This window comes from Novosphingobium sp. HII-3 (assembly GCF_002916655.1).
Taxonomy (GTDB): domain Bacteria; phylum Pseudomonadota; class Alphaproteobacteria; order Sphingomonadales; family Sphingomonadaceae; genus Novosphingobium; species Novosphingobium panipatense.
In genome coordinates this window covers 164,621-395,306 of record NZ_PPSM01000014.1, presented here as the reverse complement: position 1 = coordinate 395,306, position 230,686 = coordinate 164,621, and the positions used below count along the sequence as shown (strand labels likewise).

General features: G+C 65.1%; 199 protein-coding genes, 2 tRNA genes, 2 pseudogenes and 1 riboswitch (2 of these 204 cut by a window edge). Of the genes and pseudogenes, 89 read left to right on the top strand and 114 right to left on the bottom strand.

Annotation, left to right across the window (positions count from 1 at the left end; all coding sequences use genetic code 11):
- On the top strand, positions 1-669 hold the 3' end of the coding sequence (locus C2R25_RS05660) for an exopolyphosphatase (RefSeq protein WP_103728233.1). The gene continues 849 nt to the left of window position 1, outside the view; the window shows 669 of its 1,518 coding nt (coding positions 850-1,518); the start codon falls outside the window, past its left edge; its stop codon occupies positions 667-669.
- A gap of 20 nt (positions 670-689) precedes the next feature.
- Here the strand turns inward: C2R25_RS05660 and C2R25_RS05655 are convergent, their stop codons facing one another.
- The 8 genes from C2R25_RS05655 to C2R25_RS05620 form a co-directional block, all read right to left on the bottom strand.
- Positions 690-1,721, bottom strand: a complete 1,032-nt coding sequence (locus C2R25_RS05655) for an ATPase, T2SS/T4P/T4SS family (protein ID WP_103728232.1) — start codon at positions 1,719-1,721, stop codon at positions 690-692.
- A 6-nt stretch (positions 1,722-1,727) separates the two neighbouring features.
- Positions 1,728-2,825, bottom strand: a complete 1,098-nt coding sequence (locus C2R25_RS05650; protein WP_103728231.1) for a TrbI/VirB10 family protein — start codon at positions 2,823-2,825, stop codon at positions 1,728-1,730.
- A gap of 3 nt (positions 2,826-2,828) precedes the next feature.
- The gene (locus C2R25_RS05645; protein ID WP_103728230.1) at positions 2,829-3,692 is read right to left on the bottom strand and encodes a TrbG/VirB9 family P-type conjugative transfer protein; all 864 of its coding nucleotides are present in this window, start codon (positions 3,690-3,692) and stop codon (positions 2,829-2,831) included.
- Entirely contained in the window at positions 3,689-4,915 is a 1,227-nt protein-coding gene (locus C2R25_RS05640; protein ID WP_103728229.1) for a type IV secretion system protein, read from the bottom strand. Before C2R25_RS05640 ends, C2R25_RS05645 begins: the two co-directional genes overlap by 4 nt.
- Positions 4,916-4,919: 4 nt before the next feature.
- Positions 4,920-7,352, bottom strand: a complete 2,433-nt coding sequence (locus C2R25_RS05635; protein ID WP_103728606.1) for a VirB4 family type IV secretion/conjugal transfer ATPase — start codon at positions 7,350-7,352, stop codon at positions 4,920-4,922.
- 23 nt (positions 7,353-7,375) lie between these two features.
- Complete coding sequence (locus tag C2R25_RS05630; RefSeq protein ID WP_103728228.1) at positions 7,376-7,657, bottom strand: type IV secretion system protein VirB3; 282 nt, start codon at positions 7,655-7,657, stop codon at positions 7,376-7,378.
- 13 nt (positions 7,658-7,670) lie between these two features.
- Positions 7,671-8,012: a TrbC/VirB2 family protein gene (locus C2R25_RS05625; RefSeq protein WP_103728605.1), complete on the bottom strand. Its 342-nt coding sequence runs from the start codon at positions 8,010-8,012 to the stop codon at positions 7,671-7,673.
- Between the two features lie 208 nt (positions 8,013-8,220).
- Positions 8,221-8,595, bottom strand: a complete 375-nt coding sequence (locus C2R25_RS05620; RefSeq protein WP_103728227.1) for a hypothetical protein — start codon at positions 8,593-8,595, stop codon at positions 8,221-8,223.
- A 308-nt stretch (positions 8,596-8,903) separates the two neighbouring features.
- On the opposite strand from C2R25_RS05620, the gene C2R25_RS05615 reads away from it, so the two are divergent.
- From C2R25_RS05615 to C2R25_RS05605, 3 genes are all read left to right on the top strand, one after another.
- Positions 8,904-10,505, top strand: a complete 1,602-nt coding sequence (locus C2R25_RS05615; RefSeq protein WP_103728226.1) for a hypothetical protein — start codon at positions 8,904-8,906, stop codon at positions 10,503-10,505.
- Between the two features lie 87 nt (positions 10,506-10,592).
- Positions 10,593-13,298, top strand: coding sequence for a TonB-dependent receptor domain-containing protein (locus C2R25_RS05610; protein ID WP_103728225.1), 2,706 nt, complete (start codon positions 10,593-10,595; stop codon positions 13,296-13,298).
- A gap of 107 nt (positions 13,299-13,405) precedes the next feature.
- A riboswitch (yybP-ykoY riboswitch) is annotated at positions 13,406-13,507 on the top strand.
- Positions 13,508-13,600: 93 nt separating this feature from the next.
- Positions 13,601-14,176, top strand: a complete 576-nt coding sequence (locus C2R25_RS05605) for a TMEM165/GDT1 family protein (protein WP_103728224.1) — start codon at positions 13,601-13,603, stop codon at positions 14,174-14,176.
- A 30-nt stretch (positions 14,177-14,206) separates the two neighbouring features.
- Here C2R25_RS05605 and C2R25_RS05600 read toward each other — a convergent pair whose 3' ends face one another.
- The 7 genes from C2R25_RS05600 to C2R25_RS05570 form a co-directional block, all read right to left on the bottom strand.
- Positions 14,207-14,893, bottom strand: coding sequence for a pentapeptide repeat-containing protein (locus C2R25_RS05600; RefSeq protein ID WP_103728223.1), 687 nt, complete (start codon positions 14,891-14,893; stop codon positions 14,207-14,209).
- Between the two features lie 69 nt (positions 14,894-14,962).
- Positions 14,963-15,652 (bottom strand): phosphate regulon transcriptional regulator PhoB, encoded by a 690-nt coding sequence (gene phoB, locus C2R25_RS05595; RefSeq protein ID WP_103728222.1) that lies wholly within the window; start codon positions 15,650-15,652, stop codon positions 14,963-14,965.
- Entirely contained in the window at positions 15,649-16,350 is a 702-nt protein-coding gene (gene phoU, locus C2R25_RS05590; RefSeq protein ID WP_103728221.1) for a phosphate signaling complex protein PhoU, read from the bottom strand. Before phoU ends, phoB begins: the two co-directional genes overlap by 4 nt.
- A 25-nt stretch (positions 16,351-16,375) precedes the next feature.
- Positions 16,376-17,137, bottom strand: a complete 762-nt coding sequence (gene pstB / locus C2R25_RS05585; protein WP_103728220.1) for a phosphate ABC transporter ATP-binding protein PstB — start codon at positions 17,135-17,137, stop codon at positions 16,376-16,378.
- A gap of 4 nt (positions 17,138-17,141) precedes the next feature.
- Positions 17,142-18,029, bottom strand: coding sequence for a phosphate ABC transporter permease PstA (gene pstA / locus C2R25_RS05580; protein ID WP_103728219.1), 888 nt, complete (start codon positions 18,027-18,029; stop codon positions 17,142-17,144).
- Positions 18,022-19,395, bottom strand: a complete 1,374-nt coding sequence (gene pstC, locus C2R25_RS05575; protein ID WP_103728218.1) for a phosphate ABC transporter permease subunit PstC — start codon at positions 19,393-19,395, stop codon at positions 18,022-18,024. The genes pstA and pstC overlap by 8 nt, the downstream gene beginning before the upstream one ends.
- A gap of 31 nt (positions 19,396-19,426) precedes the next feature.
- Positions 19,427-20,473, bottom strand: a complete 1,047-nt coding sequence (locus C2R25_RS05570) for a substrate-binding domain-containing protein (protein ID WP_103728217.1) — start codon at positions 20,471-20,473, stop codon at positions 19,427-19,429.
- Between the two features lie 456 nt (positions 20,474-20,929).
- On the opposite strand from C2R25_RS05570, the gene C2R25_RS05565 reads away from it, so the two are divergent.
- The gene (locus C2R25_RS05565) at positions 20,930-22,402 is read left to right on the top strand and encodes an OprO/OprP family phosphate-selective porin (RefSeq protein ID WP_103728216.1); all 1,473 of its coding nucleotides are present in this window, start codon (positions 20,930-20,932) and stop codon (positions 22,400-22,402) included.
- 19 nt (positions 22,403-22,421) lie between these two features.
- Here the strand turns inward: C2R25_RS05565 and C2R25_RS05560 are convergent, their stop codons facing one another.
- Positions 22,422-23,408 (bottom strand): cell wall metabolism sensor histidine kinase WalK, encoded by a 987-nt coding sequence (locus C2R25_RS05560; RefSeq protein ID WP_103728215.1) that lies wholly within the window; start codon positions 23,406-23,408, stop codon positions 22,422-22,424.
- Between the two features lie 301 nt (positions 23,409-23,709).
- Here C2R25_RS05560 and zwf point away from each other — a divergent pair, with 301 nt between their 5' ends.
- From zwf to C2R25_RS05535, 5 genes are all read left to right on the top strand, one after another.
- Positions 23,710-25,152 (top strand): glucose-6-phosphate dehydrogenase, encoded by a 1,443-nt coding sequence (gene zwf / locus C2R25_RS05555; protein WP_103728214.1) that lies wholly within the window; start codon positions 23,710-23,712, stop codon positions 25,150-25,152.
- A 136-nt stretch (positions 25,153-25,288) separates the two neighbouring features.
- The gene (gene edd, locus C2R25_RS05550; RefSeq protein ID WP_103728213.1) at positions 25,289-27,103 is read left to right on the top strand and encodes a phosphogluconate dehydratase; all 1,815 of its coding nucleotides are present in this window, start codon (positions 25,289-25,291) and stop codon (positions 27,101-27,103) included.
- The gene (locus tag C2R25_RS05545; RefSeq protein ID WP_103728212.1) at positions 27,100-28,077 is read left to right on the top strand and encodes a glucokinase; all 978 of its coding nucleotides are present in this window, start codon (positions 27,100-27,102) and stop codon (positions 28,075-28,077) included. Before edd ends, C2R25_RS05545 begins: the two co-directional genes overlap by 4 nt.
- Positions 28,077-28,703, top strand: coding sequence for a bifunctional 4-hydroxy-2-oxoglutarate aldolase/2-dehydro-3-deoxy-phosphogluconate aldolase (gene eda, locus C2R25_RS05540; RefSeq protein WP_103728211.1), 627 nt, complete (start codon positions 28,077-28,079; stop codon positions 28,701-28,703). Before C2R25_RS05545 ends, eda begins: the two co-directional genes overlap by 1 nt.
- Positions 28,703-31,510 (top strand): phosphoenolpyruvate carboxylase, encoded by a 2,808-nt coding sequence (locus C2R25_RS05535; protein ID WP_103728210.1) that lies wholly within the window; start codon positions 28,703-28,705, stop codon positions 31,508-31,510. Before eda ends, C2R25_RS05535 begins: the two co-directional genes overlap by 1 nt.
- Before the next feature lie 39 nt (positions 31,511-31,549).
- Here C2R25_RS05535 and C2R25_RS05530 read toward each other — a convergent pair whose 3' ends face one another.
- From C2R25_RS05530 to C2R25_RS05520, 3 genes are read right to left on the bottom strand one after another with little or no spacing between them, the layout of a single operon-like run.
- Positions 31,550-32,608 carry a nitronate monooxygenase family protein gene (locus C2R25_RS05530; protein ID WP_103728604.1) on the bottom strand — a complete coding sequence of 353 codons (1,059 nt, stop codon included), beginning with the start codon at positions 32,606-32,608 and terminating at the stop codon, positions 31,550-31,552.
- Positions 32,608-33,918 carry a glycoside hydrolase family 130 protein gene (locus C2R25_RS05525; RefSeq protein WP_233203775.1) on the bottom strand — a complete coding sequence of 437 codons (1,311 nt, stop codon included), beginning with the start codon at positions 33,916-33,918 and terminating at the stop codon, positions 32,608-32,610. The genes C2R25_RS05530 and C2R25_RS05525 overlap by 1 nt, the downstream gene beginning before the upstream one ends.
- Positions 33,890-36,226 carry a glycosyltransferase family 4 protein gene (locus tag C2R25_RS05520; protein WP_103728209.1) on the bottom strand — a complete coding sequence of 779 codons (2,337 nt, stop codon included), beginning with the start codon at positions 36,224-36,226 and terminating at the stop codon, positions 33,890-33,892. Before C2R25_RS05520 ends, C2R25_RS05525 begins: the two co-directional genes overlap by 29 nt.
- Before the next feature lie 271 nt (positions 36,227-36,497).
- Here C2R25_RS05520 and C2R25_RS05515 point away from each other — a divergent pair, with 271 nt between their 5' ends.
- The 6 genes from C2R25_RS05515 (at position 36,498) to C2R25_RS05490 (ending at position 43,203) form a co-directional block, all read left to right on the top strand.
- Positions 36,498-37,532 carry a 2-oxoadipate dioxygenase/decarboxylase family protein gene (locus C2R25_RS05515; RefSeq protein ID WP_103728208.1) on the top strand — a complete coding sequence of 345 codons (1,035 nt, stop codon included), beginning with the start codon at positions 36,498-36,500 and terminating at the stop codon, positions 37,530-37,532.
- On the top strand, positions 37,529-38,953 hold the full coding sequence (astD, locus tag C2R25_RS05510) for a succinylglutamate-semialdehyde dehydrogenase (protein ID WP_103728207.1): 1,425 nt from the start codon (positions 37,529-37,531) through the stop codon (positions 38,951-38,953). The genes C2R25_RS05515 and astD overlap by 4 nt, the downstream gene beginning before the upstream one ends.
- Complete coding sequence (locus C2R25_RS05505; RefSeq protein WP_103728206.1) at positions 38,950-40,167, top strand: hydrolase; 1,218 nt, start codon at positions 38,950-38,952, stop codon at positions 40,165-40,167. Before astD ends, C2R25_RS05505 begins: the two co-directional genes overlap by 4 nt.
- Positions 40,164-41,174, top strand: coding sequence for an arginine N-succinyltransferase (locus C2R25_RS05500; protein ID WP_103728205.1), 1,011 nt, complete (start codon positions 40,164-40,166; stop codon positions 41,172-41,174). The genes C2R25_RS05505 and C2R25_RS05500 overlap by 4 nt, the downstream gene beginning before the upstream one ends.
- 8 nt (positions 41,175-41,182) lie before the next feature.
- Positions 41,183-42,445, top strand: a complete 1,263-nt coding sequence (locus tag C2R25_RS05495; RefSeq protein WP_103728204.1) for an N-succinylarginine dihydrolase — start codon at positions 41,183-41,185, stop codon at positions 42,443-42,445.
- Between the two features lie 68 nt (positions 42,446-42,513).
- Entirely contained in the window at positions 42,514-43,203 is a 690-nt protein-coding gene (locus C2R25_RS05490) for an HAD family phosphatase (RefSeq protein ID WP_103728602.1), read from the top strand.
- A 13-nt stretch (positions 43,204-43,216) separates the two neighbouring features.
- On the opposite strand, the gene maiA is transcribed toward C2R25_RS05490, so the two are convergent.
- The 4 genes from maiA to phhA all read right to left on the bottom strand — a co-directional run bounded on the left by maiA (position 43,217) and on the right by phhA (position 46,466).
- Positions 43,217-43,873 carry a maleylacetoacetate isomerase gene (gene maiA, locus C2R25_RS05485; protein WP_103728203.1) on the bottom strand — a complete coding sequence of 219 codons (657 nt, stop codon included), beginning with the start codon at positions 43,871-43,873 and terminating at the stop codon, positions 43,217-43,219.
- 5 nt (positions 43,874-43,878) lie between these two features.
- Positions 43,879-44,436, bottom strand: coding sequence for a VOC family protein (locus C2R25_RS05480; protein ID WP_103728202.1), 558 nt, complete (start codon positions 44,434-44,436; stop codon positions 43,879-43,881).
- A gap of 78 nt (positions 44,437-44,514) precedes the next feature.
- The gene (gene hppD / locus C2R25_RS05475; protein ID WP_103728201.1) at positions 44,515-45,615 is read right to left on the bottom strand and encodes a 4-hydroxyphenylpyruvate dioxygenase; all 1,101 of its coding nucleotides are present in this window, start codon (positions 45,613-45,615) and stop codon (positions 44,515-44,517) included.
- Positions 45,612-46,466 (bottom strand): phenylalanine 4-monooxygenase, encoded by an 855-nt coding sequence (phhA, locus tag C2R25_RS05470; protein WP_103728200.1) that lies wholly within the window; start codon positions 46,464-46,466, stop codon positions 45,612-45,614. Before phhA ends, hppD begins: the two co-directional genes overlap by 4 nt.
- Before the next feature lie 107 nt (positions 46,467-46,573).
- Between phhA and C2R25_RS05465 the strand changes: the two genes are divergently transcribed.
- Entirely contained in the window at positions 46,574-47,035 is a 462-nt protein-coding gene (locus C2R25_RS05465) for an Lrp/AsnC family transcriptional regulator (RefSeq protein ID WP_103728199.1), read from the top strand.
- A 42-nt stretch (positions 47,036-47,077) separates the two neighbouring features.
- Here C2R25_RS05465 and C2R25_RS05460 read toward each other — a convergent pair whose 3' ends face one another.
- Together C2R25_RS05460 and C2R25_RS05455 are read right to left on the bottom strand one after the other, a co-directional pair.
- Entirely contained in the window at positions 47,078-51,835 is a 4,758-nt protein-coding gene (locus C2R25_RS05460; protein ID WP_103728198.1) for an NAD-glutamate dehydrogenase domain-containing protein, read from the bottom strand.
- A gap of 184 nt (positions 51,836-52,019) precedes the next feature.
- Entirely contained in the window at positions 52,020-52,943 is a 924-nt protein-coding gene (locus C2R25_RS05455) for an ROK family protein (RefSeq protein WP_103728601.1), read from the bottom strand.
- Positions 52,944-53,148: 205 nt separating this feature from the next.
- Between C2R25_RS05455 and C2R25_RS05450 the strand changes: the two genes are divergently transcribed.
- Positions 53,149-54,210: a LacI family DNA-binding transcriptional regulator gene (locus C2R25_RS05450; protein ID WP_103728197.1), complete on the top strand. Its 1,062-nt coding sequence runs from the start codon at positions 53,149-53,151 to the stop codon at positions 54,208-54,210.
- Here C2R25_RS05450 and C2R25_RS05445 read toward each other — a convergent pair.
- The 6 genes from C2R25_RS05445 to C2R25_RS05420 form a co-directional block, all read right to left on the bottom strand.
- Positions 54,207-55,394 (bottom strand): NAD(P)/FAD-dependent oxidoreductase, encoded by a 1,188-nt coding sequence (locus C2R25_RS05445; RefSeq protein WP_103728196.1) that lies wholly within the window; start codon positions 55,392-55,394, stop codon positions 54,207-54,209. The two genes, C2R25_RS05450 and C2R25_RS05445, sit on opposite strands and share 4 nt — an antisense overlap.
- Entirely contained in the window at positions 55,391-57,016 is a 1,626-nt protein-coding gene (locus C2R25_RS05440) for an NAD(P)/FAD-dependent oxidoreductase (protein WP_103728195.1), read from the bottom strand. The genes C2R25_RS05445 and C2R25_RS05440 overlap by 4 nt, the downstream gene beginning before the upstream one ends.
- Before the next feature lie 54 nt (positions 57,017-57,070).
- The gene (locus tag C2R25_RS05435) at positions 57,071-58,036 is read right to left on the bottom strand and encodes a MarR family transcriptional regulator (RefSeq protein WP_103728194.1); all 966 of its coding nucleotides are present in this window, start codon (positions 58,034-58,036) and stop codon (positions 57,071-57,073) included.
- Between the two features lie 73 nt (positions 58,037-58,109).
- Complete coding sequence (hemH, locus tag C2R25_RS05430) at positions 58,110-59,132, bottom strand: ferrochelatase (RefSeq protein ID WP_103728193.1); 1,023 nt, start codon at positions 59,130-59,132, stop codon at positions 58,110-58,112.
- Entirely contained in the window at positions 59,133-61,412 is a 2,280-nt protein-coding gene (locus C2R25_RS05425) for a molybdopterin cofactor-binding domain-containing protein (RefSeq protein WP_103728192.1), read from the bottom strand. It lies immediately after the preceding gene.
- Positions 61,412-62,416 carry an Mrp/NBP35 family ATP-binding protein gene (locus C2R25_RS05420; RefSeq protein WP_103728191.1) on the bottom strand — a complete coding sequence of 335 codons (1,005 nt, stop codon included), beginning with the start codon at positions 62,414-62,416 and terminating at the stop codon, positions 61,412-61,414. Before C2R25_RS05420 ends, C2R25_RS05425 begins: the two co-directional genes overlap by 1 nt.
- Before the next feature lie 223 nt (positions 62,417-62,639).
- On the opposite strand from C2R25_RS05420, the gene hflK reads away from it, so the two are divergent.
- The 3 genes from hflK to C2R25_RS05405 all read left to right on the top strand — a co-directional run bounded on the left by hflK (position 62,640) and on the right by C2R25_RS05405 (position 66,313).
- Complete coding sequence (hflK, locus tag C2R25_RS05415; protein ID WP_103728190.1) at positions 62,640-63,788, top strand: protease modulator HflK; 1,149 nt, start codon at positions 62,640-62,642, stop codon at positions 63,786-63,788.
- Entirely contained in the window at positions 63,788-64,627 is an 840-nt protein-coding gene (gene hflC, locus C2R25_RS05410; RefSeq protein ID WP_199183770.1) for a protease modulator HflC, read from the top strand. The genes hflK and hflC overlap by 1 nt, the downstream gene beginning before the upstream one ends.
- Positions 64,628-64,741: 114 nt before the next feature.
- Complete coding sequence (locus C2R25_RS05405; protein WP_233203774.1) at positions 64,742-66,313, top strand: Do family serine endopeptidase; 1,572 nt, start codon at positions 64,742-64,744, stop codon at positions 66,311-66,313.
- A gap of 563 nt (positions 66,314-66,876) precedes the next feature.
- On the opposite strand, the gene C2R25_RS05400 is transcribed toward C2R25_RS05405, so the two are convergent.
- Both C2R25_RS05400 and msrB read right to left on the bottom strand, forming a co-directional pair.
- Complete coding sequence (locus C2R25_RS05400; RefSeq protein WP_103728188.1) at positions 66,877-69,075, bottom strand: PBP1A family penicillin-binding protein; 2,199 nt, start codon at positions 69,073-69,075, stop codon at positions 66,877-66,879.
- Positions 69,076-69,176: 101 nt separating this feature from the next.
- Entirely contained in the window at positions 69,177-69,575 is a 399-nt protein-coding gene (gene msrB, locus C2R25_RS05395) for a peptide-methionine (R)-S-oxide reductase MsrB (protein WP_103728187.1), read from the bottom strand.
- Positions 69,576-69,708: 133 nt separating this feature from the next.
- On the opposite strand from msrB, the gene dapE reads away from it, so the two are divergent.
- Positions 69,709-70,869, top strand: a complete 1,161-nt coding sequence (gene dapE, locus C2R25_RS05390; RefSeq protein WP_103728599.1) for a succinyl-diaminopimelate desuccinylase — start codon at positions 69,709-69,711, stop codon at positions 70,867-70,869.
- Between the two features lie 128 nt (positions 70,870-70,997).
- Positions 70,998-72,317: a dicarboxylate/amino acid:cation symporter gene (locus tag C2R25_RS05385; RefSeq protein WP_103728186.1), complete on the top strand. Its 1,320-nt coding sequence runs from the start codon at positions 70,998-71,000 to the stop codon at positions 72,315-72,317.
- 37 nt (positions 72,318-72,354) lie between these two features.
- Here the strand turns inward: C2R25_RS05385 and C2R25_RS05380 are convergent, their stop codons facing one another.
- The 3 genes from C2R25_RS05380 to dapB all read right to left on the bottom strand — a co-directional run bounded on the left by C2R25_RS05380 (position 72,355) and on the right by dapB (position 74,230).
- Complete coding sequence (locus C2R25_RS05380) at positions 72,355-72,750, bottom strand: hypothetical protein (protein ID WP_103728185.1); 396 nt, start codon at positions 72,748-72,750, stop codon at positions 72,355-72,357.
- A gap of 81 nt (positions 72,751-72,831) precedes the next feature.
- Entirely contained in the window at positions 72,832-73,491 is a 660-nt protein-coding gene (nth, locus tag C2R25_RS05375) for an endonuclease III (protein WP_103728184.1), read from the bottom strand.
- 10 nt (positions 73,492-73,501) lie between these two features.
- Complete coding sequence (gene dapB, locus C2R25_RS05370) at positions 73,502-74,230, bottom strand: 4-hydroxy-tetrahydrodipicolinate reductase (protein WP_103728598.1); 729 nt, start codon at positions 74,228-74,230, stop codon at positions 73,502-73,504.
- A 125-nt stretch (positions 74,231-74,355) separates the two neighbouring features.
- Here dapB and C2R25_RS05365 point away from each other — a divergent pair, with 125 nt between their 5' ends.
- Positions 74,356-75,066 (top strand): NAD-dependent deacylase, encoded by a 711-nt coding sequence (locus C2R25_RS05365; RefSeq protein ID WP_103728183.1) that lies wholly within the window; start codon positions 74,356-74,358, stop codon positions 75,064-75,066.
- 14 nt (positions 75,067-75,080) lie between these two features.
- Here C2R25_RS05365 and C2R25_RS05360 read toward each other — a convergent pair whose 3' ends face one another.
- The 13 genes from C2R25_RS05360 to C2R25_RS05300 form a co-directional block, all read right to left on the bottom strand.
- Positions 75,081-75,851: a HesA/MoeB/ThiF family protein gene (locus C2R25_RS05360; protein ID WP_199183769.1), complete on the bottom strand. Its 771-nt coding sequence runs from the start codon at positions 75,849-75,851 to the stop codon at positions 75,081-75,083.
- On the bottom strand, positions 75,848-76,252 hold the full coding sequence (locus tag C2R25_RS05355) for a DUF983 domain-containing protein (protein ID WP_103728596.1): 405 nt from the start codon (positions 76,250-76,252) through the stop codon (positions 75,848-75,850). The genes C2R25_RS05360 and C2R25_RS05355 overlap by 4 nt, the downstream gene beginning before the upstream one ends.
- Positions 76,253-76,439: 187 nt before the next feature.
- The gene (dnaA, locus tag C2R25_RS05350; RefSeq protein ID WP_369825691.1) at positions 76,440-77,912 is read right to left on the bottom strand and encodes a chromosomal replication initiator protein DnaA; all 1,473 of its coding nucleotides are present in this window, start codon (positions 77,910-77,912) and stop codon (positions 76,440-76,442) included.
- A gap of 507 nt (positions 77,913-78,419) precedes the next feature.
- A complete protein-coding gene (gene rpsT / locus C2R25_RS05345; protein ID WP_103728182.1) occupies positions 78,420-78,680 on the bottom strand; it encodes a 30S ribosomal protein S20 in 261 nt (86 codons plus the stop codon).
- Between the two features lie 144 nt (positions 78,681-78,824).
- Positions 78,825-79,637 carry a bifunctional DNA-formamidopyrimidine glycosylase/DNA-(apurinic or apyrimidinic site) lyase gene (gene mutM / locus C2R25_RS05340; protein ID WP_103728181.1) on the bottom strand — a complete coding sequence of 271 codons (813 nt, stop codon included), beginning with the start codon at positions 79,635-79,637 and terminating at the stop codon, positions 78,825-78,827.
- A 40-nt stretch (positions 79,638-79,677) separates the two neighbouring features.
- Positions 79,678-80,709 carry a GTP cyclohydrolase II gene (gene ribA / locus C2R25_RS05335; RefSeq protein WP_233203773.1) on the bottom strand — a complete coding sequence of 344 codons (1,032 nt, stop codon included), beginning with the start codon at positions 80,707-80,709 and terminating at the stop codon, positions 79,678-79,680.
- Positions 80,710-80,753: 44 nt separating this feature from the next.
- Positions 80,754-81,542, bottom strand: a complete 789-nt coding sequence (xth, locus tag C2R25_RS05330) for an exodeoxyribonuclease III (RefSeq protein ID WP_103728180.1) — start codon at positions 81,540-81,542, stop codon at positions 80,754-80,756.
- Between the two features lie 322 nt (positions 81,543-81,864).
- Positions 81,865-82,521 carry an outer membrane lipoprotein carrier protein LolA gene (locus C2R25_RS05325; protein ID WP_103728179.1) on the bottom strand — a complete coding sequence of 219 codons (657 nt, stop codon included), beginning with the start codon at positions 82,519-82,521 and terminating at the stop codon, positions 81,865-81,867.
- 42 nt (positions 82,522-82,563) lie between these two features.
- Complete coding sequence (gene rpmG / locus C2R25_RS05320; RefSeq protein WP_103728178.1) at positions 82,564-82,731, bottom strand: 50S ribosomal protein L33; 168 nt, start codon at positions 82,729-82,731, stop codon at positions 82,564-82,566.
- Positions 82,732-82,876: 145 nt separating this feature from the next.
- A complete protein-coding gene (gene ppk2 / locus C2R25_RS05315; RefSeq protein WP_103728177.1) occupies positions 82,877-83,668 on the bottom strand; it encodes a polyphosphate kinase 2 in 792 nt (263 codons plus the stop codon).
- A 5-nt stretch (positions 83,669-83,673) separates the two neighbouring features.
- Positions 83,674-84,486, bottom strand: coding sequence for an undecaprenyl-diphosphate phosphatase (locus tag C2R25_RS05310; RefSeq protein WP_103728176.1), 813 nt, complete (start codon positions 84,484-84,486; stop codon positions 83,674-83,676).
- Between the two features lie 195 nt (positions 84,487-84,681).
- Entirely contained in the window at positions 84,682-86,832 is a 2,151-nt protein-coding gene (locus C2R25_RS05305; protein WP_103728175.1) for a M13 family metallopeptidase, read from the bottom strand.
- 147 nt (positions 86,833-86,979) lie between these two features.
- Positions 86,980-88,800, bottom strand: coding sequence for an ABC transporter transmembrane domain-containing protein (locus tag C2R25_RS05300; protein WP_103728174.1), 1,821 nt, complete (start codon positions 88,798-88,800; stop codon positions 86,980-86,982).
- Between the two features lie 200 nt (positions 88,801-89,000).
- Between C2R25_RS05300 and C2R25_RS05295 the strand changes: the two genes are divergently transcribed.
- From C2R25_RS05295 to C2R25_RS05275, 5 genes are all read left to right on the top strand, one after another.
- Complete coding sequence (locus tag C2R25_RS05295) at positions 89,001-90,245, top strand: polyhydroxyalkanoate depolymerase (RefSeq protein ID WP_103728173.1); 1,245 nt, start codon at positions 89,001-89,003, stop codon at positions 90,243-90,245.
- 227 nt (positions 90,246-90,472) lie between these two features.
- Positions 90,473-91,081 carry a murein L,D-transpeptidase catalytic domain-containing protein gene (locus tag C2R25_RS05290; protein WP_346770687.1) on the top strand — a complete coding sequence of 203 codons (609 nt, stop codon included), beginning with the start codon at positions 90,473-90,475 and terminating at the stop codon, positions 91,079-91,081.
- A 75-nt stretch (positions 91,082-91,156) separates the two neighbouring features.
- On the top strand, positions 91,157-91,774 hold the full coding sequence (locus C2R25_RS05285; RefSeq protein ID WP_103728171.1) for a TetR/AcrR family transcriptional regulator: 618 nt from the start codon (positions 91,157-91,159) through the stop codon (positions 91,772-91,774).
- Positions 91,774-92,787: an XdhC family protein gene (locus tag C2R25_RS05280; protein WP_103728170.1), complete on the top strand. Its 1,014-nt coding sequence runs from the start codon at positions 91,774-91,776 to the stop codon at positions 92,785-92,787. Before C2R25_RS05285 ends, C2R25_RS05280 begins: the two co-directional genes overlap by 1 nt.
- On the top strand, positions 92,784-93,338 hold the full coding sequence (locus C2R25_RS05275; protein ID WP_103728169.1) for an NTP transferase domain-containing protein: 555 nt from the start codon (positions 92,784-92,786) through the stop codon (positions 93,336-93,338). Before C2R25_RS05280 ends, C2R25_RS05275 begins: the two co-directional genes overlap by 4 nt.
- Positions 93,339-93,354: 16 nt before the next feature.
- Here C2R25_RS05275 and C2R25_RS05270 read toward each other — a convergent pair whose 3' ends face one another.
- Complete coding sequence (locus tag C2R25_RS05270; protein WP_233203810.1) at positions 93,355-94,119, bottom strand: TetR/AcrR family transcriptional regulator; 765 nt, start codon at positions 94,117-94,119, stop codon at positions 93,355-93,357.
- Between the two features lie 210 nt (positions 94,120-94,329).
- Between C2R25_RS05270 and C2R25_RS05265 the strand changes: the two genes are divergently transcribed.
- The 4 genes from C2R25_RS05265 to C2R25_RS05250 are packed head-to-tail and all read left to right on the top strand — an operon-like array spanning position 94,330 to position 98,212.
- Positions 94,330-95,214 (top strand): TauD/TfdA family dioxygenase, encoded by an 885-nt coding sequence (locus tag C2R25_RS05265; RefSeq protein ID WP_158250619.1) that lies wholly within the window; start codon positions 94,330-94,332, stop codon positions 95,212-95,214.
- A gap of 25 nt (positions 95,215-95,239) precedes the next feature.
- Positions 95,240-96,316, top strand: coding sequence for an LLM class flavin-dependent oxidoreductase (locus C2R25_RS05260; RefSeq protein WP_103728167.1), 1,077 nt, complete (start codon positions 95,240-95,242; stop codon positions 96,314-96,316).
- 25 nt (positions 96,317-96,341) lie between these two features.
- Positions 96,342-97,259, top strand: a complete 918-nt coding sequence (locus C2R25_RS05255; protein ID WP_103728166.1) for an SDR family NAD(P)-dependent oxidoreductase — start codon at positions 96,342-96,344, stop codon at positions 97,257-97,259.
- The gene (locus C2R25_RS05250; protein ID WP_103728165.1) at positions 97,247-98,212 is read left to right on the top strand and encodes a TauD/TfdA family dioxygenase; all 966 of its coding nucleotides are present in this window, start codon (positions 97,247-97,249) and stop codon (positions 98,210-98,212) included. Before C2R25_RS05255 ends, C2R25_RS05250 begins: the two co-directional genes overlap by 13 nt.
- A gap of 17 nt (positions 98,213-98,229) precedes the next feature.
- Here the strand turns inward: C2R25_RS05250 and C2R25_RS05245 are convergent, their stop codons facing one another.
- On the bottom strand, positions 98,230-98,739 hold the full coding sequence (locus C2R25_RS05245; RefSeq protein WP_233203809.1) for a YqgE/AlgH family protein: 510 nt from the start codon (positions 98,737-98,739) through the stop codon (positions 98,230-98,232).
- A gap of 158 nt (positions 98,740-98,897) precedes the next feature.
- On the opposite strand from C2R25_RS05245, the gene C2R25_RS05240 reads away from it, so the two are divergent.
- The 5 genes from C2R25_RS05240 (at position 98,898) to C2R25_RS05220 (ending at position 103,455) form a co-directional block, all read left to right on the top strand.
- On the top strand, positions 98,898-99,590 hold the full coding sequence (locus C2R25_RS05240; RefSeq protein ID WP_103728591.1) for a fumarylacetoacetate hydrolase family protein: 693 nt from the start codon (positions 98,898-98,900) through the stop codon (positions 99,588-99,590).
- Between the two features lie 110 nt (positions 99,591-99,700).
- Positions 99,701-101,719 (top strand): TonB-dependent siderophore receptor, encoded by a 2,019-nt coding sequence (locus tag C2R25_RS05235; RefSeq protein ID WP_103728590.1) that lies wholly within the window; start codon positions 99,701-99,703, stop codon positions 101,717-101,719.
- Between the two features lie 107 nt (positions 101,720-101,826).
- On the top strand, positions 101,827-102,366 hold the full coding sequence (locus C2R25_RS05230) for a (2Fe-2S)-binding protein (RefSeq protein WP_103728164.1): 540 nt from the start codon (positions 101,827-101,829) through the stop codon (positions 102,364-102,366).
- Positions 102,363-102,707, top strand: coding sequence for an arsenate reductase family protein (locus C2R25_RS05225; protein WP_103728163.1), 345 nt, complete (start codon positions 102,363-102,365; stop codon positions 102,705-102,707). The genes C2R25_RS05230 and C2R25_RS05225 overlap by 4 nt, the downstream gene beginning before the upstream one ends.
- Before the next feature lie 115 nt (positions 102,708-102,822).
- Positions 102,823-103,455 carry a class I SAM-dependent methyltransferase gene (locus C2R25_RS05220; protein ID WP_103728162.1) on the top strand — a complete coding sequence of 211 codons (633 nt, stop codon included), beginning with the start codon at positions 102,823-102,825 and terminating at the stop codon, positions 103,453-103,455.
- A 39-nt stretch (positions 103,456-103,494) separates the two neighbouring features.
- Here C2R25_RS05220 and C2R25_RS05215 read toward each other — a convergent pair whose 3' ends face one another.
- Entirely contained in the window at positions 103,495-104,307 is an 813-nt protein-coding gene (locus C2R25_RS05215) for a hypothetical protein (RefSeq protein ID WP_103728161.1), read from the bottom strand.
- Between the two features lie 83 nt (positions 104,308-104,390).
- On the opposite strand from C2R25_RS05215, the gene lipB reads away from it, so the two are divergent.
- Together lipB and C2R25_RS05205 are read left to right on the top strand one after the other, a co-directional pair.
- Complete coding sequence (lipB, locus tag C2R25_RS05210) at positions 104,391-105,098, top strand: lipoyl(octanoyl) transferase LipB (RefSeq protein ID WP_103728160.1); 708 nt, start codon at positions 104,391-104,393, stop codon at positions 105,096-105,098.
- Positions 105,095-105,406 (top strand): hypothetical protein, encoded by a 312-nt coding sequence (locus tag C2R25_RS05205; RefSeq protein WP_103728159.1) that lies wholly within the window; start codon positions 105,095-105,097, stop codon positions 105,404-105,406. The genes lipB and C2R25_RS05205 overlap by 4 nt, the downstream gene beginning before the upstream one ends.
- Before the next feature lie 34 nt (positions 105,407-105,440).
- On the opposite strand, the gene C2R25_RS05200 is transcribed toward C2R25_RS05205, so the two are convergent.
- Positions 105,441-106,601, bottom strand: coding sequence for an N-acetyltransferase (locus C2R25_RS05200; RefSeq protein WP_103728158.1), 1,161 nt, complete (start codon positions 106,599-106,601; stop codon positions 105,441-105,443).
- Between the two features lie 146 nt (positions 106,602-106,747).
- Between C2R25_RS05200 and C2R25_RS05195 the strand changes: the two genes are divergently transcribed.
- Positions 106,748-107,851, top strand: coding sequence for a fatty acid desaturase (locus C2R25_RS05195; protein ID WP_103728157.1), 1,104 nt, complete (start codon positions 106,748-106,750; stop codon positions 107,849-107,851).
- Between the two features lie 7 nt (positions 107,852-107,858).
- Here C2R25_RS05195 and lptG read toward each other — a convergent pair whose 3' ends face one another.
- The 5 genes from lptG to C2R25_RS05170 form a co-directional block, all read right to left on the bottom strand.
- A complete protein-coding gene (lptG, locus tag C2R25_RS05190; protein WP_103728156.1) occupies positions 107,859-108,956 on the bottom strand; it encodes an LPS export ABC transporter permease LptG in 1,098 nt (365 codons plus the stop codon).
- Position 108,957: 1 nt separating this feature from the next.
- Positions 108,958-110,184 carry an LPS export ABC transporter permease LptF gene (lptF, locus tag C2R25_RS05185; RefSeq protein ID WP_103728155.1) on the bottom strand — a complete coding sequence of 409 codons (1,227 nt, stop codon included), beginning with the start codon at positions 110,182-110,184 and terminating at the stop codon, positions 108,958-108,960.
- Positions 110,185-110,372: 188 nt separating this feature from the next.
- A complete protein-coding gene (gene clpS, locus C2R25_RS05180) occupies positions 110,373-110,771 on the bottom strand; it encodes an ATP-dependent Clp protease adapter ClpS (protein WP_199183767.1) in 399 nt (132 codons plus the stop codon).
- Between the two features lie 117 nt (positions 110,772-110,888).
- On the bottom strand, positions 110,889-111,764 hold the full coding sequence (locus C2R25_RS05175; RefSeq protein ID WP_103728154.1) for a phasin family protein: 876 nt from the start codon (positions 111,762-111,764) through the stop codon (positions 110,889-110,891).
- Positions 111,765-111,943: 179 nt separating this feature from the next.
- Positions 111,944-113,803 carry an alpha/beta hydrolase gene (locus C2R25_RS05170; RefSeq protein ID WP_103728588.1) on the bottom strand — a complete coding sequence of 620 codons (1,860 nt, stop codon included), beginning with the start codon at positions 113,801-113,803 and terminating at the stop codon, positions 111,944-111,946.
- Positions 113,804-113,994: 191 nt separating this feature from the next.
- Here C2R25_RS05170 and C2R25_RS05165 point away from each other — a divergent pair, with 191 nt between their 5' ends.
- Both C2R25_RS05165 and C2R25_RS05160 read left to right on the top strand, forming a co-directional pair.
- The gene (locus C2R25_RS05165) at positions 113,995-115,194 is read left to right on the top strand and encodes an LL-diaminopimelate aminotransferase (RefSeq protein WP_103728153.1); all 1,200 of its coding nucleotides are present in this window, start codon (positions 113,995-113,997) and stop codon (positions 115,192-115,194) included.
- Positions 115,195-115,355: 161 nt separating this feature from the next.
- Positions 115,356-116,078 (top strand): winged helix-turn-helix domain-containing protein, encoded by a 723-nt coding sequence (locus C2R25_RS05160; protein WP_103728587.1) that lies wholly within the window; start codon positions 115,356-115,358, stop codon positions 116,076-116,078.
- Positions 116,079-116,081: 3 nt separating this feature from the next.
- On the opposite strand, the gene C2R25_RS05155 is transcribed toward C2R25_RS05160, so the two are convergent.
- Positions 116,082-116,612, bottom strand: a complete 531-nt coding sequence (locus tag C2R25_RS05155; RefSeq protein WP_103728152.1) for a molybdenum cofactor guanylyltransferase — start codon at positions 116,610-116,612, stop codon at positions 116,082-116,084.
- 191 nt (positions 116,613-116,803) lie between these two features.
- Between C2R25_RS05155 and C2R25_RS05150 the strand changes: the two genes are divergently transcribed.
- Positions 116,804-116,877: transfer RNA gene (locus C2R25_RS05150), tRNA-Cys, on the top strand.
- Between the two features lie 50 nt (positions 116,878-116,927).
- Here C2R25_RS05150 and C2R25_RS05145 read toward each other — a convergent pair.
- From C2R25_RS05145 to C2R25_RS05135, 3 genes are all read right to left on the bottom strand, one after another.
- The gene (locus C2R25_RS05145) at positions 116,928-117,533 is read right to left on the bottom strand and encodes a Smr/MutS family protein (RefSeq protein WP_103728151.1); all 606 of its coding nucleotides are present in this window, start codon (positions 117,531-117,533) and stop codon (positions 116,928-116,930) included.
- Positions 117,530-118,753 carry a murein transglycosylase A gene (locus C2R25_RS05140; protein WP_103728150.1) on the bottom strand — a complete coding sequence of 408 codons (1,224 nt, stop codon included), beginning with the start codon at positions 118,751-118,753 and terminating at the stop codon, positions 117,530-117,532. The genes C2R25_RS05145 and C2R25_RS05140 overlap by 4 nt, the downstream gene beginning before the upstream one ends.
- 104 nt (positions 118,754-118,857) lie before the next feature.
- A complete protein-coding gene (locus tag C2R25_RS05135; protein WP_103728149.1) occupies positions 118,858-119,547 on the bottom strand; it encodes a Tim44/TimA family putative adaptor protein in 690 nt (229 codons plus the stop codon).
- A gap of 340 nt (positions 119,548-119,887) precedes the next feature.
- On the opposite strand from C2R25_RS05135, the gene secB reads away from it, so the two are divergent.
- From secB to trpS, 3 genes are all read left to right on the top strand, one after another.
- Positions 119,888-120,403 carry a protein-export chaperone SecB gene (secB, locus tag C2R25_RS05130; protein ID WP_103728148.1) on the top strand — a complete coding sequence of 172 codons (516 nt, stop codon included), beginning with the start codon at positions 119,888-119,890 and terminating at the stop codon, positions 120,401-120,403.
- 190 nt (positions 120,404-120,593) lie between these two features.
- Complete coding sequence (murJ, locus tag C2R25_RS05125) at positions 120,594-122,174, top strand: murein biosynthesis integral membrane protein MurJ (protein ID WP_103728147.1); 1,581 nt, start codon at positions 120,594-120,596, stop codon at positions 122,172-122,174.
- Positions 122,175-122,356: 182 nt separating this feature from the next.
- On the top strand, positions 122,357-123,376 hold the full coding sequence (gene trpS / locus C2R25_RS05120) for a tryptophan--tRNA ligase (protein WP_103728146.1): 1,020 nt from the start codon (positions 122,357-122,359) through the stop codon (positions 123,374-123,376).
- Positions 123,377-123,409: 33 nt separating this feature from the next.
- Here trpS and C2R25_RS05115 read toward each other — a convergent pair whose 3' ends face one another.
- Entirely contained in the window at positions 123,410-124,066 is a 657-nt protein-coding gene (locus C2R25_RS05115; RefSeq protein WP_103728145.1) for an MOSC domain-containing protein, read from the bottom strand.
- A gap of 215 nt (positions 124,067-124,281) precedes the next feature.
- Here C2R25_RS05115 and C2R25_RS05110 point away from each other — a divergent pair, with 215 nt between their 5' ends.
- Positions 124,282-124,956, top strand: a complete 675-nt coding sequence (locus tag C2R25_RS05110; RefSeq protein WP_103728586.1) for a DUF4136 domain-containing protein — start codon at positions 124,282-124,284, stop codon at positions 124,954-124,956.
- A gap of 128 nt (positions 124,957-125,084) precedes the next feature.
- Positions 125,085-125,279: a hypothetical protein gene (locus C2R25_RS05105; RefSeq protein ID WP_103728144.1), complete on the top strand. Its 195-nt coding sequence runs from the start codon at positions 125,085-125,087 to the stop codon at positions 125,277-125,279.
- Between the two features lie 14 nt (positions 125,280-125,293).
- On the opposite strand, the pseudogene C2R25_RS05100 reads toward C2R25_RS05105, so the two are convergent.
- Positions 125,294-125,554 (bottom strand): annotated as a pseudogene (locus C2R25_RS05100) (dUTP diphosphatase); the annotation flags it as partial.
- Between the two features lie 368 nt (positions 125,555-125,922).
- Positions 125,923-126,492 (bottom strand): dUTP diphosphatase, encoded by a 570-nt coding sequence (dut, locus tag C2R25_RS05095; RefSeq protein ID WP_103728143.1) that lies wholly within the window; start codon positions 126,490-126,492, stop codon positions 125,923-125,925.
- A 474-nt stretch (positions 126,493-126,966) separates the two neighbouring features.
- Between dut and C2R25_RS05090 the strand changes: the two genes are divergently transcribed.
- The 3 genes from C2R25_RS05090 to C2R25_RS05080 all read left to right on the top strand — a co-directional run bounded on the left by C2R25_RS05090 (position 126,967) and on the right by C2R25_RS05080 (position 135,988).
- Complete coding sequence (locus C2R25_RS05090) at positions 126,967-133,257, top strand: DEAD/DEAH box helicase (RefSeq protein ID WP_103728142.1); 6,291 nt, start codon at positions 126,967-126,969, stop codon at positions 133,255-133,257.
- 3 nt (positions 133,258-133,260) lie between these two features.
- Entirely contained in the window at positions 133,261-135,000 is a 1,740-nt protein-coding gene (locus C2R25_RS05085; protein WP_103728141.1) for a nuclease-related domain-containing DEAD/DEAH box helicase, read from the top strand.
- Between the two features lie 238 nt (positions 135,001-135,238).
- A complete protein-coding gene (locus C2R25_RS05080; RefSeq protein ID WP_146049623.1) occupies positions 135,239-135,988 on the top strand; it encodes a hypothetical protein in 750 nt (249 codons plus the stop codon).
- Between the two features lie 3 nt (positions 135,989-135,991).
- Here the strand turns inward: C2R25_RS05080 and C2R25_RS05075 are convergent, their stop codons facing one another.
- The 3 genes from C2R25_RS05075 to C2R25_RS20160 are packed head-to-tail and all read right to left on the bottom strand — an operon-like array spanning position 135,992 to position 142,392.
- Entirely contained in the window at positions 135,992-138,964 is a 2,973-nt protein-coding gene (locus C2R25_RS05075) for an SNF2-related protein (RefSeq protein WP_103728139.1), read from the bottom strand.
- A complete protein-coding gene (locus C2R25_RS05070) occupies positions 138,961-142,011 on the bottom strand; it encodes a hypothetical protein (RefSeq protein WP_146049622.1) in 3,051 nt (1,016 codons plus the stop codon). The genes C2R25_RS05075 and C2R25_RS05070 overlap by 4 nt, the downstream gene beginning before the upstream one ends.
- 45 nt (positions 142,012-142,056) lie before the next feature.
- Positions 142,057-142,392: a hypothetical protein gene (locus C2R25_RS20160; protein ID WP_146049621.1), complete on the bottom strand. Its 336-nt coding sequence runs from the start codon at positions 142,390-142,392 to the stop codon at positions 142,057-142,059.
- Here C2R25_RS20160 and C2R25_RS20155 point away from each other — a divergent pair.
- The 3 genes from C2R25_RS20155 (at position 142,391) to C2R25_RS05055 (ending at position 146,374) form a co-directional block, all read left to right on the top strand.
- Complete coding sequence (locus tag C2R25_RS20155) at positions 142,391-142,582, top strand: DUF736 family protein (protein ID WP_146049620.1); 192 nt, start codon at positions 142,391-142,393, stop codon at positions 142,580-142,582. The two genes, C2R25_RS20160 and C2R25_RS20155, sit on opposite strands and share 2 nt — an antisense overlap.
- A 1-nt stretch (position 142,583) precedes the next feature.
- Positions 142,584-144,272 carry an ATP-binding protein gene (locus C2R25_RS05060; RefSeq protein ID WP_233203772.1) on the top strand — a complete coding sequence of 563 codons (1,689 nt, stop codon included), beginning with the start codon at positions 142,584-142,586 and terminating at the stop codon, positions 144,270-144,272.
- A 71-nt stretch (positions 144,273-144,343) separates the two neighbouring features.
- Positions 144,344-146,374, top strand: a complete 2,031-nt coding sequence (locus C2R25_RS05055; protein ID WP_233203771.1) for a Druantia anti-phage system protein DruA — start codon at positions 144,344-144,346, stop codon at positions 146,372-146,374.
- A 310-nt stretch (positions 146,375-146,684) separates the two neighbouring features.
- On the opposite strand, the gene C2R25_RS05050 is transcribed toward C2R25_RS05055, so the two are convergent.
- Both C2R25_RS05050 and C2R25_RS05045 read right to left on the bottom strand, forming a co-directional pair.
- Entirely contained in the window at positions 146,685-147,857 is a 1,173-nt protein-coding gene (locus tag C2R25_RS05050; RefSeq protein ID WP_103728136.1) for a hypothetical protein, read from the bottom strand.
- A gap of 170 nt (positions 147,858-148,027) precedes the next feature.
- Positions 148,028-149,320, bottom strand: a complete 1,293-nt coding sequence (locus tag C2R25_RS05045; protein ID WP_146049619.1) for a DUF445 domain-containing protein — start codon at positions 149,318-149,320, stop codon at positions 148,028-148,030.
- Positions 149,321-149,970: 650 nt separating this feature from the next.
- Here C2R25_RS05045 and C2R25_RS05040 point away from each other — a divergent pair.
- From C2R25_RS05040 to C2R25_RS05030, 4 genes are all read left to right on the top strand, one after another.
- A complete protein-coding gene (locus C2R25_RS05040; RefSeq protein ID WP_146049618.1) occupies positions 149,971-150,618 on the top strand; it encodes a hypothetical protein in 648 nt (215 codons plus the stop codon).
- 362 nt (positions 150,619-150,980) lie between these two features.
- Positions 150,981-151,142 carry a hypothetical protein gene (locus C2R25_RS21285; protein WP_158250617.1) on the top strand — a complete coding sequence of 54 codons (162 nt, stop codon included), beginning with the start codon at positions 150,981-150,983 and terminating at the stop codon, positions 151,140-151,142.
- Positions 151,143-151,184: 42 nt separating this feature from the next.
- Positions 151,185-151,787, top strand: a complete 603-nt coding sequence (locus C2R25_RS21280; RefSeq protein WP_103728133.1) for a hypothetical protein — start codon at positions 151,185-151,187, stop codon at positions 151,785-151,787.
- Positions 151,788-152,088: 301 nt separating this feature from the next.
- On the top strand, positions 152,089-152,349 hold the full coding sequence (locus tag C2R25_RS05030) for a hypothetical protein (RefSeq protein WP_103728132.1): 261 nt from the start codon (positions 152,089-152,091) through the stop codon (positions 152,347-152,349).
- A 149-nt stretch (positions 152,350-152,498) separates the two neighbouring features.
- Here C2R25_RS05030 and C2R25_RS20150 read toward each other — a convergent pair whose 3' ends face one another.
- From C2R25_RS20150 to C2R25_RS04955, 15 genes and pseudogenes are all read right to left on the bottom strand, one after another.
- Positions 152,499-152,909 carry a hypothetical protein gene (locus C2R25_RS20150; RefSeq protein WP_146049617.1) on the bottom strand — a complete coding sequence of 137 codons (411 nt, stop codon included), beginning with the start codon at positions 152,907-152,909 and terminating at the stop codon, positions 152,499-152,501.
- Between the two features lie 90 nt (positions 152,910-152,999).
- Positions 153,000-153,611 (bottom strand): hypothetical protein, encoded by a 612-nt coding sequence (locus C2R25_RS20145; protein WP_146049616.1) that lies wholly within the window; start codon positions 153,609-153,611, stop codon positions 153,000-153,002.
- Positions 153,608-155,644, bottom strand: a complete 2,037-nt coding sequence (locus C2R25_RS05020; RefSeq protein ID WP_103728130.1) for a tyrosine-type recombinase/integrase — start codon at positions 155,642-155,644, stop codon at positions 153,608-153,610. Before C2R25_RS05020 ends, C2R25_RS20145 begins: the two co-directional genes overlap by 4 nt.
- Positions 155,641-158,022, bottom strand: a complete 2,382-nt coding sequence (locus C2R25_RS20140; RefSeq protein WP_146049615.1) for a hypothetical protein — start codon at positions 158,020-158,022, stop codon at positions 155,641-155,643. Before C2R25_RS20140 ends, C2R25_RS05020 begins: the two co-directional genes overlap by 4 nt.
- A 13-nt stretch (positions 158,023-158,035) precedes the next feature.
- Positions 158,036-159,331 carry a site-specific integrase gene (locus tag C2R25_RS05005; RefSeq protein ID WP_146049614.1) on the bottom strand — a complete coding sequence of 432 codons (1,296 nt, stop codon included), beginning with the start codon at positions 159,329-159,331 and terminating at the stop codon, positions 158,036-158,038.
- Between the two features lie 201 nt (positions 159,332-159,532).
- Positions 159,533-159,805: pseudogene (locus tag C2R25_RS05000) on the bottom strand (dUTP diphosphatase); the annotation flags it as partial.
- Entirely contained in the window at positions 159,789-161,030 is a 1,242-nt protein-coding gene (coaBC, locus tag C2R25_RS04995; RefSeq protein ID WP_103728125.1) for a bifunctional phosphopantothenoylcysteine decarboxylase/phosphopantothenate--cysteine ligase CoaBC, read from the bottom strand. The gene coaBC and the pseudogene C2R25_RS05000, both read right to left, overlap by 17 nt.
- A 37-nt stretch (positions 161,031-161,067) precedes the next feature.
- Positions 161,068-162,237, bottom strand: coding sequence for a hypothetical protein (locus C2R25_RS04990; RefSeq protein ID WP_233203770.1), 1,170 nt, complete (start codon positions 162,235-162,237; stop codon positions 161,068-161,070).
- Positions 162,204-163,769 carry a 2-polyprenylphenol 6-hydroxylase gene (gene ubiB / locus C2R25_RS04985; protein WP_103728123.1) on the bottom strand — a complete coding sequence of 522 codons (1,566 nt, stop codon included), beginning with the start codon at positions 163,767-163,769 and terminating at the stop codon, positions 162,204-162,206. Before ubiB ends, C2R25_RS04990 begins: the two co-directional genes overlap by 34 nt.
- A gap of 7 nt (positions 163,770-163,776) precedes the next feature.
- Positions 163,777-164,508, bottom strand: a complete 732-nt coding sequence (locus C2R25_RS04980) for a class I SAM-dependent methyltransferase (RefSeq protein WP_103728122.1) — start codon at positions 164,506-164,508, stop codon at positions 163,777-163,779.
- A 111-nt stretch (positions 164,509-164,619) separates the two neighbouring features.
- A complete protein-coding gene (locus C2R25_RS04975) occupies positions 164,620-164,913 on the bottom strand; it encodes a DUF1294 domain-containing protein (RefSeq protein WP_103728121.1) in 294 nt (97 codons plus the stop codon).
- Positions 164,914-164,919: 6 nt separating this feature from the next.
- Complete coding sequence (locus C2R25_RS04970) at positions 164,920-165,345, bottom strand: MAPEG family protein (protein WP_103728120.1); 426 nt, start codon at positions 165,343-165,345, stop codon at positions 164,920-164,922.
- 93 nt (positions 165,346-165,438) lie between these two features.
- The gene (locus C2R25_RS04965; protein ID WP_103728119.1) at positions 165,439-165,807 is read right to left on the bottom strand and encodes a hypothetical protein; all 369 of its coding nucleotides are present in this window, start codon (positions 165,805-165,807) and stop codon (positions 165,439-165,441) included.
- Between the two features lie 140 nt (positions 165,808-165,947).
- Positions 165,948-166,997 carry a ribonucleotide-diphosphate reductase subunit beta gene (locus C2R25_RS04960; RefSeq protein WP_103728118.1) on the bottom strand — a complete coding sequence of 350 codons (1,050 nt, stop codon included), beginning with the start codon at positions 166,995-166,997 and terminating at the stop codon, positions 165,948-165,950.
- Positions 166,998-167,188: 191 nt separating this feature from the next.
- Positions 167,189-167,860: a glutathione S-transferase family protein gene (locus tag C2R25_RS04955; RefSeq protein WP_103728117.1), complete on the bottom strand. Its 672-nt coding sequence runs from the start codon at positions 167,858-167,860 to the stop codon at positions 167,189-167,191.
- Positions 167,861-168,039: 179 nt separating this feature from the next.
- Here C2R25_RS04955 and C2R25_RS04950 point away from each other — a divergent pair, with 179 nt between their 5' ends.
- Both C2R25_RS04950 and C2R25_RS04945 read left to right on the top strand, forming a co-directional pair.
- On the top strand, positions 168,040-168,426 hold the full coding sequence (locus C2R25_RS04950; protein WP_103728116.1) for a VOC family protein: 387 nt from the start codon (positions 168,040-168,042) through the stop codon (positions 168,424-168,426).
- A gap of 95 nt (positions 168,427-168,521) precedes the next feature.
- On the top strand, positions 168,522-169,151 hold the full coding sequence (locus tag C2R25_RS04945; protein WP_103728115.1) for a LysE family translocator: 630 nt from the start codon (positions 168,522-168,524) through the stop codon (positions 169,149-169,151).
- 3 nt (positions 169,152-169,154) lie between these two features.
- Here C2R25_RS04945 and metW read toward each other — a convergent pair whose 3' ends face one another.
- Both metW and C2R25_RS04935 read right to left on the bottom strand, forming a co-directional pair.
- A complete protein-coding gene (metW, locus tag C2R25_RS04940; RefSeq protein ID WP_103728114.1) occupies positions 169,155-169,766 on the bottom strand; it encodes a methionine biosynthesis protein MetW in 612 nt (203 codons plus the stop codon).
- Positions 169,763-170,872 (bottom strand): homoserine O-acetyltransferase, encoded by a 1,110-nt coding sequence (locus tag C2R25_RS04935; RefSeq protein WP_103728113.1) that lies wholly within the window; start codon positions 170,870-170,872, stop codon positions 169,763-169,765. Before C2R25_RS04935 ends, metW begins: the two co-directional genes overlap by 4 nt.
- 57 nt (positions 170,873-170,929) lie before the next feature.
- Here C2R25_RS04935 and hisC point away from each other — a divergent pair, with 57 nt between their 5' ends.
- Positions 170,930-172,069, top strand: coding sequence for a histidinol-phosphate transaminase (hisC, locus tag C2R25_RS04930; RefSeq protein ID WP_103728112.1), 1,140 nt, complete (start codon positions 170,930-170,932; stop codon positions 172,067-172,069).
- Positions 172,066-172,980: a prephenate/arogenate dehydrogenase family protein gene (locus C2R25_RS04925; RefSeq protein ID WP_103728111.1), complete on the top strand. Its 915-nt coding sequence runs from the start codon at positions 172,066-172,068 to the stop codon at positions 172,978-172,980. The genes hisC and C2R25_RS04925 overlap by 4 nt, the downstream gene beginning before the upstream one ends.
- A 39-nt stretch (positions 172,981-173,019) precedes the next feature.
- Here C2R25_RS04925 and C2R25_RS04920 read toward each other — a convergent pair whose 3' ends face one another.
- Genes C2R25_RS04920 through ftsE form a run of 4 tightly spaced genes read right to left on the bottom strand, consistent with a single transcriptional unit; the run spans position 173,020 to position 175,927 of the window.
- Positions 173,020-173,724: a 1-acyl-sn-glycerol-3-phosphate acyltransferase gene (locus tag C2R25_RS04920; RefSeq protein ID WP_103728110.1), complete on the bottom strand. Its 705-nt coding sequence runs from the start codon at positions 173,722-173,724 to the stop codon at positions 173,020-173,022.
- Positions 173,721-174,260 carry a YdcF family protein gene (locus C2R25_RS04915; protein WP_103728109.1) on the bottom strand — a complete coding sequence of 180 codons (540 nt, stop codon included), beginning with the start codon at positions 174,258-174,260 and terminating at the stop codon, positions 173,721-173,723. The genes C2R25_RS04920 and C2R25_RS04915 overlap by 4 nt, the downstream gene beginning before the upstream one ends.
- A gap of 30 nt (positions 174,261-174,290) precedes the next feature.
- Entirely contained in the window at positions 174,291-175,196 is a 906-nt protein-coding gene (locus tag C2R25_RS04910; protein WP_103728584.1) for an ABC transporter permease, read from the bottom strand.
- 17 nt (positions 175,197-175,213) lie between these two features.
- Entirely contained in the window at positions 175,214-175,927 is a 714-nt protein-coding gene (gene ftsE / locus C2R25_RS04905; protein ID WP_103728108.1) for a cell division ATP-binding protein FtsE, read from the bottom strand.
- Between the two features lie 159 nt (positions 175,928-176,086).
- Between ftsE and C2R25_RS04900 the strand changes: the two genes are divergently transcribed.
- Complete coding sequence (locus C2R25_RS04900) at positions 176,087-176,962, top strand: zinc-ribbon domain-containing protein (RefSeq protein ID WP_103728107.1); 876 nt, start codon at positions 176,087-176,089, stop codon at positions 176,960-176,962.
- A 129-nt stretch (positions 176,963-177,091) separates the two neighbouring features.
- Positions 177,092-178,393 carry an outer membrane beta-barrel protein gene (locus C2R25_RS04895; protein WP_233203768.1) on the top strand — a complete coding sequence of 434 codons (1,302 nt, stop codon included), beginning with the start codon at positions 177,092-177,094 and terminating at the stop codon, positions 178,391-178,393.
- 326 nt (positions 178,394-178,719) lie between these two features.
- Here C2R25_RS04895 and C2R25_RS04890 read toward each other — a convergent pair whose 3' ends face one another.
- A complete protein-coding gene (locus tag C2R25_RS04890; protein ID WP_233203767.1) occupies positions 178,720-179,316 on the bottom strand; it encodes a polysaccharide biosynthesis/export family protein in 597 nt (198 codons plus the stop codon).
- Positions 179,317-179,590: 274 nt separating this feature from the next.
- Here C2R25_RS04890 and C2R25_RS04885 point away from each other — a divergent pair, with 274 nt between their 5' ends.
- The 3 genes from C2R25_RS04885 to C2R25_RS04875 are packed head-to-tail and all read left to right on the top strand — an operon-like array spanning position 179,591 to position 184,347.
- The gene (locus C2R25_RS04885) at positions 179,591-181,750 is read left to right on the top strand and encodes an AAA family ATPase (protein ID WP_103728105.1); all 2,160 of its coding nucleotides are present in this window, start codon (positions 179,591-179,593) and stop codon (positions 181,748-181,750) included.
- Positions 181,743-182,885, top strand: a complete 1,143-nt coding sequence (locus C2R25_RS04880; RefSeq protein WP_103728104.1) for a glycosyltransferase — start codon at positions 181,743-181,745, stop codon at positions 182,883-182,885. Before C2R25_RS04885 ends, C2R25_RS04880 begins: the two co-directional genes overlap by 8 nt.
- A 16-nt stretch (positions 182,886-182,901) precedes the next feature.
- The gene (locus C2R25_RS04875) at positions 182,902-184,347 is read left to right on the top strand and encodes a hypothetical protein (RefSeq protein WP_103728103.1); all 1,446 of its coding nucleotides are present in this window, start codon (positions 182,902-182,904) and stop codon (positions 184,345-184,347) included.
- A gap of 17 nt (positions 184,348-184,364) precedes the next feature.
- Here C2R25_RS04875 and C2R25_RS04870 read toward each other — a convergent pair whose 3' ends face one another.
- Entirely contained in the window at positions 184,365-185,867 is a 1,503-nt protein-coding gene (locus tag C2R25_RS04870) for a lipopolysaccharide biosynthesis protein (RefSeq protein ID WP_103728102.1), read from the bottom strand.
- A 98-nt stretch (positions 185,868-185,965) separates the two neighbouring features.
- On the opposite strand from C2R25_RS04870, the gene C2R25_RS04865 reads away from it, so the two are divergent.
- Complete coding sequence (locus C2R25_RS04865) at positions 185,966-186,940, top strand: polysaccharide pyruvyl transferase family protein (protein ID WP_233203766.1); 975 nt, start codon at positions 185,966-185,968, stop codon at positions 186,938-186,940.
- A 4-nt stretch (positions 186,941-186,944) separates the two neighbouring features.
- On the opposite strand, the gene C2R25_RS04860 is transcribed toward C2R25_RS04865, so the two are convergent.
- On the bottom strand, positions 186,945-188,084 hold the full coding sequence (locus C2R25_RS04860) for an acyltransferase (RefSeq protein WP_158250615.1): 1,140 nt from the start codon (positions 188,082-188,084) through the stop codon (positions 186,945-186,947).
- A gap of 35 nt (positions 188,085-188,119) precedes the next feature.
- Positions 188,120-189,211 carry a glycosyltransferase family 1 protein gene (locus tag C2R25_RS04855; RefSeq protein WP_103728099.1) on the bottom strand — a complete coding sequence of 364 codons (1,092 nt, stop codon included), beginning with the start codon at positions 189,209-189,211 and terminating at the stop codon, positions 188,120-188,122.
- Positions 189,212-189,365: 154 nt separating this feature from the next.
- Here C2R25_RS04855 and C2R25_RS04850 point away from each other — a divergent pair, with 154 nt between their 5' ends.
- Both C2R25_RS04850 and C2R25_RS04845 read left to right on the top strand, forming a co-directional pair.
- Entirely contained in the window at positions 189,366-190,472 is a 1,107-nt protein-coding gene (locus tag C2R25_RS04850) for a glycosyltransferase family 1 protein (protein ID WP_103728098.1), read from the top strand.
- The gene (locus tag C2R25_RS04845) at positions 190,469-191,395 is read left to right on the top strand and encodes a glycosyltransferase (RefSeq protein ID WP_103728097.1); all 927 of its coding nucleotides are present in this window, start codon (positions 190,469-190,471) and stop codon (positions 191,393-191,395) included. Before C2R25_RS04850 ends, C2R25_RS04845 begins: the two co-directional genes overlap by 4 nt.
- A gap of 11 nt (positions 191,396-191,406) precedes the next feature.
- On the opposite strand, the gene C2R25_RS04840 is transcribed toward C2R25_RS04845, so the two are convergent.
- The 4 genes from C2R25_RS04840 to C2R25_RS04825 all read right to left on the bottom strand — a co-directional run bounded on the left by C2R25_RS04840 (position 191,407) and on the right by C2R25_RS04825 (position 196,350).
- Positions 191,407-194,025: a putative Ig domain-containing protein gene (locus C2R25_RS04840; RefSeq protein WP_103728096.1), complete on the bottom strand. Its 2,619-nt coding sequence runs from the start codon at positions 194,023-194,025 to the stop codon at positions 191,407-191,409.
- A gap of 2 nt (positions 194,026-194,027) precedes the next feature.
- Positions 194,028-194,294: a hypothetical protein gene (locus C2R25_RS04835; RefSeq protein WP_103728095.1), complete on the bottom strand. Its 267-nt coding sequence runs from the start codon at positions 194,292-194,294 to the stop codon at positions 194,028-194,030.
- A gap of 104 nt (positions 194,295-194,398) precedes the next feature.
- Positions 194,399-195,445, bottom strand: a complete 1,047-nt coding sequence (locus tag C2R25_RS04830) for a polysaccharide pyruvyl transferase family protein (protein WP_103728094.1) — start codon at positions 195,443-195,445, stop codon at positions 194,399-194,401.
- Positions 195,446-195,480: 35 nt separating this feature from the next.
- Positions 195,481-196,350: a glycosyltransferase family 2 protein gene (locus C2R25_RS04825; RefSeq protein WP_103728093.1), complete on the bottom strand. Its 870-nt coding sequence runs from the start codon at positions 196,348-196,350 to the stop codon at positions 195,481-195,483.
- Positions 196,351-196,654: 304 nt separating this feature from the next.
- Between C2R25_RS04825 and C2R25_RS04820 the strand changes: the two genes are divergently transcribed.
- The 3 genes from C2R25_RS04820 to C2R25_RS04810 all read left to right on the top strand — a co-directional run bounded on the left by C2R25_RS04820 (position 196,655) and on the right by C2R25_RS04810 (position 200,007).
- Complete coding sequence (locus C2R25_RS04820; RefSeq protein ID WP_199183764.1) at positions 196,655-197,866, top strand: polysaccharide pyruvyl transferase family protein; 1,212 nt, start codon at positions 196,655-196,657, stop codon at positions 197,864-197,866.
- Complete coding sequence (locus tag C2R25_RS04815; protein ID WP_103728091.1) at positions 197,863-199,311, top strand: glycosyltransferase family 4 protein; 1,449 nt, start codon at positions 197,863-197,865, stop codon at positions 199,309-199,311. The genes C2R25_RS04820 and C2R25_RS04815 overlap by 4 nt, the downstream gene beginning before the upstream one ends.
- Positions 199,312-199,560: 249 nt before the next feature.
- Complete coding sequence (locus tag C2R25_RS04810; RefSeq protein ID WP_103728090.1) at positions 199,561-200,007, top strand: hypothetical protein; 447 nt, start codon at positions 199,561-199,563, stop codon at positions 200,005-200,007.
- On the opposite strand, the gene C2R25_RS04805 is transcribed toward C2R25_RS04810, so the two are convergent.
- A complete protein-coding gene (locus C2R25_RS04805; RefSeq protein ID WP_103728089.1) occupies positions 200,004-201,191 on the bottom strand; it encodes a glycosyl transferase in 1,188 nt (395 codons plus the stop codon). The two genes, C2R25_RS04810 and C2R25_RS04805, sit on opposite strands and share 4 nt — an antisense overlap.
- Before the next feature lie 133 nt (positions 201,192-201,324).
- On the opposite strand from C2R25_RS04805, the gene C2R25_RS04800 reads away from it, so the two are divergent.
- Both C2R25_RS04800 and C2R25_RS04795 read left to right on the top strand, forming a co-directional pair.
- Positions 201,325-202,002, top strand: a complete 678-nt coding sequence (locus tag C2R25_RS04800) for a response regulator transcription factor (RefSeq protein WP_103728088.1) — start codon at positions 201,325-201,327, stop codon at positions 202,000-202,002.
- Positions 201,999-203,393 (top strand): HAMP domain-containing sensor histidine kinase, encoded by a 1,395-nt coding sequence (locus tag C2R25_RS04795; RefSeq protein ID WP_103728087.1) that lies wholly within the window; start codon positions 201,999-202,001, stop codon positions 203,391-203,393. Before C2R25_RS04800 ends, C2R25_RS04795 begins: the two co-directional genes overlap by 4 nt.
- 410 nt (positions 203,394-203,803) lie before the next feature.
- On the opposite strand, the gene C2R25_RS04790 is transcribed toward C2R25_RS04795, so the two are convergent.
- Positions 203,804-203,890 (bottom strand) — tRNA-Leu (locus tag C2R25_RS04790).
- A gap of 159 nt (positions 203,891-204,049) precedes the next feature.
- Positions 204,050-204,568 (bottom strand): cytochrome b, encoded by a 519-nt coding sequence (locus tag C2R25_RS04785; protein ID WP_103728086.1) that lies wholly within the window; start codon positions 204,566-204,568, stop codon positions 204,050-204,052.
- Between the two features lie 106 nt (positions 204,569-204,674).
- Here C2R25_RS04785 and C2R25_RS04780 point away from each other — a divergent pair, with 106 nt between their 5' ends.
- The 5 genes from C2R25_RS04780 (at position 204,675) to C2R25_RS04760 (ending at position 208,497) form a co-directional block, all read left to right on the top strand.
- Positions 204,675-205,166: a thioesterase family protein gene (locus C2R25_RS04780; protein ID WP_103728085.1), complete on the top strand. Its 492-nt coding sequence runs from the start codon at positions 204,675-204,677 to the stop codon at positions 205,164-205,166.
- Between the two features lie 51 nt (positions 205,167-205,217).
- On the top strand, positions 205,218-206,705 hold the full coding sequence (locus C2R25_RS04775; protein WP_103728084.1) for an ATP-binding protein: 1,488 nt from the start codon (positions 205,218-205,220) through the stop codon (positions 206,703-206,705).
- 71 nt (positions 206,706-206,776) lie between these two features.
- Complete coding sequence (locus C2R25_RS04770) at positions 206,777-206,956, top strand: DUF4169 family protein (RefSeq protein WP_103728083.1); 180 nt, start codon at positions 206,777-206,779, stop codon at positions 206,954-206,956.
- Positions 206,956-207,159: a hypothetical protein gene (locus C2R25_RS04765; protein ID WP_103728082.1), complete on the top strand. Its 204-nt coding sequence runs from the start codon at positions 206,956-206,958 to the stop codon at positions 207,157-207,159. The genes C2R25_RS04770 and C2R25_RS04765 overlap by 1 nt, the downstream gene beginning before the upstream one ends.
- Positions 207,160-207,381: 222 nt before the next feature.
- Positions 207,382-208,497: an acyltransferase gene (locus tag C2R25_RS04760; protein WP_233203765.1), complete on the top strand. Its 1,116-nt coding sequence runs from the start codon at positions 207,382-207,384 to the stop codon at positions 208,495-208,497.
- 5 nt (positions 208,498-208,502) lie between these two features.
- On the opposite strand, the gene C2R25_RS04755 is transcribed toward C2R25_RS04760, so the two are convergent.
- The 3 genes from C2R25_RS04755 to C2R25_RS04745 all read right to left on the bottom strand — a co-directional run bounded on the left by C2R25_RS04755 (position 208,503) and on the right by C2R25_RS04745 (position 210,680).
- Positions 208,503-208,982: a hypothetical protein gene (locus C2R25_RS04755; RefSeq protein ID WP_103728080.1), complete on the bottom strand. Its 480-nt coding sequence runs from the start codon at positions 208,980-208,982 to the stop codon at positions 208,503-208,505.
- A gap of 109 nt (positions 208,983-209,091) precedes the next feature.
- Positions 209,092-210,093 (bottom strand): L,D-transpeptidase family protein, encoded by a 1,002-nt coding sequence (locus tag C2R25_RS04750; protein WP_233203764.1) that lies wholly within the window; start codon positions 210,091-210,093, stop codon positions 209,092-209,094.
- A gap of 116 nt (positions 210,094-210,209) precedes the next feature.
- On the bottom strand, positions 210,210-210,680 hold the full coding sequence (locus C2R25_RS04745) for a peptidylprolyl isomerase (protein WP_103728079.1): 471 nt from the start codon (positions 210,678-210,680) through the stop codon (positions 210,210-210,212).
- 225 nt (positions 210,681-210,905) lie between these two features.
- On the opposite strand from C2R25_RS04745, the gene mgtE reads away from it, so the two are divergent.
- Both mgtE and C2R25_RS04735 read left to right on the top strand, forming a co-directional pair.
- A complete protein-coding gene (mgtE, locus tag C2R25_RS04740) occupies positions 210,906-212,339 on the top strand; it encodes a magnesium transporter (RefSeq protein ID WP_103728078.1) in 1,434 nt (477 codons plus the stop codon).
- 27 nt (positions 212,340-212,366) lie between these two features.
- Complete coding sequence (locus C2R25_RS04735; RefSeq protein WP_103728077.1) at positions 212,367-212,762, top strand: DUF1489 family protein; 396 nt, start codon at positions 212,367-212,369, stop codon at positions 212,760-212,762.
- Positions 212,763-212,772: 10 nt separating this feature from the next.
- On the opposite strand, the gene nudC is transcribed toward C2R25_RS04735, so the two are convergent.
- From nudC to C2R25_RS04720, 3 genes are read right to left on the bottom strand one after another with little or no spacing between them, the layout of a single operon-like run.
- Positions 212,773-213,678, bottom strand: a complete 906-nt coding sequence (gene nudC, locus C2R25_RS04730; protein ID WP_103728076.1) for an NAD(+) diphosphatase — start codon at positions 213,676-213,678, stop codon at positions 212,773-212,775.
- A gap of 1 nt (position 213,679) precedes the next feature.
- Complete coding sequence (locus C2R25_RS04725; protein ID WP_103728075.1) at positions 213,680-214,990, bottom strand: serine hydrolase; 1,311 nt, start codon at positions 214,988-214,990, stop codon at positions 213,680-213,682.
- Complete coding sequence (locus C2R25_RS04720) at positions 214,987-216,054, bottom strand: A/G-specific adenine glycosylase (protein ID WP_103728074.1); 1,068 nt, start codon at positions 216,052-216,054, stop codon at positions 214,987-214,989. Before C2R25_RS04720 ends, C2R25_RS04725 begins: the two co-directional genes overlap by 4 nt.
- A 29-nt stretch (positions 216,055-216,083) precedes the next feature.
- On the opposite strand from C2R25_RS04720, the gene C2R25_RS04715 reads away from it, so the two are divergent.
- From C2R25_RS04715 to C2R25_RS04700, 4 genes are all read left to right on the top strand, one after another.
- Positions 216,084-216,653 (top strand): DUF721 domain-containing protein, encoded by a 570-nt coding sequence (locus tag C2R25_RS04715; protein ID WP_103728073.1) that lies wholly within the window; start codon positions 216,084-216,086, stop codon positions 216,651-216,653.
- Entirely contained in the window at positions 216,653-217,384 is a 732-nt protein-coding gene (locus C2R25_RS04710; protein WP_103728072.1) for a thioredoxin domain-containing protein, read from the top strand. Before C2R25_RS04715 ends, C2R25_RS04710 begins: the two co-directional genes overlap by 1 nt.
- 110 nt (positions 217,385-217,494) lie before the next feature.
- Positions 217,495-218,253, top strand: coding sequence for a thioredoxin domain-containing protein (locus C2R25_RS04705; RefSeq protein WP_103728071.1), 759 nt, complete (start codon positions 217,495-217,497; stop codon positions 218,251-218,253).
- 23 nt (positions 218,254-218,276) lie between these two features.
- Positions 218,277-221,717, top strand: a complete 3,441-nt coding sequence (locus C2R25_RS04700) for a chromosome segregation SMC family protein (protein WP_103728070.1) — start codon at positions 218,277-218,279, stop codon at positions 221,715-221,717.
- 39 nt (positions 221,718-221,756) lie between these two features.
- Here the strand turns inward: C2R25_RS04700 and ubiA are convergent, their stop codons facing one another.
- A complete protein-coding gene (gene ubiA, locus C2R25_RS04695) occupies positions 221,757-222,671 on the bottom strand; it encodes a 4-hydroxybenzoate octaprenyltransferase (RefSeq protein ID WP_103728581.1) in 915 nt (304 codons plus the stop codon).
- A 142-nt stretch (positions 222,672-222,813) separates the two neighbouring features.
- Here ubiA and C2R25_RS04690 point away from each other — a divergent pair, with 142 nt between their 5' ends.
- Together C2R25_RS04690 and C2R25_RS04685 are read left to right on the top strand one after the other, a co-directional pair.
- Positions 222,814-223,572 carry a 16S rRNA (uracil(1498)-N(3))-methyltransferase gene (locus C2R25_RS04690; protein WP_103728069.1) on the top strand — a complete coding sequence of 253 codons (759 nt, stop codon included), beginning with the start codon at positions 222,814-222,816 and terminating at the stop codon, positions 223,570-223,572.
- Between the two features lie 57 nt (positions 223,573-223,629).
- Positions 223,630-225,003 carry a glutamate--cysteine ligase gene (locus tag C2R25_RS04685; RefSeq protein WP_103728068.1) on the top strand — a complete coding sequence of 458 codons (1,374 nt, stop codon included), beginning with the start codon at positions 223,630-223,632 and terminating at the stop codon, positions 225,001-225,003.
- On the opposite strand, the gene C2R25_RS04680 is transcribed toward C2R25_RS04685, so the two are convergent.
- From C2R25_RS04680 to C2R25_RS04660, 5 genes are all read right to left on the bottom strand, one after another.
- Positions 224,982-226,391: an isoprenylcysteine carboxylmethyltransferase family protein gene (locus C2R25_RS04680; protein WP_199183763.1), complete on the bottom strand. Its 1,410-nt coding sequence runs from the start codon at positions 226,389-226,391 to the stop codon at positions 224,982-224,984. The genes C2R25_RS04685 and C2R25_RS04680 overlap by 22 nt on opposite strands.
- A 75-nt stretch (positions 226,392-226,466) precedes the next feature.
- Entirely contained in the window at positions 226,467-227,831 is a 1,365-nt protein-coding gene (locus C2R25_RS04675; protein ID WP_103728580.1) for a PQQ-binding-like beta-propeller repeat protein, read from the bottom strand.
- Positions 227,832-227,861: 30 nt separating this feature from the next.
- Entirely contained in the window at positions 227,862-228,662 is an 801-nt protein-coding gene (locus tag C2R25_RS04670; protein ID WP_103728067.1) for a tetratricopeptide repeat protein, read from the bottom strand.
- A gap of 120 nt (positions 228,663-228,782) precedes the next feature.
- A complete protein-coding gene (locus C2R25_RS04665) occupies positions 228,783-229,910 on the bottom strand; it encodes a glycosyltransferase (protein ID WP_103728066.1) in 1,128 nt (375 codons plus the stop codon).
- A gap of 4 nt (positions 229,911-229,914) precedes the next feature.
- Positions 229,915-230,686, bottom strand: partial view of an alpha/beta fold hydrolase gene (locus C2R25_RS04660; RefSeq protein ID WP_103728065.1) — the 3' portion only. The gene runs 95 nt beyond the window's last position; the window shows 772 of its 867 coding nt (coding positions 96-867); its start codon lies beyond the right edge, outside the window; its stop codon occupies positions 229,915-229,917.

The window sequence follows — 230,686 nt, the reverse complement described above, 5'->3', positions numbered from 1 at the left end:
ATCGTCGGTCAGCTTCACCCCTCGCGGGTGGTCTTTTCCTCGTGGGGGCTGCGCGAAGGGCTGCTGCACATGCAGTTGCCCGCGAGCGTGCAGCAGGAAAGCCCGATGCTCGCCAGCGTCGCGGACTTCGCGCAAGGTGCCCGCGTCTGCGCCGCCGACGCCATGCGGATTGCGGCGTGGACAGCACCGGTCTGCGTCCAGTCCGATGCCGATGCGGACCTGCGCAAGGCAGCCAGCCTGCTGGCGCTCGCCGCAATGCGGACGGAGCCGAACATGCGCACCGAGGAGGCGCTGGCCTGGGCCCTCCGCAAGCGCTGGATCGGCCTCGACATGCGCGGACGCGGGATGATGGCAATGACCGTGTTCGCCAACTCGGGCATGACGGAGGTGCCCGCGCAGTTCACCCGCCTCGCCAGCAAGACCGACCTGGAACGGGCGATCGGCTGGGGCCTTGCCGTGCGTCTCTGCCGCCGCCTGACAGGCGGTGTGCCCGGCGGGCTCGATGCGACGTCACTCGCGGTCAGGGACGGCATCCTTGTCCTGACGCTGGAGGAGCGTGTGCGGCCGCTCTACGGGGCCAGCAACGGCAAGGACATCAAGGCGCTGGCGGAATGGCTCGGCCTCAGCTGGCGCGTCGAGACGGCGGGCGGAACCCTGATCGAGGCCTGACCCGTCCCCCGGCCCTGCGTTCAAAGCAGGGTCGCGCTCTCCGCTATCGCCGAGATGCCGCGCTTGCCGCCGCTGCGGTCAAGCTGCACGACAATGTCGATGACCGACGCCGCATATTCCAGCGTTTCGCTGCGGGTGAGCCCGATGCCCGTCTGCATGGCCATGAGCGCGATCTGTTCCAGCGCACCACGCGGGGTGTTCGCATGGACGGTGGAGAACGATCCGGGATGGCCCGTATTGATCGCCCGCAGAAAGCTGACGGTCTCCGTGCCGCGCAGCTCACCCAGAACGATGCGGTCGGGCCGAAGCCGCAGGGCCGCCTGAAGAAGATCGTTGGCGGAGACCTTCGCCTCACCCAGCTCACCCTTCACCGCGATGAGACCGACACCGTTGGCACCGGGCAGCCGCAGTTCCGCGGTGTCCTCCACGAGCACCACCCGCTCGTGTGCCGGGATCTCGGACAGCATCGCGTTCAGGAACGTGGTCTTGCCGGTGGATGTGCCGCCCGAAATGAGGATCGTGCGCCGGCGGCGGATCGCCTCGCGCAGGAAGCCGATCGGCTGCACCCGCGGATCGGGCCCGGGCTCCTCGGCCACGGGGGCGATCGGGCCCCGATCATAGGCGTCGAGCGGCAGGTCCAGCAGACGGTGGCGGCGGATCGCCAGCGCCCAGTTGGCACGCGTCGCCGGGGGGCCGACCAGCTGGATGCGTGCGCCGGAGCGTCCCGCATCGGCCGGAAGTGTGGCGGAAAGCAGCGGATGCTCGCGGTTGATGCCTTGATGGCTGATCCGCGCCACCTGCTCTGCAAGCCGCTGCAGCAGGCGGTCGTCCATTTCCGGCAGCTCCACGCGCTGCATCCCGGGCAGCGCGGCGTCCTCCACCCATAGTTCGCCGGGGCGGTTGACGAGAATCTCGGTCACGGTTTCACGCTCCAGCCACGGACGCAGGGGCGCGAGATAGGCATCGAGATAGACGCTGCGCGGCGCGACCGGCGGCGCTTCGGCCATGACGGCGCTCGACGGCAGGGGCTGGAGAGGCAGAACGTCGGCCATAATGCTTCACTTCACCGTGCTGAAGTCTAGGTCCTTGGCGGTGAATACGCGGATGGGTTCACCTTGCCGCACCCGGATCGTCGGTCCGATCTGCGCGCCGTTCTGGACGGCGGCCGAGGCGGCCGAGCCGCCCCCGCCGATCACCACGTTCGACCCGCTCGACGCGAGCGTGGTCAGTCCGCTCACCACCGACAGCAGCATGGCCGAGCCGAAGCGCTCGAAGAAATGGCTGTTGACCTTGCCCGGCAAGCCCGTCTCGCCGCCGAAGGCGATAGCGGGCGAGCCGAGGTTTACCGAAACGCCGTCCGGCCGGATCAGCCTGCTCCAGATGACGTAGGCGCGCTTCTGTCCGGCGGTGAGGCCGCTCTTGTACTGTCCGATCAGCCGCGACGAACGCGGCACCAGGACATGCCGTCCGTCGAAGCTGCGCACGTCCGTCGACACCACGGCGCGCACGTAGCCGGGGACATCCGTGTCGATCGCGGTCTCCAGCACCGCCGGGATCAGGGTGCCCTGAGTGACGGTCGTCGCAGGATCGAAGGAGCGCGCGGCGGACGCGGTGGACCCGGTGCCGCCGATCCGCGCCGCGAAGTCGTCGTTCGCGTTGCCACCCTTCACGGCTTCCCCGGCGGCGGCGGCGGGAACAGGAACTCCGCTCGCGCTGCCGACGTCGAAGACCACCGTGGGACTGGCATAGCGGCCAGTCGCCGGGGCTGCAGCTGCTCCGGCATTCGGAGCCGCCGCCAGGACAGGTGCCGGAGCGGGCGCGGGCAGAGGCGCGGGTGCGGCGGCTGGAGCCGGGACAACCGCCGGCGCGGCAGCAGCGATTGCGGGCTGCCCGCTGGCGGGTTGCGTCGACTGCGCGCCGGGTGCGGGCGCCGCAGGGCCGTTGCGCGCCGAGTCCATCGACCACAGCGTGACGCCGCCCAGCGCCGCCACGATCAGCACGCCCGCCGCGAGGCCGAGGCCGTCGGATTTCTTGCGCTGCGACACCTGCGGCAGGACATTGCGGGTCGCAAGGTCGATGACCTGCGCGCCCTCCCCGTCACGTGGATCTGTCGCATCGTGAGCCAGGCGGTCGCGCGGAAGGGAGCTCAGCGCCATCGGTCAGTTTCCTTGTGCAGTGGGCACGGCCGCAGCCGGAGCGGCGGATGCATTGGCCAGAGCCGCCGAGGCGGGACGGGCAGTGGCGCGCACAGGCACCGGTCGCGAGGCCAAGGGTCGTGCGTTCACCAGCTGCGCCTTCGCTTTGCCGGAGCGCAGCACGATGAGGTCGGGCACGGCGTCGATGACGATGGTCGCGTCGCGCACGGCATAGTTGACCGGCCCCTCATCGCCCTTCTCGTTGGTGACGAGGATGGCGGGAACCGGCATCTTTTCGGGCCAGAGCAGGTACGTGGACGATCCGTCGTCATACACTTGCGCGGGCAACAGCCGGGCGCTGCCTTCCCGCTTCCAGTCGCGGTTAAGGTCCGCCGCATCGGACGGCAGTGCCATGGGATCGTTCGCCGCCAGGGCCTGCTCGGCCGGGTTCAGCGCGCCGGGAACCGTCGAAGGCCCTGCTTGGGGCTTCGGCTCGTCCCTGTAGGTGAAACGCAGCATGTAAAGCGGCTTCGCGCGGGGGCTGGCGACAAGGTCGAAGAAGTAGGTGTGGCGGTTCGTCACGACGGTCATGTTCGTGCGTGCGGCAACCTCCAGCGGCTTTACGAAAAGCAGGTCGGCGCGCTTGTTCGGTGTGATCTGCCAGGCCTGGGAATCGCCGACGGCGACGTTCTCTATCGCCTCGCCATCCCCGAAGGCGATCGTAGCCTGCACGCCCGCCTTGCCATCTATCCGCACGACTTCGTGGTCGTTGTACAAACGGGCGACGAGCCGGTCATCGGCGCTGGCGGGCTGGGGCAAAGCGCTCCCCAGAAGGCTTGCCGCAAGGCTCAACATGCAGGCGGCGCTGCGCAGTGTCGCGCGGTTCATCGTATTCTCTCCTTCGCGGGCAGCCTGCCGCTTTCGTTCGCGGCGCTGCGGAAGCGCGATCCTATGCCTTTTGCCCGGTCCGCTGCTGGCCCCGGGCGAACGCTTTCGATGCTGCCGCCCATGACCTGAGTGACGACAGTCCTGCGGTCCCCTGGGCGGGACGGCGCGTCGGCAGCGTGCAAAGAGCCGGCTCCGGCCGCGGCGGCGGACGATACCGCCGCACTGCGGCTCTGGTAGGCCGGCGCGGAAGGCGGCGCGGCCGTCACCACGGCGGGGGCGGCAGCCTGACCCGCCGAGGCGCCGCTTTCGCGGTCGGGACGAGCAAGGCCGAACACCTGCCAGCCCGAAACCATGGTGGCCGCGACCTTAACGACCATGACCATCAGCGCGACATGCACCGATGCGACAAGGAACAGCGCCATCGCACCGCGCCCGTCGATCGCGCCGGCGTTGACGCTCTGGACCAGGCCCGAAATGATCGGCACCAGCAGCTCGAGCGTGATCCCTCCGCCGAGCACGACGAACAGCGGCGTCACGGCGGTGAGCGCCACGCCGCGCAGCCATCCCGCGGTCAGCCCGCGCGTACCGCCGAACAGCGCCATCACCACGAAGATCGGGCCAAGCGCAAGCAGCACCGCAAGCGCGATGCGGGCCGTCAGCAGGACGCCCACGGTGCCCAGCAGCAGCAGCAGCGCGCCCATCCACATGACGCTTTCCGGCGTGAACAGGCCGCTGGCGCCCTTGCTCGCGATGGCTGCGCCGGAAGTCTCCTGCGCCCCGCCGCCCTGTGCCGCCTCGGAGATTTCGTTGATGGCGGAAAAGACGATGTCGATGCGATCCCCGAAGAGCTGTGTCGCCGAACCCTTGGCGCCCATCAGGACGCCCGCAATCCAGTCCGGCCCGCCGACGGCGAGATTCCAGACCACGCCCTGGTAGGCGATCCAGCTCGTCGCGAAGGTCAGGACGACGCCCAGGCGCATCATGCGGGGCGAGAGGGCGGAGATGCCGAGGCTTGAACGGCCGGTCAGCAGCGAGAACGCGAAGAAGGCAATGTAGAGCGTCAGCAGTATCGTCAGGACCGGCGCCATCGCGCCGCCCGCGCCGAACAGGCGGCCGAAGGCGCCAGCCGCCATTTCATTCGCCACGCAGTCGACCGCCCGCAGGGCCGGGGCAACCCCGGCGGAGGCGACTTCGGTCAGCTGGTCACAGGTGGAGGAGGCCATCGGACTACTCCGCCGCCTCGATCCAGACGCCCTCGTCAAGCTCCTCCTCACCCGGCCAGGGCATGCCGGTCAGGGCCGGATACCAGGCCTGCGGGGCGTCGCCATGCCGCTCGCGCAGGGCGTCGAGCCGGCGAACGGTGCTCTCGCGACCGGACAGGACGGTGAGGACCTCCGGCATTCCGGAAAGGTCCAGCCGCACCACCACCGAAGCGTCGGATTGCCGGATGAGGAAACAGCGCGAATGAGCGGGCAGCGTGCGGATGACGTCGAGTTCATGCTGCGAAAGGCCAAAGCCTTCGCAGTAATCCTCGGCCCGGGCGCGGGCGTTGGGCATGAAGATCATGGTCGCGGTCTGCTCTACCAGAGCGGTCGCGATCCGGCTGTCGAGCGCATCGCGCGCGGACTGGGTCGCAAAGCCCACCAGCGCGTTGCGCTTGCGCAGCGTCTTGAGCCAGTCGCGGATACGAGCCGCGAACACCTCGTCGTCGAGCGCTTTCCAGCCCTCGTCAATGAGGATCATCGTGGGCTCGCCGTCGAGGCGTTCCTCGATGCGATGAAACAGGTACATCATGACCGGCGTACGCAGGCGCGGGCTCTCGAGCAGTGCCGTCATGTCGAAGCCGAGCACGCGGCGGGTCAGGTCGAGCCGGTCATGCTGGTTGTCAAACAGCCAGCCATGCTCGCCGCCCTGCAGCCATGCATCGAGCCGGCTGGCCAGGTCGCCGGGCTCCGGACGGCGGGCGCCGGCCAGCAGCTCACGGAAGTGCGAAAGGCGTCGCAAGGCCGGATCGTTATGGTACGCGGCATCGACGGCGTTCGCGATCGTCGCCAGCTCCTCCGCGCCGCTTGCCGAAAGCAGGACACCCAGCCAGTCACGCAGGAACGCGCGGTTTGCGGCCGTGTCGGGAAGCGCCAGCGGGTTGAAACCGGTGGGATGCCCGGCCGCGATGCGGCTGTACGTGCCTCCGATCCCGCGCAGGAACACCTCGGCACCGCGGTCCTTGTCGAACAGGATGGTCCTCGGCGCGAACTTCTGCGCCTGAGCGGCCAGGAAGTTCATGACCACCGTCTTGCCGGAACCCGACGGGCCGATGACGGTGAAGTTGCCGAGATCACCCTGGTGGAAGTTGAAGAAGAACGGGGTTGAACTGGTGGTGGCGAGCAGCGTCACCGCGTCGCCCCAATGGTTGCCGCTCGCCTGTCCCATCGCGAAGCCGTGGAGCGACCCGAAGCAGGCCATGTTGGCGCTGGAAATGAGCGAGCGCCGTACGACAAAGCTTTCGTTGCCGGGCATCTGGCCCCAGAAAGCCGGCTCCAGGTTCACGTCCTCGCGCACCGCGACGGCGCCTGCATCAGCCAGTGCGGCCGCGCACATCGCCGTCACCTCGTCCAAGCCCTCGAGCGAATCCGCTCGCACCAGTACCGAAAGGTGATGGTCGCCGAAGCTGACGGAGCCAGTGCCAAGAGAGTCGCGGGCCGAGGCCATCTCGCGCCGCTCGGCCACAGCCTCCTCGTCCGCGCTGCGCAGGCGGCGGATGGCAAGGTCGATCCGCTCGCGCGCGATCTGGCGATCCGACGGGGCATAGCTCTCGGTCAGCACGAGTTCGCAGGGGAGGCGCAGCAACCCGTCGGTAAGGCCGGGCGCGGTGGCGTCCGGATAGTCCTTGAGACTGACGATCGAGCCGAAGGAGGCGCCGCGCGCCCCGCGCAGTTCCAGCGCATCCATCCCGAAGCTGGCGCGCCGGTAGGGAAGCATGTGGCCGATGTCCGTCTCGTCCGAAGGACGGCGCACCGGGCGCATCTCGCCGTTGTAAAGCGCCGAGAGCAGTTCCAGCACCTCCGAGCATCGGCCTGCCGCGGTGTGGTAGTCACCCAGCAGCCGCGCCCCATAGGCGCCAAGCGAGGCGGCCATCGCCGAGGCGGCCGCCCTCAGGGCCCGCACGTCGGCCGGATCGGCCTGCGCCGCTTCGCCGTTCCGGCTGCCGACGGCACGGCGGAGCCTCTCCGCCCAGCCCGCCTTGCCCCGCGCCGGACGACGCACGAGCGTGACGAACTGGTCGTTGACGAACAGCGCCCCCGAACCGGTGCGCTCCCGCCAGCGCGCGTCGATATGCGCCGCCACGGGATCCTCGAAGGGCGCATCCATCTCGATCTCGACGCGCCGCCGGATCACGTGATGGTAAAGCACGAAGCGGGCGTCGAGCGTGGAGCGCAGCAAAACTTCCCGCGTGGCGACATGCGCGTTCAGTTCATCGCTGTCGGCGGTCTCGAATGCCAGGCCGGGAACTGCCAGCGCCAGCATGACAGACCCGTCGCGCAGGCGCACCACGTTCTCGTCGACGAGACCTGCGTACGGCAGGCGGTCGCCCGAGAAAACTTCCTTCCCCCGGAAACGGGCCATCCTGCCTTTGAGAGGCGATTTGGAGCTCTTGGCCATCACGGTCATCCCCCGCGCAGAAGTTAGGGTGCGTAGCTGTTGCAGCCCCAGCGCTGCCAGTTGGCGACGCGCGGGCATTTGCTGACTTTGGCGATCCACAGGTCGAACACCCGCGGTTCACGCAGGCACGCCAGATATCCGGTCCCATGGATCGCCAACGCCACGGGAAGCGCCCAGAAGCTTTTGCTGATGAGGAACACCTCCGTCGTCACCGCTGCGTTGATGATGAAGAAGCTGTAGGTAACACCCGCGAACATCTGCGGGCGGGTCAGCGCGCGATGAACGGGATAACGGGCGAGCGCCACGGGACCCCTCCCGTCAGCCCATCGCCGCCGACTGGATGCCGGTAACGATGGCGCCCGCGCCGAAGAGGATGAACACGCCGATGATGACCGTTGCGCCAAAGCGCCAGTTCATCCGTCCGGTGAGCATCATGAAGCCCACTGCGGCAACTGCCATGACCGCCACGGCGGTCGCCACGTTGCCCAGCAAGGTGCCCTGCAACCAGCCGAGCGCGGCGACGATCGGGCCCGATCCGGCCGGATCGGTGGCGACGGCCTGCGCCATGGCGAGCGATGGGAACAGCGTCGCCATGGCGGCCGCGGCGGCGGGGAGAAAACCGCCGGTGAAGCGGTTGCGAAGATGTGCGTATCGAATCACTGTGCCCTCCGTACGAGGGCCGAAGTGTACGAACTGGATGACACGTATATGACGATGCGGCGGCAGGATCGTCATGGATCGCCCGCCGCCACGGCCATACCGCAACTAGGACGCCACTATGCCGGCGGTCTGTTTTGTTCCGGAAGACCGGGCGCGCGCAAGGGCTGCGGAGAGCGGACGCCTTGCGCGCGATCCGAAGGCGACCCGGTCAGCGCACCGCCACGGCGGTCGTTGCGAGCATTCCCTTGAGCGCTTGCCGCGCGGCAACGCGCGAGTCGGCCCAGGAACCATCCGCCAGCTGAAGATCGTAGCGTTCGGGACTGGCGACGGCGGCGCGGTACGCCAGCACGGCCTTGCCCGTCATCCCGGCCTGCGCGTAGGCGGCACCCAGGTTGATGAGCGTTGCGGGGTCTTTCGATCCCGCCGCGCCGGCAGCTTCGAGCTTGCGCACGGCCGCCTGCGGCTGCCCGGCGGCGAGTTCGGCGTAAGCGACGTCCGGCGCTTCGGCTGCGGGCTGGTCGACGGCGAGCGAGAAGGCTGCCTGTCCGAGAAGGACGGATGCGGTGAGTGCGGACAGAGACATGGCGGATCTCCCATTGAAATCATTCGTGATGGGATCATCCTCCGCCCCAAAACGCCGTTCATCAACAAAATGACGCGACTGTCATAAAACTGCAATCTGCATACGCCTGCAGAGCTTCTCCCGCGAGTCGCGCGATCGCAGCGATCCACCGTCCGCCGGCTGTCATGCCGCCGTCGTATAACTGCAGATTTCTGTCATCGTAATGCCAACAAAGCGTCACCCCGCCCGCCTAGACGGCCCGGACAACGAGAGCGGAATCGTCGCTCCGTTCGATCTGCATCGTTCGACCTGAACACGGGGGATCCATCGTGAAAAAGTTTTCTGGACTGCTGCTCATGGGCTGCAGCGCTCTTGCTCTCGCCGGCTGCGGCGCTGACGACATAAGCTCGCCCGGCAACGGGGGCGTGATCATCAACCCGACCCCCACGCCCTCGCCGACCCCCACGCCCGGCTCCGGCACGGTCGTGGCGGCTGACAGCTGCCCCACGTTCGCCGCAACCGGCGGTCTCACGAACGATGGCACCATCAGCGGTCCGGAAGGCACCTGGCGCGTCTGCACCCTGCCCGCGCTGATCGACAAGAACGCTAGCCTGCCCAAGGTGGCGGGCGTCGTATACCGCATCAACGGCCGCGTCGACGTGGGCTGCGACGGCGGCTTCTCGGCTCCGACCGCGGCGGCCCCCTTCACCACCACGACGGCGACCTGCGGCAACCGCTCGCTCACGGCCGACACGAACGCCACCCTCACGATCGATCCGGGCGTGATCCTCTTCGGCGAGAACACGGCGGAAGCCGGCTGGCTCGTCGTCAACCGCGGCAACAAGATCGACGCGCAGGGCACCGCCACCAGTCCGATCATCTTCACCAGCCGCGCCAACGTGACCGGCACCGCGAACGAATCGTCGATGGGCCAGTGGGGCGGCATCGTGCTGCTCGGCCGCGGCATCGTGACGGACTGCAACTACGGCTCGACAACGGCGAACACCTGCGAGCGCGATACGGAGGGTGCCGTCAACAAGGCCGTCTTCGGCGGCCGTGACAACGCTTACAATGCGGGCATCATGAAGTATGTCCAGATCCGCTACTCGGGCTACCTCCTCAGCGAGGGCAAGGAGCTCCAGGCGCTGACCACCGGCGGCACGGGCTCGGGCACCACGCTCGAATACATCCAGACGGTCAACAGCTCCGACGACGGTGCCGAATTCTTCGGCGGCAAGGTGCAGATGAAGCACTACGTCGCGGTCAACGCCGACGATGACAGCCTCGACATCGACACTGGCCTTGAAGGTTACTTCCAGTACGTCCTGCTGCTTCAGCGCAGCGGTGGCGGCGACGCGCTGATGGAGATCGACTCCAACGGTAACGAAGAGAACCAGCCGCGCCAGAAGACCATCGTGGCCAACTTCACCGCCGTCCAGCCGGCATCCAGCTCGAACAACGAAGCCAACGACCTTGCATCGGTGCTGATCCGCGGCAACTCGGACATCACCTGGGTCAACGGTGTGCTCGCGACGCCGAACAACGAGTGCCTGCGCGTCCACGGCACCGGCACGACCCCGGCGACGCTCAAGGCCTACTCGACGGTCATGAGCTGCAACGCGGCCAAGTACCAGAGCACCGGCAGCTATGCCACGGGTTCGGTCAACGCGGCCTCGCTGTTCGCCACCGGCACCAACAGCAACAACGACGCCTTGACGTCGACGCTGACGAACAGCTTCGTCAACGGCGCCAACGAGAGCGGCGTTGCCGGCTATGCCAATATCAAGACGCTGTCGTCCTACTTCGACGCCGTGACGTACATCGGCGCCGTGAAGGATGCGTCGGACACCTGGTATCGCGGCTGGACCTGCGACACCACCACCGCGCCGTTCGGTTCGGGCAAGTCGTGCACGACGCTGCCGACCACCTGATCCCGCCCGCTGCATGACGAAGGAGGGGCGGTCCCGCAAAGGCCGCCCCTTTCTTCGGCACCCGATACTTGTTCCAGGGGACATCCAATGACCAAGCCGCGGCTGATCTCGCTGCTGCTGCTCTCCACCGCGATGCTGGCGCCTTGCGTCGCCGCCGCACAGGACAGCGCGCCCACCACTACGGGCAACGCCAGCCCGGAAGCGCCCGCGATCGGCGATGAGAACGCCACCGGCACGCAGGAAGCACCCGACGTGTCGATCCCGGGCGGTGCCATCATCGTCACCGGCCAGCGCAACCGCAATATCGAGCGCACGGCGCCGCAGGTCGTCTCCGTCCTGTCGAGCGAACAGATCGCCCGCACCGGCGAGGGCGATATCGCCGGCGCGCTTGGCCGCGTCACGGGCCTTTCCGTGGTCGGCAACGGTTACGTCTACGTGCGCGGCCTCGGCGATCGCTACTCGCTCGCCCTGCTCAACGGCTCGCCGCTCCCCAGCCCCGAGCCGCTCAAGCGCGTGGTTCCGCTCGACCTGTTCCCGACCAGCATCGTCGCCTCCTCGCTCGTCCAGAAGAGCTACTCGGTGAACTTCCCGGGCGAATTCGGCGGCGGCGTCATCAATCTCACGACCAAGGCGATCCCGGCGGAAAGCTTCCTGCAGATCGGCGGCGGCATCACCTGGGACACCGAGACGACGAACAAGCTCTCCTACAGCTACTACGGCAGCAAGACGGACTGGACGGGTTGGGACAACGGCAACCGCTCCATCCCCGGGGCCTTGCAGGACTATTTCGACAGCGGCACCGTCATCAACCCGACCAGCCAGCAGGCCCAGCAACTCGGCGGCCTTCTGGTGAACGGGCGCAACGCCGTCGTCCAACGGATCGACGACACGCAGCCGAACTTCTCGGCCAGCCTGTCGGCAGGCACATCGTTCGACCTGGGTGAAGCGACGCTCGGCGTGATCGCGACGGGTGGCTACTCCAACTCCACTCAGACGAAAGCAATCCTGCGGCAGCGCGCGCAAGGCGTGACCGCCGATCCCGACCAGCTGTGGGAAGACGCCAACGCCGTCAACACGGACAACCGCGTCGTTGCCAACGCGCTCGTCGGCGTGGGTTTGGAATGGGGCGAGCACCAGATCCGCTGGACGAACGTCTACATCCACGACACCGACAAGCACACGAGCCTCAGCCTCGGCAAGCGGGCGAACAACCGTCAGGCCGACTACATGGACCAGACGACCGCGTGGTATGAGCGCCAGCTCATCGACACGCAGATCGTCGGCGAATTCAAGCTCGACGACAGAACCTCCGTCGACGTTCGAGCCGGCTACGCGAACTCGAAACGGCTTGCGCCTTTCGAGATCGAGGCGCAGTACCTGCGCACCAACTCGACGGCGGACCCGCTTGGCGATCTTTTCGTCAACCGCCTGGGCAACGGCAACCAGGACCCGACCACCGTCACCTTCTCGCGCCTGAACGAGAACGTCTGGTCGGCCGGTGTGGACGTGTCGCACCGTTTCTTCGAGGGCTGGACCGGTACGGTGGGCTACGCCTACCAGATCAACTCGCGCACGAATTCACGCCGCTCCTTCGCAATCTTTGCCAACGGCGATCCGGCTCTGATCTCCGGCTTCGGCACCCTGCGGATCGATGCGCTCCTCCAGCCGGACATGTGGACGCTGTCGAACAACGGCGTGAACTATGGCCTCGAACTGCGCGAGCCGGGCGCGAACACCGCGAACTTCGATTCGCGGCTGCTCAACCACGCGTACTACGGCAAGGTCGATGGCCAGATCACCGACAGCCTGTCCTTCGACGCGGGCGTGCGGTGGGAATACGCCAAGGAATCGACGATCCTGCGGCCGATCGGCGCGCCCGCGACGCAGCCGACGGACCTCAAGAACGAGTACTTCCTGCCCGGCGCCACGCTCACCTGGGAACTGCAGCCGGGCATGCAGGCGCGCCTCAACGCCTCCAAGACCATCGCGCGGCCGCAGTTCCGCGAACTGCTGTACCAACCCTACTTCGATCCGGACACCAATCGCTCCTACCAGGGCAACCCGTTCCTGACCGACAGCAAGCTCACCAACATGGAAGGCCGGCTGGAATGGTACTTCGCGCCTGAACAGCGGTTCGCGGTCGGCGCGTTCTGGAAGAAGATCGACAAGCCGATCGAATCCTACCTGACCGGCAGCGAAGCCTTCATCACCTCCTACGCCAACGCCCCGGAAGCCACCCTCTACGGCGCCGAGGCGGAAGTGCAGAAGTACCTGTACCTGGACAGCATGGGCGGATCGTTCTTCGAGAACCGCCGTCTGGTCCTCATCGGCAACTACACCTTCACCAAATCCAAGCTGAAGGTTGGCGCCGATGATACCGTGCGGGTCTATGGCGCGGGTACGGGCACATCGCTGGCGAGCGACTACTTCCGCGACGGCGCACCGCTGACCGGCCAGTCGGAGCACATCGCCAATGTCCAGATCGGCATGGAGGACACGCAGAACCTGTCGCAGCAGACGATCCTCCTGAACTACGCCAGCAAGCGCGCCGTGAGCCGCGGCCTCGCCAACACGGGACAGCCGGACATCTTCGAGTACCCCGGCCTCACCATCGACGTGGTGATCCGCCAGGGCATCATGATCGGCGACAAGCAGATCGAGCTGAAGGCCGAAGGGCGCAATCTTACCGGCCGGGGTCACTACGAATACCAGAAGTTCGCGGACGGCAAGGTGCACTACAACACTTACGACGTGGGGCGCATGTTCTCGCTTTCCGCCGCGATCGCCTTCTGATCCTTCTCGCATCGGGGGCTCCTGCTCTCCCGACGACAAACTGTGGGCCCGGCATCGCGCCGGGCCTTTTTTTGTGCTTCCCAACTGCGGCGGCCCGGCGTAAGCGCGCTCCTGTCATCTGGGGAGTAGCCGCCCGCATCCGTGCGGGACCTGCCGTCAACATGCTTGGCCGAGAGGCCATGGCGCGCAGGAGGACGGGATCGCCGTCCGGGCAAGACCAATGACGCATCGCGGCGCCGCTCGGCCGGGCGGGTTCCGTGTGCGTCGTTGCGTTGTGTCCGCCCGGCCCCGGAGTATCTGACTTGGAATCCCTGCTCACCTCCACAGCGGTCGTCGCGCTGGCCGAGATCGGCGACAAGACACAGCTTCTTGCCATCGTCCTCGCCACGCGGTTCAAGCGGCCCTGGCCGATTGTCGCGGGCATCTTCGCGGCAACCCTGGCAAACCACTTCCTGGCCGCGCTGGTGGGTGAGCAGGCCGCGTTCCTTCTCGACGGCGCGTGGTTCCGCTACCTCGTGGCGGCCAGCTTCGTCGTCATGGCGGGCTGGACCCTGATCCCGGACACGTTTGACGAGGACGAGGCGCCCAGGCCCAGCCGCTTCGGCCCGTTCCTGGCGACGACAGTTACCTTCTTCCTCGTGGAAATGGGCGACAAGACTCAGATCGCGACGGTGGCGCTGGGTGCCCGTTTCGAAAGCGTGGTGCCGGTCATGCTCGGGACGACCATCGGCATGATGATCGCCAATGTCCCGGCGGTGTTCCTCGGGAACGAAATCATCAGGCGCGTGCCGCTCAACGTGGTACGCACGGTCGCCGCGCTGCTGTTCCTGGCGATCGGCCTCTGGCTGCTGGCCCGGACCGCCGGCTGGCTGGACTGACCGGCGCGGCCGCCCGGTCCGCAGGCCTGCTCAACGCACCTTGAGGCCCAGCTCGCCCAGCAACTGCCCCGCCTGCTCGCGCGAGATCGTCGCCCCTCGAAACCGCGAGGCGTCCTCGAGCCGCAAGCCGCCGAGGTCGGCCCCGCGCAAATCGGCGCCGTCGAAGCGGGCGGATTCCAGAAGCGCGTCGCGAAGGCTGCAGTCGCTGAAGGTGGCGTGGCGAAAGTCGCACTTGCGCAGGTCGGCCTGCGAGAAGTCCAGGCGCAAAAGCTGCGCCTTGCGGAAGTCGTGCCCCGGCATCCGCGCGTTCACCAGCAGCGTCTCCTCCAGCCGGAGGTTGAAGGCCTTCGCCTCCGACAGGTCGGCTCCAGTGAGCTTGCATCCCGTGAACTGCGCGGATTCGAGAGTGGTGTGCCGGAAGGCGGCGTTGTTGAAATCGCTGCTGGCGAAGGAGGCATCCGACAGGTCTCCGCCGACGAAGGAGGCGAAGGCGCCTCGGCACGAGCGCCACCGGGTGCCCTCAAGCCGGGCGCCGCCCAAGTCGGCCTGGCGCAGGTCGCACTTTTCGAAGGTCCAGCCCGCCAGATCGAGGCCGGTGAGATCCGCTTCCGCCAGATCGCACTCGATGAGCGTGCAGGGTGTTCCCGCAAAGGGCGCGAGATCGCCGCTGGTGAGCGATCTTTGCGTCAGAACGCGCTCGGCGAAAAGGTCATCCATCGCCCACGCATAGCACCCGGGCGGCGGCAGGCGAGCCCTTCCGCCCGGTTTGTCACCGATCGAGCCGGGTCAGCCCACGTCCATCGCGTAGCCGGCTGCGCGGACCGTGCGGATCGGGTCCGTCTCGCCGTCGCGGTTGATGGCCTTGCGCAGGCGGCGGATGTGCACATCGACCGTGCGTTCGTCGATGTCGCTATCCATGCCCCACACCCCGTCCAGGATCTGCTGGCGCGATACGACCCTGTTCGGCCGCTCCATGAAGTAGCGCAGCAACCGGAACTCCGTCGGCCCGAGGTGGAGCGGTTCGCCGCCACGGCGGACGCGGTGGCTGGCGGCATCGAGCTCAAGGTCGCCCCACGCGAGGACGTTCCCGGCCAGCGAAGGGCGCGCCCGGCGCAGCAGCGCCTCGATCCGCACCATCAGTTCGCGCGGGGAGAACGGCTTGGTGACATAGTCGTCCGCGCCCGTCTTGAAGCCCCGGATCATGTCCTCTTCCTCGCCGCGGGCGGTGAGCATGATGATGGGGACCTGCGCGGTTTCCTTGTCCTTGCGCAGCTGGCGGCAGACCTCGATCCCGGGTACCTGTTCGATCATCCAGTCGAGCACGATGGCGTCGGGCACCTGCTCGCGCACCATGACCAGCGCTTCCTCCCCGTCGGGCGTGGAGCGGACGTTGTAACCCTCCGCGCTCAGGTTCCAGGTCAGCAGTTCGCTGAGTGCCGCATCGTCTTCGACAACGAGGATGGAGGCCGCGCTCATGACAGCAGCCCCGACGACGTGTCATCCGTAAGCGAGTCCCGCTCCGTGCAGTACTCGCCGGTCGCGGCGTAGTAGACCATTTCCGCCACGTTGGTGGCATGGTCACCGATCCGCTCCAAATTCCGCGCGATGAAGAGCAGTTGCGCGGCGCTGGTGATCGTCGCAGGGTTCTCCATCATGTGCGTCAGCAGCGAGCGGAACAGCGTGTTGTAGAACTGGTCCAGCTTCTCGTCGCGCTTGATCACCTCGAGCGCGAGCTGCGCATCGCGCGAGCCGTAGGCATTCAGGACATCGCGAACCATGCTCTCGGCGATTTCGGCCATGGCGGGGACGAGCGTGACGGGATCGATCTTGGTTCGACCTTCCAGCGTCTTCACGCGCTTGGCGATGTTCTTGGCATAGTCGCCGATGCGCTCGATCACACCGGAGATCTTCAGCGCCGCGATGACGTCGCGAAGATCGTCGGCCATCGGTGCGCGCAGCGCGATGGTGCGCACGGCGAGCCGGTCCACCTCGGCCTCAAGAGCATCCAGCCGGGCATCGGCCGCAACGACCTGCGCGGCCAGTTCCTCGTCGTGGTGGACAAGCGCTGTTATGGCATCGCGGATGGCGACTTCGGCGAGGCCACCCATTTCGGCGACAAGGCCGCGCAGCTGCCCGATCTCGGAGTCGAAGGCCTTGACGGTATGATCGACCATGGCGTTTTCCTGTTCCCCCTCCGGCTCAGCCGTAGCGGCCGGTGATGTAGTCCTTGGTGCGCGTTTCGCGCGGATTGGTGAAGATCTGGTCAGTCTCGCCGTATTCCACCAGGCTGCCGAGGTGGAAGAAGGCGGTGCGCTGCGAAACGCGGGCCGCCTGCTGCATCGAGTGCGTGACGATGACGATCGCGAAGCTTTCCTTCAGCTCGTCGATCAGTTCCTCGATGCGGGCGGTGGCGATCGGGTCCAGCGCGGAGCACGGCTCGTCCATGAGGATGACCTCGGGGCTGACAGCGATGGCGCGCGCGATGCACAGGCGCTGCTGCTGTCCACCCGAAAGCGCGGTCCCGGCGTCCGTCAGGCGATCCTTCACCTCGTCCCAGAGGCCGGCCTTGCTGAGCGCACGCTCGACGATGCCGTCCATGTCGGACTTGGAGTTGGCAAGGCCGTGGATGCGCGGACCGTAGGCGATGTTCTCGTAGATCGACTTGGGGAACGGGTTCGGCTTCTGGAACACCATGCCGACGCGGGCGCGCAGCGCGACCGAGTCCATGCTGGGCGCGTAGATGTCTTCGCCGTCGAGCAGGATCTGGCCGTCCACGCGGGCGCCGGCAATCGTGTCGTTCATGCGGTTGAGCGTGCGCAGGAACGTCGACTTGCCGCAGCCCGACGGGCCGATGAAGGCCGTGACGATGCCGTTGTCGATGTCGATCGAGACGTCGTTGATCGCCTTCTTCTGTCCGTAGAAGACGTCGACGTTGCGGGCTGTGATTTTGGCTTCTGTCATGTCCCTACCAGCGGACTTCGAACTTGTTGCGAAGATAGATGGCCAGACCGTTCATCGCGAGCAGGAAGACGAGCAGCACGATGATGGCGGCGGAAGTGTTCTGCACGAAAGCCTTGTCGATTTCGTCCGACCACAGGAAGATCTGCATCGGCAGCACGCTCGTCGGGGCCGTGAGGCCGTCTGGTGGCGTGACGACGAAGGCGCGCATCCCGATCATGAGCAGCGGCGCGGTTTCACCCAGCGCACGGGCCATGCCGATGATCGTGCCGGTGAGGATCCCGGGCAGCGCCAGCGGCAGGACGTGGTGGAAGGTGGTCTGCACCTTGCTGGCGCCGATGCCGTAGGCGGCCTCGCGGATGGAGGGCGGAACCGCCTTGATCGCGTTGCGGCCGGAGATGACGATGACCGGCATCGTCATCAGCGCCAGCGTGAGGCCGCCGACGAGCGGCGAACTGCGCGGCATGCCCAGCGTGTTGATAAAGACCGCAAGGCCCAGAAGGCCGAAGATGATGGAGGGCACCGCCGCCAGATTGTTGATCGACACCTCCACCCACTCGATCCAGCGGGTGCGTGGCGCGAACTCCTCAAGGTAAATGGCCGCGAGCACGCCCATCGGGAAGCTCAGGAGCAGCGTGACGAACATGGTCAGCAGCGACCCCTTGGCCGCGCCCCAGACGCCGGCCACGCTGGCATCGGTCGAGTCGGAACCGGACAGGAATTGCCAGTCCAGACCGCCGAGGCCGTTCTTGAGCATGATGAAGAGCAGCAGCGCCAGGAACGACAGGCTGAGCACGATGGCGCCAAGACCGATCAGCTTGAACCGGCGTTCGGCGGCGTGGCGCCGTGCAAGGCGCCTGGCCGCGGCGGGCGAATTCCAGTCGGACTTACTCATAGGCTTCGCGGAACCGCTTCACGACGCGCAGGGCGACGATGTTGAGGATGAGGGTGACGACGAACAGCACCAGACCCAGCGCGAAGGCCGACAGCGTCTTGGGGCTGTTGAACTCCTGGTCGCCCGTCAGCAGCTGGACGATCTGGTACGTGACGGTCGTCATGGAAGCGAAGGGATCGGCCGTGAGGCGCGCGGCAGCGCCCGCGGCCATCACCACGATCATGGTTTCGCCGATAGCGCGGCTGATCGCGAGCATCACGCCGGCGACGATGCCGGGCAGCGCGGCGGGTAGCAGCACCTTCTTGATGGTTTCCGAACGCGTCGCGCCCAGCGCCAGCGAACCGTCGCTCATGGCGCGCGGCACGGCGGCGAGCGCATCGTCCGCCATCGAGGAGACGAAGGGAATGATCATCACACCCATCACCAGACCGGCGGCCAGCGCGCTTTCGGTCGATGGGTTGTTGACGCCGACGGAGGCCGCAAAGTCGCGGATCATCGGCGCCACGGTCAGCGCGGCGAAGTACCCGTAGACCACGGTCGGAATGCCCGCGAGGATCTCCAGCATCGGCTTGATCCAGCGGCGGATGCGCGCACTGGCATACTGGGTGAGATAGATTGCGCTCATCAGGCCCAGCGGGATTGCCACGACCATGGCGATGATCGCGCCGATGTAGATCGTACCCCAGAACAACGGCACCGCACCGAACTTGTCGGAGAGATTATCGCCGCCCGCGCTCGCCGGGGACCAGTGGGTGCCGGTGAGGAACGCGATCGGCGACACGTCCTTGAAGAACAGCCCCGCCTCGAACACCAGCGAGGCGACAATGCCGAAGGTCGTCAGGATCGCCAGCAACGAGGCCGCGAGCAGGACCGCCAGCACGGCGCGCTCGACATGCGTGCGGGCCTGGAAGTCAGGCCGGACGCGGGTGAAGCCATAGGCCCCGCCGGCAAAAGCAGCGAGGAGCACGATGGCCGCGCCGATCAGGCTGAAGCGCGTCTGTGCTTCCCGGATGGGCTCGGCCAGGGCCTGTGCCTCGGGATTGAAGGCGACGGCGGAAGGATCGGCGGCGATGGCGTGCGCTTCGGCCAGGATCGAACCGGCCAGGAACGGATCGGCCGGCAGCGCCTGCGCCGCGGGGCTGGCAAGCACCACGCCCCCGACAAGCCCGGGCATGATGGCCTGCCACACCCCCCAGACGAGAAGCGCCGGAACGAGGATCCACAGCGCGACATGCCAGCCGTGGTAGCCGGGCATCGAGTGCATCGACCCGCGGCCGGTGTAGAGCAGCCGCGCCCGGCCGCGCGCGGCGTACCAGCCGACGAGGCCAAGGCCGAGCACGGCCAGTAGAACTGCGGTGAGAATCATATCCGGCCGCCGGCCCTTTCCTGTGCCTGGGTTACTTCAGCCCTGCCGGGTCAAGCACCGCCATGGTGGCCACGACCTGCGCGTTCTTCGCGCGCACGTCCGCCGGCGATATGACCATGCCCTTCTTCTGGAGCAGCCCGTCCGGATCCCAGGACTTCGCCCACTCGGCGACATAGCCCTGCAGGCTCTTGATCGGGCCGAGGTGCTGCTTCTTCACGTAGATGTAGAGCGGACGGGCACCCGGATACGAGAAGTCCGAGATGGACGCGTAGGTCGGCATGATGTCGGACATGGGGATGCCCTTCAGGCTGTCCGGGTTCTCTTCGAGGAAGGAGAAGCCGAACACGCCGATCGCCTTGGGGTTCTGCGAGATCTTCTGGACAATCAGGTTGTCGTTCTCACCGGCGTCCACGTAGGCGCCGTCCTCGCGGATGTTGTGGCAGGTCGCCTCGTAGCGGTTCTTGTCCGTGTCCTTCAGCGCCTTGGTGGCGTCATCGGTTTTGCAGCCGGCTTCGAGGATCAGTTCCTTGAGGGCGTCACGCGTGCCGGAGGTCGAGGGCGGGCCGTAGACGAGGATCGGCTCGGCCGGCAGCGACGGGTTGACGTCCTTCCAGGTCTTGGCGGTGTTCGGCTTCCCGAACGGTGTGGCCGCGATCGCCTTATAGACGTCCAGAGGGGTCAGCTTGAAGCCCGGACCCTTCTTTGATTCGGCAAAGGCGATGCCGTCGATGCCGACCTGGATCTCGACGATCTCCTTGACGCCGTTCTTCTGGCACTCCTCGTACTCGGACTTCTTCATCCGGCGGGATGCGTTTTCGATGTCCGGATGCTGGGCGCCGACGCCCGCGCAAAACAGCTTCATGCCCGCGCCCGTGCCCGTCGCCTCGATGACCGGGGACTTGCCGCCCGATGCCCGCGCATAGCTTTCCGAAACGGCGGTGGCGAAGGGGTATACGGTCGACGAGCCGACGGCCCGCACGAAGTCGCGCGACGCTGCGGAGGATCCACCCGAACCACCGCAGGCACTGAGTGCACCGACGGAGACAGCGGCGAAGATGAAGGTCTTGAACGAACGCATTGGCAAACCCCTTGGGCTTTTATCTTGGGAGGGCCCCTATTAGGCTTCGATGACACTTCCATGACGAAGGCGTGACATTGCCGGGGCACCCCGCAAATAATCCCGCGCCGGGACAGCCGAACGCGGGCCGTAAGATCCTGCCTGGGCGGGTTTCCCCTACTCGACAGGGACATGCGTAGGACGCCGGGTGTACGTGCGGGCAGAAACGATGGCAAGCGTACTTGCAACGAATGCGACGAAGAGGTGCTCCTGAAAAAGAGCGGTTTCACCGCGTTCACAGTGTTTCGGGTTTGCTTCCGAAATGTTTCCCTTCGGCTCGGCCTCGCTGTAGGCACAAGCTCTGCACCCGACGGCCGGGGAGAGAAGGAAGTCTCGAAAGTGTCATTTCATCGTCATTTTCAGGTCATAGTAGCCCCTCGCGAGACATCCGAGCCGTTGCGAGAGACTTTCCGACCCATGCGCACTATCGTTGCCGGAGCTGCCGTAGCAGCCACCTTCATGGGGTTTCCCGCCTACGCCCAGTCGCCAGCGGAGCAATCGTCTTCCGGACAGCCGATGGGAGCGCAGGAGGCGGACGCCCTGCGCGCGGAGGTCCGCGCTCTGCGGGCACGACTCGAAGCGCTGGAAAGCCGTCTGGGCAGTGCAGCTCCGGCACAGGCCGCAGCCGCACCGGCTGACGATACGACCCCGCCGGACCCGTCGTCCCCCGCCCCCCCGCTTGCCTCTTCCGAAGAAGGAACCGGAGCGGCGGCCGGCGGAGGAAAGACCGCGAAGGAAGAGACGGCGATCGCCTGGAAGGGCAGCCCCAACTTCACGCAGGGCGACAAGGCTTTCAAGGTCAAGGGACGCATCCAGGCCGACGCCAATTATGTCTCCACGCCGGACAGCCTTGACGATCAGGGCCTTGGCTTCAGTACTGAGATGCGCCGCATCCGCCTGGGCGGCGAAGGCAAGCTTTCCAGCCAGTTCTCCTACAAGCTGGAACTGGAACTGTCGGACAACGCCGTCGATCTGGTCGACACCTTCGTGACCTTCAAGGACGGACCCTGGCAGGTCCAGCTGGGCAACCAGAATGCCTTCTGGTCGCTCGACGAACTCACCGGGGACACCACCGGCAGCGTCATGGAGCGCGCGGCCTTCACCGACGCCTTCAACTTCGAGCGCCGGCTCGGCATCGGCGCGCAGTACGGCAAGGGTGCGTGGCTGGCGCAGCTGGGCGTCTTTGCTGACGACATCGGCGCTCTCGCCAACAGCAGCGACGGCCCGGAAGGCGGCGACGAGAACAACAGCTACTCGATCGACGGACGCCTCGTCTACGCGCCGAAGATCGGCGACATCCAGGTCCACGTGGGCGGGTCGGCGCATTGGCGGCGGCTTGGTCGCCTCGCCGATGCGACCACCCGCTACCGCCAGCGGCCCTACGCCCACTCCACCAACACCCGCCTGATCGGGACGCCCGAGATGAATGTCAGCCGCGAGACGATGTACGGCGCGGAACTCGCCGCCATCGCAGGCCGCTGGCACGGAGCCGCGGAATTCTACAACCTCACCGCCAGCCGCGTCGGCCTGCCCTCCGTATCCTTCCAGGGTGCCTATGCCGAAGTCGGCTACTTCCTCACCAAGGGCGATACCCGCGGATACAAGGGCGGCATCTTCGCCGGCAACGACCCCGCCCGGCCGCTGGACGAGGGCGGCCCCGGCGCGATCCAGGTCAACCTGCGCTACGACTGGCTGGACCTGAACGACCGGGACATTCGCGGTGGCACGCAGAACGGCTACATCGTGGCGCTCATCTGGTCGCCGATCCAGTACCTGCGCTTCAACCTGAACTATGCCCTGCTGCAGTATACCGGCGCACGTGCGCTGCCTTCAGGCGATCGCAGCTATGACGCGAACGTGATCGGCACCCGCTTCGAACTGGACTTCTGATACGGGCTGCGGGGGCGGATCAGTCCTTGCGCAGGGGCAGCATCAGCGAGGCGGTAGTGCCCCGGCCCGGCCGGCTTTCCAGGTCGAAGCGCCCGCGATGGCGTTCGACGATGTGCTTGACGATGGACAGACCCAGCCCCGTACCGCCGACGGCGCGGCTGCGGCTGGTGTCCGCCCGATAGAACCGCTCCGTCACGCGCGGGAGGTGTTCGGGCGGGATGCCCTCGCCCTCGTCCCGCACGGTGACGAGCACCCAGCCGGTGCTCGCGGCTTCGACCGCGACTTCGACCGGGCCGTCCGGCCGCGCGTACTTGCGGGAATTGTCGATGAGGTTGCGCAGCACCTGGGACAGCTGCCCCCGGTCCCCCGCCACCAGCGCCTCCCGGCAGTTCTCCCGCACCGCCACTTTCGCGCCGTCGCGGAATTCGCCGGCAACCTCGTGCGCCAGGGCGACCATATCGACGGTGTCGGACGGCACCTCATGCTTGACCGCCTCGATCCGCGACAGCGACATGAGATCGGAGATCAGCGACTGCATCCGCTGCGCCTCGTGGCGGATCGTGCCGAGGAAGCGGTTGCGCAGCGCCTCGTCATTGCCGGCCTTGGGGTTCATCAGCGTCTCGCAATAGCCGATCACGCTGGCGAGCGGCGTACGCAGCTCATGGCTGGCATTGGCGACGAAATCGGCGTGGGACTTGGCCACGCTGATGCGCTCGGACAGATCGTAGAGGCTCACGAGACGTTCGTTGGGGCCGATGATCTTGCAGTCGACCTCCCACATCGACCCGCCGGTGGAGAGCCCCTTCACCTGTGCGCGACCGCCCTCCTGGCTCAGGATCGTGGCCACGGCGCGCGGTTCGCGTATGGCGATCCGCACGTCCTGCCCCACGATATGCGCGCCCAGCAGAGACTGCGCCGCCGCGTTGGCGAAGCGCACCTGCCCACGCGCGATCATCATCGCCGGGGTCTGCAGGTGTTCGAGGAGGTGCACGCCCTCGCTGTTCATCGGTTCTCTCTCGCTCTGGGCGTTGCCGTGGTGGCTGCGCGTCGCGTGACATGCTTCAGCGACACTGGTGTTGCAACATTCGTATTCACGCGGAGCGAAAAGACGCTCGGCAGCCACGTCTGGCGGCACGGCGGCGGCAAAATCATTGCATCCGCATCCAAGCAACCTAGCCTTGGCGCCGGGGGTTTGTTATGTGAAAACAGCGTGGGTCGCGTGCACTAGTGGACGAATACCACCGAACCTCTGGGTATATGCATCACGGCTGTGAGGAGGAGCGCAGCCGACCGATGGAAAGGCAACCGTGACGCAATTCACTTCCGATCGCCTGCTCCTTTTTGGCGCAACCGGCGATCTTTCGCGCAGAATGCTCCTCCCCTCGCTCTGTGCCCTGGACGCCGAAGGGCTCCTGGGCCAGGACGTCGAGATTATCGGCACAGCCCGTTCCGATTTCGACGATCAGGGCTTCCGCAACTTCGCGCGTGAAGCGCTTGAGCAGTTCCTGCCCGCCAGCCGGCGCGGCAGCATGGCTCAGTTCCTGAACCGGTTGACGTACCAGCCGCTCGACGCGAACGACGCCGACAGCTTCAAGGCTCTCGCACAGAAGGTCGGCACGCCCCGGGAGGGATTGTCGATCTTCCTCTCCACCGCGCCCAGCCTGTTCGAGCCCACCATCCAGGGCCTCGAAAAAAGCGGGCTGACCGGGGAAAAAGTCCGCATCGGGCTGGAAAAACCGCTCGGCGTGGACCTTGCCTCCAGCAAGGTCATCAACGACGCCGTCGCCCACGCCTTCCCTGAGGAGCGGATCTTCCGCATCGACCATTACCTCGGCAAGGAAACGGTCCAGAACCTCCTGGCGCTGCGCTTCGCTAACCTCATGTTCGAACCGCTGTGGAACGCCGCGCACATCGATCATGTGCAGATCACCGTTTCCGAAACGGTGGGCCTGGAATCGCGCGTCGCCTACTACGATGACAGCGGCGCCCTGCGCGACATGGTCCAGAACCACATGCTGCAGCTCCTCGCGCTTGTCGCCATGGAGCCGCCCGTCTCGTACAATGCGACCAGCATCCGCAACGAGAAGGTCAAGGTCCTTCACTCGCTGCGCAAGGTCCGCCCGGAAGAAACCGTGACGGGCCAGTACCGCGCGGGCGCGATCACGGGGCAGGCCGTGCCCGGCTACGACGAGGAACTGGGCAAGGATTCCAGCACGGAAACATTCGTCGCCATCAAGGCCTTCATCGACAACTGGCGCTGGCAGGGCGTGCCGTTCTACATGCGCACCGGCAAGCGCCTGCCCAAGCGCTCCACGGAGATCGTCGTTCAGTTTCGGAAGGTTCCGCACTCGATCTTCAACGGGCGCGGCGCCAAGACCGTGCCAAACCGGCTCGTCATCGGGATCCAGCCGGAAGAGAACATCACCCTTTCGCTAATGACAAAGGTGCCCGGGCTGGACCGCAACGGCTACGGCCTGCGCTCCACGCCGCTCGCCATCCTCACGCCTGACGCCTTCGCCGATCGCCAGCGCCGCATCGCCTACGAACGGCTGCTGCTCGACCTGATCGAGGGCGACCAGACCCTCTTCGTCCGCCGGGACGAAGTGGAAGCGCAGTGGGAATGGATCGATGCAATTCGTGCCGGCTGGGAGGAACACCAGCAGGAGCCCAGAACTTACACTGCGGGAAGCTGGGGTCCGTCGGCTGCGATTGCCCTTGCCGAACGCGATGGAGTGACCTGGCACGAGTGACCGCTCGTGCCCATGTCCAGTTTTGCATGTGCCAAGCCCGCATAGGGCACAATATAGCGATTGACACCGGTTACCATCCCCCTGCAGAGGCGGGACGGGAGCAAAGCCGGATGTCGCGAATGATCAGGAGCAGACCATGACCAACCTCCACCCGGTGGTCGCGCGCGTCACCGACCGCATCATCGAACGATCCAGGGACAGCCGCTCGCGCTATCTTGACATGATCGCCCGCGAGACCGACCGGCACTCCGATCGCAGCTTTCTTTCCTGCTCCAATCTTGCCCATGGCTTCGCCGCCGCTGGCGAGGACAAGGCGACGATCGCCGGCACCCGCGCGGTGAACATCGGCATCGTCACCGCCTACAACGACATGTTGAGCGCGCATCAGCCTTACGGCCGCTACCCTGAACAGATGAAGCTCTTCGCCCGGGAAGTCGGCGCGACCGCACAGGTGGCTGGCGGCGTCCCGGCCATGTGTGACGGCGTCACGCAGGGCTTCGACGGGATGGAACTGTCGCTGTTCAGCCGCGACGTCATCGCGCTGTCCACCTCCGTCGCGCTCAGCCACGCGATGTTCGACGGCATGGCGCTGCTCGGCATCTGTGACAAGATCGTGCCCGGCCTCGTCATCGGTGCGCTGCGCTTCGGCCATTTACCGGCGATCTTCGTTCCGGGCGGTCCGATGCCGACCGGCATCTCCAACAAGGAAAAGCAGAAGGTCCGCCAGCTCTACGCGGAAGGCAAGGTCGGCCGCGAGGAACTGCTGGCAAGCGAAAGCGCGAGCTATCACTCGCCCGGAACCTGCACCTTCTATGGCACTGCCAACTCCAACCAGATGATGATGGAGATGATGGGCCTGCACATACCCAACGCCGCCTTCGTCCCGCCCAACACGCCGCTGCGCACCGCGCTCACCCGCGCCGCCACGCAGCGGCTCGCCGCGATCACCCGCAAGGGTGAGGACTACCGCCCGATGGCGAGGGTGGTGGACGAAAAGGCGATCGTGAACGCCATCGCCGGCCTTCTTGCCACCGGCGGCTCCACGAATCATGCCATCCACCTGCCCGCGATGGCGCGGGCAGGCGGTATCCAGATCACCTGGGAGGATTTCGACGAGCTGTCTGCCGTGGTGCCGCTCATCACTCGCGCCTATCCGAATGGCGCGGGTGACGTGAACCACTTCCACGCGGCGGGCGGCATAGCCTGGGTCGTGCGCGAACTGCTTGGCGCGGGCCTGGCCCATGCCGACATCCTGACCGTGGCAGAAGGCGGCATGAGCGCCTACGCCGACGAACCCGTGCTGGTCGACGGCGAACTCGCGTGGACGCCGGCCCCGGCCGTAAGCGGTGACGACACGATGCTACGCCCGGTTTCCGCCCCGTTCCTGCCGGACGGCGGCATGCGCCTGGTTCAGGGCAATCTCGGCCGCAGCACCTTCAAGACCAGCGCGGTCGACAAGGAACGCTGGACCATAGAAGCGCCCTGCCGCGTGTTCAACGATCAGGAAGGCGTCGCCAAGGCTTTCAAGGCGGGCGAGCTTGATCGCGACGTCGTGGTGGTCGTCCGCTTCCAGGGCCCGCGCGCCAACGGGATGCCCGAACTGCACAAGCTGACGCCGCCGCTGGGCGTGCTGCAGGACCGGGGCCACAAGGTCGCGCTCGTCACGGACGGGCGCATGTCGGGCGCGTCCGGCAAGGTCCCCGCCGCCATCCACGTAACGCCGGAGGCGCTCGCCAACGGCCCGCTCGCCTACCTGCGCGACGGCGACATCGTCCGTCTCTCGGCCGAGGACGGCACCCTTTCCACCACCGCCGACCTGTCCACGCGCGACCCCGCACCGCCGCCGCCTCCCGCGTTCGGCACCGGGCGCGAGCTCTTCGCCATGTTCCGCCTCAACGCCTCCAGCGCCGAGCACGGCGGGTCCTCCATGCTGGAGGTCGCCGGCCTGTGAGCACTGAGATCGTCACCGTCGATATCGGCGGCACGCACGCACGCTTCGCCATCGCAACCATTGCCAACGATGGGCAGATCACGCTGGCCGAGCCTGCGACGCTGCACACCAAGGACCATGGCAGTTTCCAGCTGGCGTGGCAGGCCTTCCGGGATCTGCAGGGGGGCACCCTTCCTGAGGCGGTCGCCATGTCGGTTGCCGGCCCGGTCGGCGATGAAGTGATCCGCTTCACCAACAACCCCTGGATCCTGCGCCCGGCACGGATCCAGGAGATGCTCGGCCCCAGGCGTCAAACCGTCGTCAACGACTTCGAGGCGGTCGGCCACGCCGTTGCCACGGCGGATGAGGGCGACTTCCTCCACCTCACCGGCCCCGAAGGCGCGCTGCCCCCAACCGGTACACTGAGCGTGCTTGGCCCCGGCACGGGCCTTGGAGTGGCGCATCTCTACCGCGACGGTCGGGGCGGCTATCACGTCCAGGCGACCGAGGGCGGGCACATCGACTACGCGCCACTCGATGTCATCGAGGATGCCATCCTCGCCCGGCTGAGAAAGCGCCACAACCGCGTATCGGTGGAGCGCGTGGTCTCCGGCCCGGCCATCGTCGACATCTACGCAACGCTCGCCGCCATGGAGCACAAGGCAATCTACGAGAAGACCGACGTCGAGATCTGGACCGCCGGCATGTCGGGCGAGGACAGCCTTGCCGCCGCGGCGGTGGACCGTTTCTGCCTCGCTCTCGGCGCGGCGGCGGGCGACTACGCCCTCGCCCATGGCGCCAGCGGCGTCGTCATCGCCGGCGGGCTTGGCTACCGCATCCGCGAGACGATCTGCTCGTCCGGTTTCGCCGAGCGTTTCCGCGCCAAGGGTCGCTTCGCCGGCCTGATGGCCAGGATGCCCGTCAAGCTCATCACTCATCCGCAGCCGGGCCTCTTCGGCGCTGCGGCCGCCTTCGCCAGGGAGCATCTTCAGTAATGACCACGCAATCCGAAGCCGTCGAAAAGGTCATGCGCCTCGCCCCGGTCATCCCGGTGCTGGTGATCGAGGACATCGAGCATGCACGGCCGATCGCCGAAGCGCTTGTCGCCGGGGGGCTGCCCGCGCTGGAAGTGACGCTGCGCACAGACTGCGCGCTTGAGGCCATACGGGTAATGAAGCAGGTACCGGGCGCCGTCGTCGGCGCCGGCACGGTTCTCACGCCGGACGACCTCAAGCGCTCGGTCGACGCCGGAGCCGAGTTCATCGTCTCCCCCGGGCTGACGCCGAACCTCGCCGAAGCCGCCTACAAGTCCAAGATCCCTTTCCTGCCGGGCACCGCTAACGCCAGCGACATCATGTTCGCGCTCGAATGCGGGTTCGACCGGCTGAAGTTCTTCCCCGCCATGGCGGCGGGAGGCCCGTCGGCGCTCAAGGCCATTTCCGCTCCCCTCGCCGCCGCGAAATTCTGCCCGACGGGTGGCGTCACGCCGCAGAACGCGCCGGAATGGCTGGCGCTCGATGCCGTAATCTGCGTCGGCGGAAGCTGGATGGTTCCCAAGGGCAAGCCGGACGTGGCGCAGATCGAGGCCGCCGCTCGCGCTGCTGCGGGGCTGGCGCGCTGATGGGCGCCGGGGGGCAGCCGGCGCTGCGCACGGTGGACCAGCTGACGGCGCGCCTGCAGGAACTGCACAAGCTCACCGCGACCAGCCCGCTGTTCAACCCGGTGTTCCAGCTTGGCCTGGAACTGTCGCGGTTGCTGGAAGACGGCAGCATGGCCCTTGACGACATTGAAGCGCTTGTCGCCGAGATGGAGTGCGAGGGGCTGCGCGCCCGGGCCGCCCGGCTTGATCGGATTCTCGGCACCCTGCCTCTTGGGGAAAACGACAGGGCGCTGGACCAACTGGCGGACGAGGCCGGAGACGACGACGATTTCAACGCCTTCGCTGCCCGATGGCAGCGCCCGGCGGCGCATGTCGTCTTTACCGCGCACCCCACCTTCCTGCTGAGCGCCGCACAGAGCGAGGCGGTGGCGGTCTCTGCCTCCAGCGGGGACTTCAGTGACGCCTCGGTCTGCGCGGCCTCTTCCGGGCGTGACACGATCACCCTCGACTACGAGCACGCCGCCGCCATGGCCGCCCTCGCACGAGGCCAGAAGGCGCGTGACCGGATGAACGCCCGCCTGTTCGACAAGGCCGCCGCGCGCTGGCCGAAGCGCTGGAAGGGCCTCAGCCCGATGCCTGTGCGGTTCGCGCATTGGGTCGGCTACGACATGGACGGGCGCACGGACATCTCGTGGTCCACCTCGATCCGCTACCGGCTGGAAGAGAAGGCCCAGCGCCTCGAAGGCTATGCCATGGCGCTGGACAAGGCCGCGCCCGACATCGCGCAGCAGCTTGAGCGTGCCCACGCCCACACGGCCGAGCTGGCAAGTGCCTTCAGCCAGGATCTCACCGATCCCGACGCGCTGTCCGCCGCCGCGAACGGCCTGACCGCCGATCACGCGGACAAGATCGTCAGTCTCGAACCCATCATCGCCCGGCTTGAGGAAGAGGCCCGCCACGCCGATCAGGCGCAGGCCCGCGCCCTCCTCGTCACCGCCGCCGCGATGCGGGCTGATGGTCTTGGCATGGGCTGGATTCACTTCCGCGTGAACGCCTCCCAGCTTCAGAACGCGATCCGCCGCCGCATCGATCCGGACGGCAAGCTCAGCCTTGCCAGCCAAGCGGCGCTGGTGCGGATGCGTGAACTGCTTGCCGAAGTGAAGCCGCTCCGCTCCAACTTCGCCGCGCTCGCGATCGAGAATTCGACCGCCGTGCGCCAGTTCCTCGCGATGGCCCAGATCCTTGGCCATATCGACGGCGATGCGCCGATACGGATGCTCGTGGCCGAATGCGAAGAACCGACGACGGTGCTCGCCGCGCTCTACTTCGCCCGCATGTTCGGGATCGACGACAAGGTCGATGTGTCGCCGCTGTTCGAAACGGAAAGCGCGCTGGAACACGGCGGCCGCTTCCTCGACGCCGTGCTGGCTGAGCCGGCCTATCGTGACTATGCGCGCAAGCGAGGCCGCGTCTCGATCCAGACCGGCTTTTCCGACGCCGGCCGGTTCGTCGGCCAGGTGCCCGCCGCGCTCGCGATCGAGCGTCTGCAGGGCCGCCTCTCCGAAGCCATGGCCGCCAACGGCCTGTCGGACGTGGCCGCGCTGATCTTCAACACCGGCGGCGAATCGATGGGGCGCGGCTGCCATCCCTCCAGCATCGACGACCGGTTCCACTGGCAGATGTCGCCATGGGCTCGCCGGCGCTTCCTGCGCGCAGGCATCCGGCTGGAGCCGGAAGTCAGCTTCCAGGGTGGCGACGGCTACCTTTGGTTCGGCTCGGACGAACTTGCGCTGGCAACGCTCACCCGCATGGCCGAACGCCCGCTGTGGGAAGCGGATGTCGATGCACCCACGGACCTGTTCTACCGCCGCACCGATCTCAGCCTCGATTTCTACCGCGCCATCCGCGCGGTCCAGCACCAGCATCTTGAAAGCGCGACTTACAGCCGCGCAATAACCGCGTTCGGGCTGGGCCTGCTCAACGACACCGGCAGCCGCAAATCGCGGCGCCAGTCGGATCTCGCGTCCGACCGCACGATGAGCCTGAGGCAGATCCGCGCCATTCCGCACAACGCCATCCTCCAGCAGCTTGGCTACCCCGTGAACGTCATTGCCGGCATCGGCACGGCGGCGGACGGCAACCGCGAGGAAATCGCGGCGCTGCTGCGGGAAAGCGCGCGCGGGCGGCAGATCGTGCGCCTTGCCCGCGCCGCCAACGCCCTCGCCTCGATCAAGACTGTCTCGGCCTATGGCGAGCTGTTCAATTCGGCATACTGGGCCAGCCGCCCCTATCGCGGTGGGGAGGAGACCATCGCCGACGCCTGCCTCAAGCTGGCCGAATACCTCACCAAGGACGACCGGACCGGGGTCTACCGCCGCCTCGCCTCAAGGCTTCGCGTCGATGCCTTGAAGCTGCACCGGCTGCTCGAACTCATCCCGGACGAAGCACCCCTGAAGGACCGGGAGCACACGCGCCGGTCGCTCGGCGTGTTGCAGGCGCTGCGGATTGCGCTGTTCCAGCACATGTTCCTGCGCGCGGTCATGGTGCCACAGTTCAGCCGCGCCAACGACATCAGCCGGGAGGACGTGCTGGAGATGTTCTTCACCCTGCGGGTGGAGGACGGGCTGGCGCAACTGCGCCGCGCCTTTCCGGTGCATTTCCCATCGATCAACGATTTCGCGGTGGACGCGCCGAGCGACTACCCGGATTCAAGCGCGACGGGGTACGCACAGATCCACAAGGACTTCATCGATCCCATAGCGCGGTCCTATGCGCTGTCCCTGCGGATCACCACGGCGCTGGCGAACGAGTTCGGCGCTCACGGCTGAGTTGGCGGCGCAGCCTGTCGCGGCGGGAGCTTTGGCCCGTCAGCGGCGGGCGGCGTGCAGTTCGGCGCTGAGGGTCGCCACAAGCTGGGCGGCGGGCATGGCGCGGGCCAGCGGCGCACCCTGTCCGGCCCAGTGCGCGCCGAAACCATGCTCGCCTTTCGCCTTGGCGGCGGCGTTGAGCGCCTTGCCCGCATCGTAGGCGATGGGATAGTCCGGTGGCCGCCGCTCCCCCACCCGCGCGGAAAGCGCGGTGAAGCGGTTTGCCAGCGCCCGGGCGGGTCGGCCGGAGACAAGCTGCGTCAGTGTCGTCTCGTAAGCGCCCGGCCCCATCAGGGCCGCGCGGTACGATTCGTCGGCAGCCGATTCCGGACAGGCGACGAAGGCGGTGCCGAGTTGTGCGGCAGCCGCGCCCAGGTCCAGTGCCGCCGCGATGCCCGCACCGTCCATGATCCCGCCCGCCGCGATGACGGGAAGCCCGGTTTCACGGACAAGCAGCCGCGTCAGCGCCACGGTGCCAAGCTGCGGGTCTGTTGCCGCGGGATCGAACATGCCACGGTGGCCGCCCGCCTCGATACCCTGCGCGATGATTCCGTCCAGCCCCGCCGCCTCGATCGCCCGTGCCTCGGCAAGGTTGGTGGCGGTGGCGAGGAGGAGCACGCCGCGTTCGTGCAGGGCGGACACAGCCTCCGCGTCCGGCAGGCCGAAATGGAAGCTGGCCACGGCGGGCGCCGCCTCGACGACGAGAGCCAGCAGTTCGGCATCTTCGGCCAGACTCGCGTACGGCGACTGCAGGGCGGCGGGCGGCTCGACCCCGAATTCCACGAAGAGGGAGCGCAGCCAGTCCAGCCAGCCCGCCTCCCGTTCCGGATCCGCCACCGGAGCCTGATGGACGAAGAGGTTGAGGTTGAAGGGCCGCGTGGTACGGGCCCGCAGTTCGTCGATGGCTACACGGGCATCGGCCGCGTTGCCTGCCCCCAGGGCGATTGAACCGAGCGCTCCCGCGTTGGAGACTTCGGCCGCCAGAAGCGGCGTGCTCGTGCCTGCCATCGGGGCCTGTATCAGGGGCAGGTCCAGGCCAAGCCGCTCCAGCATCGGGATCACTCCATCAGGCCCAGCAGGCCGTCGATCTCGCAGGTTGCAAAGCCCACGGTGCTATCGGAAATGCCATAGGGGATCAGCAGCCGCTCACCCACCTTCAGCGCGCCGCACGTATAGATCACGTTGGGCACATAGCCGGACCTGTCGGCATTCTCAGCCGTGAGCACAGGTTCGGTGGTGCGGGCCAGGACCTTGCTCGGGTCGTCCCGGTCCAGCAGGGCGCATCCTAGCGAATACTTGCGCATCGCCCCCACGCCGTGCGTGAACAGGAGCCAGCCCTCGTCGATCAGGATCGGGCTGCCGCAGTTGCCGATCTGGATGAACTCCCAGGGAAATTTCGGCTCCATCAGCAGGATGCCGTCGTCATCCCAGACGTTGAGCTGGTCCGAACGCAGGAGGAACAGGTTCTTGCCGTCCTGCCGCCCGACCATGGTGTAGCGCCCGTCGATCTTCTCCGGAAACAGGGCCATGCCCTTGTTGCGTCCCGCCTTGCCGAGGATCGGCTCCAGATCGAAGCGGCGGAAATCCCGCGTGCGCAGGAGTTCGGAACGGATCGAACTGCCGGAATAGGCGGTGTACGTGCCGACCCACTCGTAATCGCCCCCGCCATGGTCGAAGCGCACCAGCCGCAGGTCTTCCAGTCCGCCGCGCTGCTGCTCGGTAATGGGGAAGATGACGGTGTTCGATAGACTGGAGTCCGCATGGCGATGCACCGATACGCAGCAATCGGCGTCGACCAGTTCCTCCTCGTCCAACTCGACCGACGTCGCGAAGGCGGCTTGGGGCCAGAGGCGGAAATCGCCGTCGCACTCCGCGATACCTTCGCGAAAAGCGATGGAACTGATGTGCCCCTCGCCCACTGCCCGCAGCGACATGATGAAGCGCACGCAATCGTCCTGCAGACCGGACTGGTCCGGCGAAGGGACGATCGAGGGATTCATCAGTGCCGCCGCCGCGAACGTGTATTCGTGGCAGAAGTACGAACCGATCAGCCGCTGCTTCGTCTCCGAGTAGTCTGCCGGATCGAGCGCGAGATTTGCCGCCACTTCCTTGAAGCGTTCGGCAAAGATGCACTCCGTCTGCCAGTGTCTCTCCTTGAAGTCGGCAAGGACACGCGCATACTCGAGCCGCGCACGCTCCTCACTGAGCGCCGCCACGTCCAGGACCAGCCGCATGGCGCGACCGTCACGGGCGTTCTTTGCCTGCCAGCCCAGGTGGAACGGGCGGATGACCACTCGTGAGGGGTCAGCGTGCAGGCGCGTGTCGAATATGCGTAGCGGTTCAGACCAGGCGTTTTCGGGCCGGTTCAAACAGTCCTCCTTCCCCTGGGCGGGGCGTCGATGACGTGACCAGTTCCATGAGCGCATAATGCGACAACTGGAAGGCCAGGATCGATTCCGCGCCACAATTCGTGTTGGCGCCACGCGGGGTCACGCCGTCGCGGCAGCGGCCCGTGGCGAGGTCGGCGAGCACGACCCCGCGATCGTTGCCGCCGAAGAACCAGCGCCAGGCGATCATCGCATGCTTGCGCCAGAAGGCGCCGCTAGTCGCGCGCCAGGCGGTGCGGGCTGCCTCCACCGCCGCCTGCGCCTCAAGCGGCTGCTGGTCGAACGGCAGGTAGCTGTGCGCCTTGTGGAAGCTTTCCGATCCGATCGGGCGGAACTGGCCCCGTGCCGAAACCTGCTGCGCACAGATCCACTGCAGGGTTTCAAGTCCTGCACCGATCCAGTGCTCCTGCTCCATGGCGATGCCCGCTTCGATCAGCGCCTGGGACAGGCGCGGGTTGTCGTAGCCGAGCACGGCCTCGAACCAGGCCCAGTCGGGACGGCGCCCTTCACCCAGAAGGCGCATCAGGAAGTCGCCGCCGCGTTCAACCAGCGCGCGCGATGCGGCATGGGCCGGGTCGCGGCGCAACACCGCGCAGGCGCCCAGCATGGCGAAGGCGGTGGCGCGGGGGGAACCGAGGGCACCGACAGCCTGAATGACATCGTCGTACAGGCCCTGCGCCCAATCCGCGAGGCCGGGGTCGCGGGACAGCTCGATCGTTTGCCCGAGAGCCCAGACCGCGCGGCCGTTCGAATCTTCCGACCCCTCGTCCTCGCACCAGCTGCGGTCGAAACGCATGAAGTTGCGGAAGCGCTTCAGGTCCGGATTCCACGCGGACTGGATGAAAGCGGCGTAGGCCAGGCTCCACTTCATCCTCTCGCCAACCGAGATGCCCTCGGCCACGTTCATCAGCATGAGCGCACGCGCGTTGTCGTCCAGGCAGTAGCCGTGGCGGCGATCCGGCACGACGCCCACGGAATGCTGGAGCATGCCCGTGGCATCGCTCATCGCCAGAACGGCGGACAGCCCGGGGATTGCCGTCACCGGCGGCACGACCGGTTCAGGTGCCACGGCCTTGGTCACCAGCTGGGCCGACGCGCTGGCGAACCGCGGCCAGATCGTTTCGCGGCCCCGCGCATAGGCGCGGCGCTGCATCGCCGTCATAGCTTCCGGATCATCGAGCAGGGTAATGACAGCCTGCGCGATCGTGTCGCTGGAGTTCGGCTCGATCAGAAGGCCGGCGTCGCCGGCCAGCAGTTCGCGCGCATGGACGTAAGGGGTGGAAATCACCGCCTTGCCCAGGGCAACGGCATAGCTCAACGTACCCGAAGTCGCCTGCTGCAGGCCCGGATAGGGCGTGAGATAGATGTCGGATGCTTCCAGCTGGTCCAGCAGTTCGTCCGTCTGGAGGAACCGGTTCTCCCAGCCGACATGATCCGCGACGCCAAGCTCGCGCGCCAGCGCTTCGAGGCTTTCGCGGTAGGCTTCACCTTCCGCAGCCACCAGGTTCGGGTGAGTGGCGCCGACAATGCGATAAAGCACCTCCGGGTGGCGGGCGACGATCTTCGGAAGTGCCCGGATCGCGTGCTCCAGGCCCTTGCCTGGACCGATCAGGCCAAAGCTCATGAGAACCTTGCGCCCTTCCAGCCCGAAGCGCGCCTTGAACTCGTCCTGCCGGCCGAAAGGACGATCGGGAGCGCCATGCTCGATCACTTCGATGAGGCCTGGGCCCGCCTCGTAATGCGAGATCAGCAGGTCGCGGGCGCGGCTGGACATCACCATGATCCGCGAGGCGCGGGTGATGAGGTGCCGCATGATCGCGCGCTGCCGCTCCGACGGCTCGCTCAGGACAGTATGCAGGGTCAGCACCAGCGGCGCGGCGAGGCGGTCCACGAAGTGGGTGACCATCTCGCCATCGGGGCCGCCGAAGATGCCGTACTCATGCTGGAGCCAGACCGCATCGACACCAGCCTCGTTGATGCGGCGCGCGGCGCGGGAATAAGCTTCGGGATCGTCACAGACGATGGTGCTCGCGACGCCCTCGTAGCTCAGGGGCCGGCGCGGATCGTCAAGCGCGTGGACATCGACCGTAATCTCGGGGTGGTAGGCCCCGAGCTTCTCGAAGATGTCGGTCGTGAACGTCGCTATGCCGCACTTGCGCGGAGCGAAGTTTCCAATGAGCGCGAGGCGCATGCCACGCTTGGGCGTTGCGCCGGTCGCCTCGAAGATCGAGTGGACCTCCGCCACCTCGCGGCCGAATTCGAAATCCTGAGAAAGCGGCAAGTTAGCCATTCGAACACCGTGAACGAGGGATGAACTGTTGCACGGACAATTCCCCGGTGCCGATTCGGTTTCCCGCAAGTGCGTAAAAAAGGGCAGGATGTTACCCAGAACGGTTCTGTGGAGGCCGGCTCCCCTGAGAACGCCCTTTGCCGCGCGTGCTTCCAGCCCACGGCCTTTGACTGAAACAGCAGGGAGTCGCGGCGGTTCCATCGCATTGGACAACGTCCGATCCGTTTCCTATGTTGCCCTTCACAGCAATAAATGAACAGAGAGGGGACACATGGCTCCTGCACCGCGCGACGACGACACCCGCGCCACGATCGAACGCCTCACCGCTTGCCTGGCCGGGCCGGAGCAGGCGGCCTGGGCCGTGCGCGCCCTTGCCATTGATTCTGCGATACCCGGCGCGGGACCGGGCCGGGTAAGCCGGGCGCAGGTGGCGATGGCCCTTAACGCAGCGCTGTTCCTCGACCTGCTGCAGCGAGTGCCGACTGCGGCGCGCTATGTCGGCCGAATGCGGGCGGCGGGCGAGCCGATCGTCTTCGATCACGGCGCCTTGCGCACGATAGACGGCAGCACGGGGGGCCTGCCGCCCGGACACGGCGCCTTCGGGCGCTTCCTCGAACCGCTGGGCTACGAAGTGCGCGGGCTTTACCCCCTGCCCGCGCTTACGATGACGGGTCGGGCCTACGTACACGCCGATCTGCCCGCCTCCATCCCACAGTTCTTCGTCTCGGAACTGCACGTCGACCAGCTGGCCGCCCCCGCGCAGACCGCGGCCGAAGCGATCTTCGGACAGTCCGCCGATCCCCTGGGGGAAGCGGAATGGGCTGCGATCGACGCCATCGGTCGCGACGGCGACTGTTCGCTGGACGATGCGGAAACGATCCTGCGCGGTGCCATGCGCGCGTTCGATCGGCAGCATCCGGTGCCTGCGCTCGCCGATTACGAACGACTCCTGGAACATAGCCGCGAAGGCGGATGGATCGCCACCGAGGGCAACGCCTTCAACCACGCGACCACGCGCGTGCCGGACGTGGACGCCCATGCCGAGGCGCTGAAGGCGGACGGCTACCCGTTGAAGCCGACTGTCGAGGTCTCCCGCAACGGCCGGGTGCGCCAGACGGCCGTCCTTGCCGATAAAGTGGCGCGCCGGTTCCGCCTGCCCGATGGCGGCGAGACCGTCCGCGACGTGCCGGGCTCGTTCTACGAATTCATCTCCCGCGATGTCGATCCCGACACCGGCCTGCTCGATCTCACGTTCGACAGCGGCAATGCGACGGGTATCTTTGCAGTCACGAGGGCCAAGGCATGAGCACGCTCCAGTCGTTCGATCCCGCAGACGGTTCGCTGGTCTGGGAGGGCGAGATCGCTGACGCGAACGCGGTGGCGGCCGCCCTCCTGCGCGCCCGCCGGGCCTTTGCCGCGTGGGGCGCCTTGCCCATCGCGGCGCGGGTGGAAGTGGTCGAACGCTACCGCGCCACGCTGGAGGAGCGCAAGGACGCCCTTGCACAGACGATTGCGCGCGAGACTGGCAAGCCGCTCTGGGAAGCGCGCGGCGAAGTCGCGTCCATGATCGGCAAGGTGGGCCTCTCGATCAAGGCCCAGGCGGAGCGCGCCGGCGAACAGCGCAGCGACATGCCGTTCGGCCAGGCGGTGCTGCGCCACCGGCCGCATGGCGTGATGGCCGTGCTCGGCCCGTTCAACTTCCCCGGCCACCTGCCCAACGGCCACATCGTCCCCGCCCTGCTGGCAGGCAACACGGTGGTGTTCAAGCCTTCGGAAATGACACCGGCCACGGGCGCCGCCATGGCCGACTGCTGGGCCGAAGCGCTGGTCGATCATCCCCACGTCTTCCAGTGCATACAGGGCGCCCGGGCTACCGGAGAGGCACTGATCGGCGGGCACATCGATGGCCTGCTGTTCACCGGCTCGGCAGCTGCGGGCGCGCACTTCCGCCGCGTCTTCGCGGATCGGCCCGACGTCATCCTCGCGCTTGAACTCGGCGGCAACAACCCGCTCGTCGCCTGGGACGCCGCCGACGTGGAGGAGGCCGCCTCGGTTGTCGTGCAGTCGGCCTTCATCACCACCGGCCAGCGCTGTTCCTGTGCGCGGCGCCTCATCGTGCCCGACACCGCGTTCGGCGAGGCGCTGGTGCAGGCTGTCGCCGCCCTTGCCGACCGGCTCGTCATAGGCGCGTGGAACGAGACGCCCGAGCCCTGGATCGGTCCCCTGATCCACGAAGGCGCGGCAGCCAACGCCCGGGCCTGCTTCGACGATCTCGCCGGACGCGGCGCCCGCGTGATCCGCCCCTTCACCGGGATCGAGGGCCGTTCCGCCGCGTTCGTCACTCCCGGAATGCTCGACGTGACCGGCGTGTTCGTGCCCGATGAGGAAATCTTCGCGCCCATCCTCCAGGTCAGCCGCGTGCCCGATTTCGCCGCCGCCATGGAGGCGGCGAACAACACCCGCTTCGGCCTTTCCGCCGGGCTTATCAGCGGCGACGATGCGCTGTGGGAGCGCTTCCTCGTCGAATGCCGGGCGGGCGTCGTCAACCGCAACCGGCCGACTACCGGCGCCGCCGGGTCCATGCCGTTCGGAGGTCTGGGGGAGAGCGGCAACCACCGTCCCAGCGCCTACTACGCCGCCGATTACTGCGCGTACCCGGTCGCCAGCTTCGAGGCACCCGATGCCTCCGGTAACGCCGGCGCCCTCGGCGGCAGACTGAAGCCGTGAGCGCGCTCTCCGTCGAGGAGCTGGACCTGCTCGCGCCGATCGAGCGCGAAGCGATCCTCGATCGCACACTCGACTGGGCTGCGATCAACAGCGGCACTGGCAACCTGGCCGGGCTTGCCGCCATGGCCGATCGCCTCGCCGAAGCTTTCGCGGCCTTGCCCGGAGACATCCGGTTCGTGGATCCCGCGCCTGTCGAAAAGGTCGACGCGGAAGGCAAACTTCGCGAGGTGGGCCACGGCCGCCATCTTCTCCTGTCAGTCCGTCCGGAGGCGGAGCGGCGTGTCCTCCTCACCGGGCACATGGATACGGTCTATGCACGCGAGCACCCGTTCCAGACCTGCAGCTGGATCGACGCAGACCGGCTGAACGGCCCCGGGACGGCGGACATGAAAGGTGGTCTTTCACTGATGCTGGCAGGGCTTGTTGCCTACGAGCAGACAGCTCCCTCGCTCGGCTACGACGTGCTCATCAACAGCGACGAGGAGACAGGCTCGCTGTCCTCCGCCGCGTTGATCGCGCAGCGCGCACAAGGCAAGCTGGCGGCGCTCACTTACGAGCCGGGGCTGCCGGACGGCTCCATGGCCCGGGCGCGGCCCGGTTCCGGCAATTACGCCGCCGTCATCACCGGCCGCTCCGCGCATGCCGGGCGCAACCCGCAGGACGGCCGCAACGCCATCCTCGCGGCGAGCGAGCTGGCCCTGCGGCTCGCTGCTGGGATACGGGAGGGCCTCACCATCAATCCGGCCCGTATCGAGGGCGGCGCGCCGAACAACACGGTGCCTGACCTCGCGATCCTGCACTTCAACCTTCGCCCGCGTTCTCCCGAACTGGCCGAAATCGCCCGCGCTCTTGTCGATGAAGCCGTGGCGCACGCAAGCGTCACGCACGATGTGCAGATCCACCTTCACGGCCAGATCTCGCGACCGCCCAAGCCGATCACGCCGCAGACAGAGGCCCTGTTCACCCTCGTCGGCAAGGCTGCCGCAGACCTAGGCCAGCTGGGCGACGAACCGATGCGCTGGCAGGATACCGGCGGCGTGTGCGACGGCAACAACATCGCCGCCTGCGGGGTCCCTGTGCTGGACACGATGGGGGCGCTGGGCGGCGCGATTCATTCGCCGCAGGAGTTCATGATCGCCAGTTCGCTTGATGCGCGCGCCCGCCTCACGGCCCTCGTCCTGCACCGCCTCGACCGGAACGGAGTACACGCTTGACCTTTCTTCTGCGCACCGCCCGCGAGGGTGACATCGAGGCGCTCTACCGCATGGCCAAGGGCACGGGCGGCGGCTTCACCAACCTGCCGCCGGACCGGCCCACGCTGAAGGGCAAGCTGGAACGCGCCGCCCGCAGCTTCGCGCGCGACGACGGCGAGATCGGCAACGACCTGTTCGTGTTCATCCTCGAGGACACACGGGCCGGAAAGGTGCGCGGCACCTGTCAGGCGTTCTCGCAGGTCGGCACGGAGCTGCCGTTCTATTCCTACCGCATCGGCCGCATCACCCAGCATTCCAAGGAGCTTGACCGCACCTTCCGAGCGGAGATGCTGACGCTCTCCACCGATCTTGACGGTGCCAGCGAAGTGGGCGGGCTGTACCTCGACGCCACCGAGCGTTCAGCGGGCGTCGGCAAGCTGCTTGCGCGCAGCCGCTACCTGTTCATCGCCATGCATCGCGCGCGGTTTGCCGACACCACCCTGGCCGAACTGCGCGGCGCGATCGACGATGCCGGCAACTCGCCGTTCTGGGACGGGCTTGCCGGGCGCTTCTTCGACATGAGTTTCCGCGATGCGGACGAGTTCAACGGGCGGCACGGCAACCAGTTCATCGCCGATCTCATGCCCAAGCACCCGATCTATACCGCCCTGCTTTCCGAGGCCGCGCGGCAGGTCATGGGCCAGCCGCACTACTCCGGCCGCCCGGCGATGCGCATGCTGGAGAGCGAGGGGTTCGCCTTCCAGAACTACATCGACATCTTCGACGGTGGCCCGACCATGATCGCGCGGACGGACCAGATCCGCACGGTGCAGGAGGCGCGCACGCAAGAGGTCACCCGCCTGCTGCCCGCCCCGGAGAGTGAGCCCACGCACCTGATCGCCTCGGGCCGGCTGGCCGACTTCCGCGCCTGCCTCGGCTGTGTCGGTGCGGACGGCACGCTGGACGAGGCCGCCGCCACGCTGCTGGGCGTAAGCACCGGCGACAGCATCACTTACGCTCCGGCCTGAGGGATCCCATGCGCACCGAGATCAATTTCGACGGCATCGTCGGCCCCAGTCACAACTACGCGGGGCTGAGCCTCGGCAACCTCGCGTCCACGCGCAACTTTGGCAAGGTGTCGGCCCCGCGCGCCGCCGCCCTGCAGGGCATCGCCAAGATGCGCGCGAACCTGGAACGCGGTCTGGTGCAGGGTTTCTTCCTGCCGCAGCGCCGCCCGGACGCGGGTTGGTTGCGCCGGCTCGGCACCACCATGGAGGATGCCGCCCCCGGCCTGCGGGCCAACGCTTTCTCCGCGTCCTCCATGTGGGCGGCGAACGCGGCCACCGTCTCTCCCGCCCCGGATACCGCAGACGGGCGGTGCCACCTGACGGTCGCCAACCTTGTGACGATGCCGCACCGCAGCCATGAGTGGCGAGAGACGCTGGCGCAGCTTCGCCTCGCCTTCGCCGACGAGCGGCACTTTGCAGTTCATGAACCCGTGCCCCCACCGTTCGGGGACGAGGGCGCGGCCAATCACATGCGCCTGTGCGCGCATCACGATGCGCCCGGCGTCGAGGTTTTCGTCTACGGCGTCGCAGGCGGTCCCTTCCCCGCGCGCCAGCACCGCGAGGCGAGCGAGGCCGTCGCCCGCCGGCACGGCCTTGCCCCCGAACGCACGGTCTTCGCTCGCCAGTCGGACGAAGCCATCGCCGCCGGCGCCTTTCACAACGATGTCGTGGCCGTCGCCAACGAACGGGTGCTGTTCACCCATGAACTCGCATTTGCCGAGCGTGACGCCCTGTACGGCAGCCTGCGCGACAAGCTGCCGGAGATCGAGATCGTCGAGGTCCCGGCCCGCGCGGTCAGCCTCGCGGACGCGATCCGCTCCTACCTGTTCAACGCGCAGCTGGTGACGCTGCCATCCGGAGAGGCCGCGCTGGTGCTCCCCGGCGAGGCGCAGGAGACGCCCGCTGTCTGGAGCTGGCTTGAGGCCCACGTGGCGGGCAACGGCCCCATCCGCCACCTCTTCGTCCACGATCTGCGCGAAAGCATGGCGAACGGCGGCGGCCCGGCCTGCCTGCGCCTGCGGGTGGTAGCCGACCCGGGGACCATAGATCCCCGCTTCCTCGCCACGCCGGACAGGCTCGACCGCATTGAGGCGCTGGTGGCCCGCCTCTGGCCGGAGCAGATTGCGGTGGAAGACATCGGCAGCCCGGCGCTTTGGGCAGACTGCCTGGCCGCGCGGGCCGCACTCTGCGCCGAACTTGGGTTAGACGAACTGGACCGTCCCGCCTTCTGAGCGCTTTTCGCACGCGCTCTTCGCGCATTTGCATTGGTTCTTGAGACATGGCGCCACATATCGAAGACATGGAAATTTCTACCCGCCCCCGACTTCCCGATCCGATCCGCGCTGTCATCTTCGACATGGACGGCACGCTGATCGACACTGAAGCCACCCAGCACCGCATCTATGCGAAAACGGCCGAACAGATCGGCTGGCCGCTTTCGGAAGACGTTCTCTCCGCGATGGTGGGCATCAACCGCGATGCGAACGAGAGGATGCTGGCCGAACGCCTCGGTCCGGAGTTCCCCCTCGCGCGCTTCTATACCGAGGCGGGCGTGCTGTTCGAAGCGGCGGTGGATGCAGGCATTCCGCTGCGCCCCGGCGCCCTCATGATCCTCGACCATTTCCGCGAGGCCGGAGTGCCGCTGGCGCTGAACACATCGACGATGGGGACTCTGGCGCAGCGGCGGCTGAAGAAGGCAGGGCTGCTGGACTACTTCGACGTGATCGTCACGCGCAGCGACGTGACGCATCCCAAGCCGCACCCGGAGCCTTATCTGCTCGCGGCCGAGCGTCTCGGCATGGCGCCGGCGGACTGCGTGGCGGTGGAGGACAGCTATGCCGGCGTGCGCTCCGCAATCGCAGCGGGCATCGCAACGGTCATGGTGCCCGACCTTCTGCCCGCGACGGAGGAGATGACACTGGCGGGGGCGACGGTCCTGCCCAGCCTTTCCGCCCTGCGCGATCTTCTGCTCGCCGACACGGCAAGCTGACTTTTCCCCCGGATCAGGACGAAGGCGCGGCGGCTTCGGGCTGGTGGTCCGGATGCGCGGCGAGGAATTCGGGCAGGTCACGGCACGCGGCCTCGATCCGCGTGATCCGGGGGTAGTCGCCAAGATCGAAGGCGAAGCGCCGCGCGTTGTAGAGCTGGGGCAGCAGGACGCATTCGAAGTAGCCGGGAGCCTCGAACAGGAACTCGCCGGTGTCGCGTTGCCTCAGCCGCGCCTCCACGCCCTGCAGCGTCTTTTCGAGCCAGCGATGATACCAGCGGTCCACCTCCGCCTGCGAATGCCCGAGGTCATGCCTGAGGTATTGGAGCACCGGCAGGTTCAGCGGCGCGTGGAGTTCGGTCGCGATGGCCATGCCGAGTTCACGGGCGACGAACCGCGCCTCGATGTCCGAGGGCAGCAAGGGTCGCTGCGGGTAGCGCTCGTCCAACCATTCGAGAACGGCCATCGACTGTGCCCGCGCATGGCCGTCCGCTTCCAGCACAGGGACGCCCGCGAAGGGGTTGAGCGTCCGGTAGCTCTCGCTCCGCTGCTCGGCAGCGAGCAGGTTCACGGGGACAAGCTCGTAATTCAGCCCCTTGAGTTTGAGCGCGATGCGCAGCCGGTACGTGGTGGAGCTTCGCCAGTAGCCGTGAAGGCGAAGGGGCGTAGCCATCGCGGTCAGCTTTCCGCCGCGATCTTCTCGTGCAGCCAGGCCGCATGACGCGGCGCCTTGCGGGTGCGCGCCCATTCGTCGAGCATGTCGTCCGCAACCGCGCGCAGGCTTTCCATCTGATCCGCCGTGCCGAACTGCCAGGCGAGTTCAAGGCGGTGCCCGTTCGGATCGAAGAAGTAGATCGACTTGAAGACGCCGTGATGCGTCGGGCCGATGACATCCAGCCCGGCGGCCTCGGCCCTCGTCTTGGCGGCAAGCAGGTCGGCTTCGCTGTCCACCTTGAAGGCGATGTGCTGCACCCAGGCCGGGGTTGCCTCATCCCGTCCCATCTCGGGCGCGTTCGGCAGTTCGAAGAAGGCAAGCACGTTGCCGCCTCCGCAGTCGAGGAAGACGTGCATGTAGGGGTCGGGCGCCCCCGTGGAAGGCACCGTGTCCTCTGCGATCGCCAGCATGAAATCCATGCCCATGACGTCGCGGTAAAAATCCACCGTCTGCTTGGCGTCGCGGCAGCGGTACGCCACGTGATGGATGCCGCCGAGTGTGGGGGCCTTGCCTTGCGTCATCGTCTCTCTCCCGGGAAGTTGCGGGCGGATCTGCGTGGACCCGCCCGGCTCTCCCAAACCTCGTTTCGGCGAGCGGCCTTATTCGGCCGGCTCATCCACCTTCAGCACGCCGCGACGGATCTGGTCGCGCTCCATGCTTTCGAACAGCGCCTTGAAGTTCCCGTTCCCGAAGCCGTCGTCGCCGCGGCGCTCGATGAATTCGAAGAACACCGGGCCGACCCGCGCCTCGGCGAAGATCTGCAGCAGCAGGCGCGGCTGTCCGCCGTCCGTGGTCCCGTCGAGCAGGATGCCCCGGCTCTTGAGCGCTTCGGTCGGCTGGCCGTGCCCGGGAAGGCGTTCCTCCAGCATTTCGTAATACGTTTCCGGGGGCGCGGTCATGAACGGCACGCCGAGCGCCTTGAGCTTGTCCCATGCGCCGATGAGATCGTCGCAGATGAGGGCGATGTGCTGGATTCCCTCGCCGTTGAAGGCCCGGAGGAACTCGTCGATCTGGCCCTTGCCGCCCTCGGCCTCTTCGTTGAGCGGGATGCGGATCCTGCCGTCGGGGGCGGTGAGCGCGCGGCTGGTGAGGCCGGTGTATTCGCCCTTGATGTCGAAGTAGCGGATCTCGCGGAAGTTGAAGAGCTTCTCGTAGTAGTCCGCCCAATAGGCCATGCGCCCGCCGTAGACGTTGTGCGTCAGGTGGTCGATGTCCGTGAATCCGGCACCCTTGGGATGACGATCGACGCCGGGCAGGTACTCGAAGTCGATGTCGTAGATCGACAGAGCGCCGTTGCCGTCCTTCTCGTAGCGGTCGATCAGGTAGATGATCGAGTTGCCGATGCCGCGAATGCCGGGAAGGTGCAGTTCCATCGGGCCCGTGGCGACGGAGACCGGCTCGGCCGAACGGGCGAGAAGCTGCGCGTATGCGGCGCGCGCATCGCGCACCCGGAAGCCCATGCCGCAGGCCGAAGGGCCATGCTCACGGCTGAAGAACCACGCCGGGCTGTGCGGCTCGTAATTGGTGATGAAGTTGATCGCGCCCTGCCGCCAGAGCTCGACATCCTTCGAACGGTGCCGCGCGATGCGGGTGAAGCCCATGGCCTCGAACACGGGTTCCAGCACGCCTTTTTCCGGCGCCGAGAACTCGACGAATTCAAAGCCGTCGAGCCCGATGGGATTGTCGAACAGGTCGGTCATGCAGGTGCTCCGAGAGGTGTTTCCCCCGCCAGCCGTTCACCGGCGGGGATTGGCGGTTCATCCCGCCAGGTTTCGTAAATGGGGCCGAAATCGAGGCTCACGAGCGATTCGATGAGCTGAGGCAGACTGTCGAGGACGAAGTACGTCTTCTGAAAGCTGTCGATCATGTAGCCGGTTCGCATGACGCGGACCGGATCGAAGGGCAGGCGCAGCACCTCGCAGTCCTCGATCGCGTAGCGTGTTTCGCCCGAGGAGGACATGATGCCCGCCCCGAACACCCGCAGTCCGCCATCCTCGCGCACAAGGCCGAATTCGATGGTGTACCAGTAGATACGCGCCAGCATGTCGAGCGCATTCATCTCCAGCGCACGCGCGCCGGCCTTTCCGTACAGCTCCAGGAAATCGGCTATGGCCGGGTCCAGCAGCATCGGCACGTGGCCGAAGAAGTCATGGAAAAGGTCCGGCTCGACGAGGTAATCGAGCTCATGCTCCTCGCGCAGCCACCGCGTCACCGGAAAGCGCCGGTGTGCCAGATGATCGAAGAACGTGGCGTCCGGGATGAAGCCCGGCACGGGAACGAGGCTCCATCCGGTCGCCGCTTCGAGCACGACGTTGGCGTCCTCGAAGCGCGGGATGCCCGCGCTGCAATCGAGGCGGGCCAGCCCTTCACCGAAGGAGGCGCAGGCGTGCGTCCGTACAAGCTCGGATTGCCGCGCGAAGAGACGCCGCCAGCGGTCGTGCATCTCGGGCGTGTAGGCATGCCAGTCCTGCCCGACGGTGTAATCGTCGGCGGCGCCTTCGTACTCTCCTCGAAGGCCGCTGCTGGTTGTGAGCGTGCAGGGCTTCTTCATGCGAAAAGAGTACCACACCTCAGGCGCGAGTTCCGTGCGGATTGAAGCGCACCCAGCCGGTGCTATTAGTGGAATCCACCATAAGTTAGGTCGGATGGGGGTGATACATGCAGCTGGACGAATTCGATCGCGGGATCATCGCCGCTCTTCAGGATGATGCGCGGATGCCGGTGGCGCAGGTGGCGGAGCGTGTGGCGCTTTCCGCCACCCCGGTAAGCCGGCGCATAAAGCGGCTTGAGGATGAGGGGGTGATCCGCGGATATGCCCCTGTCCTCGACGCGCGCCTGCTGGGTTTCGAACTGGAAGCCTATGTCCTCATCAACCTCGTCGCTCACGTGGATGAGAACATCGCGCGCTTCGAGAAGGCCATTGCCGAGAACCCACACGTGATCGCCTGTCACGCGGTGACGGGGGACATGGACTATCTGGTGCGGGTGATGGCGCGGAACGTGGAGCATCTGTCGCAGATCACATTGCGTACGCTCCTGCGCATTCCGGGCGTGCGCGACGTGAAATCGATCATCGTCCTGGAGACGATCAAGGAGAAGCGCTCCCTTCCGGTGGCGTGACCGGCGGCTCCTGCCGGCGCAGGAAGCCGCCTGCCCCCGACCTTACCGCGCCAGGAGGTTGCGCGCCTGGCTGGCGATCTGCGCCAGCATGGCGGCCGAGATCGTGACCGTATTCTCGGCGCGGTGAACCACTCCACGGAAGGCGTCGATGGCGCCCTTGTGCTGGCGGCCCCACTCCTCGGTCGCCGCAAGCGGGTCGCTCTTGCCCAGCTTGGTGCGCGCAAGGCCCCGCAGGAAGTCGAGCCGCATCTGCTGGAAGTCGCGCGCCAGCCCTGCCACCAGCAGGCGCTCCCAGGGGTCCGACGGGCTCATCATTGCCGCCGTCGCCTGCGCCCAGTCGAGGCCCAGCCCCGCACCTACGCGCGTGAAGGCCGCGACGAGGCGGCGCGGCGGTATGCCCACTTCCGCCGAAAGCGAGGCGATGCCCACGGCCCCGTCAAGGTCGAACAGGTGCGTCACCTCGTCGGCCACATCATTCGGCGCGCCGAGTTCCACCAGCCCCGCGTGCAGCCTGCGCGAGTGCGCGGCCGTGCGCTCGCCCAGCAGTTCATGCGTATCGGTGGACAGCGTCGTGACGCCCTTGTCCAGACGCGCAGCCAGCTCCGAGGGCGCGAGTTGCCCGGCACCGGCACGCAGCAGGTCCGCCATGTGGCCCCGGACCGCCACGGCAACCGTGTCGAACAGCGCGATGCGAGCGGGTTCCGCCATGGGCGCGGTTTCCACCTTCTCCCACAGCGCGGTGAGCCCGAGCAGCCTGTCCGCCAGGGCGAAGGCTGCCGCCACCTGGGCAAGCGGAGCGCCCTCTTCCTCGGCCAGCTCGAACGGGGTGACGATGCCGAGGCGGTTGACGATGCGGTTGGCCAGCTTGGTCGCGATGATCTCTCGCGCCAGGCGGTGTTCCTCGATGAAACGGCCGTACTTCTCCTGCATCGGCTTGGGAAAGGCGGAAAGCAGCAGGTCGGTGAGACCGGGATCGTTAGGCAGCGTGCTGTCTTCGATGGCCGCCTGCAGCTGCAACTTGCCGCTGGAGAGCAGGACCGCCAGCTCCGGCCGGGTGAGGCCGCGACCGTCCTGCGCCCGGCGGAGCAGCACCTCGTTCTCGGCCAACCCTTCGGTGCGACGGTCGAGATAGCCGCTTTCCTCCATCGTTTCGATCAGGCGCATGTGCGAAGGCATCGCCTGCACCCCGCCGCGTTCGGCGATGGACAGCGCGAGCGCTTGCAGGCGGTTGTCCTCAAGCACGAGGGCCGCCACTTCATCGGTCATCGCGTGCAGGAGCTCTACGCGCTTCTTCTCGGACAGCTTGCCCGCGCGCTTTGCAGCGGCAAGGGCGATCTTGATGTTGACCTCGTTGTCCGAGCAGTCGACGCCCGCCGAGTTGTCGATGAAGTCCGCATTGATGCGCCCGCCGCGCGAGGCGAACTCGATGCGGCCGGCCTGGGTGACGCCAAGGTTCGCGCCTTCGCCGATGACGCGGGCGCGAACCTCGTTGCCGCTCACGCGCAAGGCATCGTTCGTCGGATCGCCCACTTGCACGTTGTTTTCGCTGGATGCCTTCACGTACGTACCGATGCCGCCGAACCAGAGCAGGTCCACCGGCGCGGAAAGGATGGCCGTGATGAGCGAGTCCGGATCGATCTCGCTCGCGCTGATGCCCAGCACCGCGCGGATCTCCTCGCTCAGCGGAATGGACTTGAGGCTACGCGGGAAGACGCCGCCGCCCTTGGAGATCAGGGCCGTGTCGTAATCGTTCCAGCTCGACACCGGCAGCTCGAACAGCCGCTTGCGCTCTGCCCAGCTCTTTGCCGGGTCAGGATCGGGGTCGAGGAAGATGTGACGGTGGTCGAAAGCCGCAACCAGCTTGAGCGACTTCGACAGCAGCATGCCGTTGCCGAACACGTCGCCCGACATGTCGCCGCAGCCCGCCACGCGGACCGGCTGGGTCTGGATGTCGACGCCCATTTCCAGGAAGTGACGCTGCACGGACAGCCAGGCGCCGCGCGCGGTGATGCCCATCGCCTTGTGGTCGTAGCCGTTCGAGCCTCCGCTCGCGAAGGCGTCGTCCAGCCAGAAGTCCCGGCGCTCGGCGATACCGTTGGCGACGTCGGAGAACTTGGCCGTCCCTTTGTCGGCGGCGACCACGAAGTAGGGGTCTTCACCGTCAAGCACCGTCACGCCTGCGGGATGGACCACGCGATCGTCGACGATATTGTCCGTGATCGACAGCAGCGTCTCGATGAAGATTTCGTAGCTCGCCTGCCCCTCGGCGGCCCAGGCGGCGCGGTCGCGGCTCGGATCGGGAAGCTGCTTGGGATAGAAGCCGCCCTTTGCCCCGGTCGGTACGATGACGGCATTCTTCACGCGCTGCGCCTTCATCAGGCCCAGGATTTCCGTGCGGAAGTCATCACGACGATCCGACCAGCGCAGGCCGCCGCGCGCAACCGGGCCGGAACGCAGGTGAATGCCTTCCACCCGGCGCGAATAGACGAAGATCTCGCGCCAGGGCAGCGGCTTGGGCAGCCCCGGCACAAGCGCGGAATCGAACTTGAACGCCAGCGCCGTCTCTCCGGCAGGCGCGAAGGCGTTGGTGCGCAGCATGGCGAGCACGATGTCGCGGAAGGCACGCAGCAGGCGGTCGTCATTGATCGCGCTGACGTTCGCGAGGCCGGTGCGGATCGCTTCCTCGGCCTCGGCACGGGCCTTGGCACGGTCTCCCCCGAAGGCGGGATCGTGGATGGCACGGAACAGGGCGATGATCGCGGTGGTCACGCCGGGTGCGCCTTGCAGGGCGTCGACTACGGTGGGAATACCGAAGTGCGTCCCGGCCTGGCGCAGATAGCGATACCACGCACGCAGCCAGTTCGCCTCCCCGCGCTCCAGTCCAAGGCCCGGTACGAGGCGGTTGAACGCGTCGTTTTCGCCCGCGCCGTTCAGGACGCCGCGCAAGGCTTCTTCCACCATCGGCGCGCGGTTGAGCACATCCTCGGGCGCGCGGCCGTCGGCCGCTTCGAGAACGAAGTCGTGGATCGTGCCGAGCCTGCCGTGCTCCAGCGCGGTCGGGATCTCGGCGAGGACACGAAACCCGAAGTTCTCGAGCGCCGGCACCGCATCGGACAGCGGCAGGCCGCCTTCGGACTGGTAGATCTTGAGGCGCACGCGGCTTTCCGGGTCGTCTTCCCGGGTGTGGAAGCGTACGTCCCGGTGAGCGGGCTGGACGCCGCCTTCGGCCGCTCCGCCTTCACCTACGGCGATGCGGCGCAGATAGGCGATGTCGATCGCCGCCTCACCCGGACCCGACTCCGTGCGGTAGCCCATCGGAAAGGCTTCGGCGTAGCGCCCCGCGACGGCTGCCGCACGCCCGGCCTCCATGGTGGCGGCGAGCGCGGCCTCCACCGCTTCGGTCCAGCCGCGCAGCATGATCTGCAGCTCACGGTCCAGATCGGCCTCGGAAGGCTCGCGGATGCCCTGCCGCACGTCGAGCGTGTAGCGCAGCATGGCGAGGTTGCCCGCCTCCACCTGCAGGCTCCAGTCCAGCGTCGGCGCATCGGCCGCGCGTTCGATCATAGTGCGGATGCGCTGCTGGATCTGCGTGGAAAGCACGTCGCGCGGAAGCCACACGAAGGCAAAGAGATGACGCAGCAGCGGCGTATGGGCGAGCAGGAGGCGCGGGCGCGGGCGGTCGACCAGAGCGGTCATGGTCATCGCCAGTCGCTCCACGTCGGCTTCGCCGAGGCCGAGCACCAGATCGTGCGGCAGGCTGGTGAGGGCATGGGCCAGCGCCTTGCCCGTGTGGCCCTTGGGATCGAGGTCCATCCGCTCGGCCAGCGCGGCAAGCTGACGGCGAAGGCGCGGCACGCGGTCCGGCGCGGTCGCCAGCGCAGCGCTCGTCCAGATACCGGCGTGGACCGAAAGCGCGGTCACCTTGCCCTCCTCCATCAGCGGCACGAGGAACAGGTCCAGCGGCACCCGCCGATGGACGGTGGACGTACGGTTGGCCTTGACCACCAGAGGCGCGCTGACCGAGCCGGCGGCCAGCGCTTCGTCGAAGGCCGCGAAGGCGCGGGCGTAGCTGGCGTCCGACAGGACGTCCTCCTCCCAGCGGCGGCAGAGGCCGAGGCGCTCGGTGCGGCTGCCATCGCGGCTGCGCGTCACATGGCCGAGCTGGGTCAGCATACCGTCCGCGAACCAGCGCAGCAGGGCGGCGCCCTCCGCATCGTCGATGGCCTTACCCTCCAGCTTCTCCGCATCCGCACGGAGCGCATCGACCATCTGCGGCCAGTCAGCCACCGCCGTGCGCACATCGTCGAAGGTGCTCTCGAGAGAGCGGAGCAAGTGGCGCCGCTGGCGCGCATCGCCGCGCGGCGTCTCGATGTAGATCATCGACTCTCGGCCGGTCGCCTCGGCAGGATCGGACACGATGCCGGTCAGCTTGCCCGCCCCGTCGCGCTGCACGGCAACGACCGGATGGACCAACCGGTCGATCACCAGCCCGGCTTCGGCAAGGGCCGCCGCCGCCGAGTCGACGAGGAACGGCATGTCGTCGTTGACGAGAGCGATGCGCAGGATGCGGCGCTCCTCGCTTACGGAGGTGAGGTCAAGCGCCGGACGCCCCGGCTCCCTTGTTGCGGCGGTGGCGAGCAGGAAGCGCACCGCTTCGTCCATCCAGCCACCCTCGGGCGAGTCGCCTGGCAGGAGCGCGCCGCGCACTTCGTCGGCAAGTGCGTTCTCCAGCCCGTTGGAAGAGGAGGCCCGGTGCTTTTTGGAAGCTTTCGGGGGGACGGTCACCTGACGTGCGCTCATAACTTTCTCCGCGATCCTCACTGCGTTGCCGCGCCTGCTTCCTCACCGTCAGGGCTGCGGCATTCTGGGCCATTTCGGCTCGTACTGCCCGCCTGCCCCGCTCCGGGCGAGGCTCTTGGCATCGATGAAGGTGTAACACGATTTCAGAGGCGCGCAACATTCGTTCACGAGGATGGAACGATCATCAAACAGGCAAGTGGCTCGCCGGGGTCGGGATGGGATGCGCGTCGAAAGCCTTGGCCGCCAGCAGCAGCGCCCCCATCGGCCCGGCATCGTCGCCCAGCGTTGGCGGTACGATCATCCCCGCGAGCTTGTGGCGCGTGCAGTCGCGCAAGTAGCCGCCCAGCAGCGCGGGCACCCGGTCGATCGCCATCGGCAGGAGATGACGCTGCCGACCGGAAACCCCACCTCCCACGACGATGCGTTGCGGCGACACTGTCAGGACCAGCATCGCGAGCAATTCCGCGAGGTCCTGCGCCACCGGCTCCCACACGGGATTGTCGGGATCGATGCGGGAGGGGTGAGTGCCGAACCGCGCAGCCAGGGCGGGGCCGCTCAACAGACCCTCGATGCAGTCACCATGGAACGCGCAGGCGCCCTCGAAGCCGTCAGCAGCGGCCCGGCGCAGGCGCACGTGGCCGATCTCGGGATGGAGCAGGCCATGGGCGGGCGCGCCGTTGATGAGGACGCCGCCGCCGATTCCGGTGCCTATGGTGATGTAGACCATGCTCTCGCACCCCTGCCCCGCGCCGTGGCGGTGCTCCGCCAGCGCGGCTCCGTTCACGTCGGTATCCAGCGCGACGGGGCGCTCCAGCGCCTCCAGCACCGGCGCCACCACTTCCGCTCCGCTCCAGCCGGGCTTGGGCGTATCGAGCATCGAACCGTAGTCGGCCGCGTTGCGGTCCACCCGGATCGGGCCGAAGCTGGCGATGCCCACGGCATCCACCGGCTTGTCGTCCCGCCAGCCCTCAATCACGGCGATTGCGCGGTCCAGCGTCTCGGCCGGTTCGGTGGTGGAAAACTCGACCCGTTCGTCGATACGGCCCTGGGCGCCAAGGACGACGACGGTCTTCGTTCCGCCAAGTTCGATGCCCGCAAGCTTGTGCATGGTCATTACCCGTCCTTGCCTGGCGGCGCTCGTGCTCTCCAGACGCAAGCGCAGGAACGCCGCGATGGTTCCGCAAGCCCCGCCCGCGCCAAGTGCCGGCTCACCGCATTTTTCCCGTACGCCGCCCAAAAGGCAATTGCCTGAACTAGTTACTTCCGGGCGGCGGCCACGAATGCTAAGGTATCTGACAACATAGGGGGCAGCGATGGACAAGAGCAGAGGAGGCCCGAACGGCACGGACACTCCGGAAACGGCCGTGGAGGTGCGCACGCTCGCCGATCTGGCGCGCGTGGCGGGGGTTTCCGCAGGAACGGTGTCCCGCGCCCTCGCGGGCAAGTCGCTCGTCAACATCGAAACACGTGAGCGGATACAGGTCCTGGCGCGGCAATACGGCTTTCGCCCGAACCAGATAGCCAGCAAGCTGCGCTCGGGGCGGACAGGCGTCATCGGTGTCGTCATCCCGCTCGGCCCCGCGACAGGCCAGCCGATCTCCGATCCGTTCTTCATGGCGATTCTCGGCCATCTGGCGGACGAACTGACCGGCAGCGGCTACGACATCATGCTCAGCCGCGCGATACCCGATGGCACACCCGACTGGCTTGAACGGATCACCGGATCAGGCATGGTCGACGGCGTGCTGCTCATCGGCCAGTCCGACCAGTCCGCGATCATCGAGCAGGTCGCCGCGCGGTATCGCCCCCTCGTCGTCTGGGGCAACCGGGCCAAGGGCCAGCGCCACATCACCGTGGGCACGGACAGCGAACTGGGCGGACGGCTCGGGGCGGAGCATCTGATCGCCTGCGGGGCGCGGCGGCTGGCGTTCGTGGGCGATACCGCGGGCGTCGAGATCGCCACGCGGCTGAAAGGCGCCCGCGCCGCAGCCCAGGCGGCGGGGCTGACGATCGACCATATTCCGGCCGACCTTGCCGATGAGCGGATGCGCAGCCAGATCGGCGCGGCGCTGATCGCCTCGGGCGCGGATTACGACGGGATCGTCGCCGCGTCGGACGTCATCGCGATGGCCACGCTGCATGTCCTGCACGAAGCGGGCCGCAAGGTGCCCGGCGACATCCAGCTCGTCGGCTTCGACGATCTTCCCATGGCCGGCCTGACATCTCCCCCGCTGACGACCGTGCGGCAGGAAATCGCCGAGGGTGCCAGGGTCATGGTCGCCAAGCTCAAGGCCCTGATCGACGGCGACGTGCGCCAGAGCCGGGTGATGCCCCCAACCCTCGTGGTGCGCGAAACGACGCGCCCGACCGGCTAGAGCGCCAGCCCAGCGGCGCGCGCGCTCGCCCAGGCCCACTGGAAGTTGTAGCCACCAAGCCAGCCGGTGACGTCGACCCCCTCGCCGATGGCATAGAGGCCCGGCGCGCGCTTCGCCTCCATCGTGCGCGAGGACAGCTCGGCCGTGTCGATGCCGCCGACGGTCACCTCCGCCTTGGCGAACCCTTCCGACCCGTCCGGCACGAAAGGCCAGCGCATCAGCCGGGCTTCCGCCGCAGCCAGAGCCTTGTCGGTAAGTGCGCCGAGCTCCCCTTCCAGGCCCAGCCGCCCGCACAGCGCTTCCGCCAGCCGTTCGGGAAGGCCATCGCCAAGAGCCTTGCGGAAGGAGAGGCGCGGGCGCTCGCGCTTGAGGGCGCGCAGCCAGCCGTCGAGGCGATCCGGCAGGAACTGGGCCGTGACGGTGTCGCCGCGCTTCCAGTAGCTCGAGATCTGAAGGATGGCGGGACCGGACAGGCCCCGGTGCGTGAACAGCGCCGCCTCCCGGAATGCGGGGGACTTCTTTCCTTCCCCGCAGCGCGCGACGATCTCGGTCGATACGCCGGAGAGTTCGCGGAACAGCGCCTCATCGGCGGGAAGCGTCAGCGGCACGAGCGCCGGACGCGGCTGCACCACCTTCAATCCGAAGCGGCGCGCGAGATCGTAGGCGAAACCGCTGGCGCCCATCTTCGGGATCGACGGCCCACCGGTCGCGATCACCAGTGCAGGCGCACTGGCCACCTGCCCGCCATGAGGCACGCGGTACAGGCCATCGGTCTGCGTGACGTCACCGAGTTCGACCCCGCACCGCAGGACGACGGCGCCCCTTGCGCATTCGTCCAGCAGCATGGCGACGATCTGCCTGGCCGATCCGTCGCAGAACAGCTGGCCCAGCGTCTTCTCGTGCCAGGCGATGCCGTGGCTTTCCACCAGGGCGAGGAAATCGGCGGGGGTGTAGCGGCTGAGTGCGGACTTCGCGAAGTGCGGGTTGTTCGACAGGTAGCGATCGGGCGCGGTGTGCAGGTTCGTGAAGTTGCACCGGCCGCCCCCCGAAATCACGATCTTGCGTCCCGGTTCGGGCGCGTGGTCGATGAGCAGCACGCGGCGGCCGCGCTGTCCGGCCGTAGCGGCGCAGAACAGCCCGGCAGCCCCTGCCCCCAGTACGATGGCGTCGTAGGTTTCGCTCATGACGCCGCGGGAACCAGCTCCAGGGCGAGCGCTTCGGCCACGCGGATGCCGTCGACGGCGGCGGACAGGATGCCGCCCGCGTACCCCGCCCCCTCACCCGCCGGGTAAAGACCGCGCGTGTTAAGGCTCTGCAGGTCCTTGCCCCGGCCGATCCGCACCGGCGAGGACGTACGCGTTTCCACGCCGGTCATGACCACGTCCGGGTGGTCGTAGCGCGGCACTTGTCTCCCGAACACCGGCAGCGCCTCGCGGATGGCCTCGACGACGAAGTCGGGCAGGCACTCCTGAAGATCCGTCAGGTGGACGCCGGGCTGATAGCTGGGTGTCACTTCCCCCAGCTCGATCGAGGGGCGCCCCGCCAGGAAATCAGAGACCTTCTGCGCCGGGGCCTTGTAGTTCGAGCCCCCGGCCACGAACGCCAGTTCCTCGAGCCGGCGCTGAAGCGCGATGCCGGCCAGCGGGTGCCCCGGGAAATCGCGCTCCGGGTCGATGTCGACGACAAGACCGGAGTTGGCGTTGAACTCGGCGCGCGAATACTGGCTCATGCCGTTGGTGACGACGCGGCCTTCTTCGCTGGTGGCCGCCACGACCCGGCCGCCCGGGCACATGCAGAAGGAATAGACGGTGCGCCCGTTCTTCGCCTTGTGCGACAGCGCGTAGGCGGCGGCGCCGAGGATCGGGTTGCCTGCGCATTCGCCGTAACGCGCCTTGTCGACCCAGCTTTGCGGGTGTTCGATGCGCACGCCGATGGCGAAAGGCTTGGCCTCGATGTGGACCCCGCGCTTGTACAGCACCTCGAAGGTGTCGCGCGCGGAATGGCCCACGGCCATAATGACGTGGCTGGCCTCCAGGAACTCCCCCGTGGAGAGGTGCAGGCCCTTGAGGCGGCGCTCTCCGTTCTCTTCGGCGATCTCGAAATCCTCCACCCGCGTGCCGAAGCGGTATTCGCCGCCAAGCTGTTCGATCGTCTCGCGCATGGACATGACCATGGTGACGAGGCGGAAGGTACCGATGTGCGGGTGCGCTTCGGTGAGGATGTCCTCCGGCGCACCGGCCTTGACGAACTCGGTCAGCACCTTGCGGCCGAGGTGGCGCGGATCCTTGATGCGGCTGTAGAGCTTGCCGTCCGAGAACGTGCCCGCGCCGCCCTCGCCGTACTGGACGTTGCTTTCCGGATTGAGCTCCGAGCGCCGCCACAGACCCCAGGTATCCTTCGTGCGTTCGCGCACCGCCTTGCCGCGTTCGATGATGATCGGCTTCAGACCCATCTGCGCCAGGATGAGGGCCGCCAGCAGACCGCAGGGGCCTGCGCCGATGACGACGGGCCGTGGCCCGGCCCAGCCTTCCGGCGCGCGCGTGGGGAACCTGTACGCGATATCCGGCGTCGGCTTCACATGCGCGTCGTCGGCGAAGCGGGCCAGCACCTCGGCTTCGTTCTTCACCAGAACATCGAGCGCGTAGACCAGCTTGATCGCGTTCTTGCGGCGGGCATCGTTGCCGCGCCGGAACACACTGACGCGCTCAAGGTCCGATGGGGTAATGGCAAGGCGCTGCACCACGGCGGCGTCGAGGTCGGCAGGCGTATGGTCGAGCGGCAGGGCAATGTCAGTGAGGCGGAGCATCCGCGCGCCTTTATACGCTTGGCGATCGAAGCGCCATCGCCGCGTTGAGGCGCCCTAGATCGGAGCCGGCGCGGTGAGGGCGATCTCCGCGAAATAGCGCGCCATCCCCTGCACCGCCGTGTCGCTGAGGTCGATGAAGGCGCGGCGCCGGTCCGTGCCGTCGCTGATCCGCACGAAGATTCCTGCTTCGACCATCTGGCCGATCCAGCGCAGCGCCGTCGTGGCGGGGACGCCCGACGCGATGCACAGGGAGGTGACCGAGACGCGCTTGCCTTCGATTCGCGAGGCGGCAAGATCCAGCAGCATGTCCCAGGCGGGATCGGCGAACAGATCGCCATCGAAGAACCGTGCGCGCAGCTGCCGCTGGCGGATGATCCGCCGCACCAGCCGCGCATCGGGGATCTGGGGCTGGCCCCCAGACGCCGGCTGCACAGAAGGCGGCGATGCCGCAGGCGGCACAGGCGTGGCGCTGCGCGGATCCAGCCGGTCCATCCGGCCGGCGATCTGGCCAACCTGTTCGGTCAGGCGCAGCAGCATCAGCCGGTCATCGTCGGAGAGTTCGCGCAGACGGCCGGAAGGGAAACCGGCCAGCACCTGTCCAAGGGCGAGGACACGCTCCGCCCGGTCGGGGTCGACCAGCAGGACGGGAGCGGACTGGTCCATGCAGGCGAACACGTCCTCCAGCGCATCAACCTGCGTCGAGACGATGAGGCGCGCCCCGCCGCGCGCCGCGCGCATGTCCAGCCGGGCGAGCACGGCAAGCGTTGCCGCGTCGGCCTGCGGGCAGTCGATGAGAACGACATCGCCAAGGCCGGTCGATCCGCTTTCCCCAGCCTCGACAAGGTCGGACAGCGGGCTGGCGGCCAGCACGTTGAGGCCCGCCGCGCCGGCATCCTCCCGCATTACGGCGCGAAGGTGGGGACGATCCGCATAGATTGACAGCGCCACCCCGGCGCCGCCGCCGTTTGCGGGCGCTGACCCGCCGTAGACGAAGTCCGCCTGCTCTGTTTCCGCGCGCATCCGGTCCTTGCTCCCTCCCCGACAACAGGAACGGAATCGGAACAAACGCCCCCCAGGTCAAGGTGGACGGCTGTTAAATTGCTGCAATCCCGCTCCAGCCCGACAGTTCGCGCCGTACCAGCGTTTCCAGCATGGCCATGCCCGGCGCCCGGTCGTTGAGACAGGCGAGCACGGCCAGACGCTCCCCGCCCGCCTCCTCGAAGACTTCGCGCCCACGGATCGCCAGTTCCTCCAGCGTCTCCACGCAATCGGCGGAAAAGCCGGGTGCGGCGATGGCGATGCGGCGTGTGCCCGCCTTCGCTTCCGCGTCGAGCACCGTTTCGGTGGCAGGCTCCAGCCACTTGGCGCGGCCGAAGCGGGACTGGAAACTGGTTTCCACACGCAGGCCCGGCAGGCGCTGCGCCAGCCGTTCAGCCAGCAGGCTGGAAGTCCTGCGGCAGTGGCAGTGGTAGGGATCGCCAAGGTGCAGCGTCCGCTCAGGCATGCCGTGGTACGACAGCAGCAGCATTTCCGGCTCGAAATCCAGCGCGCCGATCTGCGCCGTCACATCGGCTTCCAGCGCGGAGATGTAGGCCTCGTCATCGTGGTAGGGCGGCAGGGTGCGCACGGCGGGCTGCCAGCGCATCGTACCCAGCGCCTGCCCCAGCTTGTCCACGACCGACGCCGTGGTCGCGCCGGAATACTGCGGATAGAGCGGCGCCACCAGGATGCGGTCGCACCCGGCGTCCTTCAGCGCCTGCAGCCGCGAGGCGATGGAGGGATTGCCGTAGCGCATCGCCCAGTCGACCCGCGCAGCGTCCCCCAGCCGCTCTTGCAGCGCGCGCGCCTGGCCTGCCGTTATCGCGGCCAGAGGCGAACCGTCCCGGGTCCAGACCTGCTGATAGGCGTGGGCGGACTTCGCCGGACGCGTGCGCAGGATGATGCCGTGCAGGATCGGTTTCCAGGCGATGGCCGGGATCTCCACCACGCGCGGATCGGACAGGAACTCCGCAAGGTAGCGGCGCACCGCATCGGGCGTGGGCGCGTCGGGCGTTCCCAGGTTGACCAGCAGGACACCGACCTGCCCGTGGGCGACTTCAGGATGACGTGGGGGCATTCAGACGTCCTCGGCAAAGAAGGGAAGGCGGCGCAGGCGAAGCCCGGTCGCGGAGAAAAGGGCATTGGCCAGTGCAGGCGCGATCGCCGCGACACCAAGCTCGCCCGGATCGGCGGGATCCTCGCGACTCTCGATGAACTCGACGTCCATGGCCGGGCAATCGGCAAGAGTCGGCAGGCCCATGCTCACCAGCCGCTCGGCATCGGGGCGCCCGCCCGCATAGCGCACTGAGCAGCCGAGCGCGAGGCCTAGGCCGAACACCAGCCCGCCTTCGATCTGCTGGCGGGCGATGTCGAGATTGACGATGCGGCCCAAGTCGGCAACCGCGCTGACCCGCTCCACGCGGACGCCTTCCGCATCGCGCCGGGCGCTGACAACAACGGCGATGCGGCCTTCGCCGATGCGGTGGCAGGCGATCCCCTGCCCGCTGGCATCGCCGCCCCCGCCCCACTGCGAAAGCGCCGCCACCCGCTGCAGGCACCCGGCCAGACGCGGATCGCCGCCCAGCATCGCCATGCGGTAGGACAGGGGTTCGCGGCCCGCCTTGTGCGCCAGTTCGTCCACGAAGCTTTCGTTGAAGAACGCCGTCCAGCCATGCGCGTTGCCGCGCATCCGGGCCGTTGGCAGCCCGATGCGGACCGGCACATGATCGATGGCGAGATTGGGAATGGCATAAGGCGGGACCGCGCCTTCCAACGCCATCGGATCGGCCTCATTCGCAGCGGCCTCGATAGCGTCGAACGGCGCGTCGTGGTGAAAGAAGCGGCGGCCGAACTCGCGCGCCGTCGCGGGCACGGTGATGCGGGCGCGCCAGCCGGCGACGCCGCCCTCCGTGTCGGGCCGTGCCGCCATGACCGCGATCACGGGCGCGCGGGGAAGCCCGGCGCGAAACTCCTCACGGCGGGACCAGGTGAGCTGGACCGGGCGATCCACGGCCCTGGCGATCCGCGCCGCCTCGACGGCGTGGCCGAACTCCAGCCGCCGGTCGAAGCTGCCGCCGATCCCCACGGGATAAAGCACGATGTCGCGCACGTTCAGGCCGAGGGCGCGCGCCACCGCCTGCCGGGTGGCTTCCGGCGCCTGCGTGCCGATCCAGAGTTCCAGCCGCCCGCCGCGGAACCACGCGGTTGCGGCTGTCGTCTCGATGGTGACGTGAAGCGCGGGCGCCACTTCGTAGCCCAGTTGCACGGGCAGCCCGCCCTTCACCAGCGAGAGATCGCCCGCGGAGTGGATGCGATGCGCGTCGGCCTTGTGCAGGGCCTCGTTCATCGCCGCTTCGACCGCGTCCGTTTCCACGCCTCCCGCCACCTTGAAGCCGGGCTCCATGCGGGTAAGCGCCTGTTCCGCCGTCCAGCCGTCGGTCGCCACGGCGGCGATCCACGCAGCCTCGCCTTCCTCGCTGCGGACGATGCGCAGGAAGCCGGGCATGCCCTTCACCGCCGCCTCGTCGGCATCGGAGACGAACGTCTTGCGCCCGATCGGGCCATGCCTGATCGCGGCGTAGACCATGCCCGGCAGGCGCACATCGGCGGCGAAGACGAACGATCCGTCCACCTTGGAGGGCAAGTCCAGCCGAGGGTAGGCAAGGGCCGCACCGGGAGGGAACTCCCCCGGCCGCTCGGCCATCGGCTCGGCGCGCAGCGGCGGGGTCGACGGCGGGGAAAGCGCCGCCGCTTCCTCGACAAGCGGACCGAACGGCAGCCGCTTCCCTTCGTGCCGGACGAAACCGCCCGTCACCTCGCACTCTTCCCAGGCGACGTCCCAGCGGGCAGCGGCGGCCTGTGCCAGCATCGCCCGCGCGCAGGCGGCGGCGGCGCGGGCGGCGCCTTCGTAAGCGGCGATCTCAGTGCCGTCGGCGGTGACGGTGAAGGCCTCTCCTTCCGCCCAGCGGCGGGTGACGAGGCTGGCAGGCGTTGCCGCAACAACCGGTGCGAGGGCAGGCAGCGGCATCCACAGCGGTGCCCATTTCGCGGCCAGCGCGAGGTTCGCGTAGTGGCCGCTGACCGGAGCGGGTTCGACAGCGACCTGCCGCCAGTCCGCGCCCAGTTCATGCGCGACGATCTGCGGGATGAGCGTCGTGACGCCCTGCCCCATCTCCACCTGCGGCACTGAGACGGTGACGACACCGTCCGTGCCGATCCGGATCCACGCGTCGAACGCGAATTCTCCGTTCCGCGCCGGCAGCGGCGGCGGGTAACTGCGCGGACGCAGCACGTAGCCGAGCGCAAGCCCGCCGCCCGCGAGCGCCCCCACAAGCACGCCGCGCCGGCTGAACGCCATCAGGCGGTCTCGTCCAGCCAGGCGGCCACCTGCCGGGCCAGTGCGGCGAAGGCGTCGGCCTGGGGGCCGATGCCGGCTGCGGTTGGGGTGCCGGCGTCTCCTTCGCGGCGGATGGCGATGTCGAGCGGTATGCGGCCAAGGAAGGGGACGCCCATGTCCGCCGCCGCGCTCTCCGCGCCGCCGCAGCCGAAGGGATCGCTTGTCTCCCCGCAATGAGGACAGGCGTAACCCGCCATGTTCTCCACCACGCCAAGCACCGGCACCCCGCCCTTGGCGAACAGCTCCACCGCGCGGGCGGCGTCGATCAGGGCGAGGTCCTGTGGTGTCGAGACGATCACCGCGCCTGCGGGCTTGCAGCGCTGCAGCATGGTGAGCTGCACGTCGCCGGTGCCGGGCGGCAGGTCGATCACGAGCACCTCGGCGCCATCCCAGTGCGCGTCGACGAGCTGCAGGAGAGCGCCGGAGATCTTCGGGCCGCGCCACGCAATCGCCTGCCCCGCGGCCGAGAGGTGCGCCATCGAGAGTGCGGGCACGCCCCAGGCGCTTTCGACTGGCACAAGCTTCCCGTCATGAGCCGTGGCACGTTGCCCCTCGGTGCCGAGGAGGCGTGCCTGCGAGGGTCCATAGATGTCCGCGTCCACCAGCCCGACGCGCCGTCCCATGCGGGCCAGCGCCACCGCCAGGTTTGCCGAGAGGGTGGACTTGCCGACGCCGCCCTTGCCCGACCCGACCGCAAGGATGCGCGGCCCCGTGGGCACCGGAGCGGCAGCAGCGGCCTTGTCCGCCGTCATCGCGATCCGCACCTCTTCGACCGCCCCGGCAAGGGCCAGGCGGACCGTACGCTCAAGCTGGGCGCGCGCGGCGGCATCAAGGCCGCCTGCATCGAGAACAAGCGTTGCGCGGCCTTGTGCCAGCTGCAGCGATTGCAGGCGGACGGCCGCATCTTCCGGCAACAACGCCTTGATCTCGCTGTCGTCCCTGCCCCCTTGCGCAACGCCACTCACACTTGTCTCCGCCAGATTGCCGGGGCGCGTCGGTCTGTTTCCGGCGCACCGCCTTTCGCTGCCGGTGCCCCGGCCGATGCCGCTCAGGTGGAGTAGCAGGGCAAAAAGGGCAAGAGAGGCACTGTTATTTGGCCGAGGGGTTCCTATAGATAGCCCCATGAAAGCTATCGGTGGTGCAGACACGCCCGGCGGCGTGCCGGGGGACGGATCAGGGATTTCCGCTATGGCAGGTCGTAACAGCCCCTGGGGCGGCGGCAATGACGGCGGTGATGACGGGGCCGGAGGCGATGCCACGCCCGCAGGTGGTCCGGCGGAAGAGCCGAAGGGCGAAGCGCCGGAGCGCAAGGGCCCCCGCAACCCTTGGCTCCCCAGCGGCGACGGCACTCCGCCCCGCCGCTCGGCCAGCATAGAGGACATCTTCCGCAGCCGTGAGCAGCGTCGCCCCGGCGGCGGCGGCGGCCCGCGTGGTCCCTCCGGCGGTTTCCCCAACCTTCCGCGCCGTCCGGACGGCAAGTCCTGGCTGCCGCTCGCCATCGGTGCTGCGGCGGTGGTGCTGATCGGTATGTCGAGCCTGCACATGCTCGGCCCCAAGGAGCAGGGCGTCGTCACCACGCTCGGCCAGTATTCGCACACGATCGATTCGGGCGTCAGCCTCACCCTGCCCTGGCCGATCCAGCAGGTTCGCGTCGTCGACGTGCGCTCGTTCACGGTGGACATGATCCCCGACAACGAGAACGAAAAGCTCATGCTCACCAGCGACAAGAGCCTGGTCGATCTCAGCTATCTCGTGCGCTGGAACGTAAAGGACCTGAAGAACTACACCTTCCGCCTTGCCGATCCGCGCGAAACGGTGCGCGAAGTGGCCGAAGCCGCGATGCGCGCCTCGATCGCGCAGGTCACGCTGGGCCAGGCGCTTTCGGGTGCCGGCCGCGCACAGGTCGAGCAGGACGTGCGCGAACGCATGCAGCGCATCCTCGACTTCTACCAGTCGGGCATTTCAATCCAGGGCGTCGAGATCAAGAAGGCCGACCCGCCATCCAAGACCAAGGCCGCGTTCGACAACGTCAACGTCGCCCAGCAGGAAGCCGAGCGCGACCGTTCGGAAGCCCGTGCCTGGGCCCAGCAGGTGATCGCCCGCGCACAGGGCGACGCCAGCGCCTTCGACAAGGTCTATGAAGAATACAAGCTCGCCCCAGAGGTGACCAAGCGCCGCATGTACTACGAGACGATGGAGCGCGTCCTGCGCGACAACGACACGGTCGTCGCCGAAAAGGGCGCGACCACTGTCCTGCCCCTGCCCGAGATGAAGCGCCGCGCGGTTCCCGTGCCCGATCCCGCGGTCAGCGCGCCGACTGATGCGGGAGGCCAGTGATGAGCCTTTTCCAGCGCCACAAGACCGCATGGATCGTGGGCGGCATCGCGGTCGTTGCCGCCATGCTCAGCACGATCGTCGTACCCGAGGACGAGCAGGCCGTGATCGTGCAGACCGGTCGTCCGGTCCGCGTCTACAACCCGTTCATCGCCAACGCCGCATTCGGCCAGACGGGCGCGGGCGTTCACTTCCGCATCCCGCTGGTCGAGCAGGTCATCCGCATCGACAAGCGGCTGCTCTCGGTCGACATGCAGCAGCAGCAGGTGCTCTCCACCGACCAGCAGCGCCTGAACGTGGACGCCTACGCCCGCTACCGCATCGTCGATCCGGTGCGCATGGTGCGCAGCGCCGGTACGAGCGAGCGCGTGACGCAGCAGCTTGAGCCGATCCTTTCCTCCGTCGTGCGGCAGGAACTGGGCAAGCGCACGTTCCAGTCGCTCCTCACCGCCGAACGCGGACAGGCGATGGAGAACATCCGCAAGCTGCTCGACGCCGAGGCGCGCGAATATGGCGCGCAGGTCGTGGACGTACGCATCAAGCGCGCGGATCTTCCCGAAGGTGCCCTCGCGGCCGCCTTCGTCCGCATGGAAGCGGGCCGACAGGAAGAGGCCAAGACGATCGCCGCCCAGGGCCAGCGCGACGCCCAGATCATCCGCGCCGAGGCCGAAGCCCAGGCCGCGGGCATCTACGCCGCCAGCTTCGGAAAGGACGCGCAGTTCTACGACTTCTACCGCGCGATGCAGAGCTACTCGGTGTCGTTCGCCAAGGACCAGGCGGGCGGCAAGACGATCCTGCTCTCGCCTGACAACGCCTATCTGAATCATTTCAGGGAGCCCTGAGCGGTTTCGGCCGTTCCTGCGGCAACCCCGAGTACGTGGATTTCCGGCACCATTCAAACCCGGTTAAGCTCCCCGGTCGTCAATCGGACCGGATATCAGGGCAAAGCCGGTCGAATGACCGCCGAGATGGAGGAATCAAAGGACGTGAAGCCCGTGCGATACGCTTATGGACTGACCACAGCGCTCCTCATCGGAGGAGCGACCGCATCGCTCGTCACAGGCTACCCAGCCGGGGCGCAGGTGGCCCAGAACGAGGGCAGCGAAATTTCGCGGATGGTGCCGCGCGCCGGCGCCCCGGCGAGCTTCGCCGATCTCACCGCGCAGCTTCAGCCGGCCGTCGTGAACATCTCGACGCGGCAGAAGGTGCAGGTCCAGGGCGGCGCCAATCCCTTCGCGGGTACGCCGTTTGAGGGCCTGTTCGGCGGTCGCGGCGGCGGCACCCCGCAGACCCGCGAAGCCCAGTCGCTGGGTTCGGGCTTCATCGTCTCGGCGGACGGCTACGTGGTCACGAACAACCACGTCATCACGGCCGAAGGCAAGGGACAGGTGGAATCGATCACCGTCACCATGCCCGACGGCACCGAATACCCCGCCAAGCTGGTCGGCAAGGATGCGGCTTCGGACCTTGCCGTGCTCAAGATCGATGCGGGCAAGAGCCTGCCCTTCGTGAAGTTCGGTGACAGCCGCAAGGCGCGTGTCGGCGACTGGGTGATCGCCATCGGCAATCCCTTCGGCCTTGGCGGCACGGTGACATCGGGTATCATCTCGTCGGTCTACCGCAGCACGCAGAGCGGCGGCGCCTACGACCGCTATCTCCAGACGGACGCCGCGATCAACCGGGGCAACTCGGGCGGTCCGATGTTCGACATGAACGGCCAGGTCATCGGCATCAACAACGCCATCTTCTCGCCTACCGGCGGCAGCGTGGGCATCGGCTTCGCCATCCCGGCGGAGACTGCGGCACCGCTGGTCCAGAAGCTCATCAGGGGCGAGGCGATCGAGCGCGGCTATCTGGGTGTGCGCATCCAGCCGGTGACTGAGGACATCGCCGATTCGCTGGGGATCGAGCACAACAAGGGCGAGTTCATCCAGCTGGTCGAGCCGGACGGTCCGGCCGCGCGCGCGGGCCTGAAGGCCGGCGACGTGGTGGTGAAGGTCGACAACAAGGAAGTGACCCGCGACCAGACGCTGTCCTACATCGTCGCCAACATCGCGCCGGGCGCCCGCATCCCGGTCGAGGTGATCCGCAACGGCAAGCGCCAGACCCTGTCGGCCACGGTGGCGAAGCGCCCGAGCGAAGAGGACCTGTCGCCCTCATTCGACACCAACCCGGAGCAGGACGGCGATGCCTTCAACAATCCGCCGCAGCAGCAGGAGAACGGCGTCGTCGAGAAGTCGCTTGGCCTCACCGTCACCCCACTGACGCCGCAGATCGCCCGCCAGCTCGGCGCGGCGGAGGGCACCAGGGGCGTGGTCATCGTGGCGGTGGATCCGAACTCCGATGCGGGCCAGAAGGGCCTGCAGCGCGGCTTCATCATCCTTCAGGCGGGCGGCCGCCCCGTGACGACGCAGGCCGAACTGGCGGCCGCCATCGGTGCCGCCAAGGCCGAGGGGCGCACGGCTCTCCTCGTCCGTGTGCAGCCGCGCGGGCAGCAGGCGACTTTCGTTCCCCTGCGCCTTCGCTGATACGCAGAAAGCCGCGTGTGACGACGCCCGCCGGAGCAATCCGGCGGGCGTCTTCGTTTCGCGCGCTCGCCGCCCGAACCCTCCAGCTTGACAGTTATAACCATTTAGGTTAGTCATGCTGCCATCCTTCTTACCTGCGGCCGCAGGTGAGACGGTGTTTCGGGTCGGCGTCGTGGGCAGCACGCGAGCGTACAAGCCGTGGTCCACGCCCACAGCGTCCTCCCGGAGCGGTTCACAGGAAAGGCGCCTTGCCGTCTTCTCCCACCAAACCCCGTGCAATCGGCGCGTCGCCTGCGAGGCGGCGGCTTCCCACGGGGAGGACCGGCACTCGCGTCCTGCGAGCCCGCGCCGCCGGTCCGGGCCGCTCCGTTCCAGGGCCGAACCGGGCTGTGCTGACTCTCCCCGGTCGTTCGCACGCGAAGGTCTCCCTCCTCGCGTTCCAGCAGGGACGCCCCGACGCCGACCCGATGTTCTCCGGTCCTGCGCGGTCCTCCTTCCGGCGTTACCCCGCACTCGCCAGCGGGCGATAAACTGCGCCCTCCTCCCTCCCTGGGACGGGGGCGTTATGGTATGACCGGAATGCGTGTGGGCGTCGGCGTGGGCCGCGGGACCGGCACTATGCGCGGCTGCGGCGGTCGTCCCGGCGGATAGGGGCCCGCGCCCTGCCCCGGACGCAATCCCGTATCCTCGCTTCCCCGACCGGTCGCACGGTCCAGCAGCTCGCTGCCGGCAGCGGGCGGTGGGCCTTGGGGCCCGTAGTCCGGCGGTACCGGCCCGTCAGGCCCGAACTCGTCACCGAAGGGGACCTGATCGGGGCCGCCGCCGTCGGGACGGACCAGATTGCCGTTCTCGTCGGTGTAGTAGTAATCCTCGGGACTGCCCTGCATCGCCTCGTCATCCGGCTCCAACTGCCATTCGGGAAGCTTGAGCTGGGTGTCGAACTGTTCGACGGGGCGCTTGGCGACCGCGACCTTCATGAAATCCGCGAAGGCGCGGGCCGGGGCATGACCGCCCGAGAGGCCGCCGACCCGCTTGGCGTCGTCGCGGCCCATCCACACCCCGGTGGTCACCCCGCTGGAGAAGCCCAGGAACCAGCCGTCCTTGTTGGAGCTGGTGGTGCCGGTCTTGCCCGCGACCGGGCGGCCGATCTGCGCGGCGCGGCCGGTGCCGGTGGCGACGGCCGTCTGCAGCAGGTCAGTGATGCCGGCAGCGACGTAGTGCGGCACGAGCACCTGCCCGCGCACGGACTTGTGTTCATAAAGCAGCTCTCCGGCGGTGGTGGTCACCTTCACGATGCCATAGGGCTCGACCGACGTGCCGCCGGCCGAAACGGCGGCGAAAGCGCGGGTCATGTCGATCACACGCACTTCCGACGTGCCCAGCACCATGGCGGGTTTGGTGTTGATAGCGGTCGTGATGCCGAAGCGGCGCGCCATGCTGGCCACGGTGCCGAAGCCCACTTCGTTGCCCAGCTGCGCCGCAACCGTGTTCTTGGAATAAGCGAAGGCGGTGCGCACGTCGATCGCGCCTGCAAAGTTGCGGCCGTCGTTCTGCGGGCTCCAGCCCTGGATCGTCACCGGCTCGTCAACGACGCGATCCTCGGGCGTGTACCCGGCTTCCAGCGCGGCGAGGTAGACGAACAGCTTCCACGCGGATCCGGGCTGGCGCAGCGCGCTGGTGGCGCGGTTGTAGTTCGAGTTCACGTAATCGGTGCCGCCCACCATCGCCAGGACCGCGCCGTCGCGGTCAAGGCTGACGAGCGCGCCCTGAGCGCCGCCGGGCACGTTGCGGGCAACGGCCTTGGTCGCCGCGTCCTGCATGGCAGGGTCCAGCGTCGTCCAGACCTCGATCGGCTCGTTGTTCTCGGGCAGCAGCAGGTCGAGCTGCGGCAGCGCCCAGTCCGTGAAGTAGCGGACCGAGTTCTGGCCCTTCTCGCGCACGATCGCGACATCGGAGAAGTCGATCGATTCGGCCTCGCTGCTGCTGATCACGCCTTCGCGGGCCATCAGCTTGAGCACGACACGGCCACGCCCCTTGGCGGCGTCGATGTCCGCCGTGGGCGAATAGTTGGAAGGCGCCTTCACGAGACCCGCGATGATGGCGGACTCCGCCGTCGAAAGCTCAGTCGCGGGGTGGCCGAAGAACTTGCGGCTCGCGGCGTCGATGCCGTAGGCGCCGCCGCCGAAATAGACCTTGTTGAGGTACAGTTCGAGGATCTGGTCCTTGGTGAACTTGCGCTCCAGCGCCAGGGCCAGCACCATCTCGCGCGCCTTGCGGGTCCACGACCGCGTGTTGGTGAGGAAGATGTTGCGCGCCAGCTGCTGCGTCAGCGTGGAGGTTGCCTTGGCGCGGCTGTCCGTTGAGAAGGACACGTAGACGGCGCGGGCGAGGCCAACGGGGTCGATGCCCGGATGGCTGCGGAAGCGCCGATCCTCGACCGAGACGATCGCATCGCGCATGATGACGGGGATTTCGTCGTAAGGCAGCCACTTGCCGTAGCTTGGCCCCAGCGAGACGAGTTCACGTCCGTCGCGCGCGCGGACCACGATCATCTGGCCGTTCTGGCTGCTCTTCAGCGCGCCGTAGTCCGGCAACTCGCGCATCGTGAAGAATACGGCCGTTGCCAGGAAGATGGCGCCCAACAGCGCCAGCGAGCCGCCCCAGACGATGACGCCGCGTACCACGCGGCGCCAGAGGGGCTTGCTGGGGGTCTTGGACGATGAGCCGCGGGGCGCGCGGCTGCGGCCGGAATTGTTGGCCATTGGTAGAATGCAAACCCCAATGAGGACGGAAGTGTCGGGTTGCTCCTACACTTTGCACGCCGATTTGTAACCCGGAGTGAATGCCCCCGGGTTCGCGGCGATCACTCCTTCGGCTGGAAGTCCAGCGAGGCGCTGTTGATGCAGTAGCGCAGGCCGGTCGGCCCCGGACCGTCGGGGAAGACATGGCCCAGGTGCCCTTCGCACCTCGCGCAGGTCACTTCGGTGCGGATCATGCCGTGCGAGGTGTCGCGGTGCTCCTCGACCGCCGCATCCGCCACCGGCGCGGTGTAGCTGGGCCAGCCGCAGCCGGAGCTGTACTTGGCGTCGGATTCGAAGAGCGGCGCGCCGCATCCGGCGCAGGTGTAGAGGCCTTCCTGCTTGTTCTTGTCGTACTTGCCGGTGAAGGCCCGCTCCGTCCCCGCCTGGCGCAGGACGTGGTACTGTTCGGGCGAAAGGCGTTCGCGCCACTCGGCATCCGTGAGATGGATCTTGTCGGTCATCGGGGAAACTCTCCTTCGAGGTCCCAATATGGGAAGACAGGAGCGTCGATACCAGACCGCCCGCCCCGGATCGATCGCCCGATCGGTCGACGCTATGGTGTTGAACCGCCTTTTCTGCGATGGCGCCTGCCTTATGTCCCAGACCACTCCTACCGCGCCCAGTGTCGTCGACCTTGCCGAAGCGCTGATGGCCTGTCCCAGCGTCACCCCCGCGACAGGCCCGGTGTTCGATTGCCTGGAAGGCCAGCTCGCACCTCTCGGCTTCGAGGTGACGCGCTTCCTTGCGGGCGAAGCGCCGGACGGGCCGGTGGAGAACCTTTTCGCCATCCGCCGTGGTCCGGCGGGCTCACGCCACTTCGCCTTCGCCGGTCACCTCGACGTGGTACCGCCGGGCGAAGGGTGGACCAGCGCCCCCTTCCAGCCCGAACGCCGCGGCGTGGGCGAGAACGCGCTGCTTTACGGTCGCGGCGCGGTCGACATGAAAGGCTCGATCGCCGCCATGGTCGCCGCCGTGGCGCAAATTCCGGCCGAAGCGGGCACCGTCAGCTTCGTCATCACCGGCGACGAGGAAGGACCGGCCCTTCACGGCACCCTCGCGCTGATCGACCTGATGAAGCAGAAAGGCGACATCCCCGACCTCTGCCTCGTCGGGGAGCCGACCTCGGTGAACCGGCTGGGCGACATGATGAAGGTCGGCCGCCGCGGCTCGGTCAACATCTGGCTGGAGGTCGACGGCGTGCAGGGTCACGTCGCTTACCCCCACCTCGCGGACAACCCGATCACGCGACTTGTGGCGATGCTGGCCGAACTCGACGCGCTCGTCCTCGACGAGGGAACCGACTGGTTCCAGGCCAGCAACCTGGAAGTGACCGACGTTTCCTGCGGCAATCCCGCCACCAACGTCATTCCCGCCAGGGCCAGCGCCCGGATCTCGATTCGCTTCAACGATCTGCACACGGGGGATAGCCTTTCCCGGCGCGTGACGGACATCGCGCAGAAGCATGGCGGCAGCGCTCGTCCCATTGTTTCGGGCGAAGCCTTCCTCACCCAGCCTGGCGCGTTCTCGGCCATGCTGGCGGAGGCGATCCGCGCAGAGACGGGCGTGGACCCGGAATTGTCGACCAGCGGCGGCACGTCGGATGCCCGCTTCCTCAAGGACGTGTCGCCGGTCATCGAGTTCGGCCTGTGCAACGCCACGATGCACAAGCGCGACGAAGCCGTGGCGATCGCCGATCTGGACGCTCTTGCGCGCATCTACCGCCGCGTGACACTGGCTGCGCTCGCCGGCGGCTGAGATCGGACCGGCAGAAAACGGCAGTTCATCGCGGCCCGGTGCGGATCGGGCCGGCAAAACGCGTCCGGCGTCGTTGACCACCTGCGTCACGATGTTAGGTTCCGCGGCAATTTCATTACGAGGTGTGAATGGGCAGGCGGCTGACGCTCTTTATCATGGTGGGTATGGTGCTCGGCATCGTTGTGGGCTGGGCCTTCCATGCGCTCCTGCCCGAAGGCGATCCGCGCATCGCCCAGTGGGCGGATTACTTCAAGCTGCTGCCGGACGTCTTCCTGAAGCTCATCAAGATGATCCTCGCACCGCTCGTCTTTGCGACGATCGTGACGGGCATCGCCGGAATGGGAGACAGCACCGCGCTGGGGCGCATCGGCGGCAAGGCGCTCGCCTGGTTCATCACCGCCAGCCTGATCTCGCTCGGGCTCGGTCTCATCCTCGTGAACCTGTTCAAGCCGGGCATCGGAGTCGGCCTGGAGACGGCGACCGACATCGGTGACCTGCACACGGCCGAACTGACGCTCCGCCACTTCATCCTCGAGATCTTCCCGGCCAGCCCGTTCGAGGCAATGGCCGAGAACCACATCCTGCAGATCCTCGTCTTCTCGCTCTTCGTCGGCGTGGGCCTGACTGCCATCGGCGAGAAGGGCGCGCCTATCGTTCAGGGGGCCGAAGCCCTGGCCCAGCTGATGCTGCAAATCACCGGCTACGTCATGCGCTTTGCGCCCTTCGCGGTCTTCGGCGCCCTGGCCGGCGTGATCGCGACACGGGGTCTGGGGATCATCGTCACTTACGGCGTGCTGGTCGGCGAGTTCTACTTCGCGATGACCCTGCTGTGGGTGCTGCTGTTCTGCATCGGCGGGCTGTTCCTGGGCAAGCGCATCGTCACCCTGTTCCGCTACATCCGCGAACCGCTGCTCCTCAGCTTCTCGACCGCCTCCTCCGAGGCGAGCCTGCCCAAGCTGTTCGAGCAGCTTGACCGGTTCGGCGTCCCGCGTCGCATCTCGGGCTTCATCCTGCCGCTTGGCTACAGCTTCAATCTCGACGGCTCGATGATCTACATGAGCTTCGCGGCGATCTTCATCGCGCAGGCCTATGGCATCGACGTGCCGGTGATGACGCAGATCCTGATGCTGCTCACCCTGATGGTGAGTTCCAAGGGCATTGCCGGGGTTCCCCGCGCGAGCCTCGTGGTGATCGCCGCCACCCTCACTCAGTTCGGGCTGCCGGTCGAAGGCATCGCCCTCCTGCTGGGCGTCGACACTTTCCTCGACATGGGCCGCTCGGCCACCAACGTGGTGGGCAACGCGGTGGCAACCGCCGTCATTACCCGCAGCGAAGGCATGCTCCAGCCGCTGATGGATCCCGACGCGGACGTGCCCCATGCGCCCGCACACACGGTCGCCGCCGGCCGCCGGGGCCTCAATATCGATCCCGAGCAGTACGAACGCTGAGACCGCCCCGGATCTGGTCCGGGGCGTGAGCGGCGCCTTACTTCTCCAGCTTCACCGGCACGAACGGGCCCATGCCGCAGCCCCCCATGCGCTGCCACGAACCGCCGAACTGCTGCAGCGGGTAGATGATGTCCTGACGGCACAACTGCGTCAGCGAGGTCTCGTAGGTGAAGGTGTCGGCCGCCTTCAGCCCGTTGCAGGTGTTCGGCAGCGTCACCCGCCAGACCCGGCTCCCGGTCCCGCTGATGAAGTCAATCGTGCGGTCATCGCGGATCCGCGTGTTGCTGAACTGGTGAAGGGGAAGGCAGTCCTCGGCCGGTCCGAGGGCCTGCGCGGCCGGGCTAGGAGGAGGCGTGTCCCGGGGGCCCTCCGGCGTACAGGCGGCAAGGGCGGCTGCGCTTAGTGCCAGCATCACGGCGGCAGGCTGCTTCATGGTTCTCTCCTCTCGCTGCGCGAACGATCCGGCAGGCCGATTGGCTCCCGGAACGCCCGCCTTGTCAAGGAGACGAAGACCTCAGGCTGCAGCCTTCTTCGCGCCCTTGCTCAGGACCTTGTCCCGGAAGCCGCAGAGGTCCACCACCGGACAGCGCCAGCATTCCGGCGTCCGGGCCTTGCAGATGTAGCGCCCGTGCAGGATCAGCCAGTGATGGGCGCCCACCCGGAACGGCTGCGGCACCTTCTTCTCGAGCTGCTTCTCGACAGCGAGCGGCGTCTTGCCCTTCGCCAGCCCGGTCCGGTTTCCGACGCGGAAGATATGCGTATCGACCGCGAAGGTTTCCGCCCCGAAGGCGCAGTTCATCACGACGTTTGCCGTCTTGCGACCGACACCGGGAAGCTCGACCATGGCGTCCCTGTCAGCCGGAACCTCTCCGCCGTACCGGTCGACCAGTATTTGCGAGAGCGCGATGACGTTCTTCGCCTTGGTGTTGAACAGGCCGATCGTCTTGATGTGCTCCTTCAGCCCCTCCTCCCCAAGGGCGACCATCTCGGCCGGCGTGCGCACTTCGCGGAACAGCGCACGCGTCGCCTTGTTCACGCCCACGTCCGTTGCCTGCGCCGACAGCGTCACCGCGACCAGCAACTGGTAGGTGTTGCCGAATTCGAGCTCCGTTTCGGGCGCCGGGTTGGCTTCGGCAAGACGGCGAAAGAACTCGAAGATCTGGTCCTTTTTCAACGCCCCGCTCCTAGAGGCCAAGGACCTCGGGCATGGTGTAGCGGCCGGGCTGCTTTCCCATGAGCCACTGCGCGGCCCGGACGGCGCCCTTGGCGAAGATGCCCCGGTTCTCCGCCAGGTGCGAGAACGAGAGCCGCTCGTTGTCAGCCAGGAAATGAACGGTGTGATCGCCTGCCACCGAGCCGCCCCGCAGTGCCGCGAACCCGATCGTGCCCGCCTCCCGGCGACCGGTGATGCCGTCCCGCCCGCGAACCGCATGATCCGCCAGCGAAACCTCGCGCCCGTTCGCGGCCGCCTCGCCCAGCAGGAGTGCGGTGCCCGAAGGCGCGTCCACCTTCATGCGGTGATGCGTCTCCACGATCTCGATGTCCCAGTCGTCGCCAAGCCGCGCGGCCGCCTCGCGCACCAGATGCGCCAGCAGGGTGACGCCGAGCGAGGTGTTGCCGGTCTGCAGCACCGGGATCGTCTGAGCCGCGGTATCGATCAGCCAGTGGTGGCGCTCTTCAAGACCGGTGGTGCCGATGACGATGGGCAGGCCCGCCGCCATCGCGGCATCGAGGTTGCCCTCCAGCGCGGCGGGACTGGAAAAGTCGATCAGCACGTCGGCCGCCCGCGTGATGGAGGAGACGTCCTCCCCCTTGTCGACGCCGCCCGCGAACTGCTCGCCCGCCTCGCCGATGGCCGCGGCGATCGCCTGACCCATGCGCCCCTGACTGCCGATGATTCCAATCCGTGCCACGTTCACTTCTCCGTCGGCACCTCACGCTACCCTTGTTTCAGCAGCGCTCGTGCCTCAATCTTACCGCCGCGAATGGCGCACAATGGCCCTTGAAACAAGTTCGGGCTGAGGAGAAAGGCTAAGTCTTGGCTGCAATCCGCAACATCGTCATCCTCACCGGAGCCGGCGTTTCCGCCGAAAGCGGTATCGACACCTTCCGTGACGCCGGCGGCCTGTGGGAACAGCACCGGGTGGAAGACGTCGCCACGCCTGAAGCCTTCGTGCGCGATCCAGATCTCGTATTTCGCTTCTACGACATGCGCCGTGCGGCCATCCAGACCAAGGAGCCCAATGCCGCGCACGTCGCGCTGGCGAGGCTCGACCGCGAATGGCCGGGCGAGTTGCTCATCGTCACGCAGAACGTGGACGATCTTCACGAGCGCGCCGGGGCGAAGCGGGTGCTGCACATGCATGGCGAACATCTCAACGCCTGGTGCCTCGCCTGCGACGTGCGGTCGCGCTGGACCGGATCGCTGATCGACCGCCCGCCCTGCCCCCGCTGCGGAGAAAGAGCGCTGCGCCCTGACGTGGTGTGGTTCGGCGAGATGCCCTACCGGATGGACGAGATCTTCGCCGCGCTGCGCGAGGCGGACCTGTTCGTCTCGATCGGCACCTCGGGCGCGGTCTATCCCGCAGCCGGCTTTGTTCGCAACGCAAGGGAACTCGGCGCGCGGACGCTGGAACTCAACCTGGAACCCAGCCAGGGCACCGCATGGTTCGACGCCGCTCGCCATGGCCCCGCCACCCGCCTGGTGCCGGAGTGGGTCGAGGAGGTTCTCGCCGCCCCGCGCGGCTGATGCTGCCAGCCCGCCTATCGGAGCTTGCAACCCTTGCAGGCGGGATCCTTGGCGATCTTGAGGCTGCGCATCGAAGGCGCCATGCCGTCAATAAGGTGCAATGTACCGAACTGCGGCACGCCCAGCGCGGCATGGCCTTCCAGCAGCACGCGCATGGCGTGCATGGCTGCGAAAGTGCCGACCATGCCCACCATGGCGCCCAGCACTCCATCGGCCGCGCAGGTGTCGCAATCGGCAGCATCGAAGGCGTCGCCAACGAAACAGCGATAGCAGGGCTGGTCCGCCAGATGCCCGGCGAAGTTGGCGACCTGTCCCTGGAAGCGGCCGATTGCCGCCGTGGTCAGAGGGACACCCGTCGCTACGCAGGCATCGGACACGGCGAGCCGCGTCGCGAAGTTGTCACAGCCGTCGATTACGAGATCGGCAGCGCCGACAAGGTCCGTCGCGTTGACCGTATCCACTCTTGCCCGGACGGCCTCGACCTTGAGTTCCGCATCGAAGCGTCTCACCCAGTCGGCCGCCGCTTCCGCCTTGGATCGCCCGAGGTCCGAGGTGGCGAAGATGGTCTGGCGCTGGAGATTGCTGGCCTCGATCACGTCGTCGTCCACCAGGGTAAGCCGGCCGACACCGGCTGCGGCGAGGTACTGCAGCGCTGGGCTCCCGATCCCCCCGCAGCCGACGAGCACAACGTGAGCACGGCTCAAGGCGATCTGGCCGGCGCCGCCCACTTCGGGAAGGACGATGTGTCGCGCGAAGCGGTCAAGGCGGGCGGCAGTCAGGGTCATCGTGAACTCTCATCCTGTGAAGGCGCTTCCGGGAGGCGCTCGCGAACAAAGCCGTGCATCCCGAACCACCATTGGGTTGCGATCACCCCGCCCTTGGCGGGCTGCAGCATGCCCAGCATCATGACGATGGCCAGCGGCACGGCGATGGCAAGCATGGCGACAGGCCCCAACTCGTAATCGACAGCCAGCGCGATAATCAGAGGCGCCATGAAATGCCCGGTGACGATCATCGCGATATAGGCAGGGAAGTCGTCCGCCCGTTGCGGGAGAAGATCCAGTGCGCAGGCGGAGCATTGCGTCTGCGGCTTCAGCCACTTGCGGAACAGCCGCCCCTCACCACAGCGGGGGCAGCGACCGCGGATACCGCGAAGCGCGGCTTGTGAAAAGGAGGCAGGGTTCATCGTCCCGCGGTTACAGGAAGGACGAGGCCCGGTGAAGCCGCAAACCATCGCCGCCACGCGCTCCCTGCGCCACGACATGAGGTCCGCTCAGGCGAGAAGACAGACAGGGGCCGAGCGCATGCCCGACCCCTGTTGATAATCTCGTGGAAAGCCTGCCGATCAACCGGCAGAACAGGGGAAAACGCGATCAGCTCTCCAGCTGGCGCAGGAGCGAACGGACGTCCCCGTCCATATCCGCATCGCGCGTACGCAGTTCCTCGATGAGGCGGACGGCGTGGATGACGGTGGAGTGATCCCGGCCGCCGAACTTGCGGCCGATCTCGGGGTAGGAACGCGGCGTCAGCACCTTGGCGAGATACATCGCGACCTGTCGGGGACGAACCACGGCGCGAGCGCGCCGCTTCGAACTCATCTCCGTACGATCGATACGGTAGAACTGGCAGACGGTGCGCTGGATTTCGTCGATCGTGATACGGCGGCGGTTCGCGGACAGGATATCGGTCAGCTGCTCTTCGGCGAGCTGGAGCGACACGGCCTGACCGGTCAGCTGCGCATAGGCGATCAGCTTGTTGAGGCCGCCGACCAGTTCGCGAACATTGCGGTTGATCGTGCGCGCCAGGAATTCGATCACATCGGCCGGCACCTCGATGGAGGCGAAGCGCTGCAGGCGGTTCTCAAGGATCGAACGGCGCAGTTCGATGTCAGCCGGCTGGATGTCGGCGACGAGGCCCATCGACAGGCGCGAGAGCAGGCGCGGCTCGACGCCGTCGAGTGCCTGGGGCGCACGGTCGGCGGCGAACACCAGTCGCTTGCCTTCCTGCAAGAGGGCGTCGATCGTGTAGAGCAGCTCTTCCTGCGCGGAAGCCTTGCCGATGATGAACTGGATGTCGTCGACCAGAAGGAGGTCGAAGCCGCGCAGTCGCGCCTTGAACTCGATCATCTGGTTTTGGCGAAGGGCCTGCACGAACTCGACCATGAAACGCTCGGCCGAGCAGTAGAAGATCCGCGCATGCGGATGAGCGGCGAGATAGGCATGGCCGATCGCGTGAAGAAGGTGCGTCTTGCCCTGCCCGGTGGCCGCCTTGAGGTACAACGGCGAGAACTGCGGCGTCTCCGTCGCGGCCATGCGCTGCGCTGCATTGCACGCCAGCACGTTCGAGGCGCCGGTCACGAAGCTCGAGAAGGTCTGCGAGGCATCGATGCCGGCCGGGCCCTGCCCCAGCGAGGCGAACGATTCGCCGGCAAGCGCCACCGAAAGCGGATCCGCCACGCCAGCGGCCGAATCGTTGGCCGGGGCGCTCGCCGGGCGACCGCCGCTGCCAAGGCGCAGTTCGGGAAGCTGACGGCGACCCGGGTGGACAAGGATGCGCACGTGCCGCACGTCGGGACGCGCGATCTTCCAGGCGAGCGAGAGGCGATCCGCAAACCGGTCGTTCACCCAGTTCGCGGAGAACTCCGTCGGCAGGTAGAGGTCCAGCGTACCGGTTTCCTTGCACCAGTTGCCCGGCTGAATCGGCTTGATCCACTGGCTATGCGCCTGCTGGCCAAGATCCTTGCGGAGACCCTGACTGATGTCAGCCCAGTCCGCCGCCAGGTTTACGGCTTCCTGATCCTCTTCCATCGCCACTCGCACTGCCTTCGACTTCCTGTTCAAGTTCATACCTTCGGCCATGGGACTCACGGATGGGTGTCCTGCAGACGTGTTCGACATCGTTTTTGAACCCCCTAGTTCGCGTGATCCCCACCTGCTGCGACAAGCCGGGCGCCATTTTTACAGAGTAAAACTCTCCCAACCGCGAACACCTGCCCGCGGCCGTAGTTCTACTCTGAATCGCTGTTTGCCCGGCCAGTTCCGCAACGGCCGGGAACCCTTTTAGGAACCGCTTTGCACTGCAGGCAAGACGGCCCTCCTCAAATAAAAAAAATTATGAAGGTTGACTTGGCAGGAGTGGCGAAAAACCGTCGCTAAAGCGTAATAAGCCATATTTTCAAATGCTTACGCGATGCAGCAGTCCGAATCACAAGCTTTTCGGCGGTTTAACGCAGAGCACATTGCGCTGCAGCAAAAACGAGAACGGAGCCGGGGTCGCAGGACCCCGGCTCCGTTCTCGTTACGTCCTGAGACAGGTGTCTAGCAACCTGCCTCCAGATGCGAATCGCCTCTCGATCAGAGAGCGGCGACGCGCTTCGTCAGACGCGACAGCTTGCGCGAAGCGGTGTTCTTGTGAAGCACGCCACGAGCCACGCCACGAGCCAGTTCCGGCTGGGCTTCCTTCAGGGCAGCGGCAGCGGCAGTCTTGTCACCACCAGCCAGTGCGCTTTCAACCTTCTTGATGAAGGTGCGGATGCGGCTGACGCGGTTGGTATTGATCTCGGCGCGGCGCTCGTTGCGACGGATGCGCTTGCGGGCTTGCGGCGTATTGGCCATCGAATTTCCTCTGTCTGGGCGGCCAACACGTGACTGGGCGGCCCCATTGCCTAACGAATCTGCTGGCGAGCGGACTCGCCGGAAAGCGCGCCCCTTACAGTTGAAGCACGATTGCGTCAAGCCGAGGGGGCCTGCGCAAACGGCTCATTTCTGGCACTTGCGGCACCAGAACGTGCTCCGCCCACCCTGCACGAACCGCAGGACAGGCGCTCCGCAGGAACAGGCATCGCCTTCGCGACCGTAGACCCGCCACGAAGCCGCGAAGTACCCCAGTTCCCCGTTTGGCTGGGCGTAGTCCTTGATGGTCGAGCCGCCTGCCGCGATCGATTCGGCAAGTACCTCCCTTATCGCCGGCACGAGCCGCTCGAGCGCCGGCCGGCTCACGCGGCCGCCCGGTTTGTCGGGACGGATGCCGGAGCGGAACAGCGCCTCGCAGACGTAGATGTTGCCGAGGCCCGCCACGATGGCCTGATCCAGCAGAAGCTGCTTCACCGGTGCGGTCCGCCCCGCAAAGGCGCTGCGCAGGTGCGCGGCGGTTAGTGCGTCCCCAAGCGGCTCCGGCCCCAGCGCCGCGAAAGGCCCCCACGCATGAAGCCCCGGGGTGGAGACGAGATCGACAGAACCGAACCTGCGGGCATCGTTGAGGGCCAGAACATGACCGGAGCCTGTCTCCAGCACGAGATGGTCATGCCTGTCGGGCGCTTCGGGTTCGATCCTCCAGCGCCCGGACATTCCGAGATGAAAGACCATGGTCTGCTCACGATCGGTGTGGATGAGGCCGTACTTTGCCCGGCGCCCGAGCGTGGTGACGCGAGCCCCGGTTAACGACTGGACGAGGTCGGACGGGAATGGCCGCCGCAAGTCCAGCCGGTTGAGCGAGACACGGGCGATGCGCTCTCCCTCCAGGAAGCGGGCGAGACCGCGCACGGTCGTTTCGACTTCGGGTAATTCTGGCATGAGGGCCTCAGATAGGTACGGGCGCGCTCACGTCCAAGCGTCAGAGGAAATGCCCGGTACGGTCGCGCTTCGTCTCCAGATAGCGGGCGTTGTGCGGGTTAGGCGGCAACTGGTGCGGCACTCGCTCGACGACCTCGACGCCAACCTCCTGCAGGGCGGCAACCTTGGCCGGATTGTTCGTCATCAGCCGAATCGCGTGAACGCCGAGAAGTTCAAGCATACGCGCCGCGACCGGGAAGTCGCGCGCCTCCGTAGGAAGGCCGAGCCTGTTGTTCGCGTCGACCGTGTCGTAACCGAGGTCCTGCAGGCTATAGGCGCGCAGCTTGTTCACAAGGCCGATTCCGCGGCCTTCCTGACGAAGATACAGGAGCACGCCCCATCCGCCGTTCTCGGCTTCCTTCGCCATCGCGCGCAGGGCGGCTTTCAGCTGCGGCCCGCAATCGCACTTGAGACTGCCGAGGATGTCTCCCGTCAGGCACTCGGAATGGAGCCGCACCAGGGGCGCGCGCTCGCCGTCCTGAGAGCCGATCACCAGAGCCACATGCTCACGCAGATCATCGAGCGCCCGGAACGCCACGATCTCGGCGCTCTCGGTGGCCTCCACCGGAAGGTGAGCGCGCGAGGCGATTCGCAGGTGGCGCGTGTCCTTCCATTCCGCCAAGTCCTCGCTGGACACGGCCTGCGCTTCCCCTTCCGGCGCGGGTTCCAGCAGGTAGGCCGGGAGGATGCCCGCAAGCCGCGCCAGTTCCATCGCTGCGCACGCCGCGGCGCGATCAGGAATGGGCTCGGCCACAAAGGGGCCCTTCATCGGATACGCGAGGTCAAGGGCGGGATCGGCAACGGCACGGGCGGCTTCAAGATCGAACGGCTCCGCCGCGCGGATCAGGACGGGCGCTTCGGGAACCGCAGCCTCGCGCTGGTTGGCCAACCTCAGCGTCACCGCGCGCGCCGCGGATATGAGCATGCAGGGCGCGCTTACCCCCTCTGCGAACGCGGTTTCCGCCGGCAGCAGCCGCAAGCCGGCCACGTCCACCGGCCACCCGTGCCGCAGCGCATCGAGCGCCAGTGCCACCCGGCGCGGTCCCGGCCCCGGCAGGGCGGAGGCAGCGGTCTGGCTCAGAGCTCGAACTCCGTGATCAGCGGCACATGGTCGCTGGGCTGCTCCCACCGCCGCGTCTCTTCCACGAAACGGTGCGCGCGCGCCCGCCCGGCCAGTTCGGGCGATGCCCACATGTGGTCCAGACGTCGGCCCTGGTCCTTCTGCCGCCAATAGCTGCGGTACGACCACCAGGAGTAGTTCCGCTCCGGCGCCGGGATGAAGCGCCGGCCGAGATCCTCCCATCCGTGCGCATCCTGAAAACGCCTGAGCGTCTCCACCTCGACCGGTGTGTGACTCACGACCTTCAGCAGGGCCTTGTGGTCGTAGACGTCGCATTCCAGCGGTGCGATGTTGAAGTCGCCGACGATCAGCGTCGGGCGGTCAATCCGGTCGGCCCAGCGCGTCATGCGTTCGAGGAAGTCGAGCTTCTGGCCAAACTTGGGGTTCACCTCGCGATCGGCGACGTCCCCGCCGGCGGGGATGTAGACGTTCTCCACGATGAGCCCTTGGCCAGCGCCGAGGAGTTCGACCCCAATGTGCCGCGCCTCACCGTTGTCCTGCCAATCGTGCTTCGAGAAGTCCCGGAACGGCACTTTCGAAACGGTGGCGACGCCGTGATAGCCCTTCTGCCCATGAACCGCCCGGTGAGTGTAGCCGAGGCGCTCGAACATAGCATGCGGGAAGAGGTGCTCGGCAACCTTGATTTCCTGCAGACAGAGGACATCGGGCGCCTGTTCGGTCAGCAGCCGTTCGACCTGATCAATGCGCAGGCGAACGGAATTGATGTTCCAGGTGGCGATCTTCATGAGGCGGCTTTAGGCACCCGTGGAGGGAATTGCCAGAGGCTGTGCCGCCTATCCCGGACCCGACCGGAACGACAGCCGGCGAACCCCGAACGCAGAAAACCCCCGAGCCGGGGGCAGAGGCTCGAGGGTTCCTGTAAGCGTTCGTCACGCTAGTATCAGACCGACCACTCAGGAGGCGCGGGCAACAGGGGGGAAAACCCGCCTCAAGCCGTTCTGACCCTCCCTATGTAGGGTGCTTCGCCTTGCTGCCAAGTGAACAAGATTCAGAAAAGTGTCGCTATCTGTCGCGAGGGCCGAACGGCTTGCGCTCGGCCGTGCGGCATCATCGACGGTTGCGCGGACGAGGGTCGACCCAGCGGAAATCGGCATCCGTGACCGGCACGCCGTAGCGCTGGTTGCTGAGGCTGATCGTCGTCCGCTTGTTCTGCGAATCGAGGGCGACCCAGTACGACAGTTCCAGACCGCCCGGGGCCGAGGCCTTGCGCGTGAAGATGAGCGTGATGATCCCGTATTCGGGATGCGAGCGGTCGCGCACTTCGATGCTGATGACGTTGGGATTGCCGGTGCTCAGCACTTTACCGAACTTCGCCACGTCACGGCTGGGATCGAGCAGCGCGCCGAGCGGGCTGTTCTTGATGGGCCAGCGCTGGACCTGCCGCACGTCATAGTCGATGAGCGTCAGGGCCTTGCCGTCCCCGACGATGAGCATGTTCGCGCTCTTCTCGTACTGGAAACGGATCTTGCCGGGGCGCTTCAGCGTCAATTCGCCGCGAACGGTCTGCCCGGACCGATCGGTCTGGACGAAGTTCGCCTTCATCGAATCGATGCTCCGGAGCGCGGCGACCGCCTGATCGAGCTGCCTTGCTTCAGCCTCACCGGCGGCAAGCGCCGGAGCCGGCGCAAGGACGGCAGGAACGGAAAGCGCGGCCAAAACGGCCGCGCCTACACAGGATCGAAAGGTTTTCATCGTGTGGTTCATGGTTTTCCCGTTGGGTCCACCGCGTTGAACCGGCAGTGAACCTTACTTGATCTTGGCTTCCTTGAACTCGACGTGCTTGCGCGCGACGGGATCGTACTTCTTGAAGCTGAACTTTTCGGTCGTGTTCCGGGGATTCTTCTTCGTGACGTAGAAAAATCCGGTGTCGGCGGTCGAGACCAGACGGATCTTGACGGTTGCGGGCTTCGCCATGGCGGTTTCCTGTACTCTCTAAGTTTCAGCCGCCCTGGCAGGCCGGCGTTTCGACAAACCACAGAGGGCGGCACCGGAGCACCGCCCTTTCAAGGTTGCGGCCCTTGCTGGATCAGGGCGGCAAAGTCAAGTGCGGGAGCGCAAATCAGGAGAGCGGGAATGGCGGGATCGGCTGAATAAAGCCGAATTCTTCAGGCTGCAGCTTTCCTTCCAGAGGCGGGAACTCGTATTCAGGCGGGCTGCATTGCGTGTCCGGCAGGCGGTCCAACAGATCGCGAATCAGGGTCAGTCTTCCACGGCGCTGATCGTTGAAATCTACGAGCGTCCAGGGAGCCTCTGCCGTGTGAGTCGCCTTCAGCATCGCCTCACGGGCGCGCGTGTATTCCGCGTACTTCTCGCGGGCTGCGATATCGACGGGTGACAGCTTCCAGCGCTTCAACGGATCTTCCAGCCTTTCAGCCAGACGCTCTTCCTGCTTGTCCTGATCGCAGGCCAGCCAGTACTTGAAGAGGAGGATGCCATCCGCGATCAGCATGTGCTCGAAAACGGGCGCGTCGCGCAAGAACGCTTCCACCTGCGCCTCGCTCGCATAGCCCATGACCCGCTCCACTCCCGCACGGTTATACCACGACCGGTCGAACAGCACGATCTCGCCGCGCGTAGGCAGATGCGTGATGTAGCGTTGGAAGTACCACTGCCCCTGTTCTCGTTCGCTGGGCGCGGCAAGGGCAACGGTGCGGCACTGGCGCGGGTTTAGCTGGCCGGAGACGGCTTTGATCGCGCCGCCTTTCCCCGCAGTGTCGCGGCCCTCGAAAATGACGACGATCCGCGCGCCCGTGACCTGCGCCCACCGGGCGGCGCCGACAAGCTCCCGCTCCATCGGCTCGAGCAGCTTCTGGTAGTCCTTGCGACCGATCTTCCTGGTCGAGTCGTCCATCGTACTCAGGCCCGGCCGAGAAGGATCAGCGCCACGGCGCCCGCAACGATACGGTACCAGGCGAAGGGTGCGAAGCCGGAGCGGCTGACGAAGGCCATGAAGGCCTTGATGACGACAAGAGCCACGATGAACGAGACGACGAAGCCGATGGCGATCTCCGTCCAGCCTACGGGACCGGCTCCGGCCATCAGGGTTTCGTGATGCTTCACAAGTTCAAGCGTTGTCGCCCCCACCATCGTCGGAACGGCGAGGAAGAAGCTGAATTCGGCAGCCGTACGGCGCTCGATGCCCATGGCCAGCGCTCCCATGATCGTCGCGCCCGACCGGCTGACGCCCGGAACCATCGCCAGGCATTGCGCAAGCCCGACGCCAAGACACTGGCGCGCCGGCAGTTCGGCCACGCCCGTCAGCGGCCCCTGCCGGGCCACCTTCTCAACCCCGAGAATGGCGATGCCGCCGATGATGAGCGCCCAGGCGACGACTCCCGGTTCGCCCAGCAGCCCTTCGATCCAGTCATTCAGCAGCAGACCCAGGATGGCCGAAGGGATGAAGGCGAGGAGGACGTTGCGCACGAAGCGCAGGGACGACGGGTGCCACTTGAGCAGCCCCTGCCCCACCGCCCAGAACGTGCGCCAGAACTGCACTATGACGGCAAGGATGGCGCCAAGCTGGATGACGATGTTGAACGTCGACCACTGGCTTGCGTCATACCCGAAGAGCCGGGTGGCAAGGATGAGGTGCCCGGTCGAGGAGACCGGCAGGAACTCGGTGAGGCCCTCGACGATGCCGAGGAGTATTGCGGTTAGTGTCAGATCCATGGACCGCAGGTCATGACGCCCAAAGCGGCCAAGTCAACGCCGGACGCACTTTGGATCGCAATAAGTCGCGAATGGCCTGAGAGCACCGGGGCCGTCAGGCATCGCTGTCACCAGCGGAAACGAAGACGGCGGCAGACATTCGCCCGCCGCCGTCCTGTTCATTCACCGGTCCTGCCGGCGAAAGAATGCTTTCCCTTACCAGATGCGCACGCGCTCCTTCGGGGGGAGGTACAGCTTGTCGCCCGGCTTCACGTTGAACGCCTTGTACCATTCGTCAAAATTGCGAACGACGCCGTTGATGCGGTACTGCGGCGGCGAGTGCGGGTCGGTCACGAGGTACTGACGAGCCTGCGCCTCGCGTACCTTGGAGCGCCACACCTGCGCCCAGCCCATGAAGAAACGCTGGTCGCCGGTGAAGCCGTCGATCACGGGCGCTTCCTTGCCGTTGAGCGAAAGCTTGTAGGCGCGATAAGCCAGGCTGAGGCCGCCGACGTCACCGATATTCTCGCCCATGGTAAGGCGACCGTTCACGCAGGTCTTGCCCTCATCGAACGGGCAGAAGGAGTCGTACTGGGCGGCCAGGCGATCCTGCAGCTTTTCGAAGGCCGCCTTGTCCGCCGGAGTCCACCAGTCGCGCAGGTTGCCCGTGCCGTCCGACTTGGCGCCCTGGTCGTCAAAGCCATGGCCCATTTCATGCCCGATCACCGCGCCGATGCCGCCGTAGTTCACCGCCGGATCCGCCGAGAGGTTGAAGAAGGGCGGCTGCAGGATCGCCGAAGGGAACACGATCTCGTTCAAGGTCGAGTTGTAGTATGCGTTCACCGTCTGAGGCAGCATGCCCCATTCCGACCGGTCGACGGTCTGGCCGATGCGGTTGACGTTGAAGTTCGTGTCCCACTTCTGCGCCGCGATGCCGTTGGCGAGCGGGTCCGTCGCCGAAAACGTAAGGCCCTCATAGGTCTTGAACTGGTCCGGAGCACCGATCTTCGGCGTGAAGGCGTTAAGCTTCTTCTCGGCCTCCACACGCGTTGCGGGGCTCATCCAGGCCAGGTCCTGGAGGTTGGCGGCCATGGCCTTGCGCAGGTTCGCGACAAGCTCGGTCATCGCCGCCTTGTGCTCGGCCGGGAAGTAGCGCTCGGCGTAGATCTTGCCGACGAGTTCACCCGCCATGCCTTCGACCGCCGCGATGCCGCGCTTCCAGCGAGGGCGCTGCTCCGGCTGCCCGGAAAGCGTCTTGCCGTAGAAGTCGAACGTCGCCGCGTCGATGTCCGAAGGGAGCGCCGCCGCGTTGCTGCGCAGGAAGTGCGCGGTGAGGTAAGCCTGCCAGGTGGCCACCGGAGTGCTTTCGATCAGCTTGACCACTGCGGGCATGCCCGGTCCGAACTGGGACTGGGCCTTGGCCGGATCGACGCGCGCCGCCTTGAGTTCCTCCGCTGTAGGGGGGATCTCGCCGATGATGAAGTAGCTTGCCTGTCCTGCACCCAGCGCGTTCAGGAACGCACGCACCACGCCCGGCGAACCCATCGCCTCGAACTCGGCCACTGGCACCTTGTTGTAAGTGAGGTCGGGGTTGCGTGCGGCCGCGCGGTCCCAATCGGCCTTCGCGATCTGAGTTTCGAGAGCGAGCACCGACTGGGCGGCGGCCTGCGGATCGGCGTAGCCGGCCTTGCCCAGCAGGAAGGTCAGGTAGCTCTTGTACTTGTCCCGAAGGGCGACCGAACGCTCGTCCGTCTTCAGGTAGTAGTCGCGGTCGGGCAGGCCCATGCCGGACACGTTGGCATAGACGGCGTAAATGTCGCTCTGCTTGTCATCCGCGCCAACGTAGATGCTGATCGGCGACGCGTAGCCGGGCGCGCCGAAGAGAGCCGCCACGTCAGCCGGCTTCTTCGCGGCCTTGATGCGATCGAGGTAAGGACGCGCCGGAGTGAGGCCGGCCTTGTTGATGGCGTCCACATCCATGAACGCGGTGTAGGCTGCGGCGATGCGTGCAGCGTCCGTCCCGGCTGCCGGCTTCGAGGCCACCAGCTCGTCCATGATGGAGCGCACGCGCACTTCCGAAAGGTCGTTCAGTTCCAGGAACGAACCCCAGCGGGTGCGGTCGGCCGGAAGTTCGACGGTCTTGTTCCAGACGCCATTCACATAGGCATCGAAGTTGTCGCCGGGCTTCACCGAGGTGTCGATCCACTGCGTCTGGACCCCGAACTTGCCCCAGTCGGCCGTCGGCGCGAGAGCGGGCTTGGCAGCCTGTGCTGCCGGGGCCGTGTCCTGGGCGATGGCAGGAGCATTGGCGGTGAGGACGGAGAGTGCGACGCCTGCAAGAAGCGCTTTCCCGGAGATGCGGAACATGTCGTAGCCTTTTTGGAAAGAAATGCGGCAAGAAGATTTCGCTGGGTCCAAGCGGCCCCACACTGACGCGCAACTTAGTTGCATATAAACGCAATGCCAGAGAAAACTGCGTTGATTTCGGAGTGAACCTGCATTCCCGAAGCGGCGCTATCCCCGCGTGGGTAGCGCCTCACTGTCGAATTGCAGCGAGGCGAGACGAGCGTAGAGACCGGCGGCCCGGATCAGCGTCTCGTGCGTGCCTTCCTCGACGATGCGACCGCCGTCCATGACGACGATCCGGTCGGCCCGGCGAACGGTCGCGAGCCGATGAGCGATCACCAGCGTCGTACGGTTCGTCATCAGGGTTTCGAGCGCCTCCTGCACCAGACGCTCGCTCTCGGCGTCAAGCGCGCTGGTCGCCTCGTCGAGCAGAAGGATCGGCGCATCGCGCAGCAGGGCGCGAGCTATGGCGATCCGCTGGCGCTGACCACCGGACAGCCGCGCCCCGTCCTCTCCGAGGAAAGTGTCCAGGCCCTGAGGCAGGGCGCGCAGGAAGCTCTCGGCGTTGGCGGCCCGCGCCGCGTCCCATATCGCCGCATCATCCGCCTGCCAGTTGCCGTAACGCAGGTTGTCGCGCGCGGAAGCGGCAAACAGCACGCCCTCCTGCGGCACGAGGGCGATGCGCTCGCGGACCTCGGCCGGATCGGCAGAGGCCAGGGGCACGCCGTCGATCTTCACGACGCCCGCCTGCGGATCGTAGAACCGTTCCGCTAGCTGAAACAGCGTCGACTTGCCCGCGCCGGACGGCCCGACGATCGCCACCGTCTCCCCGGGTTCGACCGTAAGGTTGAAATCGTGCAGCGCAGGCAGTTCGGGCCGGGCGGGGTAACGGAACGTCACCCGCTCGAACGCGAGCTTGCCCCGTGCCGGCCGCGGCAAGGCAATCGGCCGCGCCGGGGCGGCAATGACCGGCCTCTCATCGAGGAGCTCCGCCAGGCGGCTGGCCGCCCCGGCTCCACGGACGAGGTCACCGTAGACTTCCGTGAGCGAACTGAAGGCCCCCGCCACGATACCCGCCGTGACGACGAAGGCCGCGATGGTGCCCCCCGTGATCGTACCTTCGGCAACGCCGATGGCGCCTTGCCACATGATCGCCGTGATCGACCCGAAGATGAGGAACATGATGACGGCGGTCATGATCGAGCGGATCAGGATGCGGTGCCGCCCGGTCTGGAACGTGCGCTCCACCGCCGCCGCGAACCGTTCATGCTCACGCGGTTCCTGGTTGAACGCCTGCACCACGCGGATAGCACCAAGAGCCTCGGCCGTCAGGGCACCGATGTCGGCTACGCGGTCCTGACTTGTGCGCGAGACGACCCGCAGTTTGCGGCCGAAAGCCGCGATGGGCAGGATAATGACGGGAATGGCCACGATAAGGCCCGCCGTCAGCCGGGGCTCGAGGGCGAAGAGATAGATGACGCCGCCCAAGGCCATGATCGCGTTGCGCAGCGCGACCGAGACGGTCGTTCCCACGATCTGCTCGATGATCGCGGTGTCCGCCGTCATTCGCGACGATATCTCCTTGGGGCTGTTCTCTTCGAAGAAGCTCGGCGCGAGGATCAGGAGATGGCGCTGCACCCGCAGCCGGATGTCGCCTACCACTCGTTCTCCCAGCCAGGAAACGGAGTAGAAGCGGACGGCCGTGGCCACGGCGAGCACCGTCACGATCGCCATGAGCATGAGAAACCACCAGCGGATCGCCTGCGGGTCGGCCCCTTGCGCAAACCCCTGGTCGATGATCTGGCGAAATCCGTAGGGGATCGCGAGCGTCGATGTCGCGGTGACGGTCAACGCCACCCCCGCCGCCGCCATGCGCCCCGGGTACTTGAGCATCTCACGCCAGACCATGCGCAGCGGCCCGAGGCTGCGGCGCGGCTTCGGCTCGTCAGTGATACCCGCTGCGAGGGAATTGCCTTGCGTCCCGTCCATACGCGCGCCCTTACAGACTCCCGCGCCAGAGGAAAAGCCTCGTTCACAGTACCCGGGCGCCTCTGCCAGGCAACGGCACGTGCCCCCGGCTCACCGGCAACCGCGCGAAACGCGTTTGCCGCATTGCAGCAATCCGCTATAGCCGTCCGACATAGCCGAGGCTGCGGGGCCACGCCTTAGCCGGAGGCAGGAGAACGAACTTGCTCTATAACGCTTACGAGCTGCAGCGCGCCATGCTGAGCAGCGCGGCCGCATGGGCCTCGGTCGGGGCTGAACTGCTCAGCAATCCTTCCCTTCCGTTCGGCTACTCGGGCGTGGGCCCGGTCATGGCCTCCGCCCTCGACGTCTTCGCTCATGCGGCTGCGCCCCGGGGCAAGCCAGCCTTCGGCATCGAGACCGTCACGGCAGGCGGGAAAGTGCAGCCCGTCACCGAGGCGATCGTGATGCACCGCGCCTTCGGCAACCTCCTCCGGTTCGAGCATCCGGGCCTGAGCGCTGATGCGCCTCGCCTTCTGATCGTCGCACCCATGAGCGGCCACTACGCCACGCTCCTGCGGGGCACGCTGGCCCGCATGCTCGAAAGCGCGGTCGTCTACATCACCGACTGGGCGGACGCGAAGATGGTACCGCCCGAGGCGGGCCGCTTCGACCTTGACGATTACATCGATTATCTGGTCGCCTTCCTGGAACATATCGGCCCCGGCACGCATGTGCTTGCGGTCTGCCAACCCTCGGTCCCGGCCTACGCCGCAACCGCCATCATGGGCGCCAAGGACCATCCCTGCCGGCCGGCAACGCTGACGATGATGGGCGGCCCGATCGACACGCGCGAAGCTCCCACCAGCGTCAACGACGTGGCGATGCAGCAACCTCTGTCCTGGTTCGAGCAGAATGTCATCGCAACGGTGCCCATGACCTATCCGGGCGCCGGGCGCCGGGTCTACCCCGGTTTCCTCCAGCTCGCGGGCTTCATGGCGATGAACCTGGGCAGCCACATGATGAGCCACTACGGCATGTTCAAGCATCTGGTGGAAGGTGATGGCGAAAGCGCCGCCGCTACCAAGGCCTTCTACGACGAGTACCGCTCCGTCTGCGACATGACCGCCGACTTCTACCTGCAGACCGTCGAGCACGTATTCCAGCGCCATTCGCTCCCTAAAGGTGAATTCGTGCACCGGGGCGAACGGATCGATCTTGGCGGGATCAGGGATACCGCGCTCCTCGCCATCGAGGGGGAGAAGGACGACATCTCCGGCATCGGGCAGACGCGGGCCGCGTTGCACCTCGCCGGCCAGCTCCCGGACCAGCGCAAGAAGTACTACCTCGCCGAAGAGGTCGGCCACTACGGCATCTTCAACGGAAGCAAGTGGCGGACGCGCATCGCGCCTGTCCTTGAGGACTGGATAGCGCAGCATAACAAGGCGCCGGCGCAAGCCGCGAGCTGACGGCATGGGCGCTTTCGACGGCCATTTCGAGGCGGTCCGCGCCGGCTTTCCTGCGCCGAACCGCGCCCGTCTTGCGCTCGCCTTGCGACAGGAAGATGGATTGGAACGATTGTCTGTGCTACCTGCGGGCCATGGATCGGGCGCAAAGTAGACGCAAAATTCTGAAGGGCGGGATCGCCGCAGGTATCGGACTAACATTGCCGGGTCGCGTTTTCGCGACGGAGGGCGTGTCGATTCCGGGGGAGAGCGCTGCAGGGCTTGCAGGGCAGTTCTCGACGGGATTTGCGTCCCTTCCGGCGTCGCCCTCGGGTCAATCGCTTTACCAGCGCCGGCTGCTCGAGGTGGCCTCGCGCCAGGTTGCGCGGGTGCGCAATCAGCTCTGGCGAGCGGACCTTGTAGGTATCGTCGACTTTGCCCAGCCGTCGTGGAAGCCGCGGCTCCACTTCGCCAATCTGGAAAACGGCACCGTCCGCTCGTTCCTCGTCGCGCATGGCCGCGGGTCCGATCCCGCGCACAGCGGCTGGCTCAGGAGCTTCTCCAATGTCCCCGGCTCCGAAGCGACCTCCCGCGGGGCTTACCTGACAGCCGAATGGTACAAGGGGAAGTACGGCACCTCGATCCGCCTCCTCGGTCTGGACGAGGACAACTCGATGGCGCTCCCTCGTGCGATCGTGATGCACCCGGCGTGGTACGTCGACCCCACCATGATCGAGAAATGGGGCAAGCTCGGCCGAAGCGAGGGCTGCTTCGCCATGAGCAACGCGGACTTCAATGAGGCCCTCTGGCACCTTTCCGGCGGCCGACTTCTGTTCGCTGACCGCATCGGCGAAGTCTGACAACCGGCACCCGCCGCAAATCGGTGCTGCTCGTGCCCGTTAGACAGGCTCCCGCCGCGATGATACGGGGTGACAATGGACAACAGCCTGACCGGCCTCAAGCGCGAGGCTCCAACCGACGCCCGCCAGGTACGCTCGCGCAACGCGCTCACTTCGGCTCTGCTCGCGCTGCTGGAGGAGAAGCCGTTCGACCAGCTTACAATCCGTGAGATAACGGCACGCGCGGGTACAGGCTACGCCACGTTCTTCCGCCACTATCCGACCAAGGAGGCGCTGCTTGCCGACGTGGCGGCTCACGAGATCGAAGATCTGCTGGCCCGCGCAATTCCCGCTCTCTACGCGGCCAACAGCTTCGAATCGACGCTCGAGCTGTGCCGGCATGTCCACGAGCACGCAATGCTGTGGTCGGCACTGCTGACCGGCGGCGCGGCCGGAATCGTCCGGAAGGAGTTCATCCGCCAGGCGCTCGGCCTCGCCGCCACTACGCTTGCCTCTCATGAGTGGCTGCCGTCGGACCTGGGCACGATCCACGGCACTGGTGCTACGATAGACATACTGGCCTGGTGGCTGACGCAAGGAGACAGCGCGCCCGCGTCGAAGCACACTCCTGACGAAGTGGCGACGATCCTTCATCGGCTGGTGATCGCCCCGCTGATCGGCGACACGGTAGAGCGTCACGCGGCCGCTCTCTGATGACGGACGCTGACCAGCCGGTCGCCGCCGGTGAGATCGAAGGCGCGGCGTGGCCCGAATTCGGCTGGATCGACGATGTTCGCGGCGCGCTCGCGGATGCCCTCGCCCAAAAGCGACCGGCCGCGCTGGCGACCCTCTTCCAGGTCGCGGGAAGCGCGCCGCGCGGCCCCGGCGCGCAGATGCTGTTCGCGCCGGGCCCTGACGGAAACCTGACGGCGAGCGGGTACTTCTCAGGCGATTGCATCGAGGGCGATGTCGCCAACCACGCCGCGCAGGTTCTTGCCGATGGCGTGCCCCGGCGCCTGCACTATGGCATGGGCAGCCCCTGGATCGACCTGCGCCTGCGCTGTGGCGGCGCGCTGCACGTACTGGTTGAGCGGATAACGCCCGACAGCGCTGCGGCCACCGCCCTTCTCCAGGCCGCAGCCGAGCGGCGGTCCTGCCGGTGGATCACGGACGGCCTTCGCCAGACCCTCGGCGACGGCAATGGGCCGCTGCTCGATCTCAAGCAGGAGCCATTCCAGATCGCCCGTCGCCACGATCCCCGCCGTCGTCTCATCGTCTCCGGCGGTGATCCGGGCGCGCTGGCGGTCGCGCGGCTCGGGGCCATGGCGCAGTTCGAGACCATTCTGCTGCGTCCCGGCGGCCCGGACGCTGCGCCCCCCTTTCCCGTTTCGCAGTACCTGCGGGAGGAACCCGCTGACGCTCTTGCGCGGCTGAAGGTGGATCGCTGGACCGCCTACCTCGGCGCGACGCACGAGGATCACCATGATCTCGGAGGCTGCCTGGCAGCGCTGCGCGGCGGAGCCGGTTACGTGGGCATGATCGGCGCCAGATCGCGCGCGCCCCAGCGTATCGCTGCCCTCCAGGCAACGGGAGCCTCGGCGGAGGAACTGACGCGACTGCAGCTGTCGCCTGGGATCCCGGGCCTGGGCAAATCGCCATGGGAAGTGGCGACCGGAATCATCGCCGAGATCATGCAGGCGCTGAACCCGGATCGCGAACGCGCTTGAGATACGTCGCCCTCGTCCTCGCCGCCGGGCTGGCCACGCGCTTCGGTGGCGACAAGCTGTCAGCGCCGCTGGAGGGCGAACCGCTGCTCTTCCACGCCATTCGCGCCGCGCGTGCCGCACCCGTCGATCGGGTGATCGTCATCACTCGTCCGGGTGTGGAAACGGGAGAGTGGCCCGGCAGCCCACGTGTGGAGACACTCGCGCTCGAAAGCCGCAGTCTCTCGGAGACGCTGAGGGCCGGGATTGCCGCAGAGGCCAGCGCTGACGGCGCCTTCGTCTTTCTCGGAGACATGCCCCGCATTCCGCCCGAACTTGCCGGTCAGCTGGCGGGCACCATCGGATCTGCCTACGCCGCGCTGCCCTGCCGCCACGGCACTCCGGGGCACCCGGTCCTACTGTCCCGCGCCGCCTTCCCCGCCATCGCAAGGCTGGCCGGGGACGAAGGCGCGGGTCGGCTGCTGCGCGGCCGGGATGATGTCGTCCGCGTGGAGTGGGACAGCCCTGCGATCCATTTCGACGTGGACCGCCCTTCCGATCTTGCCCGCGCGTGACCTCGACCCGGTCCAGTCAGGGCCTCAGCTCGACCAACCGACGCACCTGCTCCAGCCTCGCCCGGGCAAGCGCCACGCTCTCCTCCGCCTGAGTCAGCAGGTCCGTGAGGCCACGCTCCTGCCGTGGTGGCGCCCGGTCACTCACGCCATGCAGGAACAGGCGCACGGAGAAGCGGATGTGGCGCTCTACGGTGGAAGGCTCGAAGCGCTTTCCCCACGCAGCATTGCTGGCGGGGCCACCCACGACGAGATTGAGGAACGCCTGCGCCGCCTCTTCCGCTTCGGCAAAGTCGCGTTCAGCCCCGCCCAGATGCAGCCGGAACAGATCGGCGAGGTAGAACAGCGTCGGCTCCGTGCCGAGACGGACATTTTCCATTGCGATTTCCGGCATGGAAACGGATTCGGCATTGGTCAGCCGCAGCAGGCGCAAGCCTGCGGGACTGAGGACGTTTTCGACCAGAATCGTTCCGATGCGGACAAGGGTGTCCTCCAAGTCGTCGGTCTCCTGCGCACGCAGGGTTTCCACCGGGACCAGCCACTCCTCGATGGCGCGATTCAGCGCCGCTTTGAACAGCGTTTCCTTGTCGCCGTAGCGGGCATAGACGGTGCGTTTGGCCATGCCGGCAGCGGCGCAGACCGCGTCGATGCTGGTGCCGGCGAAGCCTTTTTCAAGAAACAGGTCGAGCGCCTTGTCGAGCAATTCCTCGTTGCTCAGCGACGGCCGCCCCGGGCGACGGCGAGCCCCTGCAGGCGTGCTTTCGATGATGCCGCTGTCAGGCACTGGCAACGCCGTGTCTCCCTTTGTTGACGCTCTGCCGAAGCCCTAGCGCGCGGGCGGCACTCCTGCAATTCACGTTTTGAAACGGATCAGGTATTTAAAGCTGTATTTCTTACGTGACTTCTTTTCAATGAAGGGGTATTGAAACGCCATAGGTGACATACGTGACGTATCCTCGAAAAGGGGAACGCCCTGCCTTTGGAGAGGTATGCCGTGGCACTTGAGACGTTTGACCTTACGCCGCGGATCGGCTCGGAAATCCGCGTCGACAAAGCCGCCCTGCTGAGCGGCGAGCATGCGCAGGAACTCCGAACGCTGCTGACGGCGCGCGGTGCTCTCGTGCTGCGGGGTCTGCATCTGGATGACGAGGAGCTGCGCACCGTCGCTCGCTCCCTTGGCGATCTCAGGCTCGGGTCCGCCAAGCGCGGAGCCGACGGGAAGATCCTGAAGGAAGGGGACGGCGGGATCCTGAAGGTCAGCCTGGACCCGAAGGTGAACCCGGATTACGCGCGGTTCCTCTTCGGCAACCTTCTGTGGCACATGGATGGCACGTACGAGCCGATCCCGCCCTTCGCCACGCTGTTCACGCCCTACCGACTCTCCCGCGACGGCGGCGACACGATGTTCGCCAGCACTTACGCGGCGTTCGAGGACCTGCCGCGAGACGAACAGGACTACCTCAGCACCCTGCGGGTGGTTCACACCATGCAGGCGGCCTTGTTCCCGGCCAAGCGGGACTGCACTCCCGAAGAGTTCGCCATCTGGTGTTCCTACCCGCAGCGCTCGCACCCGCTGGTGTGGCAGCACAAGTCAGGGCGCCGTTCCCTCGTCCTCAGCACCTCCGCCTCTCACGTAGAGGGCATGCACGCGGCGGAGAGTCATGATCTGCTGCAGCGGCTCATGATGCACGCGACACAGGAGCGATACACCTATCGACACACGTGGTCTTTGGGTGACCTCGCGATCTGGGACAACACCGGCACCATGCACCGCGCGATGCCCTTCGAGGCGGGCAGCGCGCGTGAATTCCATCGATGCACGCTCAACGGCGAGGAACCCATTTTAGCGCCGCGACCGCTCGCGCACGCGGCCGCCTGAAAGCAGGACGGAAGGAGAGAGACTGATGCAGGTCGGCATTCACTTGGGCTACCAGAACCTTCATGGTCTGCCGGATTACGAATTCTTCCGCCGCGAAACGCGACTGGCGGTGGAGGCGGAAGCCATGGGCTTCGACTTCGCGGCGCTGGTGGAGCACCACTTCACCGACTACGCCGCCTGCCCGGATCCACTTCAGGCCCTGAGCTGGATCGCGGCGAAGACCAAGACCATCAAGCTGATGCCGGCGGCCGTCATCCTGCCCTGGAACGACCCGCTGCGGGTCGTCGAGAAGGTGGCGATGCTGGACGCCCTTTGCGAAGGTCGCCTGTACCTCGGCATGGGGCGCGGCGCGGCGCGGCGGGAGTTCGAGAAGTTCGGCGTTGAACTCGCCGACAGCCGAGAGATGTTCGACGAGGCCGCGCTCATCATCATGAACGGGCTGGAGACTGGCATCGTCGAGGCGGAGGGCAAATGGTACAGGCAATCCCGGACCGAGATCCGCCCGCGCCCCGTAGGCTGGAATCGCGACCGTTGCGTCATGGTCTCCATGTCTCCGGGCTCTTGCGAAGTGGCGGCGGACTACGGCCTCAAGGCGCTGCGCTTCAGCCAGGGTGACTGGTCGAAGGCGATGCCGGAGATCAACGCCTATCGCGACACCTTCAGACTGAAACACGCGAAGGCCGCGCCGCCCTTCATCATCTCCGACTTCATGGTCTGCTTCGAGGACCGGGCCAAAGTGACGGAGTATACCGACAAGTACTTTGCCGCGCAGTTCCTGCAGGTGGCGAACCACTACGAATTCATGAGTCCGCACTTCAAGGAGCTGCCGAGCTACGCGACATACGCCTACATGGGCGACATGGCCGCCGCGCGCGGCGGGCCCGACAAGGCCTACAAGGACTATGTCGGCGGCAATCTCATCGGGACTCCCGAAGAGCTCTACGACAAGCACCTCGAACGCAAGGCGATGGTGGGCGACTACGAGATCATCGCCAACTTCAGCTTCGGCGGCATGCCTTACGAAGATGTGTACGAGCAGATGAAAGTCTTTGCCGACAGGGTCATGCCGCTGCTCAAGGCAGAAGAGCCGGTCCTCGCGTAAAAGAGCACCCGGAGAGGAGAGGAGCATGACCGAAATCACGGGGCGAACGGCCGTCATAACCGGAGGCGGCAGCGGGATCGGCATGGGTCTGGCACGGGAATTAGCGCGCCAGGGCGCGCGTGTCGCCATAGCCGACATCATGGTCGCCAATGCCGAGGAGGTGGCCGCTTCTATCCGCGCCGAAGGCGGCGAGGCGCTGGCGCTGGAGTGTGACGTCTGCGACCGCGACTCGATCCGAGCGATGAAAGCGGCGGTGGAGGTGGCATTCGGCCCTGCCCGGCTCCTTTTCGCCAACGCGGGCGCCACCTCTTTCGACCCGCTGGTCGAGATGAGCGACGATGACGTGGACTGGATCCTGCAGGTCAACCTTCACGGCGTGATGAACACGACGCGCGCCTTCCTGCCCGGCATGATCGCAGCAAAGGAGGGGCACATCTGCGCCACCGCCTCGATGGCGGGCCTGCTGCCCGGGTGGATCCCCGTTCACGCCCCCTATTCGGCAGCAAAAGCGGGCATCATCGGCCTGATGATGAACCTCGGCCTGGAACTGGCCGAGCACGGGATCCATACCACAAGCTACTGCCCGGGCGGCGTGGCGACCGGCATGAAGGACAACAACGCCCGCTACCGCCCTGCCCGCTTCGGCGGCCCAGGGGAGGAGCAGCTTGATGTATCGGAGGCCTCCAGTGTCGCGCATTCCCACGACTTCTACACACCGGAAGCCGTAGCCCCCATGGTGCTCGACGCGGTGCGCCACAACCGCGCCTTCGTGTTCGATCATCCGGATCAGCGGGCGCACTTCCGCCGTACCTATTCGGGAATTGTCGAAGCCTGCTACGATGCGGCAGACGAGTGGCACGCGAGTCACGGTACGCCGAAGGCCAACCCCGAAGGCGCCCGGCTGGTGCACTCGCAAGGGAGAGAGAAGCTATGGCAGAACTGAATGTTCGCCCGTTGATCGACGACCGGGATTTCGGCGTCCGCATCTCCGGCCTTACCCTTGAACAGACGAAAGACGATGCGGTGCGTGCCGGCATCAACGCGCTGTTCACCAGACATGGCATGATCGTGTTCGAGGACGTCGACCCTTCATCCGCCATGCACGTGGCCCTGTCGAATGTCTTCGGACCGCTCAAGGACCACCCCAGCAAGGCCGTGCCGCGGGTAGACCAGGACGGCATGCCGGGAGTGATCGACATGGTCTGCGAACCCTGGCCAGAGGGACGCATCGCGATCGGTGGGCGCGAGGTTACGCAGTGGCTGCCCTGGCATTTCGATCATGCCTACAACAACGAACTCAACCGCGCGGGCGTCCTTCGCGCGATCGACATCCCGCCTGAAGGCGGGCTGACCGGCTTCGTCGACGGCGTGGAGCTTTACCGCGCCCTTTCGCCGGACCTGCGGGATGCCATCGAAGGGCGCAACGTCCTGTACCGCATGAACGTCATCATGAACGATTTCCACTTCGGCGCGCCGGAGGGTTACCGTTGCCTTGCGGAAAATCCCAGTTCAGCGGCGGTGATGGAGGTGGCGAAGGACACGCCTCGCGCTGTGCATCCCGCAGTCTGGGTGCGCGACAGCGGCGAAAAGGTGCTCCATGTCTCGCCCTGGATGGCCGAAGGCATCGAGGGCGACGAAACGCCCGAAGGCGACGCCCTGCTCGACCGCGTGAGCCGCGCCATCTTCGAGCGTGCGAAAGAGCTTTCGTACTGGCATCGCTGGAAGCCGACTGACATGCTGATCTGGGACAACTGGCGGGTGCTTCATGCCGTCAGCGGACATGATCCCCAATATCGGCGCCGGATGCAGCGCACCACGATCAAGGGCGACTACGGCCTCGGCTACTTCGAAGGCGGCGCATCGAACGACAACAGAATCCTCGAACGCACCTATTGACAGGCCGCTGCCCCGCCTCAGGCTCTTCCGGTCTCGTTGGAAAGCAGGGCGGGGTCTATGCCTTCTGCCCGCCAGGTCGCCATCCAGCGGCCTTCCGGCGGCGTTTCGAAGAGAACCTTGCGATGCCCCTCGGCGGCGTACCAGCCGTGGTGCCGCATCTCCCCCTCCAGTTGGCGCGGGCCCCAGCCGGCATAGCCAAGCGCCATGATCCAGTGAGCCGGGCCACGCCCTTCAGCGATGGCACGCAGCACGTCCATCGAAGCGGACAGCGCGCAAAGCGGCTGCACGGCCAGCGTGTCGCTCCCACCCCAGTCCGTCGAATGGAGGATGAAGCCGCGCCCCGGCTCCACCGGCCCACCGTTCATGATCTCCCGGTTCGGGGACACGCCAGGATCGAGGCCAAGTTCCTCCAGCACGTCGTGGAACCGCACGCCCTCACGGACATGGCCGATGCCGATCCCAAGAGCGCCGTTCTCGTCGTGGACGCAGATCACGTTGACTGACCGCTCGAAGCGCGGGTCAAACATGCCAGGCATGGCAAGCAGGATGCGTCCGGAGAGGTATTGTTCCGTGGTCACCCTCATAATCTAGGCATATGCGCCGCCACGGCAAGAGCGAGGGGAGAGAGCACTTTGCCGATGCGACATAGCAGCCTATGCCCTTCCAGAAGAGGAGCCCGCACTTCATGACCTTGCTTTTCGATCTGCCTGACACCCCTTCCGTCCCGGTGCTGGGGAACACGGCGGCCTATCCGGTCCGCCGCGTGTTCTGCGTGGGGCGCAACTATGCTGCGCATGCCCTGGAGCTTGGCAATGCAGTGGACCGCGAGGCGCCCATCTGGTTCACGAAGGCCCCCGCCGCCCTGTGCCTGTCGGGTGCGACCATCCCGTATCCCCCCGGAACACAAAACTGCCACTACGAAATGGAACTGGTCGTAGCGATCGGCGCCCCGGCATTCCGGGTGACGCCGGAGCAGGCGATGGAGGCGGTCTTCGGCTACGCCTGCGGGCTCGACATGACGCGGCGCGATCTCCAAAACGCCGCCAAGGGCAAGGGCTACCCCTGGGATACCGGCAAGGACTTCGAGAACGGCGCGATCATCGCAGCCATCACGCCCGCCCGGCAGTTCGCGTTGAAGGATCAGCGAATCGCGCTCAGCCAGAACGGCAGCATTAAGCAGGACAGTGTTCTGGCGGACATGATCTGGTCGATCCCCGAACTCATCGCGGACCTCTCCCGGCTCTACCACCTCGCTCCCGGTGACCTGATCTACACCGGCACCCCTGCCGGTGTGGGCGCTGTGCAGGCCGGGGACGTGCTCGTCGGAACGGTCGAGGGCCTCGAACCGGTTCGCCTGGAAATCGCCGCCGCCGAATGAGGGTATGGCTCGGGCATGTCCCGGCGGCTCTCCCAGCAGCTCTCCCCCAGGCCGGTCCCACCGCGGCTGCTTTCCTGTTTGCGCCTGCGGGCAAGTTTGAGATCACGACGATGCGATATCTGACAGCCACAGCCTTCCTCGCCCTTGCGCCGGCGGCACATGCGACCGACGAAGCGGATGCGCCCCCCCGTGAGCCCATCGTGGTTACGGGTACCGGCCTGTCGGAAGGACCGGCAACGCCTGCCTACGACGTCCAGAGGATCGAGCGCGAGGCGCTCGTGTCGAGCGCATCCGGGCGAATCGAGGACGTCCTGTCGTCAGTCGCAGGTTTCCAGCAGTTCCGCCGGTCCGACAGCCGGGCATCCAACCCTTCCAATCAAGGCGTGACGCTCCGGGCGCTGGGAGGCAACGCTTCGAGCCGGGCGCAGGTGCTTCTGGACGGCGTGCCGGTCGGCAACCCCTTCTTCGGCTATATTCCGCTGAGCGCCCTTTCGCCCGATCGCCTGAGCGCCGTGCGCGTCACGCGCGGCGGCGGCATGGGCGCGTTCGGTTCGGGCGCCGTTTCGGGCACGATCGAACTGGAAAGCGCTGGCCCGGACGAACTCGCGGTGATCGGCGGGCAGGCGCTCGTGAACGACAGGGGCGAAACGCAGGCGTCGGCCACGCTTGCCCCCCGTCTCGGCCAGGGCTTCGTGGTCGCCGGTGTGCAGTGGGATCGAGGCAAGGGCTTCTGGACCACGCCCGAGGATCAGCGAGTCGCCGCCAGCGCACGCGCCCGGTATGAGAGCTGGTCGGCATCGCTGCGGGCCGTCGCCCCTCTCACGGATACAGTGGAAGTGCAGGCATCGGGCCTCGCTTACGATGACCACCGCACCCTGCGCTTCCATGGCGCGGATTCCACGTCGTCGGGACAGCAGGGTTCGCTTCGCCTGGTAGGGCGGGGTGACTGGCAGTTCGACGTTCTGGGCTTCGTGCAGGCGCAGGACTTCTCCAACGTGGTGATCAGTGCCACCAGCTACCGCAAGACGCTCGATCAGGCGAAGACACCGACGCTGGCGGTCGGCGGCAAGGCGGAAGTGCGCCCCCCCATCGGCCCGGACCACGTCCTGCGCATCGGCACGGACATCAAGCTGTCGAGGGGCAACCTTGTCGAGATGCCGTACAACGCCGGTACGGGCGCGCGAACCGCTTTCCGCCGGGCCGGCGGGCGGCAATCGGATCTTGGCATCTACGTGGAGGATGACTGGACCGTGGGACGCCTCGTCCTCACCGCAGGCGGCCGCCTGGACCGGTGGACGATCCGTGACGGCTATTACCACGAACTTGCCGCGTCCGGCGCCGTGGCGCAGGACACCCGCTTCGCCAACCGTGATGGCTGGAGCGGCAACGCGCGCGGCGGCGTGGTGTGGAATGCAAGCTCGGCGGTCTCGCTGCGCGCAGCCGCATATACTGGGCTGCGTTTGCCGACCCTCAACGAACTCTATCGGCCGTTCGTCGTCTTTCCCATCACCACCCGCGCCAACGCGGACCTCAAGCCCGAGCGCCTGCGCGGCTTCGAGGCGGGCGTGGATCTCCGCCCGGTGCCGGAATGGCAGCTTTCGCTGACGGCGTTCGACAACCGGCTGAAGGATGCGGTTGCGAACGTCACGCTCGATGCCACCACCCGCGAGCGCCAGAACGTCGACGCCATTCACGCGCGGGGCCTGGAGGCCAGTACTGAAATCCGGCTGGGGCAGGTCGACCTCTCCGGTTCGCTGTCCTGGACGGACGCTGAAGTGAAGGCACGGGGAGTGCAGTCGGCCCTCGACGGCCTTCGGCCTGCACAGGTGCCGAAACTGGCCGCCAGCGCTACACTGGCCTGGACTCCGGTTGAGGACTGGCGCCTTGCGGCGACGCTGCGCCACACCGGGGCTCAGTTCGAGGACGATCTGGAAACCGATGTCCTGCCGGCGGCGACGACGCTTGACCTTTATGCCCAGGTTCCCGTCACCGGCTTTGCCTGGCTCGTCCTGCGCGCCGAAAACCTGACCGATGAGACCATCGTCACGCGGAACGCGGGGGGCTCTCTCGATCTGGGACAGCCGCGCACCCTGTGGGCGGGGCTGAGGCTGGGCTTGCGCTGGAGATGAGAGTGAGGCACCGCGACAGCATGGCCTGTGTATCCTTCCCGAACATTCGCGGGCGGTTGCAGTCGGTCGTCCGTTTCGCGGCCCTGACCGCCCGGCAGGACTGACAGATGACGCGCCTTACCATCAACGCGCGGCCGGTCGCCTTCGACATGGATCCCCGCACGCCTCTGCTGTGGGCGCTACGGGACGGAGCGAACCTGACCGGTACCAAGTACGGCTGCGGCGTCGGTGATTGTGGCGCCTGCACCGTGCTTGTGGATGGCGCGGCGCTGCGCTCATGCCTGGTAACCCTGGCCGAGTGCGAAGGCCGTGTGGTCGTCACGATCGAGGGTTTGTCCCGGGACCGCTCGCACCCCGTACAGCAGGCGCTGGTGGCCGAACAGGCGATCCAGTGCGGCTTCTGCACCCCCGGCCTCGTCATGAACGCAGCCGCCCTTCTGACCGCGAATGCGAACCCGAGCGAGGCGGAGATAAAGGCTGCGCTGCCGAACCTGTGCCGCTGCGGCGTCCAGCCCCGCCTCGTCCGCGCCATCCAGAGAGCCGCCTCCATCAGTCGCCGTGAGGAGACGATCGACGCCGCGCCGCCGCCTGGCGGTTCGGGCCGCATCCCGGCTATGACGACCACTTTCCAAGGAGACACGCCATGAAAGCCACGATCTGGCACAACCCCAAGTGCGGCACGTCGCGCAAGACCCTCGAGATCCTGGAGCAAACCCCGGGCGTCGAGGTCGAGGTGATCGAGTATCTGAAGACCCCGCCCAGCGCCGAAAAGCTTGCCCAACTCTATCGCGATGCGGGCATGACGCCCCGGCAGGGCCTCCGCACGAAAGGCACCGACGCAGGCGAGCGCGGGCTGCCCGATGCCGATGATGCCACCGTGCTGGCGGCCATGGCGGCCGAGCCGATCCTCATCGAACGGCCCTTGGTCGAAACCGCCAGGGGCGTACGGCTGTGCCGACCGCAAGACACGGTCCATCAGATTATCTGACCGGCTGTCCCCATTCACCCACCGCATGCCCCCTTCCATCGCCTTGCAATGACGGGGACAATCTGCCACCGCAGGCGGTCCGTGACATGATAAACTTGCGAGAGCTTCCCTCAGCATGACCAGTACCGAGCTTGCCCGAGAGCCTCTGCCCCAGCGGATCATGCGCAAGATCAAGCACGGGATGGGTCCCTGGGGAGTGTTCCTCGAAGGCTTCATCCGCAATCCGGTGATGGTCGGCTCGATCGTCCCGTCCTCGCGCTTCACGATCAACCGCATGCTCGCTCGCGTCGATTGGGCGAACACCAAGCTTTTCGTCGAGTACGGTCCGGGCGTGGGCACCTTCTGCCAGCCTGTGCTCGACAGGTTGCCGCGTGAGGGCACGCTGCTGGTGATCGACACCAACCCGCTCTTCATCGACTACCTGCGCCGCACGATCACCGACAGCCGCTTCATCGCGGTTCACGGCTCGGCCGCCGACGTCGAGGAGATCGTTCGCGCTCACGGGCACGAACAGGCGGACTACGTGCTGTCAGGCCTTCCCTTCTCCACTCTTCCCGACGGTGTAGCCCCGGCAATCGCGGCGGCCACGCATCGCGTCATTCGCGAAGGCGGAGCGTTCCTCGTCTACCAGTTCCGGCGGAAGGCGCGCAGCTACATGGCGCGGCACTTCCACCGAATAGACGAAAAGTACGAGGCCCGGAATGTCCCGCCCTGCTTCCTCTGGTGGGGCTGGAAGGACGCCAATTGAGCATCGGAGGGCACGCACCGCGTGCCCTTTTTTCTAGGCTCAGTCGATCAGGTCGGCCATCGTGCCAGCGGGAGCACCCGCCAACTGGCGATGGACCTGCGCGATCACCGCTACGAAGTAGAGCGCCATCAGGCTGGTGAGCACGGATTCGAGCGCCGCAGCCACGAAGCGCGCCGCCTCTGCCGGTGCCAGCAGTGCGACCGGAAGCGTCAGCACGTTCGCAAAGATGAGCAGCACGATCATGGCGATCACCAGGAGAGCGTAGAAGCCCAGCAGGCGCGCCGTATGCCCTCGTGTCAGTTGCCAGGAACGCGCCAGCGCCGAGAAGGGGTTGCTCATATGCTCGACCGCCACGACCACAGCGGTCAGCGACAGCCGCACTGCAGCAACCATCCCGATCAGCATGACGACAGCCAGGCCGATGACGCCGCCAACCGCGCCTCCGACTGCTCCAAGGATGCCGGCCACCAGCAGGACGGCTATGACGAGTGCCAGCGCCGTCAGGATCTGGGCTCCGAGGTACGGCAGGATGCCGCGCGCGCCGATGCGAATCGCCTCTCCCACGGTTGGACGTCGCCCGGTGTCGAGAAGCGTCAGCAGCGCCAGCGTACCCAGCGCCTGAAACAGCGCCATCGGTATGAGCACGGGCGCGATCGACAGATAGTATTCCCGAACCATCGCGATCATCTGCGCCTCGTTCATCCCGGCTCCGGTCTCCGGGGGCGGGAAAAAGATCGCGAAAACGAGCTGTGGGAGGAGGAAGAAGACCCCCGCCACCGCGATCACAACTTCGCGATTGGCGGATACCGCCTGGGACGCTCTTGCCCATGCCTGGCTGCTGTCGAACTTCATCACCTGCTCCTGATACCGCCGGAATGAGCCGGCGGTCTCGAATACACTTGATAACCGCAGGGAATGACGCCACGCAACGCGCCATGAGTGTTCCCTCCACGCTTCCCGATGAATTGGCGGGTGATATCGAACTGCGCATCTCCACCCAGCCGGTGCCGTACCGGCAGGCTCTGGAAGAGATGACGCTGCGCAACGCGGCCATCGCCGCCGGTGAAGCGCGCGAACTGATCTGGCTGCTCGAACACCCTCCGGTCTATACCGCAGGCACCAGCGCCGTCCTCGACGAACTTCTCGACCCCCGCTTCGAAGTTGTCGAGGCCGGGCGCGGCGGTCGGTACACTTATCACGGGCCGGGCCAGCGCGTGGGCTACGTCCTGCTCGACCTCAAGAAGCGCGCGCGCGATGCCCGTGGTTTCGTGCACGGCCTTGAAGGCTGGGTGATCGAGACGCTCCGCGACTTCGGCGTGGAAGGGTTCCGTGCGGAGGGCCGCATCGGCATCTGGACCAGGGATATCGACGGAAGCGAGGCAAAGGTCGGCGCCATCGGCGTGCGCATCCGCAAGTGGGTGACGATGCACGGCTTTGCCGTGAACGTGAAACCCGATCTGGCGCATTTCACAGGCATCGTTCCCTGCGGCATCGAGGAGTTCGGCGTCACCAGCCTCTCGCGCCTTGGCAAGGATGTGGATTTCGCGGCGTGGGACGCGGCCCTCGTGGCGCGCGCGCCCGCGTTCCTTGCCTCTCTGGAAAGCCCCTGCCCGCCCACAACGTCTCCGGAGGAGGACGCATGAAGACGGCATACCGCCTGATCCTGCCGCTTGCGCTCTGCGCCCTCGGCGCGACCGCCTGCAAGAAGGATGACCAACCCAAGGCGGCGGCGGGCGGCGAACTGCTGCCGCGTTCGGTCAGCGACGACATGCTCCCCTATGACACCGTTCGTTCCCAGCCGTCGCTGTCAGATCCGGACGGCGGCCTTGGCATACCGGAAGTCGGCGGTCCGCGGGTGTCCGCCACTGCCGTCGTCGAAGATGAGGACGACAGCGGCCCTGTCGAGGAGGCGCCGCCCGTCATCGACATCCCTCCACCGCCCGCACAATAAGGCAGGCCGCCGGGGCGGCCCGCCCTTGCAGCTGTCAGAGCGCCTTGTCGTAAATCGCGTATTCGCGGTTCACGCGGCTCTGGATGGCGTCCGCGATGGCCACCATGCCCTGGTTGTCCTCCAGAATCCAGCCGATCTCCCCCCGGCTCGCGCCGAACTTGGCGACCGCCGCGCGGCGGATATACTCGATCATCATGAAGGCGAGCTGGCTTGCCAGACGTGAGGACTGCAGCTTCTTGCGAACGCCCATCAGAGGCACCCGCATGTCCGCCCTCTTCGGCTTGCGCAGCCACAGCAGCAGCTTGAGAAGACCAAGGAGCGAGGGTTTCCCGTTCCGCCTGTTCACCCGCATCTGGACGCCGTTCAGGTCCGGCAGCGTCATCATGAAGGCAACAGGCTCGCCCTCGTACTCGGCGATCAGGATGAGTTCGGGATGCACCAGCGGCTTGAGCGCCTTGCCGATGTGCTCGATCTCCTTGTCAGTGAAGGGAACGAAGCCCCAGTTGTCAGCCCAGGCGTCATTGAGGATGTCGCAGATAATGGCGGCATCGCGCTTGAAATGCTTGAGGTCCGCGCCCCGCACCACGATCTTCGCGTTCTTCTCCCCTGACGCGACGATCCGCTGGATCAGGGGCGGGAAGGACTTGGTAACGTCGAGTTCGTAGGTCGAAAGGATTTTCACGCGGCTGTAACCCGCGCGTTCGATCCAGCCCTGATAGGCCGCGTTGTGATGGGCCATCATGACCATCGGCGCATGGTCGTGACCCAGGACCTGAATGCCCGGCTCTTCCCAGACCGAAAGGTTCATTGGCCCAAGAGCGCGCGTCATGCCCTGACTGCGCAGCCACTCTTCCGCCGTCGCGATCAGCGCGCGCGCCGTTTCCTCGTCTTCGGCCTCGATCGCGCCCCAGTTGCCGGTACCCGGCCCCATCCCCTGCTCCGGCGGCTGTTTCAGCGCCAGTTCATCGATGTGAGCCGAAATACGACCGACCACCCGGTCCCCCCGCCGCGCCAGGTACATCTGGACCCGGGCATGGTCGAAGAACGGGTTTTTGCTGGGGGTGAACTTCGCCAGCTCCTCTGAGCGAAGATTCGGTACCCAGTTTTGATCTGACGCATTGAGGCGATAAGCGAGATCGACAAAAGCGGCGATGTCGGCCTTGCTGGAGACGGGAGTGATGACTAGTTCGGCCACGATGCTGCCTTTGTTCTGGCGTAGGACGATGAAGCGCGACGTGCTGCCGCTGGCGGTCCGTTGTCAAGCCGGACCCGGTGGCGACTCGTGGTGGAGCCGCTCGTCGCGCGGGCTTATGCCCGGAAACACTTTGGAAATCTCGTAAGATGAATGCCCATAAGACGATCGAACTGCCCACTGCCCTGCTGCGCGACTCGGCGCAGGGGTCGACGTGGCATTCCCAGATACCGGACGACAAGGCGATGCTGCGCGCAGCCGTCGAGCTGACGCGCGACATCGCCGTGGCCCGTCCCGGCATTTACTGGCCGGACATGATCGCAAGCGCGCTGCTCGGCTATGCGGCGCTGGCAGCCGCCATTCTGGTCGACAACACGGCTGCGGCCGTGTTGCTGGGCGTGGTCTCGTCGCTCGCGCTCTACCGGGCGCTGCTGTTCATTCACGAGCTGACTCACATGCACAAGGATGCCCTTCCCGGCTTCCGCTTCGGCTGGAACCTGCTGGTGGGCATTCCGATGCTGATTCCCTCCTTCATGTACGAAGGGGTCCACACCCAGCACCACGCACGCACGCGCTACGGCACAATCGAGGATCCCGAATACCTGCCGCTGGCGCTGATGAAGCCGTGGAGCCTGCCCGTCTTCGCCCTGACCGCGATACTGCTGCCGCCGGCGCTGCTGATCCGTTCCGCGATCCTCGTGCCGCTCGGCCTTCTCATTCCGCCCCTGCGCACGCTGGTGTGGGAACGCGCCTCGGCCCTGGCGATCAATCCGCAGTACCGCCGCCGCAAGCCGGAAGGGGATTTTGCCCGCATGGTGTTCTGGCAGGAACTGGGCTGCTCGGCCTGGGCCATCGGCATTCTTGCCGCCAGCTTTGCCTGGGGCTGGCGCCCGCTTGCCATCGCCCTGGGCGTGGTTGCGCTCACCGCCTTGCTCAACCAGGTCCGCACGCTGGTGGCACACCTGTGGGAGAATGACGGCGAGGCGATGACGGTCACGGCGCAGTACCTCGATTCGGTGAACGTGCCGCCGCCGGGCTTCGTCGCCGCGATGTGGGCACCTGTGGGGCTGCGCTACCACGCCCTGCACCATCTCCTTCCCTCGATGCCCTATCACTCCCTTGCCGAGGCTCACCGCCGCCTGATGGGGCATCTCGCCCCCGGCTCCACGTATGGCAGGGCCAGCTACTCCGGGCTTGCTCCGCTCCTCGCCCGGCTGGCGCGCAGCACCATGACCGCCGGGCGCAGGCGCTGAGGGAGCGTTACTCCTCGGTCCGTATCAGGACCGTCTCACCGATGAACGCGAAAAGCACGAAGGGTGCCCAAGCGGCAAGAAACGGCGGATATCCGCCGAAGTTGCCCATGGCAAGCGCCGCATTGTCGAAGACGAAGTAGGCGAAGCCCAAGGCCATCCCGATTACGGCGCGAATGAGGAGCGCGCCGGAACGCGCGAGACCAAAGGCCGCAACTGCGCCGAGCAGGGGCATGAGCGCAGAGGACAGCGGGCCGGACAGCTTGTGCCACCAGGCGGCCTCAAGTTCGCTGGTGCGGCGCCCAGCGCCCTCCACCGCCTCGATCGAATGCGAAAGCGTGAAAAGGTCTTCCGCGTCCGGATCGACCTTCGACAGGAAGATCTTGGCCGGCGTGATGCCCGGCGCCACGGTTGCCGATGGTGCCGTGGTCGTGGTGGTCGTTGCGACGTCGAAACGGGTAGGCTGGTGCAGCTTCCAACCCGGATCGGCGAACGTCGCCGTCGCGGCGCGCATCTGCTCGACGATCATGTCCTCGGCATCGCGGCGATAATAGGTGACGCCGTGCAGGGTCATCGAACTGCCTTCGCCGGACAGAGACTGCGCCAGCAGGAGATCCCGCCCGTCCGCGAGATAGAGGTTCGCCTTCGGACTCGCGTTCCTTGGAATGGGTCCGTAATCCACCGCCTCCCACGCGCTCAGCGTACGGGCGGCTCGCGTGACCACGCGCTCATTGAAGGCGAAGCTCAACGCCGAGATGATCAGCGCCGTCAGGATCAGCGGAGCAAGCACCTGATGCGCGGAGAGGCCCGCAGCCTTCATCGAGATCACTTCGCTGTTCTGGTTCAGTGTCGCCAGCGTGATGATCGTCGCCAGAAGCACGGAATAGGGCAGGAACCGCGCCACGAGCTGCGGCACGCGCAAACTGACGTATTGTAGGAGTTGCATCTGCCCGTTGCCCGGATAGGCCAGGATATCCCCGCTCTCTCCGAGAAGATCGAGGACCTGAAGCACCAGCACAAGCATGATCAGCACCGCAAAGATGCGAATCACGAAGAGGCGCGCCAGATAAAGCGTCAAAGTGCGGGAGGGAAAGAATTCTAGGTTCATCTCAGGTCTGGTCCGCAGGCGTCGGCAGGATCGGTCCGCGCCGGTTGCGGCGCAGCAGCGACTTGATCCGCTTCACGATCTTGTCCGAAGCGGTTTCCAGCCACCCGATCGCCTGCCCGCCCGGAACGTAGGCCACCCTCCAGTACATCCACAGGATGATCGCGCCGAACACGAAGAAAGGGCCCCAAAGGCCGAGGATGGGGTTGATCCGACCGAGCGAGGCGACGTCGTTCGCGTACTGGTTCACCTTGTGGTAGGCGACAACCATCACGATGGACACGAACAGCCCCAGCGCCGACGTCGACCTCTTGGGCGGGATGGCAAGCGCCACGCCAAGCAGCGGCAGCAGCAGCATCATTACGACCTCGACCATACGGTAGTTGAAGTTGGCCTGGCTCGACGCGCGTTCCGCGGTTGGCGCGTCCTTGTTCCAGCCCAGCTTGAGCAGTTCGGGCAGCAGGTACTCGCGCTCCTGGCCTCCCCGCTCGCGGAACTTCTCGATCGCGGGGAGTTCGATGGGCAGATCATGGCGGGTGAAGGTGAGCACGCGCGAAGGCGAGCCGGGCTGATCCTGGATGATCTGCCCCTTCTCCAGCCGGAAGATGATGGTATCCGGATTGTCCTTCAACGCCAGGAACCGACCTTCGCGTGCCGAGATCGAGAGCACCTGCCCCTTGTCGTTCGCGAGACGGGCGAAGATGCCCATCAGCTTGCGGCCGTCATCCTGACTTTCGTCAATCCGAAGGGCAATACGGTCCTTCAGCGCCGTGAACTCGCCCACCTTGATGGAAGCGCCCAGGGCACCGGACTTCAGTTCGTAGTTGAGCTCTTCGTAGTAGTACCGGGCAAGCGGCTGCAGATAGCCGACGATCGCGAAGTTGCAGACCACCAGGACGAAGGTGATGATGTAAGGCACACGCAGCATGCGGGTGTAGCTGAGCCCCACCGCCCGCATGACGTCGAGTTCGCTGCTCGTCGCCAGTTTGCGGAAGGCCAGCAGGATGCCGAGCATCAGCCCCAGCGGAATGGCCAGGCTGGCATACTCAGGCAGCATGTTCGCAAGCATCTTGAAGACGACGCCCACCGGCCCGCCTTCCGTCGCAACGAAATCGAAAAGGCGCAGCATCTTGTCGAGCACGAGGAGCGATGCAGCCAGCAGGAATATGCCCAGCATCGGCATCAGCACGAGGCGAAAGATGTAGCGGTCCAGGGCGCTGATGAACTTCACTTAGGCGTCGTCACTCAACCGTTCTCCCCCGCCCTTAACGGCTTGCGCCGGGAGGGCAAAGCGATTTGTCGCACGTCGCACCACGATGCGGCGCACGTCCGGTGAGCGGTTCAACGTGAAGGAAGTGGGAAGGTTTCAGCCTTGGGGGAAAAATCGCGGCGGCCGATCGGCTCACGCGCAGAGGGCTTTCAGGCCTTTTCGAGGGTGCATTGAAGGGGGTGCTGGTTCTGCCGTGCGAAGTCCATCACCTGGTTCACCTTCGTTTCCGCGATCTCGTAAGGGAAGATGCCGCATACGCCGACGCCCTTCTGGTGGACGTGCAGCATGACCCGCGTCGCCTGCTCCAGATCCATGTGGAAGAAGCGCTTCAGCACGAGGACGACGAACTCCATCGGGGTGTAGTCGTCATTCAGCATGAGCACCTTGAACTGGCTCGGCTTCTTGGGTTTGGCACGGGTCTTAGTCGCAATGCCGATCTGATGATCGTCGCCCGTGCCCTGATCGGAATCGCCGTCGCTCGCCTCTGCCGCGCGAATGAGCGCGTGCAGGAGTGGGGTCGTGTCGGAATCAGCGATCGGGGGAATCATGGTGCCCAGAATATCGTACCGACGCACCTGATAACAAGATGCGTCGGTTCATATTCTCGTTGGATGGTACACCCCGGCCGGTGAGGTGCTCACCGGCCGGGGTGTTCATCCGGAAAATCAGAAGGTCGACGCGGACCGCGCCTTTTCAACCGCGATGCTCATGCGGCCGGAAAGGGGGGCGAAGGCGTCGCTGAACAGCTTGAGCATGGCCTCGCTGTTCTTCGAACTGTAGGCCACGGCCGTGTCGAAGTTCTTGCGGACGAGATCGCTCTGCAGTTTGAAGAAGTCCGTGGGGGACTTAACAGCGGCAAGCTCCTTGATGTCGCCCGTCATCACCTCGAAGGCAGCACGGCTCTCGCTCACGAACTCCGTACCGAGGCCCTGAACGCCTTCCGCGAAGATCTTGCCCGATTCGACAGCGGCTTCGACATTGCCCTTGGCAAAGTCGCTGACTTCGCCAAGCACGCTCGTGCTCTTGTCGAAAGCAGCCTTGGCCTTCGCCTGCGCTTCGGTGATGGCTTCCTGGAAGCCGCTGAAGTTTGCGCTCATGTCCATTGTCGTTTCCTCGAGCATGAAATTCGAAAACAGTCCCTTGCGGACTGGCGGGTTCGGAGCGGCCGCATGCATCGTCGGCTTGCCCCCGGCAGGGGCGGCGGGCGGAGCAGCTTCCGCAGCCTCCTCCTTTTCGTCCTTCGAAAGAGCCTCTCCGGACGCGACCTGGAGCACGCTTGCCGCCAGAGGCACGGAGGCCACCGCAGCCGCTACCTGCTCCAGATCCGGCATGACGTCACCCGAAGGACCAGCCGGTTTCACGACCTTGCCGGCCTGTGACTCATCTGACTGGACCTTGCCGACCGGCAGGCCGGGCAGAGTCTCCTCCGGCTTCGCAGCCGCCCTCGGGGGGCGTACCGAAGCCTTGGGTGCGGCACGAAGTTCGCGCATCTCGGCCGGTACGGGAGAGCGAGCGTTCTTTGGGTCTTCATTGTCGGCCATTGGATGATCCAGCCTCGTTGAAAACGTCAGGTGCTGCGTAGCGCACCCATGCCAGTCAAAACGATTCGCGAACCGCCTTGTTGCATTGCAAAATAGATTTTTGCAGGCGCGAAGTCAATTGGCGATTGCTGCACTGCACAATGCGGCGCGATAGCGCTTCCGCACGAGGCCGGAGCGACTCAGCGCAGCGCTACGTACCGACCGGGCGCTTGCTCGAGGACCTTGTCTCCACGCCCACCCGGACGCCGCTTTCCGGTGGCCGGAACCTGCGCCGTGTCCCGTTCGCGCAGCCAATCCATCCAGTGCGGCCACCAGCTGCCGGGATGTTCGATTGCGCCCTGCACGAATTCGTCAAGCGAAGCGGGCGCACGGTCGTTCGTCCAATACTGGTACTTGCCAGCGGACGGCGGGTTCACGACACCGGCGATGTGACCGGAGCCCGCCAGGACGAAGGTCCATGGTCCCGCGACATAGCGCGTCAGCTTCCAGACGCTGCAGGGCGGTGCGATGTGGTCCTCCCGCCCTGCCTGGATATACACCGGCGTGGCGATGCGGTGGAGATCGATCGGAGTGCCGCACGCTTCGAGCGCATCCGGCACGGCAAGCCTGTTGTCGCGATAGAGATCACGCAGGTAGTCCCGATGCCAGCGCGCAGGCAGGTTGGTCACGTCTCCGTTCCAGTGGAGCAGGTCGAAGGCGGGGTAGTCCTCCCCCTTCAGATAGTTCTTTTCGACATAGCTCCAGATGAGGTCATTGCCGCGCAGAAGATTGAAGGTCGCCGCGAGATAACGGCCGTCGAGATAGCCTTCCGGCGACAGATGCCCGAGAGCCTCGATCTGTTTGTCGTCGATGAAATGCTTGAGATCGCCGGCTTCCTCGAAGTCGATCTGCGCGGTGAAGAAGGTCGCGCTTGCAATCTTCTCGCCCTCGCCGTTCCGCGCAAGGATGGCGAGCGTCGCAGCCAGCGTAGTTCCCGCCACGCAGTAGCCGATGGTATGCACGGACGGCACTTTCAGCCGCTCCCGCACGGTGTCCACCGCTTCCATCTGCGCGGCGATGTAATCGTCCCACACAAGGTTTGCCATCGTCGCGTCTGCGGACTTCCAGGAGACCATGAAGACGGTGACCCCCTGGTCGACCGCCCAGCGCACGAAGCTCTTCTTTGCGTTGAGATCGAGGATGTAGAAGCGGTTGATCCAGGGCGGGAAGATCAGGAGCGGCGTCTTCAGCACCTTTTCCGTCGTCGGCGTATACTGAATCAGCTGGTACAAGGGCGTCTCGAAAACCACCCTGCCCGGCGTCGCGGCGATGTTTTCGCCCAGAACGAAGGCATCCGATCGGGTATGCGTCAGCTGCCCGCGCCGCATGTCCGCCAGAAAGTTCTCGAAGCCGCGCACCAGGCTTTCGCCGCCGGTTTCCACCGCCTTGGCCAGCGCAACGGGGTTCGTGAGCGGGAAATTGGCGGGACTGAGCGCATCCATCATCGCCCGGGTGGAGAAGACCAGTTGCGCCTTGCGCTGTTCATCCAGCCCTTCGACCCCTTCGGCCAGCCCCGTGACCTGCTCGCTCAGCAGGAGGTAAAGCTGGTGCAGGACGGCAAAGAACGGCTGACGGCGCCATTCGGGATCGGTGAAGCGGCGGTCCTCTCGCGGCAGCGCCGGCTCGTCCTGCTTCTCCGCACTGCGAGGACCGAGGCCGTATTGTCCGAAGACGGCATTGGCAAGCGCCACCCCTTCGTTCCAGAGCCTGTTCTGGATTTCCGGATCGGTCAGCGGCAACTGGCGCATCAGCGCCTCCGCCGTGCCGATCCACGCAACGGGGTCAGCGAAAGCCGGAGGGCGCTGCGTGGCAAGCTTGCCGATCTGCTCGATCTGGTAATCGGTCCAGAGCGACTGGATTCGCCCTGCGATTTCGGTCCACCGAGCCGACATCTCTGTCCCCGCAGACCCTTCCGCCGGCACGAGCGGCCCGACGAGCGTCGCCAGCCCCTGCATCCGCGCCTTCATCACGTCGCTGAAAAGATCGGCGTCGCTGGACATGGGCACTTCGCTCTCCTGGGAATAGCTTCTGATTTTGGCGAGCGGGAACGCCCCTGTCGACCCTTCTTGCGCATCCGTCAGCACGAAATCGGGCAATTATCTTTCGCCAGACCCCATTTGCGCGAACGGCGTAATCCCCTACAGGGACGGGGCGGCGCTCCTGCCGCCAACGCTACTGGATATCAGAGGTCATGGAAGACGAGTTCTACCGCATCAAGCGACTGCCGCCCTATGTCATCGCCGAAGTAAACGCGATGAGGCACGCGGCGCGTCAGGCGGGTAAGGACATCATCGACCTTGGCATGGGCAATCCGGATCTGCCGCCGCCCCAGCACGTGCTAGACAAGCTGTGCGAAGTCGCCCAGAAGCCGAGCGCGCATGGCTATTCGCAGTCGAAAGGCATCCCGGGCTTGCGGCGCGCACAGGCGAACTACTACGCCAACCGCTTCAACGTGGAACTCGACCCGGAAAACGAAGTCGTGGTGACCATGGGCTCCAAGGAGGGCCTCGCCAGTTTGGCAACCGCGATCACCGCACCGGGCGACGTGGTGCTGGCCCCCAACCCCAGCTATCCGATCCACACCTTCGGCTTCATCATCGCCGGCGCGACGATTCGTTCCGTGCCGACCACGCCCGACGAGCATTACTGGCGCTCTCTCGACCGCGCCATGGCCTTCACAGTGCCGCGGCCGTCGATCCTGATCGTCAACTACCCGTCCAACCCGACTGCGGAGACCGTCGACCTCGCCTTTTACGAGCGGCTCGTGGCCTGGGCGAAGGAAAACAAGGTCTGGATCCTTTCGGATCTCGCCTATTCGGAGCTGTACTACGACGGCAACCCTACGCGCTCGATCCTGGAAGTGCCCGGCGCGAAGGAGGTGGCCGTGGAATTCACCTCGATGAGCAAGACCTACTCGATGGCGGGCTGGCGCATCGGTTTTGCGGTGGGCAATCAGAAGCTGATTGCCGCACTCACCCGGGTGAAGTCTTATCTCGACTATGGCGCTTTCACGCCCATTCAGGCCGCAGCCTGCGCGGCACTCAACGGCCCCCAGGACATCGTCGAGCGGAACCGTAACCTCTACCAGAAGCGCCGCGACGTCATGGTGGAAGCGTTCGGTCGCGCAGGGTGGGACATTCCCCCGCCCAAGGCCTCGATGTTCGCCTGGGCCCCGCTGCCCCCCGCCCTGCGGGAGATGGGCAGCCTCGAATTCTCCAAGCAGTTGCTCACGCACGCCGAAGTCGCGGTCGCGCCCGGCGTCGGATACGGTGAGGACGGCGAGGGTTTCGTCAGAATCGCTATGGTAGAGAACGAACAGCGTCTCCGGCAGGCGGCCCGCAACGTGAAGCGCTATCTCACTTCCATGGGCGTTAACATTCCTTCATCCTGAAAAATCCCAACTGAAAGTTCAGGAGTTCTGCGGATTTATGGTTACCGCCGGAGTAAGGCTGTAAAAATATAGGTGTTGTTACAAAGTGTAAAAATACGTCATCTGCCCACCTAGTTTTTTGTCATGTCAAGAAATCTGGGGGGCAGATGACGGACACTTTCATGAGGCGGGAAACGCCTCATAGCTTTGTATGGCTTGGCTCGGGACGGATCCCGGCCCAATTTGATCTCACCTCATGCGGATGGACGCTCGACGTCAGAGGAGAAGCGTCGAGCGGCTGCATCGGCATCCTTCCCGCCGGTCCTCTCGAAGACACCGCGTGGGAGCGCCTTCTGGCGGTACGCGAAGAGGACCGCCGGTTCATCCTCGTCATCACCCCTTCCACGGCGCATGAGCGTGCGGAACTCCTTCGCGTCGGCTTCGGAGAGGCCGTGGCTGAGGCGATCGAGGGCGGAGAATTCGCGGCGCGTGCGGGACGCCTGGCGGAACTGACCGGGTGGGTCCCCCGGCACCGGCGCCTCGGTGATCTTGAGCTCGATCTCGTCGCGCGCGAAGCGTATGGTCATGGCAAATCGCTCAACCTGAACCCGCGCGAGTTCGCCCTGATCTGGCGCCTTGCCGACGCGCCAGGCGAAACCGTGAGCAAGCAGGACCTCATCCACGATGTCTGGCGCATGGGGTTCGTGCCGGAGACGAACAGCATCGCTGTCCACATGTCCCGCCTGCGCCGCAAGCTCGGCTTCGTAGGCCTGTCGGGCATAATCGCAACTTCACCCAACGGTGGCTACTGCCTGATGCGGGCCGACGACGTTCCTCCCGCGGCAGACATTGCGTTCACTGCCGTTCAGCCTGCCCGCATCGCTCCTGCACAGGCCATGCTTTGACGCTCAGCGCTCCTCGTTGGGCAACAGAGCGGCGAGATCGGCGGGCGTATTGATGTTGGCTATGGGCGAGGCGGTCTCCACCTGCCTCGCCCCGATCATCGTGGCGAACCGCTTCAGCGAATGAACTACGGGGCTCGAAAGCAGGGCCTCCAATTGCGGAAGGGCTGCGGTCGGCCAGAGCCCGACAACCGGCTGTGCCGACAGACAGGCCGGGGCCTTCCCGAGCAGAACCGGCAAATCCTCGGGAAGCAGGGCGGCATCGACACTGCAACTCAGCACGGCCTCATAGCCTTCGTCCGCCGCCAGCCGCATTGCGGCGGCCAGGCCCCCGAGCGGCCCCATGCCAGCGCGCGGCCAGTCCGGAACCGTGCGCGCCGGGGCCGTTTCGCGGCCGGTCACCACCACAAGTTCGCACCACCCGGAGAGCATGTCCACCGCCAGCGAGAGCAGCGTGCGGCCGCCGATCTCGGCCAGAGCCTTGTCACTGCCGAAGCGGGTTGATTGCCCGCCGGCCAGAACCGCTCCAAGGATCATTGCGAAGACCTTTCGGACAGACAGAACAAAACTGCCGCTTCAGATGCAGCCGGGACGTGACAAGAAGCGAACGCTGGCGCCACGGGTTCCGCGCGGCTCACGCGCACGCTCAACAAAAATACGGCGGATTAGCCAAAATGCCATTGCGCTCCCCGTGATCGGTTGCTAGGCGCGCATTCCTCCACACGGATGGCCCGATGGCGGAGTGGTGACGCAGAGGACTGCAAATCCTTGCACGCCGGTTCGATTCCGGCTCGGGCCTCCATCTTTCCCGTTCTTGAGAGCGACGGTTTTCCAGAGCTTCCCGCCCCGGTGTCAGCGGCGCTTCCTGAGCACCAGGTAAAGCGCACCCGGCCCGCCGTGTCTGCGGTGCGCGGCGCGGATGGCGACGATGTCCGATGCATGTTCGCTCGCCCCCAGCCAATCGGCCACTTTGGCACGGATCGCCCCTCGCGCAGAGCCGCGATCGGCGGCATCCACAGGCCGTGCTTTTCCGGTCACGAGCAGCACGACGCGCGCGCCCATCGCCTTTGCCTGGACCAGACCGTGCATCAGGCGCAGGTACGCCTGATCAAGACTGGCTCCATGAAGATCGAGACTGAAATCGGGGACCAGCGTGCCTTTGGAGATGCGCTTTTCCCATGAGCCATCGAGGTTCACCGGACCTGTCGCCCCCAGCGGCTTCGGCGGTACGGGCTTGGGAGGTAGCGGCGGCGGCACTCGGCCCTTGACCTTGGCGGGCGGAGCCGGCGGCATCACATCGCCGGATGTCGGCGCCCCGTGCGCTTCGCCTCCTTGGGCCTCCGTCCTTGTGCGCCGGGCCTCGGAGGGGAGCGGCTTCACGGTCCGAACGACCTGCGCCCACACGGCCTGCTCCTCCGGTGTCAGGCGCCGCCCCTGCCGCGTTCCCCGGCTTGTCATCGCGCACCGAGCCGGCTGAGGACGCCCTTGGGCAGCAGCACGAGTGCGCTTCCCCGCCCGCTCATGCCGCCGGCGGTGACCCTCGCCTGATCACCTGCACCCCAGAAGGTGTCGAAGCGGTTGGCACCTTTGATGGCGCCGCCAGTGTCCTGCGCGATCCACAGGCCGCTCGCCTCGCGCCTGTCGAGGTCAAGCCATACGGGCGCCCCGAGAGGCACGAAGCGGGGGTCGGCCGCCACCGAATTGCCGGCTCGCACCGGCACGTTCAGGGCGCCCAGCGGACCGTCGCCGGTCAGTACGCGGAAGAACACCCAGGAGCGATTGAGGTCCATCAACGCACGCCCTTCGGCCGGATGCTCCCGCAGGTAGCGCATGATGCCCTGCATGGAGGCGGGATAGTGGCCCGGCCCCGATCCCACGAGGCCCCGGTCACGCATTACCCCGCCGATGCCGATGTAAGGCAGCCCGTTCTGACCGGCGTAGCCGATCCGTGTCACCGTCCCGTCGGGAGCGACAAGGCGGCCCGACCCCTGCACCTGCAGGAAAAAGAATTCCACCGGATCCGCCACCCAGGCAATCTCCAACCCCTTGCCCGCGAGCGCCCCGGCGTTGATCTGCGCCCGATCGTAGTAAGCGGTGAAGGTTCCGTCCGGAGCATAGCGCCCCAGAGGCATGCGCCCGTCCGTAAGGGGCGGCGCATCCCCCGGGCGCGCTCGGACAAGGTCGCGCGGCAGCGCGTAGACGGGCACATCGTGGCCCGTCCGTCGCGTGCGCGATCCGGCGATTTCGGGCTCGTAGTATCCGGTGGCAAACGCCACTCCGTCACTCACTTGCGCCGTCTCGAAGAATGTGACGAAGAAGGCCGCCGGAGAGCCGGCACCCCAATTGGCCGCCGCAGTGCACGCCTGCCGCCAGTCGTCCGGCTTCGTCAGCGCGCTGACATCGGCACGACGGATGAGGCGGGGACAGCTTTCGCGAAAGGACGAGAGCGCGCCGGCGGCATCGCTCGTGGCCATCTGCAGCGAGGTGACAGGCGGCCCGCGCCGGACTCCCGCAAGCAGGGCGTTTTGCGGCGGGGGCGGAAGCTGCGGCTGTTCCACCGAGGGCTGCGGCGGCCGAGGCCCTCCTGTGGAGGGGACAATGCCCCCGCAGGCGGCCAGAGCGGCAGACAGGAGGCCGGTGGAAAATGCCTGAAGCCCTCGGCCAACGAGCCGCCTCACCCCGGATCCTTCCCGCACGATCACCCCTTCAGAAAGCAGAAGCCCCGCGCCAGGGGCGCGGGGCGAACAAGGATCGTTCGGTTAGCAGGTGTCGCGCAAGCGGATCAACCTTCGTCGGTTTCTTCCAGCAGCCAATCCGGATCAGCCGAGTTGACGGAGCGACCGAAGGTCCACACGTCGATCGCCTCGATGGCGTCGTCGAGCGATCCGGCCACGACCAAACCTTCTGCGTTGCGAGTCACCGCAGCGATATCGGAGCGGAAGCGCAGCGTGATGCGGGCGTGACCGTTCTCCACGCCAGCCGCGACGAAGGCGACTTCTTCGATGCGGATCAACCGGTTATCCAGCATCTCCCCCGCTTCAAGGCGCGCGTCCACCGCGCTGGCGAAGCTGGCATAAACGTCATTGTCGCAAAGATGGCGCAGTTCTGCCTTGTCGCCCTTCCAGAAGGCTTCGAGGATCATGCGATAGGCGCCGCGCGCGCCCTCCACGAAAGTTGCGGGATCGAAGCGCCGGTCAGCCTGCGCAATTTCCGCAAGCCCCCGCTCCACAGCCGGAGGAGCAAGCGGAATGGTGCGCTGCCGGGGCTGCTCGCCACGGGCGCGGTCATCGCTCCGCTGATCCGGGCGCGGCTGCGCTGCCACCCGCGGAGCACCCGGCTTCTGACCCGGACGGCCATCGAAGCGCCCCTGGATCGGCTCCTCCTCATGCTCGGCCCTGCGGCCAAGCACCGAGTAGAGCCGCAAGCCCAGGAAGGCTGCAATCATGGCCAGGATCACTATTTCCGGTGTCACGTCCCTAAATCCATCCTTCTAAGCACCATCCGGCGATCGTTCCCGATCATCGGAACGGCGGACCGGCTTCGATGGCAGGGAGTCCTGAAGACTCTCGCGCTTCGACCGGCCTCAGCGCCCGAACATAGCCTGAGATAGGTACGCTTTACAAATGAACAACGAATGACCCGTTCGTCCGGGGCATTTTTTCGCCGGGCGGAGGGGCTCTTCGAATCCGCTACTCCTTATCGAGACGAAGGCCTCTGCATTTTCCGGAAGCTCGGGTGTTCCACGCAGGCTCAAAATGCTTTAGGCGCGCCCCCTGACCTCTTTCAAATTTCCATTGCGGGACACAGACCAGATGGCCGACGAAGGCAACGTCATTTCCGACCTCAACCTTGACAACGGCGAAGATGCCGCGCCTGCTGCAGGCATCATCTCGCAGTACGTGAAGGACCTTTCGGTCGAGAGTCCCAACTCTCCGGAAAGCTTCTCCTGGCAGGAACAGCCGCAGATCGACGTCCAGTTCAACATCGGCGCGCGCGCGATCGAAGGCGAGGTCCACGAAGTCGAGCTCAAGATCATGTGCTCGTCCACGACTGGCGCCGGCACCGCCTGGGCCGTGGAACTGAGCTACTGCGGGCTCGTCGGCATGCGCAACCTCGAAGAGGGGCAGGCCCACGCGTTCCTGTTCGCCGAAGCCCCCCGCATCCTCTTCCCCTATGCTCGCCGCGTGATCTCGGACGCGGTGCGCGATGCAGGCTTCGCGCCGCTGATGCTCGAGCCCATCGACTTCAACGGCCTCTACCTGCAGCAGCTTCAGGCGCAGGCGCAGCAGGCCGAAGCCGGCATCGGCGAGCCCGCCGGCCACGCCTGATCCACGACCGGGCCGCAAGCCTCATGCGGAAACGCATCGGGGCTTCTTCCCTGGGCGAGGCGGGGTGGCGGGTCCGTGTGCTCGCGCCCCTCGCCGCCCGACCTGACGCGGCCCCACGTGACGCCAGCGATCGGCTCATCGCCGGAGCGAAGCGCGGGACGCCGGGTGCCGGCAGCCAGAAAGGCGTGACATGAACCTCGCAAAGGCGCTTGCCAGTGTCGGCGGGCTGACGCTCGCCAGCCGTATCCTCGGTCTCGTGCGCGACAGCCTGTTCGCCCGCTTCGTCGGCGCGGGCTTCGCGTCCGACGCGTTCCTGATCGCCTTCCGGCTGCCCAACATGTTCCGCGCGCTGTTCGCGGAAGGCGCCTTCGCATCGGCCTTCATTCCGATGTTCAACAAGAAGGTGGCCGACCCGGACGGTCCTGGCCTCCCCGCCGGGATCACCTTCGCCGAGCAGGCCCTTTCGGTTCTCCTGCCTGTCCTCATCATCATGACGGTCCTGCTGGAGATCTTCGCCTGGCCGTTGACCCTGCTGCTTTCCGGCAGCTTCAACGGCGTCTCCCCCGAGCAGTTCGCCTACGCGGTGACGCTCAGCCGCTTCACCATCCCATACCTCGCCCTCATCAGCCTGGTGTCCTTGCTGGGCGGCATCCTCAATTCGCTCAACAAGTTCTGGGTGAATGCCGCCGCGCCGATCCTGCTGAACCTGACGCTGATCGTCGCGCTGCTGGGCTTCCACTCGGACGATCCGCTGATGACGGCGCGCAACCAGGCCATCGGCGTTTCCGTTTCCGGCGCCCTCCAGCTCGCCTGGCTCATCGCCGCCTGCCGTACGAACGGTGTTTCGATGCGGCTGCGCATGCCGGTTTGGAACGCCGACGTTAAGCGGTTGCTCAAGCTCATCCTGCCCGCCGCCGCCGGCGCGGGTGCCGTGCAGATCAACCTCGTCATCTCGACCGCTCTGGCCGCGTCGCTCCTGGCGCATGGCTCCGTCACGTACATCTACATGGCGGACCGGCTGAACCAGCTGCCGCTTGGCCTCATCGGCATCGGTCTGGGCACCGTCCTGCTGCCCACGATCTCGCGCCAGCTCGGCGGCGGCGAGGAAGCGGCCGCGATGGATACCCAGAACCGCGGGCTCGAGCTGGCGCTCCTGCTGACGCTTCCGGCAGCCGTCGCTCTCATCGTCTGCGGCGAGCCGATCGCGGCCGCGCTGTTCGGCTACGGCAAGTTCGACGCCAACGACGTGGCGCGCACGGCAGAGGCGCTGGCGGCGTTCTCGATCGGCCTGCCCAGCTACATCCTCGTCAAAGTGCTGACGCCCGGCTACTACGCCCGGCAGGACACGAAAACGCCAGTGCGCTATGCCATGATTTCCATGGGGGCGAACCTTGTGGGCAACCTCATCCTCATCGTGCCGCTGCAGCACATGGGTCCGCCGCTGGCGACAGCGCTCGCCTCCACGCTCAATGTGGCGATGCTCTACGGCACGCTGGTCAAGCGAGGGCACTTCCGCATGGACGCGCGTCTCAAGCGACGAGCGCCCCGGCTCGCGCTGGCCGCTGTCGCCATGGGGCTCGCTCTTTGGTTCGGACAGGGGCTGATACTGCCCTACGTGAGCGGCACCTGGCTGGTGCGAGGGCTGGCATTGACCGCGCTCGTCTCGGCAGGTGGCCTCGTCTATGCGGCAGCCACGTTCGTATCCGGAGCATTCACCCGCGCGGACCTTGCGCTCCTGCGTCGGCGGCGCTCGAGCGGCCCTTCAGCCTAAGGCTTCCATCCGCGATCGACTGTGCTATGAGCCCTCGGCATGCAGACTCGTTCGCCCCTGAACACGCGCATCGCCCGCCAGGCCTGGCGATAGCGCGCGCCCGTGACTCGCTGAACGCACCTTTGCATCGCGCCCCACGGCGCCTTTCTCAAAACCCCTGACAACTGACTAAGGACGCGACCATGCGTATCGTCTCCGGCATCCAGCCCACCGGCAACCTGCACCTCGGCAACTACCTGGGCGCGATCCGCAACTGGGTGAAGATGCAGGACGAGGTCACCGCAAGCGGCGGGCAGTGCCTCTACTTCCTTGCCGATCTTCACGCGATCTCGATGCCGCACACGCCCGCGGAGCTCGCGGCCAACACCCGCGAGATGGTGGCGGCGCTGGTCGCCTGCGGCATCGACCCGGATCGTTCGATCCTGTTCAACCAGGCGCAGGTTCCGCAGCACGCCGAGTTGCAGTGGCTGCTGAACGGCACCGCGCGCATGGGCTGGCTGAACCGCATGACCCAGTGGAAGGACAAGGCCGGCAAGAACCGCGAAGGCGCCAGCGTTGCGCTCTTTACCTACCCCGTGCTTCAGGCTGCCGACGTCCTCCTTTACCAGGCCACGCACGTTCCGGTGGGCGAGGATCAGAAGCAGCACCTGGAGCTTGCCCGCGACATCGCGCAGAAGTTCAACAACGACTTCTGCCCCGAGGACGCGCCGCTGTTCACGCTGCCCGATGCGTTCATTCCGCCCGAAGCGGCCCGCATCATGTCCCTGCGCGACGGCTCCTCGAAGATGAGCAAGTCCGACCCCTCCGACATGAGCCGCATCAACATGACGGACAGCGCCGACACCATCATGCAGAAGGTCAAGAAGGCCAAGACCGATCCCGAGCCGCTGCCAGCTGAGGCCGCCGGCCTGGAAGGACGCGCCGAGGCCCGGAACCTCGTCGCGATCTACGCGGTCATGGCCGGCACCACCGTCGACGCGGTGCTGGCGGAGTTTGGGGGCGAAGGCTTCGGCAAGTTCAAGCCGGCACTGGGCGAATTGCTGGTTGAGACGCTTGCGCCCATCAACGCCCGTTTCCTGCAACTGCGGGAAGACAAGGCCGGGCTCGATGCGATCCTGCGCAAGGGTGCCGAAAAGGCGCGCGCGCTGGCGGTGCCGACGCTTGACAAGACCTACGAGGCGCTGGGCCTCGTTCGCGGCTGATCACAGGCGGCGCGGGTGCGGCCGGCACCCGCGTCAGCCGGCGAGCAGTTTCTCCCGGCGCCGCATCCACGGCTCGGCCAGGGCGACAACGGAGCCAAGCGCCTCGAGCCCGGGCCGGTCATGCCTGTGCTCCCCGGCGATCAGCAGCCCGAACACGCGCAGCACGCTCCATCCCGGGTACGGCCGCTCGACGAGCGCGAGATGGTCGCCTGCTCCGACAGAGCCCTCTTCCAGAACGCGATAGTACCAGCCAGCGCGCCGCGATCGCACGACGCCCGCATTCACCCGCGCGCCATCAAAGCGATGATCGAGCTTCCAGCAGGGCTGGCGACCCTGGCTCACCTCCACCAGTGCGGTGCCGAGCCGCCAGCGATCGCCGATGCAGACTTCCCCTTCGGTGAGGCCGAGCGTGGCGATATTCTCTCCGAAGGCTCCAAAGTTTGCCAGCAGCGGATGCTGTCCGATCGTCTCGGCCCAAAAGCCGTAATGATCGTGCGGGTAGTGATGAATCGCCTTGTCCGGTCCGCCGTGAACGGCGCTATCGGCCTGCTCGTCGCCTTCCAGCCCAAGCCGGCCCACCGCGACGTGCCCGACGGCGGGAGACTTGGCTATCGCGCTGGGCTGCCCGTCGCCGCGAAACGGGGCAACCTTTCCGCAAAGCACGGATAATATTGGGAACGGACTCGTCATCGGGCAGCTTCCTACCTACATGACCTGCAGGCGATCAACCCGTGTTGCCCGCCCGGGCGGTGGATGTTCGCGAGGACGCGGCAGAACGGTCCGTCGCGCGCTTGCGTCTGTTCAACCGCTGTTCAGGGCTGTTGATAGACGAAAAGATGGTTTCAAAAACGAAGGCCGCGCCGGAGTGGGGCGTCAGCGCTCTTCGCCTTGGTGGAGCAAAAATGATGACGTATCATTCCGGATCGCAGCTCGGCAGGCTGAGGATGGCCGCCGCCGCGCTGCTGCTGCTGGCGCTTGCCGCTTGCGCAACGCCCTTCAAGGCCGACGTTTCCCGTTTCACGACGCAGCTTCCGGCGCCGACCGGCCAGAGCTTCGCGGTCGTCGCCGACGATCCCAAGCTGTCGGGTGGACTGGAGTTCAACCAGTACGCTTCGCTGGTGCGCGATCGCATGGTGAAGCTCGGCTACACCGCCGTCGACGATCCTGCCCAGGCGACGCTCATCGTCCGCTTCGACTACGGCGTCGACAACGGTCGCGAGCGGGTGCGTAGCACCAACATCGGGCCGGCCGGACCGTGGGGCCCGTGGGGTTACGGCGGCTTCTACGGACGCAGCTGGGGTGGCTGGGGTGGCAGCTGGGGTGGCCCCTGGCGCTACGGCTGGTATGATCCGTTCTTCGACAACAGCATCCAGTCCTACACCATCTACACCAGCGGCATCGGCCTGAAGATCGATCGCGCGGTCGACGGCCAGCGGCTGTTCGAAGGCAAGGCAGAAGCCGTGTCCACATCCAATCGCCTGCAGTATCTCGTTCCCAATCTCATCGAGGCGATGTTCACGAACTTCCCTGGGAACTCCGGGGAGACCGTGCGCATTACAGTCGCGCCCGAGAATAAGTGACGCTTGTATTCTGACAGGCTCCCCCCTGCAAAGAGTGGGAGACACCGAGGGGCGGGTCCGCTGAAACAGTGCGGGCCCGTCCTTTCTGTGTTGCCGGATCGCTTCCAGGCAGCCACGGTGGACTCACGATGCACAATTTCATGGCCATCCTCTCGCAGCTTTTCTGGGGCGTCACGATCGGCGCCCTCAGCGCTGCTTTCGAAACGCTGGCGAAGGGCGCGATGATGCTGTGCGGCCTGGGCGGCGCGGGCTGGTACGGCCTGCGCTGGCGCAGGAACCGCCGCATGCGGATCCGTTCGCAGGACGCCGACAGGCATTCCTGACCCGCCACGCCGGCTCAGTTGCCGAGCGCGGCCACGCCCCCCGTGGAGCCGAAGCCGCCTTCGCCGCGCATGGTGGTGTCAAGCTCGTCGACCTCCACCCACGACGCCCGCGTCACGGGCGCGAGCACGAGTTGGGCAACCCGGTCGCCGCGACGGATGTCGAAGGCTTCCGCCCCATGGTTGATCAGGATGACCTTCAACTCGCCGCGGTAATCGGCCTTCAGGTCACCGGTTTGGGTGAACCCTAGATGGAATAGGGGTGTTTTAGGGTTCACCCATTTTCTTTGGGTGAACCCGTCCCCCGATTCGCGAGGGTTGTTGGTAAGACCGACGCCCATTCTGGACGATCGGTTGACTTCGAAATTTATTTTCGAAGTCAACCGATCGTAACCGCCGAAGGCGGTGACCCGCTCGCCCCGCACAGGTGCCTCAGTAAAGAAGCCCCTACGGGCGGATTGCGAGGGGCGGCTGACCGGGCTGAAGCCAGGTCTTCCGCTACTTGCGCGCCGCATGCCCGATTGCCGTCTAGAAGTTGCGATTGTCACTTCAATGCTTTCCTTCAGTTCCTTTCAATTCACTTCCGTCTGCTTTGACGCCGGCGAACGCCGTATGCGCTTGGAAACGAACTGCTGGAACTACCATCTCAAACGCCGGTTGAGCCAAACCCGCCCATCCCGCGGGAGGTGGTCGCAGAGAAATTCTCTACGACACGAAAAGTGGGCCGAAGGATCGGCAGGAAGACCAGTTGTGCGATACGATCGCCAGGATTGATTATCACCGGGTCGCTACCGGGGGGCGTGCGTAACCATGTGCTGATAAAAATCTGATTCGCATAGTCAGCGTCGATGGTGCCGACAGATTGACCGAGAATAACCCCTTTTTTGTGGCCAAGCCCCGATCTCGCCAACAGGAACGCAACGACATTAGGGTTGTTCATCAATATCGCAACGCCTGTCGGGATCAGTACGGCATCGGCTTGGGGACGGAGTTCTAAAGGTGCATCAAGGCAGGCGTACATATCGATGCCCGCCGACATGTCCGTCTGAAACGAGGGAAGGCCCCATTCCTGGATTCGCTCATCAAGGACACGTAACTCAAATTCGGGGATGCTCAACTCATTTCCTTCACGAGATTTTCTGCCAGAACCGATCAGGCTTTGAGGGTAGCCCAACCTCAAACAGCTATAAAGGGGGGGCACGAACACATCGCCCATTCATCATAGCAGAAGGACGATCTGAACTGATGCGGTCATCTAATCGCAGCACCATTGGCAAGCAGATTTTGAGCTGACCGTATACCGGGTTCAGGGGCGTCTTCGCGGTCGGCATAGGCCGCCGCATGATGGGTTCTCGATGACGGAACTTTCCAACGTGGATGCCTCCCTTCACCGCATCAGTTCAGGCATACTCGGCCTCAACAACCATTATCGCGGACTCGGTACAAATAAGCAGAGCAGACAATGGCGATCCGAAGAACGATGCCGACGTTCCGCTGACGAGGTCATTGCCACCCAAAATTGCGAACGACTGCAGACGCTCAAGCGCTGATGAGCATTCCAACGGCTTGGAGCCCATCCCCTGCTGATGCGCGCCCGGATGGGGGCGGAAGCGGGGTCATGCTTGCATGAATTCTCTTGTTATGGCCATTACTTAGCGGCAGGCTAGAGTTGTCTGTTTTTGGGGGCGGAATGTTCAGCGAACTGTCGAATTTGCATCGTGCTCTAAGTGCGTACATCGAAGCGACTTATCATATCTCCAACCCAAATCTCGTCGATCTGCGGCGATTGATCCTCGACCAGCCCGGAACGATCTCCCAACGCGCCTATATTGAAAGTACGCCCATCTATCAGGGCGATCGGAAGTTCGCAGACCTCGCAATCCCGCAAGTAGCGCGCGACTTTCTGACCCATCTTGGCTCCGAAGCTGGCGGCCGCCTGGTCTTCAACCCGCCCTACCCGCATCAATCCGATGCGCTAGAAATCATCGCCGATAGTGCAGGCCGCTGCCTACTGGCTACCACTGGCACCGGTTCGGGAAAGACGGAAACATTCCTCCTTCCGATCCTCATGAAACTCGCGAATGAGGCGGCCACACGGCCAGAGCAGTTTGCGGAGCGCGCAGTTCGATCAATCATCCTCTATCCGATGAACGCGCTCGTAAACGACCAACTAGGCCGGTTGCGTCGCTTGCTCGGCGCGTCGTCTGTTCGAGAGTGGTTCACAGAGCAGGCGGGGCGCCCTGCCAAGTTCGCGCGATACACAGGCCGATCACTCTATCCTGGCCAACGGACAGAGGACCGAAACAAGCGGCGCTTGAAAAGCCTGAACTTCTATCGGGACCTCGAACGCGATGCTCAGACCGACGAAACGGTCGCTGCGCAGATTGACCAATTGCGATCCCTGGGCCGCTGGCCTGCCAAGCCAGCCGATGCCGATGGTGAGAACGGCATGACCAAATGGCTCGGCAGTGGGAAGCGTTGGATCGGGCCAGATCAGAAATTCCAACGCGCCATCGAGCGCGTCGAGGATCCCGAGTTGCTGCTGCGGCATGAGGTGCAAGATCAAGCGCCCGACCTGTTGATCACCAACTACTCCATGCTCGAGTATATGCTGCTGCGGCCGATCGAGCGCTCGATATTCGAGCGGACGCGGGCATTCTTCGAGGCCAATCCGGACGAGCGGCTTCTTTTCGTGCTAGACGAAGCACATCTCTACCGCGGCGCAAGTGGCACCGAGGTCGCACTGCTGATCCGCCGCCTGCGTAATCGACTCGGCCTCACCCCAGATCGGATGCAGGTCATCGCGACCAGCGCATCTTTCTCGGATGGCGAAGCAGCAAAGACGTTCATCGGCGGCCTGGTCGGCCGCGATGAGGATATGATTGAGGTGCTGCGTGGAAAGAAACATGCGCGCCAGCCCTCCGCGAGCGGCAACGCACCGCTTGCCACTGCGCTCGCAGCCTGCCGAACCGAACAATTGAAGGATGTCGATCCCGTCCAGCGCATTGCCGCCTTGGCGCCACTGCTTACCTTCCGGCGTGACGCGCTTTCGGCAGATCGGCTGATGGTGGCATCATCGACACCGAAAGCGGTCGAAGTGACATTGGTTGGCGTCGATGCATCACTCAAGACCATAAGTGAAACCCTGTCGATCAGCCCTCACGGCTCCGCGCAGACCAGCAATGCCTATCTCGCGCTAACGGAAGTAGCAGGCGCAGACGGTATCCATGTCGGAAGGTCGGCGGATCGACCCGACATCAGCATCGCCGACGGGCAGACGCTGGTTGTCCGCGATGGACTACAGCGGGCGATCCATGCCGCTCTGGAGGAACTTCCTGTAATCGGCCGCCTGGTGAATCTTACGGGTGGAGCGACGACTTCGAGCGATCCAGCAACCGAAGAGCCTCAGGCGCCAATCGCGCTGGATGCCATGGGCGACCTACTGTTCGACGGTGATATTTCCGATGCGGTGCGCTCGGCGGCGACCGATGCGCTGCTCGAACTCGCATCCTACGCCAAAGCCGAGCCCGACGGGCAGCCGTTGCTCGCCGCACGCGTCCATGCCCTGTTCCGTGGCCTGCCCGGCCTATGGGGCTGTGCGGACGAGGCGTGCGTGGTCGTACCGAGCGGTATCGGGCCTGGCCCAACGGGGATGCTGTACGCTCAGTCCACGCGCGAATGTGGGTGTCGCGCGCGCGTGTTCGAGATCCATACCTGTCGCGACTGTGGCGTCGCCTATTTTAACGCCTTCGCACTGAACCCGAGCCAGCCCGACTTTCTGTGGGCAGAGGACATCGGCGATATCGACGATGTGGACGGCGTCGTCCGTCCGGTCCAGATTTTGCTCGAAGATCCCGGTTTCGACGCCGACAAATATTGCACTAGCAGCTTTCTCGATCCGCTCACCGGTCGCGTCGGGTCGAAATCTCCCGACGCTCGCGAAATCTGGCTCCCGCGCCCCAAGAAAGATGTCGAGCCGGGTCATTTCGAGAAATGCCCCCATTGCGAGGCCAATGGCTCGCAGATCATGGATCACCAAACCAAGGGGGATGAGCCATTCCAGGAACTGATCAGCGTTCAGTTGCTCGACCAGCCTGCGCGGGTTGAAGCGACCTCACCGCTCAAGGGGCGCAAATCGCTGATCTTCTCTGACGGGCGGCAGGCGGCATCACGGCTGTCGGGCAAACTCAAGAATTTCTCGCTGCAGGATAGCATTCGCCCGCTGCTTCTGGCGGGACTGCGCATGCTGGAAGAGCGGTTCGGCCAGCCGGTTCCGCTCGGCTATGCCTACCCCGCCATCCTTTATGCATGTGCCAAGTTTGACGTGAACTTCCGCCTGCCTGGGGCCGAACATGAGGAGTTTGCCCGCGACCTGCGCAAAGTCCACGGATTTATCCGCGACGAGGGCGATTACGCCGAATTCCGTGATCTGGCCGACACTCTGAATAAGACCCATGTGAAATCGGTCCGGGCGCCGCTGGCGCGGGTTCTCGCCAATCGCCACACGGGCTTGCTGCCGCTGGCGCTGGCTGCCCCCGAGGCGATGCTGACCGACAATCAGAAGCGTCGAATGGGCGCGCTACCCGTCCCGCCGGTCGGCACAGGGACCGACGATGATAAGCGTCAGGCACTGCTCGACCTCTGGCTGACCCAGTCGCTCGCCGCGGGCTCCGTTCTCGTCGAGGGAACGCCGAGCGAATGGATCGATTCGACTGACGGGCCGGCCCTCAAGCGCAGCAGCGGTCGCCACACTGCGTTGCTGGAGAAATTGCTGACGGGCCGATGGCACCGAGCGCAGTTCGGCGCGAACGCCAAGCCTGATGCGAGTTGGATCGACTTTCTGACGACGACGTTCGCACAGAACCACAATGCCAAGGGCTTTTTCATCAACGCTGCGAAGGTCCGGCTGCGACCCGAGAGCGAGGTCGACTGGCGCCGGTGCGGGCACTGCACACTAGCGCAGCCGGTCAACCTGTTGATGGGCGCGATGTGCGTGAAATGCGGGAAGGATACTGATCCGCTCGATCCGAGACAGGACACGGTCTTCCGCACTCGCAAATATCTCTACCGCAAACTGGTCGAGCGGCTCGAGGCCGAAGGCGATCAAGGCTATGTGCCTTATCCGTTCGTCGCTGAGGAACACACCGCCCAACTCAACGATGCGGGTCAGGACCAGGCTTTCTCGCGCGCCGAATGGTACGAACTGCGCTTCCAAGATCTCGATGTGCCCGGCCCACGCGGTGAGCGCGCCGGCGCGGTCGATGTGCTTAGCTGCACGACCACGATGGAGGTCGGCATCGACATCGGTAGCCTCACGGCGGTCGCGCTGCGCAACGTGCCGCCGGGTCGCGCCAACTATCAGCAACGCGCGGGTCGCGCCGGTCGCCGAGGCTCATCGCTTTCCACCGTCCTGACCTTCGCTGGTTCGGACAGCCATGATCAGCGCTTCTTCGCCGATCCCCAGACCATGGTTGGCGGACCGGTCCCCGACCCGGTGCTCAACCTTGACAATCGTGAGATCGTCCAGCGCCACGCATTCGCGCTAATCCTATCCCTGTTTCAGCAAGAGCGGATTGAAACGCCGCCTACCGATGGCGATGCCCAGGCATCCAATATCTTCGAGTCGCTGGGCAAACTGGCCGAGTTCCGTGATCCAGACCCCAAGGGATTTACATTCGCCGGCCTCAAGGTCTGGCTCGCGTCCAATACCGCGCTGATCGATTCCGCCTTGCGCGACGTGATTCCATCGTCCGCGATCGAAGGCGATCCCGATGCTTTTTTCGCAAACGTACCCCAGAAGTTGCTTGTGTCGCTCGAAACCGTTGGCGCTGGCACTGGGGAAGTGGATTTGGTGGCGGCCGACCCGGTGATCACCGCCGAGGAAGGTCCGGCGTTCGACTTTGGCATCGAGGATTATGGTGGCGATGCCGACATGTTCGATACCCCGGCGGACGAAATGCCCGCCGAAGAGGCCCACGAGACCGGCGAGGTCAATCCGGAAGCGCCGCTCAAGCCGCAGAACCTGCTCGATCGGCTGTTCACCAAAGCTGTTCTACCACGCTACGCCTTTCCGACCGACGTGGTGTCGTTCACGGTGTTCGATCCGTCGAGCACCGCCTATCGCGCCGAGATCGCCTATTCTCCGCAGGCGGGCCTGACCCAGGCGCTCAGCCAATATGCGCCGGGGCGCGAAGTGTGGGTCGATGGCCGCAAGTTTCGGTCGATGGCGATCTACTCCGGTTTCCAGAAAGATCGGATCAATGCCTATCGCGCCCAGCGGCTCTATTACGAGTGCGGGAAGTGCGGCTACGCCAAACTCGAGGACATCGACGATACGCACCGGCGCGGCGACACCGAGGACTGCCCTGCCTGCAAGAAGAAGGCGGGCATGGGGCCAGCCGAGCGCTGGGTGGTTCCGGTCGGATTCGCGCATCCGCATGACGAAGCGTTCGAGTTAGCGGGCGACGAAAATCCGCTGCCGACCCGTCCGACGCGGGCGAAGCTTAGCGCGCCACAGTTCGAGCAGCAGCATGAACTCGGCAAGCTCGACCGACCCGATGGCAGCGGCTTCGCCGCCTGGGCGTCCAAGCAGACGCTGATGGTGACCAACCTTGGCGTGCGTAAGCCCGGTGCGGCCGAGACCGGATTCCTCTATTGTCCCGCCTGCGGCCGTACCGAGCCGACGAGTTGGTCCGAGGGCAAGTTGGCGAGTAGCAAACCGCATCCACGGCCATATCCCGATCATCGCAAGCAACCCGAGTTTTGCGATGGGCGCGGCCGTGCTTTGGTGCTCGGTCACGAATTCCTGACCGATATCGCGCTATTTTCGTTCAAGCTGGCGCCCGAACTTCATGTGCCAGCCGGATCGACCGCGGGACGCATCGTGCTCACCACGATCGCCGAGGCGCTGAGCATTGCCGCCGCTGGCTTGCTTGACGTCGATGCCGCCGACATTGGCGGTGGTCACCGGGCAGCCCTCAATGAAGGTGGCGCGCGCGGCAGCGAGGTGGAGGTATTTCTCTACGACACGGCGCCCGGCGGCGCCGGGTTCGTCCGTGCAGCCGCCCGCGATCCTGCCGCCCTCCTCCAACTCGCGCTGGACCTGCTCGAAGGCTGCACCTGCTCATCCTCCTGCTACAATTGTCTGCGCTCGCACAAGAACCGCTGGGATCATGCCGATCTTGATCGACATCTCGGTGCGACCTTCTTGCGCCACGTTCTTTATGGCGAGCGGCCATGGGTGCCAACCGAGGTCGAAGATCGTTTGCTCGATCTGCTGGCAACCGATCTCAAGGACAAGGGGGAAACGATCGAAAGGCCCCAACCTGGTGAACTGCTTTTACCCGACTACGGCAATCGTAGCCTCATAATAAGCCATCCGCTGATCCGCGAGAAGCCCGGATCGAAACGCGCTCACGCTCGTGGTAGCAGCGCATCGGATCGCTATCTTGACCAGCTATTGGTGGACCGCGCCTTGCCGGCGGCCATTATCCAGGCGCTTGATGCGTCGTCCACGTCGATCGAGGACGATCCACCATTCGCGTGGAGCGAGACCGGCGTGCCTGTCTATAGGTCGCTTGCCGCGCTGGCCGGGTCGGGGGCGGAATTGCCGGTCACCGCCGAATTTGCCAATATCCCGGGAGCGCCAGAGGGCAGCTTCATCGTCCAACTCGACGTGGAAACGATGGAGAACACCAAGCTTGGCGAAGCGCGACCATTTACGCGCGGCACCTGGCATCTGTTCTCGCGAGCGCGCGTGCCCGACAAAATGCCGATGCTCGTCCGGCGGACCGATGGAAAATCTTTTCAGGCATCGTCAAGCGCAGTTACCTTTGGACGCGTGGGCACCAGCATGAAAGACAGCGGCATGGAGCGATATCGTATCGTTTATGGCTCACTGCGTCCAACCGCCCGCGCCGAACAGATCAATGTGGATGCGGTCGAACTTCTTGGCGCCTTTCATAAAGTGTTGGGAGCCTGAAGCATGGCGATCATGATACCCGACGTCGCGCCCGACCAAATCATCCATGGGTCAGAGCGCGATGTGTATATCGCGCTTCGCGATCAGTTGCCGGACGTCTATCGCGTCGTCCATTCACTGCCCTGGCTGCGCCCCAATCGCGACTACATCGATGCGCCGCTGCGCGAGGGCGAGGCAGACTTCGTCATCTTCCACCCGGATTATGGGTTGCTTGTGCTCGAGGTGAAGGGCGGCGAGGAGATGTTCGCGCGCGGTCAGCAATGGTTTCGCAAACTGCCCAATCGCGACAAGCCAATCACCAATCCATTCGATCAGGCGCGCCGCAACATGCACGCGCTCACCAATGCTGTTGAAGAGCGGACCGGGGGTCGGCTCAAGTCGAACCGCTATGTCTATGGCTACGCTGTGGTCTTTCCGCACGGCCGAGCCACCGGCACGCTTCCACTCGATGTGGCCGATCAGATCCTTATAGATGTTGATCGCATGCCGGAACTCGAGCGGATGATCGAGAAGGCATTCAATGCCTTCCCGCAGAAGGTCGGGAAGTTGCAGCGGTCTGAGTTCATTGAGATGCTCGACGTGCTGTTACCGAAGTTCCAGATCATGCGTCCGCTGTTGCCGCAGATCGAGGCTGGCCGCGAAAAGCTGCTCGAACTGACCGATAATCAGGCACTCGCCTTTCGCGGCCTATTCTCCAACCCGCAATTGCTCATCGAAGGAGTCGCCGGCTCGGGCAAGACCTTGCTAGCCGTCGAACGAGCGCTCGCATTCGCGCGCCAAGGGATCCGATGCCTGCTGGTCTGCTACAATAGGGAACTGGCGCAATGGGTCCGTGAGCAACTCGCGGCCGATCCCGATCGGGCTGAGATCGCCAACTTGATTGATGTCTATCACTTCCATGCGCTGGCGGCGGAATTGGCGAAGGAGGCCGGCCTGCCATTCGATATCCCTGCAAGTTCTGCCGAGCAGCGCCAGTTCTGGGATGAAGACGCTGCGACAATCCTTGAGGCGGCGAGTGCCAGCCTGTTCGCAATGGATGAACCGCGCTACGGCGCGCTCGTCGTCGATGAAGCTCAGGATTTCGCGGAACTCTGGTGGTACGCGCTGTTTCCGCTGATCCAGAACGGCGACGAGGGGCTGATCTTCGTTTTTATGGACCTCGCCCAGTCGCTGCGCGAGCAGGCCAGCCCGCCGCCCTTCGATTTTCCCGCGCGGTTCTCTCTCAACGTCAATTGCCGCAACACCAAGCGCATCGCCCGCATGAGCGCCAACTTGGCCGCCCTCGAGACGCTATCGCCCGCGGGCGCTCCAACCGGGATCGATGTGCGAATGCTCCGCGCCGCAGCGCCGACCCAGCAGGCCGGGCTTGTCGCGAACGAGCTTCGTCGCCTACTCGACACCGAGAAACTCACGCCGGGACAGATCGTGCTGATCGGCCCGGCCGCCAAGGATCGAGGCAGTTTGAAGGGCATGAATGACGTCGCCGACACGCGTATCGTTACGTCCGCCGCCGACTGGCGCGCCGGGAAAGGCGTGCTCTGCTCCACCGCGCGCTCGTTCAAGGGGCTCGAGGCGGATGTCGTCATTGCCTATGACCTGGCCGCACTAAGTCCCGGCTTCACCGCTGCAGACCTATATGTCGCCTGCAGCCGCGCCCGCCATGTGCTCATCCTGATCACGCATGATGAGCGCATTCGCGGCGTGCTCGAACAAGCAGAGGTCGCTAGCCGCAGCGATGCTTGAAACGCTGACACCCGATACACTGCGTTCAAGGCTGCGGTTCTCGAGCGATCCCGATGGCAGCCCATCCGTCGGCTCGGTCGCCGACGCTGCCCGAGCCTGCGTGAGGGCATGGCGGTCGCCAGCGCGGGCACGGGTCACGGCCTATCTGCATCGGCAATTCATCGCGGCCGGCTTCGCCGAGCATCTGGTACGTGCGCGCGTCGGAGATGTAGTCGACGCCCTCATCGACGTCGGAGATGTGACGCCGGTACGTCTGAGCGGAAAGGCGAGCCTGGTTTTGTCCAGACCGCGCTGGATCGCCGTCGCGCCCGAAGACTATGCCTTCCTTGGCAAGGCCGATGGGGAGACGCCGGTGGCCGGCATTATGGATGGATACGTGCGCCGGTCCACGGCGCTTGCGGGCTATGCCAGTGCTGAAGACTTTGTGTCGTTCATGGGGGCGTCTGGCTATCGCCGCCATCTTGCCCGTCGAACAAGAGGCAGCGGCGATGGCGTACTCGGGGATTTCTGGGCGACACTGACCTCTTCACTGCGCCATGATGGCCTGCCGCTCGACGCAGCCCAAATGCGCGCCGTGGTCGATCCGCCGGGGGCACATGATGGCTATTTCGGTCAGCACAATCAGCCGACCGTATCTGGCAGATGGAAAGTCAACGCACCTGACGGAATCTGGTGTGGCGTGCGGCCGGGGCGCAACCATAACGAATGGCATCCGATCCTGATTGGCGTGTCAGGAAGCGAGGTTCAATCGCTCGATCTGTTCGACTGGGATGAGTGGACCTGGGCGTTGCTCGCGCGCGGGGCCGCGCTCGGCGCTCCAGAGAGATCAGAATGGAAGTCTGGCACCTTATCGTTCCAGTACCCGATCCCGGCACAATATCTTCGCGCGCTACGCCTCATCGCGAGGCCAGGCGACAAGCGTTGGACATGGACCATCAATGATGGCGCCCATGCGGCGTTTTCGCGATGGCGAGAAGCCGCTCTCTGACCGCTAATCGATTGTCATAACCATGAACTTATACTCGTCAAAGCGGGGCTCAGTTAAGGCATCGATCAGGCCATCGAGCCGGGCAAGGCGAACGTCGCGGGCAAGGATCGCCATGTCCCGCGCGTTGCGGATGGTTCTGAAACGACTCCGCGCGAACCCCTGCTCACTGGTCTCCATGCCTTGGGCGGTCGCATCATCGAGAAATGCTTGTCGCGTCGCTATCAGGTCTTCCGCCTCGCACATGATCAGATAGCGGCGGCTGGCGATACGCTCCTGAAGGTCAGGGCATTCAGCGAGCGATGCTTGGTGCCGCTTAGCGTGTTCCTGCAGCAGCAGCGCGCTGCCTGCGCTTTGAGCGGCCTTGATGTCGGGGCTGACCGGCGCGCGTTGTCCCGTCGCAAGCACGATCTTTTCGCCGCGAGCGCTTACGTCCCATGGGGTGAACAGGGCCTCGGCATGGTCGGGCGCGGCCAGCGTCCAAGTTCCACGATCGAACTTGGCGGCCAACACGTCGAGGCGGGACGTGAACTGGCTGTTGAGCCAGCGCCGATCGGCCCGTAGAGCCTCTTCTATCGATTGGATCGCGTCCCAAAAGGGCTTCTGCTCCTGACGCGTTCGCGAGTCCTGCAAGAGTTGGACAATATGACCGCGATCGAACTGGTCGAAATAGCGCTCGCCCGGTACCCAACTCAGAACCGCAACCAGATAGGTGCCGCGACCTTCTTCGCTGGCCAGGGCATGGCCGTCTGGGAGCTTTACCCGCAGACAACTCGGACACTTTTGGCCGATCTTGACCCATTCATTGACTAAGGTGTCATGGACGGGGTCGCCGTGATCGAGGAAGTTGAGCGGGGTCGCCGAATTTTCATCAAGGTAGACCGTCGGCACTGGTGGGGATTCAAGCGACCGGCGGCTATCAAGATAGGCGTAGCGCTGACCGTCACGCGGATCGAGGCCAGGAAGCGGAAAGCGCGGTTCGGCAGGACCGGTCGCATAGGGCGATCGATAATAATGCAACATCCGGAAAGTCCGGGCGGGCTCGTCGGGATCCTCGCCTTTCCATAGTCTGAGACCGTCGGCGCGCCCGATCAGCCGCATCCATCCACGAAGCCCCGTCTCGATCCGGACGATGGCCCGCCGTGCGGTCGAGCGTTCAAGCAGCGGCCCTAATGCGCCCGCCCGATCGAAATGATCTGCCAGTGCGCGCGCGCGTTCCGGCGTCCATGGCAACGCGTTGGAGAGCGGCGTGACTAGCGCATCGCCATTGTCTTTGGCGATGTCGCGCGCCTCTTGGGATAGCGCCTGCCAGTTGACCGTGTGCGGTGTGAGCGCGGCATCGACGATATGCTGGCCGACCACGTTGATCTCATCGCCGTCGAGACGGATGCTGCGTTTGAAGATGGCGAAATCGTCGAGCACCGAGACGACACGCTCGTCGACCTGACCGCGCTGATAAATCGCGTAGATATCGATCGTGCGTTCGCCGGGCTGATCCGCCAGCGCGGCGCTGCCTAATCGATCGAGACGGCCAATCCATTGTTCGACGGCGACCGGCGACCACGGCATACTAAAGAAAATGAGCTTGCGGGCGTGCTGGAGATTTAGACCGACCTGCGCGACGTCCGCGGCGATCAGCAACTGATCGTCGCCATCGATGAACCCGCCAATGCCGTCGTCATATTCCTCGAACAGATCGACCAAATCGTCGGTCGCCGAAGCATCGCGATTGCGGTTGACTGCGAGCGACAAGGGGCGCCGCCTTCCGCGCGGGCCGATTGTCGGCAAGAATTGCGGGATCATGCGCTCGAGATAATCGACCGTAGGATTATCCTCGGCGACGATCAGCACTGCCTCATCTGGATCCTCGTTCCAAATATCGACCAGCAGGTCGATCGTTGCCTCAATCCGGCTGTCTCCGTTGGCCGTTTCCAAGTGCTTGGCCGCCGCCGCCAGAAAGCCTTGCGGGTCGCGCTGATCGCGGCCGCGCAAAATGTTGATGCGTTCGCTCAAGGCGCGCGGCGAACGCAACGCGACCTGGCCGAGCCGCGCAAGGTCGGTCGCGGCAGCCCCACGACCAGCATGTCCGATGAATTGCCAGACCTGCTTCTGGCGCGCTACTTCGTCATAGGTTGGTTCGATCGCGATGCGGTGGAGCACGCGCTGGGGTAGCAAGTCGGGGTAGTCGCGGCGATTGGTATGCGTGACCCGTCGCAAGATGCTGTGCGTCATGGCGACGGTCGACGCCTGGGCGCGGTCGGGTGGCGTCATCAAGCCGACGGCTGTCCAAGCATCGGGACCGCCAGCGCCCATTAGAGCGGCGGCCTCGGCTTCCCGCGCCCGCAGGCTCGCCTCGGGCGTGTCGGAGGTTCGCGCTGCGACTGCCATGCGTTCAGGCTCGAGAATGGCGAGCAACTGACGGAACGCCTCGGCGTCTTCGAGCTTGGGCGTCGCTGAGAGGAGCAGTAACTGACGAAAGTCGCCGGCGACATCGGTTATGCGCTGGCGCGCATTGGCCTGGAGCCGCTGCAACTCATCGACCACGAGCAGATCATAGACGTTGGGATCGATTTCGGTGATGGAGTTCAGTTGGTCATAATAGGCCAATCTGACGTGAGCGCCGCTTTCCTCTTCCTCGGGCGCGCGGCCCAGCGGAGTGAAATGGCCGCGCGTCTGGCATTCGAGCAGCCACTGGGGCGCGATATTGTCGGGAACGAGGATGAGTGCCCGGTGTCGAGGGTTCTGAAGGCGCAGCGCATTCAGGATCATCAGTGTCTGGACGGTTTTGCCGAGCCCGACCTCATCGGCGATGAGATGACGAATTCGGCTGTCGGACAAGATCCGCTGCACATTGGCGAGTTGGTGGGGATAGGGCGCTGCGGCCACGCCAGTCGCGCCGCCAAGCCCCGCTACTTCGCGCTCGACCCTGCGGCGAACCGCCTGAACGCCAAGACATAGATCGATATAGGAATCGCTCATTTGCCCCCCATCGAGGTGCGAGTGCGGAGCGCTGCATAGCGGATCGCCCGCGCGGAAAAGCTATCCGCAAGCAGGCGCTCAGTCGCCGCTTTCCATGACAGTCGCGCCGCAACGGCTGGCCGCACGAACAGCCAGTATGCTGATTCGACCAGATCGCGGTTCCATTGCCGCGCATGGTGGGCCGGTCGGTTCTTGATGATCCAGCCGTACAGCAGATCAACGATATCGTCGGGTAACATCGATTCGAAATCGGCTAGGCTCAACGTATCGCCAGCATCCAACGGTCGAAGCAAGTCGACCATTTCAATAAGCGCCGCCTCTCTTGCTGCCGCGCGCAGCGCCTTGTCCCAATTTTCGCTGACCTCTCCGACGTCGACATCCTCATCGAGATTGAAGGGGCACGTATCGCCGACCGATTCGATGTCGTCGGCGAGCGCGACATAGGCGTCGTAAAACACCTCGTCGAGCACGATGCCAAGCTCTTCTTCGATCGGTTCACGGCTTGCTTCCAGCGTGATCGGCAGCGCTCGTGCGTCGATCAGGCGAATCAAGATGCGGTCGAGCAGCGCCCGCTGCGCCCGCGACATCTGGACGTCGCAATAACCGACCTGCAAGCGAGCGCAGGCGGCGAGAAACGCGCTGACAAAACTTCTACCCCGGCGCTCGGCGAGCGCGGCTTCCTGCTCCTCCCAAGCCTCACCGCAGAGTTGCTGGACCACCCAGGCTTCGAGTTGCCGCACAATCTGGCCGCGCCGAAATTGGGTGACCGGATGATCAACGGCAGCGGCTGACCAACCAATTAGCGCATCGACTGTAGCGCGACCATCGGCGGCCTGGTCGCGATCGCTTGCGAACTGACGCACAAGACGGTCTGGTTTGCGCGCCCGCGGGACGTCGCCCCCACGCCAGATGCGCGGACCGACGCAATAGCCTCCCGCCTGCAACGGTCTATCATGGCCGGCACGAAACAGCCTTATATCGTCAACGGTCGTTGAATTGGTTGTCGCCGCCAGCAAGAGCGGTTGCTGGGGCTGAGCCGCGAAGATCGACAACTCGCCGCTCTCATCGCTCGCGACGAGTTGCCCATCGGCTTGCTTGGACCATGCAAACGGCGCAGTGACCTGCTCAAAGGCGAACGATGCTTCAAGCAGCCCAGTCACGATGACACAGAGTTCGGCGCGGCGCGCGCTCAGCAATCGCTCGACCGTGTCGGTGTCGAGAAGGCGCTCCCAAATGATGTGATCGCCACCGAGCCGACACGGCGTGTCGGGTAGGATTTCCCGCACGGTCTTCACTGCACGGCCGTCGCAGCAGAGCGTCAGTTCAAGTTCGGCTTCCTGCACCGGGGCAGCGCTGTCGAAGCGCAGAGTGATTTGACGATCGGCGAGGTCGGCGGTGGAGGCTGTGCCCGCATCGATGTCGACGGTTAGTAGGTTGGGGTCATCCTCGGCTGCGATCACCTCGAATAGTTGCTCCTCACCGGCGCCGTAGCGGAGGCGGTAGAGGCCGAGATCGGACGCTGTGAACCCAGCCATCAGCGTGCCCACGCCAGCCAGGGCAGACTGTTTGCCATCCGGGGTGGTCAACCGGGCCTCGCAATTGCCACATGGGGCGTTCAATTCGAACGCGATGAAGTTGCCGACATGAAAACGCGGGACCGGGCGATGCTGCTCGATCTCGACATCGCCGATCCACGAGAAGCGCGTGGTCTGGCGCACTGCGAACCCAAGCGCAGCGAGCCAGACTTGGTTGGCTGGGTCGGCCGCATCCAGTCTATAGCCACGCAGTCCCGCGACGCGGCCAAGTTGTTCAGCGCTAGGCGGCGCAATCTGCGCGGGGTCGGCCAACAGGATACAATGCCCACTGTCGGCGATCGCTGCGCCGCTGCGTTGCAGAGCATCGCCCTCGTCGCTGAAATCGGAGAACAGGATCGGCGCGGCGGTCGCGACGCGCAGACTCCCGAGAAAATCCTTGGCCTCCTGGGCAATCGGAAGGTCAGCCACATCGGCAATCAGCGGGACGTCGGTGCCCGGCAGCGCCTCCACTTGCAACTGCAGCGGGAAATCACTGAAGATATTCCGGCCCGGCACTGGGCGGCCATCACCCCAAAGGAAGGCGCGCCACCGCATCGCGTCGAGCGCGCTTCGCGCGCTGTCGCGCGCTGCCTGCTGCATTTGGGGTATCTTCAATGCGAAAGAGAGCCGCTGCTCGACCGTCCGAAGGATCAGTGGCGCGAATTTCGGCTCTATCTCAGCGCGCCGGCGCGGCCGCTGCCTGGGCTGCGCCTCCAGCGCCTTTTGCCGCTTGCGCGCTTCACGCAGCGCGGTGTTGGCACTCTCGTCAGAGGCGAGATCCGCGGCGATACGGTTCAACGCTGAACTAGCGATGCCATGGGTGCCGTTCGGCTGCAGGAACCGCCGGATTACGGCTGCGGCCGTGTAATGATCGTCAAGCCAAGCGATCAGCCGGACGCCACCGGTCAATTGCGCTCGGTTGCGAATGGGCGCGATCAGGCCAGCGTCGCTGCCCGAAACGTCAAGATGGGCACGAACTTCACGCAAAGTCCGGGCGAGCGGCCGATGCAGTTCGATCGGCAGGATCGCGTGCATCACAGGCCAAGCAATGTGACAGAAGGCCAAGTTCCACGGGGTATCAGGCGGCTGTGCGAGACCGAGTTTGGCGGACGAGCGCTGAAACAGGTTCGAAAGCGCTGCGCGATCGGCAAAGCTCGCTTCGCCTAACTGCTCCGCGAATATCGGCCAGAAGTCGGTTCCGGTGCCAAGATAGGCGTAGCCAATTTCAGTGGCGGCAACCAACAGGGGTAGTGGCTGCCTTCCCCACCAGCCACTCTCGATACGGTGGCGTGCTAGGCTCGCGCGAACCGTCGCAATCAATTGCGCGAGATGAGCACCTTCGACGTCATGTTCAAAGAGATATAGTGGCGTATTAGATCTCGACGCACGCAATTCAATAAAATGCGCAGCTAGCCTCGCGTGCAGTCGCTCTATTTCTGCGTCAATGCCAGCATCTTCAGCGACGATCGACACGTCAGCGAGTGGGAAAGCAAAAACTGAGGAAGCAAAATCTTTCAGTCATTTGGTACGCCCCTCCCGTCGGTCTACCGCATCTTCGACTGCTTCACGGATGAAATCCGAAAGCTTCTCTTTTTCGCCAAGCACCGCGCGAACACGATCGAGTGTGCCCTCGCGAAATCGAGCTGTCAGTTTGTCGCCTTCCGGGGCGTTGATCCTCCGCCGTCCCATATGACCGTGCGTACGTGCCACCACAAAAAATGTCGAGCCTCTGTTTTGTTGCCACCATCTATTGACGGGATAGTTGCCACCATCTAAATAGGTGACACCATCTATCTGAGCGAGCATCGCAAGTGTTGCGGGGCGTCGTTCGGTGAAACTAGGAAGCACTGACATGGCTAAAATCGGCGTTTTCACTAAAAACAGCGATGGCTCGTATACCGGAGAAATCGTTACCCTCACCGTCCAGGCGACAAACGTCCGAATCGCCGCCATCGAAAAACAACTCGGCGACCAAACACCGAGCCGCTTCCAACTCCACCGCCGCATCGGCGCCTTCCAGGCAGTCTGGGCTGTGGCTGCCTGAGATGGCCGAGGACAATGGTATGAGGGGGGGGGGCATCGGTGCGGTGCTCGCCGCCCAGCGGGCATACGCTGCGGCAAGCCGCGAGAAGTCCAAGTTCGGCTTGATGGTGCCGGAAGCCTTTGTTCGAGGCATCCGGGATCTCGGCTATCGTAGCAATGGTGATGCGATTGCCGAATTAATCGACAATGCGCTGCAGGCCTATGCTGACCGCATCGACGTCAGCTTTGGCTATGATGGTACGACGTCGGTCAAGAAGCCCACACAGGTCGCAGTGATCGATAATGGGCACGGCATGGAGCCCGACATGATCCGCATGGCAGTCATGTGGGGTGGCACGCACCGCGAGAATGATCGCGGGGGTCTTGGCCGCTATGGCTATGGCTTGCCATGCGCGTCGGTAAGCCTTGGTCGTCGCTTCACCGTCTTCTCCGCGACGCTCGGCGGCGCATGGCATTGCGTCACACTCGACCTCGATGCGCTCGCCGAAGGCGCCTACACTGATGGGCACGGCGATATCGTTGTACCGCCGGCGAAGACCGCCACCCTCCCACCCTTTGTCGCCGAACAGATCGCGCAGGCTCATCCGGCCGGCTGGCGCTCGGGGACTGTCATTCTGATCGACAAACTCGACCGGCTGGAATGGTCGACCGCCCAAGGTCTGCGTGAAAATCTGTGCCGCCAGTTCGGCGTTACCTATCACAAACTGAGGCGTGAGGCGGCGATCTTCGTCGATAATGATTTCGTCGAGCCGATCGATCCCTTGTTCCTGACCCCAGACTTCCGCCTTTTCGGTCATGATGATGACCGGGCGGTGGCACTCGATCCGATCCGAGTCGAAGTGCGTAATCCCGACGATGGTACCTTCTGCGGCGCGATGACGCTGCGCTACGCCTGGCTGCCGCCGAGTTTCGGGTCGGTCGACAAGACCCGCGACGCGGTTGGCCTCAATGCCAACCCGCGTTTCGCTATATTGAAGGATTTCCACGGGATCATCTTCAGCCGCAACGGCCGCTTGATCGATGTCCAGACGCGCACGCCTTGGACCAGCTTCATCAATAACGATCGCTACATCAAGGTCGAAATCGAGTTTTCTGCGACCCTGGACGAGATGTTCGGCGTGACGACATCGAAGCAGCAGGTAACGGTCTCGCCCCGTATCTGGGACTTGCTCCAGCAAGCCGGCCTGCCGAAGGCGATCGAGCAACTGCGCGGTAAGGTCAAGGACGCGAAGCTTGTCCGGCGCCTTGCGGCCCTCGCGCCCCGCCCGGGCGAAGAGAATCTGTCCGAAAGAGCCATGGGCCGGACTGCCGAACTCGCTCATGGTCATCAGCGACAGTTCGATCTTGGTCTGCGGGCATCGCCATACCGCTTGCGCTTTGAAAATCTGCCCGGTCAGGCCTTTTTCCGGATCGATCGCGCGAGCGGTGCCCGGACACTGCACCTGAACACAGCGCACCGCTTCTACGAGGATATCTATGATGGGCCGACATCAACCCAGGAAGTTCGGACGGCCTTAGAAATCTTGCTTTTCAGCTTCGGTGACGTGCTTTTTGGTGAGGGTGAGCGTGGCGCGATCCAAGTCGAGTTGTGGTCACGGCGACTAGAGCAAGCGCTGGGGATGATGGCCCAGCATCTGACCGAGAGCGACGATATCGATGTCGGTCCGATTTCCTGGAGCGATGCGGTCTAGTCTCGCGCTGCACAATTTGCGATAAGGAGCAGGGGCTGCCGATGCGGCCCCAATCTGATTCTGGAGGCCGGGTGTCCGCGAGTAGCAAATTAAATGAACCTGGGCGGTCGCGGGCCTTTTCTCCCTTCCTGGCGCCGCAGGAACATCAACGGCTTCAACAGGTTATCGACTTCACTGGGACGCCAGTTCCCGGTTTTGCCGATGAGTTGCGCGCGCTAGCACGACGTTTTGTCGATGATGGCGAAAGCCTGAAGCTGCGCGCTATCTGCCTGCTCCTTGCAGATTTGTTTGAGCAGGGTTGGTCAGTCAGCACCGGTGATGATGGCGGCTTCGAGTTTCAGCCACCAGGCCTCCATCGCGGTGCCACCGAGACGGTAGATGACATCAAGGCCCGCGTCCGCCAAACAATGCAGACAGCGCGGCTCCGTCAATTGGCCGAGCCCTCGGTCCGCAATTTCCTCGAACGCACTGAGAAGAGGCGGATCCGCGACGGCATTGAGGGATCGGTCCTAGATTTGATCGATGATGGCGCAGCGCTCTCTCGCAAATTGGCAACGATCAGCGACTTGCCTCTGGACGTGCAAGAGAATGAGTTGGCGGCGCTCGTGGATCCGGTGATCGAGGTGTGCGAAGCTGGCAGGCGCTGCTTCGATACCGGGTTGCCGCTCATCGATATTTGGCGCTACTTCCGACACACGTGGGCGCACGAATATCGCTCGATCCCAGGGCGGCAGATGCTGATTCTCATCCGCAACGCTGCGCGGCCTAACCGACCGGTCATGGGCATCGCGATGCTTGCCAGTCCAGTTATGCGCCTTACCACCCGCGATCAGTGGATCGGCTGGCTCCCAGACAGCGCTAAGTACCTTTTTGAACAAGGCTGTTGGTCGGCGACCGCCTTCGCCACGGCGCTATGGAAGAGGGTACAGACATCGATCAGCGAAATTCGCTGGGACGATCTCGCTACAGATGCCGAGATACGGTCACCTAGCGAGGCTGTCATTTTTCGGCTTGAGCAGCGCGCTGCGGGTGCGGCAGTTGAGCGCGAAGCCGAATTGAAGTTGCACTTCGAAAGTGAGCGCGAGCAGGGAGATGAGATCCGTCCGCACCGTGGGGGTGTGAAATCCTCGACGGACGGCGCTGACTGGCTCGCAGCCTCTAAAGATCTTCTGTTCGTACGCAAACGCGCGGAGGGCCTCGCAAAGCTCCTTTTTGCCAAGCACGTATTTCATTCGGTAAAGTTAAGGCGGGCACCTGCACGGGCTCTCAAAACGATGTTTGAGACTCGGGACGGTAAGCGTGCTCTAGACACGGTGCTAGCCGAATTCCGCAAGGCCGGCCTCTCCAGTGAAGTTGCCGATGTCAGCATCTGTGGTGCGGTCCATCCGTACAATGAACTGCTAGCAGGCAAACTGGTCGCGCTTGTCCTCGCTTCACAAGAGGTACGCGACGCATATGCCCGACGCTATGGCGGCCAGATCAGCATCATTGCGTCGCAGATGGCAGGTCGGCCAATAATCAAATCCGCCAATCTAAAACTGATCACCACCACCAGCCTCTATGGCGTCGGATCGAGCCAGTATAACCGCTTGGTTCTGCGCGCGACCGAACATGAGGGTCTTGAACACGATGTTCGTTGGGGGGCAATCGGCAAAAGCCTGACCGGCGGCTTTGGCACTCTGCATCTCGGGCAGGAAACCGCCCAGGCGCTCAGAACGATAGCATTTGCACGCCACGACGCTCGACGGGTAAATAATCGATTTGGCGAAGGCACGAGTCCACGTCTACGGCAAATTCGTGAGGGATTGGACGCTCTGGGGATCAAGAGCGACGCCATTCTCCACCATGCAACCCCGCGGATTTTCTACGGTTGCGAACTTGTCGGCAACGCACGTGACGCATTACTCGGCCTTGACGAGGAGGATAGTGCAGCGCCAGGCGTCGCAGTGATCGCTGCGGCATGGCGACGGCGCTGGCTGGTCAAACGCGTCCAACGTGAGGAAACTCGAGCCGCGCTCGCACGACTGGGACCAGTGAGCGTTCGTGCCAGCCTCCATGCTGATCAGGACGGACAATTTCGGCTACCTATCGATAACGATTGACCGCACGACCCATGCCGGAAATCGAATGCAGTAAACCATGAATATAAACCTGATCGTAATCCAAAATCCGTTCTTGCTGGACACAAATGTGCAAATCATTTCTTTAGACGCCTACAACAACAAGTGCCTGAATGGCTCTATTTAGCGATTTCAGGCTCTAAGTTTAGTAGGCGTGGGCGAGATTTTCTCTCGCGCGACCACATGGCAGACCGCAACGCTCAAATTTTTTCTTTCGGATGGGTGGGAAAGCAGTGATCGCAAGACCCATATCTGGTCCTTCGGCGAAACGCACTGGGCCCGACAGCAGCGGCTATCGTTGCCCCAAAAAGCCATCCGTACGAAGAAGATGTTCGAGGCTCTGCAAATCCGGATCGAATAAGAGCCGCGATACCAAAGCGCCATCGGGATGGAACTGCGCAGGCTCGTTCTTAACTGTGTCGTAGAAATTGTGCGTGATCTCACCTGACTGGAAGACATCGGGGCGCAGCGGGCACTGGGCATAGGGATTGTAGTAGATATGCAGACCGTCGAGGTGCGTCTCGGAGTGCAGCGCCGTCGCGCAGATGCGTATATCCGACCCTGCGATCTCGCGACCGAAATCCCATCGGCGCGTCTTCAGATAAGCCAGCTTTTTTTGGGAAACGGAATAGCGGTCTCCCAGCGCCCAGGCGGCGGCGTCATGCCCGACGGCGCTCTTTTCAATACACCGGTACCGGTTCGACCGGATGATCCTGTTGACACCGCTCTCGACAACGGCTTTTCCGAACGTCCCCACCGTCGAGAAGATCACTGCGCTGATCTCCTTAAAAGAATCATTGGTGAAAATGCCCATCTTCACCGGCGCGCCGGACGGCGTGCGGATCTCCGCAACTCTGGCCTGTTCGCCGAAGCTGCCGGGATCATGCGAGGGTTCGCCTATGCCGAAGAGAACCAGATTTATCAGTTCGTTATTCTGCAGTAGCGAATAGTCGCTGTCGAAGGGCGCGATGGCGACGACGAAGGGTACATTCCGGACATGGCTCAGCGAGCCATAGGGCCTCTTCTTTCCCTGGCTTCCCCGGAACAGTTCGGCCTTGTCCGTGAGTTTGCCGATGAGCTTGAGCGCGCAGCGATTCTTGAAAGCATCTAGGGATGCGGGATTGGCCGGCGCGGCACCCGCGCCCCGGTCGGATATCACTGCCTCGATATTGAACCGGTATCCGTCCGGCGCGGTCACGCAAAAATCTGGCACGGCCAGCGAGAAATCGGCAGTAAATCCCAACTCCGTAAGCGCCTTGTTGAGGTATAATTCCCACATCGCTGAGTTGAACGTCGACTGGAACTCCTTGACGAACTTATCGCCTTCCCTGCTGCGTTCAACCAAGCCGACCGACCAGCTTTGAATAATCGGCATCACCGCAGCGCAGGTTGGATCGTCCAGGACCAGGCGGAAGCTCTTGTGAAGCCGCGCAACCGGCAGTCTCGGTTCAAACAGATCAGTCATCTTCAGGCGCTCTCCGTGGCGCAAACTCATAGCCTGGCCGGCAGCCGACCGTCCGGATCGGCGCCGAGTTGCGAAGATAGCTGCCGTTCTCGCCGCATTCGTCACCGACAGTTTCAGCAATTCCCTCGTCAGGGCATGAAGGGACCCTAGTGCTCAATTTGAAGCCTCGATTAACGGAGCACCATCGGGAATACGACGTCGACAATGACAAACAGAATGAAGCCCAGGGCACCTCCTATGCATGTTCCGCTGGTGCGAATCCGTTGGAGGTCGGAACCGATACTTTCCTCGATCAGGGAACTCATTTCGTTAGCATCCCAGGCGTTTACGGTACGCTCAATGTGACTTGAAACGAACGCACCCAAGGCGGGGCCAAATTCTTCGACTAGCGTTTCAGCTTGCCGGTTGAACGAGGAACGTAAATCACGATCTGCTTCAAGCGTCGTGCCGATCCAATTTCCAGTTGCCACCAATTTTTTGTAGATCTCTGAGTTCGCATTTCGCAGATCTTTTTCCACACTGCCTCGTAGCTCATCCCACAAAGAACGCATGGTGGAGACGAACTTTTCATCTCTTAGGATGTACGCCTTAATTTCCTCACCTTTTGCTGCAAATTCGCTATTACCTTTCAGGTGAACTATCAGTATCTTAATTTTATTATTGAATGCATCTCGGATTTCATGGTCTGGTTGTTCCGAGACGTTTTTCAAATAACTCTCGACCCATCCTGCAATTTTATTTGCAGCGAAGCTGCCTACGGCTTCGGTCGGCACTAGAATTTGACCGTTGGGATATTCGTCTCGAATGGATTTGGCGATCGCCGTTGCGATATTTGCACGCGCCCTCGGATCTCTCAACGATTCGGTCAAGCTAGCTATAGCCTGATCAAGCAATTCATTATGCTTGCCCCCAGACATCATTAGTTCGAGTATCTCGCCAGTCTTTCGCGATAGATCTACATTCTTGAAGGCGTCTCTAAGAGTCTTCGACATGAGCGCTTGCACGCTTTCTTCGTGAAGCTCGTTAATTGCCCGATATAAAAGATTGGCACTATGCTTTCCGAAGCGCTCGGAATTCGTCGGTTGCAAAAACCAATCCGCAACGAGTTTCGCGGGATCGTTGCGCTTAACAATGTCGATCAACGCTTCATTTTTGAGAAAGTTGACTTGAACAAACTCGCCAATACTGCTTGCAATACGGCTCTTGTTTCTAGGTATGACTCCAGTATGCGAGGAGAATACAGGTATATTAATTGGCCGAAAGAGTGCGGTGACCGCGAACCAGTCCGCCAATCCGCCGACCATCGCTGCCTCTGATATGTATCTCGCCGGCCGGATCACCCATTCGCTCAATCCCATTGGGAGCAAGCTCGACAAGAATATGCTTACTGCGATCAGTAGCAATGTAAAAGGGGTGCGCTTTGCGCGCCTTAACTTCTGTGCGTTGCCTACTTCGCCTGTCACGCAATCCCTCCATCAGCGAGTGTCCGACGCTCACTAGGGGAAGGTGGTGCCGGGGTTGATCCTCGAGCGCTCTTATTGTTCAAACCATTACTTTCAAGTGGATAATCAATGTAAGGCGAAGTCATTGGGCTGGAGGCGTCCGAAGAACGGCCAACATGACGATGGTCGCCGCACTTCAAAATAGGCGCTGGAAATGGCAACTTGTGGGACCGTAATCTGGTCAACGGAACGACCGGGATGGACGCCTGGCCGACCTGCGGCCTTCGAACGCTGGGTGCGAGGCGGGCTTCAGGCCGTCGAAAAGGTTTGGCCTGACACCGGCCCAGCGGCATATGCCCCATTATCGTCGTCAGTTGTTTGTTTGGCGTTACCCGAAACCTGCCATTTGCTAGGGCTCGATGGCGAGGAGATCCCTTTACGGTCACTCATCATTTCGCATGAATTTTCCGAGGACGGCTTAATTACATTGTATATGCAAGCTGCAAAATAACATGGAGTGCCCAAAACGGTTGATGAAAACTATACGTCTAGCAATAAGTTGAAGATAGTAAAATACTATATTGCTTTCGTGCGTTTCGGTGATGAAACCCGCGAACAAGGTTAGAAGATCATTCACGAGACTAGAAATCTTCTCAGGAATAGGAAGCGTTGTGGCCCTTGCCCTTATTGATCCGTTCACGTTTCCGTATACAGGCGGACAAAATCCCATCAGGACCGCGCTCGAAGCCGCAAAGCACACAGTAGTGCATTACCCAGACAACGGGTTGGGTAATTACATTTGCGGCGTCCTCGATGCCAGCGCCGAATACAAGGCATGGATCAAGGCTATGCCGGCGAAGAAGCCCAAAGCCATCGCTACCTATCAATCGAACTATGACAAAAGAAACGATGCTGATGTAAACAGCGACATCCTCACATGCGGCGACACCCTCGATGTCGGGCAGATACTTTTTCATGGCGGGCATTGGACCGGGGGAACCGGAACCACTGTGATGAGTCGCCCGCTTTCGACAACGTTCAATCCCAACGTCGCCTTCGCAAACGCACTCTGGAAGGCCAAGGCATACGATGCCGGACGGCTTGATCTCATAGTGCTAGAGACAGCGACCGCAGCGACGAAGGCGTATGTGTTCAATCGCCGTGGCGACCTTAGCCATGAGCGCGAGATACTGCTACCCGCCAACACGACACTGAAATTCATCCGCGAGACATGCCAGCAAACGGCATACAATGTTACGAAGGTAGGCTGTCCCGATAAGACCATCCCGATCTACGTCGTAGAGGTGGAAGTGTCCTGAGTTCGATGCGCGCCTGTCGGAGGAACTTTCCATGCGATAAATCCCCGACGCATGTTCTCCCTCTCGCGTTTTGTGACTAGTGGTTAGGCCGGAACATATGATTCCTCCGAAATTGCGGTCTCATACGCGGATTTCCGCCATTTCCCAAAGGTACTATCTGTCCGAATCAAACCACTAGGACCCGATAGGCCGCTTCCTACCCATCCCAGATGACCGCGAACCTGCTCGGCGTGGGAAACCGGTCAGTCCACTGTCAAGCGCGTCAAATCGGCCCTCGAACGACCGACAAGGGACGCGTAGCGGACATCTTACCCAACCAGTCCGCACAATGATCGACGGCGCAACGCCGAGTCTCGAGTGCAATGGCGAGTCAGTTTCGTTCGCTCTGTGGTGTCAGTCTCGATACCGCCGCCAGTCAGGGCGCTACGCTTGACCATGTGGGTGCTTTACCCTCCATCAGCGCCATCAACTGGTCGAGCGGGCTCGACACGGCGTGGATCGTGCGGGTCGACACCTTGGTGTAGGGCGCAGTGGTCTCCAACTTGCCGTGGCCCAGCAGGACCTGAATGGATCACGCGGAGATCGACCTCCTGCTCGAGCAGTTGTGTCGCAACGGTAACTCCGGCCTTGCAGATGCATGGCCAATCTGCAACCTACGACGTGTCGCCGATCAAAACACGGTGATGGGGCGTGGAAACCCCGAATTCGGTAGACTCGGTTTCTTTATGAGGCCGGGTGGCATGCGCGCATGTCCAACCCGCAAGGGTAAAGGCGCATGCGCCTGCTCTACCGACCAGGTTTCCAACACCCGGCTTTTGCCGGTCGCCCTTGTCGAAACAGAGGGTGACCCAATGCACTTGAAACTTAACGGTAAGTTCCACCCTAGCGACCTTGAGCGAATCACCGGGCCGCTGATGGAGTTTCTCGAGCGGGAGGGGATCACGGAAATTGACGAGATATCCCTCAATCTCCGTGCTTGGCGGGGTGAAGTCCGCACACAGATCATAAATGCGGATGCCCGAATTGTCAGCTTGACCATTCCTGCGAAGGAAATCGTTGAGCGGGGGATACCTTCAACATTTGCACTGCCAAAACATCTGCAACTGCGAGATCGGCCGGACGAACTCGACCAGGATGGCTTCGCAATTTTCTGGGGACGAGATGACTGATGCCGCAGGCGCGGTTTCGTTTATCAGAACGGCCTGATGCTGACCTGCACGAATGGCTGTTGGTCACAGGTTTGAGAACTTTCGATCCAGCCCGCATAGAAATGCGCCTAGTCGGGAGAATTTTCAACGATCGGCGCCAGCGCTACCCTGATGGAAAGTGGGTCATGACCTCGGCTGTCCAATCCCCACGCCATCTCATTATCGCAGGTAGCACTATACGGACTCAAAACACCCTTTACCGCCTTCACGGAAGAGGTGCGGAGGAGGATATCACTCTAGACTGAGCAGGAGGTTGGATCGAATGCTTGTGGTGAAAGTCGAAGTTTGGCCCGGGGGGCATGCGGCCGGCGCATTTGAAATAGGACGCATGGAGGTCGTCAATGAGAGCGGCCTTTCAGCTATAAGCGATTATTCCGCCCGTATTATTCAACGGGAAACAGAACGAATGGAGATCGCGTCCTTTGATATTTGCACCCAGGTGCATTCACATGCTCGGCGCGACGGTCCTTGGGCGCTGATAAGAAAGGTGCTCGATAAATTACCAGGAAACGCCGCGCCTTAGTGCGCAATGCAATTATATAATTTGTTTCAATTTTTAGACAATATCACGTACGGAGATTTTTTCGGTAACAATGACCGGACAATTTCCATGGCCACTCCCATTTTGAAGATGATCAGATAATAGCAAACCTGAACTATTCTATACCTCCCTCACAATGAGAAAAGCTTGGTTATCTGATCCGTGGTCAAATCTCTAAATTCGGATACTGTGAATATATTCGGTCGCACAGGGGCGTAAAGAAGAGGACGCGAAACAAGTATTACCGGAGGGTATTCGCCAAATGGTCCTCGATCAGAGCGATCTCTCTCCATCTCTTCTATAAACCTATCGCTAACATGCGATCTGTCTACAATATCGGCTGGCAAAATGAAGACTTGAGTAGGATTAATCAGGTTATCCTGAATTTGACCAACCATCTCAGCACCAGCATCGGGTATCTCGGTTGAATCGTGGACTTGCAAACCGATGATACTAAAGCCTGCAGAAATCAGAATGTTCTCAATTTCCGTGCTCAGTGTAGGGTTATCTTCCGCATCTATAACCTGAATTAAATTAGTCATGATGAACTGAAATCCAATTTGATTGATCCTTCCTACGCAATATCCGAGTCACAGCATGGGGGCATTATTTTTCGTGTTCCATATTAGGAATTATTCAGCCTTATTGGGGGTAAAGGGGATGATATTATCCTGACCAGCTACCCTGAAATTGATGATAACCTTCTTCAAGTTGATTATCTCATCAATCAATCGCTGGTTTCTTTCTTTTTCTGATTGCAGATCCTTCTTGCAAATTCGAAGGTCTCTTTCTGCTTGAATCAGCTTTAATTCATTCGCAGCGAACTTCTGGGCGATGTCATCGCGCTCCGTGAACGCCCGCTGCGCAAACGAAAGTGGTTTTTCGGAGCTTGCGGAAGCATCCAACTCGTCAGGTATCGATGGGACCGCTTTTGTATTATCCGCACATCTAATCGCAGCCCACGAGATTAGGCGATTTACAGCGCGGAGTGACTTAATATGATACGGCTTATTGAGGGTGCTTTTGTACACATCAGCGCGGCGCAGCACCTCACGACGAGAGAGCGTAAACAGCCGTGGGCCATCACCACGATCGGCGATGTATCGGCATCGCCCTGTTATCGGATCCGCCGTACTTCGAATTTCACGCCGGATTTGAATGATTGTCACGGCAATTCTTCGCCTGACATTGTCTCGTTGAGCCGCAGCATTGGCCTGCTGCAAAGACAATCCTCGTTCACTCATGTGACTTGATCAACAATGGCAAGAAATCGTTTATCATTTTGGTAGTGTTCTTTGATTTCAGGAAAAATTTCAACCTGATCAAATATCTGGGAAACGAAAAATTTTTGCGGCAGCTCAAGTTGATCCGTGACGGCCTCGAAATAATAATCGAAGAGATCCTCGATGGTTTCATAGACTTCGTCGATCCGAAGGGAGAGGTCCAATCGGAATCGGCATTTTGCCTGACATGCCGCAGGGTCAATCTGCCGGCCGCCCACAGCGCACAGGCCAGTCTGTTCCAGCGCGCGTATGCACACAACACCAGGATAGATGATTTTGATATCTACAGCGCCTTCCAGCAGTTTGGCAGTTACGAACTGCATGAGGGTGACACGCTGCGTTCTCTCATTAAAAGGGATTTTCAAATCATCAAAGAAGCGGTCTCGTTGGGATCGTAGCGTTTCCGCCGCAGCGCCTGCACTATTATCAAGATCTTCAACGATATTCAGAGCGACTTCGGCTCGCCGCTCACCCAACATCTCGCGTAGATCGGCGAGAATGTTCGGGTCCGCTAATAGATAGCGCATGGTCGTCATGATATCGGCGTGGCCAAACATTTCCATGACCAGCATCGGCGCGCCCGTGAGGGCCAACAAAGCTAATCTGGCGATGGTTTTGCGGTATCGATGTGGGTGCGCTTTACCATCATTCAGGTGGGTTAGGCCGTGCCTCTCGGCGAACTGAGTGCATCGATAATGGGGGTCGATACGCGCTACGCCGACGTGCGTTGTGCTCATGCTCCACCAGAAGCCGTCACTGTCAGCGGGGCCCAAGACTTTGGCCAAGACTGCTTGAGTTTCCAGCCAGCCGACGACCTGCGCGGGAATTGGCCAATTCCTTTTATCGCCCAGCGATGTCCGAGATGGCTTCATCGTCCGACCGTCGATGATCCCAAATTCATCTTCAGTGCCAACATTCCGCAGAATTACCGAGCGCTTGAGTGAAAGCACCTCGCTTTTCCGTCCGCCGGAAAGCAGCAGAAGAATATGTAGAATTGAATCGACGTGGCGACTTATGATGCGCTCTAGTTCGTCCCATTTCGTAGGTGGAAAGACGAGATTGTCACAAATGAACGGAATTTCTTTCAGTTCGGAACCATCAGATTTGATCCAGTGAAAATCTGCTAATTTGCGCTTCCATGCATCTGATCGTGCTTTCCAGACAGTTTTCGGCTTCGGCGCGCCATTTCTACCACGAGGGAACCACTCTTCGCGATTGACATCCATGTCAGGATGGTCGGCGAAGATTTTCGCAAGATTGGGACCGATTTCGTTGAGGTAAAAGTAGCACCGGCGCCCCATCTCCGCGACATAACTGTCAGCCAGCGGGTGATAGGTTACGTCAGTCACGACGATATCGATTTCGGTGCTAGAATGCCCGTTTCCATCTCTGAGGTCTTCCTCGTCAAAAGAAGCGTTGCCTACACTATCATCCACCGTCGCGGTAAGTTGTCCCGGGAAATCAGCGATGAAACCTCTACGCCCATATTCGGCAAGAGCCTGTAAGTGCGTGAGAAGCTTCGCGGTATGGTTTTTGCGCCCCTTGGCTGCGGCATTCAGCAGTTCATCCCAGTCAGCGGCGCTGAGAGATGAAAAGGAATATCTCTGGCGTGCGATCATGTCGCCAGCAAACTCATTCAGAAGGCGCTGCCGTGCCTGCAATCCGGGAAGTCGAATTGGACTATTGAGCGGTGCCACCATAGACAGCACCAAAAAGCGCTTGATTGTCCTCAACAGGCCTGCGCCTCCCAGCGCCTCTAGATCGCACGGCAGGCTATGACGGATACGTCGTTGCGATGGGGGAGCGTTCGGCATTAATTCCTCCGGCCAGCACCAATCATCATCACAAATTCTGCTGCCAGGATTTGTGTCCGTAGGCAGCGTTACAAGCGCGTTTTCAGGTATGACGAAGCTTGCATCCGATAGATTTTCCAGCGTCAGCGATGCGTGTTGAGAGAATAAGCTGCGGCAATAGTCGATAAAGGGTTTCGTCATTCTGTTGCGCTGCTCCGGTTCGCCATGCGTCGGGCGCCAACCGATGCGGTGCCAAACATCGGCCGGGGCGGGCGCGCGCTTACCTCCTTGATCGCATCAGCTTGCACCTTGGGTGCGTACTGCCTGAAAAGTTCTTCGGCAGCCTCTAGGCGATCGCTGTAATCGCTGGCTGTCCAAGCGACGATGTCAATCGAAGACTTCAGTTGTTCGAGTCGGGATATTTCTCGCGCCACATAGATCGCGGTATCGAAAGTAGGATAAGCACGACTGCACCCATCATAACAGTTCTGGACAGTGCACATATCTCCGGTTCGGTGAGAAGGGTCGATATGGGGGTCTGGTTTCCTAGGATCAGCGCATTGCATGCCCTGGGCGGATATAGAGGTGCCCGTCGCTAGCCTGGCGCCTTGCTCCTCTGTCAAACGCCCGTTCGAAATCAACTCTCGGATGATCGCTGGAGTTGTTGACTCACCAGTCTGGAATTGCCGTAGCAGCGCGCCTCCAAGATCGAGCCAACTCCGCCGATGCGCCGATCGCCGCTTTTCATTAGCGATATAGGTAATCAAGGATGCGAAGTCGCTGTGGCCCAACGCGATCTTCGTCAGAATAAGATTAGCCCCAGATCGCTCATATGCGAAAATTGCCCATGCTCGGCGAGTCAGGCCTTGACTCAGCTTTACCGGCTGTCCGTTTGCACGTTTAACCCCCGCTTCAGCGAGCGCGGCGTTGAGAGTAGGCCAGTCGATTTCGAGTTCGGCAATCGAGCCATCGTCTTGTACCACTAACCACGCGCGGCTCATCAGATCACGAAGTCGGGGCAGCGTGCGGCGAAGGTCCATACGCTCTTGTGCACTGATACCGTTAGACTTGTCCTGAATCGTGGACTCAATCGCCTGTATTCGGTTGGCGATCATCAGGCGCAACGGCTCCGTCCAAGCAATAACACGGCGCATCACATCATAGGCCGTGAAATCCTTGTTAGTGCTGCTTTGGGTGGATTGAAGCTTTCCCACCGGCCGATTCTTTACAGCGTAGATGTCGACATACGTTCCATTTTCGCCATGAATAGGATGGGGATTATGCCATCGTCCGGGAACAATAGATAAGCCAGTTGATGAATTAAATCCTGTTCTTAATAGGAAAAGTGCAAATGCACACTGCAACTCTTGCTTTGTAGGGATCGCCAAGTGCAACAAACGATATTGTTCACGCATTCCCAGCCGGTCAGCATTAAGGCCGTTGCGATGAGAATAACACTGCGACAATGCTTCCTTTGTGCTGTTGTTGGCACGAAGATACTGTTTCTTTTGGTTGTGATAGATATGATCTACCCATCCTGCAGCGGAAAGAATCTTGCCTTCTTGTCGCAGAGCGTGAAGCGGGACCCCCGAGATGTCGGCACCTTTCTTACCTAAATCCAAGTCGCCTCGCAGGACTGAAGAGATGATCTCAGTGCGGTATTCAACTGCTATAGGGAACATGGCCCTCCCACCTGGGGCGGGAGACAGGAAATCATCCTGCGTAACATCGTTGGGATACCGGTCGATGAATGCAGGTGGAGATACTTGAAGGATAGCAGTCTTCGGAAACTTTCTACTAACTTCGAGCTCTCTCCACAGGTAAGCATATTCGACGCGGCGGCGCTCGCGAACGTCGGCAAGTTCTGGATCGATAACCTCTCCGACTTTATCTACGGCTTTGGGGATGCCATCTTTAGGAGGGTGAGATACTTCTTCGGGTAAGAGGTACCGCCCTTCCGCAATCCGTGATGTCGTGTTCCTGAGCGATGTAATCAGAGCTTCGCCGATGATGCGATAATCTTCATCTTCATCGACATCATCTGTACGATCCCAGTTCGCGCTTCCCTTTCTCTGGGGGAAGCGGTTCGGCGCCAATATGAAACTGCCCGGCAAGTCACCAAACTTTTCCTGTGCCGCAGACCGAGCCACGCGCGCGCACTGTGTATATACACGAGAGAGGGTATCACCCTCGATCTGCTTTGGAAGCCATGCTTCGAACAAACCCCAAACTGCGCCAGGTAAATCTTCGACCCCACTGTTGAACAAAACCGACGGCCTAGAATTCTGGTTTTTTTTGCCAGCTACATCGAGCCAATCAAGGAAGGATAAAAGATAGCTAAGATCGTAGGTCAGGGTCTTGAACGTAGCGTGAGTGATCCGACGTTCTCTGGCAATGCGACGCAAACCAGCAACGAGGTCTGCACCTAGTGCGGGGCGGGGCGAAATTCGGCGTCCGATCCCCTCGGTCCGGCCGAACACAAAGTGGCTGCAATCTTCTTCCCAGGCCTGAGGTGGGCGGTCACCGCTTCCTTTTGAACGACCGCGAACAACGTAATTGTGACCATTAAGGTTATCCATGCCGGTTCAGTCCTTAAAGCCTGTCTTCAAACAGTTTGCTGAGCGACACGGGAAAAAGTCTTTGACTAAGCGTAACCAAGTACATCTCAGTAGTGGTAAGGTGATTATGGCCAAGATTCTGCTGGAGTCGGATCAGTTCAGTCTGCAATTCCAAGTTGATGTTCGGCGGCAATTCACCAGACGCGTTTCGTCGGCTTTCGGCGGCTTGCAGAAGGAAATTTACGGCATACCAGTGCCGCCCCATATGAGGAGAAATCGAGCCAGCTTTCCGGAAGGCGCGATAGAAGGCTTTCGGTGGAAATGCTGAACCATCCTCACGGAGCAGCAGAATATTACCGAATGTTGAGGCCTGCTGTTGTCGCAGGCTTCGGATAAAGTCCTGATAGGCAACGATCTGCTGGACAAGGAAAGGTTCAATTTCAACGAGGCGGGTCTTGTTGCCCTTTCCAGTAACCCTGAGATACTGTTGCTTACCGGCGCCGAGCTTAGCCAAGGCGTCATTTCGAAGATTAATGGTCTCGCTCAACCTCAAGCCGCATCCATAAATCAGTAAGGCGCCGAGTTGGGCAGCGGGATCAAGGATAGCCGCAATGTGACCGCGAAGCTCATCCCCATCAGGAAGTCGTACTCGCCTCGGATCTGGACGACGAAGCGCGGAAAACTGCGGGCGCACGATTGTCTGCGGCGCGCCCGAGTAGGAGGCTACACGGACCTTTCGCTCCTCAACGGAAACAACGAACTCTGGTGCTAATCCTTCGAATTTTGTCCAAAGTAAGAAATTCAGCGCGTCAATCTGGCGGTGATGAATTGTGGTATTCGAAACAGAAAAGCCGCTATTCGACCACTCTCCAGTTCCCATGTCATCGCCATAAGCCTCGAGGAGGTCTTCCTGTGCTCTGAGCAACCGCTCGTGAATATCCTCGTCGGTATCGTCGAGGCAAAGCGTCGCCTCCCACCATTCGACGAAATCATCGACATGGCGTGCTATGACATTGATACTTTGTGGGAGAGTCCGGCGCCCTTTACGCTTCAGCGCAGCAGCTTGAAAGCTATCCAACTGAGTGGGTTGTGTACTCCCAAATTCTGCAAGTTGAGCGCGTCCGACCGACGGGGTCCAAGCCTTGGTCCAGCGCGCCTGAATATAACCATTCACCAGCCGGCCTGCACTCCCTCCACGAGTGACAAATGGACAACCTATGAGATTCTGCGGAACGCCTAAATCGCGAGCAGATGCCTGAAAGTGAAACAGCCGCTTCGTCAGCGCCTGAGGCTTGATAAGGTCGCCTACTCTGAGTTCTGCAACTGGCAATAATCTGTTCCCGTGCTGTTCTATCGCCAGCTAGGAATCGACCAGACCCTTGTCAACGGGACCGAGGTTAGAGTGGACTGTAGATCTGCTTCATCTGCGTGGCCGAAAATTGCTCTCGGCCGCCGCCAGCGTTCCCATACCAAATGGAGCCGTTCAACGATCGTTCGCCGTCTCCACCCACCAAGAGGGTATGTCATAAATATCGGAATCGATCGTGCCCGGCGTATTGGGAACGGTGATGCCGTGCTTCAGCGCGAGCCCGGAGCGCGGACGCACCTGCACCTCGTACCCATGCGGGATCGCGAAGGACAGGCCGGTGGCAACGGCATGACGCCCGCCGGGGGGAAGGGTGACGTCTTCCGCCGAGACCACATCCATACCGGCGGCGCCTTCGGTGGCGTAGGCAGGCAGTTCAAGGCCTTTCCCATGGGGCAAGACCTTGACGAGGACGGGAACTTCAACCGGGGAATGCATCGGCGATCCTTTCGATGAGGACGCGTGCCACGTCCTCCTTGGGCATTTCTGGCAATGAGATCACGTCATCGCCCGTGACGATGTGAATGGTGTTGGAATCCCCGCCCATCACATCGCCACTGACATCGTTGGCCACGATCCAGTCTGCCCCCTTGCGCACGCGCTTGTCGCGCGCGTAGCGGATCACGTCCTGCGTTTCAGCGGCGAAGCCGACCACGAGCCGCGGTCGCCTCAGCCCCTTGGCAAGCCCTGCAAGGATGTCCGGGTTCTCCGTCAGCTCGAGCGGCGGAACGCCCTGCCCGGTCTTCTTGAGTTTCTGGTCGGCTGATCGGGCAACGCGCCAGTCGGCCACCGCTGCGACCATGATCGCAGCATCGGCAGGCAAGGCGGCATCGACGGCCGCCGCCATCTCCAGCGCGCTTTCCACGTCCACCCGGTCGACCCCTGCGGGCGTCGGCAGGTTGACGGGGCCGGACACCAGAGTCACCCGCGCGCCGGCCTCCGCCGCTGCAGCAGCGATGGCAAAGCCCTGTTTGCCGGATGAACGGTTCGCGATGTAGCGGACCGGATCGATCGGTTCGTGGGTAGGCCCGGCGGTAATGAGGACATGCCTGCCGGAGAGGGGCAGCGGCTTCCCTGCCGGGACCCGGGGCGCCGTCGGGACCGGCGTGAGCCCTCTCCCGCCGTGGCCCAGGTGGCGGGCCATGCGATGCCAGATCTCCACCGGTTCAGGCAGCCGGCCCGGACCATATTCCCCGCAGGCCATCGTGCCTTCGTCCGGTTCCATGACATCCACTCCCGAATCCCGCAGCGTCTGCACGTTGCGCATTGTGGCCGCGTGCTGCCACATGCGCACGTTCATCGCCGGCACCGCCATGACAGGCTTGTCGGTGGCGAGCAGGAGCGTGGTTGCAAGATCGTCGGCCATGCCTGCCGCCATCCGGGCGAGAAGGTCGGCGGTAGCGGGGCAGACGACAACGAGGTCGGCCTCCCGACTGAGCTGGATATGTCCCATCTCGGCCTCGTTCTTGAGATCCCAGAGCGTGGTGTGGACAGGATTCTCAGAGAGGGCCGCGAGCGTCATGGGTGTGACGAACTTCGCCCCCCCCTCCGTCAGCACGCAGGTGACCGAGCCGCCTTCCTTACGGATGGTGCGCACGAGTTCGCAAGCCTTGTACGCGGCGATTCCGCCGCCCACGATCAGCAGGATCCGAGGTCCGTTCATAGCTGCGGCTTTTGCAACAGCGTGCGGTGTGGCGCAATCAGTTTGGCGCTGGCTTCATGCGCGCCCTCAGGGCAAGCTGCCGCAAGGCCCGCGGCGCGAAGACGAGGCCGACGAACAGGGTTGGCGCGATCATGGCGCCCCAGTAGAAGTTGTCCCACCGCCCCGCAATCATGAAGGCGAGCCCGTAACCGGCGCCAAGCAGAAAGCCGACCAGACCGGAAGGGCTGCGCCACCCCAGCCATCCGAACGTCATCAGCACCACCGCCGGTCCGGCGAGAAACGGCGGGAGCCATCGCAGGTTGCTGGATTGCACCACGTTGACCAGCCAGCCCGCCATGCCCCGCATCACCAGCCAAGGCGGTCCGTGCGGGTCGCTGGGCACGACCTCCCGCGCGATGATCGTCAGGTGCCAGGCCAGGCCGGCGAGGAACACCAGCGTTAGGAGGATCCAGGCAGCCGCTTCGTACCAGCTGCGCCGCCATACGGCGAACGCCGCCATCAGCAGCACGTAAGGCAGCGCCAGCTCGCGTATGGCGAGCGCCAGCGCCGCCGCCACGAATGCTCCTCTCCACGCTCCTTCCCGGCCGCCCCCTTCGGGACGATGCAAAGCAAAGGAGAGGGCGATGAGCCCACCGGCCCACAGTTCATGCAAGGGAAAGTAGTGGCGGTTGAGCCCCAAAGATGCGGCCACGAAAACGAAGGCCGTGCCCAGGCGCTGCACGCGCCCCCGGTCCTCGGGCTCTTCGCCGAGCCGTCGCCACCAGGCGGCGACGATCGCCAGCATAAGCGCGATCGCCGCCGCCATCTGCCCCCCCTCGCCCAGCGCGGCGTTGATGTAGGCCAGGGTCGGCAGGCGCACTGCCAGGCCGGGATTCACGGGGTAATGGCGGCTTCGCTGCTCGGGTACGATGAAGTCGTAATAGTGTTCGCCCTTGCGGATGCGTTCCGTCGCCACCTCGTAGAGGGCGATGTCTTCATCGTAGGGCTTGGTAGCGTCGGAAAGGGAGGCGCCTGCGCGGTCGACCGGGCCCTCGACCGCGCCTTCCCAGGGCGAGCGGGTGCCGGGCTTCATGGTCGGCGCGATCAGAGAGGCCAGCAGCACCAGAAGCAGCGCAGCCAGCGCCAGCCGGGCTGCCGAAGGCGAGAGCCGCTCGAGACGGCCCTTGCCGATCATCACCCCAGCATCGTCAGATACGTCAGTCCCCAAGCCGCAGCACCTCCAAGTGTCGCCGCCAGAGCATAGCCGCCCCATCGGTTACTTTCGCGTGTACGACGCTCCCAGATGATTTCGATTTCGGGAAGGGGGGCCTGTTCCGGTGCTCCGCCCTTGGCGGGGAAACGCTCCTCGATGCGCCGCACCAGCGAAGGGAGGCGCAGCAGGGTGTCCAGATCCTCACGCACCCGGTCGACGATCACGGCTTCGGGGCCGAGTTCGTCACGGATCCAGTCGCGCACGAAGGGGCTTGCAACGTCCCACATGTTGATGTCGGGATCGAGCGCGGTGGCGAGGCCCTCCACCATGACCATCGTCTTCTGCAGCAGCAGCAGGTGGGGCTGCACGGCCATGTCGAAGTCACGGGTGATGGCGAACAACCCATCAAGCATCTGCCCGACCGAAAGCTCCGAAACCGGCTTGCCGCGCATCGGCTCTCCGACGGCGCGCAGCGCGGTCGCGAACTCCTCGACCGTGTGATAGCTGGGGACGTATTGAGCTTCGAAATGGATTTCAGCGACGCGCCGGTAATTGCCGGTCGTCAGGCCATAGAGAATCTCGGCGAGCCACAACCGCGCCTGCCGATTGATCCGGCCCATGATGCCAAAATCGATGGCGACGATCGTGGGATGCTCCGGCCCGCCCTGCACAAACAGGTTGCCCTGGTGCATGTCGGCATGGAAAAATCCGCAGGAGATCGCCTGGGTGAGGAATGTAATCACCAGCCGGCGGGCAAGCGCGGGCAGGTCGTAGCCGGCCTCGACCAACCCGGCGATGTTGCTCATCTTGATGCCGTCGATCCACTCGACCGTCATCACCGAGCCGTTGGTGCGATCCCAATCGATGTCCGGCACGCGGTAATCGTCGATCCCGCGCATCGCGGCGGCCAGCTCGGACGCCGATGCGGCTTCGCGCCGCAGATCGAATTCGCGCGAGGTCCAGCGCTTGAGATTGTCGATTACCGCGCGCGGCCGCAACCGTGCCGCCTCGCCGCCAAGCGCCTCCAGATGTGCGGCGGCCCACTCGTACGTCTCCACGTCGCGCGCGAACTGCTCACGAATGCCCGGGCGCAGGACCTTCACTGCAACCGCCCGGCCGTCCGGCGTGACGGCACGATGCACCTGCGCGATCGAGGCGGCCCCGACCGGCGCCTCCTCGAACGTGGTGAACAGCGTCTCGAGCGAACGTCCGAAGGTGCTTTCGACCTGGTTGCGGATCAGCGCGAAGTCGACCGGCGGCAAGCTGTCCTGCAACGCCAGCAGATTGCGCGCCGGCCCTTCTCCCACCAGATCCGGACGAGTTGCCAGCGCCTGGCCGAGCTTGATCGCGGCAGGCCCGATGTCCTGGAAGGCGCCTGCATAATCCGGGTCCACAGGCTGGCGGGCACCAAGGCGGGCGACGCGGCACAGGCGCTTCACGGGCGCAGGCGCGTTACGGTCGTTCTCGATTCCGCGCAGGGCGCCGTGCCGCGCGAGGACGCGGCCCCACTTCAGGAGGCGCCAGATATGCTTTGCGGTGCTTGTCACCGGGTGATCAGACCTTCCAGCCCGAATGAATGGCGACGAGGCCGCCAAGGATTGGCTCGACCTTGGTGTGCTTGAACCCTGCCGCGCGGATCATGCCTTCGAACTCGGGCATGGGCGGGAAGCGGCGGATCGATTCGATGAGATACCGGTAGGATTCGGCGTCGCCCGCGATCATCGAGCCGATCTTGGGGACCAGCCTGTGCGAATAGGCGTCGTAGACTTCCTTGAAGCCCGGCCATTCCGTCGTCGAGAATTCGAGGCAGAAGAAGCGGCCGCCATACTTGAGGACACGGTGAGCCTCGGCCAGGGCCTTGTCGATGTGCGTGACATTGCGGATGCCGAACGCGATCGTGTAGGCATCGAAGAAGCGGTCAGGGAACGTCAGTTCCTCGGCGTTCTGGCGCGACCACACCAGCGTGTCGATGCCCCGTTCCATGGCCCGCTCGATGCCGACGTCGAGCATGTCCTGGTTGATGTCGGAGACGGTGACGGTCGCCCCCGCCGCTTCCATGCGGAAGGCGATGTCGCCGGTACCACCTGCCATGTCGAGGATCTGCTCGCCCTCGCGCGGTTTCACGCGGCGCACGAACTTGTCCTTCCAGAGACGGTGCATGCCTGCGGACATGGCATCGTTCATGATGTCGTACTTGCGCGCGACGGACGAGAAGACCGCGCCGACGCGGCCTTCCTTGTCCTCGGGGGCCACGTCTTCGTAGCCGAAGGAAACGGTTTCGCTCATCTTGCAGTCCTCTAGCCGTACGGCAGCCCGCGCGCCACCGGTTTTACCTGTGAAGTACACCCGCAGATCGCACGCCGCCGCGCACCTCTGCCGCAGGCAAGGGGCAGCCGTCTACGAGCCTGCCGACAGAAACGCCCAGGCCAGTCCCGCGAGCAGGACGCCCTGCAGGAGGGCGATGGCGTGAAGCTGCGCGACGAAGGGTTGCTTGCGCGTTTTGTGGCGAAAGAGCCGGCGGGCGGCGTAAGCGCCTGGACTTCCCCCAAGCACGGCAAGCGCGAGCAGCGTGGATTCCGAAATCCGCCGCCGCCCTGCCTTCGCGAAGGTCTTGTCGAGACCAAAGGCCGTGAACGCCGCAAGGTTGAGCGCCGCCACGGCCATGGCCGCAGCGTGAAGGCTGGATAACATCGCGGCTCAGAGGCGAGCGAAGATGGACAGCGCAAGGTTGATCCACAAGGCCAGCGTGAAAAGCACGCCCAGCACGAAGGCGCCGCCGCGGTGCGCCGGGTTGTTGTAGGTCATGTGAATGACGCTCTGCAGGACCCGCGTGGCCACGTAGCCCCACGCGAAGATCAGCGTCCAGCGTCCTACCACGGCCATCGAGAACGCGGTGAGGCAGGCTGCGTAGAACAGCGTCGGCAACTCAAACAGGTTGTCGTAGTGACGCACGGCCGCGCGGACACGCTCCGGCTCCGGGTCGCCGATGTGCGCCCTGTAATACCTCGGGTCCATCGTCTTCACAGCCCCGGCGCGGGCGCCGGCCATGCGGATGAACGCGACGAAAGTCAGCGCGACGACGGCGAGCATCGGCAGGAAGATCAGTGTGGGATTGTGCGACATTGGCGGCTCTCCTTGGTGACGGGCGCGCGGACGATGCCCGCACGGCGTATCCGCCGCAAGCGGCACCGCGCGCGGTATCGAAGCGAGGACGCGTCAGTTCGCCGGAGCGTTAGGTTCGCGATGCAGCTTCTGCTTGGGCGTGCGGCTCGCGTAGTGATCGGCGCCATCCTTGCTGAAGGCGTAGATCTGCGTGAACGGCACGCGGTACTCTGCCGTCCCGTCAGAGACGATGACGTCGTTCCCCGCAACGCGCTCCACGTTGCCGATCGCGATGCCTTCATCATCCATGATAGGCAGCCCGTAGACGAGTTCCGCGCGCGTCACGTTGCGGACGGTCACGACGTTTTCATCAAGCAGCGCGCGTTCGCCCGCCTTGGTGTCAGCGCGGACGGGCTGCTGGGCGAGCGCCGGAGCCGCCATGCCAACGGCGGCGGCTGTCAGCAGGATCAGCGTAGTGTGCATGGCCTGTTCTCCAGGGTGTCTCCTGGGGAAATGCTCATGCGCAGCCCCGGTTTCCACAACCTGCCCGGCGCGGTCCGGAAAAAGGGACGCAATCGGCACCGCCACTTCACGAAGGAAGCTGCGGCGCCGGGACAAAATGCTTACTCTGCGGCCACTTCGCCGAAGAGGCCGGGCTCGCTGCCGTCGTCCAGCAGATCCTCATCGTTCGCCTTGGCCTTGCGGCGCGAATCAAAGTTCGCCCAGACCGTGTTCCAGTCGCCGCGAGTGGCGCCCTTCGAGTATTCCGTCGCGCGGGTTTCGAAGAAATTGGCATGCTCGACACCGTTCAGCAGCGGCTGCAGCCACGGCAGCGGGTGCTCGTCGATCAGGTAGATCGGCTTGAGGCCAAGCTGCCCGAGGCGCCAATCGGCGATGTAGCGGATGTACTTCTTGATGTCCTTGGGGGTCATGCCCGGCACCGGACCCAGCTCGAACGCCAGGTCGATGAAGTTGTCCTCCAGACGGATGGTCGTCTGGCACTGGTCGGCGATGTCGTCCTTCACCGCCTTGGTCAGGCAGCCACGCTCCTGCACGAAGGTATGGAACAGCTTGATGATGCCTTCGCAGTGCAGCGATTCGTCGCGCACCGACCACGAGACGATCTGGCCCATGCCCTTCATCTTGTTGAAGCGCGGGAAGTTCATCAGCATCGCGAAGCTGGCGAAGAGCTGCACGCCCTCGGTGAAGCCGCCGAACATGGCGAGCGTGCGCGCGATGTCCTCGTCGTTGTCGACCCCGAACTTCTGCAGGTAGTCGTGCTTGTCCTTCAGTTCCGAGTACTCGAGGAACGCGCCATATTCGCTCTCGGGCATGCCGATGGTGTCAAGCAGGTGGGAATAGGCCGCGATGTGCACCGTCTCCATGTTGGAGAAGGCGGTAAGCATCATCTTGATCTCGGTCGGCTTGAATACGCGCGCGTACTTCTCGTGATAGCAGTCCTGCACCTCGACGTCGGCCTGCGTGAAGAAGCGAAAGATCTGCGTGAGCAGGTTGCGTTCATGCTCCGAAATGTTCTGCACCCAGTCGCGACAGTCTTCGCCGAGCGGCACTTCCTCGGGCAGCCAGTGGACCTGCTGCTGGATCTTCCAGTAGTCGTAAGCCCAGGGATATTCGAAGGGCTTGTAGGTCTTGCGGGCTTCGAGAAGAGGCATGGCGCAGCTCCGGTGGATCGGCTGAATCTGATTCGCCAGCGCGCTCTCGCGCTCAGGCGGAGACTGCAGAGATAGTGAAGATCGCGCCGATTGGGAGAGGCCGAATCAAGTTATGTACAGGGTAGATATGGGGCCGGGTTTTTCCAGATACCCCAAGGTATAGTGGGTCAGCGCTCCGCAGCACCCCAAGCTCAGGCGTCCACCTCGGCGTAGTGGCTGGGCGGCTGGATCACTTCCATACGCTCCGACAGCAGCGGCCGGAACGAGGGACGGGACTTCATCACCAGATACCACCCGCGCGCCTGCTCATGGCTCGACCAGTCGAGGCCGCCCAGGTAATCCGCCACCGAAAGCTGCGCCGCGGCCGCAAGATCCGCCAGCGTCATCGTCGCGCCGGAAAGCCAGGGCCGGTTGTCGATCAGGTAATCGATGTAATCGAGGTAGTCGTGCGCCAGCTTCATCGATTCGCGCAGCGCCTTCGCATCGGGTGACTGGCGCAGGACGAGGCGCTTCTTCATGCGTTCCAGCAACAACGGCCCCGAGACGTCGTGGTAGAAGTTCTCGTCGAACATGGCGATCAGGCGACGGATCTCCGCCCGCTGCTGCGCCGTGCCGCTGATGAGCGGGTTGCGGTCCACCGTTTCCTCGAAATACTCGCAGATCGCGCGACTGTCGGAGAGGACGAGCGCCTTCTCCGTTTCCCGGATGACGGGCGTGCGACCGGCCGGGTTCATCGCGAACAGGCGATCCTCGCCTTCCCAGGGACGTGCCGTCTGCAGTTCGTAGGCGATGCCCTTCTCCGCCATGAGCAGCCGGACCTTGCGACTGAAGGGGCAGAGGGGAAACTGGTAGATGTGCCACATGATGATTTCCGAATGCCGAACCGGGACGCGAAGGTCTATTTCAACATGGCGGGAATCAGGTGGATAAGTCCTCGCTCCATCCTCGCGGAACATATCGCGAGGGCGCGTTGCCTCTCGATTGACCCGCGCCTTTCCCCTCGACAGCCTCCCATGGAAAATCATGATCAGGGAGAGTTGCCATGGTACTAAAGTCCGTCCGCCTCGGATCAAACGATCTGGCCAGAAGCCGTGCGTTCTATGACGCCACCTTTGCGGCGCTGGGGCTTCCCCCCTGCTCCACCCCGGACCAGTACCCTGTCGTGATGTGGGATCTGGATGGCACCCGCTTCGTGCTTGGGCCGGCTCGCGACGGGGAGCCCTGCACACCCGCCAATGGCGGCACCATCATCTTCGAGGCACAGGGCGACGAAGCGGTCAGGGCCTGGCACGCGGCCGGCCTTGCGCGGGGTGGGACCTGCGCCGGTGCGCCCGAACCCAAGCCCCAGGCGCGCGGCGCTTTCGGCGCTTACCTGCGTGATCCCGACGGCAACAAGCTGGCGGCCTATCACGGCCTGTCCACGGGATAGGGCGCAGCCTCGCTCCCGGCGGCGGGGCGCGGCAGCGGTTGCGTCCGGCCCTCCCGGCTCCTAGAAGCCGCCCGCTGCGGCAGAAGGACCGAAACGTGACGCTTCATACCTGGTGGATCTTTGTGGCTGCCACCTTCGTCATCTCCGGCACGCCGGGACCAAACATGCTCCACGTGCTGGCCCGCAGCGTCGAGATGGGAGCGCGGCGCAGCGTTGTCGCCATGGCGGGCTGTCTCAGCGCGATCTTCCTGCTGATGGCAGCCTCTGCCGCCGGATTGACCACGCTGCTGCTGGCCCTGCCCGGTTCGTTCGAGGTGCTGCGCTATGCGGGCGTGGCCTACCTGATCTACATCGGGATCCGGTCCTGGCGCGCGCCGATCGCTTCCGCGCAGCCGGACGATGCGCTGCTGCCGCCGGCCCTGTCCAACCTCGCGCTGTTCCGGGGCGGTTTCGCCATCGCTATCAGCAACCCCAAGGCCATCCTTTTCGCGGCGGCCTTCTTCCCGCAGTTCATCGACCCGACAAGACCGCAGGCCCCCCAGTTCGCGATCCTTGTCGGAACCTTCGCCGTCATCGAGACCGCGTGGTACTGCACTTACGCGCTTGGCGGACGCTCGCTGAAGCGCCACCTGACGAAGCCTGCGATGAAACGCCTGTTCAACCGCGTGACCGGCGTCTTCTTCATCGGCTTTGGCCTGGCCCTGCTCGGCGCCAAACGGGTCTGACCGTCAGTCCGGGCGGGCCAGCAGGAAGACGGCGTGCTCTGCCCGAAAGTTTGCCGCCGCCGCGCTGCACTGGGCGTCGCCGGACAGGAACCACTGCCCCTCAACCGCGATACCGCGCTCCTTCAGCAAACCGCGAAAGTCATTGATCGTCAGGTGGTGGATGTTGGGCGTCTCATACCAGGCGATCGGCAAAAGGCGCGTCACCGGCATCCGTCCGTTCCACAGGAGCGAGGTGCGCACCCGCCAGTGCGCGAAGTTCGGGAAGCTGACGAAAGCCTTGCGGCCGATGCGCAACAGCTGCTCCAGCACGACGTCGGGGCGCATCGTGGTCTGCAGCGTCTGCGAGAGGATGGCGTAATCGACCGACTTGTCGGGATAGAACGACAGGTCGGTGTCCGCGTCTCCCTGAATGACCGAGAGCCCCTTGGCCACGCAGGCGCCGACATTGAGCGCGTCGATCTCCATGCCGCGCGTCGCGCAGCCTGAACCATCGCGCAGGGCCTGCATCAGGGTGCCGTCACCGCAACCGACGTCCAGCACGCTGGACGACGCCGCCACGTTGTCGGCTATCACGGCAAGGTCAGGGCGCAGGCCCGCTTTCATGGCGGTGTTCATCCGATGAACCCCTCGACGACGCGATCGAGGGCCGGAACGTCGAGCAGGAAGGAGTCGTGGCCGAACGGAGCGGACAGTTCGACGAAGCTCACCGGCAGACCGGCTGCATTGAGCGCATGGACCACGTTGCGCGATTCCGCCGTGGGATAGAGCCAGTCCGTATCGAAGCTGACAAGGCAGTAGCGCGCCTTCGATCGTGCAAAGGCGTTCGCCAGCAGGCCGCCATGCTCCTCGGCAAGGTCGAAGTAGTCCATGGCCCGTGTGATGTAGAGGTACGAATTCGCGTCGAAGCGGTCGGTGAACGAAAGCCCCTGATAACGAAGATAGGATTCGATCTGGAAATCGGCGTCGAACCCGAAGGTCTTTTCCTCACGGTTCTGCAGGCGCCGCCCGAACTTCTCGGTCAGCCCCGCCTCGGACAGGTACGTGATGTGCGCGGCCATGCGCGCGACGGCAAGCCCCTTCTCCGGCCCCTTGCCATGGGCGTAGTAATTGCCCTCGCGCCACTCCGGATCGGCCATGATCGCCTGGCGGCCGACCTCGTGGAAAGCGATGTTCTGCGCTGAGTGACGCGCCGTGGAGGCGAGAACCAGCACGGCACGGGTGCGCTCGGGAAAGTTGGCCGCGAGGCTCAGCGCCTGCATGCCGCCCATCGATCCGCCCACCAGCGCATGCAGGCTGTCGATGCCCAGCGCGTCCAGAACGGCGATATGCCCTTTTACCATGTCGCGGATGGTGATGACCGGGAACCGCATACCCCAGGGCAGACCATCAGGACCCTGGCTCGCCGGCCCGGTCGATCCCATGCAGGAGCCGATCACGTTGGCGCAGATGATGAAAAAGCGGTTGGTGTCGATGGGCTTGCCGGGACCGACCATGCGTATCCACCACCCCGGCTTGCCGGTCTTAGGATGGTTCGAGACGACGTGCTGGTCGCCTGTCAGGGCATGGCAGATCAGGATCGCGTTGTCCTTGGCCGCATTGAGCGTGCCGCAGGTTTCATAGGCGATCCGGGCACCGGGCAGGCTCTGCCCGCCGTCCAGCACCAGCGGCAGGTCGAGATCGAGGAACCGGTTTTCGAGAGGAAGAGTAGGGGCCGTCGCCATGATGGGAGACCCAATAGAGCCTCAATCGGCCTCTGTCATTAGCCGCCGCGCTGGGTTATGGGGCCGCCCGTCATGAGCGAAACGATCACCACCTCGACCGCCGGCGCGAAAGCCCCCACCCCGAAGCCGTGGATCGAGGGTATTCACGCCTATGTTCCCGGCAAGTCCAAGGGCAAGGACGGACGCCCGCTCATCAAGCTGTCCGCCAACGAGAACCCGCTGGGCACAAGCCCTGCAGCGCTGGCCGCGAAGGCGCAGGCACCGGCCCTCTACCCCGATCCTGACAGCGCGGCTCTGCGCGCCGAGCTGGGTGAGCGTCACGGTATCGATCCGGCGCGGATTGTCATGGGCACCGGCTCGGACGAACTGCTGAACCTCATCGCACAGGGCTATGCGGGGCCGGGCGATGAAGTCATCTACGTGCGCTACGGTTTTTCCGTCTACGACATCGCCGCAAGGCGCTGCGGCGCGACGCCCGTCGTCGCGCCGGACCGGGATTACGGGACCGACGTCGACGCCCTCCTCGCGCTTGTGTCGGAGCGCACGCGCCTGGTCTTTGTGGCGAACCCCAACAATCCCACCGGCTCCTACCTGCCCGCCGGTGAGATCGCGCGCCTGCACGCCGGCCTGCCCTCGGACGTGGTGCTCGTTCTGGATCAGGCCTACGCCGAATATCTCGCACCCGAGGACGAAGACGGGTCGCTGACGCTTGCCGCCGCGCATGAGAACGTCCTCGTCACCCGCACATTCTCGAAGATTTTCGGCCTTGCCGGTGAGCGCATCGGCTGGGCCACCGGCGCACCGGGCCTTGTCGCCACGCTGAACCGCATCCGGGGCCCCTTCAATGTCCCCAGCACCGGGCAGGCGATGGCTCTTGCCGCCCTTGCGGACCCGGCCTTCGTCGAGGCAAGCCGACAGCACAACCTCGAACAACGAGCCCGTTTCGTCGAAAAGCTGGAGGCGCTCGGCAACCACGGGCTTCGTCCCCTGCCAAGCCAGGCTAACTTCGTGCTGGTCCTGTTCGAAGGCGTCCTGACCGCCGAGGCGGCTTTCGAGGGCCTCGCGGATCGCGGCTACATCGTTCGGTGGCTGCCCGGCCAGGGCCTGCCGCAGGCCCTGCGCATCACTATCGGCACGTCCGAGGACATGGACGCGATCGCCGCAGCCCTTCGCGAGATGGCGGAAGACGCGAAATGACCTTTGCCAATATCGCTATCATCGGGCTCGGGCTGCAGGGCGGCTCCATTGGCCTGGCCGTACGCGAGTTCCTGCCGGAAAGCCGCACGCGCGGCTATGACCTCAGCGCGCAGCACCGCGCCCGCGCCGCGGAGCGCCGCCTGGTCGACGAGGTATGCACGACCGCTGCCGAAGCCGTCCGCGACGCCGATCTCGTCATCTTCTGCGTGCCGCCCGGTGTGATGGGCATCGCGGCCGAGCAGGTCCGCGCGGGACTTCCGGCCAATGCGCTCGTCAGCGACGTGGGATCCTCCAAGCAGGCCGTCGCCAAGGCACTGGGTGACGCTCTTCCGGAACATGTGGTGATCCCGGCCCATCCGGTAGCCGGTACGGAGAATTCAGGGCCGGACGCGGGTTTTGCTCACCTCTTCCGCAACCGATGGTGCATCGTCACTCCGCCCGCCAAGGTCGATATGGTGAAGCTGTCCGGGCTCGTCAGCTTCTGGGAAGCGCTGGGCGCCAACGTCGAGATCATGACGGCCGAGCACCACGACCTCGTACTTGCCGTCACCAGCCATCTGCCGCACCTGATCGCCTACACCATCGTCGGCACCGCCTCTGACCTCGAGGACGTGACGCAAAGCGAAGTCATCAAATATTCGGCGGGCGGCTTCCGCGACTTCACCCGCATCGCCGCCTCCGACCCCACCATGTGGCGCGACGTCTTCCTGTCGAACAAGGAGGCGGTGCTGACCATGCTGCAGCGCTTCACAGAGGATCTGACGGCCCTGCAGCGCGCCATCCGGATCGGTGACGGCGACCAGTTGTTCGATCATTTCGCCCGCACCCGTGCCATTCGCCGCTCGATCATCGAAGAAGGCCAGGACGACGCCCGCCCCGACTTCGGTCGCGGCGATCACGAAGGCCGGTAAGAACGGCGCGGCCGCACCCCCGGGCGGTGGACTTGCGCTTCAGGTGTTCAGGGCGTTGATGGCGGCATGGACCCGTGCCTCGACGTCGTCGCGCGGGAGCCCCGGGGCGATACGCTCGCCCACCCGGAAAGTGATGGTCCCGGGCTTCTTCCAACGCCGATGGTAAAGGCGGCCGCTGTTGACCGCGACAGGAACGATCGGCAGGTCGAGAAGCTTGTAGAGCCCTGCGAAGCCCGACTGCAGCGGCGGCCTGGCCCCGGTCGGGACCCGTGTGCCTTCCGGGAAGATGGCGAGCGGCCTTCCCTGCGCCGCGAAACCGCGCGCGCTGGAGACCATCGCCCGCAGCGCCTTGGCGCCTTCCCCGCGCTGGACCACGACGGCCCCGTAGCGCCGCGCGGCCCAGCCCCAACCCGGTATCTCGGCCAGTTCGGCCTTCGGAAAGGGTGCGGGATAGAGCATCTGCGCCGGCAGATCGATCGCCTCGAAGAAGCTTTCATGCTTCAGGGCCACCAGAACGCCTTCGTTCGGGAACTCCCCCTCCACGACGATGCGGATGCCCAGTATCCAGCGCGCGCACCAGCGATGAAGCCGCGACCAGCCCCTCACGGTTCGCCGCAGCGGCTCGTCGCCGAAGAGGGAGGCCACGAAGCACGCACTGACCATGACGACAGTGCCGCCGTAGAACACCACATAGAACAGAAGCGAGCGCACCACATCCAGCGCCGTCGCTTTATCGGACCTCATCGAAATCTTTCCCAAAGGTTGAGCGCGTGGCGCGCCAGCAGCTTGTGGTATTCCAGAAACAGTATGCTGAAGCTGGGGTGCGAGGGAACGCCGTCCAGCTCGAGCCGGACGTCGGCCGGCAGCGCCCGCGCGATTTCCAGCGCGGCGCGGCGCATGTGCCAGTCCGCCGTGACGAGCCGTACGGACTTCGCTTCATGCTCGGCCACCCACTGCGCCGCCTCCACGGCGTTCGAGCGCGTGTCGTACGCGCGGTAGCCCAAAGTCACGCAGCAGCGCATCAGCTGCGGGGGCACCTTGAACTGGGCAGCGAACTCACGCGGGCGCACTTCGCGATCGACGCCCGATACGAGCACGGCCGGGGACTTGCCCCGCGCCAGAACATCGATCGCGTGTTCGATCCGCCCCCGGCTTCCGGTCAGCACGATGATCGCGTCCGTCCGCACCGTTCCGGGTAGCGGACCGGGAAGCGCGACGGCGAACCATACGAACCCAAGGGCCCATATCAGCACGACGGAGGCTGTGAGACGACGGAACATAGGCGATCGCTATATAGGGGTTCGCGGATGTTACAGCATCTTTCGCAGGACATGCAGAACGGTGAGGCGCGCGGTGAGCATGGCGAGCAGTGTCGCCAGCACCGGCACGGCCGCCAGCCACAACCAGTCGCTCCACAAAAGCGCGCCGTAATCCACCAGTCCCGCACCCAACCCCTCGAACCGCCGACCCAGCGCGAGCACGACCACCAGCGCAAGCGCGAGACCGACAGCCCCGCCCCCTGCGGCGTCATACCCGATCGAGCGCTGAAACACCCGGGCGACCTGTGCATCCGTGCCGCCCAGCAGATGAACGATCTCGATCGTATTGCGGTTGGTGCCCAGCGCCGATCGCGCCGCCAGAAGCACCGCGGCGGCAAGGGCTACCGCCAGCAGCGCCACGACGACCATCGCCAGCACCTGCAGCGAGAGCATGGCCTCGAACACAGGCTTGAGCCAGTTGGACTGTGCATCGACCCGTGCGGAGGGAGCGACCTGCTCCACCCGCTGTGCGATCTGCGCCAGCTTCGCCGGCGTAACCGCACCCTCGAGACGTACGTCGATCAGGGAGGGAACCGGTATGCCCGGCATACCCGCCGCAGCCCCTGTCACGCCGGTTCCCAGCCACGGTTCTATCAAGGCATCGAGTTCGGCCTGCGGAACCTGCCTGATCCCTGCCACCCCCGGCATCGTTTCGATCGCCCTGATCGCCAGCGCCGCCTGCTCCGCGCGGACCTCCGGGCGCGGCTCGATGATCTGCACCGTCACCCCGCCTTCGATTTCAGCCCTGGCCGCCGACACGGCGTTACCAAGTGCGAGGCCGGCGGCGAGCGCGATGGCGGTCATCGCCACCATGATCGCGATGACCCACGGCATAGGCCCTGACATGCGCCCCTGCGGGATCAGCTCCACGCGGCCGCTTCCCGCCAGCCGGCGCATCCATCCCGGCCGCACGGTCACGTCAGCTTCCTTGGCGGATAGCGCAGGGCGCCCGTCGGATCGGAGAGACGCCCCTTGTCCAGCCGCATGATGAGGCTGTCGGGCACCTTGCGAAGCAGGTCCAGGTCGTGTGTCGCCACGACCACCGTAGTGCCCTGCCGATTGAGCATGTCGAACAGCCGGATCAGCTTGGCCGCCATGTCCGTGTCGACGTTGCCCGTCGGCTCGTCCGCGACCAGCATTGCCGGGCGAGCGATCACGGCCCTGGCGATCGCCACGCGCTGTTGTTCGCCGCCGGACAGCGTCGCGGGCGGCGCGTCCATGCGGTCGGCAAGCCCCACCCATTCGAGGATGTCCCGCACGGGACCGGCAAGATCCTGCTCCGAATGGCCGGCCACCCGCAGCGGCAGCGCCACATTGTCGTAGGCGGAAAGATGATCGACCAGCCGGAAGTCCTGGAACACGACGCCAACCCGCCTCCGCATGACGGGCAGTTCCGCGCGCGGCAGGGTGATCACATCGGTGCCGAACATCCGGATCCCGCCTCGGGAGGGCCGCTGGGCAAGGTAAAGCAACCGCAGAAGCGATGTCTTCCCGGCCCCGCTCGCCCCCGTCAGGAAGTAGAAGCGCCCGGCATGGAGCGTGAACGTCAGGTCGCTCAACACCTCGCGGTCGGTGCCGTAGCGCAGGCCGACATTGTCGAAGTGGATGATTTCGCCGTCTGCGGTCATGCTCTTGAAGGATCGTGTTGCAGTCTACCGAACGGGCGACAAGCCCCTATAGCGAGACGCCTGCGCTCGCAAAAGGCATGTGGAAAAAAGGGTGGTCCGACGCGATGCCAGGATGATGGCGCTTGTCGTGCCCGGACAAGCCGTGCTTATGGGAAGGTCATGATCATAGCCTGTCCCGCCTGCTCCACGCGCTACGCCGTTCCGGACAGCGCCATCGGCGTGGAAGGCCGGACGGTACGCTGCGCGAAGTGCCGCCACAGCTGGTTCCAGCACAATTCGGAGGATGCAGGCCAGCCGGCGCCCGCTTCTGAAGCCCAGCCACCCGCAGCCCAAACGCCTTCCGCCCCGACGCCTTCCGCTCCGGTGCCGACTGCTCTGGCGCAGCAGCCTGCATCGGGCACACCCGACGCCGCCTCGCCTCCACGCCCGACGCCCCGACCCGCCGTCGTGATCCCGCGCGCCGCAGCCGATCCGGGAGAGGCCGCGCGCGATAACGCCCCGCCGCCGCCCCGTCGAACGAACCCGCCCTTCTACGACGACACCTCCAACAAACCCTACGCGGACGAGGGCCCGTCGAACTTCGACTTTTCCCCGCCATTCCGTCCCCGTCGCAACTGGAACCGGATCGGAACCTTCGCGGCGGTGGCCTTCGCTGTCGCAACGCTCGGGATTGCGACGGCGGTTGCCTTTGGCGGGCTGCCGGACTGGCTGCCGGTGCCCCGCCCGACCTTCCAGCAGGCGCAGCCCGACCTCAAGCTCGACTTCCCCCGCAGTCGGCAGGATCGCAAGCCGCTGCCGGACGGAACGGAATTCTTCAGCGTCAGCGGCACGATCACTAACATTGGCGCCCGTAGCCGGAAGGTGCCGTCGCTGCTCGTCATCCTGCGCGACCGGCGCGAGACGGTAGTCTACGAGAAGGAAGTCGTGCCTGCCCGTCGGGAGCTCGCTCCGGGCGAGACGATCACCGTGAACGAGGCGCTGATCGATATTCCGAAGGCAGCCGCTGCGGCGGAGATCGGCTGGAAACCCGACTGATCGGGAGGACCCGCGCCGCTGGGCGCGGCGTGACAAATCGTTCATTTGCCGCCAGCGGATCGCCCCCGCAAAGACCTTGAGAGGGCATCAACCCTCTTGAGGGCGATCAATCGTGAAGCGTGGGCAAGCTTGAAGCGCAAAAGCGGATGGACGGCAGGTCGGTTCCTCCCGAAGGCCGGCCGCGTGCCCGTCCTGCTCTGCATTTTGGGAGCCTGTGCAGCTTCGGCCGCGCAGGCGCAGGAGAGGAGCACGGCCGATGGCGCGATCTCCGTACAGAAACGCGCGCGTCCCGATCTCGATCCCTCTCCCCTCCGCTTCGGCGGGTTCGAGGCGCTTGTGTTCTTGGAGACACGGCTGACCTATGACGACAATATCTATGCCTCACGCAAAGACGTTGTCGACGACGCCCTGGCGGCGATTGCAGGCGACGTATCCGCCCGCTCCACCTGGAGCCGCCATGCTTTGGCGTTCGATGCGTCTGCTGCTCTGACACGCGGGGTTTCCCAGGACGACGAGAACACCCGGACCTATGAGGCGCGGGCATCCGGCCGGCTTGATTGGGGGGCGGGAAGCCAGGTCACCGCGCAAGCCGGGTACGCGCGTGCCTACGAACCTCGCGGTTCCATCGGCGACGTCGACCGGCGCGGCCCGCGAACAGCGTACGACACCGTCAATCTGGAACTTGCCGCCAGCCACGCCACAGGGCGTCTGACACTGGAAGCGGAGGCGGGAATGGATCGATACGTTTACGGCCGGCACCCCGGCCGGGATGAGGCGATCAGCGCCGCGCGCGATTATCACACGTGGAACATCGGCCTTCGCGTGGGCTACGCTGCCGCACCGGGCATCCTCGCCTTCGCGGAAGGCACGTACAACGAGGCCCGCTACCCTGACGACCTCGCCCGGTTGGACCGCAGTTCGGATGGCTGGTCCCTGCGCGGCGGTGTCGGCTTCGGGCTTAGCCGGCTAATTCGCGGGCGCGCCGCCATCGGCTATCAGGATCAGAGCTTCGCAGACCCGGTGTTTCCTCGCATCCGCGGGCTCGATTTCAGCGCGGAGATCGAATGGAGCCCGACCCGCCTTACCACCTGGTCGATCGAGGCACGACGCTCGATCCAGCGCTCTCCTCTCGTGAGCATCGCCGGCATCCGGCAGAGCCGCTACGGCGCCCGGGTGGACCATGAGGCGCTGCGCAACCTGCTTGTCTGGGCGCGGGTCGACTACACGACCAGCGAATACTCCGGCTCGGTCCGCGCTCAAAACGATCTGGCGGGGGGGCTTGGCGGAGACTGGCTGCTGAGCCGCAGGGTCAAGCTGTCCCTGGCGAGCAACGTCCAGCGAACCCGCAGTCACGGCGCGCCGGCGCTTCCCGATCTGGCCCGCGCATTCGACCGCAGCCGCACGACGGTGTCCCTTCGGTACGCCTTGTGATCGCGCTTCAAGGCCCGGGCCTTTCAAGCGGGTCCGGATGCAGTCCTGGCGGTGCCCCTCTCCGCGCCCCGGTCTCCGCCCGCAGCAGAGCCGTGAACTCCGCAGATGGCGCTCTCAGCCGCCCTTACGGCCGACAACCGACACTGCTCCCAGAGGCGCGCGGACGGAGGCGTGGTGTTCTCCGCGTCTTTACGGCCAGGTGCTCGCCTTTGCCGACCCTGGTGCCATAGCCGCGATCAGGAGCGTCGCGCGCGGATACGGAGGATCGGCTCTCGAGACATTCGCCTCTGAAAAGCCGCGTGAGCGGACGCGCGGCACGCGCAGCGTCAGAAGTGGCGCTCCAGAACCCGGATGGTGTCGCCGGGCATGACCATGACCACTTGGTTCCCGCGCAGCCCGACCGATTTTTCCGGCGCATCGGCCGTCCTGCGCAGATTTACCCGCGCGGAGTTGGCCCGATAACCGAACCCCCCTGCGGCAGCCACGGCCTGTTCGATCGTCATGCCTGCGACGTAGGGATACTGCCCCGGCCTCTGCACTTCGCCAAGTATGTAGTAGGGCCTATAGTTCAGCACTTCCATGCTGACCCTCGGATCGGTCATGTACCCATCCGCCAGGAGGGCTGTCAGCACGCCCGTCATTTCCTCGACGCTGCGTCCTGCCGCGTCGATCATGCCGACCAGCGGGAAGGCGATCCGGCCTGCGCTTGAAACGGCGAATTCGCCTGAAAGGCTGGGCTCGTTGTAGACGGTCACGCGCAGCCGATCCCCGGCACCGAGCTTGTACGCCCCCAGACTCATCCGGCTTTCAGCCGCACTGAGGGGTGGCGCACTTGAAGTGGCGCACCCCTGCACGAGCAGCGCCATCGCTCCTGCGGCGATCGCAAGGAACAGAGCGCCGCACGGCTTCAAGTTCACCGTCACTGCAAAAATCTCCTCGGGCCATGTCACGTGCCGCAACGTCACGGCACCAAAAGCCTCATTCGACCTCCATACTCCAATTACAAAAATGAAAGTCGACGCACCGCTAAATACAGCTGCACAATTTTCGCTGAAGGATTTGATATCAGTACGCTTCTTGTGCCTGTTACATTTTTGAAAACCGTCAACTGATACTTGCGCTACAGCCGAAAGAGCGCCGACAAGCCACGCGATTCCGGCTGCCTGACATGGACCGGGAAACAGGGGTGGTAATCACGTGAATCAGTCCATTGTCCTTGCGCCCCCGCCAGGGCAGATCGCACCAACGGCGGGGACGCGCGTTCCGCACACCGCGGCTGACCGGGTCGATGCAGGTGCGCTCATCGCCTTCCTGCGGCGTCGCTGGCCTCTTATGCTGGCGCTGACGCTGGGCAGTCTCGCTGCGGGGCTTGTCATCTCTGCGCGCCAGACGCCCACCTATCTGTCGACGGCGGACGTCACCCTGGACCCGAAGGTTGCGCCTGTAGCCCCGCTCACCGACGAGGACCGCCTTGCGGCGCAGGGCGCCATGGGCGAAACGTGGATCGACACGCAGGTGGAGGAGATGGCGTCGAGCCGCAACGTGGCCGCTGTCGTAAAGCGCCTCGATCTGGCTCGCGAACCCCGCTTTCTGGTCGAGGGCGCTACGCAAGAGCAAGCACGAGACGCCGCGATCGCATACGTGGAAGGCGGAGTGACGACAGCGCGCACCGGCGCCACGTACACCCTGTCCATCAGCTTCGAGAGCGAGGACGCCCGGGAAGCCGCACGCATCGCGAACGCCTTTGCAGAGCAGTACACGCAAGGGTCGGTCACGGAAAAGGAAGCCGCCGACGCGCGGTCGCTGCAGGAAATCGGCAGCCGCATGGAGCAGGCGCGGCGGCAGGCTTCGGACGATGCAGCCGCGCTTGCGCGCTATCGGCTGGCAAATAACCTGCCCAGTACCAGCGACCGCTCGCTGACGGAGCAGGAAATCTCCGCTTACAACCAGGAAGTGACGTCAGCACGAGCGCAAGCGGCCGAAGACGCCGCCCGGCTCGCGATCGCACGCCAGCAACTCGGTTCCGGCTCGAGCGGCGAAGACGTGGGTGAAACGCTTGGATCTCCCGTTATCGGTTCGCTGCGCCAGCAACAGGCCCTGCACGCCGCCGAGATCGCATCGCTCTCCAGCAAGTACGGTCCCCGCCATCCCGACCTGCAGCGCGCCCGCAGCCAGCTTCAGGCCGTGGATGCGCAGATCCGCGACGAAATTGGCCGGGTTATCTCCAATCTCTCCGCCAGGGCCGCCGTATCGCAGCGCCGGGCGGAATCGCTCAGCGGTTCGCTTCAGGCGTCCGAAGGCGCGCTGCGCCGCGACAATATCGCCATGGTCGCCCTGCAGGATCTGGAGCAGCGCGCGCAGGCCTCGCGCCAGCTGTATGAAAGCTATCTCGGCCGTCACCGTGAACTGGCCGCCCGCTCCGGCATCCGCAGACCCGAAGCCCGCGTGCTTCACCCGGCGCAACCAAGCGACGTTCCTGCCCGGCCGAACATCTTGCTGAACCTGACTCTCGCGGGAGCGATCGGGGTCGGCCTTGGCCTCATCTGCGCCCTCTTCGCCGAGCTGCAATTCAGCGGCTTCTCCACCGGGGAAGAGGTCGAGCAGCGTCTCGGCCTGAACTATCTCTGCTCGGTTCCGGAACTTGCTTCGGTCACAAGCCGGAAGGCGCGGGGCAACCCGGTCGACGCCGTGATAGACCAGCCCCGGTCGGCTTTTGCGGAGGCCTTCCGCAATCTTCGCACCTCCATCGCCTTTTCGGTGGAAAGCCCGAAGATCATCGCCATCACCTCTGCTCTGCCGTCAGAGGGCAAGACGACAGTGGCCTTGTGTCTGGCGCGGTCCATGGCGGAGGCTTGCGACGCCATCCTGCTGATCGACTGCGATGTGCGCCGCCGGGGTGTCAGCCGCTGGATCGGCAGCCCACGCGCGGTCGGCCTGCTCGAGGTCCTTCGGGGGGAGGCCAGCCTTGAGGAGGCAGTCGTGACCGACCCGCGCACCGGCCTTGCGATCCTGCCGCTCAGCGCCGCGCAGGAGGATCACGCCTTGCTCACCGGGCCTGCGATGGACACGCTGCTGGCCAGAGCCGCACCGGCCTTCGATGCGATCATCATGGACACGGCACCGGTGCTGCCCATGGCGGATGCAAGGCTTCTCCTGGGCAAGGCGGATGCCGCCGTCATTGCCACCCGCTGGCGCCATACGCCCGAAGCGGCCATCCGCTCGCTCCTGCGGCTTCTGCCCGGCGGCGCCGTGGGGCTGGCCGGGCTCATCCTCACGCGCGTGAACGTTCGCAAACAGGCTGCCTTCGGCCTTGACGAGAACGCCTTCTACAAGGCGTACAAGAGTTACTATGCTTAATCTTCGGCCCGTCGCCGAGGGTGAGGACGATGCGCTTCTCGGCCTTGTCCGGCAGAAGTTTCGCCGGGTGGCGATCGTCCACTACTGGCTCGTCACCATGCGCGGCGGCGAACGAGTCATCGAACGGCTTCTGAGCATGTTTCCTGAGGCTGACATCTTCACGCACGTCTATGATCCGAGCCGGGTTTCGCATGCGATCGCGAGCCGGAAGGTGACGACGAGCTTCATCCAGAAGCTTCCCGGCGCGCGACGGCACTACCAGAAATACCTCCCCCTCATGCCTCTGGCGCTCGAACAGATGGATCTGCGCGGCTACGATCTGGTCATCAGCAGCGAGAGTGGCCCTGCGAAGGGCGTCATCACGGATCCCGACGCCACGCACCTTTGTTACGTCCACTCGCCGATGCGCTACCTGTGGGATCACTACCATCAGTATCGGGACACTGCCGGCGCCCTCAACCGTGCGGTCATGCCCTACCTGTTTCACAAGCTGCGCACGTGGGACGTGGCATCGGCGTCACGCGTGGATCGCTACATCGCCAACTCGCACTTCATCCAGCGGCGTATCGCCCGCGCCTGGCGTGTCCCCTCCACCGTGGTGCATCCACCGGTCGACGTCAGCCTGTTTGATCGGTCGGAGACGGTGGAGGACAGCTATCTGTGGGTCGGCCAGCTCGTCCCGTACAAGCGGCCTGATCTTGCCGTGGAAGCCTTCAACCGGCTGGGCCTGCCCCTGACGGTCGTGGGAGACGGCCCCATGGCGGCCGGCCTCAGGCGCGCGGCGCGCCCCAACGTGACGATCGTCCCAAGGCTCGATTTCACCAGCCTGCGCAGAGTTTACGCGCGCTGCCGCGGCTTCCTGTTCACCGCCGAAGAGGACTTCGGCATCGCGCCTGTGGAGGTCATGGCTTCGGGGCGCCCGGTGATCGCCTATCGCAAGGGCGGGGCACTCGACACCGTCATCGACGGGCAGACCGGCATCTTCTTCGACGACCAGACCGTGGCGTCGCTCATGGACGCCGTGTCGCGGTTCGAGGACTGGCTTTCCGGTTTCGAGCCGGAACTGGCCATGCTTCAGGCGAGCCGTTTTGCCCCCTCGGTGTTCGACGCGGGCATACTGCGATCGTTGCTCTGACCGGAAGGCTGGCTTTATGGAACTCACCGCCGTTGGCGCCCTTCAGCTGCTACTGGCGCTTGCCCTCTTCGGCTTCGGATCCCTGACCCCGCTCTTCGCGCTCGTCGTAGCGTCGACCCTGCTGGGCGGATCGGCCGCCGTGTTCCTGCCTGCGCTCGGCGGCTCATCGGTGTCCCCTGCCCACTTCGCGCTGGGTCTCCTTCTGCTGCGTTGTGTGCTGCCGGGGGGCGTCGCACCGGGCGCCATGAGAGCGGCGGTCGAGGGCAACGCGTGGCTCGTCCTTTTCGTGGCCTATGGCATTCTTGCGGCACTGGTGTTGCCGCGCCTTTTCGAGGGCGCGCTGGACGTCACGCCGCTGCGGGGGCAGCTTCGCGAACGATACGGATCGGAGACAGCCCGCATCCTTGCTGCCGCTCCGCTTCGATTCACGGCTCAGAACCTGACCACGGCCATCTACATGGCCGGGACGCTAGGCATGGCGCTTGCCGCTCATGCGGTCGTACGCATGCCGCGCGGAAGCGAGGCCCTCGTCAGGACGGGAGCAACGCTCGCCCTCGTCCACGGGATCACCGGTTTCGCCAGTGTCGCCTTGCGCGACACGCCCGTCGACACCGCTCTCGGCTTTTTCCGAAACGGCGCCTACGCCCAGCTTGATCACCGTTGGGAAGGTTTCGTGCGTATGAACGGGATCTGGCCCGAAGCCTCCTCCTTCGCCGCATTTGGCGTCGGCTGGTTCGTCTTCAACTTTGAATGCTGGTTGAGGCGGGTGGAGCCACATCTGACCGGGCCGGCTGCCCTTGTACTGGGGCTCGCCCTCCTCGCCAGCACATCGACCACGGCCTACGTCGGCCTCGCCCTGTCCGGGGGGGCGTTGCTCGTCCGCGCCGCGACCACCCCGGGCCTCATCGCCCGCGACCGACTGGCCTGGCTTTCGCTGGTCGCGATCGGCGCCGTCATCGCCGTCAGCGCGCTGCTGGTGCTCGACCCGCTCCTTGCCGCCGCGATGCGCAAACTGCTCGAGCACACGACAGTCGACAAGGCCGCCTCATTTTCCGGACGGCAGAGGCTGTTCTGGGCCTGGCAGGGCATAGACGCCTTCGTCATCTCCCACGGGCTGGGCATCGGACCCGGATCGTTCCGCTCATCGAGCCTTGCCACTGCGATCCTGGGGTCGACCGGCGTGGTCGGCGCGGTCGCGTTCCTGGCGCACCTTCTCAGGACCCTCGGTCCGCTTGCACTCTCGACTTACCGCCCTGTCGGTGACCGGCACTGCGACATCGGCGCCTCGGCGGCATGGGCGGTGCTTGTCGGCGCCGGCGTAGCGTCTGTTTCGGCGCCGAGCTGTGATCCCGGGCTGACTTTCGCCATCCTTTCCGGCTCTGCCATCGCGTTGCGCGGCCGGACGCGGCCCCTGACGAGCAGCAGCGCTGCGCCTGCAGCACCCGCGCAGGCGCCCGCCTGACACTTGGGCCTCCCGCGTCAATCAGGTGCCTGGGTGCCGATGCTGAAGCCCCGTGCAAACTGCACCAGTTCCAGGCACCGCCTGCGGCCCATGAACGTGAGGAGCACCGCAGCATAAACCAGTGTGCCCTGCAGGATGAGAAACGCGATGGGTAAAAGGGACGCCACGCTGTCGAACGGGCCCTGCGGCATCGTGTCGGCCGTGGTCCACACCACAAGAGCCATGACCACTGCGGCGCCCACGGCAGGTGCCACGCCAACCGCCACGTCCCGCGCGCGGATGCCTGCACTCCGCTGCAGGAGGACCATCTGGAGAACCATGGTGAGGTAGGCCCTGGCGACGTAGGCCGCGGCGAACCAGACGATGCCGTAGGGCGCCGCCACCAGGCAGAACAGCAGTGTGATCATAACCTGTGTGGCCGCCAGTCGTGCGATGATGCCTGCCTTGCCGAGCACGGTCAGCGCAGGATCCGCGAAGAAGTTGAGCACGACAGGCAGCGCAAGAAGGCACAGGACGCGGGCCACAGGGACGCTCTGCTCCCAATGCTCCCCAAAAAGCAGCGGGATCAGGCGGTCCGCCATCACGCCCACCCCGGCCATGGCGGGCAAGGCGATCATCGCGGTCAGGGAAACCAGCCGAACATAGCAGCGCCGGAAGGCAGGCATATCGTGCTGCAGCTTGGCGAGCGTGGGCACCGACACCGTCGAAACCGGTGTAATGGCGCCCTGCGCAATCACGTCCATGGCCTTCCAGGCAGTGCGATACACCCCGACCGTGCCGGGACCGAGAGTACGGGCGAGGATCACGTCCTGCATGCGGTTGAGCGTCACGATCAGCACTTGCGAACTGGCCACGCTCACACCCAACCGCCATTGCTCCCGCAGCGTTCGCCATGAGAAGGCAAACCCCGGTCGCCAGCGAAAGGCGCGCCAGGCCACGAGCGTCCCGATGGTTTCGCTGGCGAAGCGCTGGAACACCAGCGCCCAGACACCCCAGCCGGCATCGGCCGCCCACAGCGCAAGGCAACCGCCCACGATTCCCGCGCCGAGCGAGCGGGCCGCAAGCGCCCGATGGCCGAATGCGCGCAAGGTGCGGCTCATATGGGACGCGCCGGCCGCCGAAATGGGCACCACGAAGCCCATCGCCGCGATGACCGGCGCAGCCTCGGCGCTTCCCATGGCGCGGGCCAGCGGATACTGCAGCACAAGGCAGGCAAGTGCCACGACAACGCCCATGCCCAGATTGGCCCAGAACACCGTGTCCACCAGCTGCGGCGTCAACGCGGGTGCCCGGTAAAGGCTGCTGACAAGACCACCCTGCGCGACGATCTTGCCGACTTCCGCCACGGCGAGGCCAACTATGAAGATGCCCAGGGTTGCCGGATCGAGGGTCCGCGCCAGTGCCGCGAATACAAGGAAGCCGAACAACTGGTCGCCGGCTATGCGCGCGATGCTCCACCCGACTGCACGAGCCGCGCGCCGTCGCAGTGCCCCGTCGCGATTGTCCTCATGCTCTACCATCACCCCTTGCGTAGAATCCCCTAAGATGCGAGGCAATAGAACATGTAAATACCCGAGGAAGAGATCACGTGAATGCGGGATTAAAATCCGTTAACGACTTGATCGCGAGACTTGAAGCTCACCTGCTTGACGTACTTTCTCCACATTCTACGTCGTCTTTTGCTCTTATCGACTTCCCGAACCATGCCAATGTCGGGGATTCGGCGATATGGATCGGCGAACTGCAGCTTCTGCGCCGGCTTACCGGTGCGAACCCGGATTACGTCTGCGCGTTCCACAACTTCGATGAACAGGAACTGCGCGCCGCCGTCGTCCCGGAAGGGACGATCTTCCTCCACGGCGGCGGCAACTTCGGCGACATATGGAACCATCACCAGACGTTTCGGGAGGACGTGATCCAGCGGCTGCGGGACCGGAAGATCGTCCAGCTGCCCCAGTCCATCCACTACACCGACGCAGCGCGCATCGCGCAGACCGCTCGCGCCATCGCAGGTCACCCGGACTTCACTCTCTTGGTCCGGGACGAACCATCCCTGAAGCTGGCGCAGCGCCACTTCGACTGCGCGGTGCACCTGTGCCCCGACAGCGCCTTTGCTCTTGGCCGGCGGCGCCCGCCCCCTCCGGCAATGGACGTGCTCGCCATGCTGCGCACAGACCGGGAGCGCGCCACATCGTCCGCATGGCGCCCGATGGGACTGGCTGTCGAAGACTGGCTCCTGGAGGACACGGGGGCGGTTCGCCGTGCAAAGGCGGCAGGTGCGCTCCAGGCGTGGGTTCGCCTTTCCCCGGCGAATGCCCGCGCCCGCTCCTACGAGGCCGCCGCGCGGCATCGCGTGGAGCGAGGGTTCCGCCAGCTCGGCCGCGCCCGTGCGATCGTGACGGACAGGCTGCATGTCCATATCCTTTCGCTGCTGCTGGGCCTGCCTCACGCCGTGCTCGACAATCAGTACGGGAAGATCGGACGCTTCATGGAAGCCTTCACCGGAGAATCGCCACTGGTCATCCGTGCAGCGGACATCGAGATGGCGGCGGACTGGGCACGAAGGGCGGCACGCGCGCGGCAGGCGGCCTGAAGCTCTATCCTGCCTGCACAGCGCCTTTTGCTCGCATGGCGATGTCCTTCAGCACCCTGTCTACGGTCACATGGACGTGCGGTTCCAGGTGGAGAGCGATGCTCCACGCGACCAGCAGCGAGACAAGGCACGCCAGAACCGATGCGGCCAGGACGCCAAGAGCTGAGAACGCAGCGAGGGCTGCACCGCCCGTATGGATATGCGTGAGGTAAAGGGGGTACGTCGTCATTCCCGCCATGCGCAATCCCTTCGCATGGCGCGCAACCCTGAGCTCAATCGCAGACCGCCATCGAAACGATGCTCCCACGGCTGCCGCAAGGATGAACCACACAGCATAAGGCACCAGCCACTGCGCTGACAGTTCCGCCCGGCTACCCATTTCCCAGCCCGCGGTCGTGCGGACCTGAACGGCAGCGGCACCCGCACAGACCAGGGCGAGCAGGCCGTGCCGGTGCGCGAGGGTGCCCGTGCCCAGCTGCGCGCAGAGCATTCCCAGCGCGAAATACACGCCATGGCTCACAAGCAGCAGTTCGGCCAACCTCCCGCCGGGCTGCAGCCCGCCGAAAGCCGCGCCAAACCAGTATCCGGCGCTCGCAAGCCCAAGCCCCCATGGCAGGCTCCGCAGCCCCCGCTCCGGCACGCCGGATGCAAGGATTGCCCAGACCGCCGCGTAGAACGCCAGTTCGATGGGAATGGTCCAGAACTGGCCCATGATCCACGGCCCGACCGGTGCGAAGGCCACCGTTTTCAGGCCCAGCATCAGGGCTGCGGCGGGCGGGGTACGAAACAGGAGCACCGCCAGCGGCAAGGCGAGCGGCGTGGCGATGAGGATTGCAGGAAGAAGACGGGCGAGACGGCGCCTGGCAAAGGATCCGGGGCGCGCCCCCTCGGCCGAGTAAGCAATCACCGCGCCTGACACGACGAAGAACACCTGCACACCGATCCAGCCGCACCACGTGAGGCCGTAGCCGGGCGGATGCGTGACAGGCGCATCGATCACGTGGCGCAGGCTGCTGCCCGGGAGCGCCCAGGCCTTGAAGCCGAGATGATAGATGACGACCAGCATCGCAGCGATGAGCCGCACGACGTCCAGACCGTGAACCGGTCTCCGCCGGGCGGGACAGGAAATATGCGCGGTGCTCATGACCGGACTTTGGAGGCATTCGGCGCGTGGCCAAGTTAACTCGCGGTCATGGCCTGAAGGATCGTGCGGGCCTGCGCCCGCCATGAATAGCTTTCCGCTTGCCGGAACCCCTCGCTCCGCAAGGCCGCGCCAAGCTCCGGTTCGTTGCAAACCCGCCGCACGCAGCTCAGGATATCCGCGCTGTCCAACGGATCGCAGTAGAGCGCCGCGCGGCCGCATCGCTCCGTCATCGATGGAATGGCGGACGCCACGACGGGGCACCCCAGGCTCATGGCTTCGATGGGCGGCAAGGGCGAAGCTTCGTACAGGGAGGGAAACAGCAGGCACCCGGCGCGCCGGTAGTAGTCGGCAAGGGTGTCCAGAGATGGCACCTGGCCCACGAACTCCAGCATATGCGCCACGTCCGGCGCCACGCTCGACCGCACGGGCGCGAGGATGGAACTGCCGGCTCCGACAAGGACGGTGCGTATGCCGTCTTCCCGCGCCAGCGTCTCGGCCACTTCAATGACGCGCTCCACGTTCTTGCGCCGGGACAGCGAGCCTACGTAAAGCACCATCCGCTCGCGCGGGGCGGGACTGGCGCGCTCCACCCGGTCGTTGCTCCAGCCACCGTTCTGCGCCGCCACGAATCGTCGCTGCGGTCGCAGCCGCTGCAACCGTTCGGCTTCGGTCGTGGAGACCGTGACGATCTGCTCAGCCCCGCGAAGAAGGAGCGGGAGGAGAGCCCTGTGCACCATTCTGTAGCGCCGCGAATAGGCTTGCGGCTGCGACAGGTAGGACACGTCGTGAACCATGACCGACACGCCTCCACCGCCGAGCACCGCCGCGACGGGCGCCGTGTTCCCCAGACAGAGGAGCCGCCTGCCGCCGACCATGCGCGGCAGGACGAACTGTTCCCACGCGTGACCCGCCGCACCGCCCCGACGCTCAACCGCGATGTACTTCAGAGAAAGGCCATCGAGGTCCGCCCCGGGCTCGCAGGCGAGGGCAAGTGGCACCCCGATCTCGCCGGCTCCGGCCAGCCGGTCCATTTCCGCCACGAGTTCGCGCGCGACCCGCTGCACCCCGGTCACCGGCTGCATCAGGAAACGCCCGTTGATCAGGATCGCGCGCGCACTCTGCGACATCGTTGCCCCCCAGTCTTATCGCAGCCTCAATGCCGCGCCGCCTGCGATGCAGGAAGCGCCTGCATGCCTGTCGCCCGTTAAAACCCTGCAAGTTCGACGATGCAGCGTCGAATTCGAAGGCCGCGGCCTTTAGGCTGCGCCGGGTGTTGCGGGGATGGCGATGCTGCCGATTTACATCAACGGGAAGTTCTACTCCGGCGGCCTGAACGGCGTACACCGCGTGGCGGACCGGCTCGTTCGGGAGCTCGACAGGCAGCTGGAGGGTGCGGGTGGCCCCAGCGTGACACTGCTCCTGCCGACCCGGCATTCCGGCACGTGGCGACCGGCCTTGCGCACCATCGCCATCCGAGACTGCGACGAGGCGCCCTCGCAGGTCTGGGAGCAGCGCCGCCTCCCCTTCTTGGCGGCCGACGGTGTGCTGGTAAACCTGGCCAATCTTGCCCCGCTGCGGCACCGGCGCAAACTGACCCTGATCCACGACGCGCAATTCCTCTTCCCAGACAGCTCCTATCCGCTGCGCCAGAGGCTTGGATATCGTCTGCTCGCACCGCGCATCGCGCGATCGAGCCAGGCCGTTCTCACGGTTTCCAACTACTCGCGCCGCATGCTCGACGTGATGGGGGTCTCTGCCGGGGCGCGTACCGGCGTCCTGTACAATGGTGCCGACCACATCCTCGATGTGGAACCGGACGTGCAGGTGCTTGCCGACCTGGGACTGGCGCCGCGCAGCTTCGCCCTGATGATCGGCAGTGGAAAGGCTTACAAGAACAACGCCGTCGTCCTTGCCGCCTTTGGGCGTCATGCACCGCCCGGAGTGCCTCTGGTCGTCGTCGGACCGGACCGTGCGGAGCTGGAAGCGGCCGGCCTGTCCGTTCCGCCGGGAGTCATCTTTGCCGGCACATGCGACGATCGCCGGCTGCGGGCGCTTTACTCTGCGGCACGGTGCGTGTTGTGCCCGTCGCGGACGGAGGGCTTCGGTCTCCCGCCGCTGGAGGCGATGCTTTGCGGGACACCCGTGATCGTGGCACCCGCAGGGGCCTTGCCGGAGATCTGCCGGGACGCGGCGGTCTATGCCGATGTCGACGATCCCTCCTCCTGGCGTGACGCGATCGCCGCCCTCGATCCTGCCGCCGCGCTGTTCGCGCAGAAAGTCCTCAGCGGCATGGACCGGGCGCGGCGGTTCACCTGGAGAAGAGCCGGCGAGCAGCTGCGCGACACCCTGCTGACGATGAGCGACGCCGCGCTGCGGGATGCGGCATGACCCGCCGTCCCCCGCGCGTCTCGGTCCTCCTGCCTTGCTACAACGGGGCGGCCTACCTGGAGGAGGCCGTTCGGTCGATCCTCCTCCAGACCTTCGCGGACTTCGAGTTGATCGTGGTCGACGATGGCAGCACCGACGCCACGGCGGACATCCTCGCCAGGATGGGTCGACGCGATCCGCGCCTGCGCGTGGTGCGGCAGCCCAACGGCGGGATTGTCGCGGCTCTCAACACCGCCATCGCCCATGCCCGGGGAGAGTACATCGCGCGCATGGACGCCGATGATGTCTCTTTCCCGGAGCGGTTCGCCTTCCAGGTCGCCTGGCTTGACGCCCATCCCGCAACCGTCCTCGTTGGCGGCTACGCCGTGGGAGACCCCCGCCCGACGCCTGCCAGTGTCCGCACGACCGGGGGGCGCCACGCGCGGACCGATCTGGTGGTTTTCCCCCCACGCGTCGCCGTCTCGATGCACCCCCTCATCATGATGCGTGCCACCACGCTCAAGGCCATAGGAGGCTACCGTGAAGGGTATCGGCACGCGGAAGACTACGATCTCTTCATCCGCGCCGGCACGCTCGGCCGGATCGACAACCCACCAGTCGATGTCCTGTTCTATCGGCGGCACGAGGGGGCGGTCTCGATCGCCAACGTGGAAGAGCAGGAGCGGTCGGCGGTTCGCGCCGAACTCGACGCGATCGGGCGGGCAGGCTTCACATCCCCGCCGCTGCCCCTGATCGAGGCCTACACACTCCTGCGCATCTTCCGCCGCTATCGCGCGGTTTCGCGGGAACGCGCCCGCGCCCTGCGCCCCCGCATCGTGGCCAGCCTTTTCCGGGTCGGGCCCCGAGCAGTGGCGGCAAGGCGGTTTCGCCGCCTGCCCCTGGTGATGGCCGCTGCCCTGCTTCGCTCCTTCAAGGCTGCCTGAGGGGCAGTTCCTCAGGCGGCCTGCACGACCAGAGTGGCGGCGACCCAGTTTCCGCCGGCCGATGCTGTGAACGGCCCGGGATCCTGCGCGCCGGAGCCCACCGTCCAGGCGGTCGCGTTGGTGGACTGGCCGCTGGTGCTGGAAGCCCGGGCCGTGAAGCCGGCGAAACCCGCAGGCCCGGAACTGATCGCCGCCGTACCGTCCAGCGCCATCGCCGCGATGTAGAGACCCGCCCCGGTCCAGGCCGGCGTCACGACCGGCGGATCGGCCGCAACCGCGTTGCCCCGCGCATAGGCGGAAACCTCAACCGAGCCGCTTGCGCCCCGCACCCGCAGTACCCGCGCCACCGCCTGTTGCGGCGCCGAAAGCCCAAGGTTCAGCACCTTGCCGCCTTCGGTCCCGTCCGCCGTTCGCGTGAAGATAGCCAGCAGATGCTGGTTTGCGTTCGCTGCGTAGGCGGCCCGCTGGACCCAGCCACCGGCCGTGGCGTCGTCCCAGGCGATCGCGACCGTGCCGTCGACGCTCAGCACCGCAACGAGCACATCGCCCGCCATGACCTCCGCGGGCAGGTTCACCGCGAGGGTCGATGCATCGCTGGTGCTCCAGCTCTCGATCTGGTCGGCCACCGTGATCGCAGCGGCGGCCGCCATCGCCAGTGTGACAGAGGTCTCCGCAGTCGCGCCCGTGCTATCCGTAACCCGCAGGAGCACGCCGGACACGGTGCCCGCCTGCGTGGGTGTTCCCGAGATCACCCCCGTCGCCGGGTCAAGGACAAGACCGGAGGGCAGCGGCGCCGATCCCGGAGCCAGCGAGAAGGTGAAGGGCGCCTGTCCCTTGATCACCGCAGGGCGTTGACCGGCGTAAGGCAGGCCCTGCTGCGCCGGTCCGGCGATGTACCGGAGCCCGAAGGGGATCGCCGCATACGTAGCGAGGAGATGGGCGGCTCGGACCCCGGCATGGACTTCGTTGGGATGCACCCCGTCGGATGAGTTGGCCGTGAGCGCCATGCCCCGCCCCGCCGCCGTTTCCGCGTCCGACAGGACGAAGTCAGGGTCGCTGGCCACCCGGTCCACCGCATCGAAGCAGGGAAGCCCATCGTCAGCCTGCGGGTCGGAACGCAGCCACGCGTTCCAGGCATTGCGCGCCTTCGCCTGCGCCGCTGTAAACGACGTGTCGGCGTAGGCTTCCTGCCAGATCACGATGTCGAAACCATAAGCCCGCAGCCGTGCCGCCATGTGACGCGCCTGCCGCTTCATCGTCTCCACCGTCGAAATGGCGGTCGCGTCGTCGACGACAGAGGCCTTGATGTCGTTGTGACCGTAATTGGCGAAGAACACATTTGGCACGCCCGGTACGACGTAAGCGGCGGAAGGCCTGTCGAAGTCATTGTAATGCTGCTCCAGGCGATGGCCGGCGATGCCGATATTGCGGAACAGGACACCGGGCGCAGAGCGGTGGTGCATGGCCGCCGTGATGGTGCGGTTGTTCGCGCCGCCGGTCCCGAAGACGATGCTGTCACCGGCGCCGAGGAACGACAGCGTGGCAGCCTCGCTCGCGCCGAAGATGGCCTTGAGGGCTTGCCTGATCCGGACCACCTCCCCCTCGGCGGGTGCCGAGGAATAGAGGACGAAGGCGCGCCAGTCGGTCCTGCCGCCGTACTCGACCGCTTCGCCGACCTCGCCGCCGCCGTCCAGCCTCGCCGCGCCGGCCGGCGGGTAAAGCACCTGCTGCTCGTCGCGATGCACCGTCTGCCCCGCAGCCGTGGAGACTAGCCCCAGCACGGACATGTTCGCCACGCCCAGAGCCTGCGCATTGGTCGTCGTGGCCGAAATCGAAACGCCCGAGATCATCGGCTGCATGGCCAGATTGCCGGCGATGCGGGCGCTGGTGAGGCCGTATTCCGTCGCTCCCGCGCCGAAGGCCCAGTAACCGCAGGTGGCGGCCTGTCCGGGCGTGCGCGCCACCATGAACACGGCGCAGTCATCCCGCTCCATGACGAGGGACGGCGGGATCATCAGGGGGCAATCGGTGTCGTAGTTGGTGATCGTCGGGCCGCCCTCTCCCAGCCATAGCTGCGGCTGCGAGGACGCCTGCGGCTGCGTGAGATGCCGCCCGCTCCCGGTCTGGTCGTAGATCACGACGAGGCGCAGGGATGACACTCCTTGGAATGCGGCCGCCGCATCGGTGTCCAGCGCCTGACCTGCAAACCCGATGTCGGCCTCCGCTCCATCGGACACTCGCCGCACCCGCACGGCCGGCCCCGCGTAATCGGCCACCATCCTCCCCAGCCCGTAAGCCGCGGCAAGGTTCGAGGCGGCCGGCAGCCAGGTTCCGGATGGCTGCGCCCGCGCGGCCTTGAGCGTCAGGGTGTACTCGGCCGCCCGTTCCGCCGCGCCGGCACCGGCAACCTCCCGGATTCGCGCAATCTGGGTTTCGCCGGGGAAGAGCGGTATCTGCGCTGCGAGACGCCCACCCGACAGGGAGAGGTTTGGATGGCTGCCGGTTTGCAGCGCCAGTGTCGAACCGGCGCCGAGCAGGCGTTGAAGGGTCAGAAGAGCACCGCTGCCAGTGACGATGCGCGTGATGTTGGCGATCCCGTTGCCACGGCCGCCGGACACGAGGCGCGCCATGCTCACGCCTCCGCGATAAGGTCGGCGGCAGTCGTTCCGGTGGCACGGACGAACAGCGCCCGCACGGCCACGTAGCTGGCATCGGGCAGGTTTCGGTACGTGACATCGGTTTGCCCGTCGACGCCGCGCAGGACGATGTCACCGCCGGTGCCGACGTAGATTCCCCTGGGCACCAGCGCCAGCGCCTGAGTGTCATGAGGAACGATAGGATAAGGCGCGCGCGAAGGTGCGAAGGGCGCGTCGGAGTGACTCTCGAAAGGATCGGACATCGCATAGTTCCCGGATTGGAGAGGAGGAGCGCGCCGTTTTTCACGCCGCGATGTTTCCTTTATGTTCCAGCCAAGGCGATGTAGGAAAGTGGTTTCTTGCGTAGTCAGACGGTCAGATTTCCCGCCGCCCGCCGCGCCATCTCCTCCCGAACACTCTGCCGGGCCGCGCGGTCATAGGCGAGGGCCTGCTGCACTTGCGCCCTTCCATCGCCGGTATCATCACGGGCGCGAACCGGGACCGCAAAGGGATCGGCGACACTGCGGACCTTGGCCGTACCGTCATCGACGGCAATGACCGGCGCATCGGCGAGGATCGCGAAAATCAGCGCATGAAGCCGGTTGGTGATCACCAGGGCAGCATTCCTGTACAGCCGGAAAAGCGCTTCGAGATCATACCCGTCGTGCACGCCGATTTTAAGGTCGGACCAGCGGCTCACAAGCCGGGCTGCGACCGCCTTGTCCATATGGGCCCGGGGATCATGGCAGGCGATCACGACATGCACGCCGGGCAGCGCGGTCACCGCCGCCCGAACGATGGCGTCAGTCGCGGCGCCTTCGAACGAACGGCCTTCGCTGCCATCGGCGCACGGGGCGATCACCAGCCATGCCTGCGCGCGGGGAGACGCTTCAACCGCCGGGCCGGTGCCCGTCTCCAGGAGCACCATGTCCGCGTGTACCGCGCAGTCCTTGTTCGGCAGGAGAGCCTTGAGGTTTTCCGCCGACGCCGTGTCGCGAACGTGGATCGTCTTTGCAGCGCCCAGGATGCGGCGCCACCAGAACCGATGATGCGCAGAGCGGATGCGGCTGATGCCGAGGCCCCGCGTCGTCAGGCGTCCTCCTCCCAACCTTGCGCTGATCACCGCCAGCCACAGGCCGAACAGCGCGGCGCAGGACACGTTGTCCCGCACGAGCTGGCCACCGCCGAAGACGATCTCGGCTCCGTAACATCGACGGGCGCAACCCAGAATCCTGCGCCCGGCAATCAGTTCACCCCCCGCCGCCGCTACCTGCCTTTCGATTTCCGGAGGAAGCGCGGCCCAGCGGCGGACCAATCCTCCAGCTCCGCACGACAGTGCCAGGTTCTGCAGCAGAAGCTTCAGATCCCCGAGATTGTGCAGGTCGCCACAGACGAATACCAGCCTTCGAGCCATCGGCCCTGCTCCCCCACCCTCGGCCGGAACCGTCGTCACATCTCTAGGATGCGACGCGGATCGACCCGGCCCCTCAGCCAGTCGAATATCGCAAGGGAGTTGCCGAGCAGCCGCCCGCGCCTGTCGATGGACCGCTCCGGTCGCAGGCTCCGCACCAGGTTGGACGCAAGATTCTGCAAAAGGAGCCGGTGCCCGAAACTTCGGCGGATTGTACCCTTGCGCCGCAGGTAGATGATGTTGGCGACCTGAGAGTACCCGAGCCGCTTACCTGACGTGCGTCCTCCCGTGACCCCCAGATGAACGCCGGTTACCGCGCCGGTCGAAACCTGCCGCCCATGGCGGCCGAGGCGCCTGGTGAAGTCGATGTCCTCCTGCCACCCATAAAGCGGCAGGTTCTCGTCGAACCGCATGCCCTGCGCGGCGCTCATGCGGATTGCCATATTGCAACCGTAGAGTTCGTGCCGGTCGCGCAGCTGGAGGCTGTCCCGAAGCGGCGCAGCGGCAAGGATACGCTGCGCTTCCTCGACGGTGAACCCGCCGCCGCGCACGCCGTCGGCGCGCAGTTCGCCCGTGATTCCCACAAGATCCCGATGCGTTGCGAAAAGCGCTTCCACGTTCGCCAGATAGTTGGGTGCGGGCACGAAATCATCGTCGAAGAAGACCACGATGTCGGCCGTGCCTTCGACCGCTGCCAGTGCCGTGTTGCGTTGACGGCAGAGACCTTTCGCGGCGAAGAGCACCCGCGCGTTGCAACGTGCGCTTTCCAGCCCGGCCACGTCATCCGGGCTCACCGCGATCACGAGCACATCATCGGCTGGACGGGTCTGGTCCGCCAGAAGGTCCACCGCCTGCCGCACCGCCTGCGCCCGTCCCACCGTGGCGATCACGACATGGATGATGGACACGCCTTGAATAGCCTCCGGTTGAATGCCGACCGCCAGAAGGTACAGGAGGTCGTGCTCACGAAGTCGTGCTCACGACAATGCCTGCACCGCCTGTTATCCCGCTGGGAGCAAGCGATAGGAGCATGGTTTCGAACCGTATTGTTAAAATGCCTTCACCATCTGCGAAGACGTGTCGGCTTCTGTTACTTGGGCGCCATCCCGCAGCATCTACGGCATCGCGGCAACCGTTCACGCCCATGGAGCCGCCTTGAGCATGACTTCCCTGCCAGACGCTGCCGAAAGGACTCTGCCAAGGGGCAGGTCCTTGCCGGTTCCGCAGCGGGTGGTGCTCTTCAACGTCAAATACAGTCCGAATCTCGGCGACGGCCTGCTGAGCGAGTGCCTTGAGCGCGAACTGGGCCGCGCGTTGCCCGGCTGTGACGTCGTTTCCATCGATCTCGCGGGCCGAAGGCACTATCCCCTCGTCCATGGGCGGGCACGCGGCGCCGTACTCGCCCTGCTTGAACGGTGCCCGGCATCGCTACGCCGCCTGCTGGCCGGAGCCATGCTGCACCTGCTCCTCGCCTTCCGGCTTCGCGCACACTATCGCCGGGCTCTCCGGGGTGCCGAGGCCGTCGTCTTGGGCGGCGGCAATCTCTTCACGGACGCCGATCTCAATTTTCCGGTGAAGATCTGGGGCGCGCTTGGCGAAGCGTCCCGCAAGAGCGTTCCCGTCGCCGTCTTCGCCGTTGGCGTGGCGCGCACGTGGTCACGCCCCGCCGCCAGGTTGTTCGGCGGGGCGCTGGGACGCACAGCGATCGTGGCCGCCTCCGTCCGGGACGAAAAGTCGCGCGAAACCTGGTCCTCGCACTTTCGGGGGACGACGGCACCGCTACCCGATGTCGTGGTCGATCCGGGAGTGCTGGCGAGCCTTCATTTTCCTGTTGCCCTCCGCCGGAAGGGAAGCCGCAAAATCGGCCTTTGCGTGACCGACCCTCTCGCGGTTCGCTATCATAGCACCCGTGCGTCTGCGGCTAATCTGGAAGCATGGTATCCTGCGGCCCTGCAGTCCCTCGTGGCCCACGGCTTCGAGGTCGCGCTGTTCACCAACGGCAGCCCTGAGGACAGAGGATACCTCTACCGCCGGTTCGAGGAGTGGATCCGCCGCGCGAAAGGTCCGGTCACTCTCAGCCGCAGCTTCGACGATCCTGCAGCGCTGACCACTTTCGTCTCGGGGTGCGACGGCATCATCGGCCACAGGATGCACGCCTGCATCGCGGCGTTTTCCTTTGGTGTTCCCGCCGTCGGTCTGCGCTGGGATCCCAAGCTCGACAGCTTCTTCGACATGTCGGGCCGAAGCGCTCACATGCTGGACCCCGCCCGCGTCAGTGGCCGGGAAGCGGGAGAACGCATCCTTGCCGCGCTGGCCGATCCTTTCGACCCCCGGCCGCTCATCGCACGCGCGCAGGCACAGGTCGCGGGCCTCGCCGCCAGCCTGCAAACCACCCTGGCGGAACGAGTGCTGGCCCGCCGATGATCGAACGCATCGTCCAGATCAACGATCTCAGCGACCCCAAGGGCGGTGCCAGCAAGCTCGCCGTCGATGCGGCCTGCGCTCTCGCCGCGCGCGGTCACCAGGTGACCTTCATCACGGGGGATGAGGGTTGCAGCCCGCGTCTGGATTGGGCGGGCGTGGAGATCGTCGCGCTGGGACATGAGCGCCTGCTTGCGCGCGGCCGACTGCGCGGAGCGGTGACGGGGCTCTGGAACCGGGCGGCACAGGCCATGGTGCGCAACTGGATCGACGCCAATGATACAGGCCGCACGGTCTATCACCTTCACGGCTGGTCTCAGATACTCTCGCCTTCCGTATTCAGCGCCCTTGAGCCAGTTCGCGGACGCCTCGTCCTCTCGGCGCACGACTTCTTCCTCGCCTGTCCGAACGGCGCCTTCGCCTCGATGAAGTCAGGCGCAGTCTGTCCCCATGCCCCGTTGAGCCGAGCGTGTCTCACCACGCCGTGCGATCGGGATGGATCGGCGCAGAAGATCTGGCGCAGCGTGCGCCATCTTCTCCAGCGCCACGCGTTCGATGCGCCCTCATCGCCGCCGATCCTCGCCATTCACGAAGCCATGCGGCCCTACCTTATCCGAGGTGGCATCCCATCGGGTGCGATCACCGCGCTACCCAATCCCGTCACCCCGTTCTCGAGCAAACGGATCAAGGCGGAGAGCAACAGGGCGGTGCTATTCGTTGGCCGCCTGGAGGAAACGAAAGGGCCCGATCTGGCGGCCGAAGCCGCCGCGCTGGCAGGGGCGCCGCTGACGATCGTTGGCGAGGGGCCGCTTGCCGCGAAAATCCGAGCGCGCCATCCGAAGGCGCAACTCCTTGGACGGCGCAGCCCGGAGGAGATCCGGGCGATCGCCAACGCGGCCCGGCTGCTGGTCATGCCCAGCCGCTACCCTGAACCCTTCGGACTTGTGGCGATGGAAGCGGCCTGGAGCGGGTTGCCCGTGCTGCTCGCGGATACGGCGCTGCTGGCACCGGACCTGGTGCGATGCGGCGCCGGACTCGCCGTGGATCCCCGCGATACCGCAACCTTTGCCGATGCGATCCGACGCCTCGCCACCTGCGATGCCACGACACGCGCGATGAGCCGGGCGGCGTTCTACAAGACGCGCTCCCTCGCCTTAACGCCCGAAGCGTGGATCCAACGGATAGAGCAGGCCCTTTCGGCGCAACTGCCCCCGACCGGAGTTCTTCGTCAGACGACGAGACCGACTATCGCCACCCAGATCCCGAGGCTGACGGCTGCGGCCAGCACCCACCACTTCCACACGATCGGCTTGCCGCCGATCGCTGCCGAGTGGCGCGACAGCCGTTCGGGCGACGCAGGAGCAGCGGAGGAGCGCAGCCCGCCCGCTCCCTCGTCCGTGAATTCACCCTGGGACATATTCAACCGCTTTCGTCATTCCTCGCCGTAGAAACAACCCGAACACTCCTGAAAACGTTCCAAGCCTACCACGGCGGTCCGAAAGCGTCGAGCCGCGCAGGAGATGAGGGTGCCGGCCTCTCTCCACCTCTCGAACTCGCCGGTCTCGCGACAACACATGGCCACCTACAGCTTGGCGGCATTCGGCGCCTGCGCGGCCCTCCGCGTCAGCGACCTCCTGCGGCGTCCGAAACTGCGGCCCGAAACGCAATCTTCAGCATTCCCCCTTATTCGTTGACGCATGAGGTCACCCAATCCCACCGCCCATCATCTGGTCACCGCCGCAAGAGCCATCCTGCCGATGGCGGCCGCCATTTTGGCCTTCGGCGTCGTCCATCTGGACTGGGCGGCATCGAGGGCGGCGTGCTGGACCCTCTTTTGCGGCGTGATCCTGCTGATGGCCATGCCGCGCCTGAGGGCCGGCGATGGGCTTGGCTTCCTTGCGCTGTTCGTCACCCTGCTGGAATGCATCGGCGCCGCTTCCAGCGGCATCGCAGACGCGCAGCGCTGGCAGGCGTGCATCGCCGTAACAGGCGCCATGGTTCTCCTGCTCAAGGTACAGCATCTGCGAGCGCTCGCCCGGCAGGACGGCTACGTCCCTCTTCGCCACCTGGAACGCCGCAGCGCCGTGCTGAACCGCTCGCCCGCGCGCGGGTGCGACTCCGTCCCCCCTCGACGCTCGCGCTAGGCGGCCGCGCTCATCGCCGGCGTGCCCAGCCCGGCAAAGCGCTCGACCACGTCGGCTGCGGCCTGGACGGGCTTCGCGTGCTGGAAGGTCGGCGCGCCACCCGGAAGCCAGGATAGACCTTCCATTGCACTGGCCATGCGCTCGCGCTGCCAGCCGACATAGGCGGCATGGCAGGCGAAGGCGCGGTCGATGGCGGCGATCGGATCCTCCTGCGGGGTGACCACGTCGCCGAAGTGCCACATCGCGTAGTCTTCACTGTTCCGCCAGGCGACGGCATGGGCATCGACGAACAGGCAGGGCCGCGGATAGACGAGGAACTCGTAGACCTGGCTGCTGACGTCCCCGACGTACAGGTCGGCGCCGAGGGTGTAACTCATGTCATTGCAACGCATGGAGCCGAGGTCCACTTCGACCTGCCCAGGCACGGCAAGGGATTGCCAGTGGCGTCGTCTGGCGGCGGACCACGTGCGCGCCAGCCGGACATGAGGCGCCACGATCAGGTTGTAGCGTCCGTCGGCGACCACCGCATCGACCAGCTTTTCCCCGAAAGCGTGGATGGAGGAATGAGCGGACGAGAAATGCGGATTGTAAAGGATCGTGCGGCGCTCGTTCCGGAACAGCGGCGGACGCTCTGCGGCACGGGCAAGGACGGTGGAAAGTTTGATGGGGCCGGTCACCGTACACTTCTCCGGCGGTACGACCCCGCTGTCGACCAGCCGGTCCCGATCCTTGTGGCCTGCGACCATGACGTGCTCGAACAGGCGGAAACGATCCTCGAACCCCACCGCACGGTCGCCCGCGCCATGGGGAATGTGAAGGATCGGCGGACAGGCACCCGAAAGCCGCTTCAGAAGCGTGGATGTGCGCTCGGCGCAGAGGATTACGGCGGCGCTCCGCACCCTGCCGGCCCAGGCTATCAGCCGAGCGCTCTTGTGCATGCCTTTGGGCAGGAGCGCGGCGCCGGCGGGCAGATCCATGACCACCACCTCCGGCAGCGGCTCGCCACCTGCCTGCTGCCGCGCCGCCTGCGCCTCTGCGTCGGTGGATACGAAAAGCCGCACGCAGCCGGAGTGCCGCCGCTCCAATTCGCAGGCCACAGGCAGGATATGCCCCAGCTGATGAACGCCTCCGATGGCAAGCACATGAACAGGACGGGGTTGAAAAACGGAGCTGGTCGCGGACATGCGGCGCCCCTTGCCGAACCGAAATGTTTGCAGAGTGGGCGCATCATGTAGATTTGCCCATGTGATGATTAGCCGTTGCCCGGGCGGGCCAAAACTCGACGCCGGAACAGCTCCGGGTTATGGATGCCGCCTGATGCATATACTTCTAGTCGAGGACGACGCCGCCCTTGCCACGCACATCATGGCCGGCGTTCGGGAGGCCGGGCACGTGGTGGAACACTGCGCAGACGGGCGCGACGCTCTCGTCCGCGCGACATGCGAATGCTACGATGCAATCATCCTCGATCGCATGCTGCCGACCCTCGATGGCCTCAAGATCCTCGCGGCGCTGCGGGCGACGGACGATGCGACGCCCGTGCTCATCCTCAGCGCTCTGGGGGACGTGGATGAACGGGTGCGCGGTCTGCGGGGCGGCGGGGACGACTACATGGCAAAGCCTTTCGCCATGTCCGAACTCTTGGCGCGGCTGGAAACGCTTGCCCGCCGCAACGCGCCCGTAGCCGAGACCACCAGCCTCCTGCGGGTTGCCGACCTCGAGATCGATCTGGCCGCTCACTCGGTCACCCGCGCGGGGAGACGCATAGCGCTCACTCTGCGGGAGCTGAGGATCGTCGCCTATCTGGCACGCAACGCCGGACGCGTCGTCACCCGCACGATGTTGCTTGAAAACGTGTGGGACTACAATTTCGACCCTCAGACCAACATCATTGACCAGCACATCAGCAAGCTGCGCCAGAAGATTTCCGAGGACAACGAAGCGGAGCTGATCCACACCGTCCGGGGCGTCGGCTACATGATGCGCGGGGCATGAGGCGGCTTCTCCGCAGCTTCTCGTTCCGTCTGGCCTTGATCTATGCCGGGCTGTTCTGCCTTTCGGTCGCGCTCCTGGTCGGCACGGGTTACTGGCTGCGGGTTACGGTCCCCATGGACGAGGTGCGCGGCAGGCTGGAGCGCGAGGCCGAGCAGTTGCAAACCGCCTATGGCCGGGGTGACCTGCCCCCGCTGGCCGCCGCGCTCGAACGCCGGGCCGCTCGCCTGGACGGCCCCATGGCCTTTCACGCGTTGCTGACGCCGGAAGGGCGAACGGTCGCCGCCAACCTTCCCAGCTGGCCGCTGCAACCGCGCCGGGACCTGTTGTTCATCGAAGCCGATGCCTTCGCGGACGGGGTGGAGATCGATCACACGGCGCTGGTCCGGGACATTCGTCTCCCGAATGGCGCCCGCCTCCTGGTCGGCCGCGATGTGGAAGAACTGATCAACGAAGGCGAGATCCTGCGCACGGCCGCCGTGTGGATCCTGGGTGTCACGTTGCTTCTGGGGCTTGGGGGCGGTTGGCTGATGAGCCGCGCCATCGGCCGGCGCATCGAAGCCCTGACGGTAACGGTCCGTCAGGTGATGGAGGGAGATCTCACCGGCCGCGTCCACGTTCGTGGCACGGCAGACGATTTCGACCGGCTCGGCGAAACGCTGAACATGATGCTGCACCGCATCCAGACCCTCTTCCAGGCCGTGCAGCGCGTGTCGGACAACGCGGCTCACGAACTGAGAACCCCTCTTGCCCGGCTGATCGGCCGGCTCGAAGCGTTGGAGCACCTGGCGCCTGATGCCTCGCCGGCGCGGCTTGCGGCAGGAGAGGCCATCGTCGAGGCCAACCGGCTGCAGCAGATCCTTTCCGCGCTCATGCGGATCTCGCGCCTGGAGAACGGGCGTCATCCTCTTCACCTGCAACGCACGGACGTCGTCCAGTTGCTGGAGGACCTGTTCGAGTTCTACCAGCCCGAGGCGGAGCGGATCGGGACAAATCTCATCGTCTCGGCCCGGCGCCCCCTTGTTGCCGATCTGGACCTCGATCTTGTCTTCCAGGCGTTGTCGAACCTCCTCGACAATGCCCTGAAGCATGCCGGCGCAGGGTGTCGCGTAGAGATTTCCGCCATGCGAGAGGCCGGGGGGCTGGTCCTGAGCGTCCGTGACGATGGCCCCGGAATCGCTGACGAAGACGCCGCGCGCGTGACCGAGCAATTCTACCGCGCTGCGAAGGCATCGGCCGTCCCCGGCGAAGGGCTGGGCCTGAGCATGGTTGCCGCCATCGCGCACGCACATGGTGCGACGCTTGAGCTGGTTGCGGCACACCCCGGACTTCGTGTCTCGCTCATCATCCCGGAGCACCACGCGACCGGCGCGGAGCAGAGGGGCACGATCTGACGATCATGCTTCCAGGTGTGAACCCGCGCAAGTTCCGGCTATTTCCAAGTGCGGGTGATGATCGAGCCGACCTGCACAGTGACGGTCCAGCGGATCCGACACTGACCTGCTCCCGAAGACGGCCAGCGCGTTTGCCGCACCGACCGTTGGGGGGGTGATCAGATCCGAAGCGGCATGATGCACACCGCCACCGCTGATACCTACACACAGCGCTCCCGGTTCGCAGAAAACACCCCGCAGCCCCGCCCGTCATGCCCAAAGACTGCGCCTGACACCCTCAGACTCATACCCATACCGAGTAAATCAGGGTGTCCAGCAGCCGCAAACCAACGCCGAAAACCGGCAGAACTGCGCGCGTTCGCACAGGCCGGGTGCCCGAAGGCAATGATCAATGCTATTCAGAAACTGTCTGGTGCGGTCGAGAAGACTCGAACTTCCACGGGCTTTCGCCCACAACGACCTCAACGTTGCGCGTCTACCAATTCCGCCACGACCGCTAAATCAACGGGGAAGGATTTGCATCCGCCCCGTGGCAGGAGCGCGCCATTAGCAAGGGGATTGGGATCTAGCAAGCGGCTCGTGAAGATTATTTTCGAAAAAAGGCATTTTCTTTTCGCCCACTCCTGCGCAGCCGCTGCACGGACCGCCACCCCGGCTCAAAGCATCCGCCGCAGAACGCCGTCCTTGAGGATGAAATGATGGCGAAGGGCTGCAGCCACATGCCCCAGAACAAGCGCAAGCATCAGCCAACCCGCCGTCTCGTGGAACTGTGCGCCAAATTCCTGCAGCACGCTGCCCCGTGGGACAGGCAGCTTGGGCCATTCGAACAGGCCGAACCAGGAGATCGGGTACTTGCCACCCGACGACATGATCCAGCCGCTCAGAGGCATGGCTATCATGAGGAGGTACAGCAGCCCGTGGACGCTGTGGGCGAGCCCCCTCTCGAGCCGCCCCATCGTGGCGGGATAGGCAGGCGCCCGCCAGGTCAGTCGCCAGCCGAGCCGGATCAGGGACAGCGCAAGCACCGTCACGCCTGTCGCCTTGTGCACCGGCATGATCGGGACGACATCGCTCAAGCTTTCCTTGAGCAACCCGCCAGCAAGGTTTGCGACGATGATCACGGCGGTGATCCAGTGCAGGGCCCGCGCGCCCACATTGTACTTCGCATAATCCATTCACAGGCTCCCCTTGCAGCAGAACCGCGCGGCTAACCCATGACCCTTTTCAGTGTCCACAAGTGAAGCACTGGAAAGGCGGGCCGGCAACACCTACTCCAGCCGGATGAGCCGTATCCCGCTGCGCCCGCGTGCCGCTTACCGCACCTTCGTACCGATCACGACGCGATGGCACGACAACGATGCCTATGGCCACGTGAACAACGTCATCTACTACGCCTTCTTCGACACGGCAGTGAACACCTGGCTGATCGAACAGGGTTTGCTCGACGTTCATGCCGGCGATCCGATCGGGCTCGTCGTGGAAACGGGCTGCCGCTATGCCGCGCCGGTCCACTTCCCGCAGACGCTTGAGGTGGGGCTGGCGGTGGCGTCCCTCGGCACCAGCAGCGTGACCTATCATCTCGGCCTGTTCGTGCAGAACGAGGAGTACGCGGCTGCGGAAGGCCACTTCACCCATGTCTACGTCGGCAGGGAGGACCGTCGGCCGGTTGCCTTGCCGTCACCATGGCGCCAAGCGCTCAGCGCTCTTCACGCCCACCAGTCCACCGCCCGGGGCGAGCCAGCGCGCTGCGCCTCCAACGCAACCTCTGGATAAAGCATCGGGGTTGCTTGCCCTGCCCCCCGTGGCTTTGGCAGGAGCCTCCGCGTGAGCGCCAACATCCTTATCGGCACCGCCCCGCGCGGCGAACCGGTCGAAATCGACATCAAGGAACTTCTTGCGACCCGCCTGCTTGTCCAGGGCAATTCCGGGTCCGGCAAGTCGCACCTGTTGCGCCGCCTGCTTGAGGAAAGCGCCTCCATCGTCCAGCAGGTCGTAATCGACCCGGAAGGCGATTTCGTGTCGCTGGCGGAGGAGTTCGGCCACGTCGTGATAGACGGTTCGGCCTATGGCGAAGCGGAGATCGCCCGGCTGGGGGCCCGCATCCGGCAGCACAGGGCATCGGTCGTCCTGGCGCTCGACGAGCTGGAAATTGACCAGCAGATGAAATGCGCGGCGCAGTTCCTCAACGCCCTGTTCGATGCGCCTCGCGAACAGTGGTATCCCGCGCTTGTCGTCGTCGATGAAGCGCAGATGTTTGCACCGGCTGCGGCAGGCGAGGTGTCGGAGGAGGCACGCCGCGTCAGCCTTGCCGCGATGACCAATCTGATGTGCCGTGGCCGCAAGCGCGGGCTGGCAGGCGTGATCGCCACCCAGCGCCTTGCCAAGCTGGCGAAGAACGTGGCGGCGGAAGCCAGCAACTTCCTGATGGGCCGCACTTTCCTTGACATCGACATGGTGCGCGCGGCTGACCTGCTGGGGATGGAGCGGCGGCAGGCGGAAACGATCCGCGATCTTGCCCGGGGGCAGTTCCTGGGCCTCGGGCCTGCGATCTCGCGAAAACCGGTGTCCGTCAACATCGGTGCCGTCAAGACCGGCGCCAAGTCGGTCACGCCGGGGCTGGCCCCGCTGCCCACTGCCACGACCGAGGAACTGCGGGAGCTTCTTCACGACAACCTTCATGTCGAACCGGAACGGACCGAATTTCATCGCCCCGCCCCCCGCGTGGATGATGCGGAGACGCTGGCGCGCCGGATTGCCGCGAACGAGCTGCTGGAACCGACAACCGCCCAGGCCCGCGAACGTGAGCGGGAGAGAGAGCGGAACGAGCCGGGAGCCGAGGAAAGCCGTGCGGCCATGATCGAAATCATGAACGCCATGGCCGAGGAGGATGACTGCACCTTCCAGTCCTCGACCACGCTGTTCCAGGACTTCACCATACGCTGTCGCATGAAGGGCATTTCAGTCCGGGGCCTTGACGCCACCATGTTCCGCCGTGGCTTCGCAGCGGCGCTTGCCGGCATCGAAAACCCGGACGATCCCCGTTGGGAAGACCTGATCAATCTGTCCAAGCATGTGCCCGATGACGCCCTGGCGCCGTTCTACGTCATCGCCAGAGCCGCGATGGACGGCAAACCCTGCCCGGACGACATGGATCTTGCCCGCATCTACGGCACCAGTTCCCCCCGCCGGGTGCAACGGCTGCTCGACTATCTGGAGAAGGACGGGCTGATCGTCGTGCGGACGGACTTTTCAGGCAAGCGCTCCGTCGCCTTGCCGGACCTCGGGGTCACGACCAGGCCGGAAGAGGCCTAGATCTACGCGACCACAGGCGGTGTCGCACAGGTATCCTTCCACCAGGCGGCCGAATCGCGTATCGGCGACGTATGGCCGAGATCATAAACCTGCGGATGGCACGAAAGGTGCGTGAACGGGCGGCAAACCGGGCCGAGGCCGATGCGAACCGGGCAAGGCATGGCCGCTCGAAGGGTGAGCGGGAGCGGCTCGAAGCTGAACGCGCGCGGTCCGAACGCACCCTTGACGGAGCAAGGCTCGAGAAGGACTGATGCGGTCAACTTATCAGGAGGCCAGCGTGCGCCTTTATCATCTGGACGGCGGGGCTGAGGGCGGCGCCGTCAACACGCTGTTCTACGGCGCCCTGTCCGAAGCGATGGCGATCGCTGCCCGGCAGAGCGAGGATGTGCAGGATGGCCTGTTTATCGCCACTGACAACGACGTCGTCGCCTACCTCGACCTGCTGGACAGCTGACGCACCCGGGCTGCATTCAGATCTGAGCCCCTGAGTCGGGTAGCCTGCCCACCTTCCTGAACCAACGCGCCGTTTCGCGAACCGAGCGCTCCGGTCCATGTCTCGCGAGGCTCGATTGCTCCGGCGTGGATGCAGGTGCGGCAGCATCTCTCACGGCATCTGATACACTTCCTCCATTGCATGAGGCTGTTCGGCCTGGGGGGATCCGGTGCGTTGACGACGATGAACAAGACCACGTCACAAACGATTGCCGTGGCCCGTGTGCTCTGCATCGCTTGCGTTATCTACGTCCACGTGCCGCCCTACGGCACTGCGCTAACGGCAAAGCCCGATGTGCACGACCTCATTGTCTGGTTCGTGCGGGAGGTCGTGGGTCGTTCGAGCGTTCCCCTCCTCAGCATAATCTCTGGCTTCCTGGCGGCGCGGCTCTCTCAGGAGCGATCTTTCCAGCGCACTCTTGGCCGCAAGACGATGACCCTTCTGGTGCCGCTGCTGGCGTGGAACGCGATGGCCCTTGCGAAGGACATCACCTTCGCCCCGACCACAGCCATTCCGCACGCAAGCGATCTGCCGCGCCTCCTCCTGGGGTTCGACGGCTATCCTCGCGTCATACCCCTCTACTTCCTGCGCGACGTGTTCCTGTGCAGCCTGCTGACGGCCGCGCTCCGCGTCGGTCTGCGCCTGGCGCCCTGGGTGCTGATGGCGGCGCTCCTGGCGAACGCCGTCATGGATCTGGACGGGCGCATCTTCCTGTCGAGCGCAATTCCGTTGTTCTACGCGATCGGGCTGGGGCTGGGAGACCGGCAGTGGCCAGCCCGTGCGATAGAGGACTACCGGCGCCCCTGCCTTGCGATCGCGGTGACCGCCCTTGTCCTGATCGCGACGCTGCCGTTCATCGCGCCCGGCAGCATGATCGTGGACGAGGGAACCCCGCTCGCCGCGTTTCGACTCATCGTGCAGCGAGCCGCCGGAGCGGTAGCCTTCTGGTGCCTCGCCGCAGAGATCGTGCGGCGGGGAGAGCTCGCGCGGCCGCTGTTGCTGCTCGAACCGGCGATCTTCTTCGTTTTCTGCTCACATCCCCTGATCATCGGCCTGATCCGGCGCCTTCTGGCGCCGGAGGCCGAAGCGGCACAGGGGCCTATGACGACAGCCGCGTTCCTCGCTTCCCCGCTGATCGTGATTGCAGCTTGCCTGGCGGCGTTGCTGGCCCTGCGCCTTGGCGCGCCAGGCCTGTTACGGCTGCTCACCGCCGGGAAGCCGCCGCGCGATGATCAGCTTCGAGCATTGCTGCATGCCTTGCGTCCGGCTCGCACCACGAAGGCGACCGATCCCGGATAACCCCGTCAGAAACGGGCCTGGACGCCAGCCGCCAGGTAGTTGTCGCCGATGTTGATCTTTCCGTCGATGAACGGAACTAACGGCATCGCCGCCGTTCCGTAGGCGCGAAGGTCATTTCCGATGAACCGCGCGCCCACACCCAAGGCAAGCGCCATCGGCAGGCGATAGGTCGCCTCCACCTTGCCGAAGATCTTCGTTCCCGAATCGTCGCAATGCCCGTCGCCGACCCGCTCGCCGTCGGAGCGACGGAAGCACTGTGAATCGTCCTCGAAGTAGCCGTCGTGATCGCGCTTGTGGAAGAATACGCCTACACCCGGCGTAATGGCGAAGCCGCCATCCTCGATCACCGGCATACCCACGGCGAGTTCACCGCCCCAGCTGCCTTCGGAACGCGCGACATTGGCATCGGCGGTGATCGTGGCGGCTGCCGGCGTGGCCGCCACCGCGGCAAGAGCGCTTACAAGGAGGGTAAGGTGGAATTTCATCAACGGGCTTCCATGCATTCTTCAGCGGATGAGCCCGGCTAGGATCCTTGCTCCACCGGGACAAGGGCGGGATGTTCCGTCCGTCCCATGACGGAGTCGCCCCGGCGCGTCAGGCCTGAAAGATCACCTCCGTATCCGTGTGAACCATCTGCGCGAGGCGTGCAGCGTCCCAGTTCGTCAACCGCACGCATCCGTGACCTTCGCGGCGAGCGATGGCCTGCGGGTCCGCAGCCCCGTGGATACCGTGATGCTCCCCCGGCAGGTCCATCCGAACCACACCGACCGGGCCATTCGGCCCCGCCGCCAGGTGTATCACCTCTTCCCCCGGCTGTTTGCTCCTGCCTTGGGAAGGAAGCGGATCATGTGCACTCCCGGTCGTAATCGGGAACTGGGCGATGAGCGTGCCTTGCGCATCGTATGCTCGCAGGTAGCGCTCCGAGGTGTGGACCACCACACGCGCCGCCTGCGGCTGCGCGGCCGCGACGCCCAGTTTCTGAAGTGTCTCCATCCACCCGCGTCCGTCCTCTTCAGCCGCAGCGGGCGCCACCTTGGCGATGGCCGGTACACGGACGATACTGCCCGCGCCGATGCGAGTGCCACGACCGTTGAGGGCGACCAGCGTTTCAGGCGTCGTATGAAACCTTTCGGCCAGCGCCTCGGTGAGTGAGCGGTGGCCAGGTTGCTCACTCGGGTCCTGCTCGGCGACACCTGCCTGAAGTTTCGGCACCAACACTCCCTTCGCGAATGCATCGGGAATGATCACAAGGCTCGTGGCGGTGCTGCGCTGCCCTTTGAATAGGGCTTCCTGCGTAACGGCATCGAGTGTGCCGGTGACAGGAAGGTCCCGCGCCTCCTGGAAACCGCGCAAGGCCATGGTGTAGGGCGGGCTCTGCGCTCCATCGATGACGCCCGGCGAAAAACCCATTCGGTCGAGGGCGACCTGAGCGCGCATCGGCAGGCTGTCGGCCGCTTCGGTCTCTCCGCCCCCGGGCGCGTCCGCGAATGTCAGGGTATCGGCCCTCCTCGACTGCCCCGGCCGCGGCTCTTCGGTTCGGCCACAGGATGCAAGCAGGATGAAGCAGGAGAGGCTGAGAGGGACAAGGCGTTTCAAGCATCCACCATGTTGTGTTCTGACACATGGGAAACGTCCCGCCCTCCCGAAGGATGCCCATGAAAAAAGGGCGGTCCCCGCAGGGCCGCCCTTTTCCCGGATCTCGTCAGCGCCGATCAGCCTTCGCTGATGGTCGCCTTGACGATCTTGCCCGGCTCGCGCGGCGGCTCACCCTTGGGCAGCGCGTCCACGTGGTCCATGCCTTCGACGACCTGGCCCCAGACGGTGTACTGCTTGTCGAGGAACGTCGCGTCGTCGAAGCAGATGAAGAACTGGCTGTTGGCCGAGTGCGGGTAGCTGGTGCGCGCCATCGAGCACACGCCGCGCACGTGGGGCTCGGCGTTGAATTCGGCCTGGAGGTCAGGCTTGCTGGAGCCACCCATGCCGGTGCCGTTGGGGCAGCCGCCCTGCGCCATGAAGCCGGGGATCACGCGGTGGAACTTGATGCCGTCGTAGAAGCCCTCGTTGGTCAGCTCCTTGATGCGTTCGACATGCCCGGGGGCGAGGTCGGGGCGCAGCTTGATCTTGACGTCGCCGCCACCGCCGTTGCCGGTGTCGAGCGTGAGGGTGAGGAATTCATCAGCCATTACCTGTCTCCTATAGCCGGCACCGGGGCGCCGGTCGGCTTGGGCCCCGATATAAGCCATGGCGCGCCAATGTCACGCCGCGACGCCCTGAACCGACACGTACCATCCTCCCGTTCGACGCGAATCAGCGCCACTTCGGCAGGCTGGTCAACACGGCCCGGGGAAACTCGTGCAGCGGCTTGCACCATCGGTTGCAATTGAGGAACAGCCGCGTAGACCGCCTTCATGAGCGAAGCGGATCTCAAGGACGAAGAGCAGGCCGGCGAGGAGGAATCCGCGCGCGCCGAAGCGGCGGAGTCGGAGAGCCTGGATGAGGACAACCGGCTCAAGCCGGAGTTCGTGCGCAGCGTCAAGGAAGCGCTCGATCAGGAAGACGCCGACCGTGTCTACGACCTTGTAGAACCGCTCCACCCCGCCGACATCGCCGATCTCTTCGAGCTGGTGGACGAGCGCGAGCGCCTCACACTCGCCCGCGCGATCCGCGATCTCATGGGTGTGGAAGTCATCGCCGAACTCAACGATTGGGTTCGCGAGCTTCTCGTCGAAGCGCTACCGGCCGATGTCATCGCCGACATCGCCGAACAGCTCGACACGGATGATGCCGTCGCGATGCTGGAAGACCTCGACGAGGAAGACCAGCAGGCCGTCCTCGCCGAGATGGAGCCCGAGGACCGGGCCGCGATCGAATCAGCGCTGGCTTATCCGGAGGAGTCCGCCGGCCGCCTGATGAGCCGCGACTTCGTGGCAGTGCACGAATCGATGACGGTCGGAGATCTCATCGATTTCCTGCGCGAACACCGCGAATTGCCGACCGAGTTCTGGGAGGTGTTCATCGTCGACCCGATGCACCGTCCCATCGGCACCTGCTCCCTGTCCTGGATCCTGCGCACCCCGCGCCATATCCCCCTCTACGACGTCATGGCCCGCGATCAGACCCTGATCCCGGCGGCGATGGACCAGGAAGAGGTGGCGCTGCGGTTCCAGAAGTACGCCCTGATCTCGGCTGCGGTGGTGGACGCATCGGGGCGGCTCATCGGCCAGATCACCGTCGATGACATCGTCCACATCATTCAGGAGGAAGCGGGGGAGGACGCACTGCTGCTGTCGGGCGCAGGCGATGGTGACATCAACGAGCCGATCCTGCTGACCGTCCGCGCCCGCCTCACATGGCTGGTCGTCAACCTGGCGACGGCGATGCTGGCGGCTTCCGTCGTCGGGCTGTTCCAAGGTGCCATCGCCCGGTTCGCCCTGCTCGCCGTCCTTATGCCGATCGTTTCAGGAATGGGCGGCAATGCCGGTACGCAGACCCTCGCGGTTGCCGTGCGCGCTATCGCCACAAACCAGCTCACCGAATCCAACACGGTGCGCATGATTTTGCGCGAACTGCGGATCGCGGTGGCCAACGGCACGGCGCTGGGCCTGCTCATCGGGGTGGGAACATGGCTGATCTTCGGGAACCCGCTGCTGGGTGCGGTCATCGCCTCCGCCATGGTCATAAACAACCTCATCGCGGGATTGATGGGCATCCTTGTGCCCGTCACGCTGGACCAGTTCAACGTCGATCCGGCCGTCTCCTCCGCCGTCTTCGTGACCACCGCCACCGACACGATGGGCTTCTTCTCCTTCCTCGGCCTGGCGGTGCTGACGGGTCTGGCCTGACCGCACTCCCGATCCTATCTAGCGGCCATGCCGCTCCACATGACCAAGATCGCGTTTTCCGCCGAAAGTCCCGCTTCCCTTCGCACCTGGTTGGAAAGCCATCCGGACGAAGCGCTGATGACCACGCGCTATCTTCCCAAGCGCCACGAAGAGATGATCGGCGGTTCGCTGTACTGGATCTTCGAGCACGCGCTGATCGGCCGCTCCCCCATCATCGGCTTCGAACAGAGGCCTGACGGCCGCTGGCACATCCGGCTGGAGCCCCGGCTGGTTCCTGTCGTCACCAAACCCAAGCGGGCGCATCAAGGCTGGCGCTATCTCACGGAGGAGGACGCCCCGCGCGACCTTGCGGAAGGCGAGACCGCCGGGGACGCGATGCCGCCCAAGCTCGCACGCGAACTGGCGCGGCTCGGGCTGGTCTGATCTGGCCGGATCAGGGTCTCCCCTGCGCAACCCACCAGCGAAGCAGGGCATGGGCCACGGCATGGCGCGGCGGGGCACCAAAAGCGCGGCCGACCTCTCCGTTTTCCACCGCTTCAAGCGCATCGATCACATCGTCGCGCGTGAACCAGCGGGCGTCCTCAAGCTCCGTCACATCGATGGTGATGGCCGGATCGTCCGCAAAGGCGTGGCACCCGATCATCAATGAGGACGGGAACGGCCAGGGCTGGCTGGCCACATAGGCCACGTCCCGGACCCTCACGCCGGCCTCCTCGAATACCTCGCGCGCAACCGCTTCCTCGATGGTTTCGCCCGGCTCCACGAAGCCGGCGAGGGCGGAGTAGCGCCCCGCCGGAAAGCGCGGCTGGCGACCCAGCAGCAGCTTCCCGTCGTATTCGACGGTCATGATCGTGACCGGATCGACCCGCGGGAAGTGCTCGGCCCCGCATCGGGTGCAGGTGCGCTGCCAGCCGCCCTTGGCAAGGACGGTGGGGTGGCCGCAGACCGCACAGAACCGGTGCCGCGAATGCCAACCGACCAGCGCCCGCGCTCCGCCATAGGCCGCCAGTTCGCCTGGATCGAGCACGTTCATGGCATTCCAGCTTGCCGGGCCAGCATGAGGGCTGCTCGCCGGATCAGGGGCCGGCACCTGCACAAAGCAGGCCGCATCCCCATCGAGCCCAAGGAACACCAGTTCCGCTCCGGGGCCGACATCGGCAAGGGTGCCCCAGGCAAGGCCGCCACTGGCCGTCATCACGGGGTCGAGCCCGTCAAGCTTCAGAAGCCGCGCACGTGGGCCCATCAGCCCCGCGATCGCTTCGGGATCGGCCCGCACGTGATCGGCGCGATCGATATGTGAACCTGCAAAGGCAATGGGGGTCGTCGGGGTACGAAGCACGTCAGCGTCTCTCCAGAAGCGCGACGATGTCGGCTCTCAGGGCCTTCTGGAATTCGGGCAGCAGGTCGAACGCGTTGGGCGGCATGAACTGCACGAACAGCTGTGATCGCAAACCGTGGATCATGTCGACCATGCCGACGGTCCCGGCCGCTCCCGACCAGCCGAAGACACCCGCTTCAGCCCCGCGACCGACGCGGCCACCGGCACCGAAGCCGCTTGGACCGCCAAAGGTCGCGGGCATCGACACGCCCTCGGGCAGCATGTTCGCTGTACCCACGGTCACCGCTTTTTCGCCAAGGACGCGCACGCCGTCGATGGTTCCGCGCTGCGCCAGCATGCGCAGGAATCGGTCGTAGTCGCGCGGGGTGCTGACCAGCCCCGCGCCGCCGAAGGGGAAAGCCGGCTTGTCGAGATAAATGGAGTTGCTGGCCTCGTCGATCGGCACGAGCACCTTGCCAGCGGCGCCATAGTTCGTCGTAAGGCGATGGGCTTCGGCAGCGGGCACCTGGAACCAGGTGCTCGTCATGCCCGCCGGCCTGAACAGCGTCTCGTCGAGGTACTGGTCGAAGGGCTTGCCCGCGACCACCTCGATCACCCGGCCCATGAGGTCGAGGCTCATCGAATAGATCCACTGCGTGCCCGGATCGGCGACGAGAGGAACCTCGGACAGGGCCTGGGCGAAGCGGTCCAACCCCACAACCGCGGCCTGGCTGAACAGGCTGGGCACGGCCATGCGGCTGACCTGCCCCGGGACGAGACCCTTGCTCTCCATCAGCGCCTTGATCGGACCTCGCTGGATGATGGTGTAGCCGAGCCCGGAGGTGTGCGTCAGCAGGTGGCGCATCGTGATCGGGCGGGGCGCCGGATGAAGCGCGGTGACGGAGCCGTCGTACGTGTCCTGCACCATCATGTGCCGGTAGGCCGGCAGAACCTCATGAAGGGGCTGATCCAGGCCCATCCGACCCTCGTCGATCAGTTGCATCGCCGCCATCGCGGTGACCGGCTTCGTCATGGAATAGATGCGAAACAGACTGTCGGGCGTGATCGCGTCGGCGTCGGTGAAGCCTTCCGCGCCGCGCGCGACGAACTCCGTCGTGCGCCCCGGCAGCCCCAGCGATGCCACCATGCCCGGAAACTTGCCCGGCCCCACCCAGCGCTCGACCACGGCGCGCACCCCGGCCAGCATGTCCGGCCTCTCCAGCGCGTCGGCAAGTCGCGGCAGGACGGCCACAAGGCCCGCACCGAAGCCGGCCTGAGCCGCCATTCGCAAGATCATGCGGCGGTCCACCGCTGCCTTCATGCGCTCGATCATGCGTCCTCCTTCTGACCCAGCGCCAACCGCGCCGCCTTCGCAAATACCGTAGGCAATCCCGCCTCGTCCAACCGCTCGAGGGGCCACCACTCGCCCTCGCTCATGGCCTGCACGCGCGTACCGCAATGAAGGGCCACCTCGAGTTCGAGGGCAAAGTGCGAGAACACGTGGCCGACCCTGCCAGCGGTCCGCCACACGCCCTCCAGCGGCTCCCCGCCACTTCCGTCCGCGCGCGCGTTCCAGCCGTCGTCCGGCAAGGCCCTCATGCCGCCCAGCATCCCGGTCGCGGGTCTTCGCACCAGCCATACCTCGGTTCCTGCCGCCCCGCAGTCGCGCTCGATCCAGAAAGCGCGTCCCTGCCGCACCGGCCTGCTCTTCTTCGGCGCCTTCACCGGATAGCGCCCGGGGTCTCCCATCGTTCGCGCAGCGCATCCGGTCGCAAGCGGGCACAGCAGGCAGCGCGGATTGCGGGGGGTACAGACGGTGGCGCCAAGATCCATCATGGCCTGCGCGAAGTCGCCGGACCGGCCATCAGGCGTGATGGCATCGGCTTTCTGCCGGATCAGCGGCCGCGCCGCCGGGATGGGCGTGTCGATGGCGAACAAGCGGCTGACAACGCGTTCCACATTGGCGTCCACAACGACGGCCCGCCGTCCGAAGGCGATCGCAGCCACGGCAGCGGCGGTATAAGCGCCAAGCCCGGGCAAGGCCCTCAGCCCCTCCTCCGTATCGGGGAAGCGTCCTCCACCGGCAGCCACTTCGCGCGCGCAGGCGAGGAGATTGCGGGCCCGGGCGTAGTACCCCAGCCCCGCCCAGGCTGCCATGACATCTTCGTCAGGAGCAGAGGCAAGGGCCGCCACGTCCGGCCAACGGGTTGTGAATGCGGCAAAGTAGTCCTTCACCGCGGCCACCGTGGTTTGCTGAAGCATCACCTCCGAAAGCCAGACGCGGTAAGGATCGGGGGCGGGCGTACCCGGTGGCGCACGCCAGGGAAGCGAGCGGGCATGGATGTCGTACCAGTCAAGCAGCAGCGTTGCGATTGCAGTATCCGAACTGGCGTCCATGCCGTTGCTATGGCATTGGATCGCCGGCAATGGAACGGAATAGCGGCAAACAACCGAATGAATTGAAAGCGCGCAAGCCGCGGCTGAAACCGTTCGAGCGCGCTCGCGGCGGGCCGGCGCGGCAGATCGCCGACCTCATGCCCGAAGTGGGCCGCACCGCGTTTCGCCGCTTCGGCTTCGTGCAATCCAGCGTGGTGTCCCGCTGGCCCGAGATCGTCGGCACGCGCCACGCCCGGGTCTGCGCTCCGGAATCGATCCGCTTCCCGCCCGGCGAGAAGAGCGACGGCATCCTTCAGCTCGTGGTGGTCCCCGCGCATGCGCCCGTGATCCAGCACGTGATCCCGGAAATCGTGGAGCGGGTGAACCGCTTCTTCGGCTACAATGCCGTCGCCCGCGTGAAGCTCCGGCAAGGCGAGGTTAAGACCCCGTCCGGCATGGGGCCGGGTGCTCGGCCCCGCCCTTCGGCCCCGCCGTCGCTCAAGCCGGTGCCCTTTGAACTGGGCAAATCGCTTCGCGACATCGGCGACCCGGAGCTTCGGGCCGTGCTCGAATCGCTGGCCCGCAGCATGACCGCCAGAGAGAACCAGGAAGACCAGTGATGAAGAAGATCGCGTTTCGTCTGGCAGCCATCACAGCCTGCGCCGTCCTGAGCATGGCTGCAGCCCCGAAGAGCACAGCTCCGGCAAAGTCCCCTTCCGGCGGCAGCTGGGCGCGCACCACGGCAATGACGGCGGACGGCAGCCACCGGCTCGGCAACCCCGAAGCGCCGATCAAGCTGGTGGAGTTCGTCAGCTATACGTGCCCCCATTGCGCCCACTTCCACAAGGAGGCGGACCCGGTCCTGCGCATGACCATGGTGCCCAAGGGCCAGATCTCCGTTACTGTCACGAACTTCGTGCGCAATCCCGTAGACCTCACCGTTGCGATGCTGACGAACTGCGGTGATCCTGCCCGGTTCTTCGTGCGCCACAGCGCCTTCTTCGCGTCACAGGACAAGTGGCTCGCCAAGGCCCAGGCCACCACCCGCGAACAGCAGCAGCGCTGGTACCAGGGTGACTTTGCGGCACGGATGCGCGCGATCGCCGGGGACCTGGGCTTCTATGATCAGACCAGCGCCTGGGGCCTCACCCGCGCTCAGACCGACCAGTGCCTGACGGACAAGGTGATGCTGGAGCGGATCAAGAAGCAGCAGGCCGAAGTTCAGGCGCTGGGGCTGGAAGGCACGCCGAGCTTCACGCTTAACGGGCAGCTTCTTGACGGCCACGACTGGCAGACGGTGTCCAAGGCAATCGTCGATAAGCAGGCCGAGCTGCGCGCCGGGAACATCTGATCGTCCTTGCGGCTGTGGAAGACCCGGCCCAAACCGCCTGTTCCACGCTTCGTTTTCCAGCCCCTATGGGCTAGCCCCGCGTCACGTCCATGCAAAGGATTCGCCTGCCGATGACCCGCACCCGCTTCCGCTCCATCACGCTTGGCCTGCTTGTCGCGCCCCTGGCCCTCGGCCTTGCCGCCTGCGGCAAGAGCGACGAAGCGGCCGCCCCCACCTCCGGGGAGCCGGTCGCCAGGGTTGACGCTCCGGCCGGCAAGTCCTGGACCGATGTGGTCGAAAAGACAGCCGAGGGCGGCTATCGCGTCGGCAACCCGCAGGCGCCGATCAAGCTGATCGAATTCGCAGCCCTCAGCTGCTCGCACTGCGCCGAGTTCTCCAAGGAAAGCGCAGAACCCCTGCGCCAGACGTACATCTCCAGCGGCCGCGTCAGCTACGAGCTGCGCTACTTCATGCTGAATGCCCTGGATATCCCGGCATCCCTGCTCACGACCTGCGGCGCGACCGAAGCCGTCATTCCCCTGAGCGAGCAGTTCTGGGCCTGGCAGCCCAAGCTGTTCGAGAACATGCAGGCGGCCAGCAAGGAGCGCCTGGCGCAGCTGGATGCCCTGCCCAAGGACCAGCAGCTCGGCGCCATTGCCGATGTGGCGGGCATGACGGAATTCTTCGCCTCACGCGGGATCGCCCGCGACCAGGCCGCAGCCTGTCTCGCGGACACCGCCAAGGCGAAGGCTTTCGCGGATCAGACGCAGAAGGCCAGCGAGCAGTACAACGTCACCGGCACCCCCACCTTCGTCATCAATGGCAGCAATGTCGGTTCACTGAGCTGGAAGGAGCTTGAAGCCAAGCTCCAGCAGGCCGGCGCCCGCTAAGCCCAGGAATCCGACTGACTTCGATGCGTATTCACCGGCTGAAGCTGAGCGGCTTCAAGAGTTTCGTCGAACCCGCTGAACTGCGCATCGAACCGGGGCTGACGGGCATCGTCGGCCCCAACGGCTGCGGCAAGTCGAACCTCCTGGAAGCCATCCGCTGGGTGATGGGCGAAAGCTCGCCCAAGTCCATGCGCGGCGGCGGCATGGAGGATGTGATCTTCGCCGGCACGGCCCACCGCCCGCCCCGCGCCTTTGCCGAGGTGGTTCTGAAGGCCGACACGGTCGCAAGGGGCGACACGACGCGGGAAGAACTCGAGGTCGTTCGCCGCATCGAACGCGGCGCTGGAAGCGCGTACCGCATCAACGGCCGGGACGTGCGCGCCAAGGATGTCGCGCTCATCTTTGCCGACGCCGCCACCGGTGCGCACAGCCCGGCGCTCGTCAGCCAGGGCCGGATCGCTGCCGTGATCGCCGCCAAGCCGGCAGAGCGGCGGGCCATGCTCGAAGAAGCTGCCGGCATCGCCGGGCTTCATGTCCGCCGCAAGGACGCCGAGCAGCGCCTGCGGGCAACCGAAGCCAACCTGGCCCGGCTGGACGACATCATGGCCGGTCTGGACAAGCAGGTCGGCGCTCTCAGAAGGCAGGCCAAGGCAGCCGATCGCTACAAGGCGCTGACGGACCAGATCCGGCTGGCCGAAGCCCGCCTCCTGTTCGCGCGCTGGCGGGACGCCGCGGAAGCGGCAGACGCCGCCCGCAAGGATGCCGAGGCCGCCGAGACCCGGGTCGCCGCAACGCAGGCGCTGGCCGCCAAGGCGCAGGCACAGCAGGCGCAGGCAGCCAAGGCTCTGGCCGCCGCGCGTGACGAACTTACTGACCGCCGGGACGACGCCAACGCGCAGGGCCATCGCCTCGCGACGCTCACCAGCCAGCTCGAAGCGGCCGAACAGCGGATCGCGGATCTTGAACGCCAGCGCGTGCGTCTGGAAGAAGACCGCCGCGACGCGGATCGCCTGACGCGTGATGCGGCAGAAGCATTGGCCCGGCTGGAGCGCGAGCTTGCCCAGGGTGAGAAGCAGCTTGCCACCGACGAAGCGCTGCGCCCGCGCCTGGCTAACGCTGTCGAAGGGGCGGAGCAGGCCTCTCGCGCGGCGGAGCTCGACTTGGCGCAGGCGACAGCGAAGCAGGCCGGCGTGGAGGCGGAGTGGCGCATCGCCGAATCGGAACTGACCCAGGCTCGTAACCGGCAGGCCCGGGTCGCTCAGGACGCAGCGCGGATAGAGGCGCAGATGGCCGCGCTTGTTGATCCGGCCGAACTGGCGGCTGCCATCGCCGCGGCCCGTGGCCGCGCGGAAGCCGCCACCCTGCAGCTTGCCGAAGCCCGGGAGGGGCTGGAGGAACTGCAGGCGCGCAAGGCCGCTCTTCAGGCTGATCGCGACGCGGCGGCATCGGCCCTCTCTGGCGCCAGGGCCGATCTTACCGGCATCGAGCGGGAACACGCTGCTCTGCTGCGCGACCGGGACGCGCGCGCGAAGAGCGCGAAAGCCGCGCACGGTCTACCCGCCGCAATCGACGCGGTGCGAGCGGCGCCGGGCTACGAGCGTGCCGTCGCGGCCGTGCTGGGGCGCGATGCCAGGGCGCCGCTCGGCAGCGTGCCCGGAGCAGACGGCCGCTTCTGGACAGGGGCCGACGCGCCGCCGCGCGTGCCTGACGCCCTTGATGCTCATGTCATCGATTGTCCCCCGGCCTTGGCCGCGCGCATGGCTCTGGTCCACGTGGCGGATGAGGATGACGGCCGCACGCTTCAGCCGGGGGAATGGCTGGTGACGCGCGCCGGTGTACTGCGCCGCTGGGACGGTTTCATCGCGCGCGGCGAAGGCGCGGCCGAGGCTGCGCGGCTCGAGGCGGAAAACCGCTTCGCCGACCTCGACGCGAGGCTGCCGCCCCTGCGCGAGGCCGTGGCCGATGCCGAAGCGAGGCAGGCGGGCGTGCAGCAGGAACTGGCGGAGACCGCCGCCCGAGTCGTTGCGGCAGAACGTGCGATCGCCGCCTCTGCCGATGCGGAGCGCGGCGCGCTGCGCGAGGTCGACCGGGCTGAGGACGCGCGGTCACGCCAGCAGGCTCGCCGGGCCGAGCTGGACAGGACGCTTGCGGACATGGCCGAGCAGCGAGCCAACGTGGAGGCTGATTTCGCCGTGGCCGAGGCGAAGCGCGCGGCTCTGCCGGACCCCGAAGCGGGCCGCGACGCGCTCAAAGCCGCACAGGAGCGGAATGGGGAGGCGCGCTCTGCGCTCCAGCACGCCATGGCGGCTCTGGCCAGTCACGACCAGGCGCTTGCCGTCGGGCAGGAGCGCACGGCGTCACAGCGCGGCGATATCCGGGGCTGGCAAGCGCGCTCCGGGGACGCCGCCAACCGCCTCGCTCAGATGGCGGGCCGGCTTGAGGAGATCGAAGCCGAACGCGCGATCATGGCAGCAAAGCCGAAGGCGTTGCTGGAGCAGATCGAACAGGGTGAAGCGATCCGGCTGCGCCTGGCGGAAGAACTCGCGAAGGCCGAAGCGGCGGTCAGTGCCGCCACCGAACAGGCGGGCAAGGCGGATGCCGCTCTCGCAGCCTCGCAGGAGACGCTGGCCGCCGCCCGTGAAGGCCGCGCCGGCGCGCTGGCACGGGCCGAGCATGAGGACGGACGGCGCTCGGAGCTGAACCGCCTTTCGGGCGAACGCTTCCAGTGCCCGCCGCCGCTTCTGGCCGGAAAGTTTCCCTTCAGCCCGGCGGACGTCGGCACGGCGGAAGCCGAAGGCGCGGGCATGGACCGGCTCGTCGCGGACCGGGAGCGGATCGGCCCCGTCAATCTCGTTGCGGCTGACGAACTCGCTCAGGCGGAGGCGCAGCTTGGCCTCAGCGTCAGCGAAAAAGCGGAGCTGACGGAAGCCGTGAACCGGCTGCGCGGCTCGATCGGCAACCTCAACCGGGAGGGCCGGGAACGGCTGCGCGCCGCCTTCGAAGCGGTGGATGGGCACTTCCGCCGCCTGTTCACGCAGCTGTTCCAGGGTGGGCAGGCCCATCTCGCGCTCGTCGATTCGGATGATCCGCTGGAGGCAGGGCTGGAAATCTACGCTCAGCCGCCCGGCAAGCGGCTGCAGTCGCTGACGCTGCTCTCCGGAGGCGAGCAGGCGCTGACGGCGATCGCGCTGATCTTCGGCCTTTTCCTCACCAATCCGGCCCCGCTGTGCGTGCTGGACGAGGTGGACGCACCGCTTGATGACGCCAACATCGAGCGGTTCTGCGATCTGCTGGAGGCGATGACGCGCGAAACCGATACGCGCTATCTCGTCGTCACGCACAACGCTGTGACGATGAGCCGGATGCATCGCCTGTTCGGCGTCACGATGGTCGAAAAGGGAATATCGCGGCTGGTCAGCGTCGATCTGGGCGGCGCGGAAGAGTTGCTTGCCGCCGCGCAGTGAGGCTGTTCGCAGGACGCGCCCGCTTGCGCCGGCGCTGCGTCAGACGATGCCGGCGTTGCCCACCACCCAGCACGCCAGTGCCATGACCAGGCCGGCATCGCGGTTGGAACGGAAACGTGCGAGCGCGTTGTCGCCATCGGCAGGATCAAGCGTGACGACCTGGAAGCCCAGATGCGCCCCCATGGGCACGAGGGCCAGCAGCGCGACCCAGTCCGGCCGGGTCAGCCAGAATGCCAGCGCCCACAGCGCCAGCGCGCCGGTGTAGAAGCCCGCGACACCTCCACGTACCCGTGTGCCGAGACGGCGGGCGGAAGAGCGGATGCCGACGATGGCGTCGTCCTCGATGTCCTGGATCGCGTAGATCGTGTCGTAACCGATGCACCACAGGATCGAACCGAGGTACAAGGCACCCATTGCGAGAAGACCGTCGCTGCGGATCTCGATCCATCCCACAAGCACCCCCCAGGTGAACACCATTCCGAGCCACGCCTGCGGCCACCAGGTGATCCGCTTCATGAAAGGATAGCCTGCGACAAGGGCGAGGCTCGCCAAGGCGACGAGTTGCGCTTCCAGCCGCAGTTGCAGAAGCACGACAAGGCCGATGAGGCAGAGCAGCACCAGCCATGTCCAGGCGGCGGGCTTGCTGACCCGGCCACTTGCCACCGGCCGCTTGGCGGTTCGCGCCACACGCCGGTCGAGATCGGCATCGACGATGTCGTTGAAGACGCAGCCCGCCCCGCGCATCACGATGGAACCGAGCAGGAGCCAGCCAAGAAGCATGAATTCCTGTTCGCCGCCCGCGAGCAGCACGCTCCAGGCGCAGGGCCAGAACAGCAGCCACCACCCGATCGGGCGGTCGAACCGCGCCAGCATGGCGAAGTCGCGAAACGGCTGGGGCAGTAACGAGACCAAGCCGCGGTGCTGACTGTCTGGAACGAGCGCAGGTTCGATCATTATACGATGAATAGTGCAAAGCGAACGCCGTGTCATGCGCGAACGTGACTGGTGAACGTAGAGGCCCCGGCGTTGCATCGCCGCGTGCATGCCGCAAGAAGGGTTTTCCGAAGCTCCGCATCCTTGAGGAACACCGTCCATCATGCCCGCTACACCCGCATGGCCACCCCGTTCGGCTCCCCGCCTCTTCGTGCCCGGCCCTCTTACGGAGGGAGAGCAGATCACGATCGAAGGACAGCAGGCACACTATCTGGGCAGGGTGATGCGGGTAAGCGCTGGCGACGCAGTGATCGCCTGCGACAACCGAACCGGCGAATGGGCCTGCGAAGTCGTGTCGGCGGGTAAGCGCGACGTCCTGCTCGATGTTCGCAAGTTGCTGCGTGCCCGCGAAGACGTGCCGGACTTCGTGCTGTGCGCCGCCCTGCTCAAGAAGCCGAACTACGACCTCGTGCTGGAGAAGGCCACCGAGCTGGGAGTCTCCGCCGTGCAGCCGCTGATTACCCGCCGATGCGTGGCGGACAAGCTCAATCCGGAACGCGCCCTCGCCATCGTGATCGAAGCCGCCGAGCAATGCGCACGGACAGCACTGCCCCGCGTGGAGTCCGTCGTCCGCCTTGAAGCCATGCTGCGCGACTGGTCCGATACGCGTACGCTGTTCTTCGCCGATGAGCAGGGCGGAGCACCCGCAGCCGCCACCTTCGCGGCAAACCCGGGGCCGGCCGCGCTTCTGGTAGGACCGGAAGGCGGCTTCGACGAGGACGAACGCGCGCTCATCCATGCCCTCCCGCAGGCGCGCGCCATCACCCTTGGGCCCCGCATCCTGAGAGCCGAAACCGCCTGCATATCCGCCACCGCCTTGTGGATGGCCACGGCCGGAGACTGGGCTGTCGACGCTTTCTGAACCGCGCGGAACAAAAAACAGTGGCGCAGCCTCGCGCGCGGCTCTAATTCCGCGGCCATGAGCACCCGTGAGGTTTCGGATCGTGAAGATCCGACGATCGAAAGCCTGGATCAACTTGCCGCGCCGATGGCTGCGGGTGAAAAGCCGCGCGAGGCTTGGCGCATCGGCACCGAACACGAAAAGTTCGTGTACGACACCGCCGATCATCACGCTCCGTCCTACGGTGAACAGGGCGGCATCCGCGATCTCCTCATGAACCTGACTGAGTTCGGCTGGGAACCCATCGTCGAAGGCGGGAACGTCATCGCGATGAAGGGATCGGACGGCACGGTCAGCCTGGAGCCCGCCGGCCAGCTCGAGCTCTCGGGTGCCCCGCTGGAGGATCTTCACCAGACCTGCGCCGAAACGGGGCGTCATCTGGCCCAGGTGAAGAAGATCGGGGAGCGGATCGGAAAGGCCTACCTCGGCCTCGGCATGTGGCCGGACAAGACCCGCGAAGAGCTGCCGATCATGCCGAAGGGCCGCTATGACATCATGCTGCGGCACATGCCGCGCGTGGGGTCGATGGGCCTCGACATGATGCTGCGCACCTGCACGATTCAGGTGAACCTCGATTATTCGAGCGAAGCGGACATGGTACAGAAGTTCCGCACCTCGCTGGCGCTGCAGCCCCTGGCGACCGCGCTGTTCGCGAACTCGCCGTTCACCGAGGGGAAGCCCAACGGCTTCCTTTCGTATCGCAGCCACATCTGGTCGGACACCGATCCGGCGCGCACCGGCATGCTGCCCTTCGTCTTCGAAGACGGCTTCGGTTACCAGCGCTATGTCGAATACATGCTGGACGTGCCGATGTACTTCGTCTTCCGCGAGGGCAGGTATATCGATGCGGCCGGCCTGTCGTTCCGGGACTTCCTCAGGGGTGAACTGTCGGTCCTGCCCGGCGAGAAGCCGCGCCTGTCGGACTGGCAGGACCATCTTTCCACCGCATTCCCCGAGGTTCGCCTAAAGTCGTTCCTGGAAATGCGGGGAGCCGACGGTGGCCCGTGGAGCCGCATCTGCGCCCTTCCCGCCTTCTGGGTCGGCCTGCTCTACGATCAGGGCGCACTCGACGCGGCGTGGGACCTGGTGAAGGGCTGGGACATGGAGGGGCGCGAGGCGCTCCGCTCCGCCGCGCCGCGCCTTGGCCTCGATGCTCCGCTGCCGGGCGGCGGCACCCTGCGCGACATCGCCGGCGAAGTCGTCGGCATCGCCCGCTCCGGCCTGGCCGCGCGGGCACGGCTGAACGCTGCCGGCGAGAACGAGACCGGATATCTGGACCCGCTTGCCGAGATCGTCGCCAGCGGCAAGGTGCCAGCCCAGCGGCTTCTCGATCTCTACAACGGCGAATGGGCCGGCGACTTGTCCCGCATCTACGCGCTCAAATCCTTCTGAGCGAATCCGCCGCGCCCACGTCGGCCGTCACTCTCCTCACTCTGCGGGTTGCATTTGCGGCCCGCGGGGCAGCAGGAGGCGGCTACAGCTCTCAGCGCGCGGGTGATGGATGTATTTTCGCTCATCCAGGCGTGGTACTCGCGGTACTTGGAATCTTCGGCCAGAAGGTGTGCCTCTTCCGTCCGGGCGCGCCAGTAATAAATGCCGCTGACGACGGACAGCATGACCGTGTTTCGCACCGCGTCCGTAACCGACCCGTTAGTGACCAGAAACGGAACGGCGGAGGCCCACCAGAACAGGTTCTTGGAAAGGTAGGCGGGGTGGCGCGTGAAGCGGTACGGACCGTTCGTGAGCACGCCTCGATAGGTGAGGTTGGAAAAACGAAGGCCGAAAGCAAAGGTGGCCCAGGCGTACGCGGCAGTCAGCAAGACCAAGAGCGCCGCCCATGCCCACAACAGACCGTCGTAGGCAGCGGCCCAGTGTGCCCAGCCGCCGGTATTGACCTCGTAGCCGAGAACGTCCGCTCGCCCCATCGTGCCCCAGACGAACGGCGGATAGCATATAAGGGCAGCAACCCAGCCCGCCAGCAACGGATTGCCGCTGCGGATGTGCGCGTCGAGCGGCCGGAAGGTGAAGAGGTATCCCACCGTGCCGATCTGCACGTCGACCAGGAAAAGCCCCTCGATCAGGAGAGAAGCGAGCTCGACCGGCTGGTTCAGGACAGCGCTGAAATCCGCCTCGACGATACGCGCGAATCCTCCTGGCAGGATCGAGATCATGAAGGCGCCGAAGAACCCCTTGATCGCCCATGCTCGCCAGTGCCTGCGCACCTCCACCACGTCCCAGGCTTCCCGGCCGATCAGCATCGCTCCGAAATGCCACGCCGAGTCGCGCGGGTTCACGAGAACACGGTCGATCCACAGGACGTAGGGAATGGAAAGCACGACGAGAGGTATGGCAGCGGAACCGATGACCTGCATGGCGAAGAGGTACTGTCCGTCCCAATACCAGCGGCACACCCAGTAGAAGCCCCCGATCAGTGCCCAGGTCGCCCAGAGGGAGACGATCTTAGTTATTGATGTGTCCAGCGTCTCCGCAAATGCCCGCCGCGCAGTCCAGTCGATACCCGTGGAGGGACGCAGGTGAACCTTGTCCACGCACAGGGACCACAGCGTCATGGCCGCACCGGTGAAGAACAGAGTTGCCACCGATGCATAAGGGCCACTCAGCGGCGCCTGTGGCCCGGGCAGTGACAGCCCCTCTGCGATCGGAGCCCAGTTGCGGCACAGCACGATCCAGAAGGCCAGTGCGGCCAGCCCCGCAAGGCCGACGCCGGCAGAAACATCGCTGGCGGGCCGCGCACCGGTTTTTCTAAAGGCTGTGCTCATGAGAGCGGCCCTACCCGCGATAGGTTAAGGCACCGCAAACCCTCCTCACCGCAGGCGATGAGGAGGCACGCGGCATCAACGATACGCCGTGATCCGGCCGGAGTCGTCGAGGATGTAGAGCGTCTGGTTCGCGACGACCGGAGCCAGCGATACCGCCTCATCCAGTTCAGTGAAGGGCGTCATCGCGCCGCTGGTGGGATCCACGGTCGCCACCAGGCCCTCCGAGTTCGCGATCCACAGCTTGTTGCCCGCCATTACGGGACCGACCCAGAAGATCGGACCCTTGCGCTTCTTGGCGTTCTTGTACCGATCGAGCTCGGTCAACCAGCGCACCTTCCCGGTGGAACGGGCAATGGCGAGGATTTCGGCATGATCGTCCAGCGTGAAGACCCAGTCCCCCACCACCGCCGGTGTCGAGATCCCTGCGAGGTTGAGTTCCCAGATCCGCTGGCCGGTGACGAGTTCGTACGCCGCCATGCGTCCGCCCTGTCCCAGCGCGTAAACGCGACCGGCATCGATGATCGGGTCAGCGTCGACATCGGTGAGGCTGCCCACTTCCGTCGAGATCGAGGTGCGCGACAAGGCGTCGGACCAGACCTGACGGCCGTTCTCATAACGATAAGCCACGAGCTCGCCCGATGAGAAGCCCGCGATCACCGTGCCCTGCCCCAGCGCCGGAGAGGCGACGCCGAACACGCCGGACTGCGTCAGCGAAGCGGACTCCTGCCATACGGTCGCTCCATCGCCCGCATTGAGGGCGATGATCTGGTTGTCCTGCGTCATCACGAAGACCTGGTTGAACCCGATCGTCGGTGCACCGCGCAGTGGCCCGCCCGGCTTTTTGCTCCAGATCTGGCTACCGTCCGCCGCGTTCAAGGCCGCAACTTCGCCCAGCCCCGTCGTGACGTAGACACGATCGCCGTCGAAGCTGACGCCGCCGCCAAAGACGGAATTGGCGTTGTTGCCGCTGACGGAAACGCTCTTCGTCCAAATCTTTGCGCCGCTCTGCGCGTCGAAAGCGTGAACGGTGCCTTCGGTATCGATGACGAAAAGCTTGCCGCCCCCGACGACCGGTGCAGCCGCGAGGCGCGCCCGGTTCGACGATCCGGCGATCTGCACGGACCAGGTCTTCGTCGGGTTGTCGGCAAGGGCGAGGTGGCCATAGGCCTTGCTGGCGGTGTTGCCTCCCTGCGCCCACGTGGGGTTCACCTGCGCGGGCGGCAGGATGACGGACACGGCGCCGAGCGTCGGATCGACCTTGGCGCCACTCTCGATCCGGGACAGGATCGGCACGCGCTCTCCCACGGTCGGCGTCTTGGCCGGGCCCTTGCCACCGCCGAAGACCTTGCAGCCGGAAAGACCCGCGACCAGCGCGAGGGCGATCAGCGGCATGACCTTGCGCGCACGGGGCCGCGAAGTCGTGTTGCGTGCTGCGTTCATGCGAATGTCCTCACGTGCCATATCTTATCTTCAGTTCCCGGCTTCCGCGCGCTTGACGATTTTGGCCGCCGCAGTGTCCAGAGGCTCACCCTGCTCATTCACCTGATCTTCCACTGCGTCCACGCCCAGCGTGGCCGCGAGCTGGCGCGCGCGGCTGCGCAGGCCGTTGTCGACCGCTTCGTCCTTGGCGATGGCGGAGAAAAGCGGACCCGCCTGGCTGTCCTTGCCCTGCTTGAGGTATGCCATGCCGACCAGTTCAGCGGCGGGACCGAACCAGGGGTTCCCGGGAGCGGCCATGGGCTTCAACCGGCTGACGACATCGTCCGGCTTCATCGCGTCGAAATCGGCGGCCACCTGTCGCACCGTCGCAAGGTCGCGCAGCGGTTGCGGCGCCTTTTCGTCGGCTGCGACCTCACGGTAGATCTTCAGCGCATCCGCCTTGCGGTCCTGCTGCAAGGCGATCCCGGCAAGCATCAGCCGCGACGAGACGACCGTCGCGTCCGAGCCGCTGGCCGAAGCGATCGGGGACAGTTTCGCCTTGGCCGCGTCAAGATTGTTCGCCTGAAGGGCATCCATCGCCTGAACATAGGCCTCGGACCGCTGCTCACGCTCCTGAGTCTGGCGGTGGCTCCAGTAGATCCAGCCGCCGAAGGCCAGGAGCGCGATAAGGATGAGCGCCAGCAGCGGCTTCCCGTAGCGGCTCATGAAGCTTTCGAGCTGGTCCTGACGCACGGCGTCATCGACTTCGCGCAGGAAAACGTCCTGCTGGGCCGCATTGCGAGCGGCGCCCGCAGGGTTGGTGGCGGAAGTTGTGTCGGGAGGCAGGGCCAAGATCGGGCGCTTTCTGCGGAAAATCGGGAAGGTTGCGGGCTGTTTAGCGAATGGGTGGTGCTTTTCAACGGGGATGTCGGTGCCCGGCTCCCGGTGAAGCAGCCCTGAATAGACTCTTTGTCAGGGAAAACGCTCCCGGCCCAGCGCGGCGGCGTAGGTTTGCACATAGGCACGGACCATTGCGTCCTCGTCGTAAAGCGCCCGGGCGCGCTCACGGTTTGCCTCGCCGATCGCCGTGCGCAGGGGCTCGTCCGACGCCAGCAAGGCCATGGCCCCGGCCAGAGCCGCTTCATCCCCGGGGGGTGTGATCGCCTGCTGATTCTCAGCCGCCACCATGTCCGCCACGTCGCCGACGGCAGGCGAAGCGACGGCGATTCCCGATGCCATCGCCTCCACGACGGAGATCGGAAACTGCTCACTGTCGGAGGACAAGGCGAAAAGATCGAACAGCCCGACCGTCAGCGACGGGTTCGGCACGAATCCGGGAAGGTGTACGCGGTCAGCCACCCCGGATGATGCCGCCTGTGCCAGGATCGTCTCGCGCTCCGGCCCCTCTCCGAGAATCACCAGATGCCATTCGGGCGGAAGGCCGGCGAAAGCCCGCACCAGCCGGGGGAGATTCTTGACGGCCCGCAATCCGGCCAGCGTCCCCACCCACTTCTGCCCCGGCGCTTTCGTCAGCCCTGCGACCATGCCCTCCACAGGCGCCCTGGCGTAGACCCCGGTCGGGATGCCATTGGTGATCAGCCGCACCCGTTCGCGCGGCTGCGCCCACCGCTCCAAGGCCACCGCTTCCAACCGCCGGGAGGGCACCACCAGCGCGCGGGCACCGCCAAGCGCCACGCGGCGAAAGAGATTGCGGCCGGGCTTGAGGCGCCGGGCTTCGTCCTCGTTGAAGCCGTCTTCATGGTGCACCAGCGGCGGCAGCCCGAGCACGCCTGCCCATATGCGGTGCGCCAGCACCCCATCCATTGCGCCCCAGTTGTAGCTGAGAACGAGATCGAACCCCTTCATGGCACGGGCGAGGCGCAGGAGACGCCGAGGCGTCGGACGGCCCTGGAGGCTCGGGAAATCGGCCGGGAACGCGACGTCAAGATCGCGATCCAGGGCCTGCCTTGCCCCGAAGGCGCCGGGCTGGGCGGAAACAACCGTGTGTTCGACCGCTTGACCGAACAGGTTCATCAGGCGAACGGCGCGTAGTTCCTTGCCGCCCGCCGCGAAGCTCGAATGAAGATGGAGGACGCGCAACGCCTCAGACCGCGCGGTCCAGCAGCCGCATTATGGCAACCACCGATTCCGGCTCGTCGAGCGTGGGAGCATGGCCGATGCCTTCGAGCGTCAGCGCTTCGGCTCCCGGGGCGCGGCTCAGCATCTTCGCCAGCGTCTCTGCGGAAAGGAGGTCGGACAGGGCGCCACGTACGACAAGGACCGGCACCCGCGCAAGCGCATCCCAGGCCTCCCACAGGTCGGGCTGCGCCTCGACGTCAAGGGCGATGATGGGCTCCGCAACCTTCATGTCGTAATCGAAGACGATGCGGCCGCTGCCGCTCACCGTCATCAGGCGCTTCGCGATGCCGATCCAGAAGTCGAGCGGCTGGTTGGGGTGCGCGCGTCCCTGAATGTCCTCCAGCCCCCGCGCGGCATGGACCCACGTCGGCCAGCTACGTCCCTGCCCCACATAGTCCTTGATCCGCCCCAGACCGGTCGGCTCGAGCGAAGGACCGACGTCGTTTATGACGGCGCCGGCGATCCGGCCGGGCAGCATGGTCGCCAGGCTCATCGCCACGAGGCCGCCGAGCGAAGTGCCGATCACCACGAACCGATCCAGCTTCTCCTGCTCGATCAGGGCGAGGACGTCCTCGGCGTACTGGGCGGGATTGTACGTGCCCGAATCCTTGGCGTACTCGCTGTCGCCGCGACCGCGCAGGTCCGGGCAGATCACCCGCCGCCCGGCCGCAAGACGCGGCGCCAGTACGTCGAAGTCGCGAGCGTTCCTGGTCAGGCCATGGAGGCACAGAACGGGC

Coding starts and splice junctions, on each gene's coding strand:
- C2R25_RS04875 (WP_103728103.1), top strand. CDS start 182,902: ATGGAACTCACCGCCGTTGGCGCCCTTCAGCTGCTACTGGCGCTTGCC.
- coaBC (WP_103728125.1), bottom strand. CDS start 161,030: ATGAACGGACCTCGGATCCTGCTGATCGTGGGCGGCGGAATCGCCGCG.
- ubiA (WP_103728581.1), bottom strand. CDS start 222,671: ATGATCGAACCTGCGCTCGTTCCAGACAGTCAGCACCGCGGCTTGGTC.
- C2R25_RS04965 (WP_103728119.1), bottom strand. CDS start 165,807: ATGCACACTACGCTGATCCTGCTGACAGCCGCCGCCGTTGGCATGGCG.
- C2R25_RS04800 (WP_103728088.1), top strand. CDS start 201,325: ATGCATATACTTCTAGTCGAGGACGACGCCGCCCTTGCCACGCACATC.
- pstA (WP_103728219.1), bottom strand. CDS start 18,029: ATGAGTAAGTCCGACTGGAATTCGCCCGCCGCGGCCAGGCGCCTTGCA.
- C2R25_RS04745 (WP_103728079.1), bottom strand. CDS start 210,680: ATGGCTGATGAATTCCTCACCCTCACGCTCGACACCGGCAACGGCGGT.
- C2R25_RS05215 (WP_103728161.1), bottom strand. CDS start 104,307: ATGAAGTTCGACAGCAGCCAGGCATGGGCAAGAGCGTCCCAGGCGGTA.
- C2R25_RS04685 (WP_103728068.1), top strand. CDS start 223,630: ATGAGCACCCGTGAGGTTTCGGATCGTGAAGATCCGACGATCGAAAGC.
- C2R25_RS05635 (WP_103728606.1), bottom strand. CDS start 7,352: ATGGCCAAGAGCTCCAAATCGCCTCTCAAAGGCAGGATGGCCCGTTTC.
- C2R25_RS05085 (WP_103728141.1), top strand. CDS start 133,261: ATGGCGATCATGATACCCGACGTCGCGCCCGACCAAATCATCCATGGG.
- C2R25_RS05385 (WP_103728186.1), top strand. CDS start 70,998: ATGGGCAGGCGGCTGACGCTCTTTATCATGGTGGGTATGGTGCTCGGC.
- xth (WP_103728180.1), bottom strand. CDS start 81,542: ATGAAGATCGCCACCTGGAACATCAATTCCGTTCGCCTGCGCATTGAT.
- C2R25_RS04860 (WP_158250615.1), bottom strand. CDS start 188,084: ATGAGCACCGCGCATATTTCCTGTCCCGCCCGGCGGAGACCGGTTCAC.
- C2R25_RS04760 (WP_233203765.1), top strand. CDS start 207,382: ATGAACAAGACCACGTCACAAACGATTGCCGTGGCCCGTGTGCTCTGC.
- C2R25_RS05205 (WP_103728159.1), top strand. CDS start 105,095: ATGAAGACGGCATACCGCCTGATCCTGCCGCTTGCGCTCTGCGCCCTC.
- C2R25_RS05650 (WP_103728231.1), bottom strand. CDS start 2,825: ATGGCGCTGAGCTCCCTTCCGCGCGACCGCCTGGCTCACGATGCGACA.
- astD (WP_103728207.1), top strand. CDS start 37,529: ATGAGCACGCTCCAGTCGTTCGATCCCGCAGACGGTTCGCTGGTCTGG.
- edd (WP_103728213.1), top strand. CDS start 25,289: ATGACCAACCTCCACCCGGTGGTCGCGCGCGTCACCGACCGCATCATC.
- C2R25_RS05655 (WP_103728232.1), bottom strand. CDS start 1,721: ATGGCCGACGTTCTGCCTCTCCAGCCCCTGCCGTCGAGCGCCGTCATG.
- C2R25_RS05440 (WP_103728195.1), bottom strand. CDS start 57,016: ATGCTCCGCCTCACTGACATTGCCCTGCCGCTCGACCATACGCCTGCC.
- C2R25_RS04810 (WP_103728090.1), top strand. CDS start 199,561: ATGAGGTCACCCAATCCCACCGCCCATCATCTGGTCACCGCCGCAAGA.
- C2R25_RS04830 (WP_103728094.1), bottom strand. CDS start 195,445: ATGGCTCGAAGGCTGGTATTCGTCTGTGGCGACCTGCACAATCTCGGG.
- C2R25_RS04725 (WP_103728075.1), bottom strand. CDS start 214,990: ATGATCGAGCGCATGAAGGCAGCGGTGGACCGCCGCATGATCTTGCGA.
- C2R25_RS04900 (WP_103728107.1), top strand. CDS start 176,087: ATGATCATAGCCTGTCCCGCCTGCTCCACGCGCTACGCCGTTCCGGAC.
- C2R25_RS20160 (WP_146049621.1), bottom strand. CDS start 142,392: ATGTCAGTGCTTCCTAGTTTCACCGAACGACGCCCCGCAACACTTGCG.
- C2R25_RS05105 (WP_103728144.1), top strand. CDS start 125,085: ATGCACAATTTCATGGCCATCCTCTCGCAGCTTTTCTGGGGCGTCACG.
- C2R25_RS05240 (WP_103728591.1), top strand. CDS start 98,898: ATGACCTTGCTTTTCGATCTGCCTGACACCCCTTCCGTCCCGGTGCTG.
- C2R25_RS20140 (WP_146049615.1), bottom strand. CDS start 158,022: ATGGATAACCTTAATGGTCACAATTACGTTGTTCGCGGTCGTTCAAAA.
- mgtE (WP_103728078.1), top strand. CDS start 210,906: ATGAGCGAAGCGGATCTCAAGGACGAAGAGCAGGCCGGCGAGGAGGAA.
- secB (WP_103728148.1), top strand. CDS start 119,888: ATGGCCGACGAAGGCAACGTCATTTCCGACCTCAACCTTGACAACGGC.
- metW (WP_103728114.1), bottom strand. CDS start 169,766: ATGAACACCGCCATGAAAGCGGGCCTGCGCCCTGACCTTGCCGTGATA.
- ppk2 (WP_103728177.1), bottom strand. CDS start 83,668: ATGGACGACTCGACCAGGAAGATCGGTCGCAAGGACTACCAGAAGCTG.
- C2R25_RS05235 (WP_103728590.1), top strand. CDS start 99,701: ATGCGATATCTGACAGCCACAGCCTTCCTCGCCCTTGCGCCGGCGGCA.
- C2R25_RS04935 (WP_103728113.1), bottom strand. CDS start 170,872: ATGGCGACGGCCCCTACTCTTCCTCTCGAAAACCGGTTCCTCGATCTC.
- C2R25_RS05170 (WP_103728588.1), bottom strand. CDS start 113,803: ATGTCCAGCGACGCCGATCTTTTCAGCGACGTGATGAAGGCGCGGATG.
- C2R25_RS05230 (WP_103728164.1), top strand. CDS start 101,827: ATGACGCGCCTTACCATCAACGCGCGGCCGGTCGCCTTCGACATGGAT.
- C2R25_RS05535 (WP_103728210.1), top strand. CDS start 28,703: ATGGGCGCCGGGGGGCAGCCGGCGCTGCGCACGGTGGACCAGCTGACG.
- dut (WP_103728143.1), bottom strand. CDS start 126,492: ATGGGCGATGTGTTCGTGCCCCCCCTTTATAGCTGTTTGAGGTTGGGC.
- C2R25_RS05030 (WP_103728132.1), top strand. CDS start 152,089: ATGCTTGTGGTGAAAGTCGAAGTTTGGCCCGGGGGGCATGCGGCCGGC.
- C2R25_RS04845 (WP_103728097.1), top strand. CDS start 190,469: ATGACCCGCCGTCCCCCGCGCGTCTCGGTCCTCCTGCCTTGCTACAAC.
- C2R25_RS05495 (WP_103728204.1), top strand. CDS start 41,183: ATGCGCACCGAGATCAATTTCGACGGCATCGTCGGCCCCAGTCACAAC.
- C2R25_RS05020 (WP_103728130.1), bottom strand. CDS start 155,644: ATGACGAAACCCTTTATCGACTATTGCCGCAGCTTATTCTCTCAACAC.
- clpS (WP_199183767.1), bottom strand. CDS start 110,771: ATGATTCCCCCGATCGCTGATTCCGACACGACCCCACTCCTGCACGCG.
- C2R25_RS04710 (WP_103728072.1), top strand. CDS start 216,653: ATGAAGAAGATCGCGTTTCGTCTGGCAGCCATCACAGCCTGCGCCGTC.
- dapE (WP_103728599.1), top strand. CDS start 69,709: ATGTCCCAGACCACTCCTACCGCGCCCAGTGTCGTCGACCTTGCCGAA.
- C2R25_RS05620 (WP_103728227.1), bottom strand. CDS start 8,595: ATGTCTCTGTCCGCACTCACCGCATCCGTCCTTCTCGGACAGGCAGCC.
- C2R25_RS05480 (WP_103728202.1), bottom strand. CDS start 44,436: ATGACGCAAGGCAAGGCCCCCACACTCGGCGGCATCCATCACGTGGCG.
- C2R25_RS05260 (WP_103728167.1), top strand. CDS start 95,240: ATGCAGGTCGGCATTCACTTGGGCTACCAGAACCTTCATGGTCTGCCG.
- C2R25_RS05565 (WP_103728216.1), top strand. CDS start 20,930: ATGCGCACTATCGTTGCCGGAGCTGCCGTAGCAGCCACCTTCATGGGG.
- hflK (WP_103728190.1), top strand. CDS start 62,640: ATGGCAGGTCGTAACAGCCCCTGGGGCGGCGGCAATGACGGCGGTGAT.
- C2R25_RS04715 (WP_103728073.1), top strand. CDS start 216,084: ATGGAACGGAATAGCGGCAAACAACCGAATGAATTGAAAGCGCGCAAG.
- C2R25_RS05560 (WP_103728215.1), bottom strand. CDS start 23,408: ATGAACAGCGAGGGCGTGCACCTCCTCGAACACCTGCAGACCCCGGCG.
- C2R25_RS05225 (WP_103728163.1), top strand. CDS start 102,363: ATGAAAGCCACGATCTGGCACAACCCCAAGTGCGGCACGTCGCGCAAG.
- C2R25_RS20150 (WP_146049617.1), bottom strand. CDS start 152,909: ATGACTAATTTAATTCAGGTTATAGATGCGGAAGATAACCCTACACTG.
- C2R25_RS04780 (WP_103728085.1), top strand. CDS start 204,675: ATGAGCCGTATCCCGCTGCGCCCGCGTGCCGCTTACCGCACCTTCGTA.
- C2R25_RS05355 (WP_103728596.1), bottom strand. CDS start 76,252: ATGAACCCTGCCTCCTTTTCACAAGCCGCGCTTCGCGGTATCCGCGGT.
- rpmG (WP_103728178.1), bottom strand. CDS start 82,731: ATGGCGAAGCCCGCAACCGTCAAGATCCGTCTGGTCTCGACCGCCGAC.
- C2R25_RS05145 (WP_103728151.1), bottom strand. CDS start 117,533: ATGACAAGCCGGGGAACGCGGCAGGGGCGGCGCCTGACACCGGAGGAG.
- C2R25_RS05250 (WP_103728165.1), top strand. CDS start 97,247: ATGGCAGAACTGAATGTTCGCCCGTTGATCGACGACCGGGATTTCGGC.
- trpS (WP_103728146.1), top strand. CDS start 122,357: ATGCGTATCGTCTCCGGCATCCAGCCCACCGGCAACCTGCACCTCGGC.
- C2R25_RS04680 (WP_199183763.1), bottom strand. CDS start 226,391: ATGAGCACAGCCTTTAGAAAAACCGGTGCGCGGCCCGCCAGCGATGTT.
- C2R25_RS05515 (WP_103728208.1), top strand. CDS start 36,498: ATGGCTCCTGCACCGCGCGACGACGACACCCGCGCCACGATCGAACGC.
- C2R25_RS05060 (WP_233203772.1), top strand. CDS start 142,584: ATGGCCGAGGACAATGGTATGAGGGGGGGGGGCATCGGTGCGGTGCTC.
- C2R25_RS04795 (WP_103728087.1), top strand. CDS start 201,999: ATGAGGCGGCTTCTCCGCAGCTTCTCGTTCCGTCTGGCCTTGATCTAT.
- C2R25_RS05600 (WP_103728223.1), bottom strand. CDS start 14,893: ATGGATGACCTTTTCGCCGAGCGCGTTCTGACGCAAAGATCGCTCACC.
- C2R25_RS04950 (WP_103728116.1), top strand. CDS start 168,040: ATGGTACTAAAGTCCGTCCGCCTCGGATCAAACGATCTGGCCAGAAGC.
- C2R25_RS05645 (WP_103728230.1), bottom strand. CDS start 3,692: ATGAACCGCGCGACACTGCGCAGCGCCGCCTGCATGTTGAGCCTTGCG.
- C2R25_RS05075 (WP_103728139.1), bottom strand. CDS start 138,964: ATGAGCGATTCCTATATCGATCTATGTCTTGGCGTTCAGGCGGTTCGC.
- dnaA (WP_369825691.1), bottom strand. CDS start 77,912: ATGAACTTGAACAGGAAGTCGAAGGCAGTGCGAGTGGCGATGGAAGAG.
- phoB (WP_103728222.1), bottom strand. CDS start 15,652: ATGAGCGCGGCCTCCATCCTCGTTGTCGAAGACGATGCGGCACTCAGC.
- C2R25_RS04955 (WP_103728117.1), bottom strand. CDS start 167,860: ATGTGGCACATCTACCAGTTTCCCCTCTGCCCCTTCAGTCGCAAGGTC.
- C2R25_RS05110 (WP_103728586.1), top strand. CDS start 124,282: ATGACGTATCATTCCGGATCGCAGCTCGGCAGGCTGAGGATGGCCGCC.
- C2R25_RS04705 (WP_103728071.1), top strand. CDS start 217,495: ATGACCCGCACCCGCTTCCGCTCCATCACGCTTGGCCTGCTTGTCGCG.
- C2R25_RS05610 (WP_103728225.1), top strand. CDS start 10,593: ATGACCAAGCCGCGGCTGATCTCGCTGCTGCTGCTCTCCACCGCGATG.
- hflC (WP_199183770.1), top strand. CDS start 63,788: ATGAGCCTTTTCCAGCGCCACAAGACCGCATGGATCGTGGGCGGCATC.
- C2R25_RS04980 (WP_103728122.1), bottom strand. CDS start 164,508: ATGAGCGAAACCGTTTCCTTCGGCTACGAAGACGTGGCCCCCGAGGAC.
- C2R25_RS05160 (WP_103728587.1), top strand. CDS start 115,356: ATGAGGCGGGAAACGCCTCATAGCTTTGTATGGCTTGGCTCGGGACGG.
- C2R25_RS04870 (WP_103728102.1), bottom strand. CDS start 185,867: ATGGTAGAGCATGAGGACAATCGCGACGGGGCACTGCGACGGCGCGCG.
- C2R25_RS05640 (WP_103728229.1), bottom strand. CDS start 4,915: ATGGCCTCCTCCACCTGTGACCAGCTGACCGAAGTCGCCTCCGCCGGG.
- C2R25_RS04785 (WP_103728086.1), bottom strand. CDS start 204,568: ATGGATTATGCGAAGTACAATGTGGGCGCGCGGGCCCTGCACTGGATC.
- C2R25_RS05245 (WP_233203809.1), bottom strand. CDS start 98,739: ATGTTTGACCCGCGCTTCGAGCGGTCAGTCAACGTGATCTGCGTCCAC.
- C2R25_RS04700 (WP_103728070.1), top strand. CDS start 218,277: ATGCGTATTCACCGGCTGAAGCTGAGCGGCTTCAAGAGTTTCGTCGAA.
- C2R25_RS05300 (WP_103728174.1), bottom strand. CDS start 88,800: ATGGACGGGACGCAAGGCAATTCCCTCGCAGCGGGTATCACTGACGAG.
- C2R25_RS04720 (WP_103728074.1), bottom strand. CDS start 216,054: ATGGACGCCAGTTCGGATACTGCAATCGCAACGCTGCTGCTTGACTGG.
- C2R25_RS05490 (WP_103728602.1), top strand. CDS start 42,514: ATGGAAATTTCTACCCGCCCCCGACTTCCCGATCCGATCCGCGCTGTC.
- C2R25_RS05425 (WP_103728192.1), bottom strand. CDS start 61,412: ATGGCGTTCAGCCGGCGCGGCGTGCTTGTGGGGGCGCTCGCGGGCGGC.
- C2R25_RS04855 (WP_103728099.1), bottom strand. CDS start 189,211: ATGTCGCAGAGTGCGCGCGCGATCCTGATCAACGGGCGTTTCCTGATG.
- mutM (WP_103728181.1), bottom strand. CDS start 79,637: ATGCCAGAATTACCCGAAGTCGAAACGACCGTGCGCGGTCTCGCCCGC.
- C2R25_RS05325 (WP_103728179.1), bottom strand. CDS start 82,521: ATGAACCACACGATGAAAACCTTTCGATCCTGTGTAGGCGCGGCCGTT.
- C2R25_RS05460 (WP_103728198.1), bottom strand. CDS start 51,835: ATGAGCGCACGTCAGGTGACCGTCCCCCCGAAAGCTTCCAAAAAGCAC.
- murJ (WP_103728147.1), top strand. CDS start 120,594: ATGAACCTCGCAAAGGCGCTTGCCAGTGTCGGCGGGCTGACGCTCGCC.
- phoU (WP_103728221.1), bottom strand. CDS start 16,350: ATGGTCGATCATACCGTCAAGGCCTTCGACTCCGAGATCGGGCAGCTG.
- C2R25_RS04920 (WP_103728110.1), bottom strand. CDS start 173,724: ATGAGGTCCGATAAAGCGACGGCGCTGGATGTGGTGCGCTCGCTTCTG.
- C2R25_RS05380 (WP_103728185.1), bottom strand. CDS start 72,750: ATGAAGCAGCCTGCCGCCGTGATGCTGGCACTAAGCGCAGCCGCCCTT.
- C2R25_RS05360 (WP_199183769.1), bottom strand. CDS start 75,851: ATGACCCTGACTGCCGCCCGCCTTGACCGCTTCGCGCGACACATCGTC.
- msrB (WP_103728187.1), bottom strand. CDS start 69,575: ATGACCGACAAGATCCATCTCACGGATGCCGAGTGGCGCGAACGCCTT.
- C2R25_RS05435 (WP_103728194.1), bottom strand. CDS start 58,036: ATGCGCGCGGAAACAGAGCAGGCGGACTTCGTCTACGGCGGGTCAGCG.
- C2R25_RS04805 (WP_103728089.1), bottom strand. CDS start 201,191: ATGTCCGCGACCAGCTCCGTTTTTCAACCCCGTCCTGTTCATGTGCTT.
- C2R25_RS04960 (WP_103728118.1), bottom strand. CDS start 166,997: ATGCCTCTTCTCGAAGCCCGCAAGACCTACAAGCCCTTCGAATATCCC.
- hemH (WP_103728193.1), bottom strand. CDS start 59,132: ATGCCCCCACGTCATCCTGAAGTCGCCCACGGGCAGGTCGGTGTCCTG.
- C2R25_RS21280 (WP_103728133.1), top strand. CDS start 151,185: ATGGATCACGCGGAGATCGACCTCCTGCTCGAGCAGTTGTGTCGCAAC.
- C2R25_RS04835 (WP_103728095.1), bottom strand. CDS start 194,294: ATGTCCGATCCTTTCGAGAGTCACTCCGACGCGCCCTTCGCACCTTCG.
- C2R25_RS21285 (WP_158250617.1), top strand. CDS start 150,981: ATGGCGAGTCAGTTTCGTTCGCTCTGTGGTGTCAGTCTCGATACCGCC.
- C2R25_RS05400 (WP_103728188.1), bottom strand. CDS start 69,075: ATGGCCAACAATTCCGGCCGCAGCCGCGCGCCCCGCGGCTCATCGTCC.
- C2R25_RS05455 (WP_103728601.1), bottom strand. CDS start 52,943: ATGCACAAGCTTGCGGGCATCGAACTTGGCGGAACGAAGACCGTCGTC.
- C2R25_RS04675 (WP_103728580.1), bottom strand. CDS start 227,831: ATGAACGCAGCACGCAACACGACTTCGCGGCCCCGTGCGCGCAAGGTC.
- C2R25_RS05165 (WP_103728153.1), top strand. CDS start 113,995: ATGGAAGACGAGTTCTACCGCATCAAGCGACTGCCGCCCTATGTCATC.
- C2R25_RS05465 (WP_103728199.1), top strand. CDS start 46,574: ATGCAGCTGGACGAATTCGATCGCGGGATCATCGCCGCTCTTCAGGAT.
- C2R25_RS04770 (WP_103728083.1), top strand. CDS start 206,777: ATGGCCGAGATCATAAACCTGCGGATGGCACGAAAGGTGCGTGAACGG.
- C2R25_RS05115 (WP_103728145.1), bottom strand. CDS start 124,066: ATGACGAGTCCGTTCCCAATATTATCCGTGCTTTGCGGAAAGGTTGCC.
- C2R25_RS05445 (WP_103728196.1), bottom strand. CDS start 55,394: ATGAGCGAAACCTACGACGCCATCGTACTGGGGGCAGGGGCTGCCGGG.
- C2R25_RS05450 (WP_103728197.1), top strand. CDS start 53,149: ATGGACAAGAGCAGAGGAGGCCCGAACGGCACGGACACTCCGGAAACG.
- hisC (WP_103728112.1), top strand. CDS start 170,930: ATGGGGCCGCCCGTCATGAGCGAAACGATCACCACCTCGACCGCCGGC.
- lipB (WP_103728160.1), top strand. CDS start 104,391: ATGAGTGTTCCCTCCACGCTTCCCGATGAATTGGCGGGTGATATCGAA.
- C2R25_RS05090 (WP_103728142.1), top strand. CDS start 126,967: ATGTTCAGCGAACTGTCGAATTTGCATCGTGCTCTAAGTGCGTACATC.
- hppD (WP_103728201.1), bottom strand. CDS start 45,615: ATGACCGACCTGTTCGACAATCCCATCGGGCTCGACGGCTTTGAATTC.
- C2R25_RS04690 (WP_103728069.1), top strand. CDS start 222,814: ATGCCCGCTACACCCGCATGGCCACCCCGTTCGGCTCCCCGCCTCTTC.
- C2R25_RS04755 (WP_103728080.1), bottom strand. CDS start 208,982: ATGAAATTCCACCTTACCCTCCTTGTAAGCGCTCTTGCCGCGGTGGCG.
- C2R25_RS04975 (WP_103728121.1), bottom strand. CDS start 164,913: ATGTTATCCAGCCTTCACGCTGCGGCCATGGCCGTGGCGGCGCTCAAC.
- C2R25_RS04915 (WP_103728109.1), bottom strand. CDS start 174,260: ATGTTCCGTCGTCTCACAGCCTCCGTCGTGCTGATATGGGCCCTTGGG.
- C2R25_RS05195 (WP_103728157.1), top strand. CDS start 106,748: ATGAATGCCCATAAGACGATCGAACTGCCCACTGCCCTGCTGCGCGAC.
- C2R25_RS04840 (WP_103728096.1), bottom strand. CDS start 194,025: ATGGCGCGCCTCGTGTCCGGCGGCCGTGGCAACGGGATCGCCAACATC.
- C2R25_RS05050 (WP_103728136.1), bottom strand. CDS start 147,857: ATGACTGATCTGTTTGAACCGAGACTGCCGGTTGCGCGGCTTCACAAG.
- maiA (WP_103728203.1), bottom strand. CDS start 43,873: ATGGCTACGCCCCTTCGCCTTCACGGCTACTGGCGAAGCTCCACCACG.
- C2R25_RS20145 (WP_146049616.1), bottom strand. CDS start 153,611: ATGAGTGAACGAGGATTGTCTTTGCAGCAGGCCAATGCTGCGGCTCAA.
- C2R25_RS20155 (WP_146049620.1), top strand. CDS start 142,391: ATGGCTAAAATCGGCGTTTTCACTAAAAACAGCGATGGCTCGTATACC.
- rpsT (WP_103728182.1), bottom strand. CDS start 78,680: ATGGCCAATACGCCGCAAGCCCGCAAGCGCATCCGTCGCAACGAGCGC.
- pstB (WP_103728220.1), bottom strand. CDS start 17,137: ATGACAGAAGCCAAAATCACAGCCCGCAACGTCGACGTCTTCTACGGA.
- C2R25_RS04880 (WP_103728104.1), top strand. CDS start 181,743: ATGCTTAATCTTCGGCCCGTCGCCGAGGGTGAGGACGATGCGCTTCTC.
- C2R25_RS05175 (WP_103728154.1), bottom strand. CDS start 111,764: ATGGCCGACAATGAAGACCCAAAGAACGCTCGCTCTCCCGTACCGGCC.
- C2R25_RS04815 (WP_103728091.1), top strand. CDS start 197,863: ATGATCGAACGCATCGTCCAGATCAACGATCTCAGCGACCCCAAGGGC.
- C2R25_RS05285 (WP_103728171.1), top strand. CDS start 91,157: ATGGACAACAGCCTGACCGGCCTCAAGCGCGAGGCTCCAACCGACGCC.
- C2R25_RS05570 (WP_103728217.1), bottom strand. CDS start 20,473: ATGCGTTCGTTCAAGACCTTCATCTTCGCCGCTGTCTCCGTCGGTGCA.
- C2R25_RS05310 (WP_103728176.1), bottom strand. CDS start 84,486: ATGGATCTGACACTAACCGCAATACTCCTCGGCATCGTCGAGGGCCTC.
- lptG (WP_103728156.1), bottom strand. CDS start 108,956: ATGAACCTAGAATTCTTTCCCTCCCGCACTTTGACGCTTTATCTGGCG.
- C2R25_RS04970 (WP_103728120.1), bottom strand. CDS start 165,345: ATGTCGCACAATCCCACACTGATCTTCCTGCCGATGCTCGCCGTCGTC.
- C2R25_RS04765 (WP_103728082.1), top strand. CDS start 206,956: ATGCGGTCAACTTATCAGGAGGCCAGCGTGCGCCTTTATCATCTGGAC.
- C2R25_RS04910 (WP_103728584.1), bottom strand. CDS start 175,196: ATGCGCCGGCTGGCGGGAAGCGGCCGCGTGGAGCTGATCCCGCAGGGG.
- C2R25_RS04925 (WP_103728111.1), top strand. CDS start 172,066: ATGACCTTTGCCAATATCGCTATCATCGGGCTCGGGCTGCAGGGCGGC.
- C2R25_RS04850 (WP_103728098.1), top strand. CDS start 189,366: ATGGCGATGCTGCCGATTTACATCAACGGGAAGTTCTACTCCGGCGGC.
- C2R25_RS05155 (WP_103728152.1), bottom strand. CDS start 116,612: ATGATCCTTGGAGCGGTTCTGGCCGGCGGGCAATCAACCCGCTTCGGC.
- C2R25_RS05280 (WP_103728170.1), top strand. CDS start 91,774: ATGACGGACGCTGACCAGCCGGTCGCCGCCGGTGAGATCGAAGGCGCG.
- C2R25_RS05520 (WP_103728209.1), bottom strand. CDS start 36,226: ATGGCTAACTTGCCGCTTTCTCAGGATTTCGAATTCGGCCGCGAGGTG.
- pstC (WP_103728218.1), bottom strand. CDS start 19,395: ATGATTCTCACCGCAGTTCTACTGGCCGTGCTCGGCCTTGGCCTCGTC.
- phhA (WP_103728200.1), bottom strand. CDS start 46,466: ATGAAGAAGCCCTGCACGCTCACAACCAGCAGCGGCCTTCGAGGAGAG.
- ftsE (WP_103728108.1), bottom strand. CDS start 175,927: ATGACCGCAGACGGCGAAATCATCCACTTCGACAATGTCGGCCTGCGC.
- eda (WP_103728211.1), top strand. CDS start 28,077: ATGACCACGCAATCCGAAGCCGTCGAAAAGGTCATGCGCCTCGCCCCG.
- C2R25_RS05305 (WP_103728175.1), bottom strand. CDS start 86,832: ATGTTCCGCATCTCCGGGAAAGCGCTTCTTGCAGGCGTCGCACTCTCC.
- C2R25_RS05405 (WP_233203774.1), top strand. CDS start 64,742: ATGACCGCCGAGATGGAGGAATCAAAGGACGTGAAGCCCGTGCGATAC.
- C2R25_RS05255 (WP_103728166.1), top strand. CDS start 96,342: ATGACCGAAATCACGGGGCGAACGGCCGTCATAACCGGAGGCGGCAGC.
- C2R25_RS04735 (WP_103728077.1), top strand. CDS start 212,367: ATGCCGCTCCACATGACCAAGATCGCGTTTTCCGCCGAAAGTCCCGCT.
- C2R25_RS05220 (WP_103728162.1), top strand. CDS start 102,823: ATGACCAGTACCGAGCTTGCCCGAGAGCCTCTGCCCCAGCGGATCATG.